The organism is Amycolatopsis sp. lyj-90 (assembly GCF_046549035.1).
Classification (GTDB): domain Bacteria; phylum Actinomycetota; class Actinomycetes; order Mycobacteriales; family Pseudonocardiaceae; genus Amycolatopsis.
Window position 1 is genome coordinate 223420 of the sequence record NZ_JAJPWP010000007.1, and the last position, 226426, is coordinate 449845.

At 69.1% G+C, this 226426-nt stretch carries 206 protein-coding genes, 4 tRNA genes and 3 pseudogenes (1 of these 213 cut by a window edge); 95 read left to right on the forward strand and 118 right to left on the reverse strand.

The window, feature by feature from the left end; genetic code table 11:
* Nucleotides 1-777, reverse strand: partial view of an ABC transporter permease gene (locus ACLJPX_RS27355; protein ID WP_233223000.1) — the 5' portion only. 240 nt of this gene lie to the left of the window's left edge; the window shows 777 of its 1017 coding nt (coding positions 1-777); its start codon is at nt 775-777; its stop codon lies off the left edge, out of view.
* Nucleotides 744-2366 carry an ABC transporter substrate-binding protein gene (locus tag ACLJPX_RS27360; RefSeq protein ID WP_410602935.1) on the reverse strand — a complete coding sequence of 541 codons (1623 nt, stop codon included), beginning with the start codon at nt 2364-2366 and terminating at the stop codon, nt 744-746. The genes ACLJPX_RS27355 and ACLJPX_RS27360 overlap by 34 nt, the downstream gene beginning before the upstream one ends.
* Before the next feature lie 190 nt (nt 2367-2556).
* On the opposite strand from ACLJPX_RS27360, the gene ACLJPX_RS27365 reads away from it, so the two are divergent.
* Entirely contained in the window at nt 2557-3882 is a 1326-nt protein-coding gene (locus ACLJPX_RS27365; protein WP_410602937.1) for an amidase family protein, read from the forward strand.
* On the opposite strand, the gene ACLJPX_RS27370 is transcribed toward ACLJPX_RS27365, so the two are convergent.
* Nucleotides 3845-4714 carry a LysR family transcriptional regulator gene (locus tag ACLJPX_RS27370; protein ID WP_410602939.1) on the reverse strand — a complete coding sequence of 290 codons (870 nt, stop codon included), beginning with the start codon at nt 4712-4714 and terminating at the stop codon, nt 3845-3847. The genes ACLJPX_RS27365 and ACLJPX_RS27370 overlap by 38 nt on opposite strands.
* 94 nt (nt 4715-4808) lie before the next feature.
* Here ACLJPX_RS27370 and ACLJPX_RS27375 point away from each other — a divergent pair, with 94 nt between their 5' ends.
* Entirely contained in the window at nt 4809-5360 is a 552-nt protein-coding gene (locus ACLJPX_RS27375) for a cysteine dioxygenase (RefSeq protein ID WP_410602941.1), read from the forward strand.
* A gap of 140 nt (nt 5361-5500) precedes the next feature.
* On the opposite strand, the gene ACLJPX_RS27380 is transcribed toward ACLJPX_RS27375, so the two are convergent.
* The gene (locus ACLJPX_RS27380) at nt 5501-6604 is read right to left on the reverse strand and encodes an FAD-dependent monooxygenase (RefSeq protein ID WP_410602943.1); all 1104 of its coding nucleotides are present in this window, start codon (nt 6602-6604) and stop codon (nt 5501-5503) included.
* 63 nt (nt 6605-6667) lie between these two features.
* On the opposite strand from ACLJPX_RS27380, the gene ACLJPX_RS27385 reads away from it, so the two are divergent.
* Together ACLJPX_RS27385 and ACLJPX_RS27390 are read left to right on the forward strand one after the other, a co-directional pair.
* Nucleotides 6668-7408 carry a TetR/AcrR family transcriptional regulator gene (locus ACLJPX_RS27385; protein ID WP_410602945.1) on the forward strand — a complete coding sequence of 247 codons (741 nt, stop codon included), beginning with the start codon at nt 6668-6670 and terminating at the stop codon, nt 7406-7408.
* 184 nt (nt 7409-7592) lie between these two features.
* Nucleotides 7593-8183, forward strand: a complete 591-nt coding sequence (locus ACLJPX_RS27390) for a hypothetical protein (RefSeq protein ID WP_410602947.1) — start codon at nt 7593-7595, stop codon at nt 8181-8183.
* A gap of 12 nt (nt 8184-8195) precedes the next feature.
* Here ACLJPX_RS27390 and ACLJPX_RS27395 read toward each other — a convergent pair whose 3' ends face one another.
* The 5 genes from ACLJPX_RS27395 to ACLJPX_RS27415 are packed head-to-tail and all read right to left on the reverse strand — an operon-like array spanning nt 8196 to nt 15723.
* Complete coding sequence (locus ACLJPX_RS27395) at nt 8196-9449, reverse strand: serine/threonine protein kinase (protein ID WP_410602949.1); 1254 nt, start codon at nt 9447-9449, stop codon at nt 8196-8198.
* The gene (locus ACLJPX_RS27400) at nt 9446-11527 is read right to left on the reverse strand and encodes a transglutaminase-like domain-containing protein (RefSeq protein WP_410602951.1); all 2082 of its coding nucleotides are present in this window, start codon (nt 11525-11527) and stop codon (nt 9446-9448) included. Before ACLJPX_RS27400 ends, ACLJPX_RS27395 begins: the two co-directional genes overlap by 4 nt.
* Nucleotides 11524-12651, reverse strand: a complete 1128-nt coding sequence (locus ACLJPX_RS27405; RefSeq protein WP_410602953.1) for a DUF58 domain-containing protein — start codon at nt 12649-12651, stop codon at nt 11524-11526. Before ACLJPX_RS27405 ends, ACLJPX_RS27400 begins: the two co-directional genes overlap by 4 nt.
* Nucleotides 12651-13613 carry an AAA family ATPase gene (locus ACLJPX_RS27410; RefSeq protein WP_410602955.1) on the reverse strand — a complete coding sequence of 321 codons (963 nt, stop codon included), beginning with the start codon at nt 13611-13613 and terminating at the stop codon, nt 12651-12653. The genes ACLJPX_RS27405 and ACLJPX_RS27410 overlap by 1 nt, the downstream gene beginning before the upstream one ends.
* A 4-nt stretch (nt 13614-13617) precedes the next feature.
* Nucleotides 13618-15723: a fibronectin type III domain-containing protein gene (locus ACLJPX_RS27415; protein WP_410602957.1), complete on the reverse strand. Its 2106-nt coding sequence runs from the start codon at nt 15721-15723 to the stop codon at nt 13618-13620.
* 155 nt (nt 15724-15878) lie between these two features.
* On the opposite strand from ACLJPX_RS27415, the gene ACLJPX_RS27420 reads away from it, so the two are divergent.
* The 3 genes from ACLJPX_RS27420 (at nt 15879) to ACLJPX_RS27430 (ending at nt 19968) form a co-directional block, all read left to right on the forward strand.
* Nucleotides 15879-17639 carry a serine/threonine-protein kinase gene (locus ACLJPX_RS27420; RefSeq protein WP_410602959.1) on the forward strand — a complete coding sequence of 587 codons (1761 nt, stop codon included), beginning with the start codon at nt 15879-15881 and terminating at the stop codon, nt 17637-17639.
* Nucleotides 17636-18412, forward strand: a complete 777-nt coding sequence (locus ACLJPX_RS27425) for an FHA domain-containing protein (RefSeq protein ID WP_410602961.1) — start codon at nt 17636-17638, stop codon at nt 18410-18412. Before ACLJPX_RS27420 ends, ACLJPX_RS27425 begins: the two co-directional genes overlap by 4 nt.
* Nucleotides 18413-18552: 140 nt before the next feature.
* A complete protein-coding gene (locus ACLJPX_RS27430; RefSeq protein ID WP_410602963.1) occupies nt 18553-19968 on the forward strand; it encodes an AAA family ATPase in 1416 nt (471 codons plus the stop codon).
* A 23-nt stretch (nt 19969-19991) separates the two neighbouring features.
* Here ACLJPX_RS27430 and ACLJPX_RS27435 read toward each other — a convergent pair whose 3' ends face one another.
* A complete protein-coding gene (locus ACLJPX_RS27435) occupies nt 19992-20570 on the reverse strand; it encodes a hypothetical protein (RefSeq protein ID WP_410602965.1) in 579 nt (192 codons plus the stop codon).
* 204 nt (nt 20571-20774) lie between these two features.
* Here ACLJPX_RS27435 and ACLJPX_RS27440 point away from each other — a divergent pair, with 204 nt between their 5' ends.
* Together ACLJPX_RS27440 and ACLJPX_RS27445 are read left to right on the forward strand one after the other, a co-directional pair.
* Nucleotides 20775-21941 carry a sensor histidine kinase gene (locus ACLJPX_RS27440; protein WP_410602967.1) on the forward strand — a complete coding sequence of 389 codons (1167 nt, stop codon included), beginning with the start codon at nt 20775-20777 and terminating at the stop codon, nt 21939-21941.
* Nucleotides 21941-22594, forward strand: coding sequence for a response regulator (locus tag ACLJPX_RS27445; RefSeq protein WP_410602969.1), 654 nt, complete (start codon nt 21941-21943; stop codon nt 22592-22594). Before ACLJPX_RS27440 ends, ACLJPX_RS27445 begins: the two co-directional genes overlap by 1 nt.
* A gap of 5 nt (nt 22595-22599) precedes the next feature.
* On the opposite strand, the gene ACLJPX_RS27450 is transcribed toward ACLJPX_RS27445, so the two are convergent.
* Both ACLJPX_RS27450 and ACLJPX_RS27455 read right to left on the reverse strand, forming a co-directional pair.
* Nucleotides 22600-23214, reverse strand: a complete 615-nt coding sequence (locus ACLJPX_RS27450) for an NAD(P)-dependent oxidoreductase (protein ID WP_410602971.1) — start codon at nt 23212-23214, stop codon at nt 22600-22602.
* A gap of 43 nt (nt 23215-23257) precedes the next feature.
* On the reverse strand, nt 23258-24148 hold the full coding sequence (locus ACLJPX_RS27455; RefSeq protein WP_410602973.1) for a nuclear transport factor 2 family protein: 891 nt from the start codon (nt 24146-24148) through the stop codon (nt 23258-23260).
* Nucleotides 24149-24321: 173 nt separating this feature from the next.
* Between ACLJPX_RS27455 and ACLJPX_RS27460 the strand changes: the two genes are divergently transcribed.
* Complete coding sequence (locus ACLJPX_RS27460) at nt 24322-25164, forward strand: helix-turn-helix domain-containing protein (RefSeq protein WP_410602975.1); 843 nt, start codon at nt 24322-24324, stop codon at nt 25162-25164.
* 43 nt (nt 25165-25207) lie between these two features.
* On the opposite strand, the gene ACLJPX_RS27465 is transcribed toward ACLJPX_RS27460, so the two are convergent.
* The 4 genes from ACLJPX_RS27465 to ACLJPX_RS27480 all read right to left on the reverse strand — a co-directional run bounded on the left by ACLJPX_RS27465 (nt 25208) and on the right by ACLJPX_RS27480 (nt 29281).
* Complete coding sequence (locus ACLJPX_RS27465; RefSeq protein ID WP_410602977.1) at nt 25208-26341, reverse strand: epoxide hydrolase family protein; 1134 nt, start codon at nt 26339-26341, stop codon at nt 25208-25210.
* Between the two features lie 50 nt (nt 26342-26391).
* On the reverse strand, nt 26392-27237 hold the full coding sequence (locus ACLJPX_RS27470; protein WP_410602979.1) for an SDR family NAD(P)-dependent oxidoreductase: 846 nt from the start codon (nt 27235-27237) through the stop codon (nt 26392-26394).
* A gap of 26 nt (nt 27238-27263) precedes the next feature.
* Entirely contained in the window at nt 27264-28046 is a 783-nt protein-coding gene (locus ACLJPX_RS27475) for an MBL fold metallo-hydrolase (RefSeq protein WP_410602981.1), read from the reverse strand.
* A 134-nt stretch (nt 28047-28180) separates the two neighbouring features.
* A complete protein-coding gene (locus ACLJPX_RS27480) occupies nt 28181-29281 on the reverse strand; it encodes an FAD-dependent monooxygenase (protein ID WP_410602983.1) in 1101 nt (366 codons plus the stop codon).
* An 83-nt stretch (nt 29282-29364) separates the two neighbouring features.
* On the opposite strand from ACLJPX_RS27480, the gene ACLJPX_RS27485 reads away from it, so the two are divergent.
* A complete protein-coding gene (locus ACLJPX_RS27485) occupies nt 29365-29964 on the forward strand; it encodes a TetR/AcrR family transcriptional regulator (protein WP_410602985.1) in 600 nt (199 codons plus the stop codon).
* 392 nt (nt 29965-30356) lie between these two features.
* Here ACLJPX_RS27485 and ACLJPX_RS27490 read toward each other — a convergent pair.
* The 3 genes from ACLJPX_RS27490 to ACLJPX_RS27500 all read right to left on the reverse strand — a co-directional run bounded on the left by ACLJPX_RS27490 (nt 30357) and on the right by ACLJPX_RS27500 (nt 31419).
* Nucleotides 30357-30429, reverse strand: a tRNA-Glu gene (locus ACLJPX_RS27490).
* Nucleotides 30430-30561: 132 nt separating this feature from the next.
* Nucleotides 30562-30633, reverse strand: a tRNA-Gln gene (locus tag ACLJPX_RS27495).
* Nucleotides 30634-30684: 51 nt separating this feature from the next.
* Nucleotides 30685-31419 carry an HAD family hydrolase gene (locus tag ACLJPX_RS27500; RefSeq protein ID WP_410602987.1) on the reverse strand — a complete coding sequence of 245 codons (735 nt, stop codon included), beginning with the start codon at nt 31417-31419 and terminating at the stop codon, nt 30685-30687.
* A 533-nt stretch (nt 31420-31952) separates the two neighbouring features.
* Between ACLJPX_RS27500 and ACLJPX_RS27505 the strand changes: the two genes are divergently transcribed.
* Nucleotides 31953-33191 (forward strand): FAD-dependent oxidoreductase, encoded by a 1239-nt coding sequence (locus ACLJPX_RS27505; RefSeq protein ID WP_410602989.1) that lies wholly within the window; start codon nt 31953-31955, stop codon nt 33189-33191.
* A gap of 67 nt (nt 33192-33258) precedes the next feature.
* On the opposite strand, the gene ACLJPX_RS27510 is transcribed toward ACLJPX_RS27505, so the two are convergent.
* The 6 genes from ACLJPX_RS27510 to ACLJPX_RS27535 form a co-directional block, all read right to left on the reverse strand.
* Nucleotides 33259-34032 carry a fumarylacetoacetate hydrolase family protein gene (locus ACLJPX_RS27510; RefSeq protein ID WP_101613441.1) on the reverse strand — a complete coding sequence of 258 codons (774 nt, stop codon included), beginning with the start codon at nt 34030-34032 and terminating at the stop codon, nt 33259-33261.
* 19 nt (nt 34033-34051) lie between these two features.
* Complete coding sequence (gene cimA, locus ACLJPX_RS27515) at nt 34052-35677, reverse strand: citramalate synthase (RefSeq protein WP_410602992.1); 1626 nt, start codon at nt 35675-35677, stop codon at nt 34052-34054.
* A gap of 296 nt (nt 35678-35973) precedes the next feature.
* Nucleotides 35974-37017, reverse strand: a complete 1044-nt coding sequence (locus tag ACLJPX_RS27520; protein ID WP_410602994.1) for a 3-isopropylmalate dehydrogenase — start codon at nt 37015-37017, stop codon at nt 35974-35976.
* A gap of 236 nt (nt 37018-37253) precedes the next feature.
* Nucleotides 37254-40658, reverse strand: coding sequence for a S8 family serine peptidase (locus ACLJPX_RS27525; protein ID WP_410602996.1), 3405 nt, complete (start codon nt 40656-40658; stop codon nt 37254-37256).
* A 296-nt stretch (nt 40659-40954) separates the two neighbouring features.
* Nucleotides 40955-42553, reverse strand: a complete 1599-nt coding sequence (serA, locus tag ACLJPX_RS27530; protein ID WP_410602998.1) for a phosphoglycerate dehydrogenase — start codon at nt 42551-42553, stop codon at nt 40955-40957.
* A gap of 102 nt (nt 42554-42655) precedes the next feature.
* Nucleotides 42656-43222 (reverse strand): TetR/AcrR family transcriptional regulator, encoded by a 567-nt coding sequence (locus ACLJPX_RS27535; RefSeq protein ID WP_410603000.1) that lies wholly within the window; start codon nt 43220-43222, stop codon nt 42656-42658.
* 158 nt (nt 43223-43380) lie between these two features.
* Here ACLJPX_RS27535 and ACLJPX_RS27540 point away from each other — a divergent pair.
* From ACLJPX_RS27540 to ACLJPX_RS27555, 4 genes and pseudogenes are all read left to right on the forward strand, one after another.
* A pseudogene (locus tag ACLJPX_RS27540) lies at nt 43381-43794 on the forward strand (LLM class flavin-dependent oxidoreductase); the annotation flags it as partial.
* A 429-nt stretch (nt 43795-44223) separates the two neighbouring features.
* Entirely contained in the window at nt 44224-45060 is an 837-nt protein-coding gene (locus tag ACLJPX_RS27545) for a TIGR03620 family F420-dependent LLM class oxidoreductase (RefSeq protein ID WP_410603488.1), read from the forward strand.
* Nucleotides 45044-46000, forward strand: coding sequence for an ankyrin repeat domain-containing protein (locus ACLJPX_RS27550; protein WP_410603002.1), 957 nt, complete (start codon nt 45044-45046; stop codon nt 45998-46000). Before ACLJPX_RS27545 ends, ACLJPX_RS27550 begins: the two co-directional genes overlap by 17 nt.
* A gap of 214 nt (nt 46001-46214) precedes the next feature.
* The gene (locus tag ACLJPX_RS27555; RefSeq protein WP_410603004.1) at nt 46215-47096 is read left to right on the forward strand and encodes a nuclear transport factor 2 family protein; all 882 of its coding nucleotides are present in this window, start codon (nt 46215-46217) and stop codon (nt 47094-47096) included.
* On the opposite strand, the gene ACLJPX_RS27560 is transcribed toward ACLJPX_RS27555, so the two are convergent.
* The 4 genes from ACLJPX_RS27560 to ACLJPX_RS27575 all read right to left on the reverse strand — a co-directional run bounded on the left by ACLJPX_RS27560 (nt 47093) and on the right by ACLJPX_RS27575 (nt 50883).
* Entirely contained in the window at nt 47093-47356 is a 264-nt protein-coding gene (locus ACLJPX_RS27560; protein WP_410603006.1) for a DUF397 domain-containing protein, read from the reverse strand. The genes ACLJPX_RS27555 and ACLJPX_RS27560 overlap by 4 nt on opposite strands.
* A gap of 75 nt (nt 47357-47431) precedes the next feature.
* Nucleotides 47432-48445: a ketol-acid reductoisomerase gene (gene ilvC, locus ACLJPX_RS27565; protein ID WP_410603008.1), complete on the reverse strand. Its 1014-nt coding sequence runs from the start codon at nt 48443-48445 to the stop codon at nt 47432-47434.
* 42 nt (nt 48446-48487) lie between these two features.
* On the reverse strand, nt 48488-48994 hold the full coding sequence (gene ilvN, locus ACLJPX_RS27570) for an acetolactate synthase small subunit (RefSeq protein ID WP_034315713.1): 507 nt from the start codon (nt 48992-48994) through the stop codon (nt 48488-48490).
* Nucleotides 48991-50883, reverse strand: a complete 1893-nt coding sequence (locus ACLJPX_RS27575) for an acetolactate synthase large subunit (RefSeq protein WP_410603009.1) — start codon at nt 50881-50883, stop codon at nt 48991-48993. The genes ilvN and ACLJPX_RS27575 overlap by 4 nt, the downstream gene beginning before the upstream one ends.
* Before the next feature lie 320 nt (nt 50884-51203).
* Between ACLJPX_RS27575 and ACLJPX_RS27580 the strand changes: the two genes are divergently transcribed.
* Entirely contained in the window at nt 51204-51674 is a 471-nt protein-coding gene (locus ACLJPX_RS27580; RefSeq protein ID WP_410603010.1) for a PH domain-containing protein, read from the forward strand.
* Between the two features lie 72 nt (nt 51675-51746).
* On the forward strand, nt 51747-53591 hold the full coding sequence (gene ilvD, locus ACLJPX_RS27585; protein ID WP_410603012.1) for a dihydroxy-acid dehydratase: 1845 nt from the start codon (nt 51747-51749) through the stop codon (nt 53589-53591).
* A 113-nt stretch (nt 53592-53704) separates the two neighbouring features.
* Here ilvD and ACLJPX_RS27590 read toward each other — a convergent pair whose 3' ends face one another.
* The 3 genes from ACLJPX_RS27590 to ACLJPX_RS27600 all read right to left on the reverse strand — a co-directional run bounded on the left by ACLJPX_RS27590 (nt 53705) and on the right by ACLJPX_RS27600 (nt 56078).
* The gene (locus ACLJPX_RS27590) at nt 53705-54247 is read right to left on the reverse strand and encodes a DoxX family protein (RefSeq protein WP_410603490.1); all 543 of its coding nucleotides are present in this window, start codon (nt 54245-54247) and stop codon (nt 53705-53707) included.
* Between the two features lie 68 nt (nt 54248-54315).
* Nucleotides 54316-55140, reverse strand: coding sequence for a DUF72 domain-containing protein (locus ACLJPX_RS27595; protein ID WP_410603492.1), 825 nt, complete (start codon nt 55138-55140; stop codon nt 54316-54318).
* Nucleotides 55141-55172: 32 nt separating this feature from the next.
* Nucleotides 55173-56078 (reverse strand): 2-hydroxyacid dehydrogenase, encoded by a 906-nt coding sequence (locus tag ACLJPX_RS27600; protein ID WP_410603014.1) that lies wholly within the window; start codon nt 56076-56078, stop codon nt 55173-55175.
* A gap of 62 nt (nt 56079-56140) precedes the next feature.
* On the opposite strand from ACLJPX_RS27600, the gene ACLJPX_RS27605 reads away from it, so the two are divergent.
* Nucleotides 56141-57376 carry a PQQ-dependent sugar dehydrogenase gene (locus tag ACLJPX_RS27605; protein WP_410603016.1) on the forward strand — a complete coding sequence of 412 codons (1236 nt, stop codon included), beginning with the start codon at nt 56141-56143 and terminating at the stop codon, nt 57374-57376.
* Here ACLJPX_RS27605 and ACLJPX_RS27610 read toward each other — a convergent pair.
* From ACLJPX_RS27610 to gatC, 8 genes are all read right to left on the reverse strand, one after another.
* Nucleotides 57373-58746 (reverse strand): MFS transporter, encoded by a 1374-nt coding sequence (locus tag ACLJPX_RS27610; protein ID WP_410603018.1) that lies wholly within the window; start codon nt 58744-58746, stop codon nt 57373-57375. The two genes, ACLJPX_RS27605 and ACLJPX_RS27610, sit on opposite strands and share 4 nt — an antisense overlap.
* A complete protein-coding gene (locus ACLJPX_RS27615) occupies nt 58743-59315 on the reverse strand; it encodes a TetR/AcrR family transcriptional regulator (protein ID WP_410603020.1) in 573 nt (190 codons plus the stop codon). Before ACLJPX_RS27615 ends, ACLJPX_RS27610 begins: the two co-directional genes overlap by 4 nt.
* A 324-nt stretch (nt 59316-59639) precedes the next feature.
* Nucleotides 59640-61037, reverse strand: a complete 1398-nt coding sequence (locus ACLJPX_RS27620) for a DUF6351 family protein (protein WP_410603022.1) — start codon at nt 61035-61037, stop codon at nt 59640-59642.
* A 26-nt stretch (nt 61038-61063) separates the two neighbouring features.
* Entirely contained in the window at nt 61064-61759 is a 696-nt protein-coding gene (locus ACLJPX_RS27625) for a cupin (RefSeq protein ID WP_410603024.1), read from the reverse strand.
* Between the two features lie 48 nt (nt 61760-61807).
* A complete protein-coding gene (locus ACLJPX_RS27630; protein ID WP_410603026.1) occupies nt 61808-62293 on the reverse strand; it encodes a hypothetical protein in 486 nt (161 codons plus the stop codon).
* Nucleotides 62286-63791, reverse strand: a complete 1506-nt coding sequence (gatB, locus tag ACLJPX_RS27635) for an Asp-tRNA(Asn)/Glu-tRNA(Gln) amidotransferase subunit GatB (protein ID WP_410603028.1) — start codon at nt 63789-63791, stop codon at nt 62286-62288. Before gatB ends, ACLJPX_RS27630 begins: the two co-directional genes overlap by 8 nt.
* Entirely contained in the window at nt 63788-65305 is a 1518-nt protein-coding gene (gene gatA, locus ACLJPX_RS27640) for an Asp-tRNA(Asn)/Glu-tRNA(Gln) amidotransferase subunit GatA (RefSeq protein WP_410603030.1), read from the reverse strand. Before gatA ends, gatB begins: the two co-directional genes overlap by 4 nt.
* Nucleotides 65302-65601, reverse strand: a complete 300-nt coding sequence (gene gatC, locus ACLJPX_RS27645; protein ID WP_101609968.1) for an Asp-tRNA(Asn)/Glu-tRNA(Gln) amidotransferase subunit GatC — start codon at nt 65599-65601, stop codon at nt 65302-65304. Before gatC ends, gatA begins: the two co-directional genes overlap by 4 nt.
* A 244-nt stretch (nt 65602-65845) precedes the next feature.
* On the opposite strand from gatC, the gene ACLJPX_RS27650 reads away from it, so the two are divergent.
* Nucleotides 65846-66499 (forward strand): ACT domain-containing protein, encoded by a 654-nt coding sequence (locus tag ACLJPX_RS27650; protein ID WP_101609970.1) that lies wholly within the window; start codon nt 65846-65848, stop codon nt 66497-66499.
* Nucleotides 66500-66581: 82 nt separating this feature from the next.
* Here the strand turns inward: ACLJPX_RS27650 and ACLJPX_RS27655 are convergent, their stop codons facing one another.
* Genes ACLJPX_RS27655 through ACLJPX_RS27670 form a run of 4 tightly spaced genes read right to left on the reverse strand, consistent with a single transcriptional unit; the run spans nt 66582 to nt 70978 of the window.
* A complete protein-coding gene (locus tag ACLJPX_RS27655; RefSeq protein ID WP_410603033.1) occupies nt 66582-67079 on the reverse strand; it encodes a GNAT family N-acetyltransferase in 498 nt (165 codons plus the stop codon).
* Nucleotides 67072-69204: an NAD-dependent DNA ligase LigA gene (gene ligA / locus ACLJPX_RS27660; protein ID WP_410603035.1), complete on the reverse strand. Its 2133-nt coding sequence runs from the start codon at nt 69202-69204 to the stop codon at nt 67072-67074. Before ligA ends, ACLJPX_RS27655 begins: the two co-directional genes overlap by 8 nt.
* 10 nt (nt 69205-69214) lie before the next feature.
* Complete coding sequence (locus ACLJPX_RS27665; RefSeq protein ID WP_410603037.1) at nt 69215-69919, reverse strand: hypothetical protein; 705 nt, start codon at nt 69917-69919, stop codon at nt 69215-69217.
* A 21-nt stretch (nt 69920-69940) separates the two neighbouring features.
* A complete protein-coding gene (locus ACLJPX_RS27670; RefSeq protein ID WP_410603039.1) occupies nt 69941-70978 on the reverse strand; it encodes a methionine synthase in 1038 nt (345 codons plus the stop codon).
* Nucleotides 70979-71099: 121 nt separating this feature from the next.
* Between ACLJPX_RS27670 and ACLJPX_RS27675 the strand changes: the two genes are divergently transcribed.
* From ACLJPX_RS27675 to ACLJPX_RS27685, 3 genes are all read left to right on the forward strand, one after another.
* Nucleotides 71100-71909 (forward strand): phospholipid scramblase-related protein, encoded by an 810-nt coding sequence (locus ACLJPX_RS27675; protein WP_410603041.1) that lies wholly within the window; start codon nt 71100-71102, stop codon nt 71907-71909.
* A gap of 110 nt (nt 71910-72019) precedes the next feature.
* Nucleotides 72020-73057 (forward strand): MBL fold metallo-hydrolase, encoded by a 1038-nt coding sequence (locus ACLJPX_RS27680; protein WP_410603043.1) that lies wholly within the window; start codon nt 72020-72022, stop codon nt 73055-73057.
* On the forward strand, nt 73054-73497 hold the full coding sequence (locus ACLJPX_RS27685) for a GNAT family N-acetyltransferase (protein ID WP_410603045.1): 444 nt from the start codon (nt 73054-73056) through the stop codon (nt 73495-73497). Before ACLJPX_RS27680 ends, ACLJPX_RS27685 begins: the two co-directional genes overlap by 4 nt.
* Nucleotides 73498-73720: 223 nt before the next feature.
* On the opposite strand, the gene mnmA is transcribed toward ACLJPX_RS27685, so the two are convergent.
* From mnmA to ACLJPX_RS27705, 4 genes are read right to left on the reverse strand one after another with little or no spacing between them, the layout of a single operon-like run.
* Nucleotides 73721-74821, reverse strand: coding sequence for a tRNA 2-thiouridine(34) synthase MnmA (gene mnmA, locus ACLJPX_RS27690; protein WP_410603047.1), 1101 nt, complete (start codon nt 74819-74821; stop codon nt 73721-73723).
* Between the two features lie 5 nt (nt 74822-74826).
* On the reverse strand, nt 74827-76023 hold the full coding sequence (locus ACLJPX_RS27695; RefSeq protein ID WP_410603049.1) for a cysteine desulfurase family protein: 1197 nt from the start codon (nt 76021-76023) through the stop codon (nt 74827-74829).
* Nucleotides 76024-76071: 48 nt separating this feature from the next.
* A complete protein-coding gene (locus tag ACLJPX_RS27700; protein ID WP_410603051.1) occupies nt 76072-77457 on the reverse strand; it encodes an MFS transporter in 1386 nt (461 codons plus the stop codon).
* 33 nt (nt 77458-77490) lie between these two features.
* Entirely contained in the window at nt 77491-78759 is a 1269-nt protein-coding gene (locus ACLJPX_RS27705) for a LuxR C-terminal-related transcriptional regulator (protein WP_410603053.1), read from the reverse strand.
* Nucleotides 78760-78894: 135 nt separating this feature from the next.
* On the opposite strand from ACLJPX_RS27705, the gene ACLJPX_RS27710 reads away from it, so the two are divergent.
* Nucleotides 78895-79785, forward strand: a complete 891-nt coding sequence (locus tag ACLJPX_RS27710) for an NADP-dependent oxidoreductase (RefSeq protein ID WP_410603054.1) — start codon at nt 78895-78897, stop codon at nt 79783-79785.
* Nucleotides 79786-79903: 118 nt separating this feature from the next.
* On the opposite strand, the gene ACLJPX_RS27715 is transcribed toward ACLJPX_RS27710, so the two are convergent.
* The 4 genes from ACLJPX_RS27715 to ACLJPX_RS27730 form a co-directional block, all read right to left on the reverse strand.
* Nucleotides 79904-80842, reverse strand: coding sequence for a lysophospholipid acyltransferase family protein (locus ACLJPX_RS27715; RefSeq protein ID WP_410603056.1), 939 nt, complete (start codon nt 80840-80842; stop codon nt 79904-79906).
* Nucleotides 80839-81621, reverse strand: a complete 783-nt coding sequence (locus tag ACLJPX_RS27720; RefSeq protein WP_101609983.1) for a GNAT family N-acetyltransferase — start codon at nt 81619-81621, stop codon at nt 80839-80841. The genes ACLJPX_RS27715 and ACLJPX_RS27720 overlap by 4 nt, the downstream gene beginning before the upstream one ends.
* Nucleotides 81622-81795: 174 nt before the next feature.
* On the reverse strand, nt 81796-82755 hold the full coding sequence (locus tag ACLJPX_RS27725; RefSeq protein ID WP_410603058.1) for an electron transfer flavoprotein subunit alpha/FixB family protein: 960 nt from the start codon (nt 82753-82755) through the stop codon (nt 81796-81798).
* A 26-nt stretch (nt 82756-82781) separates the two neighbouring features.
* Complete coding sequence (locus tag ACLJPX_RS27730; RefSeq protein WP_101609985.1) at nt 82782-83567, reverse strand: electron transfer flavoprotein subunit beta/FixA family protein; 786 nt, start codon at nt 83565-83567, stop codon at nt 82782-82784.
* 243 nt (nt 83568-83810) lie between these two features.
* Between ACLJPX_RS27730 and ACLJPX_RS27735 the strand changes: the two genes are divergently transcribed.
* Nucleotides 83811-84662 (forward strand): DegV family protein, encoded by an 852-nt coding sequence (locus tag ACLJPX_RS27735; protein WP_410603060.1) that lies wholly within the window; start codon nt 83811-83813, stop codon nt 84660-84662.
* A 2-nt stretch (nt 84663-84664) separates the two neighbouring features.
* Here the strand turns inward: ACLJPX_RS27735 and ACLJPX_RS27740 are convergent.
* A pseudogene (locus ACLJPX_RS27740) lies at nt 84665-84907 on the reverse strand (hypothetical protein); the annotation flags it as partial.
* A 94-nt stretch (nt 84908-85001) separates the two neighbouring features.
* Between ACLJPX_RS27740 and ACLJPX_RS27745 the strand changes: the two are divergent.
* The 6 genes from ACLJPX_RS27745 (at nt 85002) to ACLJPX_RS27770 (ending at nt 90700) form a co-directional block, all read left to right on the forward strand.
* Nucleotides 85002-85775, forward strand: a complete 774-nt coding sequence (locus ACLJPX_RS27745; RefSeq protein WP_410603062.1) for a class I SAM-dependent methyltransferase — start codon at nt 85002-85004, stop codon at nt 85773-85775.
* Nucleotides 85772-87283 (forward strand): 1,4-alpha-glucan branching protein domain-containing protein, encoded by a 1512-nt coding sequence (locus ACLJPX_RS27750; RefSeq protein ID WP_410603064.1) that lies wholly within the window; start codon nt 85772-85774, stop codon nt 87281-87283. Before ACLJPX_RS27745 ends, ACLJPX_RS27750 begins: the two co-directional genes overlap by 4 nt.
* Before the next feature lie 13 nt (nt 87284-87296).
* Nucleotides 87297-87785: a glutathione peroxidase gene (locus ACLJPX_RS27755; RefSeq protein WP_410603066.1), complete on the forward strand. Its 489-nt coding sequence runs from the start codon at nt 87297-87299 to the stop codon at nt 87783-87785.
* 275 nt (nt 87786-88060) lie between these two features.
* On the forward strand, nt 88061-89122 hold the full coding sequence (locus tag ACLJPX_RS27760; RefSeq protein WP_410603068.1) for a serine protease: 1062 nt from the start codon (nt 88061-88063) through the stop codon (nt 89120-89122).
* Nucleotides 89122-89355, forward strand: coding sequence for a hypothetical protein (locus ACLJPX_RS27765; RefSeq protein ID WP_410603070.1), 234 nt, complete (start codon nt 89122-89124; stop codon nt 89353-89355). The genes ACLJPX_RS27760 and ACLJPX_RS27765 overlap by 1 nt, the downstream gene beginning before the upstream one ends.
* Nucleotides 89356-89446: 91 nt before the next feature.
* On the forward strand, nt 89447-90700 hold the full coding sequence (locus ACLJPX_RS27770) for a glycosyltransferase family 4 protein (RefSeq protein ID WP_410603072.1): 1254 nt from the start codon (nt 89447-89449) through the stop codon (nt 90698-90700).
* 105 nt (nt 90701-90805) lie between these two features.
* Here ACLJPX_RS27770 and ACLJPX_RS27775 read toward each other — a convergent pair whose 3' ends face one another.
* The 4 genes from ACLJPX_RS27775 to aceA all read right to left on the reverse strand — a co-directional run bounded on the left by ACLJPX_RS27775 (nt 90806) and on the right by aceA (nt 95105).
* Complete coding sequence (locus ACLJPX_RS27775) at nt 90806-90937, reverse strand: hypothetical protein (protein WP_255414845.1); 132 nt, start codon at nt 90935-90937, stop codon at nt 90806-90808.
* Nucleotides 90938-91056: 119 nt separating this feature from the next.
* On the reverse strand, nt 91057-91842 hold the full coding sequence (locus tag ACLJPX_RS27780) for a class I SAM-dependent methyltransferase (protein WP_410603074.1): 786 nt from the start codon (nt 91840-91842) through the stop codon (nt 91057-91059).
* A gap of 262 nt (nt 91843-92104) precedes the next feature.
* A complete protein-coding gene (aceB, locus tag ACLJPX_RS27785) occupies nt 92105-93709 on the reverse strand; it encodes a malate synthase A (RefSeq protein WP_410603076.1) in 1605 nt (534 codons plus the stop codon).
* Nucleotides 93710-93818: 109 nt separating this feature from the next.
* A complete protein-coding gene (gene aceA, locus ACLJPX_RS27790; protein ID WP_101610007.1) occupies nt 93819-95105 on the reverse strand; it encodes an isocitrate lyase in 1287 nt (428 codons plus the stop codon).
* 228 nt (nt 95106-95333) lie between these two features.
* Here aceA and ACLJPX_RS27795 point away from each other — a divergent pair, with 228 nt between their 5' ends.
* A complete protein-coding gene (locus tag ACLJPX_RS27795) occupies nt 95334-96761 on the forward strand; it encodes a short-chain fatty acyl-CoA regulator family protein (RefSeq protein WP_410603078.1) in 1428 nt (475 codons plus the stop codon).
* A gap of 78 nt (nt 96762-96839) precedes the next feature.
* Complete coding sequence (locus tag ACLJPX_RS27800; RefSeq protein WP_410603080.1) at nt 96840-97664, forward strand: NAD(P)H-binding protein; 825 nt, start codon at nt 96840-96842, stop codon at nt 97662-97664.
* Between the two features lie 69 nt (nt 97665-97733).
* On the opposite strand, the gene ilvA is transcribed toward ACLJPX_RS27800, so the two are convergent.
* A complete protein-coding gene (ilvA, locus tag ACLJPX_RS27805; protein WP_410603082.1) occupies nt 97734-98990 on the reverse strand; it encodes a threonine ammonia-lyase IlvA in 1257 nt (418 codons plus the stop codon).
* Between the two features lie 91 nt (nt 98991-99081).
* On the opposite strand from ilvA, the gene ACLJPX_RS27810 reads away from it, so the two are divergent.
* On the forward strand, nt 99082-99648 hold the full coding sequence (locus ACLJPX_RS27810) for an NADAR family protein (protein ID WP_410603494.1): 567 nt from the start codon (nt 99082-99084) through the stop codon (nt 99646-99648).
* On the opposite strand, the gene ACLJPX_RS27815 is transcribed toward ACLJPX_RS27810, so the two are convergent.
* Nucleotides 99645-100403, reverse strand: a complete 759-nt coding sequence (locus ACLJPX_RS27815) for an acyltransferase (protein ID WP_101610013.1) — start codon at nt 100401-100403, stop codon at nt 99645-99647. The two genes, ACLJPX_RS27810 and ACLJPX_RS27815, sit on opposite strands and share 4 nt — an antisense overlap.
* 53 nt (nt 100404-100456) lie before the next feature.
* Here ACLJPX_RS27815 and ACLJPX_RS27820 point away from each other — a divergent pair, with 53 nt between their 5' ends.
* From ACLJPX_RS27820 to ACLJPX_RS27830, 3 genes are all read left to right on the forward strand, one after another.
* The gene (locus ACLJPX_RS27820; protein ID WP_101610015.1) at nt 100457-101416 is read left to right on the forward strand and encodes a nucleoside hydrolase; all 960 of its coding nucleotides are present in this window, start codon (nt 100457-100459) and stop codon (nt 101414-101416) included.
* Nucleotides 101416-102543, forward strand: a complete 1128-nt coding sequence (locus ACLJPX_RS27825) for an NlpC/P60 family protein (RefSeq protein ID WP_410603085.1) — start codon at nt 101416-101418, stop codon at nt 102541-102543. Before ACLJPX_RS27820 ends, ACLJPX_RS27825 begins: the two co-directional genes overlap by 1 nt.
* Nucleotides 102544-102907: 364 nt before the next feature.
* Entirely contained in the window at nt 102908-103645 is a 738-nt protein-coding gene (locus tag ACLJPX_RS27830) for a Clp protease N-terminal domain-containing protein (protein ID WP_410603087.1), read from the forward strand.
* Nucleotides 103646-103745: 100 nt separating this feature from the next.
* Here the strand turns inward: ACLJPX_RS27830 and ACLJPX_RS27835 are convergent, their stop codons facing one another.
* Complete coding sequence (locus ACLJPX_RS27835) at nt 103746-104882, reverse strand: FAD-dependent oxidoreductase (protein ID WP_410603089.1); 1137 nt, start codon at nt 104880-104882, stop codon at nt 103746-103748.
* 181 nt (nt 104883-105063) lie between these two features.
* The gene (locus ACLJPX_RS27840) at nt 105064-105435 is read right to left on the reverse strand and encodes a VOC family protein (RefSeq protein ID WP_410603091.1); all 372 of its coding nucleotides are present in this window, start codon (nt 105433-105435) and stop codon (nt 105064-105066) included.
* Nucleotides 105436-105585: 150 nt separating this feature from the next.
* Between ACLJPX_RS27840 and ACLJPX_RS27845 the strand changes: the two genes are divergently transcribed.
* Nucleotides 105586-105987 (forward strand): MarR family winged helix-turn-helix transcriptional regulator, encoded by a 402-nt coding sequence (locus tag ACLJPX_RS27845; RefSeq protein WP_410603093.1) that lies wholly within the window; start codon nt 105586-105588, stop codon nt 105985-105987.
* A gap of 1 nt (nt 105988) precedes the next feature.
* On the opposite strand, the gene ACLJPX_RS27850 is transcribed toward ACLJPX_RS27845, so the two are convergent.
* On the reverse strand, nt 105989-106423 hold the full coding sequence (locus ACLJPX_RS27850) for a hypothetical protein (protein ID WP_410603095.1): 435 nt from the start codon (nt 106421-106423) through the stop codon (nt 105989-105991).
* A gap of 129 nt (nt 106424-106552) precedes the next feature.
* On the opposite strand from ACLJPX_RS27850, the gene ACLJPX_RS27855 reads away from it, so the two are divergent.
* From ACLJPX_RS27855 to ACLJPX_RS27865, 3 genes are read left to right on the forward strand one after another with little or no spacing between them, the layout of a single operon-like run.
* Nucleotides 106553-107014 (forward strand): nuclear transport factor 2 family protein, encoded by a 462-nt coding sequence (locus tag ACLJPX_RS27855; protein ID WP_410603097.1) that lies wholly within the window; start codon nt 106553-106555, stop codon nt 107012-107014.
* Entirely contained in the window at nt 106992-107648 is a 657-nt protein-coding gene (lexA, locus tag ACLJPX_RS27860) for a transcriptional repressor LexA (RefSeq protein WP_039919936.1), read from the forward strand. The genes ACLJPX_RS27855 and lexA overlap by 23 nt, the downstream gene beginning before the upstream one ends.
* A 37-nt stretch (nt 107649-107685) precedes the next feature.
* Nucleotides 107686-108027 carry a VOC family protein gene (locus tag ACLJPX_RS27865; RefSeq protein WP_101610030.1) on the forward strand — a complete coding sequence of 114 codons (342 nt, stop codon included), beginning with the start codon at nt 107686-107688 and terminating at the stop codon, nt 108025-108027.
* A gap of 2 nt (nt 108028-108029) precedes the next feature.
* Here the strand turns inward: ACLJPX_RS27865 and ACLJPX_RS27870 are convergent, their stop codons facing one another.
* A complete protein-coding gene (locus ACLJPX_RS27870) occupies nt 108030-108377 on the reverse strand; it encodes a DoxX family protein (protein WP_410603099.1) in 348 nt (115 codons plus the stop codon).
* Between the two features lie 147 nt (nt 108378-108524).
* On the opposite strand from ACLJPX_RS27870, the gene ACLJPX_RS27875 reads away from it, so the two are divergent.
* The 4 genes from ACLJPX_RS27875 (at nt 108525) to ACLJPX_RS27890 (ending at nt 111517) form a co-directional block, all read left to right on the forward strand.
* Nucleotides 108525-109133 carry a TetR/AcrR family transcriptional regulator gene (locus ACLJPX_RS27875; RefSeq protein ID WP_410603101.1) on the forward strand — a complete coding sequence of 203 codons (609 nt, stop codon included), beginning with the start codon at nt 108525-108527 and terminating at the stop codon, nt 109131-109133.
* A 2-nt stretch (nt 109134-109135) separates the two neighbouring features.
* A complete protein-coding gene (locus ACLJPX_RS27880) occupies nt 109136-109792 on the forward strand; it encodes an enoyl-CoA hydratase/isomerase family protein (protein ID WP_410603103.1) in 657 nt (218 codons plus the stop codon).
* Nucleotides 109793-109866: 74 nt separating this feature from the next.
* Complete coding sequence (locus ACLJPX_RS27885; RefSeq protein ID WP_233222990.1) at nt 109867-110718, forward strand: DUF4436 family protein; 852 nt, start codon at nt 109867-109869, stop codon at nt 110716-110718.
* A 13-nt stretch (nt 110719-110731) separates the two neighbouring features.
* Nucleotides 110732-111517 carry an alpha/beta hydrolase gene (locus ACLJPX_RS27890; protein WP_410603105.1) on the forward strand — a complete coding sequence of 262 codons (786 nt, stop codon included), beginning with the start codon at nt 110732-110734 and terminating at the stop codon, nt 111515-111517.
* Nucleotides 111518-111522: 5 nt separating this feature from the next.
* On the opposite strand, the gene ACLJPX_RS27895 is transcribed toward ACLJPX_RS27890, so the two are convergent.
* Nucleotides 111523-112500, reverse strand: coding sequence for an acyl-CoA desaturase (locus tag ACLJPX_RS27895; RefSeq protein WP_174720454.1), 978 nt, complete (start codon nt 112498-112500; stop codon nt 111523-111525).
* Between the two features lie 434 nt (nt 112501-112934).
* Entirely contained in the window at nt 112935-113798 is an 864-nt protein-coding gene (locus tag ACLJPX_RS27900; protein ID WP_410603108.1) for a nitroreductase/quinone reductase family protein, read from the reverse strand.
* Nucleotides 113799-114174: 376 nt separating this feature from the next.
* Between ACLJPX_RS27900 and ACLJPX_RS27905 the strand changes: the two genes are divergently transcribed.
* On the forward strand, nt 114175-115431 hold the full coding sequence (locus ACLJPX_RS27905; protein WP_410603110.1) for a DUF222 domain-containing protein: 1257 nt from the start codon (nt 114175-114177) through the stop codon (nt 115429-115431).
* A 230-nt stretch (nt 115432-115661) separates the two neighbouring features.
* On the opposite strand, the pseudogene ACLJPX_RS27910 reads toward ACLJPX_RS27905, so the two are convergent.
* Nucleotides 115662-116088, reverse strand: a pseudogene (locus ACLJPX_RS27910) (acyl-CoA thioesterase).
* A 28-nt stretch (nt 116089-116116) separates the two neighbouring features.
* Nucleotides 116117-116893, reverse strand: coding sequence for a helix-turn-helix domain-containing protein (locus tag ACLJPX_RS27915; RefSeq protein WP_410603112.1), 777 nt, complete (start codon nt 116891-116893; stop codon nt 116117-116119).
* Nucleotides 116894-116944: 51 nt separating this feature from the next.
* Here ACLJPX_RS27915 and ACLJPX_RS27920 point away from each other — a divergent pair, with 51 nt between their 5' ends.
* The gene (locus ACLJPX_RS27920; protein WP_410603114.1) at nt 116945-117685 is read left to right on the forward strand and encodes a hypothetical protein; all 741 of its coding nucleotides are present in this window, start codon (nt 116945-116947) and stop codon (nt 117683-117685) included.
* Nucleotides 117686-117769: 84 nt separating this feature from the next.
* Here ACLJPX_RS27920 and ACLJPX_RS27925 read toward each other — a convergent pair whose 3' ends face one another.
* From ACLJPX_RS27925 to ACLJPX_RS27950, 6 genes are all read right to left on the reverse strand, one after another.
* Nucleotides 117770-118144 (reverse strand): DUF427 domain-containing protein, encoded by a 375-nt coding sequence (locus ACLJPX_RS27925; protein ID WP_410603116.1) that lies wholly within the window; start codon nt 118142-118144, stop codon nt 117770-117772.
* 64 nt (nt 118145-118208) lie between these two features.
* Nucleotides 118209-118973, reverse strand: a complete 765-nt coding sequence (locus ACLJPX_RS27930; RefSeq protein WP_101610040.1) for an HAD family acid phosphatase — start codon at nt 118971-118973, stop codon at nt 118209-118211.
* A gap of 10 nt (nt 118974-118983) precedes the next feature.
* On the reverse strand, nt 118984-120153 hold the full coding sequence (locus ACLJPX_RS27935; RefSeq protein ID WP_410603118.1) for a THUMP-like domain-containing protein: 1170 nt from the start codon (nt 120151-120153) through the stop codon (nt 118984-118986).
* Entirely contained in the window at nt 120154-121119 is a 966-nt protein-coding gene (locus ACLJPX_RS27940) for a class I SAM-dependent methyltransferase (protein WP_101610042.1), read from the reverse strand. It lies immediately after the preceding gene.
* 4 nt (nt 121120-121123) lie between these two features.
* Nucleotides 121124-121903 (reverse strand): enoyl-CoA hydratase/isomerase family protein, encoded by a 780-nt coding sequence (locus ACLJPX_RS27945; protein ID WP_020630952.1) that lies wholly within the window; start codon nt 121901-121903, stop codon nt 121124-121126.
* 99 nt (nt 121904-122002) lie between these two features.
* A complete protein-coding gene (locus tag ACLJPX_RS27950; RefSeq protein WP_101610043.1) occupies nt 122003-122815 on the reverse strand; it encodes an ABC transporter ATP-binding protein in 813 nt (270 codons plus the stop codon).
* Nucleotides 122816-123145: 330 nt separating this feature from the next.
* Here ACLJPX_RS27950 and ACLJPX_RS27955 point away from each other — a divergent pair, with 330 nt between their 5' ends.
* Nucleotides 123146-123694 carry a cysteine dioxygenase gene (locus ACLJPX_RS27955; RefSeq protein WP_410603121.1) on the forward strand — a complete coding sequence of 183 codons (549 nt, stop codon included), beginning with the start codon at nt 123146-123148 and terminating at the stop codon, nt 123692-123694.
* Complete coding sequence (locus ACLJPX_RS27960) at nt 123691-124086, forward strand: rhodanese-like domain-containing protein (RefSeq protein WP_410603123.1); 396 nt, start codon at nt 123691-123693, stop codon at nt 124084-124086. Before ACLJPX_RS27955 ends, ACLJPX_RS27960 begins: the two co-directional genes overlap by 4 nt.
* Before the next feature lie 3 nt (nt 124087-124089).
* Here ACLJPX_RS27960 and ACLJPX_RS27965 read toward each other — a convergent pair whose 3' ends face one another.
* A complete protein-coding gene (locus ACLJPX_RS27965; protein ID WP_410603125.1) occupies nt 124090-124923 on the reverse strand; it encodes a hypothetical protein in 834 nt (277 codons plus the stop codon).
* Between the two features lie 128 nt (nt 124924-125051).
* Nucleotides 125052-127592 carry an alpha-glucan family phosphorylase gene (gene glgP, locus ACLJPX_RS27970; RefSeq protein WP_410603127.1) on the reverse strand — a complete coding sequence of 847 codons (2541 nt, stop codon included), beginning with the start codon at nt 127590-127592 and terminating at the stop codon, nt 125052-125054.
* Nucleotides 127593-127730: 138 nt separating this feature from the next.
* On the opposite strand from glgP, the gene ACLJPX_RS27975 reads away from it, so the two are divergent.
* Nucleotides 127731-129203: a neutral zinc metallopeptidase gene (locus ACLJPX_RS27975; RefSeq protein ID WP_101610048.1), complete on the forward strand. Its 1473-nt coding sequence runs from the start codon at nt 127731-127733 to the stop codon at nt 129201-129203.
* A 132-nt stretch (nt 129204-129335) separates the two neighbouring features.
* On the opposite strand, the gene ACLJPX_RS27980 is transcribed toward ACLJPX_RS27975, so the two are convergent.
* Entirely contained in the window at nt 129336-130316 is a 981-nt protein-coding gene (locus ACLJPX_RS27980) for a tetratricopeptide repeat protein (protein ID WP_410603129.1), read from the reverse strand.
* A 97-nt stretch (nt 130317-130413) separates the two neighbouring features.
* Here ACLJPX_RS27980 and ACLJPX_RS27985 point away from each other — a divergent pair, with 97 nt between their 5' ends.
* Nucleotides 130414-130830, forward strand: coding sequence for a hypothetical protein (locus tag ACLJPX_RS27985; RefSeq protein WP_410603131.1), 417 nt, complete (start codon nt 130414-130416; stop codon nt 130828-130830).
* 13 nt (nt 130831-130843) lie between these two features.
* Here the strand turns inward: ACLJPX_RS27985 and ACLJPX_RS27990 are convergent, their stop codons facing one another.
* Nucleotides 130844-131146: an MTH1187 family thiamine-binding protein gene (locus tag ACLJPX_RS27990; protein ID WP_101610051.1), complete on the reverse strand. Its 303-nt coding sequence runs from the start codon at nt 131144-131146 to the stop codon at nt 130844-130846.
* A gap of 87 nt (nt 131147-131233) precedes the next feature.
* On the opposite strand from ACLJPX_RS27990, the gene ACLJPX_RS27995 reads away from it, so the two are divergent.
* On the forward strand, nt 131234-131734 hold the full coding sequence (locus ACLJPX_RS27995) for a MarR family winged helix-turn-helix transcriptional regulator (protein ID WP_184894533.1): 501 nt from the start codon (nt 131234-131236) through the stop codon (nt 131732-131734).
* 74 nt (nt 131735-131808) lie between these two features.
* On the opposite strand, the gene ACLJPX_RS28000 is transcribed toward ACLJPX_RS27995, so the two are convergent.
* Nucleotides 131809-132174, reverse strand: a complete 366-nt coding sequence (locus ACLJPX_RS28000; RefSeq protein WP_410603134.1) for a DUF3817 domain-containing protein — start codon at nt 132172-132174, stop codon at nt 131809-131811.
* 203 nt (nt 132175-132377) lie between these two features.
* Nucleotides 132378-134765 (reverse strand): GH92 family glycosyl hydrolase, encoded by a 2388-nt coding sequence (locus tag ACLJPX_RS28005; protein WP_410603136.1) that lies wholly within the window; start codon nt 134763-134765, stop codon nt 132378-132380.
* A gap of 285 nt (nt 134766-135050) precedes the next feature.
* Between ACLJPX_RS28005 and ACLJPX_RS28010 the strand changes: the two genes are divergently transcribed.
* The 5 genes from ACLJPX_RS28010 to ACLJPX_RS28030 are packed head-to-tail and all read left to right on the forward strand — an operon-like array spanning nt 135051 to nt 139944.
* Nucleotides 135051-136037, forward strand: coding sequence for a LacI family DNA-binding transcriptional regulator (locus ACLJPX_RS28010; RefSeq protein WP_101610054.1), 987 nt, complete (start codon nt 135051-135053; stop codon nt 136035-136037).
* Nucleotides 136034-137104, forward strand: a complete 1071-nt coding sequence (locus tag ACLJPX_RS28015; RefSeq protein WP_410603138.1) for a class I mannose-6-phosphate isomerase — start codon at nt 136034-136036, stop codon at nt 137102-137104. The genes ACLJPX_RS28010 and ACLJPX_RS28015 overlap by 4 nt, the downstream gene beginning before the upstream one ends.
* Complete coding sequence (locus ACLJPX_RS28020) at nt 137101-137865, forward strand: ATP-binding cassette domain-containing protein (RefSeq protein WP_410603140.1); 765 nt, start codon at nt 137101-137103, stop codon at nt 137863-137865. The genes ACLJPX_RS28015 and ACLJPX_RS28020 overlap by 4 nt, the downstream gene beginning before the upstream one ends.
* Nucleotides 137862-138923, forward strand: coding sequence for an ABC transporter permease (locus ACLJPX_RS28025; protein ID WP_410603142.1), 1062 nt, complete (start codon nt 137862-137864; stop codon nt 138921-138923). Before ACLJPX_RS28020 ends, ACLJPX_RS28025 begins: the two co-directional genes overlap by 4 nt.
* 31 nt (nt 138924-138954) lie before the next feature.
* On the forward strand, nt 138955-139944 hold the full coding sequence (locus ACLJPX_RS28030) for an ABC transporter substrate-binding protein (RefSeq protein ID WP_168214386.1): 990 nt from the start codon (nt 138955-138957) through the stop codon (nt 139942-139944).
* 106 nt (nt 139945-140050) lie between these two features.
* Here the strand turns inward: ACLJPX_RS28030 and ACLJPX_RS28035 are convergent, their stop codons facing one another.
* On the reverse strand, nt 140051-140506 hold the full coding sequence (locus ACLJPX_RS28035; RefSeq protein WP_410603144.1) for a hypothetical protein: 456 nt from the start codon (nt 140504-140506) through the stop codon (nt 140051-140053).
* Between the two features lie 71 nt (nt 140507-140577).
* Between ACLJPX_RS28035 and ACLJPX_RS28040 the strand changes: the two genes are divergently transcribed.
* From ACLJPX_RS28040 to ACLJPX_RS28065, 6 genes are all read left to right on the forward strand, one after another.
* The gene (locus ACLJPX_RS28040) at nt 140578-141618 is read left to right on the forward strand and encodes a sensor histidine kinase (RefSeq protein WP_410603146.1); all 1041 of its coding nucleotides are present in this window, start codon (nt 140578-140580) and stop codon (nt 141616-141618) included.
* On the forward strand, nt 141615-142385 hold the full coding sequence (locus tag ACLJPX_RS28045) for a LytR/AlgR family response regulator transcription factor (RefSeq protein WP_410603148.1): 771 nt from the start codon (nt 141615-141617) through the stop codon (nt 142383-142385). The genes ACLJPX_RS28040 and ACLJPX_RS28045 overlap by 4 nt, the downstream gene beginning before the upstream one ends.
* The gene (locus tag ACLJPX_RS28050) at nt 142382-142729 is read left to right on the forward strand and encodes a hypothetical protein (protein WP_101610061.1); all 348 of its coding nucleotides are present in this window, start codon (nt 142382-142384) and stop codon (nt 142727-142729) included. Before ACLJPX_RS28045 ends, ACLJPX_RS28050 begins: the two co-directional genes overlap by 4 nt.
* Complete coding sequence (locus ACLJPX_RS28055) at nt 142729-144462, forward strand: cation acetate symporter (RefSeq protein ID WP_410603150.1); 1734 nt, start codon at nt 142729-142731, stop codon at nt 144460-144462. The genes ACLJPX_RS28050 and ACLJPX_RS28055 overlap by 1 nt, the downstream gene beginning before the upstream one ends.
* Nucleotides 144463-144529: 67 nt before the next feature.
* Nucleotides 144530-144871 carry a DUF485 domain-containing protein gene (locus ACLJPX_RS28060; protein ID WP_410603152.1) on the forward strand — a complete coding sequence of 114 codons (342 nt, stop codon included), beginning with the start codon at nt 144530-144532 and terminating at the stop codon, nt 144869-144871.
* A complete protein-coding gene (locus tag ACLJPX_RS28065) occupies nt 144868-146496 on the forward strand; it encodes a cation acetate symporter (RefSeq protein ID WP_101610064.1) in 1629 nt (542 codons plus the stop codon). The genes ACLJPX_RS28060 and ACLJPX_RS28065 overlap by 4 nt, the downstream gene beginning before the upstream one ends.
* A gap of 60 nt (nt 146497-146556) precedes the next feature.
* On the opposite strand, the gene ACLJPX_RS28070 is transcribed toward ACLJPX_RS28065, so the two are convergent.
* Together ACLJPX_RS28070 and ACLJPX_RS28075 are read right to left on the reverse strand one after the other, a co-directional pair.
* Nucleotides 146557-147300, reverse strand: a complete 744-nt coding sequence (locus tag ACLJPX_RS28070) for an isocitrate lyase/phosphoenolpyruvate mutase family protein (RefSeq protein ID WP_410603155.1) — start codon at nt 147298-147300, stop codon at nt 146557-146559.
* Complete coding sequence (locus tag ACLJPX_RS28075) at nt 147297-147761, reverse strand: carboxymuconolactone decarboxylase family protein (RefSeq protein WP_101610066.1); 465 nt, start codon at nt 147759-147761, stop codon at nt 147297-147299. Before ACLJPX_RS28075 ends, ACLJPX_RS28070 begins: the two co-directional genes overlap by 4 nt.
* A 46-nt stretch (nt 147762-147807) precedes the next feature.
* On the opposite strand from ACLJPX_RS28075, the gene ACLJPX_RS28080 reads away from it, so the two are divergent.
* A complete protein-coding gene (locus ACLJPX_RS28080; protein WP_410603157.1) occupies nt 147808-149187 on the forward strand; it encodes a PLP-dependent aminotransferase family protein in 1380 nt (459 codons plus the stop codon).
* Here the strand turns inward: ACLJPX_RS28080 and ACLJPX_RS28085 are convergent.
* The gene (locus ACLJPX_RS28085) at nt 149184-149864 is read right to left on the reverse strand and encodes a peptidylprolyl isomerase (protein WP_101613454.1); all 681 of its coding nucleotides are present in this window, start codon (nt 149862-149864) and stop codon (nt 149184-149186) included. The two genes, ACLJPX_RS28080 and ACLJPX_RS28085, sit on opposite strands and share 4 nt — an antisense overlap.
* Nucleotides 149865-150009: 145 nt before the next feature.
* Here ACLJPX_RS28085 and ACLJPX_RS28090 point away from each other — a divergent pair, with 145 nt between their 5' ends.
* Together ACLJPX_RS28090 and ACLJPX_RS28095 are read left to right on the forward strand one after the other, a co-directional pair.
* A complete protein-coding gene (locus ACLJPX_RS28090; RefSeq protein ID WP_101610069.1) occupies nt 150010-150597 on the forward strand; it encodes a hypothetical protein in 588 nt (195 codons plus the stop codon).
* Between the two features lie 127 nt (nt 150598-150724).
* Entirely contained in the window at nt 150725-151078 is a 354-nt protein-coding gene (locus ACLJPX_RS28095) for a beta/gamma crystallin domain-containing protein (RefSeq protein WP_410603159.1), read from the forward strand.
* A gap of 46 nt (nt 151079-151124) precedes the next feature.
* Here ACLJPX_RS28095 and meaB read toward each other — a convergent pair whose 3' ends face one another.
* Nucleotides 151125-152093, reverse strand: a complete 969-nt coding sequence (gene meaB, locus ACLJPX_RS28100; protein WP_101610071.1) for a methylmalonyl Co-A mutase-associated GTPase MeaB — start codon at nt 152091-152093, stop codon at nt 151125-151127.
* A gap of 5 nt (nt 152094-152098) precedes the next feature.
* Entirely contained in the window at nt 152099-153280 is a 1182-nt protein-coding gene (locus tag ACLJPX_RS28105) for an acetyl-CoA C-acetyltransferase (protein WP_410603161.1), read from the reverse strand.
* A gap of 132 nt (nt 153281-153412) precedes the next feature.
* On the opposite strand from ACLJPX_RS28105, the gene mce reads away from it, so the two are divergent.
* A complete protein-coding gene (mce, locus tag ACLJPX_RS28110) occupies nt 153413-153862 on the forward strand; it encodes a methylmalonyl-CoA epimerase (RefSeq protein WP_410603163.1) in 450 nt (149 codons plus the stop codon).
* Here mce and ACLJPX_RS28115 read toward each other — a convergent pair.
* Both ACLJPX_RS28115 and ACLJPX_RS28120 read right to left on the reverse strand, forming a co-directional pair.
* Nucleotides 153856-154419, reverse strand: coding sequence for a TetR/AcrR family transcriptional regulator (locus ACLJPX_RS28115; RefSeq protein ID WP_410603165.1), 564 nt, complete (start codon nt 154417-154419; stop codon nt 153856-153858). The two genes, mce and ACLJPX_RS28115, sit on opposite strands and share 7 nt — an antisense overlap.
* 16 nt (nt 154420-154435) lie before the next feature.
* On the reverse strand, nt 154436-154804 hold the full coding sequence (locus ACLJPX_RS28120) for an SPW repeat protein (RefSeq protein ID WP_101610074.1): 369 nt from the start codon (nt 154802-154804) through the stop codon (nt 154436-154438).
* A gap of 246 nt (nt 154805-155050) precedes the next feature.
* Here ACLJPX_RS28120 and ccrA point away from each other — a divergent pair, with 246 nt between their 5' ends.
* From ccrA to ACLJPX_RS28145, 5 genes are all read left to right on the forward strand, one after another.
* Nucleotides 155051-156391, forward strand: a complete 1341-nt coding sequence (gene ccrA / locus ACLJPX_RS28125; RefSeq protein ID WP_410603167.1) for a crotonyl-CoA carboxylase/reductase — start codon at nt 155051-155053, stop codon at nt 156389-156391.
* A gap of 104 nt (nt 156392-156495) precedes the next feature.
* Nucleotides 156496-157605, forward strand: a complete 1110-nt coding sequence (locus ACLJPX_RS28130; RefSeq protein ID WP_410603496.1) for a chromosome segregation protein — start codon at nt 156496-156498, stop codon at nt 157603-157605.
* Between the two features lie 107 nt (nt 157606-157712).
* Nucleotides 157713-158162, forward strand: coding sequence for a universal stress protein (locus ACLJPX_RS28135; RefSeq protein ID WP_101610077.1), 450 nt, complete (start codon nt 157713-157715; stop codon nt 158160-158162).
* Complete coding sequence (locus tag ACLJPX_RS28140) at nt 158162-159325, forward strand: adenylate cyclase regulatory domain-containing protein (RefSeq protein WP_410603170.1); 1164 nt, start codon at nt 158162-158164, stop codon at nt 159323-159325. The genes ACLJPX_RS28135 and ACLJPX_RS28140 overlap by 1 nt, the downstream gene beginning before the upstream one ends.
* 45 nt (nt 159326-159370) lie before the next feature.
* The gene (locus tag ACLJPX_RS28145; protein WP_410603172.1) at nt 159371-159877 is read left to right on the forward strand and encodes a hypothetical protein; all 507 of its coding nucleotides are present in this window, start codon (nt 159371-159373) and stop codon (nt 159875-159877) included.
* 106 nt (nt 159878-159983) lie between these two features.
* Here the strand turns inward: ACLJPX_RS28145 and ACLJPX_RS28150 are convergent, their stop codons facing one another.
* Genes ACLJPX_RS28150 through ACLJPX_RS28160 form a run of 3 tightly spaced genes read right to left on the reverse strand, consistent with a single transcriptional unit; the run spans nt 159984 to nt 162959 of the window.
* Nucleotides 159984-161216 carry an aldehyde dehydrogenase family protein gene (locus ACLJPX_RS28150; RefSeq protein ID WP_410603174.1) on the reverse strand — a complete coding sequence of 411 codons (1233 nt, stop codon included), beginning with the start codon at nt 161214-161216 and terminating at the stop codon, nt 159984-159986.
* 52 nt (nt 161217-161268) lie between these two features.
* The gene (locus ACLJPX_RS28155; RefSeq protein ID WP_101610080.1) at nt 161269-161982 is read right to left on the reverse strand and encodes a M50 family metallopeptidase; all 714 of its coding nucleotides are present in this window, start codon (nt 161980-161982) and stop codon (nt 161269-161271) included.
* 35 nt (nt 161983-162017) lie between these two features.
* Nucleotides 162018-162959, reverse strand: coding sequence for a DNA-3-methyladenine glycosylase family protein (locus ACLJPX_RS28160; protein ID WP_101610081.1), 942 nt, complete (start codon nt 162957-162959; stop codon nt 162018-162020).
* Between the two features lie 141 nt (nt 162960-163100).
* Here ACLJPX_RS28160 and ACLJPX_RS28165 point away from each other — a divergent pair, with 141 nt between their 5' ends.
* The 3 genes from ACLJPX_RS28165 (at nt 163101) to ACLJPX_RS28175 (ending at nt 166259) form a co-directional block, all read left to right on the forward strand.
* Nucleotides 163101-163871 carry a class I SAM-dependent methyltransferase gene (locus tag ACLJPX_RS28165; RefSeq protein ID WP_410603177.1) on the forward strand — a complete coding sequence of 257 codons (771 nt, stop codon included), beginning with the start codon at nt 163101-163103 and terminating at the stop codon, nt 163869-163871.
* Complete coding sequence (locus ACLJPX_RS28170) at nt 163868-165196, forward strand: M20 family metallopeptidase (RefSeq protein WP_410603179.1); 1329 nt, start codon at nt 163868-163870, stop codon at nt 165194-165196. The genes ACLJPX_RS28165 and ACLJPX_RS28170 overlap by 4 nt, the downstream gene beginning before the upstream one ends.
* Nucleotides 165197-165287: 91 nt before the next feature.
* Nucleotides 165288-166259 carry a trypsin-like peptidase domain-containing protein gene (locus ACLJPX_RS28175; protein WP_410603181.1) on the forward strand — a complete coding sequence of 324 codons (972 nt, stop codon included), beginning with the start codon at nt 165288-165290 and terminating at the stop codon, nt 166257-166259.
* An 86-nt stretch (nt 166260-166345) separates the two neighbouring features.
* Here the strand turns inward: ACLJPX_RS28175 and ACLJPX_RS28180 are convergent, their stop codons facing one another.
* Nucleotides 166346-166723, reverse strand: a complete 378-nt coding sequence (locus tag ACLJPX_RS28180; protein WP_410603183.1) for a DUF3224 domain-containing protein — start codon at nt 166721-166723, stop codon at nt 166346-166348.
* Nucleotides 166724-166770: 47 nt separating this feature from the next.
* Nucleotides 166771-168297 carry a helicase HerA-like domain-containing protein gene (locus ACLJPX_RS28185; RefSeq protein ID WP_410603185.1) on the reverse strand — a complete coding sequence of 509 codons (1527 nt, stop codon included), beginning with the start codon at nt 168295-168297 and terminating at the stop codon, nt 166771-166773.
* Between the two features lie 112 nt (nt 168298-168409).
* On the opposite strand from ACLJPX_RS28185, the gene orn reads away from it, so the two are divergent.
* Nucleotides 168410-169018 carry an oligoribonuclease gene (gene orn / locus ACLJPX_RS28190; RefSeq protein ID WP_410603187.1) on the forward strand — a complete coding sequence of 203 codons (609 nt, stop codon included), beginning with the start codon at nt 168410-168412 and terminating at the stop codon, nt 169016-169018.
* A 78-nt stretch (nt 169019-169096) separates the two neighbouring features.
* Nucleotides 169097-169172, forward strand: a tRNA-His gene (locus tag ACLJPX_RS28195).
* 225 nt (nt 169173-169397) lie between these two features.
* Here ACLJPX_RS28195 and ACLJPX_RS28200 read toward each other — a convergent pair.
* Entirely contained in the window at nt 169398-170615 is a 1218-nt protein-coding gene (locus ACLJPX_RS28200; RefSeq protein WP_410603189.1) for a L,D-transpeptidase, read from the reverse strand.
* Nucleotides 170616-170820: 205 nt separating this feature from the next.
* On the opposite strand from ACLJPX_RS28200, the gene ACLJPX_RS28205 reads away from it, so the two are divergent.
* Nucleotides 170821-170893 (forward strand) — tRNA-Lys (locus ACLJPX_RS28205).
* A gap of 984 nt (nt 170894-171877) precedes the next feature.
* On the opposite strand, the gene ACLJPX_RS28210 is transcribed toward ACLJPX_RS28205, so the two are convergent.
* Together ACLJPX_RS28210 and ACLJPX_RS28215 are read right to left on the reverse strand one after the other, a co-directional pair.
* A complete protein-coding gene (locus ACLJPX_RS28210; RefSeq protein WP_410603191.1) occupies nt 171878-172312 on the reverse strand; it encodes a hypothetical protein in 435 nt (144 codons plus the stop codon).
* The gene (locus ACLJPX_RS28215) at nt 172309-178560 is read right to left on the reverse strand and encodes a PA14 domain-containing protein (protein ID WP_410603193.1); all 6252 of its coding nucleotides are present in this window, start codon (nt 178558-178560) and stop codon (nt 172309-172311) included. Before ACLJPX_RS28215 ends, ACLJPX_RS28210 begins: the two co-directional genes overlap by 4 nt.
* Before the next feature lie 433 nt (nt 178561-178993).
* Between ACLJPX_RS28215 and ACLJPX_RS28220 the strand changes: the two genes are divergently transcribed.
* Entirely contained in the window at nt 178994-180490 is a 1497-nt protein-coding gene (locus tag ACLJPX_RS28220; RefSeq protein WP_410603498.1) for a DUF2079 domain-containing protein, read from the forward strand.
* Nucleotides 180491-180746: 256 nt separating this feature from the next.
* Here ACLJPX_RS28220 and ACLJPX_RS28225 read toward each other — a convergent pair whose 3' ends face one another.
* Nucleotides 180747-181706: an NAD(P)/FAD-dependent oxidoreductase gene (locus ACLJPX_RS28225; RefSeq protein ID WP_410603195.1), complete on the reverse strand. Its 960-nt coding sequence runs from the start codon at nt 181704-181706 to the stop codon at nt 180747-180749.
* 123 nt (nt 181707-181829) lie between these two features.
* Between ACLJPX_RS28225 and ACLJPX_RS28230 the strand changes: the two genes are divergently transcribed.
* On the forward strand, nt 181830-182369 hold the full coding sequence (locus tag ACLJPX_RS28230) for a pyridoxamine 5'-phosphate oxidase family protein (RefSeq protein ID WP_410603197.1): 540 nt from the start codon (nt 181830-181832) through the stop codon (nt 182367-182369).
* Nucleotides 182370-182605: 236 nt separating this feature from the next.
* Here ACLJPX_RS28230 and ACLJPX_RS28235 read toward each other — a convergent pair whose 3' ends face one another.
* From ACLJPX_RS28235 to ACLJPX_RS28255, 5 genes are all read right to left on the reverse strand, one after another.
* Entirely contained in the window at nt 182606-183304 is a 699-nt protein-coding gene (locus ACLJPX_RS28235) for an alpha/beta fold hydrolase (RefSeq protein WP_410603199.1), read from the reverse strand.
* Nucleotides 183305-183331: 27 nt separating this feature from the next.
* Entirely contained in the window at nt 183332-184168 is an 837-nt protein-coding gene (locus tag ACLJPX_RS28240; protein WP_410603201.1) for an alpha/beta fold hydrolase, read from the reverse strand.
* A gap of 20 nt (nt 184169-184188) precedes the next feature.
* Nucleotides 184189-184683, reverse strand: coding sequence for a nuclear transport factor 2 family protein (locus ACLJPX_RS28245; protein ID WP_410603203.1), 495 nt, complete (start codon nt 184681-184683; stop codon nt 184189-184191).
* A gap of 64 nt (nt 184684-184747) precedes the next feature.
* Entirely contained in the window at nt 184748-187450 is a 2703-nt protein-coding gene (locus ACLJPX_RS28250; RefSeq protein ID WP_410603205.1) for an AAA family ATPase, read from the reverse strand.
* A 10-nt stretch (nt 187451-187460) separates the two neighbouring features.
* Nucleotides 187461-188402, reverse strand: coding sequence for a hypothetical protein (locus ACLJPX_RS28255; protein WP_410603207.1), 942 nt, complete (start codon nt 188400-188402; stop codon nt 187461-187463).
* 572 nt (nt 188403-188974) lie between these two features.
* On the opposite strand from ACLJPX_RS28255, the gene ACLJPX_RS28260 reads away from it, so the two are divergent.
* Nucleotides 188975-189694, forward strand: coding sequence for a S1 family peptidase (locus ACLJPX_RS28260; protein ID WP_101610100.1), 720 nt, complete (start codon nt 188975-188977; stop codon nt 189692-189694).
* A gap of 203 nt (nt 189695-189897) precedes the next feature.
* Entirely contained in the window at nt 189898-190665 is a 768-nt protein-coding gene (locus ACLJPX_RS28265) for a S1 family peptidase (RefSeq protein ID WP_410603209.1), read from the forward strand.
* 63 nt (nt 190666-190728) lie between these two features.
* Here the strand turns inward: ACLJPX_RS28265 and ACLJPX_RS28270 are convergent, their stop codons facing one another.
* The 5 genes from ACLJPX_RS28270 to ACLJPX_RS28290 form a co-directional block, all read right to left on the reverse strand.
* A complete protein-coding gene (locus tag ACLJPX_RS28270; RefSeq protein WP_020631028.1) occupies nt 190729-190986 on the reverse strand; it encodes a hypothetical protein in 258 nt (85 codons plus the stop codon).
* A 23-nt stretch (nt 190987-191009) separates the two neighbouring features.
* Entirely contained in the window at nt 191010-191900 is an 891-nt protein-coding gene (locus tag ACLJPX_RS28275) for an AurF N-oxygenase family protein (protein WP_410603212.1), read from the reverse strand.
* Nucleotides 191897-192778: a crotonase/enoyl-CoA hydratase family protein gene (locus ACLJPX_RS28280; protein ID WP_410603214.1), complete on the reverse strand. Its 882-nt coding sequence runs from the start codon at nt 192776-192778 to the stop codon at nt 191897-191899. Before ACLJPX_RS28280 ends, ACLJPX_RS28275 begins: the two co-directional genes overlap by 4 nt.
* Nucleotides 192768-193367 carry a TetR/AcrR family transcriptional regulator gene (locus ACLJPX_RS28285; protein ID WP_410603216.1) on the reverse strand — a complete coding sequence of 200 codons (600 nt, stop codon included), beginning with the start codon at nt 193365-193367 and terminating at the stop codon, nt 192768-192770. The genes ACLJPX_RS28280 and ACLJPX_RS28285 overlap by 11 nt, the downstream gene beginning before the upstream one ends.
* Before the next feature lie 122 nt (nt 193368-193489).
* Nucleotides 193490-197056, reverse strand: coding sequence for a discoidin domain-containing protein (locus tag ACLJPX_RS28290; protein ID WP_410603218.1), 3567 nt, complete (start codon nt 197054-197056; stop codon nt 193490-193492).
* A 259-nt stretch (nt 197057-197315) separates the two neighbouring features.
* Between ACLJPX_RS28290 and ACLJPX_RS28295 the strand changes: the two genes are divergently transcribed.
* Nucleotides 197316-199214: a GTP-binding protein gene (locus tag ACLJPX_RS28295; RefSeq protein ID WP_410603220.1), complete on the forward strand. Its 1899-nt coding sequence runs from the start codon at nt 197316-197318 to the stop codon at nt 199212-199214.
* A 61-nt stretch (nt 199215-199275) separates the two neighbouring features.
* Nucleotides 199276-200016 (forward strand): GAF and ANTAR domain-containing protein, encoded by a 741-nt coding sequence (locus tag ACLJPX_RS28300; protein ID WP_410603222.1) that lies wholly within the window; start codon nt 199276-199278, stop codon nt 200014-200016.
* On the opposite strand, the gene ACLJPX_RS28305 is transcribed toward ACLJPX_RS28300, so the two are convergent.
* A complete protein-coding gene (locus ACLJPX_RS28305) occupies nt 200013-201152 on the reverse strand; it encodes a Gfo/Idh/MocA family protein (RefSeq protein WP_410603224.1) in 1140 nt (379 codons plus the stop codon). The genes ACLJPX_RS28300 and ACLJPX_RS28305 overlap by 4 nt on opposite strands.
* Nucleotides 201153-201242: 90 nt before the next feature.
* A complete protein-coding gene (locus tag ACLJPX_RS28310; protein WP_410603226.1) occupies nt 201243-201617 on the reverse strand; it encodes a MerR family transcriptional regulator in 375 nt (124 codons plus the stop codon).
* Nucleotides 201618-201681: 64 nt separating this feature from the next.
* Between ACLJPX_RS28310 and ACLJPX_RS28315 the strand changes: the two genes are divergently transcribed.
* Nucleotides 201682-202908: an MFS transporter gene (locus tag ACLJPX_RS28315; RefSeq protein WP_410603228.1), complete on the forward strand. Its 1227-nt coding sequence runs from the start codon at nt 201682-201684 to the stop codon at nt 202906-202908.
* On the opposite strand, the gene ACLJPX_RS28320 is transcribed toward ACLJPX_RS28315, so the two are convergent.
* Nucleotides 202829-203725: a LysR family transcriptional regulator gene (locus ACLJPX_RS28320; RefSeq protein ID WP_101610109.1), complete on the reverse strand. Its 897-nt coding sequence runs from the start codon at nt 203723-203725 to the stop codon at nt 202829-202831. The two genes, ACLJPX_RS28315 and ACLJPX_RS28320, sit on opposite strands and share 80 nt — an antisense overlap.
* Nucleotides 203726-203811: 86 nt before the next feature.
* Between ACLJPX_RS28320 and ACLJPX_RS28325 the strand changes: the two genes are divergently transcribed.
* The 3 genes from ACLJPX_RS28325 (at nt 203812) to ACLJPX_RS28335 (ending at nt 208835) form a co-directional block, all read left to right on the forward strand.
* Nucleotides 203812-205152 (forward strand): aspartate aminotransferase family protein, encoded by a 1341-nt coding sequence (locus ACLJPX_RS28325; protein WP_410603230.1) that lies wholly within the window; start codon nt 203812-203814, stop codon nt 205150-205152.
* A gap of 210 nt (nt 205153-205362) precedes the next feature.
* Nucleotides 205363-207357, forward strand: a complete 1995-nt coding sequence (locus ACLJPX_RS28330) for a hypothetical protein (RefSeq protein WP_410603232.1) — start codon at nt 205363-205365, stop codon at nt 207355-207357.
* On the forward strand, nt 207354-208835 hold the full coding sequence (locus ACLJPX_RS28335) for a hypothetical protein (RefSeq protein ID WP_410603234.1): 1482 nt from the start codon (nt 207354-207356) through the stop codon (nt 208833-208835). The genes ACLJPX_RS28330 and ACLJPX_RS28335 overlap by 4 nt, the downstream gene beginning before the upstream one ends.
* Nucleotides 208836-208850: 15 nt before the next feature.
* Here ACLJPX_RS28335 and ACLJPX_RS28340 read toward each other — a convergent pair whose 3' ends face one another.
* Nucleotides 208851-209717 (reverse strand): bile acid:sodium symporter family protein, encoded by an 867-nt coding sequence (locus ACLJPX_RS28340; protein WP_101610113.1) that lies wholly within the window; start codon nt 209715-209717, stop codon nt 208851-208853.
* A 169-nt stretch (nt 209718-209886) separates the two neighbouring features.
* On the opposite strand from ACLJPX_RS28340, the gene ACLJPX_RS28345 reads away from it, so the two are divergent.
* Nucleotides 209887-210912 (forward strand): medium chain dehydrogenase/reductase family protein, encoded by a 1026-nt coding sequence (locus ACLJPX_RS28345; protein WP_101610114.1) that lies wholly within the window; start codon nt 209887-209889, stop codon nt 210910-210912.
* 58 nt (nt 210913-210970) lie between these two features.
* Complete coding sequence (locus tag ACLJPX_RS28350) at nt 210971-211504, forward strand: DM13 domain-containing protein (protein WP_410603237.1); 534 nt, start codon at nt 210971-210973, stop codon at nt 211502-211504.
* Here ACLJPX_RS28350 and ACLJPX_RS28355 read toward each other — a convergent pair.
* On the reverse strand, nt 211501-212133 hold the full coding sequence (locus tag ACLJPX_RS28355; RefSeq protein ID WP_410603239.1) for a TetR/AcrR family transcriptional regulator: 633 nt from the start codon (nt 212131-212133) through the stop codon (nt 211501-211503). The genes ACLJPX_RS28350 and ACLJPX_RS28355 overlap by 4 nt on opposite strands.
* Before the next feature lie 60 nt (nt 212134-212193).
* On the opposite strand from ACLJPX_RS28355, the gene ACLJPX_RS28360 reads away from it, so the two are divergent.
* From ACLJPX_RS28360 to ACLJPX_RS28370, 3 genes are all read left to right on the forward strand, one after another.
* Nucleotides 212194-212625 carry an RpiB/LacA/LacB family sugar-phosphate isomerase gene (locus ACLJPX_RS28360; protein WP_410603241.1) on the forward strand — a complete coding sequence of 144 codons (432 nt, stop codon included), beginning with the start codon at nt 212194-212196 and terminating at the stop codon, nt 212623-212625.
* A 260-nt stretch (nt 212626-212885) separates the two neighbouring features.
* On the forward strand, nt 212886-214535 hold the full coding sequence (locus ACLJPX_RS28365) for a glycosyl hydrolase family 18 protein (protein WP_410603243.1): 1650 nt from the start codon (nt 212886-212888) through the stop codon (nt 214533-214535).
* Nucleotides 214536-214545: 10 nt separating this feature from the next.
* Nucleotides 214546-215937: a cellulose binding domain-containing protein gene (locus tag ACLJPX_RS28370; protein ID WP_410603245.1), complete on the forward strand. Its 1392-nt coding sequence runs from the start codon at nt 214546-214548 to the stop codon at nt 215935-215937.
* 445 nt (nt 215938-216382) lie between these two features.
* Here ACLJPX_RS28370 and ACLJPX_RS28375 read toward each other — a convergent pair whose 3' ends face one another.
* The gene (locus ACLJPX_RS28375; protein ID WP_410603247.1) at nt 216383-218152 is read right to left on the reverse strand and encodes a chitinase; all 1770 of its coding nucleotides are present in this window, start codon (nt 218150-218152) and stop codon (nt 216383-216385) included.
* Between the two features lie 244 nt (nt 218153-218396).
* Between ACLJPX_RS28375 and ACLJPX_RS28380 the strand changes: the two genes are divergently transcribed.
* Entirely contained in the window at nt 218397-219068 is a 672-nt protein-coding gene (locus ACLJPX_RS28380; protein ID WP_410603249.1) for a sigma-70 family RNA polymerase sigma factor, read from the forward strand.
* Here the strand turns inward: ACLJPX_RS28380 and ACLJPX_RS28385 are convergent.
* The 5 genes from ACLJPX_RS28385 to ACLJPX_RS28405 all read right to left on the reverse strand — a co-directional run bounded on the left by ACLJPX_RS28385 (nt 219065) and on the right by ACLJPX_RS28405 (nt 223096).
* Nucleotides 219065-219715 carry a response regulator gene (locus ACLJPX_RS28385; protein WP_410603251.1) on the reverse strand — a complete coding sequence of 217 codons (651 nt, stop codon included), beginning with the start codon at nt 219713-219715 and terminating at the stop codon, nt 219065-219067. The genes ACLJPX_RS28380 and ACLJPX_RS28385 overlap by 4 nt on opposite strands.
* On the reverse strand, nt 219712-221259 hold the full coding sequence (locus ACLJPX_RS28390) for a GAF domain-containing protein (RefSeq protein WP_410603253.1): 1548 nt from the start codon (nt 221257-221259) through the stop codon (nt 219712-219714). The genes ACLJPX_RS28385 and ACLJPX_RS28390 overlap by 4 nt, the downstream gene beginning before the upstream one ends.
* A 30-nt stretch (nt 221260-221289) precedes the next feature.
* Nucleotides 221290-221769 (reverse strand): pyridoxamine 5'-phosphate oxidase family protein, encoded by a 480-nt coding sequence (locus tag ACLJPX_RS28395; protein ID WP_410603255.1) that lies wholly within the window; start codon nt 221767-221769, stop codon nt 221290-221292.
* Nucleotides 221770-221871: 102 nt separating this feature from the next.
* Nucleotides 221872-222303: a nitroreductase family deazaflavin-dependent oxidoreductase gene (locus ACLJPX_RS28400; protein WP_410603257.1), complete on the reverse strand. Its 432-nt coding sequence runs from the start codon at nt 222301-222303 to the stop codon at nt 221872-221874.
* A 10-nt stretch (nt 222304-222313) separates the two neighbouring features.
* The gene (locus ACLJPX_RS28405) at nt 222314-223096 is read right to left on the reverse strand and encodes a TetR/AcrR family transcriptional regulator C-terminal domain-containing protein (protein WP_410603259.1); all 783 of its coding nucleotides are present in this window, start codon (nt 223094-223096) and stop codon (nt 222314-222316) included.
* 78 nt (nt 223097-223174) lie between these two features.
* Here ACLJPX_RS28405 and ACLJPX_RS28410 point away from each other — a divergent pair, with 78 nt between their 5' ends.
* Nucleotides 223175-225436 (forward strand): ATP-binding cassette domain-containing protein, encoded by a 2262-nt coding sequence (locus ACLJPX_RS28410; protein WP_410603261.1) that lies wholly within the window; start codon nt 223175-223177, stop codon nt 225434-225436.
* A gap of 51 nt (nt 225437-225487) precedes the next feature.
* Here the strand turns inward: ACLJPX_RS28410 and ACLJPX_RS28415 are convergent, their stop codons facing one another.
* Complete coding sequence (locus ACLJPX_RS28415) at nt 225488-226348, reverse strand: hypothetical protein (protein WP_410603263.1); 861 nt, start codon at nt 226346-226348, stop codon at nt 225488-225490.
* Between the last annotated feature and the right edge of the window lie 78 nt (nt 226349-226426).

Genomic DNA, 226426 nt, shown 5'->3' on the forward strand with positions numbered 1-226426 from the left:
CGAAGCCATCGGCAGTACGTGTCCACTGTGGACGACGCGTGGCGGGAGGCCGCGGGCGTACGCGCCCCGGACGGCGTCGCTGCCCATCGCCCCGGTGATGGCTTCCCGCAGGCCCAGCGCCAGCCACGGCACCTGCGAAACCCCGAGGACCAGCGCGGGCAGGACGAGATGGCGCGCGGCCGAAGCCGCCGTGATCGGCTCCCCCGGATCCGTGAGTCCCGACGTCGGGAACAGGCGGAGCGTGACGGCGAACAGCAGGACCGCGCCGAGTGCGACGATGAACGGCGGTACGGCCTGCAGCACCACGGCGATCGCGCTGATCACCTTGTCGGCGAAACCGCCGGCCCGCAGCCCGGCCGTGATCCCGAGCGCGCACGCCAGCACCACCGCCACCACCGAACCGGCGAAGCCCAGCAACGCCGTCCACCCCAGCCGTTCGGCGAGCACCTGCGCGACGGGTTCGTGATACGCCCGCGAGTACCCGAAATCGCCGGTCACCGCGCCGGAGATCCAGTGCCACCAAGCCGAGATCCAGCTCTGGTCGAGCCCGAGGGTGTGGCGGAGCACCTCGCGTTCGGCCTCCGTGTAGCCGTCGCCCGACCCGCCGAGATAGGCTTCGAGCGGGTCGAACGGACTGGCCGCGGCCAGCGCGAAGGCCGCCAGCGAGACGACGAGGACCAACGGGACGCCGAACAGCAGGCGGCGTACGGCGAGACGACCGATCCGGGCGCGGCGCGACCGCGTCACTTCCGCGTCCAGCGCGCCAGGGAGTACCACGGTCCCCAGGCCACGCCGTGGCTGTGCGGTTCCAGCGCGGTGGCCCCGGGCCGCCAGCCGTTGTCACGCAGCACATACACGTGGTTCTCCGCGACGAGCGCGAGCATGCCCGGCGCGGCGTGGTAGGCGGCCTGGAAGTCCCGGTACAGCTTGGCGCGCTTGGCCGGATCACGTTCGACGCGCGCCGCCTCCAGCGCTTTGTCGACTTCCGGGTTCACGTAGTCCGAGGCGTTGTCCCACTTCGATCCCACGCCCTTGGCCGCGTACCGGGAGTGGAACTTCGGGTACAGCTGAGTGTCCACTGTGTACGGTTGCCCGCCCCCGCCGAGCAGGAACGCGGTGCTCGCCAGGTACTGCGGGGTCATGGTCGACTTCTCCACCGCGACCGGCTTCATCTCGATGCCGATCTTCTTGGCGTCGGAGACGGTGGCCATCGTGAGATCGCGGCGCAGGGTCTCCGTCGGGTAGTAGGCCACGTCGAACTGCGCGCGGCGGCCGTCACGTTCGCGGACGCCGTCGGCGCCGACACGCCACCCCGCGTCGTCGAGAACCTTCCGCGCGCGGTCCGCGTCGAAGGTGAAGTCCTGCGCGGGATCGTAGGCGTCACCGAACAGCGGGGTGACCAGGGTCGAAACGGGGGTTCCCTCACCCTGCAGGATGTCGCGGACCATCGCGCCGCGGTCGACCCCGAGGTTCAGCGCGAGCCGGACGGCCGCGTCACCGGCCACCGGGTTGCCGCTGGGAAGCGTGACGCCGAGCCAATCGTTGGCCTTGCTGACCACCGTGCGGTAGCCGTCCTTCGCGACGGCGCGCGCGAGCGCCGGGGACAGCCGGGTGCCGTCCGCGCTGCCCGCGAGTTGTGCCGCGCGAGCCTTCTCGTCGTCGGTTCGCCGCACCACGAAGGTCTTCACCTGCGGTTTGGTGCCCCAGTACCCGTCGCGCGCGGTGAGAACGACCTGATCCGGCCGCAGCTCCGTCAGCGCGTACGGCCCCGTCCCGACCGGGTGGTCGCCGAGCGGCAGCTTGTCCGCGGGCCCGGGCGCCGCCAGCGACTCCGACGGCGCGATCGCGAGGAACAACCGGTGCGGCACGTCGCCGTAAGCGCCGTTCAGCAGGAAATCGACGGTGTCCGGCCCCGAGACCTGTGCGGTACGAAGGAAATCGAAGTTCGCCGCGATCGGCGACGCGAACTTCGGATCGACGACGGCGTTGTACGTCGCGACGACGTCCTCGGGCCCGAACGGCGTCCCGTCGGAGAACGTGACGCCCTTGCGGGTCTTCACCCGCCAATGGCCGAGGTCGCCGTCGACGGGCTCGGGCGCTCCCTCCGCGAGAACCGGGACCGCGTCCGGGATGCGGTCGTCCTGACCTTCCGCGACGCGGTACAGGCTCTCGTAGATCTTCGATTCGCCGTTGCCGCCGTGTCCGGTCAGGGGATTGAACCTGCCGAGTTCCTCGGCGTCGATCACGACGAACCGGTCGGGCGCACCCCCGGACGCTCCCGGTGCACCGCAGCCGACGAGTGCGGCGGCGGAGAAGGTGACGAGTGATGTGACGAGCAGGCGCGAAGGCCGACGATGGAAAAGCACGGCCGCAGCTTAATGAAAATGATAGTCTTTATCATTAACTGTGAGCCTTGTCACCCTCCAGGTCGTGAGCTGAAGGGGCCTTTCCCCGCGTCTCACGCGGTGAAGGACGCTTTCGTCGCATGACATGAGGGGAAAGCGTCCTTCAGCCCCCTAAGCTGGCTCACCTCGCCGAACGACCGCAGGAGCCGTCATGAGTGGATCTTGGAATGCCGCGGAAAGCCGCGCGCGGGCGGAAGAAGTCCAGGATCTCCACGCGATCGGCCATCTCGCGCGCTCCGACGGCGACGGCCTGACGCGGACCGGCCCGCTGGCGGGACTTCCGTTGGTGATCAAGGACAACATCCACGTCGCGGGCATGCCGAACACCGCGGGCACCCCGGCGCTCGCGGACCACGTCCCGCGCGAGCACGCGACCGTGGTCCGGCGGCTCGTCGACGCGGGCGCCGTCGTCATCGGCAAGGCGACCATGCACGAACTCGCGTTCGGCATCACCTGCGACACGACTCCGCTGGGACCGGTCCGCAACGCCTGTGACCCGTTCCGGTTCGCCGGGGGCAGCAGCGGCGGGACCGCGGTCGCCGTCGCGGCGGGCGTCGTCCCGGCCGGTCTGGGCACCGACACCGGAGGCTCGGTCCGCGTTCCCGCCGCGCTCAACGGGGTTTGCGGGTTCCGGCCCACCACGGACCGCTACCCGTCCGACGGCATGACACCGCTGAGCAGCACCCGCGACACGGCCGGGCCGATCGCCCGCACGGTCGGCGATCTCGCCCTCCTCGACGCGGTCCTCGCGGCGGAGGAACCGGAGAGCCTGAACGAAATCCCGCCGCCGTCGCTTCGGCTGGGCGTGCCACACGGTTTCCTGACCGGCGACTTGGACGACGAAGTCGAAGAACTGTGGGCGTCCGCGGTGACCCGGCTGAGCGCGGCCGGGTTCACCCTGGTGCCGATCGACGACACCACGCTCGCCGAACTCAGCGCCGATCAGGGAATGCCGCTGGTGATCCACGAAGCAGGCGTCGGACTCCGGTCCTACCTGAGCGAGTACGTACCCGGAGTTTCGTTCGAGCAACTCGTCAAGGCTGTCGCCGCGGCCGATGTCCAGGCGATCTTCGCCGAGTCGGTCCTACCAGGTGTCGATCCGGCCGTCTACGAAGCGGCCCTCATCGCCCGCGCGGCCCTGCGTCGCACCTACGCGACGATCTTCGGCGAGAGCGGCATCGACGCGCTGATATTTCCCACCACACCGGCGATCGCCCGGGACTTCTCGTCCGTCGCGAACTTCGTGCACCGCGGGCGCGTGGTCCCCACCTTCCCGACCTTCATCCGCAACTGCCAGCCCGGCAGCATCGCGGGCGTCCCCGGCCTGACCGTCCCGATGGGCCGCGGCCCCAGCGGCCTCCCCGCCGGGCTGGCGCTCGACGGCGCCATCGGCGAGGACCGGAAACTGCTGGCAGTCGGCGCTTCCGTCGAACGAGCCCTCAGCCGACCTGGACGCTGGCCTGAAGCGCGCGGATGAGCGCGGTCGCGGCGGGCGGGTCCGGCGGATCGCCGTAGGTGACGGCGTAGATCTGGCGAGGATCTTCCGCCAGTTCGGTGATGTGGATGCCCGGCAGCCGATGAGCGCGAAGCGCCAGGCGGGGCAGCGTGGTGACGCCCATGCGCGCGGCGACCAGTGACTGCATGACGACGATGTCGTCGCTGACCAGGGAAATGCGCGGGGTGAACCCGGCCCGGCCGCAGATCGTGACGAGCTCGTCCTGACATCGGGTGCAGCCGCCGATCCAGATCGAGTCACGGTGGTCGGCGATGGTCTGCCCCGGCTCGCTGGTGATCAAATAGATCGGGTCTTCGAGAAGATGGACCAGCCGGAGTCCCTGGTCCTCCCGCGGGGTGTCGGCGTACCGGAAGATCAAGGCGACGTCGATCTGCCCTTCCCGCAACATGCGAAGCGCCTCGACCGGATGTTCGTCGACCAGTCCCAGCTCGATCCCGGGATGGGCGCGGGCCAGCGAAGCGGCCGCCTCGGGAACGATGGTGCTCAGCACCGACTGGAACCCCGCCATCCGGACCCGCCCGGCCCTCAGTCCCACCTGCGCGGCCAGCTCCGCCTCGGCGCCTTCGACCCGGCCGACGATCTCGGCCGCGCGGGCGGCCAGCAGGTTTCCTTCGGGGGTGAGCCGAATTCCGCGGCCGATCCGCTGGATCAGCTTCGCTCCGGTCTCGGCTTCCAACCTCGCGAGATGGTGGCTCACCGCCGGCTGGGTGTAATGCAGTTCCTTCGCCGCGGCGGTCATCGAACCATGCCGCGCGACAGCGTCCAGCACCATCAGTTGGACCAGATTCAGCATACATGAAGAGTACCTATATATAGGAAAGAACGTCGTCATTAGACGCCGGGCGGAGTGCGGACCACGATGATAAGCGACCAGAAGGAGAGTGAGAATGACCGCCGCGTCCACTACCCCGTCCACCTATGTCAGACCCGGTCTCGCGGAGCTCATAAAACGCCTTCGCGAGTGCACCGGGCGAACATCCGAACCCCACGCCACCGCACAGGCCGTGGCGGCCGTCCTCACCGAGCTCCGCCCGACGCCGTACCTCCTCACCCCGGCGGAACGGGAAGGGGCCGCCGGCGGCTACACCCGCAACACCCTGCACGCCGAGTCCACCTTCTCGATCACCGCACTGGTCTGGCGGCCCGGCCAGCTCACCGAGATCCACGACCACCTGGTGTGGTGCACATTCCTTGTCCTCCAAGGAACCGAGACGGAGACCATCTTCGACATCGACGGCGACCGGCTGGTCCGGACAGCCCAGCGGCAACGCCCGGCGGGCTCGGTCAGCGGCGTCGCGCCGCCCGACGACATCCACCAGGTGCACAACACCGGCGACACCGTCGCCATCACCTTGCACGTCTACGGCGCCGACCTCAGCAAGGGAACCAGCGTCCGCCGCAAATACGAGCAGCGCGCCACTCCGAAGTACATGGAGTAAGCGGTAGCGCCATTTCGGCTAACCGGCATTTTCGATGCCGGGAAATTCGTCACGACCACTTTTTCACCGGCTCACGCTCGGGTCCCGGAATCCCGCGGCTGACGCAATGTCGACGACGATCGCCGTTCGTCGCGGAGCCATCAAAGACTCCAGGTGTAGGCGGGAGTGATCGATCGCTCGAAGAAGGACTTGGGCAAGCGGGGAAGCATCGCGTCGCGCAAGGCGATCAGCGGCGGGGAAGTCCAGTGCGCGGGAGCCCCGACCTGACGGGAGCGCCGGGCGATCAGCTGGGTTCGAGGCCTGCGGGAACGGTCGTATTCTTCAAGTCCCGCGGGCACTCCCAGCTTGTCGACGACGGCGGCGAGCGTGACGGCGTCCTCGAGTGCCTGGCACGCACCCTGCCCCAGGTTGGGGGTCATGGCGTGCGCGGCGTCGCCGAGCAGGGCGACCGTGCCGGACACGTAGGTGGGCAGCTCCGGCAACTGGTGGACGTCGTGCTGCGACACCGTCTCCTCCCGCGCCGCCGACAACAACGCGGGAATCGGGTCGTGCCACCGCGCGAACTGTGCGCGCAACCGGTCCAGGCCGGTACGCGAACGAGCGGGAGCGTTCGCCATCACATAGCAATAGACGCGGCCGTCCGGCATCGGCAGTTGCCCGAACCGTTCGCCGCGGCCCCAGGTTTCGACGCTTTCGCCGACTGGGTGCGGCGGAACGATGAAGCGCCAAGTGGTGTACCCGACGTAGCGCGGCCCGGGACTCTCGGGCCAGAGGGACCGCCGGGTCACACTGTGCACGCCGTCGGCGCCCACGACGAGGTCCGCGACGGTCTCGCCACCGCCGTGCACGACAGTGCCGTCGGGCCGCACCTCACGCACCTCGACGCCGGGCCGAAGCGCCCGCGCGGGCAGCGCCTCGACGAGCAGGTCGATCAGGTCGGCGCGATGCACGGTCACCCACTGGCCGAACCGCCGCCTCAGATCGTCGACGTCGTTGCGGACCAGCCACCGCCCGTTCGCGAGGCGGACACCCGCGACCGGGTCGGCCAGCCCACCGTCGCGAAGACGGTCGCCCAGGCCGATCGCGTCCAGCGCGCGCAAGGCGTTGGGCTGGATCGACACCCCCGCGCCGATCTCGGTGAACTCGGGCGCGCGTTCGAGCACCTCGACCTCCCAGCCGCGCTGGTGGAACGCGACGGCGGCGGCCAGCCCGCCGATCCCGCCTCCCACGATGGTCACCTTCATCCGCTTTCTCCTTAATGACTCTAGGCTAGCTTAGAGTCATTAAGTAAACATAGGTGCTCTAGGATGTCAACGGCACGACGAGACGAGGTGACCATGGCCGACGGCCCGGGCGGCAGGCGGGAAAAGCGGCGTCAGGACTCGCTGCGGGAGATCCACGCGGCCGTGCGCACGCTGCTGGTCGAGCAAGGATCGGCGGCGGTGACCATCAACGCGGTCGCGCGGAAGGTGGGCATGAGCGGCCCCGCGCTGTACCACTACTACGCGGGCCATGACGAACTGATCGGCGCCGTGACCGCCGGCTTCTTCCGCGAGCTGACCACTGTTCTGGAGCAAGCCCGCGACACCCACGCCGCCGCCCCGGCCGGCCATCGCATCCTCGAGGTATGCCGGGCCCTGCGAACCTGGGCGATCACCCACCCTGCCGAGTTCGGCTGGATCTTCGCCAGCCCGATCGCCCCGCCCAACCGGCAACAGGACTCGCCCCGGCACGAGGCGGGCCAACGGTTCGAGAACGTCCTGCTCGAACTGACCGCCGAACTCTGGCGGACCGACCCTTTCCCGGTACCCGGCCTGGCCGACCTGCCCCCGGCGCTGCGCAAGCAGCTGGTCGCCTACTCCGCCACCATCGACGGACGCCTCCCGCCCGAGGCCTCGCACGTGTTCCTGACCTGCTGGACCCGGCTGTACGGCCTGCTGTGCATGGAAGTCCTGCACCAGCTCGACTTCGCCTACACCGACCTGGAACCCGTCTTCGAAGACTGCCTGCGCGGCCTCGCCGACGCCCTCGGAGTGGACGGGGACTGACCACCGAGGGCGAAGCGGTCCGGGACCAGTCCCGCCGCCGGAGTGCTAACAACGGCACATGCCGCGGTCGAAGAAACGGACACCCAAGAAGACACGACACCGTCCTCCTCCGCAAGATTCGCGACGGGCCGCGCGAACGCCGATAGCCGAGGGCGGGCTGCTGTCGGCGGGCGAAGTCGCGCACATGACGACCCCGCCGCGATTCCCGGCCGAGCCTCGGCCGTCCCCCGGTCCGCCGGACACGGTGAACTTCGCGAAGGTGCTCCCGGATCCGCGAGCTCCCCGCGACGCCGCCGCGGTCGAAGAGCTGTACAAAGGGCTGCTGCGCGCGGTGGATCTGCTCAGGAACGGGCACGATCCCCAGCTGATGCGGGTTTTCGAGGAAGGGCGCCGCGTGGTGCTCGGACTGCTCAAGCCTTGGTGGCGAAGGATGTTCGAGCCGTCACGCGCCCAGTATCTGCGGGCGGTGCATCCGGCGCTCGACGCGCTGAACAAGGAATTGGAGCGCCGTCATTCCCCTGAGCGCGCTCTGCTCGAACGGCAGGCCAAGGCGGCTCCGATCAGCAGCCCCTGCCTGACCGGTGACGCTTGCGAGAAGTGCGGCACCCGGACCGGACGCCTGCTTCCCATCGTCGAGGACTGCGCGAGCGGCCCTCCGCTGGGGTTGCGCCTGGCCTGCGCCACGCTGTGCCGGAAATGCAGCGGCACCCCGTTCAGGGAGCTGTTCGGACCGGCGGAGATCGCCAGGCGGGTCAGGGCGCATTCGGGCCATTGACCGCGATCCGCGTCAGGGACGGCAAACGGCTCCCCGGATCGACCTGGGCGGGCTCGTGTAGACGGCCATGACCCGGCTGTCGGCCGCCTGCAGTTCGAAGCAGTACCGGCGCATCGGGTCGACCGGGATGGTGATCGAACGCGCCCTCCCGGCCAGCACGGTCCGGTTGGGTTCGTTCTCGGGGGCGACGATCACCGCGTAGTCGACGACGTCCGAACTGCTGGTCCAAGTGAGCATGACCTGGTTTCCCCGGTCGGCGGGCTCGGCGAGATCCAGCTTGAGATCCTCCGCCTGCTCCGGTTCCGGAGTGGCCGCCGCGGGTGATGCCGGGACGAGGTCCGGCTGCCGGTCGCCGAGCAGGACCGCGGCCACCGCACCGAAGGCGGCCACCGTCGCCGCCGCACCGAACACGACGCCGCGGCGCACTCGGGACGGGCGGCCGGCCTCCGCCGTCGCGGGCGGGACTTCCCGGCGCTCGTTCGACGGCGGGGAGCCACCGTTCCTTTCCTCGGGGCGAGAGAACATTTCGGCGAGCCGGTCGGCGACCCAGGCGGCGTCCGGTGGGCGGTGCGCCGGATCCGGGGCCAGCAGCCTGCTCACCATCGCCGACAGGATGACCGGCACCCCCGGCAGGTCGATCGGCGGCACCGGGGTGCGCAGCAACCTCAGCAGCCGTTCGCCCATGGGTTCCCCGAGCCTGCCGGGCTGCGGGTGCTCCCCGGTCAGGGCCAGGTGCAGCACCACTCCCAGGCCGTACAGATCGGCCCGCTCGTCGAACGTCTCGGTGCGCAGGGTCTCCGGCGCCAGGTATTCGAGCGACCGCGCCGGGTCTCGCGGGAACGCCTGCCGCAGGGCGACCCCGAAATCGGCGAGGACCGCTTGGTTGTTCGTGCGGAACAGCACGTTCGAGGGGTGGACCCCGCCGTGCACGACGCCGGCGGCGTGCGCGGCGGCGAGACAGGTCGCGACGGTATGGCCGAGTTCGACGGCGTCGGCCGTGGAAAGTCTTCCCACCTGGGCCAGCAACGCGGCGAGGGAGTGCGAACACCGTTCCATCCGGAGCGCGTGCCGCCCGTCGGGCAACTGTTCGACGCCGTCGACCGGCAGCGCGGAAGCCACCGCCCGCAACCGATCACGATCGCGTTCCACCGCCGACAACGTCGCGCGATCGAGCCGCCCCGGGTAGACCTTGAGCACGGCCGGGAAACCCGCGTGGATCGCGGGATAGACGGTGGCCACCGGCCCGGTGCCGAGGGGAACGGTCATTCGGCCACGATCCCCGGTCCGCGCAGGCTGCCCAGATCGAACACGGCCCGGATCCGGGCACGGAACGAGACCACCGTGAGTCCTTTCCGGATCGCCCGGACCGCCGACCACGCCTGCGCCGCCGTCCGGTCGTCGGCACCGACCGGGGACCACAGCGCGATGTCCACCTGGCGGGCGAGCCATTCCAGCCCTTCCGCGACGGATTTGTCTACTGTGGACGGAAGACGGCGGGCGAGTTCGCGTGCCGTGGCACCGCGGGACACGATGACGTCGTGCGCGCGCAGGACGTCCCTCGCCTCCAGCCAGGCCGCGACGACCGCCGCCGAACCGGTGCGGCGGCGCCGTCGAGCGGTCCGGACGGCTCGCCAGCCCGGTATCGCCACGACGGCGAAGACGAGCACCGAGACGACTCCGAGACCGAGCCAGGCGAGCAAAGGCCCGATCCATGCCTCATCGGATCCGGACGAGCCGGTGGTGCCCCCCTCGTCCGGGGGGACTTCTGGATCGCGTAGCCGTTGTGGCGGCGGGAGGTCGTCGCGAGCCTGGTCCGTGGCCTGTGCCAGCGCCCCGGCCGCCGCGGCGGCACCGTGGGAGGCGCCACCGGCCGGATCGAGCGGAACCCAGCCGACGCCCGCGACGGCCACCTCCGGCCAGGCGAATGAGTCTCCATTGTGGACGGTCACCGGGCCGGGTCCTCCCGGCGGGGCGCGGAATCCCACCGCGACGCGGGCGGGGATGCCGATCAGCCTCGCCAGTGCCGCGTAGGCGGTCGCGAACTGTTCGCTGGTACCCGCGCGAGCGGTGAACAGAAACCTGTTCAACTGTGCCCAGCCGCTCCCGGTCGGCAGGACCGGACCGGTCGCCTGCCGGTAGTGCTCGGCGAGATAACGCTCCAGGACCAGCGCGGCCCGGAACGACGGCCGCAGCCCGCCGGTCGCGGTCCGTGCCAGCTCGGAGACTCCCGGCGGCACCTGCCCGACTCCACCGGACACCGCCGAAGCGTCGATTCCCGCGTCCAGCAGGTCCCCCGGCGCCACCGCCGGTTCACGCCAGCCGAGCTCGTACTCCACCGGTCCGCGCCGCCCCGGCAGCAGGAGTGCCCCGGTCCCCGGGTCGACCAGCGGATCGGCCCCGGCGACCGTGGCCAGGAGAGGCTGGCTGGGCAGCCAAGGGCCATTGCCGTCCGGGACGGTGATCCGCGCGTGCTGGGTGGCCGTCCCCAGCGTCGCGCCGAGCCGGAGATAGGCGCCGTTCGCCCGCCAGCTGACCCCGTCGAACTCGGTGAGGACCGCGATCCGCCAGCGGTCGGCCCCCGCCGTCCCCGTATAGCCGAAGACGGGTTCGGCCGGGCGGGTCAGCCGGTCCGCGACCTCGTCGAGCGGATTGTCCACCCGCAGGGGCGGCACCGGGGCGGTTTCGTGTTCGAGTGCCAGCGACGGCCGGGATCCCTGATCCACCGCGGTGATCCCGGCCGAGACCGCCACCGCGAGCACCACGGCGGGCAGCACGAGGATCAGCCTGCTGCCCCGCCGCCGGGTCACGGCGAGCAGCGCGCCGGAGACGACGACGTAGGCCAGTCCGGCGACGGTGGCCACCGGACCGGACAGCGCCACGTAGGCCTGGCTCAGTCCGGCGACCGCCAGTCCCGGCAGCAGTGCCACCGCGGGCAGGCGCAGCAGTTCGACGCCGAGCACCGCGGCGAACAGCACCGCGAGCGGGACGAACAGGAACAGTTCCGCCTCCGCCCGCGCGGGCCAGGTCGACTGGAGCGTCAGCTGCCAGGACCGGGTGACCCCGTCGAGCAGGCCCCGCAACATCGCCGCGTCCGGCAGGCCCGGCCCGAACTCCAGTTCCCCCAAGGCGAGCAGGCCGAGAACGAGCATCAGCACCGGCCGCCACGGACGCAACGCGGACACCCGCGCGCAGACCTCGGCGACCACGAAGCAGACGAGAAGGACCGCGACGAGCGGAAGCACGAGCGAGCCCAAGCCGAAGACCGGTGCGAAGAGCAGACCGGGGAGTCCGGTGGCGAGCAGCAGAAGGGCCACCGTGAGCCGTTGTGTCCACTGTGGATTCATCGGCCGAGGGCATTCCAGCGCCGGGCCGCGTCCGCGGCGCCGGAGACGGAGAGCACCACCGCGCCGGGGATGCCGCCGAACGTCCCGGCTTCTCCGAGGACGAAGACGAGCAACGGCGAGTACCGGTCGCGCAGCGCGGCCACCGCGGCCCGGTCGGCCGGTCCACCGCCCGCGGTCACCACGGCCAGTCCGCCGACACCGGATCGGGTCAGCACCTCCGGGACCAGTGCCGGCCCCGACGACGGTTCGAGCACGCACAAGGCGTCCAGCAGCGGGCGCACCGCGCGCGGTCCTCCCCCGGTGTCCACGTCGAGGCCACCCGAGGAGACCAGCCGCGTCGGCCGGTCCGCGCGTGCCGCCGCGCTGACCAGTGACGCGGCCGTGTCGACGGCCTCTTCCAGCAGAGGGCCCCGAAGCCGGGAATCCAGCAGCACGGTGAACCTGGGCTGGTGGGGATCGACGTAGTCGCGCACCATCAGGCTGCCGGTCCTCGCCGTCGCCTTCCAGTGCAGATGCCGGATTTCGTCGCCCCGCACGTATTCGCGGACTTCACGCAGGTCGTCGGAACCCCGCAGCCGGTCGTCCACCGCGGCCCCCTCGTGGTGGTGCCGCGGCCGTCCGCCCCCGGGCGGGGACATCACGTGCACCCGCGGATGGACCCACAGGGTCGCGGTCTCGCCCGTGGTCAGCCGCCGGTGCCCCAGTCCGAAGGGATCGGCGCGTTCGAGGACGAGCGGACCGACCTGGTGCCGTCCGCGCCGTTCGGTGGGCAGTTCGTAGTTGTGCGCGGTTTCCGCGTGGGGTCCCAGCGCGCGGATCCCGACCGTCCGCGTCGCGGCACCGATCCGGTCCCCCGCGGTGAAGGCGCCGTGCCGCCGCCTGGCCGGGTTCCGTACCCGGAGCGTGGCGACCGCGGGCCTGCCCCGCTCCACCCGATCCGGATAGACCTCGCGGGACACCGCGACGCGGGGCCGCCGTCCGGTCACCACGATCGCCGCGATCAGCGTGCCCGCACCGGCACCCGCGATCGCGAGGAAGAACGGATAACCGGCCCAGTGGCCGAGGACGAACAGCCCGGCGGTCGCGGCGAGAACCCCGGCCCCCCGTGTGGTCAGCCGGATCATCAGGCCCGCGACCCCGCGTGCACCGGGGCGGGCGTCGCGTCGAGGACCTCGTCCACCACGCCGCCGGGGTCGCGACCGTCCAGTTCGGCGTCGGAGGTCAGGATCAACCGGTGCGCGAGAACGGCTTGCGCGATCTCCTTGACGTCGTCCACGGTGACGAACGTCCGGCCTTCGGTCGCGGCGTAGGCCTGCCCGGCGCGGATCAGCGCGATGCTGCCCCGCGGGCTGGCCCCGTACCGCAGGGCGGCGTGCTCACGCGTCGCGGCGGCGATCCGGGCGGCGTACTCGCAGAGAGCGGGTTGGACGTGGACGGCGCGGACCTGCCCGATCGCCTGCCGCACCGTCTCGATGTCGACCACCGGTGCCAGTTCGTCCGGGCCGACACCCGCGCAGTCGCCCATGATCACCTTGACCTCCGAGGCGAGGTCCGGGTAGCCGACGTCCAGCCGCATCAGGAACCTGTCCAGCTGCGCTTCGGGCAGGCGGTAGGTCCCGGCCATCTCGATCGGGTTCTGGGTCGCGACGACGAGGAACGGCCGCGGTACCTCGTGCCGGACGGCGTCGACCGTGACGGTCCGCTCGGCCATCACCTCGAGCAGGGCCGACTGCGTTTTCGGCGTGCCCCGGTTGATCTCGTCCGCGACGACGACGTTCGCGAACACCCCGCCGGGGTGGAACTCGAAACGTTCTTCCTTCTGGTGGTAGACGGGGACACCGGTGATGTCGCCGGGCAACAGGTCGGGAGTGAACTGGATGCGGTTCCAGGACCCGCCGACGCTCCTGGCCAGACAGCGCGCCAGGGTCGTCTTGCCGACGCCGGGAACGTCTTCCATGAGCAGGTGGCCCTCGGCGAACAACGCCGTCACCGCGAGCCGGACGACCCGCGGTTTGCCGCGCAGCACACTGTGGACGTTCGCCGCGATGCGTTCGTAAACCACACCCGGCGGGAGAAAAGCGGTCATCGAGTCAGGTCCACCTGATCCTGTTGGAGGTGATCCGGCCGTCCGGGGTCTGGACACTGACCCAGATGGTCTGGCCGGGTACGTCGTAGTTGAGTTCGTTGTAGGTCGCCGAACCGTTGGCGTCGGTCGTCGTGGACTCGGTCCGCACGTTGGTGTTGCTCGACGAACTGAGCCGGATCGAGTACCGCGTGTTCGGCGCGAAACCCTTCATCGTCACGTTGACCGCGGCGCAGTCGGGCGGATCGCAGTTCTCGCTGGAGGTGTCCCGTCCGCGGCTGATGGTGATCGTCGGCGAAGGCACCGTGATCGTCCTGCCGGCCGTGGCACCGTTCCGTGTCTGCCCGTCGGGCGTCCTGGTCACCGCGCGCACGGTGAAGGTGTAGGACTTCCCGGCGGTCAGCCCGGAGTAGGTCGCGGACGTGCCGGTGACCGTCTGCTGCGCGAGACCGGTTCCGGTGACGAGGTAATGCACCAGTGTCCCGCCACCCAGGTCCGGTCGCGTCCAGGTGAGCGACGCGGCGCCGTCGCGATAGCTCGCGGTCAGCGCCGGTGCGGCCGCCGCCGCGGCCGGGGTCGCCGACGCCGAAGCGCCCGGCCCGATGCCCGCCTTGTTCACCGCGACGACGGTGAACGTGTAGCGGGTTCCGTTGGCCAGCCCGGTGATCGTGATCCGGCGGGTGCCGCCGTCCACCGTTCTTGACCCGCCCGCCCAGCTGATCCGGTACGACGTCACGTCGGCCCGGTTGGCGGGGGCGGCCGTCCACGCGACCGTGACCGCGCCCGCCTCACCCGTCGCCGACACGCCGGGCGGCGCACCCGGCGGGCTGGCCGGGACGGCGGGCGGGGTGACCGGTTGCGAGGGAGGACGCACGGGCTGGCTGGGCTTCGCCGGGCCGGGCCGGTCGGCGCCGGAACCGGTGTCCGGGCCGGGCCGCCCCTCCTGACCACGCCGCTCGGCGGGCGGGGCCACCGGCTGCTGCCCCGGAGCGGGCTCGGCCGGGGCCGGTTGTTCCGTCTTCCCGGCGGGCGGGACCACGGGAACGTCGGTGACCCTGCCGTCCTTGGCGACGACGAGGACATGGGTGCCTTGGCCGCCGTCGACGTAGACGTGCGCGTCCTCGCCGCGGACGATCCGTGCCGTACCACCGTCCGCCGGGAGCGGCTTTTCGTCCGTCTGCCTGCCAGTGGCGTCGTAGGTGAGCAGCCTGCCCGACGAGCGGTTGACCAGGACGACCACCGAACCGGCCGCGACCGGGGCGTCGTACTGACCGGCCGGGAGGGCCACGGTGACCGGCCGCCGCGAACCGGGAGCGGGATCCACCAGATGCAGCCTGCTCCCCGCCTGGTCGAGCACCGCCACGCGACCGGCCACGTCGTTGGCCGCCGGCCGCAGGTCGGTCCCCGCGCCGAGGCCCATCGGCACCGGCTCGCCGAGGCCGCCGGATCGGATGGCCCGCACGACACCGTCGGAGGTGTCGACGAAATGCAACTGGTCCCCCACCAGGGTCAGCGCCCCGGAGTGCCCGGCGGGCAGCGTCACCGGGCACGACGACAGGTTCTCGTCCCCGCGATCCAGCCGGCAAAGCAGGCTCGACGCGATGCGCGGCAGCCACAGCGTTCCCTCCGCGGTGGCGACCGGATCCCCGACCGGCCCCCCGGCCGAGATCGGCGCGGGCGGATCACCGAGCCGGATGATCTGACCGGCCTGCCGGTACACCAGGTACGGCCCGCCCGCGGTCTCCACCCCGACCGGGACCTCGCCCGACGGCGGGACCTGTGCCGGCCCCGCGGTCAGGTCCGACTTCCCGAACGGGGTGATCCGGGTGTCGCCCACGACGTAGCCGCTGGTGTCCCCCTGCACGACCTGGCTCCCCCGGTCACCGGGCACCGCGGCCTGCGCGTCGATCCCCGCCGTGCCACCGTCGATGTGGAAGGCCGACTGGAGAAGGGAGTTGTAGACCCAGTGGCCGCCGGGGATCTCCTGGAGTCCCGGCGGCGGTTTCGCCGCGCCGGTGATCGCGGTCGTCAGCACCGCCACCGAGACCACGACGATCGTCACGACCGGCAGCCGTGCCCGCCACGCCGCCCACCCCCGGGTGTCCTCGCTCACGGCACGGACGGTAACCAAGTGATTCGGGAGGGATCCCGAATCGAAGCACCGTCGCTCCGGGGACGGAGACCGTCCACGCTACGCTCAGTGCCCGTGCGGGTACTTCTCATCGAAGACGATGGTGATTTCCGGCTCACGACCACGGATGGTCCGACATGACGTTCTCACGCCGAGACCGCGAACCGGCGGCCCGGCGGATCGCGGACCGCTACCGGCTGGTCGAGCGCGTCGGCGCCGGCGGGGAGGGCGTCGTCTGGCGAGCGCTCGACGAGCGGACGGGGCGGACGGTCGCGGTCAAACAGGCGAAGGTGAGCGTCACGGGAGCCGGACGCAAGCTGCGCCGCGAAGCCCGCCTGGCCGCTTCGGTCGACCACCCGCACGTCGTCGCCTGTCACGAAGTCGTCAGCGATCACGACGAGCTGTGGCTGATCCAGGAGTACGTCCCTTCGCGGACCCTCGCCGCCGTCTTGAGCGATCGCGCGCTGTCCGAAGCGAGGGTCGCGGAAATCGGTGTCCAGCTGGCGTCGGCGCTCGCCGCCGTCCACGAGCGGAAGATCCTCCACCGCGACCTCAAACCGGGCAACGTCCTCATCGGCGAGGACGGGCGGGCGAAACTGACCGATTTCGGCATCTCCCGCTCCGTCGTGGCGGACGAGACCTTGACCGACGCCGCGCTGTACGCGGGGACCCCCGGTTATCTCGCTCCCGAGGTCGCGCGCGGCGACCCGCCCACCGAAGCGTCGGACGTGTTCTCCCTCGGTGCGACGCTCTACGCCGCCCTCGAAGGTTCCCCCATGTTCGCCGGGGAGACTCCGCTCGCGCGGGTCCGGCGTGCCGCGGACGGCGACATCCCGGTGTCCCGTGCCGCGAACCGGCTGGCCGCTCCGCTCGCGCGGATGCTGGACCCGGATCCGGCACAGCGCCCGTCCGCGTCCGAAGCGGGCGCGGCCCTGGCGGCGTGCTCGGGCGGCATCGCCGAGGCGGCACCCCCGCGGCGAGGTGCGGTTCACCGGTTCCGGCGTCCGATCGGCGCGGCGGCGGGAATCGCGGCCGTCGCGGCCGGAGTGCTCTCGGCGAGCACGCCGCCTGCTCCGGCGGCGCCCGCGCCCGCGTCCTTCGACGCCCGGGCGCTCGATCCCTGCCGTTTGACCGACACGGCCGCGCTCCGCTCGTACGGCCGCACCGAGCTCGAACCCGACTACGGCAACTTCGACCGTTGCGACGTGCTCCTCCACCGCGGCGACGGGTCCTACACCGACGTCAAAGTGGAGTTGGAGAACCATCCCGGGAATCCGCCGGAAGGCGAGCTGAAACGCGTCGGGACCTTCGACGTCGTCGGCGGCCCGCTCCAGGACGACAGTTGCACCCGGCTGATCCTCGTTCCCGCGGGCTACATCGTCTCGGTCACCGCGGGCGACGACCCCGGCGCCCCGGTGGACCTGTGCGCGGTCGCCGACATCGCGACCGTTTCGGCGACGAAAACGTTGTCCGGCAACGAAACCCCGCTCAGGAAAGCCCCGTTCCCCACCCGTTCGCTGGCCGAGGTGGACGCGTGCTCCCTGCTCGATCCCGCCGCACCCGAGGTGCCCGGCCCGCCGAAACCGTCCTTCGGCCGATGGGGCTGCGCCTACGAGGGCCCCACCGGCCGGGTGCGGGTGATCTTCGACCGGGGACATCCCCTCGACGACCGGAACGGCGCGCGCACCACCCAGTCCGGCCGGGAAATCCGGACCCTCGCCGACGACTACGGCCCGGGAACGTGCCGCTCGACGGTCGCCTACCGCCCGTACACCGACATCGACAACACCCCGATGCTGGAAGCCGTCCTGATCGTCGTGGACGGCGACCAGCCATCGGAACGACTCTGCGTCCCGGCCACGACCTTGGCGGGCGAAGTGGCGAGGAGATTGCCATGACGATGATCGACGGCTTCCGTCCCAGTCTCGCCCACGGTGTCCCGCCCGCGGAGGCGGGGACGATCTTCGCCTCGACCGTGTCCGGCAAGTCGTCGATGCCCCCGAAAGAAGGCCGCCAGCTTCTGTTCGGCCGCAATCGGGACGAGATGCACGTCTGCCTCGGCGAGGACGACGTCCAGATCAGCCGCCACCAGGGAACGCTCGTCCACGAGGACGGCGTCTGGTGCGTACGCAACGAAGGCAAGCTCCCGCTGCGCCTGCCCCGCTCCCGGCGTCTCTTCAAAAGAGACGAACCAGCCGCGCTGCCCGACGGCTACACCGCGCTTTTCATCCACGGCTCCGGCGGGCGAGAGCATCTCCTGGAGATCTTCGTCGTCGGAGACGATTCGCCGCCCCCTTCGCCCCTTACCGACGAAGTCACGAAATCGCCGAGCGTCTGGCGGCTGACCACGGCCGAGCGCACCGTCCTGGTGGCGCTGGCGCAACGATTCCTCCACCAGGAGGCCTACCCTCAGCCGCTGAGCTGGCGCCAGATCGCCGAGCAACTGGCCGAGCTGGAACCGGACCGGAACTGGAGCTCCAAGAAGGTCGAGCACATGGTCGTCAAGGTCCGCGGCCGGCTCGCCGGCGCCGGAGTGCCCGGCCTCACCAAGGACGAGGTCGGCGAACCGGTGGGCAACGCGCTGAACATCCACCTGATCGACGAGCTCCTGCAGACCGCGACCCTGGTTCCGCCGGACCTCGCCCTGCTCGAACCGCGGTCGTCACGCTGAAGCCGCGGACGACGCCGCTGACGATCATCGTCGAGGCAGGCGGCGTCCCGAGCTCACTCCGACCTCGTTCTTCACCTCGGCATCAATCCGAGTGCGCCACCCTTGAAATCAAAGTTCGCCGTGCCTAAACTTTGGCTTAGGTGTTCCAACACCCTGCGAAAGGCAGGCCGTATGGCGACGGCGGACTGGGGACCCCGATGAACTGGAGCCAGCTCCTCGTACCCGTGACCAGCGGCGTTGCCGTCGCTCTCATCGTGGCGACCGTCAGGTTCCTGTGGCGGCGCACGCGTCTGCCGACCGGGCTCTCCCAGCGGATGACCCGGCGGAACTACCTGGCCGAGATGCTCGTCATCTCCAAGAACGACAACGTCGAGCGACTCGACGCACTGGTCCCGAATCTGCTGCCGGCGGCAGGCTCTCCGGTGCTCGCCGAGATCCAGGAATCGTGGTCGCAGATCAACGACCGCCGGGGAGTGCGGGTGATCACCCGTACCGAGCCGGCCTCCCTGACCGCCGGAGCCGAGTTGCTCGGGACGGGGATCGAGGTTCGCGTGTCCCGTGCACTGACCGCGGACCACCTGTCGTACCACGTGTTCTCCGGCCTGGAGCACCACACGGTGCTCAACCGGCGCAACGGCGGGAAGGACCGGCCAGAACGACTGGACGAGATCTCCGCCTCCAAGGTGTTCCGCAGCCATTTCGACGAGATGTGGAGCGAGTCCGAACCCCTCGAATCGTTCCTGGCCGGGGAACTCCTGACCGAGAGCAAACCGGGCGACGGACTGTCCCGCCTCGCGGACCGGATCCGGGAGCAGCGCGCGGCGTACCAGCTGTCGGCCAAGGCGGAAGACGCGGTCCTGCGACACCTGGCGTTCCGCCACCGCGCGCCGGTCATCTTCGTCACCGGCCTGCCGGGCGCCGGAAAATCACTGGTCCGCCGGGCACTCGCCGAAGAGCTCCGGCGGTGGCGGATGCAGGTCGACGAGCTGAACGACTACGTCTACGCGTTCGAAGAATTCCTCCACGCCTTGATGCTCCTCGGCGACGGTCGCGGTGCGGGCTTCAGCGCCCAGCAGGGCGGCGCGTTCCAGGTGGAGCGCGAGGATGATCTCCGGCCAGCCCTTCACACGCTCGGCCACCGCGTCTGGGAAAACCGCCGGAGCAACCCGATCACGATCGTCGAGTTCGCCAGGGCCGACACGATCGGAGCGCTCAAGGTGTTCGGCGACGAGGTCCTGGCGGCATCGCAGATCATCCACGTCCGCGCCTCCGACGCCCAGCGCGCCGCCCGGCTGGCCAGGCGGGGCGAGCCACCGAAGATCTCGGTGGCGGGTCAGTTGATCAGTCTCGAGGTGTCCGACGACCACCGGCTGCCCAGCAACGCCGCGGACACCCTTTACAGCAGGGACGACTTCGCGCTGCTGAAAGCCCAGAAGAGCGTCGCCGGCCGGCTGTTCCTCGTCGAGAACGACTCCGAGGGGAAGGTGCACATCGACGAGCAGGTCGCGGCGTTCGTCGAAGCCGTCGTGCGCCCCTACCGCAGACTCGCTTCTTAGCCGGGAAGCCGTTGTCGGAGCACCTAGGCCGCGACCGGACTGACGCCGGCGCTTTGCCACATCGACGTCGACAGCCAGCCGAGCGTGAGACCGAACAGGATGTGCAACCCGCTGGTGAACAGGGTGTCCGGCAAGGGAGCGGCGAGCGCGAACACGGCCGGCACCACCACATAGAGGCCCGACGGGAGCCGCGGGTGGACCTTGGCGCGCACCAAGGACAGGCCGAACAGCACCGACCCGAGGGCGAACACGCCCGCGCTCGCGATGAGGGCCACTTTCGTCGGACCGCGCAGAAGTTCGGCGACCACCGGGCCGTCGAGGTAGAACAACGCCATGTTCAGCGCGAACGCGGCGCCGCCGAACAGTCCGAGACCGATCAGGTTCACCAGGTACGCGAGGGCGCCGAACCGTCCGGCGGCCTCGCTGTGACGCGCGTAGAGCGCCACGAGCGCGGGCGTCGCCAAAGCCGGAGCGAGGCCGAGGACGAAGCTGGTGGCCGCGGTCTCCCCCAGCACCGTTTCGAAGGCCGCGGGAACCGCGATGAACAGTCCGGCGGAGATTCCGCACGGCGCGCCGAGGCGGATCAACGTGGGCGACAGCATATGAGAACTCCCTTGTGGCACAAGCCTTAGCGTGCGATGACAGGGCCGAACGCTACGAAGGGCCGTCGCGGTCCGGAAGTGCCGACCGGGCCGGAGTTCCCACCGGGCACCGCCGAACGGCACGTGCCGTTCGGCCAAGGTTTCCCGAACCCGGGAGAATGCCGCCGGATCGGCCGTACTCTTTCCGTGTCGGGAGGTGCCTGCATGCCGATCGTGCGGAAAGAATCACCGGTGTCCTGGGTGTCGGCCGTCGTTTACGGGATCGTGCTGATCGCGGGCCTCTACTACGTCGTCGCCGGGCTCGGCGCGGACGTCCGTCCACTGAGGACAGCAGGGTTCGTCGCATGCCTCGCGGCGCTGTTCGCGCTGGAACCCGCCGAACGGCGCTGCGGCGCGGGGCGCGGCACCGCGCCGGCGTTCCTGCTTGTCCGGCTCGCGCTGTTCGTCGCGGTCGCCGCGCTGGACGACTCGGGGCTGTCCCGGGCGCTGTTCGTGCTGGTGCCGTTCGCGGCCTACCTCGCGTTCGGCCGGACGGCGAGTATCGCGCTCGCCGCGCTGTGCCTGGTGCTGCTCGTCTGCTCCTACGCCTTGTGGGTTCCCGGCTGGTACACCAGCGCCAACTACGTCGCCGACGTGCTGATGTTCGTCATCGGCCTGGTTCTTGCCATCGCCATGGCCGGGATCGCGGTCCGCGAGCAGCAGGCCAGGGCCCGGCTCGAGAAGTCGTTGGACGAGGTGACCTCCTACGCCGCCCAGGTCGCGGACCTCTCGGCGGCGGCGGAACGCAACCGTCTCGCCAGGGACATCCACGACAGCCTCGGCCACCACCTCACCGCGATCGCGGTGCAGGTGGAGAAGGCGTCCGCCTTCCGGGACCGCGATCCGCACGCGGCGGACCAGGCACTGGCCGACGCGCGGTCATCGGCACGCCGTGCGCTCGACGACGTCCGCCGGTCGGTCGGAACACTCCGTGACGAGCGGGAGGGACGCACCTTGTCCGCGTCGCTGGCCGAGCTCGTCGACCGAGCCGGGGACGACCGGCTCCAGGTCAGCCTCGTCGTGGACGGCGAGGAACGCGCCGGGGACAACGCGACGGTGAGCGCGCTTTTCCGTGCCGCGCAAGAAGCCTTGACCAACGCGCGAAGGCACGCACAGGCCGATCGGGTCTCGGTGTCACTGACGTTCGGCGACACCGAGACCCGGCTGGTCGTCGCCGACGACGGCCGCGGGTTCAGCACCGGAGCGTCCGAGCCCGCAGAAGGGTTCGGCTTGCTCGGCCTGCGCGAGCGCGCGGCGCTGGTCGGCGGGCTCGCCCTGGTCGAGAGCCGTCCCGGGGCCGGCACCCGGATCACCGTGACGGTGCCGTCCTGATGAGCGTGCGCGTACTGGTCGTCGACGACCAGCGGCTGATCAGGGACGGCATCGCCTCACTGCTGGGCATCCAGCCGGGTATCGAGGTGGCCGGCGTCGCCGCGGACGGGAAAGAAGCCGTCGCCCGAGTCCTCGCACTCGAACCCGACGTGGTGCTGATGGACGTCCGGATGCCCGGGATGGACGGCGTCGAAGCCGCCGCGATCCTGCGGCACAAAGCGCCGGGCTGCCGGATCGTCATGCTGAGCACCTTCGACGACGACGAATACGTCGTGCAGGCGCTGCGCGCCGGTGCCGCCGGGTATCTGCTCAAGGACCTCCCCGCCGACGAACTGGCCGACGCCATCCGGCTGACCCACGCCGGGATCACCCAGCTCGACACCTCGGTGGCGCGGCGCCTGGCAGCGGCGGCTCCACCAGCCGAACCCGCGAAACCGGCCCCCACCGAAGTACTGACCAGCCGGGAGACCGCGGTGCTACGGCTCGTCGCGACCGGCTCGACCAACCGCGAAATCGCCGCACGGCTTTACCTCAGCGAGGGAACGGTGAAGAACCACATTTCCCGCATCCTCGGCCGCCTCGGACTACGGGATCGCACCCAAGCCGCGATCTACGCCCGCGATCACGGACTGCTGCCGAACTCCGAAGACTGAGCGGGTCAGCGCGTGAGCGGGACAGCGATCCGGCCGGGGAACCGCGGGTTCTCCGCTTCGTCGAGCATCGCGGCGGCAACGGTGTCCCGGCTCACCATGATGCGGAGGATGCTCTTGGGGGAGGCATCGAGCCCGACGGTGCGCCGGTCCGGGCTGATCGGTTTGTTCGACAGGGGTCCGGCGTGGAAAACCGTCCCGCCGGCTTCGGTGACCACGGCGTCCGACTCGACCTTGTCGGCGATCTCCGCTCCGAGTCCCTTGAGGACCAGCCGGTTGAGCGCGCTTGCCACCGCGGCCGAGGGCCCCGTGCCGTAAGCACCCAGCCAAATGACGCGGGCGCCCGAGGCCACCGCCGACCGGGCGCCCGCGGTCAGCACACCCGGCTTCGTCCCCTTGGGCACACCCAGCCCGGACAGCACCAGTTCACTGCCTTCGAGCGCCGAGTCGATCTCGCTGGTGCGGAACACGTCCGCGACGATCTTGGTCAGCCCCGGGGCGTCCGGAACGGTGATCCGGTCCGGATTGCGGGCGATGGCCCTGACGATGTGGCCACGTTCGAGTGCCTGCCGGGTAAGGGAAAGTCCGGTCGGGCCGGACGCGGCGAGAACGGTGAGGTGCATGAAAATCCACTCCTGAGGGTCGATGCGTCTGCCGAGCCGGATTTCAGTCGAGGATGTTCAGCTGTGCCGACGCATCCGGGGCATCGACCGGATCGAGGTAAAAGCGGACAGCTGCGGCGCGGCCGTCCTCGACCCGGATGATGACGGTGCCGCGGATGGTCTCGACGACCCCGTCGGCCCGCGTGCCGATCATCTCCCACTCCGTCCACACCCGGTCACCGTCCACCACGGAGTCGATGACCCTGGCGTCCAGGCCGTTCGAATACCGGGCGAAAATCTTCGTGTAGTTCGCGCGAACCTGGTCGGCACCGCGGAAGGAGCGATCAGGGTGCACCGGCATCACGCAGTCGAAGTCGTCGGCGTAGTTGGCCACCAGCTTTTCGACGTCACGATCGGACATCGCCGCGGCCATGCGAAACGGAACGGCGCGCACGTCGTCGGTCGACGCACTCACTTCTCGCCCGCCTTGTCCGCGGGACCCCTTGGCGATCGCGTAAAGCTCGGGGTTGCCCGCGAAAGGGGCTTTCCGCACGACGCGGATGCGCCTCAGCCGCCATTCATTGCCGGCCCGCTGCAGGTCGACGTGCCAGAAAGCACGCACGACGAGCCAGTCGACCTCATCGGTGGGAACGTGGTGGTAGGCCACCACGAAACTCCGGTAGGTGGCATGGTCGCCCCCAACCTCGACGATGACGTTGGAGGTCGAATGGTGAGTACTCTGGAACCCTTCCAGCACCGCCCGGCTGGCGACCACGAAATCATCGGCACTCAATTCTTGCGACGGCGCGCCCAAGTGCTCGGAGACGTCCATCGTGACGGTGTCGGCGAGGATCGCACGCAGACCGGCCCAGTCCTTGAGATCCTGTGACCAAGCGAAACGGGCCACGGTCTCGGCGACAGCGACCCGGTCGGCGAGGTGGTTGACATCAGTCATGAAAATTCCTTCATCGAGAACACGATCGGTAAAACATCGAGAGGGGAGCGCGTGTCAACACAGATTCGCGTGCGCTTTCTCCGCCTTTCTGGTGGTCATTCTTCCGGGTTCCGGCCGCCGTAGCAGGGGCCAGAATGTCCCCTCCTGGCGGATGCCGCTGATATTCTTCGGTCATGTCCGACGCGAGCACTTTGGGAATGGCGTTGCGGGAGCACCGTGAACGCACCCGGCCCGAACAGGTGGGTGTCGTCGGTCACGGCCGCAGGCGCACGGGCGGCCTGCGACGCGAAGAGCTCGCCGAATTGGCAGGCGTGTCGACGGATCACCTGAAACGCATGGAGCAGGGTCGTCGGCACCCCTCGCCCGGCGTGTTGAACGCCTTGGCCCGAGCGCTCCGGGTGAGCAGGACGGAGTACGAGCACCTGTGCACGCTGGCCGGTTACGCGCCGGTGGAAGGGCGGGTGCCACGGCGGCTCAGTGATGGCGCCCGCCGGCTCGTGGACCGGATAGAGAGCACGCCGGTGTGCGTGCTCGACGCCACGTGGACGGTCGTCGGCTGGAACCGGGCTTGGGAAGCGCTGGCCTGCGGGGTGCCCTCGCTCCACCCGCGCGAGGGCAACATCCCCTGGCGGGTGTTCGTCGGCCAGGGCGGCCAGGTGATGCGGTTGCCAGGTGACGAGGCGCGCTTTCGGCGCCTGCTGGTGGCCGAACTGCGTGCGGCCTCGACCCGCTACCCCGAGGACGAAGACCTGGCGTCTTTGACCGCCGACCTCCAGCGCGCCAGCGCCGTGTTCGCCGAGCTCTGGGCGAGCACACCCACCACCGGGCAGCACGACGGCCGGATGCAGCTGCAGCATGAGGATCTGGGGCAGATCGCACTGGACTGCGACACCGTCCACATTCCCGACGGCGACCTGAGGGCGGTGATGTTCACGGCGGACCCGGGCTCGGCCGACGCCACTTCACTGACCGAATTTCTGCTGGACGCCCGCAGCGCGCACCCCGGCCGGCAGTGATCGGCGACCGCGCACTCGCCCACCCGGTTCGACAGTCCGGTTCTCACCGCAGCGGCCGGAAGAAGTCGGTGAGGTCGTGAGCGAGCAGCTCGGGTTGTTCGTGTGCGGGGAAGTGACCGCCGCGGGGCATCTCCGTGTACCTCGTGATGTTGTAGGTGCGCTCGGCCCAGCTGCGCGGCGGCCGGGTGAGGTCGGCCGGGAACAGCGCTACGGCGGTGGGGACCTCGATCCGCTCGACTCTGCGCGTCATGTTCTCGCTGTACTCGTAGTACGGCCGGAACGAGGTCGAGATGGTGTTGGTGAACCAGTAGAGCGACGCCTGTGTCAGCAGGAAGTCGTCGCTGAACCGCGAGGACAGGTCACCTTCGCAGTCGCTCCACGCGCGGTACTTCTCGATCATCCATGCGAGCAGCCCGGCCGGTGAGTCAGCCAGCCCGTAGCTCAAGGTGACGGGCCGGGTGCTCTGCTGGTGCTGGTACGCGCCTTCCTTCGCCGACCAGGTCGTCACCGAGTCGAGGTAGGCGCGCTCCTGCGCGGTGATGCTCTCGTCGTCGTAGTCGACCGGACTGGCGACGGCCGCCAAGTGGATACCCACCAGAGCGTCGGGATGGGCTTCGGCCAGCCGGGAGGTGACGCCCGCGCCCAGGTCTGTGCCGTGTGCCCCGTACCGGGCGAGACCCAGTTCCTCGTGCATGAGCAAGTGCCACAGTTCGTGGGTCTGCAAGGGATCCGTGAGCGAGGGCCGTTGCGGGGAGAAGGCGAATCCTGGCAGCGACGGGACGATGACGGTGAAAGAGTCCGCCGCGCTGCCCCCGTGCTTGGACGGGGTGGCCAGTCGCCGGGCGAGGCCGGTCAACTCCAGGAACGAGCTGGGCCACCCGTTGGTCAGCACGATCGGCAGGGCGTCCGGATCCTCCCCGTCGAAACGCAGGTAGTGCACCGGTGTCCCGGCGATGTCCGCGACGTGGTGGGGCAGCACGTTGATGGCGGCTTCGTGAGCACGCCAGTCATAGCCGGCCGCCCAGTAGGCGACCAGTCGCCGCAACTCACCGGGATCGGTTCCCGCCGACCAGCCGGTCACCGGCCACGGAGCAGGCCATCGCGTGGCGGCCAGCCGAGCTCGCAGCTCACCGAGTTCGGCATCGGTGACCTCGAGTACGGGCCTATCGGGCACCATGGTTTTCTCCTTGCACTCGACGTCGCGAGTTTACGTTGGGGAGGCCGGCGTCAGGTGTCCGTGCCGACGCGTTCGAAGGCCAGTGTGGGCAGGTCGACCGCGTGCGCGCCGCCGTCTGCGACCAGTACCGCGCCGGTGATGTACGACGATTCCGGCGAGCCGAGGAACCGAACGATGGAGGCGATCTCGTCCGGTTCGGCCGGGCGTCGGAGCGGGACCTCGGCGGTCGCCCGACGGTAGCCCTCGTCCCGCCCTCCGGCGAACCCTGCCGACTCGGCGAACCGTTCCATTGCGCCGTCGGCCATCGGGGTGCGGACCCAACCGGGGCAAACCGCGTTCGCGCGGACACCGCGGGGCCCGTAGTCGCGGGCGATCGACCGGGTGAGGCCGATCAGCGCGTGTTTCGCGACGGTGTACCCCGCGACGTCGGGACCCGCGAACAGACCGGCCAACGAGGACACGATCACCACCTGTCCCCCGGCTTCCACCAGCGTGGGTAGCGCGGCCCGGCAGAACACGAACGCGCTCGAGAGGTTCGAGCGCAACGCCAACTCCCACTCCTCGTCGTCGGTGTCGGTCACCGACGACAGCCCGTGCCCACCGGCGTTCGCGACCACGACGTCCAGTCGCCCGAACCGGCCGACGATCTCCGCGACCGCGTTCTCCGCGTCCGAAGTGACGCTGGCATCACACGCGATGACGTGCGCGCCGGTTTCCTCCGCCACCTTCTCCAGCGGTTCGCGCCGCCGTCCGAGGACCACCACGTTCGCGCCCTCGGCCGCGTAGCGGCGGGCCACCGCCGCGCCGATGCCCATACCGCCGCCGGTGACCGCGACGACCCTGTTCTCTGTACTCACCCGGAGTCCTTTCCCTTGTCCCGAACCGACTGCGTCCATGCCGGAGCCACGTCGCGGAGTCGCGGTCATGCGGCCAGGTCCAGCCACTCCCCGACGGCCAGCACGTGCGCGCGCTGTCCGGCGTGCGCGCGGAACTCCTTCTCCGGGTCGGCGACCTCGACGTAGCCCGCGATCTTGTCCGGCTGTCCGGGCTCGTAGTGCATGGGTACCGCGTACCGGGCGTCGAGGATCTCCGCGGCCGCGGCGGCCTGCCGAGGGTCCAGCGCGGCGGGCAGCGGACTCGGCGGCCGCAGGTGCGGCGCGTCGACCACAGCGCCGTTGGCGGGCAGGAACACGGCGTCGAACGGGCTGAACCGGCGCGCGATGAGCCACCAGTAGCCGTGGAACATCGTGTCGCCGCCGTGGAAGATCCGCTGCCCGTCGGCTTGGACCACCCAGTTCAGCTGCGGGTCGCCCAGTCCGTCGACGGCGGGGATCGCGGTGACGAGGAACGGCCCGATTTCGCGAGTGGACCAGGGATCCACGACTTCGGCGGCCAGTCGGTGCAGGGCCAGCTCGCGTTCGGCCTGCAGGGTCGTCACGTTGTCCACGTCGTCGCCGTGGCCCGGCGCCGGCCGGAGCACCGGCGCTCCCGGCGCCAGCACGCCCGCGAGCGCGGCCGCGTCGGTGTGGTCCCGGTGCAGGTGGGTGACCAGCGCGGCGCCGGCCGTCCCGCTCGGTGCCGGCAGCCTGTCACCGGACCGCCATCCGGTGAACAGTGGCGAGAGGTCCCGTACGTAGTCGATCACCAGCCGCTCACCGTCCGCCTCGATCTCCAGTCCGGCCCAGCCCAGTCGTCGTGTTCGCATCCCGTACTCCTTGTCGGCGGTGGTCGCCGAAAGTTAGCGTACGGGCGTTCGCTAAATCAATAGCGAACGCCCGTACGCTAACTTCGTCACATGTAGCCGGAAGCAGGCCGAACAGGAACGACGCGAAGCTCAGGTCACTCAAGCAGCCATGATCGCGGTGACCTGACGCGCGCCGCGAGGTTCCGTGTCGCGAGGCCGAGCCTGGTCTTCGGCACGAGCAACGCCGCGGCCAGCTTGACGGTGCGCTGCTTCGGCATCACCCTGGCGCGGTGCTCGGCCTCGTAGCGGGCAAGGCCCCCGTTCGTGGCGAGCGCGGTGGCCAGAGTGTGTGCGCCGGCGATGGCGAGGCTGGAACCGTCACCGAGCAGGGACACGCACGACGCGGCGTCGCCGACCAGCGCGACGCGGCCCTTCGACCACGACGGAAGGTCGACCAGGCTGACCGCGTCGAAGAAGACGTCTTCCGAGTGCCGCAACCGGTCGAGCAGCTCCGGCACCCGCCACCCGACGCCCGCGTACGCCGACGTGACGATCCGCTTGTGCTGCGCCATGTCGCGGTGGTCGAAGTGGTCGACCTCGGCGCGGAAGATGAACGCGACCCCGCCCTTGCCGCGTGACGGATGGAGGGCGACCAGCCGGCCCGGTGTGTTGTGGATGAGCACGTCCTCGGGGTGGTCGACCGGCTCGCTGAACGGTGTCGTGGCGACGTAGATGCCCGTGAGCCGCACGAAATCACGCTCGGGGCCGAAGGCGAGGCGGCGCACGGTGGAGTGCAGCCCGTCCGCGCCGATCACGAGGTCGAACCGGCAGGGCGGGGCACGGTCGAACGTGACATCCACACCGTGCTCGTCCTGGCGCAGCGCGGTGATCGTGTCGTCGAAGAGGAACTCGGCGTCGTCCCGGGCCGCCTCGTACAGGATGGTGGCGAGGTCGTTCCGGGGGATCTCGATCTCGTTGCCCTTGGCCGCGGGCATGGCCACCGTGGCGACCTGGCGACCGTCTGCGCCCAGTAACCGGATCCGGTTGGACGTCGTGGCGGCGTCCCGCAGCCGGGGCACGACGCCCATGGCCTCGACGACCGGCAGGGCGGGCCCGCGGATGTCGACGGGGTTGCCACTGGAGCGCAGGCCCTGCGACCGCTCCACGACCGTGGGCTGGAAACCGTTGCGGGCCAGCCAGTAGGCGAGGGTCGAACCGGCCACGCCCGCCCCGGAGATCAGCACGTTCTTCGTCATGACGACAACGGTAACCGCAGTGAATGCAAGTTTGCAATGAGTGCAGATTTGCACTGACTGCCGACCTGCGTATGCTGCCGCCCATGTCCCTTCGCGACCGCAAGCGAGCCCGCACGCGCCAGGCCCTGATCGACGCGGCGACGGAGTTGTTCGAGCGCCAGGGCTACGACGAGACGACGATCGCCGACATCGCGGCGGCGGCGGAGATCGGCGCGCGGACGTTCTTCAGCTACTTCGCCAGCAAGGAGGAACTGCTGTTCCCGGACGCCGACGAGCGCGTGCGGGCGGCCATCGAGGCCATCGCGACGCGCGGCCCGGACGAGGGACCGGCGGACGTGCTGCTGCGTACCCTCGGCGAGATCAACGACGCGAGCGAGGAGATGGTCAGCCCATTGGCAGCGCTCCGGCTGCGGCTGATCCAGACCGTGCCCGCCGTGCGCGGCCGCGCGTTGCAGCTGCAGCTCGACGCCCAACGCGAGATCGCGAAGCACCTGGCAGAGGCCTTCCCCGACCAGCTGGACCTGGTACGCGCGGCGGCACTGACGGGCGCGTTCGTCGGCGCCGTCAGCGGCGCGCTCCAAGCCCTCCTCGACAAGGCCGACAAGGCCGACCCTGCCACGCTGCAAGCCGCCATGCGGACCGCCACCGAGGTGGCACTCACTCCGTGGCTGCGATCAACCTGACCCGTTCAGCGTCACCTTCATCCCGAATATCACCATTATTCTGCTTACGTGACAACGGTTTCTGACACCGAGGGCGATCAGCCTACTACTTGTGCTGGCCCCGGAAGAACAACCGCGGCGGCACCGATCCACACGCCCACCTGGCCACTGTGGACGACAGCGCCTCCAACGCCCAAGACGGTGCCCCGACGACCCCTTCGCGAAAGCCCTGAGAACACTGTTCAAGCCGAAGTGGCTCAGCTCGAAGAGTGTCTGAAGCAGAGCCTCGGCGACGTCGTGACGATCGGGGTTGAACCGCCATCAGAAGCGGGAAAGTCACCGACGCCATACTGATTCCCGGAATAGCAAAAAGCGCCGATCATTTCGATCGACGCTCTTGGGTGAAACTTTTGTACCCCCGATGGGATTCGAACCCACGCTACCGGCGTGAGAGGCCGGCGTCCTAGGCCGCTAGACGACGGGGGCTAGGATCTTTCCTCCTTCAGAAGGAGGTTTTCAGTTGTTCACCTGCTGTGTTGCTGTGGAGAAACTTACCAGACCGGGTTTCCCGCCTTCGCAGGGGGGTCACTCTGTGTTTCACTCCGGAGAGTTCTCCAGCTGGGGTACCAGGACTCGAACCTAGACTAACTGGACCAGAACCAGTCGTGCTGCCAATTACACCATACCCCAGTGAGGTACCGTTCCGATCTTGACCGGCTCGGTGCCGCACGAGAAGAAATACTAGAGCACGCTGTTCCGCACCGTGAAAGCGGGGGTCTCCGTAGCGCGCTGAGCCGGGACGCCGAGCTTCGCGAACTCGGAAACAAGCAGCTCAGGGAGCTCGTCGAGGCCGGCGATGGTGTGCACGCCCGCCGGGGCGCGCTCGGCGATGCCGTCCCGGTCGAGCCAGACGGCGCCCAGGCCGGCGTCGCGTGCGCCGATGGCGTCGGTGTCGAGTTTGTCGCCGACGTGGACCGCCTGCGCCGGGTCGCAGCCGAGGCCGAGGCAGACCGAGTGGAACATCGCCGGGTCCGGTTTGGCTACTCCGAGTTCACCCGCGATGGCCACGTGGTCGAAGAACCGGGCGAGTCCGAGATCGGCGATCTTCTTGCGCTGATGCGCACCGGAGGCGTTCGTGACCGCCGCGATGAGCACGCCGGCGGCACGCAGCCATTCCAGGCATGGAAGGACATCTTCAAACAATTGCCACGAACGGGTGAGGATTTCACGACGGCGCTTTTCAAAGCCGATGACCTGGTCTTCGTCGGCCAGAATGCCGATCTCCGCGAGGAAGCATTCAGTACGCTTGTGATGCATCGTCCCGTAATCGATTTCACCCGCCACCACCAGCGCGACGTGCTCCTCGGTGATGAGATCCCACAGCGGCCAAAGGTCGTTCTGGCCAGTGAGCGCGCGCAGGCCGAGCCGGATCGCCGCCGTGCAGTCGATCAACGTGTCGTCGATGTCGAGGCACACCAACCGCAACTCCGGAGGCTCCCAAGGGACTCCGTCCGGAACGGCCGGAGTGGTTCGTGACGAGGTCCGGGGCACGAGAGCGAAATCCACCAAGTGAGGCTAGGGCACTCAGCGCGATCGCGACTCTGCCGATGAGGTGATTAAGGCTGCTCTGTTCCGGCGCGGGTCCTCTACTCCCAGTTGGTGAGATGTCGTGTTTTAGTTACCTGACAACGGCTAACGCGGGCGGGCGAGTGAAATGTCGATACCCGGCACCACGTCCGATTCGCGGCACGCACACCGTGTGATGACAACGAAATCCGCCTGCGGCCTGAATGGCGGACAGTCCACAAGGGCGCGTCCGCGACCGCCGTCCTTCCAGGACTGTCCGCGCACGTTTGGTCCTATGTGGACTGACAGCCGGGGACCGGCGAGACCCGCGCCATAGCCCGAACGGCGCATCCGCCCGGATGGCGCTTGACGCGCCGGTCAGGCAGGTGCATGCTGAGTTTATTCAACAGGTGATGAATAAGAGTTTCGAAGGGGTGGGACGGATGAACGAACGCACGAACTGCGTGGTCGTCGGCGGTGGCCCCGCGGGCATGGTCGCCGGATTGCTGCTGGCCAGGGCCGGGGTCGAGGTCACGGTGCTGGAGAAGCACAAGGACTTCCTGCGGGATTTCCGCGGCGACACGGTGCACCCGTCGACTTTGACGCTGCTCGACGAACTGGGTCTCGGCGAGAAGTTCCTCAGCCTGCCGCACAGCGAGATCGCCTACGCCGGATTCCCCGCCGAGGACGGCACGATGATGCGGCTGGCCGACCTGAGCAGACTGAAGGTGGCGCACCCCTTCATCGCGATGGTCCCGCAGTGGGACTTCCTGGACCTGCTCGCCGACGCCGGCGCGAAGGAACCCACGTTCACGCTGCGGCAGAGCACCGAGATGACCGGCTTGATCCTGGAGCAGGGCCGCGTGAACGGGGTTCGCTACCGCGACGCCGAGGGGCGGACCGGCGAACTGCGCGCCGACCTGGTGATCGCCGCCGACGGCCGCTGGTCGCTGGCCCGCCGGGAGGCCGGGCTGATCCCGAAGGAGTACGACACCCCGTTCGACGCGTGGTGGTTCCGGATTTCGCGGCGGGACGGCGAACTCGAGGGCAGGCTGACCCCGAAGATGCGGAATCGCCGGTTCGCCGTGCCGTTGCCGCGGAAGGGCTACTTCCAGGTCGCCTACCTCGGCCCGAAGGGCGAGGACCTGCGGACCAAGGGCATCGAATGGTTCCGGGAGAACGTGGCCGAGGTCTGCCCCGAATTCGCCGACCGCGTCGGCGAGCTGGAGACGACCGACGACGTCAAGTTCCTCGACGTCAAGCTCAACCTGCTGCGGAAATGGCACCTCGACGGGCTGCTGTGCATCGGTGACGCGGCACACGCGATGTCACCGGTCGGCGGGGTCGGCATCAACCTCGCCGTGCAGGACGCGGTCGCGGCCGCCACCCTGCTCGCCGAGCCGCTGCGCCGCGGCAAGCCGACGGAAGCGGACCTGGCGAAGGTCCGCAAGCGCCGTCTCGCGCCGACGATGCTGGTGCAAGGGCTGCAACGGCTGTTGCACAAGAACATCCTGCGGCCGGTGATGGAGGGCAAGCGCAACGGTCCGCCGGCGGTGATGGTGAAGCTGTTCAGCCGCTTCCCGGTGCTTTCCTACTTCCCCGCGCGGCTGCTGGGCCTCGGCCTCCGGCCTGAGCACGCTCCGCAGTTCGCGCGGCGGGCGATGGAACCTGCGGAGAGCTAGCCTCCGGATGCTATGAAAGGCCCGTTACTTGCAAATTTTGCAAGTAACGGGCCTTTCATAGCGCGCTTCAGACGTCCTGCACCGGGTTCGTCAGGGTGCCGATGCCTTCGATGGTGATCGAAACGGACTGGCCGTCCTCGATCGGGCCGACGCCCTCGGGCGTGCCGGTCAGGATGACGTCGCCGGGCAGCAGGGTCATCACGCCGGACACGAACTCGATCAGCTCGGGGATCTTGTGCACCAGGTCCGACGTCCGGCCGTCCTGCTTGAGCTCACCGTCCACCTCGGACCTGAGCGCGAGGTCGGCCGCGTCGAGCGAGGTCTCGATCCAGGGACCCAGCGGGCAGAAGGTGTCGAAACCCTTCGCCCGGCCCCACTGGCCGTCGGACTTCTGCAGGTCGCGGGCGCTGACGTCGTTCGCCACGGTGTAGCCGAGGATCGCGCTCGCCGCACGGGCGGCGGGCACGTTCTTGACCGGCTGGCCGATGACGATCGCCAGCTCACCCTCGAAATCCACCCGGCCGACGCCGCGCGGACGGCGGATGGGCGCGTGGGGGCCGATCACCGAGGTCGACGGCTTGATGAACAGCATCGGGTCCGCCGGGATCTCGTTGCCGAACTCGGCCGCGTGCTTGGCGTAGTTCCGGCCGACCGCGATCACCTTCGACGGCAGGATCGGCGCGAGCAGCCGGACGTCGGCGAGCGGCCAGCGCTTGCCGGTGAAGTTGGGGTTGTTGCCGAAGGGGTGCTCGGCGATTTCCAGTACCTGGGCGTCGTCGCCGTCCCCTTCGATCGAAGCGAACGCGACACCACCGGGATGAGCAATTCGGGCTAGACGCACTCCCCCACTGTACGACTCCTCAACCCGAGGCTTCGGTCAGGGACTTGTGCACGAGCGCGTCGCACAGCGCGAGCCAGCTCGCTTCGACGATGTTGCCGTGCACGCCGACGGTCGTCCATTCCCGCTCGCCGTCGCTGGTCTCGACGAGCACGCGCGTGACGGCGTCGGTGCCCGGGTGGCCGGGCAGGATGCGCACCTTGTAGTCGGCCAGCTCCACACTGTCCAACCAGGACAGGTGCGGGCTGAGCGCCTCGCGCAGGGCGGCGTCGAGCGCGTGCACGGGGCCGTTGCCTTCGGCGGTGGCGATCACGCGCTGCCCGGCGACGTGCACCTTCACCGTCGCCTCGGAGACGACCTGGCCGTCGGAGCGGTGGTCCAGGACGACCCGGTACGACTCGAGTTCGAACGGCGGTTCGTCGAGGACGTCGCTTTGCGGGCCGTCGACCTCCCGCCGCAGCAGCAGTTCCAGTGAAGCGTCCGCGGCCTCGAAGGACCAGCCTTCGGATTCGAGTTGCTTCACCTTGCGTACGGCGCTCGTCAGCGCCTCGGGCTGGCCGGCAAGGTCGACCCCGAGCTCACGTCCCTTGAGCTCCAGGCTGGCCCTGCCGGCCATCTCGGTGACCAGTACCCGCATGTCATTGCCGACAGAAGCTGGATCGATGTGGTTGTACAGCAACGGATCCACCTTGATCGCGCTCGCGTGCAGTCCCGCCTTGTGAGCGAAAGCCGACGCCCCTACGTAAGCCTGGTGGGTGTAGGGGGCGAGGTTGGCGATTTCGGCAAGAGCATGGGAGACCCGGGTGAGCTCGGCGGCGCCTCCGGTCGGGAGCACCTCCATACCGAGCTTGGTCACCAGATTTCCCGTGACGGCGAACAGATCGGCGTTACCCGCCCGTTCGCCGTACCCATTGGCGGTGCACTGGACGTGCGTCACGCCGGCCTGCACGGCGGCGACGGAATTCGCCACCGCGCAGGAAGTGTCGTCCTGGCAATGGATTCCGAGCCGGAATCCGGTCCTTTCCTTGACCTCGCGGACGGTTTCCGCGAGGCCGAGCGGCAACTGGCCGCCGTTGGTGTCGCACAGCACGGCGACGTCGGCACCCGCGTTCACCCCCGCGTCGAGCACCTTCAAGGCGGTGTCCGGGGAGAACGCGTAGCCGTCGAAAAAGTGTTCCGCGTCAAGGAAGACGCGACGTCCTTCGCCGACGAGGAAGGCGACGGTGTCCCGCACCATCGCGCACGCTTCGCCGACGTCGACCCGCAGCGCGCGCTCGATGTGACGGAGGTCCGATTTGGCCACCAGCGTGATCACCGGCGCCTGCGAGTCGAGCAGGGCCCGCACCTGCTTGTCCTGGTCCGCCTTAGTGCCCGCCTTCCGCGTCGCGCCGAACGCGACGAGCGCGGCGTGCCGCAGTTTCAGTTCGCCGGACGCGGCGCGGGCGAAGAATTCCGTGTCCTTGGGCAGCGCGCCCGGCCATCCGCCTTCGATGAAGCCGACCCCGAGATCGTCGAGCAGCCTCGCCACCGCCAGCTTGTCCGTGACGGAGTAGGAGATCCCCTCGCGCTGCGCGCCGTCGCGCAACGTCGTGTCGTAGAGGTGGAATGCGTCGCCGAGCGGTGTGTCGGCGGGCTCCGTGCGGGTCACGGGGGACTCCTCGTGGTGGTGGCAAAGCTGGTTCAGGCAACAAAAAAACCTCCCGCATGGGTGCGAGAGGTTGCGCGCCGGGGGCTCTTGTGGAGCTGTTATCCGGCGCGCTCGGCGATAATGATGGTGCAGGAGGTCACGGACGCATCATGGCACACGCTCCGCCGGGCGTCCACAGGCCGGGCGACACTTCCCACCTTTCGGGACGAGGCACGGCGCGCCCCCCGGCTGACAGGAAAGGCCCGTTCCTTGCAAAATTTGCAAGGAACGGGCCTTTCCTAGCGTGCTGAAGGGACCTACTGAGTGACCGGGCGCACGTTCGACGAAACGAGCGCCGCCAGCCGGTCACCGATCGCGTGCGTCGCACCGGGCGACGCCTGATCGCGGGTCGCGAGGTCGAAGGCCACCGAGGCCTCGATCCGCCGCGCCGCTTCCTTCTGTCCCAAGTGGTCCAGCAGCAGCGAGACCGACAGCACCGCGGCGGTCGGGTCGGCGAGACCCTGGCCCGCGATGTCCGGCGCGCTGCCGTGCACCGGCTCGAACATGCTCGGGTTCCGCCGCGTGATGTCGAGGTTCCCGCTCGCCGCCAGCCCGATGCCACCGGTCACCGCCGCCGCGAGGTCGGTGATGATGTCGCCGAACAGGTTGTCCGTCACCACGACGTCGAACCGGGACGGATCGGTCACCAGGTGGATGGTCGCGGCGTCCACATGGGAGTAGGCGACCGTCACCTCCGGGTGCTCCAGCGAGACCTCTTCGACGATCCGCGACCACAGCGAGCCCGCGTACTCCAGCACGTTCGTCTTGTGCAGGAGCGTCAGGTGCTTGCGGGGCCGCGCCTCGGCGCGGTTGAACGCGTCGGTCACCACGCGCCGGACGCCGAACGCCGTGTTGACGCTGACCTCCGTCGCGATCTCGTTCTCGGTGTCCTTGCGCAGCAAGCCACCGTTGCCGGCGTAGGGACCTTCCGTGCCCTCACGCACGACGACCATGTCGATCTCGCCCGACTCCGCGAGCGGGCCGCGCACTCCCGGGTACAACCGGGCGGGCCTCAAGTTCACGTGGTGGTCGAGCTCGAAACGGAGCCGCAGCAGCAGACCACGCTCCAGAATGCCGCTCGGCACCGTCGGGTCGCCCACCGCGCCCAGCAGGATCGCATCGTGCTGACGGAGTTCGCCGAGCACGGACTCCGGGAGCAGCTCACCGGTGGAGTGCCACCGGGCGGCGCCGAGGTCGTAGTTCGTGATCTCCGCCGTAGGTACGACCTCACCGAGCACCTTGAGCGCCTCGGCGACCACTTCGGGCCCGATCCCGTCTCCTGGGATCACCGCGAGCCGCATCCACACACCTCCGTAGACCAGGCCACCGGCAGTCCGGATGGCCCATCCGCAAGAAAACGCCAGCAGCGGAAGGTTACCGGCCGTAGCCCGGTAGCCGTAGCCGCACCACCCTTATGCCGGAATCTCCCACAGAGCGAGACAGCCGAAAGAGTGAATACAAGAAGGGACGCCCTGGCGGAAAGCATGCCGCCAGGGCGTCCCTCACCTCATCGAACGCGGGTTACCGCACTACCGCGTCAGCCGACACCGATCGGCTGACGTCCGGTGTGCCGTCCGCCGTTGGCCGGCCGGTCGGCGCCCGCGTTGCCGTTTCCGGCGTTCGCCTGGATCTTCACCACGGTCGCCCGGTTGCCCGAGGCGTTGTGGTGCTCGATCGCCAGCAGGCCCAGGACGGTGTCCTGCGCGGCCGTGTTGCGGTTGACCACCAGCGCCGTGCCCGGCTTCGCGACGTAGCCCAGCGCGGAGTCGCCGCCGCCCTGGACCGTGTACGCGGGAGCCAAGGCGTCGAACGAAAGCGGCGTGCCGACGTAGTCGATCGTCGACGAGTCCGCACCCGGCGCCGCGTAGAACCCGGAGGTCCCGACCGTGTAGCTGATCTTGTGCGACGCGGCGTTCGGGTCGATGCCCATCGCGGCGATGCTCACCGGCAGCACGACGACGTTGGTGTCGTACACGTTCGTGTCGACGTCGCCGAGCTGGCCGTTGACCGGCTGGATGTCCACCTGCGGGAAGCCCGGCTTCAGCGCCACCGTGACGGCGACCAGGACGTCGGTCGCGGTCACCTTGGTGACATAGGTCTCGAAGTCCGGCTGCCCGTCGCCCGTGGTGTCGATGTCCACGAACGGCGAGGTGTTGCTGCCCAGGTTGGCCAGGTCGCTCCAGGTGGTGAGACCGAAGGCCAGCAACGCGTTCTCCGGCTCGCCCTGAGCCTTGGCCAGCGGGGCCGTGGACGCCGCGCCGACGTAGCGCAGGTCACCACCCTTGGCGGTCTGGTTCAGCGTGCAGTCGGTGGTGACGTCGCCGTCGCACTCGGGCAGCTGCGGGGATTCCGCCTGCAGTTCGAGCACGCTGATCAGCGAGCGGTACCGCTGCGAACCGTTGCCCTGGTCCACGCCCTTGCCGGTCAGGTTCAGCACGGCCTGGTTCTGGCCGTTGCCGAAGGTCACCGCGCCCGGGGTGTTGATGGACGAGACGGGCTTCGGCGCGGAGTACACCGAGAGCCGCAGCGGAACGGTCGTGCCGCTCTTCGGGGTGAACGCGATCCGGCCGGAGGCGTCCGCCACGAACTGCCGGGCGAGGCCGACCTGCGTGGTCGCCATGGTCGGGTCGATGACCTTGCGGAGCGCCTTGGGGTCGGCGATCTTCAGGGTGACCTTGACCAGCGCGACGCCGCGCGGGCTCAGCTTCAAGGTCGGCTTGTCCACTGTGTACTCGACACCGGGGAGCGCGTTCACGGCTTCGTAGCCCACCGAGTACTCGACCGGCTTGATGCCCTTGTTGACCACCTTGACCGTCTTGGTCAGGGTGACCGGGCCGCCCGCTTCGACGACGCCGAAGTTGACCGTGACGGAACCGGGGTTGTCGACGACGTAGGCCAGGACCTGGTTGTCCAGCGCGGCCTTGGCGTCGATCCGGCCGCTGCCGACACGCTGCGGACCGTAGGTGCGGCCCGAAGCGTCGTGGATGTCGTGACCGGCGGTGTTGATGACCGAGGCCTTGACCTCCTCGACCGACCAGTCGGGGTGCGCCTGACGGATCAGGGCGGTGATACCCGAGGTGTGCGGGGCCGCCATCGACGTCCCGGAGATGACCAGGCGGCCCGCTCCGCTTCCGCTCAGCGCGGACGAGATCGAGTCACCCGGTGCCGCGACGTCCGGCTTGACGGCCGGTCCGCGCCCGCCACGCGAGGTGAACGAGCTCGGGGTGTCCACAATGGACTGATCGGTGGTCGGCACGGACACGCGGCCCTTGCCGGTCATGCGGACCTGCAGCGTGCCGGCGTTGAGAGCCGGGCGCAGCGAAGCGGTCGCGCCGCCGGTGAGCTGGAACGTCGGGGTGGCAGCGTTGCCCGCGATCCCGGCCGAGAAGTGCTCCAGCGTGGAGGAGAACAGCGCGCCCTTGGCACCGGCGGCCTGAGCGTTGTTCGAACGGACACCCGAACCGCAGGCGCGGGTCGCGTCGTTGTCGTCCCATTCGAGCCAGACGATCTTGCCCGCGGCGGCCGCCTTGTCGGCGGCGGAGTACGGGTTGCACCCGGCCGCGTTGGCGGCGGACAGCTTGACCACCGGCGCGGTGACGTCGAGCGTGTCGTAGGTCGCGTAGTTCTGGCTGAACTGCCCGGTCTTCGCGCCCTTGACCCCGGCGGGGGCCACGGCCTCGACGGCGTCACGCAGGACGGACGCGTCGCGGCTGCTGGCGACGGTCAGCGCCTCGGGCGTGTTGCCCGGCGCGCCGCCGACGTCGTTGAGGTCGCCGCCGTTGCCCGCGGAGAACACCGGGACGACGTTGTTCGCGGCGATCTTGCGCACGAACAGCGAGTCCGGGTCGTCCGGGGTGGCGAAGTCGCCGCCCAGCGAAAGGTTGACGACGTCGAGGTGGTCGGTGAAGTCGCCGTCACCGTCCGGGTCGAGCGACCAGTCGAGCGCCTGCGAGGTGACGTTGGTCGAGCCGTCGCAGCCGAAGACCTTGATCGCGTACAGCAGGGCCTTGGGCGCGGTGCCCGGGCCGATCTGCATCGCGTCGAGCTTCTTCTTGTTCAGCTTCTTGTAGTCGCCGGTGAAGGTCTTGCCCGCTTCGTCCACACCGAAGCCGGCGACCGTGCCCGCGACGTGCGTGCCGTGGTGGCCGCAGGAGAGCGGGTTGGGGTCCGGCTTCGGGGTCTTGAGGGCCGGGTCGCTGCTGCCCGAGTCGTAGGCGTCGCCGACCAGGTCGATACCGCCGACGACCTTGTCGGTCGGGAAGGCCGGGGTGGCCTGGTCGCGGTTGATCGCGTTGTAGGCCGCGGCCGTACCCGGACCGCCGAAGTCGGCGTGGGTGTAGTCGATGCCGTCGTCGATCACGCCGACGCGGATGCCGTCGCCGTAGCGGCCGGTCTGCTGCCACGAGGCGAGCGTGTTGGTGAGCTGGACCGCGCTGGAGTTGGTGCGGGTCTTCGGCACGACCTTCTTGACCGAGACGACGTCCGGCCGCTTCGCCAGCTCGCGGATCTTCGCCGCGTCGGCCGTGACGACCGCGCCGGCGACCGCGTTGGAGGTCTGGGTGACCAGCTGGGTCCCGGCGTCGGCGGCCTTGAGCTGCCCGACGACGGAGTTCACCGTCGCGGCGGCGTCGGCCTTGGCGTTCTTCGCCGCCTTCTTGGCCTTCTCCTTGCCGGCACCCTTGTTCTGCTCGGCGTTGAAGGCGTCGACGGCGGGCTGCTTGGCCAGCTCGACGAAGGCGGTGATCTGCCCTTGGGCGGCCTTGAGCTTCGGCTCGACCTTCCCCTGGAATCCGTTACGGTCGATCTTCGCCGGCGTGACGCCGTCCGCGAGGGGGACATCCTGTGCTGCTGCGGTCGCCCCGGTCACGGACGTCGCGAGCAACGCGGCGAAGACCGCGGCCGATGAGCGGATGGCCCACCGGGGTACGCGGGATCTGTTCATGAGTAAGTGCCCTCACTCGAGGCCTAGACTCGGAACCTGCCTGCCGCTCGAACACACCCCCGACGGTGAGCCCCGGCGCCGCGCCGTGCCCTTGACGGCGCGATGGTTCGGCCTCGCCGGAAGAACCTATCCGGGGACCAGCACGACTTCAGTAGGCATTTTTCACCGTTATTGAATCTTGCTCTTCGCAACGCTGTGACTACTGGCGAAAAGAATTCTTGTAACGCCGGTAACGTGTTGCCATATAACGAAAGCCGCGTCCGGAGACGCGGCTTTCGTTTGTCGGGCTTTCCAGGTCAGCCGAAGTTGACCGCACGGATCGTGTGGGCACCGACGGTGGCGCCGATCGGCTCCAGCAGGTGCGAGTCCACCGAGCGGTCCACCCGCAGCAGCATCACCGCGTCCGCGCCGTCGGTGGTCTGGCTGATCTGCGCGGCCTCGATGTTGATGCCCGCCTCGCCGAGCAGCGTGCCGACGCGGCCCATGATGCCCGGGCGGTCGGGGTACTCGAGCAGCAGCACGTTGCCCTCGGCACGCAGGTCGAAGTGACGGCCGTTGACCTCGACCAGCTTCTCCACGTCGTCCTTGCCGGTGACCGAACCGGACACCGAAAGGGTCGCGCCGTCGTCGTAGACCGCGCGGACGGTGACCAGGCTGCGGAACTTGGGGCTCTCGGGCTCGGTGACCAGGTCGACCTGGACCCCCAGCTCCTCCGCCACGCGCGGCGCGTTCACGAAGGTGACCTGGTCCTCGACGACGCCGGCGAACACGCCGCGCTCGGCCGCGAGCGGCAGCACGCTGACGTCCTCGTTGGACAGTTCGCCCTTGACCACGACGGTGACCGAGGTCGGCGCCTTCGGGTTGAGCGCGGTCAGCACGGTGCCGAGCTTCTGGGTGAGCGAGAGGTACGGCCGCACGTGCTCGCCGACGGTGCCGCCGCCCGCGACGTTCACCGCGTCCGGCACGAAGTCGCCGCGCAGCGCGAGCAGCACGGACTTCGCGACGTCGGTACCCGCGCGGTCCTGCGCCTCGGCGGTCGACGCGCCGAGGTGCGGCGTGACGACGACGTTCGGCAGGCCGAACAGCGGGCTCTCGGTGGTGGGCTCGGTGACGAACACGTCGATCCCGGCGCCGCCGACGTGACCGGACCTCACCGCGTCCGCCAGTGCCTGCTCGTCGATGAGGCCGCCACGCGCGGCGTTGACGATGATGACGCCCTGCTTGACCTTCTTGAGCGCCTCGGCGCCGATCAGGCCCTTGGTCTCCGGGGTCTTCGGCAGGTGGATGGAGATCGCGTCGGCGCGCTCGAGCAGCTCGTCCAGCGTGACCAGCTCGATGCCGAGCTGCGCGGCGCGGGCGGCCGAGACGTAGGGGTCGTAGGCGATGAGCTTGGTGTCGAACGCGGCGAGGCGCTGCGCGAACAGCTGGCCGATCTTGCCGAGGCCGACCACGCCGACGGTCTTGCCCTGGATCTCGATGCCCGAGTAGCTGCTGCGCTTCCACGCGCCGCCCTGGAGGCTCTGGTCCGCGGCCGGGACCCGGCGGGCGACCGCGAGCAGCAGCGCGACGGCGTGCTCGGCGGCGGAGACGATGTTCGACGTCGGCGCGTTGACCACCAGCACACCGCGTTCGGTGGCGGCGGGGACCTCGACGTTGTCCAGCCCGACGCCGGCGCGGGCGACCACCTTGAGCGAGGTGGTGGCGGCGAGGACCTCGGCGTCGACCTTGGTCGCGGACCGCACGAGCAGCGCGTCCGCCGTCTTCACGGCTTCGAGCAGCGCGGGACGGTCCGTGCCGTCCACATGCTGGACCTCGACCTCGTCGGAGAACACGCTCAACACGGAAGGCGCGAGCTTCTCGGCGATGAGGACGACGGGCTTGTTCGGCTTGGTCACGATACGGCTCCCACTATCTGGTCTGTGCCTGCGACTCACGGTTGTTCGGTCACGCCGTTGTGCCCGGTTGCGCCGCAGTTTAGACCTGGTGACAGGGGATTGTTAACTCGCCCGTAATCCGGCGAAAACGAGTTCGAGGAGCCGTTCGAGGCCCTTGTCACCCGAAAGATGTTCACTGGCCCAGGAAAGCGCGTGCAGCAGCACCAGCAATTCGTGCGCTGTGACGTCCGCCCTCAGCTCCCCCGACGCCTTCGCGCGTTCCACCAGCTGGGACACCGCGTCCCGCATGGCGTGACACGAGGCATACAGCGGCGAGGCGTCGTCGTCGAGGACGTCGACCATCAGTTCGGGTAGCCCGCGGTAGCTCGCCGACTGCCTGCCCATCCCGGCGAGCCAGGTCTTGAGCGCGCTCAACGGCTCCGGCGAGCCCAGGAGTTCGCGGGCCGCCACGGCCTGGCCGTCGAACCGCTCGCGAAGCACCGTCTCGACCAGCGCCTCGCGGGTCGGGAAGTGCCGGTAGAGCGTCCCGATGCCGACACCGGCATTGCGGGCGATGTCCTCCAGCGAGGCCTCGACCCCGCGCGCGGCGAAGGCACGCTTCGCCTCCTCGACGAGGCGCTCGTAGTTGCGCCGGGCATCCGCGCGCAGCGGTTTCTTCTCGGTGTCCATCGCACTCCCGAGCCTAGTCTCGACAAATCGGAGGCAGCCTCCGTATAGTCGGCCAGGTAACCGGAGGCTGCCTCATGTTAGCTGGAGAGACCGAAGTGAACCTGATCGAAGAGACCCGCGACCTGCTGGGACCGGTGGGCGTCTGGCTGCCGCTCGGCATGCTCAAGCCGTCACCCGAAGAAGAACTGAAGGCGCTACGACGGCTGGAGGAGCTGGGCTATCGCACCGTCTGGGCGGGTGAGGGACCGGCGGCCCGGGAGCTGTTCGCGCACAGCGGCATCGCGCTCGCCTCCACCGAACGGGTGGTGATCGGCACCGGGATCGCCAACATCTGGTCACGCCCCGGGTACACCGCCCAGGCCGGCGGGCGAGCGCTCGCGCATGCCTTCCCCGGCCGGTTCGTGCTCGGTGTCGGCATCGGCCACGCCTTCCAGGCGACGAAGTCCGGCGCGGACTACCGGCCGCTCGGACAGACCCGTGAGTACCTCGAAGCCATGGCCGCCGCGGAGGCCGAATTCCCTTCACCGGTCCCGTTTCCGCGCGTTCTCGCCGCCGTCGGCCCGAAGATGCTCGAACTCGCGAGGGAGCTGACGGACGGCGCGCACCCGTTCGCGCAGCCCTTCGAACACACGCCGTACGCCCGCGAGATCGTCGGGCCGGACAAGCTGCTCATCCCGGAGCATCCCGGTCCTGCTCGGCGGCCGGGAGGAAGCGCGGGCGAACATCGCGAAGACCATCGAACTGCTGAAGCAGTACGGCATCCCGCACTACATCAAGGGCTGGAAACGCCTGGGCTACACCGATGCCGACATCGACGACGTCAGCGACCGGCTCGTCGACGGGCTGACCGCGTGGGGCGACGAGGAGAAGATCGCGCGGCGGATCAAGGAAATCGTCGACGCGGGCGCGGACACCGTGCTCGTCAACCCGGTCGGCGACAGCCTGGACGTCATCGTGGATCAGCTCGAACGACTGGCCCCGGCGCTGGCGGAGGTGACCCGATGAGCGTCGGGATCTGGACGTTCTCCTTCGACGGCAAGGAAATCGGCGCGGTCCGCGACGCGGCCTCGGAGATCGAAGAACTCGGCTTCGACGCGGTGTGGTTCGGCGAATACCTGGGCAGGGAGGCGTTCACTCAAGCGGGCCTGCTGCTGGCGGCGACGTCCCGGCTGACGGTCGCCACCGGGATCGCGCGTTTCGACCAGCGGGAACCGGCGACCGCCGCGGCCGCCGGGCGGACCCTCGCCGAGGCCTACCCCGGCCGGTTCGTCCTCGGCCTGGGCGGGCACCGAAGGGGCACGAAACCGCTGGAGGCGATGCGCGGATACCTCGACGGGATGGACGGGACCGAACTGTCCACACCGGACTCCCCGCACCGGCGGCTGCTGGCCGCGCTGGGGCCGAAGATGCTTTCGCTGGCCGCGGAACGGGCCGACGGGGCGCATCCGTACTTCGTCCCGGTCGAGCACACCGCTCGCGCCCGGGAAATCATGGGCCCTTCGGCTTACCTGGCCGTCGAACAGGCCGTGGTTCTGGGCTCGGACCGGGAGATCGCCCGGCGGCACGTGTCGATGTACCTGGAGCTGGCGGCCCACCATCAGGCGAATCTGCGGCGGTTCGGCTTCACCGAGCAGGACTACGGCTCGGACCGCCTCGTCGACGCGCTGGTCGCCGTCGGGGAGGACGAGATTTCCGCCCGGATCCAGGCACATCTGGACGCGGGCGCAGATCATGTCTGCCTTCAGGTCCTGACCGAGGACGAACGGATCCCGCTGCCGGAATGGCGGCTTTTGTCGGGGGTCGCGGGTAGCGTGCGGAAGCGTGACGTCACCGGCTGAACTGGCTTTCGAGAACGCGCGTGAACTGATCGACGCGCAGGACCTCGCCGGGCTCGCGCGCCTGATCGGCGACCTGCCCACGCTCGTCCACGCGCACGGGAAGAACGGGAACGACCTGCTCGGCATGGCCGTCGCGACCCGCGACGAGCGGCTGTGCCGGATCCTGCTCGACCACGGGGCGGATCCGGCGTCGGCCAACGTGCACGGCTGGACCGCGCTGCACCAGGCCGGGTACGTCGGGCAGCCGCTGCTGGTCACGATGCTGCTCGACGCGGGCGCCCCGGTCGACGTTCCCGCCCGCGGCGACGGCGGGACACCGCTGGTGGCCGCGTTGTTCTGGGGCCACCGCGAGGCCGCCGAGGCGCTGGCCGCGCACAGCCTGTCCCCCGGGAACCTGCGCGTCGCGGCCGGTCTCGGACACAGGGATCTGCTCGACGCGCTGATCGCGCCGGACGGCACACTCTCCCCCGAGGCGGGCGCGCACCGCGAGTTCCACCGGCCGCACAGCGGTTTCCCGGAATGGCGGCCGAGCGACGATCCGGCCGAGATCGTCAACGAGGCGCTTACGTGGGCCGCGCGGAACGACCGCTCTTCGGCTGTCCGCACGCTGGTGGAGCGGGGAGCCGACGTGGACGCCGACGTCTATCGCGGGACCGCGCTGACGTGGGCCGCCGCCCAGGGGAAGGCTTCGGTGATCGGGACCTTGGCCGAACTCGGGGCTTCGGTGAACCGGCAGGGCACCTTCGGCGGGCTTTCGCACGGGGAAGGTGTCACGGCGCTGCACCTGGCCGTGCAGGGCGGGCACGTGGACGCGGTCCGCGCCTTGCTGGCGGTGGGGGCGGACGTGTCCCTTGAGGACTCTTTGTACTCGTCGTCGGCCTTGGGGTGGGCTGAGCACTTCGAGCAACGGGAGATCCTGGCGGTTCTGCGGGGAGCCTGAGGTCGGCGGGCGTGGGGGCCCCAAGTGCTATGAAAGGCCCGTTACTTGCAAATTTTGCAAGTAACGGGCCTTTCATAGCACCCCCCCAGCCGCTCCAGCCGCTCCAGCCGCCCCTGCCGCCCGCGCCGCAGCGCAAGGTGGACAAGTGGAGTCTGTAGTCCGTATCGTCAAAGACGGACTACAGACTCCGTTTTTGTCTGACTGGGAGAGCTCAATGACCACACCCCGCGAAGTCTTCGACGAGCTGTCCGAAGGCATCACCGCCGGACGCTGGGAAGACCTTTTCGCGCTCTACGCGGAAGACGCCGTCGTCGAGAACCCGCAGCGCCCACCCGTGCCGACCCGCTTCGAGGGCCGCGAAACCCTTCGCAAGAACTTCGGCGGAGGAATCAACGTGCGCATGAGCAGGGCGGATGTCCTGATTCATGGGACAACCGACCCGGAGGTGATCATCGCCGAGTACCGCAACGTCGGCGAGGCACTCGACACCGGGAAGTCCTTTGACATCACCAATATCCAGCTCCTCCGGGTCCGCGACGGACTCATCGCCCACTCCCGCGATTACCACGACTACCTCCGCCTGACAGCGGCACGCGACGGTCTGGAGGACCTCGAAAAGAGCTACGAAACCGCGGAGCGGGAAATCACGCCGGTTCCACCGCGTCCGGTGTCGGCGGCGGATCCGAGGAGTCCGCGCGGGGTGTTCGAGCGGCTCGTCCACGGCGTCGCGGACGGCAAGTGGGGTGAGTTGTCAGCGCTCTACGCCGAGGAAACCCACGTGACGCACCCGTTCCTGCCCGGGGCGAAGACCCTGGCGACCAGGGAAGACCTGCACGAGCACTTCAAGTTCGGAGAGCAGCATGAGGTCCGGTTCCAGGTCCGCGATCTGGTGATCCACGAAACCCTCGACCCTGAGGTCGTGATCGGCGAGTTCGACTATCAGGGCACGGCGGGAGGCAGCCCGGAATTCCGGGTCTCCAACATCTTCGTGCTGCGCGTGCGCGACGGGCTGATCGTCAAATCCCGTGACTACGCCGACCATCTCGCCGTCGCGGCCGCCACCGGACGGCTGAAGGAACTGTTCGCGCTCGTCTAAGCGGGAAGGTCGAATTCTCCGTCCGCGACGCCTTTCAAGAAGGCGTCCCATTCCCTCGGGGTGAACACGAGGACATTGCCGTCCGGATCCGAGGACTGGCGCATCGCGGTGTAGGTGACACCGTCTACGTGCGGCACCAACGCGTACTCGACGCAGTCTTCGAGATTCGCGCCTTCCGGTTCCGCCCGGATCCACGCCGCGTCTTCCAGGTCCAGTTCGGGCCGGATGTGGGCTTTGTCGTCCACCGGCTGCTCACTCATGGTGTCCACGGTATCCCTTTCAGGCGCGCAAAACGAAGGGGCCCTTCACCAGGAAGGGCCCCTTCGCGGCGAAACCTAGGCGGTTTCGGTGATCGGCCGGTCCACCCACGACATCAGGTCGCGCAGCTTCTTGCCGGTCTCCTCGATCGGGTGCTGGTTGCCCTGCTCCTCGAGCTTGGTGAAGTTCGGCCGTCCGGCCTCGTCCTCGGCGACCCATTCGCGGGCGAAGGTGCCGTCCTGGATCTCTCCGAGGATCTTCTTCATCTCTTCCTTGACCGCCGGCGAGATGACGCGCGGGCCGCGGGTCAGGTCGCCGTACTCGGCGGTGTCGGAGATCGAGTAGCGCTGACGCGCGATGCCGCCCTCGTACATGAGGTCGACGATCAGCTTCAGCTCGTGCAGCACCTCGAAGTAGGCGATCTCCGGGGCGTAGCCGGCCTCGGTGAGCACCTCGAAACCGGTCTGCACCAGCGCGGAGGCGCCACCGCAGAGAACGGCCTGCTCGCCGAAGAGGTCGGTCTCGGTCTCCTCGGTGAAGGTCGTCTTGATGACCCCGGCGCGGGCGCCACCGATGGCGGCGGCGTAGGACAGCGCGAGCGCCTGCGCGTTGCCGGAGGCGTCCTGCTCGACCGCGATGAGCGCCGGGACGCCCTTGCCGTCGACGAACTGGCGGCGGACCAGGTGGCCCGGGCCCTTCGGCGCGACCATGGCGACGTCGACGTTCGACGGCGGCTTGATCAGGTCGTAGCGGATGTTGAAGCCGTGACCGAAGAAGAGCGCGTCGCCGTCCTTGAGGTTCGGCTCGATGTCCTTCTCGTAGATCGCGCGCTGCTTGGTGTCCGGCGCGAGGATCATGATCAGGTCGGCTTCGGCGCTGGCCTCGGCCGGGGTGAGCACGCGGAGACCCTGCTCCTCGGCCTTGGCCCGCGACTTCGAGCCCTCGGGCAGGCCGATGCGGACGTCGACACCGGAGTCACGCAGGCTGAGCGAGTGCGCGTGGCCCTGGCTGCCGTAGCCGATCACGGCGACCTTGCGACCCTGGATGATCGAAAGGTCCGCGTCGTCGTCGTAAAAGATTTCCACTGCCATGAGGGGTACTACTTCCTTTCCTGACCTACAACAAAAGATTCTTTATCGAGCTGAGGTGGCGGTGATGGATCGGGCGCCACGGCCGACCGCGACCATTCCGGACTGGACCAGTTCACGGATGCCATAGGGCTCCAGCATCCGCAGCAGGGCACCGATCTTGTCCGAGGTGCCGGTGGCCTCGACGGTGAGCGCCTCAGGGGACACGTCCACCACTTTCGCGCGGAAGAGCTGCACCGTCTCGAGGACCTGGCTGCGCACGGTGTTGTCGGCGCGGACCTTGACGAGCAGCAGTTCGCGCTGCACGGCGGTGGACTTTTCCAGTTCCACGATCTTGATGACGTTGACCAGCTTGTTGAGCTGTTTGGTCACCTGTTCGAGCGGTAGCTCTTCGACGGCGACCACGATCGTCATCCGGGACACCTCGGGATTCTCCGTGGGCCCGACGGCGAGGGATTCGATGTTGAAACCGCGCCGGGAAAACAGTCCGGAAACCCGCGCGAGGACACCGGGCTTGTTCTCCACCAGAACGCTCAGGGTGTGCACGCTCATCGCGCGTCTCCTTCTTCTGCCGCAGCGCTGATCTCCGCTGCTTCGATCTCACCCGCGGCGGCGACTTCGTCGTCGTCGAAGAGCGGGCGGATCCCGCGCACGGACATGATTTCGTCGTTACCGGTGCCCGCGGCCACCATGGGCCACACCTGGGCATCCTTCCCCACCACGAAATCGATCACGACGGGGCGGTCGTTGATCTCCATGGCGCGCTGGATGGTGGCGTCGACGTCTTCCTTGGTCTCACAGCGGAGCCCGGCGCAGCCGAGCGCCTCCGCGAGCAGGGTGAAGTCGGGGATGCGGTGCTTGTGGGTACCGAGATCGGTGTTGGAGTACCGCTCCGAGTAGAAGAGGTTCTGCCACTGGCGGACCATGCCCAGGTTGCCGTTGTTGATGACGGCGACCTTGATCGGCGCGCCTTCGATGGCGCAGGTGGCCAGTTCCTGGTTCGTCATCTGGAAACAGCCGTCGCCGTCGATGGCCCAGACCTGCTTGTCCGGGACGCCGAACTTGGCGCCCATCGCGGCCGGGACGGCGAAGCCCATCGTGCCGAGGCCGCCGGAGTTGATCCAGGTGCGCGGGTTCTCGTACTTCACGAACTGCGCGGCCCACATCTGGTGCTGGCCGACGCCCGCGGTGTAGACCGCGTCCGGGCCGACGAGCGAACCGATGCGCTCGATGACGTACTGCGGGGAAAGCGTCCCGTCCTCGGGCCACTCGTAGCCCGCCGGGTAGTCGTCGCGCCAGGAGCGGACCTGCGTCCACCAGTCCTGCAGGTCCGGCTTCGCGGACTTGTCGGTCTCGGCGCGGACGGCCTCGATCAGTTCGGTGATGATCTCCGCGCAGTCGCCGACGATGGGCACGTCCGCCTTGCGGTTCTTGGAGATCTCGGCCGGGTCGATGTCGGCGTGCACGATGGCGGCGTCCGGCGCGAACGAGGACAGCTGCCCGGTGACGCGGTCGTCGAAGCGGGCGCCGAGGGCGATCAGCAGATCCGCCCGCTGCATCGCCGCGACCGCGGAGACCGAACCGTGCATCCCCGGCATGCCGAGGTGCTGCGGGTGCGAGTCGGGGAACGCGCCGCGGGCCATCAGCGTGGTGACGACCGGGATCCCGGTCAGCTCGGCCAGTTCCATCAGCTGGCGCGAGGCGTCGGCCTTGATCACGCCGCCGCCGACGTAGAGGACCGGGCGCCGCGACTTGCTGATCAGCCGGGCGGCCTCGCGGACCTGCTTGCCGTGCGGGCGCAGCGTGGGCCGGTAGCCCGGCAGCCGCAGCTCCGTCGGCCAGGAGAAGGAGGTCATCTCCTGCAGGACGTCCTTGGGGATGTCCACCAGGACCGGGCCGGGGCGGCCGGTCGAGGCGAGGTGGAAGGCCTCCGCGATGGTGCGGGGGATGTCCGCCGGGTCGGTGACCAGGAAGTTATGCTTGGTGATCGGCATCGTGATGCCGCAGATGTCGGCTTCCTGGAAGGCGTCCGTGCCGATCAGCGCGCGGGACTGCTGACCGGTGATGGCGACCACCGGGACCGAGTCCATGTTCGCGTCGGCGAGCGGGGTGACCAGGTTGGTCGCGCCGGGACCCGACGTGGCCATGCACACCCCGACCTTGCCGGTCGCCTGCGCGTAGCCGGTGGCGGCGTGGCCCGCGCCCTGTTCGTGGCGGACCAGGACGTGGCGGACCTTCGTCGAGTCGAGCAACGGGTCGTACGCCGGGAGAATGGTGCCGCCGGGAATACCGAACACGACTTCCGCGCCCACCGCCTCGAGCGAGCGGACGAGCGACTGCGCGCCCGTGACCCGCACGGGGGTCCCGGCCGGCGGCGCCGGCTTGGGTCGGGACCCGGATGTTCCGGTGTTCGCTTCAGCTCGCGAGGTGGCACTAGTCATCGCTGTTTGCCTCGTCTTGTCTAGTCACTCGTTCGGGTATTCATTGGCTGGTTCGGCGTTGAAATTGTTCCAGGCAACAAAAAACCCCCGCCGACCGGAGTGGTCGCACGAGGGTCGCGCGTCGACGCAGCGGAGACTTCCCTAAGCGTCGACGCGCTGGGGAAGTACGAGGCCGGTCTGCGTTGTCACGAGAGTGAAGCTAGTCGGTCGCCGTCAAGAGTGTCAACTCTGCGGGACGGCGATTCCGCATGCTGGACACCTTCGGTGCACTGCGCGACCCGCGTTCGGGGCCCGGAAGGCCGCGGTGCACCATCTTTGACGTGGCAGAAGAAAAGCAGCAAGAACAGGCGAACGAGGCTCCCAAAGCCGTCTTCAAGATTCCGAACACGGCGCTGTTGGCGATCGCTTTCCTCGTCGTTTGTGTGACGCCTGTCGCGTTCGGCGACGTGCCGTACCTCCAGTGGCTCTACATCTTCCCGATCGCGCTGGCGGTGTTCGTCATCCGGACCCGCACGACGGCGACGGCCGAGGGACTGGAAGTCCGCACACTGTTCGGGCATCGGGACCTGCCGTGGTCCTCCCTCAAGGGCCTCGCCATCACCGACAAGGCGAAGGTGCAGGCGGTGCTGAAGGACGAGACCAAGGTCGCGCTCCCCGCCGTGCGCACCCGCCACCTTCCGGTGATCTCGCTGGTCAGCGCGGGGCACATGGCCGATCCTTCCGGGCTCACGGACGACGTCGCCAAGACCGAAGAGGCGACTCCGGAAAAGACGGCGGACTCCGGGGAGTAGGATTGGTAGGACCAGTTTGGCGCCGGTTCGCCCGGCAAGGCCCTGGTCCCACCCCGAACCTTGGAGTAAGCCGTGCCCCCACTCCGTTCCCGGACCACCACCCACGGCCGCAACGCGGCGGGCGCCCGCTCGCTCTGGCGCGCCACCGGGATGACCGACAGCGACTTCGGCAAGCCGATCGTCGCCATCGCGAACTCCTACACCCAGTTCGTGCCGGGGCACGTGCACCTCAAGGACCTCGGCGAGATCGTGGCAGGCGCGGTGAAGGAGGCGGGCGGTGTCGCCCGCGAGTTCCACACGATCGCCGTCGACGACGGGATCGCCATGGGGCACAGCGGAATGCTCTACTCGCTGCCCTCGCGCGAGATCATCGCGGACTCCGTCGAGTACATGGTGAACGCCCACCAGGCCGACGCGCTGGTCTGCATCTCCAACTGCGACAAGATCACCCCGGGCATGCTGAACGCCGCGATGCGGCTGAACATCCCGGTGGTCTTCGTCTCCGGCGGGCCGATGGAGGCCGGGAAGGCCGTGGTCGTCGGCGGGGTCGCGCAGGCGCCGACCGACCTGATCACCGCGATCGCCGCTTCGGCCAGCAGCGAGGTCGACGAGGACGGGCTGTCCATTGTGGAGCGCTCGGCCTGCCCGACCTGCGGTTCGTGTTCGGGCATGTTCACCGCGAACTCGATGAACTGTCTCACCGAGGCGCTGGGCCTCTCGCTGCCGGGCAACGGCTCCACCCTCGCGACGCACGCCGCCCGCAAGGCGCTGTTCGAAGACGCCGGGCGCACGGTCGTCGAGCTGTGCAAGCGCTGGTACTCCCACGACGACGAGTCCGCGCTCCCGCGCTCGATCGCGTCGAAGAAGGCGTTCGAGAACGCGATGGCCCTCGACATGGCGATGGGCGGTTCGACCAACACGGTGCTGCACGTCCTCGCCGCCGCGCAGGAGGGCGAGGTCGACTTCACCATCGACGACATCGACGCCATCGGCCGCCGCGTGCCGTGCCTGTCGAAGGTCGCGCCGAACTCGGACTACCACATGGAAGACGTCCACCGCGCCGGCGGCATCCCGGCCATCCTCGGTGAGCTGTACCGCGGCGGGCTGCTGAACACCGACGTCCACTCCGTGCACTCGCCGGACATCGAGTCTTGGCTGTCCACTTGGGACATCCGCGCGGAGGAGCCTTCGGCGCGCGCGATCGAACTGTTCCACGCGGCGCCCGGCGGCGTCCGCACCACGGAGGCGTTCTCCACCGAGAACCGCTGGTCCTCTTTGGACACCGACGCCGCGGACGGCTGCATCCACGACGTCGAGCACGCCTACACCAAGGACGGCGGGCTCGCGATCCTGCGCGGCAACCTCGCGGAGAACGGCGCGGTCATCAAGTCCGCGGGCATCGACGAGGAACTCTGGCGTTTCGAGGGCCCGGCCCGGGTGCTGGAAAGCCAGGAGGAGGCGGTTTCGGCCATCCTCAAGAAGGAGATCCAGCCCGGTGAGGTGCTGGTGATCCGCTACGAAGGGCCGGCCGGTGGCCCGGGGATGCAGGAGATGCTGCACCCGACGGCGTTCCTCAAGGGCTCCGGCCTCGGCAAGAAGTGCGCGCTGATCACCGACGGCCGGTTCTCCGGTGGCTCGTCGGGCATCTCGGTCGGGCACATCTCCCCCGAGGCCGCCGCGGGCGGGGCGATCGGCCTCGTCCAGAACGGCGACCGCATCCTGCTCGACGTCCACGAGCGCCGCCTCGAACTGCTCGTCGACGCGGACGTGCTGGCCGAGCGGCGCGCGAAGATGGACGCGAGCGAGCGGCCGTGGCAGCCGGTCTCGCGGGAGCGGCCGATCACCGCCGCGCTGCGGGCCTACGCGCGGATGGCCACCTCGGCCGACACCGGCGCGGTGCGGGACCCGAGCAAGTAGTCCTCTTGTTGCGTGGTCCCCAAACGCTATGAAAGGCCCGTTACTTGCAAATTTTGCAAGTAACGGGCCTTTCATAGCACGCGCCCGAACGCATCCAGAGGACTAAACGCGGGTCAGCGGCACAGCACGATCACCACGACCGAGGCCGCCGCGGCCAGCAGGAGCCCGATCAACCCGAACGAGAGCGGCCGCTTGCGCCACGGGGTGTTGGCGTCCAGCGCGATCCGCCCCGAGCCCGCGAGCAGGACGGTCAGCGAAGCGGCGCCCAGCAGGAGCTCGAACTCGAAGCCCTGCCCTTCCTTCTGGAAGAACCCGCCGCCGAACTTCACGAACACGATGTTCGCGCAGACCCCGAGCAACGCGGCCGCGCCGACCGGGGTGAACAGGCCCACCAGCACGAGCGCGCCGCCGAGTACCTCGCTGATCCCGGTGATCCACGAAAGCAGCGTGGTCTGGCTGGTGTAGCCGAGGTTGCCGAGCACCCTGGCGAAGCCGCCGACCCCGGGCCCGCCGAAGGCGCCGAAGAGGTGCTGGAGCCCGTGCGCGCCCATGGTCACGCCGAGCACCACTCGCAGGACGAGCAGACCGAGATCGATCCCGCCCCTGGTCTCCGCCGGGCCGGGGCCGCTGTCGGAGTCGGCCACGTCCGAGATCATGCTGGTCTGGTAGTCATCGCTCACGCGCGAAGGGTAGGCGAAAGAAGCCCGTCAGGCGACACAGCGGTTCAGAACAGGGTCGCGGGTTCGACCGGTTCGGGCTCGGGCAGCGGGTCGAGGCCGGGCATCAGGGCGCGCACCTCGTCGTGGAACCGGCGGGCGAGCGCGGGGGCGTCGTCGTTGTCGGGGGTGTGCACGAAGACCGTCGGCGACCGGCCCGCGCGCAGCCATTCGGCGACCACCTCGGTCCACGGCAGCCATCCCTCGACGGTCTCCTCGGTCGCGTCCCGGCCCAGATAGCGGACGATCGGCCGGTCGGTCAGCGCCCGTGTCCGCCGCGGCAGCCGGGGTTTCTTGACCCAGGCGTCCTGTTCGGCCTCGCTGACCGGCGGGCTCCGGAAGAAGACCGTGGTGTCGAAGGGCACCCACTCGGCGTCCGCGTCGGTGAGCGCCCGCTCCAGCGACGACGTCGAGCGGGCGTCGGAGTAAAACTCGGGGTGGCGCACCTCGACGGCACGCCGGAGGCCGACGGGCAGCCTGCGCAGGAAACGACCGAGGGCGTCGACGTCCGAGGGGCCGAACGAGGCGGGCAACTGGGTCCACAGGACCGCCCGTTCGCCGAGGGGTTCGATCGCGTCCAGGAACGCCCGCATCTCGGTCTCGACCCCGGCGAGCCGTCGCTCGTGCGTGACGACCTTGGGCAGCTTGACCACGAACCGGAAGCCGGGGCCGGTCTGCCGCGCCCACGTTTCGACGGTGTCCCGTGCGGGGGTCGCGTAGAAGGTGGTGTTGCCCTCGACGGCGTTGCACCAGCCGGCGTAGGCCCGCAGGCGCTCCCCTGCGGGCAGCGACTTCGCCAGGAACCGCCCGGCCCACGCCTTGTGCGTCCACATCGCACAGCCGACATGCAGTGTCGCCATGATGCTCAGTATTCGCCGTGGACCAGGTTGTTCGGCAGCTCTCCGCTCAGATAGTGGCTCAGTTCCCTGGCCACCACCGCGTAGGCGCGCTGCCGCCTCCCGCTCACCGCGCCCGCGACGTGCGGCGTCAGCAGCAGCCCCGGCACGTCCCACAGCGGATGCCCCTCCGGCAACGGCTCGGGATCGGTGACGTCGAGGGCGGCGCGCAACCGTCCCGACGCGAGTTCCGCGACGAGCGCGTCGGTGACGACGACCGGTCCCCGCGAGACGTTGACGAGGATCGCCCCGTCCGGCATCGCGGCCAGGAACCCCGCGTCGACCAGACCCTGGGTGTGCTGGGTGAGCGGCACCATCAGGACCGTGATGTCGTGGTCGGGTAGCAGATCTGGGAGTTCACCGACGCCGTGCACGCCCTCGCGAGCGGTGGCGCCGACCATCGTGCAGCGCACGTCGAACGTCTCCAGCCGCCGTCGCAGATGCCTGCCGAGGTCACCGGCGCCGACGATGAGGGCCCGCTTGCCCTGCAACGTGTCGGTGGTCCGGCGGGCCCAGTGTTTCCGCCGCAGGCCGTCGGCGAAACCGTCGAGACCGCGGTAGATCGCCAGGAGGACCGCGACGACCCATTCGGCCGAGCTTCCGCCGTGCGCGCCGCGGCAGGTCGAGAGCAGGACACCGTCCGGCACCTTGCCGATCCAGTCCTCGGCGCCGGCCACCAGCAACTGCACGAGTTTGACGTTGGGCAGTTCGCGCCACAGCTCCTCGCTGGGCCGGTCACCGGTCACGAGGACCTCGGCCCCGGCGGCTTCGGCGGGCACCGGCTCTCCCCGGCGGTACACCACCGGGCGCACGCCCTCGATCTCCGAAAGCGCGGTCACTCCCTCTTCGTCGGGCACGAGCACGGTTACCGTCATGATCGCCACGGTATCGAGTGCCGCTTACCCGTGGCTCACGCACGCCCACCTAGGCTGGCCCCGTGCGTACCCGGTACCGGCGGAAATGGACCGCGCCGCTGGCTCTGCTGGCCTGCGGCTCGCTGCTGCTCTCCGGCTGCGCCGACTTCGACAACACGGCGGCCGGGCAGAAGTTCACCCCGGTCAACCCACCGTCCCCCGAGTCCCCGCCGCAGGTCGGGCCCGGCGGTGACGCGGGCGATTCCGGCCCCGGCGGTCCCGGCGGCCGGGGGAACGGGCAGAACCAGACGCCGACGCCGGTTCCGCCGCCGCAGGGCTGCAAGGACTTCGACAAGGCCGTCATCGCGACCTGCCTGGACACCGTCGCGGCCGTGGCCGCGCTCCCCGGCGACGGCACCGCGCCCAGCGCGCTCGCGGGCGAACGCAAGAGCGGCCGGATCCTGCTCGCCGCCGCGGGGAAGGACCCGGCGGCCTGGGCCACCGTCCCCGTGGACGGCTCCGGCGACGGCGGCCTCACCTCGCTCGCCCTCTCCCCCGGGTTCGCCGAAGACCAGCTCGTCTTCGCCTACGTCACCACCCCGGCGGACAACCGGGTCGTCCGGCTGGCGAAGGGCCAGGCGCCGAAACCGGTGCTGACCGGCATCCCCAAGGGCGCCTCCGGCAACCGCGGCGCGATCGGCACCGACGGCAAGGGCGCGCTCCTGGTCGCCACCGGCGACGCGGGCAACCCCGGACTCGCGGCCGATCCCGCGTCGCTGGCCGGGAAAGTGCTGCGCATCGACACCTCCGGCAAACCCGCGCCGGGCAATCCCACCGCGGGTTCGGCGGTCTTCTCCACCGGCGTGCACTCCCCCGGCGGGATCTGCCGCGACCAGGCCGGTTCGCGCATTTGGCTGACGGACAGGCTGGCCGACAAGGACGTCCTCCACCGGCTTCGCGCGGGACAGCCCCTGACCACCCCGGCCTGGAGCTGGCCGGACAAGCCCGGCGTGGCGGGATGCGCGGACTTCGTCGCCGCCTCCGGCAATCTGTCCGTGGCGACGTCGACCGCGGGCAACCTGCAGCATCTGCCGGTCACCCCGGACGGCGCCGTGACCGGCAAGCCCAGCGTCACCCTGGACGGCAAGACCGGCAAACCCCCGAAGACCTTCGGCCGCCTGTCGTCGATGAGCATGATCAACCCGCAGATAGCGCTGGTCGGCACCATCAACAAGGACGGCGGCTCGCCGGTTTCGAGCGACGACCGCCTCGTCATCATCACCCCGGCGGCCAGCGCCGGCGGGAGCGGCAAGGACTAGGACGCCGCCCGGCGCGGAGTTCCGGCGACGATGAGCGCGCTGACCGCGAGCAGGGGCAGCGCCCAGAGCGCCGTGGTGAGGTAGCCGTTCCGGGTGGGGAGCAGTGCGCCGTCCGGAGTGGTCGCGGCGAGCAGGAACCCCGCGAGCGCGCTGCCGACGCTCATTCCCATGCTGCGGGCGATCTGGTTGATCGAGAGCACGCTGGCGGTTTCTTCCCGGGGCACACCGACGAGGACGAGCTTGGGCATCACCGCGAAGACACCTCCGACGGCGAAGCCGAGGACGGCGATCGCGGCGAGGACGACGAAGAGCGACTCGTTGCCGACGGCGAACAACAGGGCACCGGCCATGGCGATCACGACCGAGAGCGTGTACGTCCACCGTTCGGTGATGCGCGCGCTGAGCCGCGGCACCGCTTTGCCCGCGGCGAATCCGAGCAGTGAGAACGGGATCAGGGCCGCACCCGCGGCGACACCGGGGAGCGCGAAGCCGTAGCGGGCGTCGCCGGGCGTCTGCACGTAGCGGGTGAACAGGCTGAACAACAGGTACAAACCGGCCCCGGCCACGAGTATCGCCAGGTTCGCGCGGAGGATCGGCCCCTGGCCGAGCAGCCGAAGGTCCACCAGCGGTGTCTTGGTGCGCAGTTCGAGGAACGCCCACACCGCCAGCACCGCGGCGGAACCGGCGAGAAGACCACCGGCCAGCCACGCGTTCGCCCAGATCGAGGGGGCGGCGATGACCAGAAGGATCCCGAGCGTGCCGAGAGCGAGGAGCAGCGCGCCCGGGACGTCGATCCGGGGCAGCTCGCCGGGCTCCTCGATGGGCAGGATGCGCCAGGCGATGGCCAGCGCGACGGCGGACAGGAGGAATCCGAGTCCGTACGCGGCACGCAGGCCCGCGAGCTGGTCGAGCAGGCTGATCAGCGGATAGCCGACGCCGATGCCCACGGTCGACGCGACCGAGATCGCGGCGATCGTCGACACCGAGCGTTCGGCAGGCAGGTGAGCGCGGGCGACGCTCATCAACAGCGCCCCGGCCGCGACAGCGAGCCCTTGCAGAGCTCGCCCGATCAGCAACGCCGCGAACGGCAGCGGGAGCACCGTCAGCAGCCCGCCCACCATGACCAGGGCCAGGGTGGCCAGGATCGTGACCCGGCGGTACGGGCCGCCGCCGAGCCTGCCCAGCACCGGGCCCGCGATCGCGCCGCTGAACAACGTCACCGTCAACGTCCACTGCGCGGCGCCGAGGGACACGTGCATCCCCGTCGCGACCGGCGTGATGAGAGGCGCCCCGACGCTGCCGATCACCGCTCCCGACAACGCCGTGCAGACCAGCGCCACGCTCAGCCCGCCGTCCACGCGGGTGGTCACCGGTTCGCCTCGGTGGTGACGTGCGCGAACAGCTCCGGCCGGATCCGGGTGCGAACCCCCTCGGCCCAGCCCGCTTCGACCTGTTCGACGTCCATCGCGGCGCCGGTGTTCAGCAGCATCCCGAAGGCGAGGAACGTCTTCACGGTCACCGGTTCGAGTCCGGTGCCGTCCTCGGCCGTGTCCCACATCCGGGCGAAACACGACCGCACCACGTCCCGCACCTCCGGGTCGCCACAAGCGGCGAAGCCCTGGAGCTGCAACAACAACCCGGTCCGGTCGGCCAGCAGGTCGAAGTACTGGGCGCCCATCGCCGAGAGCGCGTCCAGGCCGGTCTTCCCCTCGCCCGCGACTCGCATCCCGTCGCTGACGCGCGCGAAAGCGGCCTGGACCAGCTCCAGGAACAGGGCCTTCTTCGTCCCGAAGATCCGGAAGACATACGCCTGGGTGATCCCGGCCGCCCTCGCGATCGCCTCCGTCGACGCCCCGTGCAACCCGTGTTCCGCGAACTCCTTCGCCGCGATGGCCAGCACCTGGGCACGCCGGTCCGTTCCGCTCATCCGTTCAGCCATGCTGCGAGGTTACTGGTTACTAACCACTAACTAAGTGGGTGGGTGGGGTGCCGGTCCTGGGGGTCGTGAGTGGCGATTCGGGTTAGGGCCGAGGGTGTCTTGGTCACCTACTGGCCTCTGACTGCGGTCGTTCACGGGTCCGGGTCGCGAAGGGCCCCTTGCCTACCTTGACCGTAGTGATGGAGGCCTTCACTACTCTCGTGATCGCCACGACCGCCACCTTCGCCCCACACGCACCAATGATCACAGCGGCCGCGCGTAAGGGGCCCCTTCCCTCGACTCAGCCGAGGAAACTCGGCCCTCACGCCTCGCCTATCCCTGGGCTCAGCGGGACGGCCTCGGGGAGGACGGCGGCGTGAAGCGCACGAACGACGGCGCCATGGCCTTCTCCTCGCCGGTTTCGCTGAACAACTCCGGGACCAGCCGATAGCCGAGGCCCAGCGCGGTCGCGGCGGCGGTGAGCCGTCGCGGTCCGGTGTCCGGCCAGCGCCCACTGTCCACACGGGACAGGAGGGTGCGCAGCAGGACGATCTCCTCGGCGGCGTTGAACGAGCAGTGGCCGCCCCGGCTCACGTAGGCCTGCCGCAACCGGGCGGGATCGCCGTTGCGCCGGACCTGGTCGCCGTACCACCGGGCCTGGCCGGCGACCGCGCCGCCGTCGCCGGTGGTGTGCACGGTCAGCACCGGCGACGGCGTGGTGCCGCGTGCCACGGTGTAGTGACGCAGGTAGGCCTCCGCCTTCGGGTCCGCCGAGATCCGCGGGGCCGCGGCGAGCCGGTCCAGATCGGCTTCCAGGTCCGCGCCGCCCGCCCGGTAGGCGTGCCGGACGAGGCCGAGTCCGGCGGACCGGGCGAGCATGCGCCGGTAGTCGATGCCGGTGTTCGACGACGGGTTGCCGCCCGCGCGGCGCTCGATCTCGGGGCGCGCGGCCGGTCCGTAACCGAACAAGTAGGCCCCGGTGACCCACATCGCCTGCTGCGCGAGCCGCTCCGACGGCGCGGTGGGCTCCGGCTGATGCGCGAAGGCCCAGCCCGGGATTTCGCCGAGCGCACCGGCGAGCGCGATCCGGGCGCGGCCCTGCTCCGTCTTCTGGGCTTCGGCCACGACGGCTCCGAGCGCGTCCTGGGCCGCCTGCGGATCGCGAGGCCGGACCAGGTCGATGTCCGCGTCCGGCGCCAGCAAGGTCTTGAGCGCGAACAGCATGTCCAGTGCGCTGTTCCAGGTGCCGTTCGCGTCGTACTCGCCGCATTGCGTCAGAACGCCGTCGAAACGACCGGGATTGTTCTCGGCCAGCTTCAAGGAGATCACGGCGCCCATGGACATTCCGCTGGTGATCGTCCGCCGCGGTTGGCCGACGGTGGCCTTGAACCAGTCCAGCAGCGCGATCTGGTCGGTCAGCGCCTCCTCGATCGCGTGCCCGAACACGCCTTTGTAGTTCGACGCGGCGAGCGCGTAGCCCTGGTCGAGCAGCCAGGTCTCGGTTTCGGGTCTGGTGGCCAGCATGATCCGCGCCGGCTTCCATTCCTCCACGTACAGCCCGTGGCTGTAGAGCACCAGCGTGCCGTTCCACCGTTTCGGCATTTTGACCAGGAAGTCCGCGCCGTCGATCGTTCCTTCGTGCACGTGACGGCGCCCCTCGGCCGACGCCGGGACGACGGTGATCAGCGCGCCGAGAAGCAGCGTGACGAGCATGGTGACGAGTGTCCTGCGCGAGTGGGTCATACCGGCCAAAATAGGTGACCAAATGGTCACATGTCAATGCGGTACTCCTCGCGCCGCCCGCACAGGCCATAACCGTCCTTTGTGGACGGATTGGCGACCCGGACGCCGGACTCCTCGAGATGGCTCGCGTCACCGTTCGCGAGTGCCTCCAGGTGCACCCCGGTCCGCTCGGCGGCGGCCAGCGCCCCGGCCCGCCAGCGCGAAATCCAGGCGCCGGCCTTCGGCGCGATCAACGCGGCGGCCGCGCGATGGAAGTCCCTCAACGGACCGGGATCTCCCGCGGCGAGGGCGTCGCGGATCGGCAGGTAACCCTCGATCGCTAGGTCGCGGCGCCGTCGTGCCGAGTCGTCGTCCGTGGGCATCGCGGCGGCCGCGGCGTAGGCGTCCGGATCGGCGAGGATCGGCGGCGGGAAGGTGAGGACGGCGTCACCCGCTTCGGGCAGCCCGCTGTTCTGCATGAGCACGGTGATCCGCAGTCCGCCGCGCTGCACCATCCGATGGACCGTGCCGGGCGCGAACCACGCGACGACCCCGGCTTCGAGTTCGGTTTCGCGGTAGCCGTCGACGCTGAGCGTCTGCACCGCGCCGCGTCCGCCGGTGACGACGTAGGCCTCCGTGCAGGCGAGATGCAGATGCGGGCCGCCACCGCACACCCCGTCCGAGGCCTCCCATTCGTAGGCCCGCAGATGGGAAAGACCGATACCGCCGGGAAGCGGGAACACGGGACCTCCTCGGAGATCGTGGGTTTCCGGCCGGTATCCGCTGAGTGACTACTTACGGGCGCGGACGTCGAAGAAGGCGACGACGGCGGAGACGACAGCGGCCACCATGCCGAGGTAACGGCCGAGGCCCGCCCCGATCTCGATACCCGCCGCGGAGAGGATCCCCCGCTGGTCGGCGTCGAACTGCCAGTCGAGGGTGACCCAGCCGAGCACCATCAGCAGCAGGGCGCCGAGGGCCACCATCAGCCACAGATGCGGCAGGCCCGCGCGGCGGACGGCTTCGACACGGCCGAACAGCACGACGGCGAGACCGGGCAGGAACAGGAGGAAGACCGGCGCCCAGGCGAGGAAGCCGGAACGCCACGCGTCACGCGTCACGTCGTTGGCGGGCAACGATGTCAGCACGTCCTCGATCTCCGGGCGCGACGCGGTCAGCGTCGTCCACGGGAGGAACAAGGTCACCAGCGCGAGCAGCCCGGCCGCGAGGCCGAGCCACTCACGCCAGGTGACCTTCTTGGAAACGAGTTCAGGCACCGACTCGCTCGACGATCAGTTCGCGCACGCGCTTGGCGTCGGCCTGGCCCTTGGTGGCCTTCATGACCGCGCCGACGATCGCCCCGGCCGCGGCCACCTTGCCGCCGCGGATCTTCTCGGCGATGTCCGGCTGCGCGGCCAGTGCCTCGTCGACGGCCGCGATCAGCGCCGAGTCGTCGGAAACGACCTTCAGGCCGCGCTTCTCGACGACCTCGGACGGCGAACCCTCGCCTGCCAGGACGCCCTGCACGACCTCCTTGGCCAGCTTGTTGGTCAGCTCACCGACCTTGACCAGCCCGATGACCTCGGCCAGCTGCGAAGGCGTGATCGCCAGCTCCGCCAGTTCGATCTCGCGGGAGTTGGCCTCCTGCGCCAGCGTGTTGACCCACCAGCTGCGGGCCTCGTCCGGCGTCGCGCCCGCCTCGACGGTCGCGGCGACCAGGTCGACCGCGCCGACGTTGAGCAGGTCGCGCAGCGCCTCGTCGGTCAGGCTCCACTCGCGCTGGATGCGCTTGCGGCGCTCCGACGGCATCTCCGGCAGCGTCTTGCGGAGCTCCTCGACCCACTCGCGCGACGGCGCGATCGGGACCAGGTCGGGCTCCGGGAAGTACCGGTAGTCCTCGGCGGTCTCCTTGGTGCGGCCGGGCGACGTGGTGCCGTCGGCCTCCTGGAAGTGCCGCGTCTCCTGCTTGATCGAGCCGCCCTCGGCGAGGATCGCCGCCTGGCGGGTCATCTCGTAGCGCACGGCGCGCTCGACGCTGCGCAGCGAGTTGACGTTCTTGGTCTCGGTGCGCGTGCCGAACTCGGTCGCGTCCTTGGCCATCAGCGAGACGTTCGCGTCGCAGCGCAGGGAACCCTGGTCCATGCGGACGTCGGAGACGTCCAGCGCGCTCAGCAGATCCCGCAGCGCGCTCACGTACGCCCGCGCGACCTCGGGGGCGCGCTCACCGGTGTGCTCGATCGTCTTGGTGACGATCTCGATCAGCGGCACGCCGGCGCGGTTGTAGTCGAGCAGCGAGTGCTCGGCGCCGTGGATGCGACCGGTGGCGCCGCCGACGTGCAGCGACTTGCCGGTGTCCTCCTCCATGTGCGCGCGCTCGATCTCCACGCGGACGACCTCGCCGTCGTCCAGCGTCACGTCGAGGTAGCCGTTGAAGGCGATCGGCTCGTCGTACTGCGACGTCTGGAAGTTCTTCGGCATGTCCGGGTAGAAGTAGTTCTTCCGGGCGAACCGGCACCATTCGGCGATCTCGCAGTTGAGCGCGAGGCCGATGCGGATCGCGCCTTCGATCGCCTTGGCGTTCACGACCGGAAGCGCGCCGGGCATGCCGAGACAGGTCGGGCAGACCTTGGTGTTCGGCTCGCCGCCGAACTCGTTGGCGCAGCCGCAGAACATCTTGGTGTTCGTGTTCAGCTCGACGTGCACTTCGAGGCCCAGGACCGGGTCGAACCGCTCGATGACGTCGGCGTAGTCCATGAGTTCCACCACGGCGGTCACTTCTTTCCTCCCAGCTCCGGAACCTGGTGCACCAGCGAACCGCCGTTGGCGGCGTCCCGCGCGACCTCGTAGGCGGCGCCGACGCGGTACAGCCTGTCGTCGGCCATCGCGGGGGCCATGATCTGCAGGCCGACCGGCAGGCTGTCCTCGTGCGACAGTCCACTCGGGACGCTCATCGCCGCGTTGCCCGCGAGGTTCGACGGGATGGTGCAGAGGTCCGCGAGGTACATCGCCATCGGGTCGTCGACGCGCTCGCCGATCTTGAACGCGGTGGTCGGCGTGGTCGGCGAGACCAGCACGTCCACCTTTTCGTACGCGGCTTCGAAGTCGCGCGTGATGAGCGTGCGGACCTTCTGCGCCGAGCCGTAGTAGGCGTCGTAGTAGCCCGAAGACAGCGCGTACGTGCCGAGCATGATGCGGCGCTTGACCTCGGGGCCGAAGCCCTTCTCGCGGGTGAGCGACATGACCTCTTCGGCGCTGTGCGCGCCGTCGTCGGACACGCGCAGGCCGTAGCGCATGGCGTCGAACCGGGCGAGGTTCGACGAACACTCGCTCGGCGCGATCAGGTAGTACGCGGGCAGCGCGTAGGTGAAGTTGGGGCACGAGACCTCGACGACCTCGGCACCGAGCGCGCGCAGCTGCTCGACGGCGGCCTCGAAGGACCGCAGGACGCCGGGCTGGTAGCCGTCGCCCGCGAATTCCTTGACCACGCCGACGCGGACGCCCTTGAGGTCACCGGTCAGGCCCTGGCGGGCCGCGGCGACCACCGGCGGGACCGGCGCGTCGATCGAGGTCGAGTCCATCGGGTCGTACCCGGCGATGACCTCGTGCAGCAGGGCGGCGTCGAGCACCGTCCGCGCGCAGGGACCGGCCTGGTCGAGCGACGACGAGAAGGCGACGAGACCGTAGCGGGACACACCGCCGTACGTCGGCTTCACGCCGACGGTGCCGGTGACCGCGCCGGGCTGGCGGATCGAGCCACCGGTGTCGGTGCCGATCGCGATCGCGGCCTCGAACGCCGCGATGGACGCCGAGGAGCCACCACCGGAACCGCCCGGGATGCGGGCGTGGTCCCAAGGGTTGTGCGTCGGGCCGAACGCGGAGTTCTCCGTGGAGGAGCCCATCGCGAACTCGTCCATGTTGGTCTTGCCGAGCACCACGACACCGGCCTCGCGCAGCTTGCGCGTCACGGTGGCGTCGTAGGGCGGGATCCAGTTCTCCAGGGTCTTCGAACCGACCGTGGTGGGGATGCCCTTGGTGGTCAGCACGTCCTTGAGCGCCAGCGGCACCCCGGCGAGCGGCGACTTCGGCGCGTTGCCCGCGGCGACGTCGGCGTCGACCGCGCGGGCCGCGTCGAGCGCGCCCTCGGTGTCCACGTGCAGGAACGCGTGGATGTGGTCGTCGACCTCGGCGATCCGGTCCAGGTGGGCCTGGGCGACCTCGACCGCCGAGACCTCACGGGCCTGGATCTTGTCCGCCAGTTCGGCGGCGGTCAGCTTGATGAGTTCGGTCACTGCTCTTCTCCCAGAATCCGCGGCACCCGGAAACGACCCTCTTCGGCGGCCGGCGCGCCGGCCAGTGCCTGCTGCTGGGTCAGCCCCGGTCGGACCGTGTCCTCACGGAAAACGTTGGTCAGCGGCACGGCGTGCGACGTGGGCGGGACATCCTCGCCTGCGACCTCGCTCACCTTGGCCACCGAGTCCAGGATCTGGTCGAGCTGGCCTGCGAAGACGTCCAGCTCCTCTTCGGTGACGGCAAGCCTGGCCAGCTTGGCGAGGTGTGCGACCTCGTCGCGGGAAATGTTGGGCACGCGGGTGACTCCCGGGGTGTGCTGTGCGGGTTCTGTCGGAAGCTGCAAGTCTATGGTGGCGGCGTCGGCGAACTCGACTGGGTTATGCCGCGGCCTGCACTCCCACGTCGGGTAAGGAGTGCCTGGTTCGTTATCCCGCGCCCCGGACGTCGGGTCCCATTACCTCGTCCGGTCTGTCACAATCGGCGCCCGGCGTAGCGCGTTCCACGGCGAGGCTGGAACGCCTGAGGCGAGAGGGGCGCGTGTGTCGTTCCTGATCCGGGTCCAATTACCGGACACCCCGGGTACCCTCGGCGCGGTCGCCACCGCGCTCGGCACCGTCGGCGCCGACATCCTGAGCGTGGACGTGGTCGAACGCGGCGGCGGGATCGCCGTCGACGACCTCGTCGTCGAAATCCCCTCCGGCAGGCTGCCGGACGCGCTGATCACCGCCGCCGAAAGCGTCGACGGCGTCGAGGTCGACGCCGTCCGCCCGTACGCCGGGGTGCTGGACACCCATCGCGAACTCGAACTGGTCGAGGAGATCGCCGCGAAGCCCGCTTCGGGGCTGGAAATCCTCGCCGAAGGTGTGCCGAGGATCATCCGGGCGGGCTGGGCGGTCGTCGTCGAGCACTCGGAGTCCGGTGCCCTGCGGCTGGCGTCGTCCAGCGCCGCGCCCGAGACGCCGATCACCGACCTGCCGTGGCTGCCGCTGGAACGCGCCACCATCCTCGACGCCGAGGAGGCGTGGGTCCCGGAGACGTGGAAGGAACTGGGCACCGAACTCGCGGCGACGCCGCTGGGGAAGCCGGGGAAGGCGCTGCTGGTCGCGCGGCCCGGCGGGCCGAACTTCCGTGCCGCCGAGGTGGCGCGGCTGGCGCACTTCGCGGGGATCGTGGCCGTCGTCCTGGACAGCTGATCACTCTCGTTCAAGTGCTATGAAAGGCCCGTTACTTGCAAATTTTGCAAGTAACGGGCCTTTCATAGCACGCGCGGAACGGCTAGGTGAGCTCCAAGCGGTAGGCGACCAAGGTCACCCCGGGATGCGGCTCCCAGTCCCGCTCCGGCAGCCGCACGAAGCCGAGCCGCTCGTAGAGCCGGTGCGCCCGCGCCATCGTGACCAGGCTGCACAGCACCACCCGCTCCGCGTCCAGTTCCCGCGCCCGCGCGATGACGGCCCTGGTCAGCGCCTCGCCGACACCGCGCCCGGTGGCCGTGGGCCGCACGCCGAGCATCCGGAACTCCAGTTCGCCTTCGCGGGACAGCTCGGCGAACGGTGTCCCCGGCCGCGCGATGGTGACCGTGCCGACCGGCGTTCCGTCGCCGTCCACGGCGACCAGGAGTTCGGCCTGCTCGGCCCGCTTGGCGGCATCGACGAGCTCGGCCGCGTAGCCCACGCCGTCGACGAGGCTCCGCTCGGCGGAGTACGCGGCCAGGGTGAGTTCCCCGACCGCGGTCAGTTCATCGGCGCGGACGGGCCGGATCTCCAGCTCACTCACCGCTCTCCTCCTCGGTCGGCAGCGCGAGTTCCGCGGCCGCCTCGGGGCCGCTTTCGAGCAGCACCCGGAAGCCGTTCTCGTCGAGCACCGGCACCTTCAGCTGCACGGCCTTGTCGTACTTCATCCCCGGGGCGTCCCCGACGACGACGAACGCCGTCTTCTTCGACACCGAACCCGCCGCCTTCCCGCCGCGGGCCATGATGAACTCCTTGGCCTCGTCACGGGAGTAGTCGTTCAGCGAACCGGTGACGACGATCGACAGGCCTTCGAGGTTGCGCGGGATGGACTCGTCGCGCTCCTCCTCCATCCGCACGCCCGCCGCACGCCACTTTTCGACGATTTCGCGGTGCCAGTCGACCTCGAACCACTCTTTCGCGGCCTTCACGATGGTCGGGCCGACCCCGTCGACGCCGGCGAGCTCCTCTTCGGAAGCGTTTTCGATCCGTTCCAGCGAACCGAATTCCCGCGCGAGCGCCTGCGCCGCCGTCGGGCCGACGTGCCGGATCGAGAGCCCGACGATGACCTTCCACAGTGGACGGTCCTTGACGACCTCGAGGTTGTCCAGCAGTTTGCGCCCGTTGGCCGAAAGCTCCCCCGCCTTGGTGCGGAACAGATCGACCTCGAGCAGCTTCTCCTCGTCCAGGTCGAAGATGTCGCCTTCGTCGTGCACGACACCGGCGTCCAGCAGCGCCACCGCGGCCTCGTACCCGACCACCTCGATGTCGAAGACGTTCCGGCTCGCCAGGTGGAACAGCCGCTCCCGCCGCTGCGCCGGGCAGAACCGCGCGTTCGGGCAACGGATGTCGATGTCGCCCTCCTTCTGGTACGCCAGTTCGGTGTCGCAGTTGGGGCAGCGCAACGGCATGACGAACTCGCGCTCCTCGCCGGTGCGCGCGTCCGCGACCGGGCCGAGCACCTCGGGGATGACGTCGCCAGCCTTGCGGATGACGACCTTGTCCCCGATCAGCACGCCCTTGCGTTTGACCTCTTCCTGGTTGTGCAGCGTCGCCATCGCCACCGTGGACCCGGCCACCTTCACCGGCTCCATCACCGCGAACGGGGTGACCCGCCCGGTGCGGCCGACGTTGACCTGGATGTCCAGCAGGGTGGTGATCGCCTCTTCCGGCGGGTACTTGTAGGCGATCGCCCAGCGCGGCGCGCGCGACGTCGTCCCGAGACGGCGCTGGAGCCCGACCTCGTCGACCTTGATGACGACGCCGTCGATCTCGTGCTCGGCGTCGTGGCGGTGCTCGCCCCAGAACTTGATGTGCTCCAGCAGTTCCTCGCCGGTGGCGAGCACCTTGCTGTGCGGCGAGACCGGCAAGCCCCACGCGGCTAGCGCGTCATACGCCTCGGACTGGCGCTTGGGCTCGAAGCCTTCGCGTTTCCCGAGCCCGTGGCAGATCAGGCGCAGGTTGCGGGACTTCGTGATCTTCGGATCCTTCTGCCGCAACGATCCGGCGGCGGTGTTGCGCGGGTTCGCGTACGGATCCTTGCCCGCCTCGACCATCTTCGCGTTGAGCGCCAGGAAGTCCTCGACGCGGAAGTACACCTCGCCGCGGATCTCGACCAGCGCGGGCACGGGGAACTCGTCGGTGCCCGTCAGGCGATCCGGCACCTGCTCCAGCGTGCGGACGTTGAGCGTGACGTCCTCGCCGGTGCGGCCGTCGCCCCTGGTCAGCGCGCGGGTCAGGCGGCCGTTCTCGTACAGCAGGTTGATGGCGAGCCCGTCGATCTTGAGCTCGGCGAGGTACTTCGTCACGCCGATCTCCTTCTGGACCCGCTCGACCCAGGTCTCGAACTCTTCGCCGTCGAAGACGTTGTCCAGGCTGAGCATGCGCTCGAGGTGGTCGTGCGCGACGAACTCGGTCGAGAACGTGCCACCGACGTTCTGCGTCGGCGACTCCGGCGTCACCAGCCCCGGATGCTCGTCCTCGATGGCCTGGAGCTCGTTGAGCAGCGTGTCGAACTGGCCGTCGGACACGATCGGTGAATCCAGCACGTAGTACCGGAACTGGTGCCCGCGGATCTCCTCGGCCAGTTCGGCGTGCCGTTCTCGGACCTCGGCGGGGACCTCGGTGATGTCCTGCACTGGCTCGGGGTTTTCCGGAAGTTCGCTGCTCACGGGGGTAAGCCTAGTCGGGGGTACCGACAATTCCGGACGCCCTCGAGTCGAGTCGGGCGACCACTTCACGGAGCTCCAGAAGGGTCAGCTGTCCCTCCTGTGCCTCGGTCACCAGCTCGACCTTGCCCAGCCTTTCGGCCGCCACGCGCTCACCCAGCGTGGCGTCCAGCGGCAGGAAGGTCATGGTCGTCCGGGTCTCCGGCCGGAGTTCTTCGATCAGCGGGTGGAACACGGTGACGTCCACCCGTCCGGCTGAATCGTCCACCTTCGCGGTCACCCGGACGTCGGCGAGCGCGATGCGGGTCTCGCCGAGGTTGACGGTGACCTCGGTCGGATCGGGGACCGGCGGCACGGAGTCGTGGTACTCCCAGATCGCGTCCTCCGGCGGCGCGGCGGCCTTCCACGCGTCGGTGTACGGGCGCAGTTCCGGATCCTCCTGGCCGGTGAGCACCAGCGAGTAGATCGCCCGGTGCCCACGATCGAGGGAAAAGTGCAGCCTCGGATGCAGTGCCTCGACGATGGTGCAGAGGTCGTGTTCCACACGGTGCGGCTCGCGATCACCGAGCGCGGCGCTGACCTCCGGCAGGAGCGCGAACCACGCCTCCCAGAACGTCACCGCCGCGGCGGCCGCGTCCTCGGGGACCGGCTGCTCCGGCCACGCGGTGCGGGGGTCGGGAACGTCCTCGGGCTTACGGGAGCGGCGGAACAAACGCATGCGGGCACGCTACCGCGCCGGTCACCAGCCTTCAGGCGGTTCGGTGAAAGCCTTGCCCGCCTCCCGGCCGAGGGTGAGCGCGCGGCGCATCCACTCGGGAGTGGCGCCCGCGAGACCGCACGCCGGGGTCGGCACGACGCGTTCGGCGATGATCTCCCGGCGGAATCCGAGCCTGTCGACGAGTTTGAACACGGGCGTGACCACGTCACGCAGCACCAGCGGCGCGCCGGGGTCGGTCGTGGGGACGAGCCCGAGCATCAGCGTCGTACCGGAATCCAGCGTCTCGCCGATTTCGTCGAGTTGCATGGGCGAAGCGCCCTTCAACAGAGTGAAATCGAAGGCGATCGCGCCCGCGCCCGCGGCGCGCAGCAACGAGATCGGCGGCTTCTCGGCGCAGCAGTGCACCACGACCGGCTGCCCGGTGATGCGCTCCGCCCCGGAGACCACCGTCGACAGCAGATCGCGGGCTTCCGGCGCGGGCACGGCGGAAACGGTGCCGTAACCGGACGCGGTCGGAAGATCGCCGGCGAGGACCGCGGGCAGCGACGGTTCGTCGAACTGGAGCACCACGGGCGCGCCGACGCGCGACTTCAGCTCCGCGACGTGTTCGGCGAGGCCGTCCAGCAAGGACGCGGTGAAATCGCGCAGCGCGCCCCGATCGGTGAGGATCCGGTGCCCGCGCTGGAGTTCGACGTTCGCGGCGAGCGTCCACGGCCCCGCGACCTGTGCCTTGAACACCGGCGGCGCGGCACCCGCCTTCTCCTTCGCCTCCTGGACGGCGTCGAGGTCCCAGTTCATCAGGTCGACCGCGCGGCGGTGGTCGTGCCCGGGGCGGGCGGCGACGCGATAACCGCTTGGCACCACCTCGACGGCGAGATCGACCAGCAGCGCGGCCGTCCGGCCGATCAGGTCGGCACCCACGCCGCGCGCGGGAAGTTCGGGCAGATAGGGGAATTCGGGCAGTTCGCCGAACACGATCGACGCGGCCTCGACCGGATCGGTGCCGGGCTGGGAACCGATCGCGGTCGCGGCGCCAGGAGGCCAAGGTCGTTCGTTCACACCCGGATTCTCCCCTTGGTCCCACTCGGTGGGGAGGCGGGGCACACCGACGACACGGACATTCGCCGCAATTGCCGTCGGCGAGCCCGCAAGGGCGTCTCGCGCATTACGCTGACCTGCCATGACGAGCTCTCCACAGCCCGCCGGCTGGTATCCCGACCAGCAGAACCCCCGGGTGTACCGGTGGTGGGACGGACAGGCCTGGACGGCCAACACGCGGCCGTCCCACGACGCCGAGATGATCGAGCTGGACATCGAAGGCGCGCACGACCCGGGCAAGATCCGGGCTCAGGTGGCGAAGGGGACCCAAGGCCGGGGCGGCGGGGCCGCCGGCGGCGGGACCCTGTTCTCCGAACCCGTACTGGTGGTCAACCAGCGCGCGAAACTCATCGAGATGTCCAACGAGTTCGGAGTTTTCGACCAGAACGGCAACCGCCTCGGCGGCGTCGTGCAGGTCGGGCAGAGCACGTTGAAGAAGGCCATCCGGCTGCTGACGAATTACGACCAGTTCCTGACCCACCGCTTCGAAATCCGCGACGCGAACCACAGCACCGTGCTGAAGGTGACGCGACCGGCGAAGGTGTTCAAATCCCGCTTCCTGGTGACGAAGGCCGACGACTCCCCGATCGGGGAGATCGTGCAGGAGAACGTCTTCGGCAAGATCCGGCTGGGTTTCGTCATCGACGGCCAGCGGGTCGGCGGGATCTTCGCGGAGAACTGGCGGGCGTGGAACTTCGTGATCAAGGACCACGCCGACGTCGAGATCGCGCGGATCACCAAGACCTGGGGCGGCTTCGTGAAGGCCGCGTTCACCACCGCCGACAACTACGTCGTCGAGATCCACCGGCCGCTGCGGGATCCGCTGGCGTCGATGGTGGTCGCGTCGGCGCTGACCATCGACACCGCGCTGAAGCAGGACGACGGCCGCTGAGCGGGGCGTGACCGGGGTCTCACCCCGCTCAAGTGGACACTCGCCTTCCGGCGGCTCAAGGTGGAAGGACTGGGGCGGCACGCTGGAGTGCGTCCGGGACGGAGGTCACCATGGAGCCGCTGCCCGAAGACGGCGAACGGGACTGGGCCCAACCAGGCGTCTACACGGTTTCGCCGGGGGTCCACCGGATCCCGCTGCCCCTGCCGTACGACGCGCTGCGCGCGGTCAACGTCTACGCCGTCACCGACGGCACGCGCCTGGTCCTCGTCGACTCGGGCTGGGCGCTGGAGTCGGCGCGCGAGCTGCTGTCGCGCGGGTTGAAGGCGCTCGGTGCCGACCTCGGCGACATCGACGAATTCCTGATCACCCACGTACATCGCGATCACTACACCCTCGCGGTGGAACTGCGCCGCGAGTTCGGCGGCAAGGTCGGACTCGGGAAGCTGGAAGAGCCTTCGCTGGTGCGCTCCGGCGATCCGGACCGCTTCCCGATGGAGGCGCAGGTCGGCCTCCTTCAGCGCTGCGGCGCGGTCCCGGTGGTCGAGGAACTCGCCAAGGCCTTCGGCGGTGTCCGGCACACCGAAGCGCATTTGTGGGAACAGCCCGACGAGTGGCTCAGTCCCGGCAAGCGCACGATCATGCCCGGCCGCGAGTTCGACATCGTGCACACGCCGGGCCACACCGCCGGGCACGTCGTCTTCGTCGACGACGAAGCGGGGTTGGTGTTCTCCGGCGATCACGTGCTGCCGCACATCACGCCGTCGATCGGGTTCCAGCCGATGCCCGCCGAACTCCCGCTGAGCGACTACCTCGACTCCCTGCGCCTGGTGCGCGAGATGCCGGACCGGCGCATGCTGCCCGCGCACGGCCGCGTCACCGACAGCGTCCACGCCCGCGTGGACGAGCTGCTGGAGCACCATCGCGACCGGCTCGAGGTCATGGGCGCTGAGATCACCGCAGACGTCACGACGGCGTACGAGGTCGCGTTGCGACTGGGCTGGACACGCAAGCAGCGCAAGCTCCCCGAGATGGACCCGTTCAACCAGATGCTCGCCGTCCTCGAGACCGGTTCGCATCTGGATCTGCTGGTGGCACAAGGGAAACTCACCGCGGCCGAGACCGGCGGAGTGCGACACTACAGCTCATGATCATCCGCCATGCACGCCGCGAGGACGTCGCGGCGATCGTCGGGATGCTCGCCGACGACCAGATCGGCAGCACCCGGGATTCGGCTGACGACCTGACGCCGTATCTCAAGGCCTTCGAGGAGATCGACGCCGATCCCACGCAACTGCTGATCGTCGCCGACGACGCCGGTGAGGCCGTCGGCACGCTCCAGCTGTCGATCATTCCCGGCCTGGCCAGGAAAGGCGCGCTGCGCGGGCAGATCGAGGCGGTCCGGGTGCGGGCGAGCCATCGCGGCTCCGGTCTCGGCGGCGAGCTGATGACGTGGGCCATCGACGAATCCCGGCGACGGGGCTGCGCGCTCGTCCAGCTGACGTCGGACGTGAAACGCGAGGACGCGCACCGGTTCTACGAACGCCTCGGGTTCGAGGCGAGCCACACCGGCTTCAAGCTGAAGTTCTGACCGCCCGCGTTGCGGCACCTGGTTGCGGGGGCTCCGGCAGCGGCCCGAAGATGTTGCGAAAGCCACTTTCGGGACACCACACGTCGCGAAAGTGGCTTTCGCGACACGCCTCGCTCCCTACCGCCGGAGCGATGGCACCGCTGACCCGCCGCAAGTAGTCCTCTGGTTGCGGTAGTTGCACGCGCAAGGACCGCAACTAGAGGACTAATTGCGGAAGGGAGTTCTAGCGGGTTCCCGAGATCTTCGCGCTTCCCAGGACGAGATCGCCTTCGGCCGCGTCGGTGCGGTACAGGACGACGACCTGTCCCGGCGCGACCCCGCGCAGCGGCTCGCGAAGCTGAACCGTCACCGAATCGCCCGAGTCGCCCGAAACCTCAGCGACGGCCTCGACGATCCCGCCGTGCGCGCGCACCTGGACGACGCATTCGGTCGGACCGTCCAGCGGCCGCTCGCTCGGCCAGATCGGGCGGTTCGCCTCGATCACGTTCACGCCGAGATCCCGCGCGGAACCGACCTTCACGGTGCCCGAAACCGGCTCCAGCGACAGCACGTAGCGCGGCCGTCCGTCCGGTGCGGGCGCTTCGATGCCGAGTCCCTTGCGCTGGCCGACGGTGAACCCGTGCACGCCGGTGTGCTCGCCGAGCACGGCGCCGGTCTCGGCGTCGACGAGCTGCCCGGGACGCTGGCCGAGGCGCTTCTCCAGGAAGCTCTTCGTGTCGCCGTCCGGGATGAAGCAGATGTCGTGGCTGTCCGGCTTCTTCGCCACCGACAGGCCGCGGCTCTCGGCCTCGGCGCGCACGTCGGTCTTCCACGAATCACCCAGCGGGAACAGCGAATGCCGCAGCTGCTCCGGGGTCAGCGAGGCCAGAACGTAGGACTGGTCCTTGCCGGAGTCCACACTGCGCCGCAGCTCCGGCACACCGTCCACAACGGACAGACGGGCGTAGTGCCCGGTCGCGACCGCGTCGAAGCCGAGCGCCATCGCCTTGTCCAGCAGCGCCTCGAACTTGATCTTCTCGTTGCAGGTGACGCACGGGTTCGGCGTCCGGCCTGCGGCGTACTCGCCGACGAAGGTCTCGATGACCTCTTCGGTGAAGCGCTCGGCGAAGTCCCAGATGTAGAAGGGGATGCCGAGGACGTCGGCCGCTCGCCGCGCGTCGCCCGAGTCTTCGATCGTGCAGCAACCGCGGGAGCCCGTGCGCAGCGTGCCGGGCTTCGCCGACAGCGCCAGGTGCACGCCGACGACCTCGTGCCCGGCGTCCACGGCGCGCGCGGCGGCCACCGCCGAGTCCACTCCCCCGCTCATCGCGGCCAGTACGCGCATCTTCCTCACACCTCTTGCTTCTGCGTCTGCTTGCGCATTCCGGCGAGTCCCGCCTGCCTCGCCCTGTCGACGACGCCCGCGATCTCCCTCGAAACCGCTTCAACGTCTTCCGGTGCCGAGGTATGCCCGAACGAGAACCGCAACGACCCGCGCGCGGCCGCCGGATCGGCACCCATGGCCAGCAGCACGTGGCTCGGTTGCGCGACACCCGCCGTGCACGCCGATCCAGTGGAACATTCGATGCCCTTGGCGTCCAAAAGCATCAAGAGACTGTCACCCGCGCAACCGGGGAAAGTGAAGTGGGCGTGCGTCGGCAGGCGCTCGCCTTCACCGCCGTTGAGCAGCGCGTCCGGCACCTCGCGCCGGACGGCCTCGACCAGGTCGTCCCGCAGCTCGGCGACGCGTTTGGCGTACTCCTCGCGGCCTTCGACCGTGGCCTTCACCGCCGTCGCGAACGCGATCACCGCGGGCACGTCGAGAGTGCCCGAACGCACACTGCGCTCCTGGCCACCGCCGTGCAGGACCGGCACGCAAGCGGTGTCGCGGCCGAGCAGCAGCGCGCCGACGCCGTACGGGCCGCCCAGCTTGTGCGCGGTCAGGGTCAGCGCGGCGGCCCCGCTCCCGGCGAAGTCGACCGGCACCGCGCCGACGGCCTGGACGGCGTCGGTGTGCAGCGGGATCTCGTGCTCGGCGCAGACGGCGGCGAGCCCGGCGATCGGGTTGACCGTGCCGACCTCGTTGTTCGCCCACATCACGGTGGCCAGCGCGACCGTCTCGGGGCTGTCGCCGATGGCGGCGCGCATCGACTCCGGGGACACCCGGCCGTCCTGGTCGACCTCGACCCAGACGATCTCGGCGTCCGCGTGCTGCTCCAGCCATTCGACGGAATCGAGGACGGCGTGGTGCTCGACGGTGCTGCACAGCACCCGGCGGCGCTGCGGATCCTCGCCGTTGCGGGCCCAGAAGATGCCCTTGACCGCGAGGTTGTCGCTCTCCGTGCCGCCGCCGGTGAAGATCACCTCGGACGGCCTGGCACCCAGCGCCTCCGCGATCACCTCGCGGGCCTCTTCGACCTTGCGGCGGGCCCGGCGACCCGAGGAATGCAGCGCGGAGGCGTTGCCCACTGTGGACAGCGCCTCGGACATCGCCGCTACGGCTTCGGGCAACATCGGGGTGGTCGCCGCGTGGTCGAGATAGGTCATGGCCATACCAGGGTAGACCGCTCCGGGGCGTGACCAAGCCCACCCTGCTCAGCGGGTGGTGCCGCTCATACCCGACGGCCACCGGCCGGTCAGCCGCACGCCGAGCAGCGCGATGCCGGTCAGCAGCACCGAAAGCACCAGGATCGCCACCGAAGGTTCCTTCGCCGACGCCACCGAGGCGAGCAGAACTCCACCCAAACCGATGGTCAGGGCCGATCCGACCCAGTCGCCGAGCTGCAGCGCCGAGGTGTTGAACCCGCGTTCGGCCTCCGGCGAGTAGCGCAGCAGCAGAACCGAGATCGCGGGCATCGCGATGCCCATCCCGGCGCCGCCGACCGCCGACGCCACGAACGCCATCCAGCCGGGGAACGAGGGCAGCGGGACGAAGACGAAGATCGCCAGACCGGCCGCGACCAGCGCGAATCCGGTCCGGAGGGACGTCTCGCGCGACCAGTCGAGCCTGCGGCCCTGCAGCATCGACCCCGCCGACCAGCCCAGCGCGGTCACCGTCAGCGGCAGCCCGGCCAGCGCGGGGCTGTAACCGTGGACCTCGGTCATCGTGAGCGGCAGGTACGCCTCCATCCCGGCGTACGCGCCCGCGATCAGCGCGCGGGAGGCGATCACTGTCGGCAACCCCGGCCGTGACGTCAGCGTGCCGGCGGGCAGGAGTTTGCGGAGCGCGTACGCCAGGGCGACGAGCCCGGCGCCACCGTAGGCCAGTGCCGCGAGAGACGGATGCTGCGCCGCCCAGGTGAGCGCGGCGACGCCGAGGGCGGCGACCACCGCGGGCACCACCCCGGCGCGGCTCGCGGATTCGCCGGGCACGTGGGCGGGGAGCTTGCGCGTGACCAGCACCAGCAGCGCGAGCCCGATCCCGGTCAGCGGGATCAGCCCGAGGAACACCCAGCGCCAGCCGACGCTCACGGTCACCACGCCCGCGACCGACGGCCCGATCACCGCGGGCAGCACCCACGCGGCGGCGTTGGCGGCGTAGATCACTGGGCGTTCGCGGTCGCTGAAGGTGAGCGCGATCAGCAGCGACACCGAGACCAGCAGGAGCCCGGAACCGAAGCCCTGCAACCCGCGGCCGAGCAGGAGCAGCGGCATGTCGTGCGCGAGCCCCGCCACCAGCAGCCCGGCGGCGAACAGCGCGGTTCCGGCGAGCAGCGCGGGCGCCGGGCCCTTGCGGTCGCCGAGGCGTCCGGAAAGGACGGTCGCGACCACGCTGGCGACCAGGAAGGTGGTGAAGGGCCAGGCGTACAGCGCGAGACCGTCGAGGTCGGCCACCATCGTCGGCATCGCGGTGGCGACGCCCATGCTCTCGAACGCGATGAGCGTGACCATGAGCAGCAACCCGATCGTGGTCACGCGGTGCTCCGGTGTCCAGAGCACGCCTTTCGGCTTCGATGCCGCCTTGTCCCCAGTGATCGTCATACGACGAGCCTGCAACCTCCAGCTGGGTGGAGGTCAAGCGCCGACGGACTCCAGGCGCAGTTCCCGCGCCAGCACCGCGGCCTCGCCGCGCGAGGTGACTTCCAGCTTCCCGAGGATCTTCCGCACGTGGAACTTCACCGTGTGCTCGGTCAGCAGCAGCTCCTCGGCGATCTGCCGGTTCCGCTTCCCGCGCGCGATCCCGGCGAGGACTTCGAGTTCACGCGGGTTCAGCCGGTCCAGAGGGCGCAGCTCCGGGGTTTCCTGGACTTCCAGCGGCATCACGGCGGTGATCGTGGCACCCCAGCCGGGGACGGCGTCGACCTCCCAGCGGCCGCCGAGCGGGGTGATCCGTTCGGTGAGACCGGCGGCGGGCACGGCGCGGGCGACGTCCGGGCCGTCGTCGCGCACGGTGATCCGGAGGGCCTGGCCGTCGAGCTGCCAGGACGCGCGGACGCGGGTGCTGCCCCGCTCCAGCGCGGCGAGCACGAGCCCGCGGGTGACCGTGCGCGCGGTGTGCGCGATGTCCTGCGGGAGCGAACGTTCGTCGCCGGGGCCGGCGAGGTCGACGGTCACCTCGTTGTGGCGTACCAAGGGATCCAGCTGCGCGACGAGCGTGTCGAAGGCCGCCGACGCCGGTTCCGCCGAAAGCTCCTGGTCGCGGTCCGCGATCGAGCGCAGTTCGACCAGCGAGGCCGCGGCGAGGTCGGTCGCGGCCTGCCGGGCGGCGGCGTCGCCGAGACGCCGGGATCGCAGCACCGAAAGCAACGACGCCAAGGCCGTCGCGTGGGTCTGCCCGAGATCGGTGATCGCCCGCGCCCGCGCGGTCGCGGCCGCCAGATTGCTCGCGAGGATCTCGGGTTCGGGATCGGTAGCGCGCTGGGCGGCGTTCACGCTGACGATGTCCCACAGCTTCGCGACGATCCCGAGCGCACGGTCGTCGGGCGCGTCCCCGGTGGGGACGAGCGCGATCATCGCGCCCTTGCCGATCACCGGGGCCGAGCTCAGGACGACGAGCTTCCGGCGCTCGCCGCCGAGTGTCTCCTCCACCACCGCGGCCTCGCCGGGGACGCCGAGCGCGGCGAGCCGCCGGAGCTCCGCGCTCGTGACGGCGCCGGTGATCGCCGGATCGCCGTCGACCTTGATCGGCAGGCGGGAGCAGTCACCGGTCTCCATGGCGGCGGCCCGGTGCGGCAGGACGGCCGCGGCCGTCGCCGAGAACCGCGGCAGGAGTTCGTGACGCCGGGCGGCGAGCATGTACTCGACCTGGCTCAGCACGTACAGCGGATCCGACCACTCGTCCATGACTCCACAGTAAGCGCGTTCCCGGTCCGCGACGCTGCTCGCCCGGCTAGTGAACACTGCTCGTCCGGCTGGTTCGGGCGGGGCCGGGCCACCGGTTGACTGATCGCAGCGAAGAAAGTCCGATGAGGAGTGAACATGCGAGCGATCACCATCACCCAGTACGGCGACACCGACGTCCTCCAGGAGACCGAGGTCGCGCTGCCGGAGCCCGGCCCGGGTCAGGTGCGGGTCGCGGTCAAGGCCGCCGGCGTCAACCCGGTCGACTGGAAGATCCGGTCCGGCGCCATGGCGGAGGTGCGGCCGGTCGAATTCCCGCACATCCTCGGCCTGGAACTGGCGGGCGTGGTGGACGCGGTTGGCGAAGGCGCCGGATTCGCCGTCGGCGACGAGGTCTTCGGCTGGTCCGACACCGGGGCGTACGCGGAGTACGCGCTGGCGACCAACGTCATCCGCAAGCCGGCCGGGCTTTCGTGGCCCGAAGCCGCCGGGCTGCCGATCGTCGGCGAGACGGCGTTGCGCGTACTGGGCGAACTCGAGGTCAAGCCCGGGGAAACCCTGGTGCTGCACGGGGCGAGCGGCCAGGTCGGGCGGATCGCGACGCAGGCCGCGGTCGCGCTCGGGGCCACGGTCATCGGGCTCGCCGGGACTTCGACCTTGGACGAGGTCGAGGCTCTCGGCGCGCTGCCGGTCCAGTACGGCGACGGGTGGGTGTCGCGGGTCCGGGCGGCGGCCCCTGGCGGCGTGGACGCGGTGTTCGACGCGGCCGGGTTCGGCGTGCTGGCCGATTCCGTGGCGCTGCTCGGTTCACCCGACCGACTGGTCACCATCGCCGATCCTTCCGCCTACGCGCAGGGGCTGACGTTCTCGGCGGGCGGCTCGGAGACTCCGGCCGTGCTGGAGGATCTGGTCGCTCGGGAGCTGAAGTTGAAGCCGGGGTCGAGCTACGGGCTGGCTGAGGTCGCGGAGGCGCACCGGGAGAGCGCGACCGGGCACGCGGGCGGGAAGATCACGCTGACGCTGGTGTGATGCCGCCGCGTGTCCATCTGGGGGTGCTATGAAAGGCCCGTTACTTGCAAATTTTGCAAGTAACGGGCCTTTCATAGCGCGCGTTCGCAAGTAACGGGCCTTTCATAGCGCGCGCGAGTTACGGCGAAGGGACTTTCACGACGGGGGCGACCGGAGCAGCGGCAGGAGCGGAAGCGGACGCAGCGGGAGCGGGCACAGCGGGAGCGGAGCCGGAGCGCCGCCGCCGCGTCTGCACCGGGATCTGCACCCGCCCGAGTGCCGCCTGCACCGCGGATTCCGCCAGCAGCGCCAGCTCCCGCCGGTCCGAAGCGCGTCCCGGCGCGATCTCCGGGCACACGTGCACCTCCAGCACCAGACCGCGCAAAGCCGCCACTCGCCGCAGCGAGGCGATGAGCGACTCCGGTCCGATGAACGCCGGCTGCGTGGTTTCGCGTCCGTCGGCGAGCCGGAAGCGCAGGGCGAGCGGCCGCACCGGGACACCGCCGTCGATCGCGGCCTGGAACGCCGCCGGGCGGAAGCGGCCGGAGCCCAGTCCGCACCAGGTGGTGCCCTCCGGCGTCACACTGACGAGTGATCCGCCGCGCATCGCGCCGGCGAGTTCGTCCATCGTCGCGGGCAGGCTGCGCAGGTTCTCCCGGTCGAGGAAGATGCTGCCGCCGCGGCGGACCAGCAGGCCGAGCACCGGCCAGGCGCCGACCTCTTTCTTGGCGAGCGCCCGCATCGGCTGGATGGCGTTCACCGCGATGATGTCCAGCCACGAGATGTGGTTGTTCACCACCAGTGCGCCACGGCCGGGCACGGCGCGGAAACGTTCGTCACCGAGGACGCGCAGCCGTACCCCGAAGGACTTCAGGATCCCCGCGAACAGCAGGCGCACCAACCGTTCCCGCGGCATACCGCGCAGCACGAGCACCAGCGGCGCGGTCAGGAAGGCCCCGGCGATGACGCCGATCGCCGCGGCGAAGCGCAGGACGCGCCGCGGGAACGCCACCGTCGGCGCCCCTTCGCTCAGACATCCGTCGCCACACGGCGATTTCGGCATCCAGGCGTGAGTCATCCCTGTACTCCCAGGAAGAACTTGAGATAACGCTCGTCGACGTTGTGCAGGTCCAGCAGGACGAAGAAGTCCGCGACACCGAAATCCTCGTCCAGCGCGGGCGGGCCGTAGACCTTGGCGCCCAGGCGCGTGTACCCCTTGATGAGCGGCGGCAGGATCGCCCGCGCGGGCCGCTCGACGCCTTCGGTCCGCCACGGGTTCAGCGGGGTCACCCGGAGCGACTCGTCCGCGTAGTGCTTGGCGCGCAGGACATCCCAGACGCCCGCCGCGTATTCCCCGCCGCCGGTCAGCGGCACGGACGCGCAGCCCGCGAGGTAGCGGTGCCCGGCCAGCAGCATGTAGCGGCCGATGCCCGCCCAGACGAGGCTCACCACGGCACCGCTGCGGTGGTCGGGGTGCACGCACGAGCGGCCCGTCTCGACCAGCGAAGGACGCAGTGAATCGAGTGCCGTGAGATCGAATTCGCTGTCGGAGTAGAGCTTTCCGGCCCGCGTCGCCCGATCGGGCGGCAGCATCCGGTACGTGCCCACGATCTCGCCGGTGTTGTCGTCCCGCACCACGAGGTGATCGCAGAACTCGTCGAAGTAATCGACGTCGAGGCCGGGTACGGGCGAATTGAGCGTCGCTCCCATTTCCTCGGCGAACACCCGGTGACGAAGGCGTTGCGCGGCAACGACTTCTTCGTTTCCGTTGGCGACGAGGAGCGAGTAGCGCGGCGCGTCGGCCGGGAGTTCGACACCTGCCTGGTCAGTACTGACGAGGAGCTGTGACGTCGTCATAAGCAAGGTCTACCCCTCGGGGGGTACCAACGACAATGCGCCCGATGGCCGATTAGTGCACGTTCAGTTAATTGCGGGTTCTCAGGCTTCTCTCAGGGTGGAACATCACTTTCGGATCACAGAAAAGGGGCCGCCCGGGAAAGAAATCCCGGACGGCCCCTCAAGGAGCGAAACTCAGCCCTTGCGCTTCTTGACCTCGTCGGTCAGCTGCGGCGCGACGTTGAACAGGTCGCCCACCACACCGAAGTCGGCGATCTCGAAGATCGGCGCCTCGGCGTCCTTGTTGACCGCGATGATGGTCTTCGACGTCTGCATGCCCGCCCGGTGCTGGATCGCCCCGGAGATGCCCAGCGCGATGTACAGCTGCGGCGAGACCGTCTTACCGGTCTGGCCGACCTGGAACTGCGCCGGGTAGTAGCCCGAGTCGACGGCGGCGCGGGAAGCGCCGACGGCGGCACCGAGCGAGTCGGCGAGCGTCTCGACGACGTCGAACTTGTCGGCCGAGCCGACACCGCGGCCACCGGAGACGACGACCGAGGCCTCGGTCAGCTCCGGACGGTCGCCGCCGACGATCGGCTCGATGCCGGTGATCTTGGCGGACTTCGCCGGGTCGCCCGCGGGGACCTCGACGGTCTCCTCGGCGGCCGCACCCTCGGCCTGGGACGCCTCGACCGCGCCGGGGCGGACCGAGATGACCGGGACGCCCTTGGTGGCCTTGGCCTTGACGGAGAACGCGCCACCGAAGATGGACTGGTCGACGCTGCCGTCGCCGTTCACGCCGACGACGTCGTACAGCAGACCGGAGCCGAGGCGGACCGCGACACGGGCGGACACCTCCTTGCCCTCGGCGCTGGCCGCGACGAGCACGGCGGCCGGGGAGGTCCGCTCCGCGAGCGCGGCGAGGACATCCACCTTGGGGGTGACCAGGAAGCCGGTGGCGTTGTCGCCCTCGGCGACGTACACCTTGGCGGCACCGTGCGCGGCGAGGGCTTCCTTCGCCTTGGCGGCGGTGCCGGTCGGGCCGACGACGACCGCGGACGGCTCACCGAGCTCGCGAGCGGCGGTCAGCAGCTCGAGCGTGACCTTCTTGACTTCACCGTCGACGTGGTCGACGAGGACGAGTACTTCAGCCATTTCCCTATTCCTCCTCGAAACCTGTCTCAGATGAGCTTCTGCGCGACCAGGTAAGCGGCCACCTTGCTGCCGCCGTCACCCTCGTCCTCGACGCGCTCACCGGCGGTGCGCGGCGGCTTCGGGGTGGCTTCGAGCACCGACGACCAGGCGTTGCCGAGGCCGACCTCGCCCGCGTCGAGGCCCAGGTCCGCGACGGTCAGCGTCTCGACCGGCTTCTTCTTCGCGGCCATGATGCCCTTGAAGGAGGGGTAGCGCGGCTCGTTGATCTTCTCGCCGACACTCACCAGCGCGGGCAGGTTCGCCTCGAGGTGCGTGACACCGTCCTCGGTGTAGCGGTCGGCCTTGATCGAGGTGCCGTCGACGGTCAGCTCGTTCACGTGGGTCAGCTGCGGCAGGCCGAGCAGCTCGGCGATGATCGCCGGCACGGCGCCACCGCGGCCGTCGGAGGCCTCGTTCCCGGTGATGACCAGGTCGTAGCCTTCGACCTTGCCGATCGCGGCGGCCAGCACCTTGGCGGTGGCGATCGCGTCGGAGCCGTGAAGCGCCTCGTCGGAGACGTGGATGGCCTTGTCGGCGCCCATGGACAGCGCCTTGCGGATCGCGTCGGTCGCGCGGTCGGGACCCACCGAGACGACGGTGACCTCGCCCTCGCCGGCTTCCTTGATCTTCAGGGCTTCTTCGACGGCCTTCTCGTTGATCTCGTCGAGCACGGCGTCGGCGGATTCGCGGTCAAGAGTGTTGTCGGCACCGGAGAGCTTCCGCTCCGAGTAGGTGTCCGGTACCTGCTTGACCAGGACAACGATGTTCGTCATGGGTCTACTTCGACCTCCCGTTGGTGGCCGGCGTCGGCCACGGGGCAACAGCTCTACTGGCCGGTAGATTAGGGCCATTTCGGCGCCGCGGCCCGCCGAGGTGACCTCATTCACCTGGATGCACGTTTTAGTGGGACCATCGTCCAGGTAATTCACCCGGAAGTGAGTGTAACCGGCCGACTAACCCGAACGGCCGTATTCCGGGGTACTCCCGGCGAGGGTGACGGGCTAACGTGCCCCACCATGCGTTCCATGCCCGGCCCTGTCGCCGTGATCACGGACTCGACCTCCTGCCTCCCCGCCCCGGTCGCCGAACGCTGGGGAATCGGCGTCGTTCAGGTCCAATTGCAGGTCGGCGAGCAGTTCGACGAGGAGAACCGCTACGACCGCGACGAAGTCATCGGACAGCTGCGCGCCGGTACGCCGGTGAAGACGGCGCCTCCGGAGGTCGCCGCGTTCTTCTGGGCGTTCCAGGACGCCGCGAGCAAGGGTGCCTCGGCGATCGTCAGCATCCACATCTCGGGACGGATGTCGGAGACGGTGAACGCCGCCCGCGAGGCCGCCCAGCAGGTGAACGTCCCCGTCCACGTCCTCGACAGCGGGACCACCGGGATGAGCCTCGGTTTCGCGGCGACCTCGGCGGCCAAGGTCGCCGCCGCAGGCGGGCAGGCCACCCGGGTGATCGACGCGGCCGAGCGCCGGTTCCGGGGCAGCCGGGAGATCCTCTACGTCGACACGCTGGAGTTCCTGCGGCGCGGCGGCCGGATCGGCGCGGCGCAGGCGTTCCTCGGCTCCGCGTTCTCGATCAAACCCCTGCTGACGCTGAAGAACGGCGAGGTCGCCCCGCTGACCCGGGTGCCGGGCCAGCGGCGGGCGCTCACCAAACTCGTCGACCTCGCGGTGGAATGCGCGGGTGATCAGGACGTCGAGGTCGCCATCACCCGGTTCGGCCCCGACGAACGAGACCTCGAGATCGGCGGACGGCTGCGGGCCCGGCTGCCGCATATGGTCGACAGCACCCTGGTCGACGCCAGCATGATCCTCGGCGCCCACCTCGGCCCCGGCGCGATCGGCATCACGGTGTCCCCGGTGTAGGTCCTGGCCACGGCGGTCGTCCCGATCACGGCCGCGCCGATCAGGATGGCGGAAAGCGCCAGGTTGAGCGCGCCGAAGTCGCGGATCAGGTGCTCGTTGAAGGGGCCGTCCATCGCCACCCAGCCGGTGCGGAAACCGGGGAAGTCCTCGTAGAACCCGCGAGGGCTGAGCAGTGGCCAGAGCCCGGCCGGCAGGTCGACGAGACCGAAGACGACGAGCAGTACGCGAGTGAGTGTCCGTTGCATACCTCCTGGACTGGGCAGCGCCGCGAAACGTGACACCGCAACCGGAGGACGACTTGCGGAGGGGATGGAAGTGACCGGCCGGTAGGGTCGCGGCGTGACCACCCCAGCCACCAGGGCCGAAGCGCTGCACCTCACGGGTGAACGCACCGTGCCGGGCATCGCCGAGGAGAACTACTGGTTTCGCCGCCACGAGGCCGCGTACCAAAAGCTCCTCCCGCTGTGCGAAGGCAAGACCGTCCTGGAGGCGGGCTGCGGCGAGGGCTACGGCGCCGGGCTCATCGCCACTGTCGCCGCGCGGGTGCTCGCGCTCGACTACGACGTGCCCACCACCGAGCACGTCGCCCGCCGTTACCCCGGCATCGGCGTGGCCAGGGCGAACCTGGTGTTCCTGCCGCTGCGGGACGCCTCGATCGACGTGGTCGCCAACTTCCAGGTGATCGAGCATCTCTGGGACCAGGGCGCCTTCCTCGCCGAATGCCGCCGCGTGCTGGCTCCCGGCGGACGGCTGATCGTCACCACGCCCAACCGGCTGACCTTCACCCCGGACAGCGACACCCCGCTCAACCCGTTCCACACCAGGGAACTCGCACCGTCCGAATTGGACGGAATGCTGCGTGACGCCGGGTTCGAGGTCGAGACGCTGCACGGTCTCCACCACGGTGAAGGCGTCGCGAAGCTCGACGCCGAGTACGGCGGCTCGATCATCGACGCGCAGCTCGACGTCGTCATGGGACAGCTGCCCGGCCAGGCGACCTGGCCGCCCGCGCTGCTCGCCGACGTCGAAGGCATCCAGGCCGCGGACTTCGCCATCCACGGCGAAGACCTCGATGCCAGCCTCGACCTCGTCGCCGTGGCGGTGCGCCCATGAGCGAGTACGAGGGCACGTTCTGCCTCGTCGTGCACAGCCACCTGCCGTGGCTGCCGCACCACGGGTCCTGGCCGGTCGGCGAAGAATGGCTTTACCAGGCCTGGGCGCATTCGTACCTGCCGATGGTCGACCTTCTGCGCCGCTTCGCCGACGAGGGTCGCGAAGACGTCCTCACGCTCGGCATGACCCCGATCCTCGCCGCCCAGCTCGACGATCCGTACTGCATCGACGCGTTCCACGACTGGCTCGGGCACTGGCAGCTGCGCGCGTGGCACGCGTCCACGCTCTGGCGCGGCGACCCGCTGCTGCGCGACCTCGCCGCGAGCGAGTACCGGACGGCGACCAGGGCGGCCGAAGAACTCGAAACCCGCTGGCGTCACGGCTTCTCGCCGATCCTCCGGTCCTTTGTGGACAACGGGACGATCGAACTGCTCGGCGGCCCGCTGGCGCATCCGTTCCAGCCGTTGCTCGACCCGGCCGTCCGGGACTTCATGCTGCGCGGCGGCCTCGCCGACACCGCGCTGCGGATCGGACAGCGCCCCGAGGGCATTTGGGCACCTGAATGCGGATACGCGCCCGGCATGGAAGCCGGGTACGCCGCCGCGGGCGTCCGGCGGTTCATGGTCGACGGGCCTTCCCTGCACGGCGACACCTCGGCCGCGCGCACCGTCGGCGACTCCGACGTCGTCTGCTTCGGCCGCGACCTCGAAGTCACGTACCGCGTCTGGTCACCGAAGGCCGGCTACCCCGGCAACGCCGCCTATCGCGACTTCCACACCTGGGCGCACGAAGTCGGCCTCAAGCCGTCCCGGGTGACCGGCAAGACCATCGAGCCGCCGGACAAGGCGCCCTACGATCCGGCGATGGCGGCGGGCGTCCTCGGCGGCCACGTCCAGGACTTCGTGGACACCGTCGTCGCGCGGCTGCGTTCGCTCAAGGCCGAGCACGGCCGAGAGTCGCTCGTCGTCGCCGCGTACGACACGGAACTGTTCGGGCACTGGTGGCACGAGGGACCGGCCTGGCTCGAAGGTGTCCTGCGCGCGCTGCCCGAGGCGGGCGTCCGCGTCACCACGCTCAAGGGCGCGCTCGAAGCGGGCCACCTCGGCGGGAAGGTCGACCTCCCGGCGTCGTCGTGGGGCTCGGGCAAGGACTGGCGGGTCTGGGACGGCGAGCAGGTCGCCGACATGGTGCGGGACAACACCGCGCTGCAGCACCGGATGCTCGACCTCGTCACCGGGATGGACACGACGACCCGTGACGCCGTCCGCGACCAGGCCGTCGCCGAGGCGATGCTGGCGCTTTCGAGCGACTGGGCGTTCATGGTCACCAAGGACTCCGCCGCCGACTACGCGCGGCGGCGGGCGAAGGCGCACACCGACCGGTTCGACACGCTGGCCGGACTGCTCCGCGACGGCGCGCACGAGCGGGCCAAGGAGACGGCGGCCGCGTTCCGGCGCGACGACGGGCCGTTCGGGCACGTCGACGCGCGTGATCTGCTGAGGAAATGACGAAAGGGGAACCATGGGGATCCACGACATTCCGCTGAAGACGCTCGCGGACGAGGACACCACGCTCGGCGCGCTCGAGGGCAAGACGCTGCTGGTGGTGAACGTGGCGTCGAAGTGCGGCCTGACGCCGCAGTACACCGGGCTGGAGAAGCTGCAGGAACGCTACGCGGACAAGGGTTTCTCCGTGGTCGGGTTCCCGTGCAACCAGTTCGCGGGCCAGGAGCCGGGTACCGCCGAGGAAATCCAGACCTTCTGCTCGACGACGTACGGGGTTTCGTTCCCGCTGTTCGCGAAACTGGACGTCAACGGGGAAAGCCGTCACCCGCTCTACGCCGAGCTGACCAAGGCGGCCGACGCGGAAGGCGCCGCGGGCGACGTGCAGTGGAACTTCGAGAAGTTCCTCGTCGCCCCGTCCGGTGAAGTGGTGGGCCGATTCCGCCCGCGCACCGAACCCGAGGACGAAACGATCACCAAGGCGATCGAGGCCACCGTCGGCGCCTGAACCATTCTCCGCCACGGGCGGGTTCGGAGTGTTCTCCGAACCCGCCCGTTTCCTTTTCCGGCACACTGAGGACCAAAGTCCCCGAATACCCCGCCGTCTCGCGCGATGGCCGGTGGATCGATCACAAACCCTTGCCACACAAGGGAAATCTTGACATAAGAGAATGAAGCGATCTACCCGATTGCACTATGGCGCGACCCCTCGCACAGGGGAAGACTCTTTCGTCGGGGCTCCCGCACTTGTCAACGCCGACAACCAGGAAAAGTGTGGCTGAAATGATCGAAAACAATATGATCCCTGACGAGTTCCTCTCCCTCGCGAGTGTGCAGGCCGCGGAAGAGGACGCGTTGCTCAGCAGACAGAACGTCGTGGGTGTCGCGCTCGGCACGAAATGGTCGGGCGGCACGGACACCGGGGAAAAGGCGATCACGGTCCTGGTCGACACGAAACTGCCGCACGAGATGGTCCGCGAAGAGGACCTCGTCCCCGCGACGCTGGCGGGTGTCCCCGTCGACGTGCAGGAGGTCGGCGTGCTGCAGGCGGGCCGCAGCATCGCGCCGCCGAAGGTGAACGGCTCCCCCACCCTGCTCGAAGACCCGCCGGCCCAGATGCTGAGCAGGCCCGACGAACTCGCCCGCGAGCAGGTCGGCCCGTTCACCCTGGCCAAGCGGTTCCGCCCGGCGTTCGGCGGGCTGAGCGTCGGCCACTTCAAGATCACCGCGGGCACCTACGGCACCGCCGTCTACGACGCCACCGCGCTGCCGGGCAAACCGCCCAGGTACTACATCCTGAGCAACAACCACGTGCTGGCGAACTCCAACGCCGCCGCCATCGGGGACCCGATCCTGCAGCCCGGCCCGTTCGACGGCGGCACCACACCCGCCGACGTCATCGCCAGGCTGAGCCGGTTCGTGCCGATCAAGTTCATCACCTCCGGGCAGCCGGTGCCGGTGAACTTCGTCGACGCGGCCATCGCCGAGGGCCAGTTCCACGACCTGGACCGGCGGATCTTCTGGGTCGGCGACATCAAGGGGACCAACGTCGCGCCCGCGGTCGGCACGATCGTGCAGAAGACCGGCCGGACCACGAACTGGACGACCGGGCGGATCACCAACATCAACGCGACGGTGGACGTCAACTACGGCGGCGGCCGGGTGGCCCGGTTCGCGCAGCAGTTGCTCACCACCGACATGTCGGCCGGTGGCGACTCGGGCAGTCTCGTGGCGGATCTGAGCGAAAACGCCGTCGGCCTGCTGTTCGCGGGTTCGCCCGTGGTCACCGTGATCAACCGGATCACGCTGGTCGAGGCCTCGCTCGGCATCCGGGTGCACCCGTAGTGGCCGACGACGACAGTGCCGACACCGTCGACGCCGCGCTGATCACCGCGTCACGCTGGCTCGACGACGTCCCCGGGGTGGTGGGGGTCGGACAGGGCGAGGCCGAGGGGGCACCCACGATCGACGTGTGGGTGACCCCCGGTCACGACCCCGGGCAGCTGCCTTCTCAGCTGCTCGGGGTGCCCGTCCGGGTCCGTGACTCGGGCGGTCCGGTGGAAGCCCGGCCGGACTGACCCGCCTCGATGACAGCACGGTCGCGGGCGGTGATGCCGCCGGGGGCGATCGCCCCGGCGGCGCAGACCGACTCACGAGTAACCTCCACCCATGCGCGTGCTGATGTTGTCGTGGGAGTACCCACCCGTGGTCGTCGGCGGACTCGCACGGCACGTCCACGCCCTGGCCAGGCATCTCGTCCGGCAGGGGCACGACGTGGTCGTCCTGTGCCGTCACACGGCGGGCACCGACGCCGAGACCCACCCGAGGACCGATCGCGTGGTCGAGGGCGTGCGGATCATCCGGGTCGCCGAGGATCCGATGCACGTGACCTTCGAACGGGACCTCGTCGCGTGGACGCTGGCCATGGGGCACGCGATGGTCCGCGCCGCGACCGACCTGCTGCGCGGCTGGCAGCCGGACGTCGTGCACGCGCACGACTGGCTGGTCACCCACCCCGCGATCGCGATCGCCGAGGCCGCGCGGGTCCCGCTGGTCGGCACGATCCACGCCACCGAGGCCGGACGGCACTCCGGCTGGCTCTCGCATCCGCTCAACCAGCAGGTTCACTCGGTCGAATGGTGGCTCGCGAACCGCTCGGACGCGCTCATCACCTGTTCGCAGGCCATGCGCCGCGAGGTGTCGCAGCTGTTCGAGGTCGACGGCGACGCGGTCACCGTGATCCACAACGGCATCGAAGAACGCACCTGGCAGGTGCCCGCGGAGGAGGTCGCGCACGCGCGGGAGGTCTACAGCCCCTCCGGCGCGCCGCTGCTGCTCTACTTCGGACGGCTGGAATGGGAGAAGGGCGTACAGGACCTGCTCGCCGCGCTCCCCCGGATCCGCCGCGCCAAACCGGGGACCAGGCTGGTCGTCGCGGGCAAGGGCAGGCATCTGGAGGAACTGGTCGAGCAGGCGCGCAAGCTGCGCGTCCGCCGCGCGGTGGACTTCGTCGGGCACCTGTCCGACCGTGAACTGCGCGCCGTGCTGGCCGCGGCCGACGCCGTCGTGCTGCCCAGCCGGTACGAACCGTTCGGGATCGTCGCGCTGGAAGCCGCCGCCGCGAAGGCGCCGCTCGTGGCGTCCACCGCCGGCGGGCTCGGCGAGGTCGTCGTCGACGGCGAGACCGGCCTGGCGTTCAGCCCCGGCGACGTCGACGCGCTCGGAGACGCCGTCGAAGCGGTGCTGGACGACGAGGTCGCCGCCGCGCGACGGGCGCTGACCGCGCAGTCGCGCTTGGCCGCGGACTTCGACTGGGGCCGGATCGCCGAGGCGACCGCCGCGGTCTACCGGCGGACTCGCGTCGGGGAGCCGGTGGAACTGGGCCGCCCGAAGATCGCGACGGGCAACGCGTTCGAGCCGTGATGCGGGGCGGAGGGAATCCGGGCCGTCGGGGGACCCGGACCCCCCTCCACGAGCGTCGCGGGTCGCGAGGGGCGCGACCCCCGGGACTGCTCTAGGTGACGAAGATCAGAAGTGACAGGGGCGGACACAGTCCGGCTGCGCCGAGACCGTCACCGAAGCCGACACGGCCGGTACGGCGAGGGCGACCGCGAGGACGGCGAAAGCTGTCGCCAAGACCCTTCTCAACTGCTTCTTCATGGTGACTCCTCGGAGATCCGGGCGGATTTCCCACCCGGCGCCGAGCATCCGCGCGACCCGCCGCGGAAACAACGGGGGTATCACTAGGTACCGCTACCTAATCGCGTTCCGTGACCGGTTCATCCCTTTCTGCCGGTCAAGATCCTCACCTGGACCGGCTCCACGAACGGCGCGTGCGGGGAGATCGCCGCGCTGAGCCGCTCCTCGAACCCGGCTCGTTCGTCCGGCTTCGGCAGCCTGTCCTCCGGGGTCGCGGAGTAGACCGCGCCGATGACGAATTCCAGGTCGATCTCGTCCTCGTACTCGACGACCGTCTCTCCCGCGGTGAACCCGGCCGCTTCCAGGCTCGCCCGATAGCGGTCCTGTTCCTCCTGATCGGCCCCGCAGGTGCGCACGAGCGGCTGTCCCAGCCAACCGGACAGATACTCGCGCAACGCCCTCGACCACGGGCTGTCGTGCAGCCACATCGGCGCGCCGTTCGTGATCACGGCGATCCCGCCGCCGGGCCGGACCAGGGAATGGAGGGCGGGGAACAGCGTTTCGCGGTCCATCCAGTGCAGCGCCTGCCCGATGGTGACCACGCCGAGTTTCTCCTTGCCCAGCAAGGCTTCCACGGCCGGAACGTCACTGTCGGCGCCGACGAGCCAAGTCACGTTGGCGATCCCCGCGGCCGCTTTCCTGGCCTGGGCGAGCATGTCCGGCTCGGGATCCATGCCGACGGCCACGCGCGTCCGGCCGGCGAGCGGCAAGGTCAGCTGACCCGTGCCGCAGCCGAGATCCAGTGCCGCGTCATCGGCGGCGAGCCCGAATTCCGCCACCAGCGCGTCCAGGACTCCGGCCGGATAGCCACGGCGGTAGCGCTGATAGAACTCGGCGACCTCGCCGCTGAACTTGAGGATCGTCATACCCGTGATGATGACCGGGCCCGCGCCCTTCCCGCCGCCACTTTCGCCGTCGGCGGAACGCGAAGGCCCCGCCCACCGGGGTGTGGTGGTGAGCGGGGCCTCCGCGACAACGCGCGCCCGACAGCGCTACCGGAAGGAGCGCGCGCGTGAATCGGGTCCGGCGGCGGGGAGCCTCCGCCACCGGACCCGTTGGGCCACACCGTCCCAAACCGGTGTGGAACCCGGCCGCCCCGCGTCAGGTAGGGGCGGCCGGAGCCTCGTGTCAGTGCGTGGTCAGGTACCGCGCGTACGCACCGGTCGTCAGGAAGCTCGGCAGCTTCTCGCCCAGTGCGGTCTCGGTGAAGATCTCGTAGGCGTCGCCGAGACGGTTGCCCTCGCCCAGTTCGGATCGCACCGACGCCAGCTCTTCGTCCAAATAGGACACGGTGAGCTCGTGGGTGAGCGCGGTGCCGTCTTCGAGCTTGGTGCCGTTGCGGATCCACTGCCAGATCTGGCAACGGGCGATCTCGGCGGTGGCGGCGTCCTCCATCAGGTTGTGGATCGCCGCCGCGCCGGTCCCGCGCAGCCAGGCGTCGATGTAGCGCAGCGCGACGTTGATGTTGGCGCGGACACCGGCTTCGGTGACCTCGCCACCGGCGCTGGCGACGTCGAGCAGGTCCTCGGCGGTGACGACGACGTCCTCACGGAGCTTGCCGAGCTGGTTGGGCCAGCCGCCGAGGACGCCGTCGAACACCTCGCGGCAGACCGGGACGAGGCCGGGGTGCGCGACCCACGAGCCGTCGAAGCCGTCGTTCGCCTCGCGTTCCTTGTCCTGGCGGACCTTGTCCAGCGCGGTCGCGTTGATCTCCGGGTCCTTGCTCGGGATGAACGCGGCCATCCCGCCGATGGCGTGCGCCCCGCGCTGGTGGCAGGTGCTCACCAGCAGTTCGGTGTAGGCCCGCATGAACGGGACGGTCATCGTGACCTGCGCGCGGTCCGGGAGCACGAAGTCCGCGCCGTGCGAGGAGAAGTTCTTGATGACGCTGAAGATGTAGTCCCAGCGGCCGGCGTTGAGCCCGGCGACGTGCTCGCGCAGTTCGTAGAGGATCTCCTCCATCTCGAACGCGGCGGTGATCGTCTCGATCAGCACGGTCGCCCGGATGGTGCCGCGCGGGATGCCGAGTTCCCGTTGCGCCAGCAGGAAGACGTCGTTCCACAGCCGCGCTTCGAGGTGGTTTTCGAGCTTCGGCAGGTAGAAGTACGGGCCGCTGCCGCGGGCCAGCAGCTGGCGCGCGTTGTGGAAGAAGTAGAGACCGAAGTCGACCAGGCTCGCCGAAACCGGGCGGCCGTCGATGCGGATGTGCTTCTCCACCAGGTGCCAGCCGCGCGGGCGGGCGACGATCGTCGCGGGCTCGTCGCCGATCGTGTAGCGCTTGCCCGCCTCGGTGGTGAAGTCGATGTTGCGGCGGATCGCGTCGAACAGGTTGAGCTGGCCGTCGATGACGTTGTGCCAGGTCGGCGAGGTCGCGTCCTCGAAGTCGGCGAGCCAGACCTTGGCGCCGGAGTTGAGCGCGTTGACCGTCATCTTGCGGTCGGTCGGTCCGGTGATCTCGACGCGGCGGTCTTCGAGACCGGGCGCGGCCGGGGCGACCGACCAGCTGCTGTCTTCGCGGATCGAACGCGTCTCGGGCAGGAAGCCCAGCGGCTTCTCGCCGGACTGCAGCTCTTCGCGGCGCAAGCGGCGCGCGTCGAGCAGCTCGCGGCGACGACCGGCGAACGCGTTGTCGAGCTTGGCCACGAAGTCCAGCGCGGCCGGGGTGAGGATCTCGTCGAACCGGGCTCCGGCGGGTCCGCAGACGTCGATCCGGTAGTTCAGCTTCTCAACCATGGTGTGCCTCCGCTGGCTTCGCGAAAGAGAGATAGAAGGGGGAAGGAAGGGGCCGGGTGGCGGTCTCCCGGGGTCGAAAGACCGCCACCTGGCACCTACTTGCGAGGGATCAGAACTGCTCGGCCTCGGTGGAGCCGGCGAGCGCGGTCGTGGAGCTGGTCGGGTTAAGCGCTGTCGCGACGTTGTCGAACCAGCCGGTGCCGACCTCGCGCTGGTGCTTCGTGGCGGTGTAACCGCGGTCCTCCGAAGCGAACTCGCGCTCCTGCAGGTCGACGTAGGCGGTCATGCCCTCGCGGGCGTAACCGTGCGCCAGGTCGAACATCGAGTAGTTCAGGGCGTGGAAGCCGGCCAGGGTGATGAACTGGAACTTGTAGCCCATGTGGCCGAGCTCGCGCTGGAACTTCGCGATCGTCGCGTCGTCCAGGTGCTTCTTCCAGTTGAACGACGGCGAGCAGTTGTAGGCCAGCATCTGGTCCGGGTACTTCGCCTTGATCGCCTCGGCGAACTGGCGGGCGACCTCGAGGTCCGGCTTGGAGGTCTCCATCCACAGCAGGTCGGCGTACTCGGCGTAGGCCAGACCGCGGTCGATACAGGGGTCGATGCCGTTGGTGACGTTGTAGAAGCCCTCGGCGGTGCGCTCGCCGGTGACGTACTTGCGGTCACGCTCGTCGACGTCGCTGGTGATCAGCGTCGCGGCCTGGGCGTCGGTGCGGGCGACGATCAGCGACGGCACGTTCAGCACGTCCGCGGCGAGACGGGCGGCGTTCAGCGTGCGCTCGTGCTGCTTGGTCGGGATCAGCACCTTGCCGCCGAGGTGGCCGCACTTCTTCTCGGACGCGAGCTGGTCCTCCCAGTGCACACCCGCGGCACCGGCGGCGATCATGCCCTTCATCAGCTCGAAGGCGTTGAGCGGGCCACCGAAACCGGCCTCGGCGTCGGCGACGATCGGGGCGAACCAGTCGGTGTCGGTGTTGCCCTCGGCCCAGTTGATCTGGTCGGCGCGGCCCAGCGCGTTGTTGATGCGGCGGACGACGGCGGGCACCGAGTTGGCCGGGTAGAGGCTCTGGTCCGGGTAGGTCTGGCCGGAGAGGTTGGCGTCGGCGGCGACCTGCCAGCCGGACAGGTAGATGGCCTTGAGGCCGGCGCGGACCTGCTGCACCGCCTGGTTGCCGGTCAGCGCGCCCAGCGAGTGGACGTAGTCCTCGGTGTGCAGGAGGTCCCAAAGCTTCTCGGCACCGCGGCGGGCGAGCGTGTGCTCCTCGACCACGCTGCCGCGCAGCTTGACCACGTCAGCGGCAGAGTACGACCGCTTCACTCCCGCCCAGCGGGGGTCGGTCTCCCACTGCTTGGTCAGTTCGGCCGCCGCCTTCTCGAGCTGCTGCGCGTGCTCAGTCATCGGATTCTCCCGGTGTTGCGAAGTTTGCGAGTGATCGCCTTTCCTGATCCGACCCTGACATGACAGGGGAAATCCGATCCAGGCCTCCAATTTGCCAATTTCTGCGAAGCTTCCGTAGCATCTTGCAAAGGTTGCGAATCGCAGGTTCGCAAGCTGAGCGAAAATCCACGGGCTTGACCGTTAACTGAATCGTTCAGGCCCGGAAACCTTGCGGACAGAGAGGCCAGCGTGGACAAAACCTTCGCCGGAGCGAAGCTTCGGCATCTGCGCGAAAGCCGGTCGATGAGCCAGGCGGATCTCGCTCGTGTGCTGGAGATCTCACCCAGTTACCTCAACCAGATCGAGCACAACTCGCGTCCGTTGACCGTCCCGGTACTCCTTCGCATCACTCAAGCGTTCGGAGTGGACACCGAGTTCTTCGCGAACAACGACACCGCACGGCTGGTGGCGGACGTGAAGGAGGCGCTGCTCGACGAGGTGCTCGGCATCGACGTCACGAACAGCGAGCTGAACGACCTCGCCACGAACCTGCCGACGATCGCGCAAGCACTGGTCAAACTGCATCGCAGCTACCGCAACTCGGTCGAGAACACCGCCGCGCTGACCACGGAGAACGGGCTGGGCATGCACGGCAGCGCGGCCGGGTCGCTGCCGCACGAAGAGGTCCGGGACTTCTTCTACGAGCGGGAAAACTACGTCGCCGAGCTGGACGAACGCGCCGAACGGATGGCGCACGACATCCCGCTGCAGCGCGGCCGGGTGCTCGCGGCGCTGAAGGAGACGCTGATCCAGCGCTACGGCGTCGATGTCACGAACGAGGGCATCGACGAGGCCAACGGTGAGCAGCACCGGTACGAACCGGGGCCGCGAGTGCTGCGGCTGGCGCCTAGCCTGCGCGTCGGGCAGCAGGCGTTCCGGATGGCTTCGCAGATCGCCCTGCTCGACTACGACGACCTGATCACCGAGCTCGCCGACTCGTGGGCCTTCTCCGGTCCCGCCGCGCGTTCGCTGGCGAGGGTCGGGCTGGCGAACTACTTCGCGGGCGCCCTGATCCTCCCCTATGGACCGTTCCTCTCCACCGCGGAACGCTTCCGTTACGACATCGAGCGGCTGTGCGACCACTTCGGCGTCGGCTTCGAGACGGTCTGCCACCGGCTCTCGACGTTGCAGCGGCCGAAGAACCGCGGCGTGCCGTTCTCGTTCGTGCGCGTCGACCGGGCGGGGAACATGTCGAAACGCCAGTCCGCGGCCGGTTTCCACTTCTCCCGGGTCGGCGGTGCCTGTCCACTGTGGAACATCTACGAGGCGTTCACCCAGCCGGGCAAGATCCTCACCCAGATCGCGACCCTTCCCGACGGCAAGAGCTACTTCTGGATCGCGCGGACGGTGTCCCGCAACATCGGCGGCTACGGCAGCCCCGGCAAGACGTTCACCGTCGGGCTCGGCTGCGAACTACGGCACGCGAAACGGCTGATCTATTCGACCGGGCTCGATCTCGACGACCGTGACGCGGCCACCCCGATCGGCATGGGTTGCAAAGTCTGCGAACGCCCGGCCTGCTCGCAGCGCGCGTTCCCGACGATCGGCAAGCAGCTGACCGTCGACGAGAACACCAGCACCTTCGTCCCGTACCCGGCGGTACCCAAGGCGCCTTGAGCCGTCTTGATCTCCCTGGCAGGGTTGCCGACGACGGCCGTCGCCTGTGACGGCGGCCACCGCACTGGGGAGAACTTCATGATCTTGGTGACCGGAGCAGGCGGGAACGTCGGCACGGAACTGACCACAATCCTGGCGCGCGGCGGGCATCCCGTCCGGGCGCTGGTCCGCACGCCGCGCCCGCTGCCGGACGGGGCCGAAGGCGTGCCGGGCGATCTCAACGAACCGGCGAGCCTGAAGCCCGCGCTGGACGGTGTCCGGGCGGTGTTCCTGCTCGGCGGCTACGACGACATGGCGGGCGCGCTCGAGGTGATGCGGGACGCGGGCGTCGAGCAGGTCACCCTGCTGTCGTCGCGTTCGGTCGCCGGCGGGCACGCGGACAACGCCGTGGCCGGGACGCACATGGCGGCCGAGGCGGCGGTGCGCGCGTCGGAGCTGGCGTGGACCTTCCTGCGGCCGAGCGGGTTCATGTCGAACACACTGCAGTGGGCCGCGCAGCTCCGGGCGGGTGACGTCGTCCGCGAGCCGTTCGCGAACGTGCCGGTGGCGACGATCGATCCGCACGACATCGCCGCCGTAGCCGCGGAGTCCCTGACCACGCCGGGGCACGAGGGGCGGGCGTACGCCATCACCGGTCCCGGCTCGCTCCTGCCCGCCGACAGGCTGCGGGTGCTGGGCGAGCTGCTGGGCCGCGACCTGCGGCTGGAGCCGCTGTCGAACGCCGAAGCCCGCGTGACGATGAGCGCGGAGATGCCGGAAAAGTACGTCGACGCCTTCTTCCGCTTCTTCGCCGAGGGCGAGTTCGACGACTCCGAGGTCACGGGTGCCGTCCAGGACCTCACCGGACGGGAGCCGCGGCCGTTCGCCGCCTGGGCCCGAACCCACCTCGCCGCCTTCCGCTAGCCGCGATTCGTCCTCTAGTTGCGGCAGTTGCACGCGCATGGACCGCAACTAGAGGACGAAACGCGGGCGTCAGACCAAGAAGTGGAAGAGCGGGCTGCCGGGTTCGACGCGCTCCACCTGTAGCGGGCTCACGTCCAGCCGGTGCAGCAGGCCCTCCAGGTCACCGGCCCGCGCGAGTTCGATGCCGATCAGCGCCGGCCCGGTCTCGCGGCTGTTGCGCTTCACGTACTCGAACCGCGTGATGTCGTCGTCCGGCCCGAGGACCTCGTCGAGGAACCGCCTCAGCGCACCGGGCTCCTGCGGGAATCCCACCAGGAAGTAGTGCTTCAGTCCTTCGTGGATCAGCGACCGTTCGAGCACTTCGCCGTAGCGGCTGACGTCGTTGTTGCCGCCGGACACGACGCACACCACGATCTGGCCGGGATCGATCTTCACCGTCGAGCCCAGCGATGCGGCCGCGAGCGCGCCCGCGGGTTCGGCGATCACGCCGTCGGACTGGTACATCGCGAGCATTTCCGTGCACACCGCGCCCTCGGCGACGTCCGTGAGTTCGACGCCGCCGTCGCGGACCAGCGGATACGTCACCGATCCGGCCAGCGCGACCGCCGCACCGTCGACGAACGTGTCGACGCCTTCGAGCCGCACCGGCTCGCCCGCCGCGAGCGCGGCGGCCATACAGGTCGCGCCCGCCGGTTCGACCCCGACGATCCGCATCTCCGGCGCCCGCTCCGCGGCCCACGCGGCGATCCCCGCGAGCAGGCCGCCACCGCCGACCGGCACCACCATGACGTCCGGGATGAACCCGAGCTGCGCGACGACCTCCATCGCGACCGTGCCCTGACCGGCGACCGTCTCCGGCGCGTCGAAAGCGGGGACCAGTGTCGCGCCGGTGCTCTCCGCGTCCTGCTTCGCGGCGGTGAAGGCGTCTTCGTAGGTCTCGCCGACGACGATGACCTCGATGTGCGAACCGCCCAGCGTCGCGATCCGCTCGCGCTTCTGCCGGGGAGTCGTGCCGGGCACGTAGACACGGCCTGTCGCGCCGAGACGGCGGCACGCGTACGCGACACCCTGCGCGTGGTTGCCCGCGCTCGCGCAGACGACGCCGCGTTCCCGGTGCGCCGCGTCGAGCTGGACGATGAAGTTGTAGGCACCGCGGATCTTGTACGAGCGCACGGTCTGGAGGTCTTCGCGTTTGAGCCAGACCCGGGCGTCGACCCGTGCCGAGAGCCGCTCGTTCGGTTCCAGCGGCGTGCGGGTCACCACCCCGGCCAGTCGTTTCGCGGCCTCTTCGACCGTTCGGGCGCTCACCGTTTCGATCCCTTGCACGAATGCTGAATGTACCTACCACCTCGGGCCACGTCGGAGAGTGGTCCAGTGGGTGCGCGGGATGTCGGTGGCCTGTGGTCCACTGGTCGCCATGGTGAGCAAGGTCGACGGAGTCCGGAGTCTCGATGCGTTGCGCGAGCTGGTCCACAGTGGCGCGGAGCCCGAGTACCAGCTCTTCTACGGCCACACCCCGCTCAAGAGCGGCCGGATCAACGCGGCCTGCCTGAGCCAGTGGTGGCTGGCGCCGTTCGTCGCGGGCGGCGAGCGGTACCCGACGGCCGAGCACTACATGATGGCGAGCAAGGCCGAACTGTTCGGCGATTACGAGGCCGCGGAGAACATCCGTCAGGCGCCGGACCCCAAAACCGCCAAGATCCTCGGCCGCGAAGTCTCCGGCTTCGACGGGGACAAGTGGGAGCGGCACCGCTTCGACATCGTCGTCGACGGGAACCTGGAGAAGTTCCGCCAGCACGCCGAACTGAGCGAGTTCCTGCTGAGCACGGGCGACAAGGTGATCGTCGAGGCGTCGAAGATGGACCTCGTCTGGGGCAGCGGCGTCGCCCGTGACGACAAGAACGCCACGCGCCCCGACTACTGGCGCGGGCAGAACCTCCTGGGCTTCGCGCTGATGGAGGTCCGCGAGCAGCTGCGCGGCTAGTTGTCGACGCCCAGGGTCTTCTGGAGCGCCTTGTTCGCCTTGCGTGCCATGTCCGCGACAGCCTCGCGACGCGCGGCGTCGGCGGCGTAGTCGTCCTGCCGGTTCCGCACCACGCGGGCGGGCGAGCCGACGGCGATCGAGTAGTCCGGGATGTCGCCCCGCACCACCGCGTGCGCGCCGAGGACGCAGCCGCGGCCGACCCGCGTGCCCTTGAGCACGGAGACCTTGGTGCCGATCCAGGTGTCCGGCCCGATCCGCACCGGCGACTTCACGATGCCCTGATCCTTGATCGGGACGGTGATGTCGGTGGTGACATGGTCGAAGTCGCAGATGTACACCCAGTCCGCGACGAGTGTGGCCGCGCCGAGTTCGATGTCGAGATAGCCGTTGAGGACGTTCTGGCGCCCGAAAACCGCCTTGTCGCCGATGCGCAGCGAACCCTCGTGGCAGCGGATCGCGTTGCCGTCGCCGATGTGCACCCAGCGGCCGATCTCCAGCCGCCCGTAGCCGGGACGGCAGTGGATCTCGACGTCCTTGCCGAGGAACACCATGCCGCGCAGGATGATGTGCGGATTCGCGACGCGGAACTTCATCAGCCGCCAGTACCGGACCAGGTACCAAGGCGTGTACGCGCGGTTTCGCAGCACCCAGCGCAGCGAATCCTTGGTCAGGAACTTCGCCTGACGCGGATCACGACGGGCCTGGCCCCAGGCGCGGAGCCGGGACAACGCGGGCGCACCCCACATGGACGTCATACCGGTGACCGTAACCTGTGATCAGGCCGCCGACCGCAAAGGGGAGCACGCGTATGGGCACCAAGCTGATCATCGACACGGACCCGGGGGTCGACGACGCCTTCGCGCTGGCCTTGGCCACGCAAGCCGAGGACGTCGACCTGCTGGGCGTGACCACGGTGTTCGGCAACGTGCCGTTGAGTCACACCACCGCCAACGCCCGCAACCTGTTGCAGCTTTTCGGCCGCGAGGACGTCCCCGTCGCCGCCGGCGCGGAGCGGCCGCTGGTGTACGACAACGCCAAACCCGCCGGTTTCGTCCATGGCCAGGACGGTCTTTCCGGGCACGCGGGCACTTTGCCGGAGGCGAAGCGCGCGCTCGACGAACGCGGTGCCGTCCGCCTGCTGGTGGATCTGCTGGAAGCCGCCGACGAGCCGGTGACCATCGCCCCGATCGGCCCGCTCACGAACATCGCGCTGCTGCTGGCGGCCCATCCGCAGATCCGCGAGAAGATCGGCCGGATCGTCATCATGGGCGGCGGAGTGGCCAAGGGGAACTCCACCACGGCCGCCGAATTCAACATCTGGAGCGATCCCGAGGCCGCCCGCCGGGTACTGGTCGACGGGGACATCCCGACGGTGCTGGTCCCGCTGGACCTCACACACCAGTGCTCGGTCGACACGGCCTGGCTCGGCAAGCTCGCCGCGTCCGGCCCGCTCGGCGCGGCACTCGAAGCGCTCACGCCCACGTACGTCGAGCACTACACCCCCGTCCTCGGTTTCCCCGGGATGGTCATGCACGACGCGGTCGCGGTGGCCGAGGCGATCCGGCCGGGCATCCTCGGCACCGAGTCGTACCCCGTGGACGTCGAGTGCGGCTTCGGCCCCGCGCGCGGCGCGACACTGGTGGACCGGCGAAGGCTGCGGAGCACCGATCCGCAGGCCGTGCCGGGCCGCACCATCGACGTCGCGCTGACCACCGACGTCGACGCCTTCCGCGAGTTCGTGCTCAGCCGCATCGTCGGGGGTCTGTGATGGAACAGGAAACCTCCCGCCGCCGCAGACTTCCGGTGATCATCGCCGCGGTCGTCGTCGCGGGCGCCGCCCTGGTCGCCGCCATCACCTTCGCGCCGAAGGACGAGCCGAAGCCGGAAGCCGCCGCCGTCCAGTCCTCGGTCGTCCCCGCGCCGCCGACGTCGTCGTCCGCGCCCGCGGAGATGCCGAAGGAACAGCCGAAGGTCCCGCAGCAGATGGGCAAGGAGTTCGACGCCTGGGTGTCGAAGACCAGCGGCTGGCTCGACATCCCGTTGCGCGCGATGACCGGCTACGCGAAGACCACCGTGACACTGAGCAAGGACACGCCGGGCTGCCGCCTGTCCTGGGTGACTCTCGCGGCACTCGGGAAGATCGGCTCCGACCACGGCCGCGCCAAGGGGTCGAGCCTCAACGACGCCGGGGTGATGACCGTTCCGCTCGGCACGGTCGAGGTCCGCGACTTCTACAACAAGGTCGTGTCCACCCCGAACGCGAGCGGACCGCTGCAACTGGCGCCGTCGGTCTGGGGCCAGTTCCAGGCTTCGGCGAGCGGCGCCAAGCCGGATCCGCAGAACATCGACGACGCCACGCTCACCGCCGGACGTGCTCTGTGCGCGAACGGCCGCGACCTCGGCCAGGGCCAGACGTGGTGGAACGCGGTGAGCACGCTGCAGCCCGCGCCGCTGCTGATGCACCGCACGCTCGCGACGGTGAACGTCTACGGCACCGTCGGCCAGAGCCCGCAACCGCCGAACACGGCGGCGCTGAGCGCGGTCAACTTCGCCATCGACAAGATCGGGCTGCCCTACGTCTGGGGCGGCAACGGCACCGGCGGCGGCGACCCCGGCTTCGACTGCTCCGGCCTGACGACGGCCGCGTACGCCAGCGCCGGCGTCAAGCTCATGCGCACCGCCCACACCCAGTACCACAGCGTGAGCAAGGTGAACGATCCCCAGCTCGGCGACCTGATCTTCTACGGCGAGCCGAACACGAAGATCCACCACGTCGGGCTCTACATCGGGAACCAGCAGATGATCGACGCCCCGCAGACCGGACAGGCGGTGCAGGTGCACACCTACCGGAAGCAGGGCGACGACTACGCCGGAGCGGGCCGCCCGGCAGCCTGATCGCCCGCAGAAGTACGTGAAGGACACTTCCGGCGCATCTTTGCCTGATTTGGGCGGTTTGCGGGGAGGTCGTGAGTGGTAAGTGTCGTTCTAACACTTCTTATCACTCACGACCCCCGCACTAAATCGCGCAAAGCGCCTGAATCGGACATCAGGACCCTTCCTGCGGCCCCTTGTGGATAGTCGCACCCCACCATGCGACAACCAGCCCGCTGGAAAACCTTCGAAACCTGGCACGTGTGGATAGCCGACTTTGCCGCGGCCACGGGCACCAGACGCAATGAAGGTGGCCTTCACGTAGTTGACCCCTAACCCCAAGTAGGGTTATAAATGGGGTTACAAGCAACCGGGAGGGGCGGCCGCGATGCCGAAGATCAACGTGTATCTGCCCGACGAGCTGGCCGAAGGGGTCAAGGCGGCCGGGGTGCCGGTCTCGGCGATCTGCCAGCGGGCGCTGGAGCAGTCGGTCCGGCGTGTGACGGCGATCCGGGCGACCGTGCTGGGCGACCTGGAGACCGAAGACCCGACGGCGCAGCTCTCGCAGTTCACCGAACGCACGCGCACCGTGCTCAAACTCGCGATCGAGCAGGCCCGGGCGAGCGGCGCGGCCGACGTCGGCACGGAACACCTGCTGCACGGAATGCTCACCGAGGGGACCAATCTCGCCCTCCACGTGCTGCGCGCGATGGAGATCGATCCCGCGCACGTGGCACGGGCGCTGGCCGCCGCCTCCGCGACGCCGGAGGCCGCCGAAGCCGCGCCGGCGACACGGTTCAGCGGCCCCGCGGCCAACGCGCTGGAGCTGGCCGTGACCGAGGCTCTCGCGCTGGGGCACAACTACGTCGGCTGCGAACACCTCCTGCTCGGCCTCGTCAGCGAGCCCGACGGCACGGCCGCGCACGCCCTGCGGGAGTCGGGCGTCGACCTGCGCACCGCGCGCCGGACGGTCGTGGCCGCGCTCACCGGCTACACCCACCTCCGCGCCCAGACGAGCGCCAAGGCACCCGCGGACGCGGCGGCCATGATCACCGCCGCGGTCCGCCAGGAACTGCGTCCCGTCCTCGATCGCCTCGACCGGCTGGAAGAACGAGCGGGCGACTGATCATCCACAAAGGACACCATCGTGCGAATCCTCTCGTCCGCCACGCTGGCCCTGCTCACCGCGATCCTGGTGCTCATCGTGACGGGAACGGTGTGACCGCCTAGGACTTCCGCTGCGCGGCCTCGAACAGGGAGAGCAACTGCTCGGGGACTTCGTCACCGAAGATGCTTTCGAGCAGGAAGTCCTCGTCGAGGGGTGTCTCGCCGCGGACGAACATGGCCTGTTCGTACTCGGCGAGCGCGGCCTCGACGTCGCCGGGACGCGCGGCGAGGGCCTTGCCGAGCTCGGCACCGTCGAGCATCGCCAGGTTGGCGCCTTCGCCGTTCGCCAGCGCGAGATGCGCGGCGTCGCCGAGCAGGGTCACCCCCGGAACGCGATCCCACCGCAGCCCGAACGGCAGGGTGTAGGCGGGACGATGGATCGGCGGGATGTCGCTGTCGGTGATCAGCGTGGTGAGTTCCGGCGCCCAGTCGTCGAACTCCGCCGCGATCCGCGCCTTGGCGGCCTCGGCGTCGGCGAAGTCGACGGTGTCGAACCAGTCCAGCGGTTTGCCGAGTTCCACGTAGGCGTGCAGGGTGTCGCCCGTTTCCCGATGGGCGTTGATGCTCAACCCCTGGTCTCCCCCGTTCCCGAACATCGACCCGCCGCCGACCGTTTTCGCCACGCCGGGGTGCCGGGTGTCGGCGTCGTACAGATAGGTCTCGACGATCGACGTGCCGGCGTACTCGGGGGTGGCGTCCGTGAGCAGCGGCCGGATACGTGACCAAGCGCCGTCGGCGCCGACCAGGAGCTCGGCGACGACGGTGCGGCCGTCGTCGAACGTCACCTCGTGGCGCCCGTCTTCGAGCGTCCGGGCGCCGACGGCCTTGTACCCCCACCGGACGGTGCCTTCGGGGAGCGAATCGATCAGCATCCGCCGCAGATCGCCGCGCTGCGCCTCGGGACGGCCGCCCGTGCCGTCGTCCTCCTTCTCGAACAGGACGGTCCCGTCGATGGCGAGGACCCGCAATGCCTGACGGCCCTCCAGGACGATGCCCTGGAACTCGTCCATCAGGCCCGCCGCCTCGAGGGCGAGTTGCCCGTTGTAGTCGTGGATGTCGAGCATCCCGCCCTGCAAGCGCGCGGTGGGGGACGCTTCCGCTTCGTAGACCTCAGCGGGGATTCCGTGGACGTGCAGGACGCGGGCCAGCGTGAGGCCGCCGAGTCCGGCTCCGATGATCGTGACCGGTGTGCGCATGATGACTCCTCGAGTTCGCGACTGGAATGACATTCCAGAGACTGTCGCGGACCGCTGTCAGGCCGCGCACACGACGCTGGCACCGGCCTGGCACGCCCTGTCAGCCGAAGAACCCGACCGCGTCCCGTGTCCAGCCGGGATCCACGGTGAGCAGGGCCTCGCGCTGCTCGGGCAGGCGCGGTCAGGCCTTGTCGTGGATCGTGATGACGTAACCGTCCGGGTCCGAGAAGGCGAACGTACGGCCGAACGGCCCGTCGAACGGCTCCGTGACGATGGGGGTGCCCGCCGCGGCCAGCCGGTCGTGCAGCGGCTGCGCGTCGTCGGCGTGAAGCCACAGCGCCACCCCTGATCCCGGCCCCGGGGACACGGCGTCCAGATCCATCCCCGGCACGGGTTCCCGCACCGCGAACGGGATCGTCCCGGTGCCGAACACCACCGCGTGAGGCGGCGCGACGGGCAGCCTGCGCAGGCCGAGCCGGTTCTCGTAGAACTCGGCCGCCCGGTCGAGATCGCGTACTTGCAGTGAAAGGAAATCGGGTCCGGTCACGGTCATTGTCGTCTCCCTCGATGTCAGTGTGTTGACATCCGAAATGTATGTCATGATGCTGACATGAGTCAAGGCGGAGTTGATCAAGGAGAGGCTGATCAAGGAGAGGTTGACCAGGCAGAGCAGGTCGGACCGCTGGACCGAGCGGTCGGATACATGCTGAAACGAGCGGCGACGGCGCTTCGCACGGCCATGGACACCGCTCTGCGCCCTCTCGATCTCACCGTGCCGCAGTACTCCTGCCTCGAAGTGCTCTCGCAACGACCGGGACTGTCCAACGCGGAACTGGCGCGAGCCGTGTTCGTCACCCGGCAGTCGATGAACCTGGTGCTGCGCGGGCTCCAGGACCGCGGGCTGGTCACCCGGCCACCGACCGCGCCCCAGGGCCGCGCTCTGCCGAGCACGCTCACCCCCGCCGGACGCGCGCAGCTCCACGTGGCCAGCATCGCCGTGCGCGTAGTGGAGAAACGGATGCTCGAACCGTTTTCGGCCGCTCATCAGGACCGGCTGCTGAACGATCTCGCCGCCTGCACCGCCGCGCTCGCGACCGAGGAGTAGCTCAAGACCTCGTGTTCACGAGCGTCTCCGGCTTGAAGGCGTAGACGTCGCCATCCTGGACGAGCACGTGCCATTCCCCGCAGACCTTGTCGGTCCTGCTCTCCTGCCCCTGCGGCCACCACGGGGCGGCGAGCGTGGCCGCCTGCGTCGCCGCCGGCCCCGGCACGCAGGTCGAAGGCAGTTCCCCGCCGACGAAGCGCAGGATCCGCTCCGATCCCGTGGTCCGGATGACCTCCGTGATCGACATCGCCCGGTCCGGCACCCAGTCCGGCACCCGCGCGTCCTTGTCCCGCTTGCCTTCCACGCCGTTCGGGTAGCCGACCGTCTTGACGTGGCCGTTCGCCTTCTCGGTCAAACCTTCTTTGAGACCGCATCCGGTCAGGGCGACCGTCGCAGTCGCCGCGGCCAGTACCGCCGCCGTGATCTTCGTGTTCATACGATCGAGTCAACCTCGCCGCAGCGCGCACGGGATCGGACTTTCGGTCCCGCCGGGACGGCCATCCGGCCGATCTTCACGGCGGATATCCGCCAGCGCCCGCGGGCCCGCCGGACCACAGTGGTCGTCGTGACATCGACAACGGACGCCCTGTCCGTACTCAAAGGCATGTACGCGGCGGAAGCCGGCTACTTCGCCGCGGGAGGTCCCGGCAAGGCGACCTTCGCGCCGCTCGCGCCGTTCTTCTCCCCCGATGTGGTGCTGCATCAGGCCGACGGCCTGCCGTACGGCGGAATCTGGCGCGGCCACGAGGGGATGGAGCGGTTCTTCCTCGCGATGGGCGCCACCTGGGACGTTTTCGACATGCTGGAGCAGAGCTTCCTGAGCGAGACCAGTCCGCTGGTCGTCCTGACCCACGTGCACGTCCGCGCCAGGACCACCGGCCGCGAGCTGGACTTCCCGATCCTGCAGACGATCACCGTCGAAGACGGGCGCATCGCCGAGGTGCGGCCGTTCTACTGGGACACCGCGGCGATCGCGGCGGCCTGCACGAACTACCATTCCGCTGATGACCGCCTACCACGATCTTGACGTGTTCGAGGAAGCCGCTTCCCTGCCGGAGCGTCAGCAGAAGATTCTGCTGACCATCCGCGAATGGGTGGTGGAGCACGGGTACTCGCCGAGCACGCGTGAGATCGGCGAAGCGGTCGGCCTGCGCTCGACGTCCTCGGTGTCGAAGCATCTGGCGGCCTTGGAGGAGAAGGGTTTCCTCCGCCGCAGCAGCTCGATCTCCCGCCCCATCGACGTCCGCGCCTTCCTGCACGGCACCACGTCGCGGGAATCCACAGAGGACTCCGTGCCGGTTCCCGTCGTCGGCGACATCGCCGCGGGAACGCCGATCTCGGCCGTCGAGCACGTCGACGACGTGATGACCCTTCCGCGTGAACTCACCGGGCGGGGCAACGTCTTCGGGCTGCGCGTGCGCGGTGACTCGATGATCGACGCGGCGATCTGCGACGGCGACATCGTCGTGGTGAAGCAGCAGCAGGAGGCGCACTCGGGCCAGATCGTCGCCGCGATGATCGACGAGGAGGCCACGGTCAAGGTGTACCGCCGCCGCGACGGCCACGTGTACCTCGAACCGCGCAACCCCGCCTACGACGTCATCGACGGGGATCGCGCGGCCGTGCTGGGCGTCGTGGTCTCGGTCCTGCGCAGCGTCTGAGGAGTTTCTGTCGGTGGGCTGGAGTACCTTCCGGCCCATGTACGAAATCGACTTCGTCGAGTTCCCGTCGAGCTCGGCGGCGGGCTCGAGCCAGTTCTTCGAGAAGGCCTTCGGCTGGACGGCGACGCCGTACGGCCCGAAGTACACCGACGTCCAGAACGGGGGCGTGGTCTCGTTCGGTTTCCAGCAGGACACCGCGCAGCAGACGGCCGCGCCGCTGGTGACGATCCGCACCGACGACCTCGACCAGGCGAGGGGTTCCGTCGAGGCCGCGGGCGGGATCGTCACGGTGGAGCCGTTCTCGTTCCCCGGTGGGCGCCGATTCCACTTCCGCGAGCCCGGTGGCTCCGAACTCGCGGTGTGGACCCCGGACTCCTGACCTCAGGCGGCGAATCCGAGCACCAGCGAGGCCGCGACAGGCGCCAGGTACATCAGCGGGAACGCGACGTGCGAGGGCCAGTGCGCGCGGAGCACGGTGATCACGGCGCCGGCGAAGTAGAGCACCAGGCCGATCCCGGCCGCGACGCCGATCGCCGGCACCCACAGGCCGGCGATCAGGCCGAGCGCGCCCGCGGCCTTGGCGAGGCCGAGCAGGTTCCACCAGCCGTGCGGAACGCCGTAGTCGGCCAGCGGCTGCACGACCCACTTGGCACGGAAGAAGATCGAGGCGGCCGAGAAGGCGGCCATGAACGCTCCGACGGCGGTGACGATGACGTAAGCGGTGGTCATTTCGGTTTCTCCTCGGGTTCTCGGTGGTTCGCCGGGTTGACCCCGCCCACCGGACCGATGTGACAGCACCGCGCGTGAACCACGTCACAACCTCGTGAAGGCGCACCCGGCACCGTTTTAGAGCAAGCGCTCTGTTACTCTCGCCCGATGGCCCGCCCCCGCGTGCACGACCTGGACAGGCTGCTCGACACAGCCGAGCGCCTCGTCGTCGAGGTCGGCGTCCGGGGCGTCACCGTCCGGTCCCTCGCGGCCGCCGCGGGAGTCCCCAACGGCACGATCTACCACGCTTTCGGCTCGGTCGGCGCGCTTCTGGCCCGCGTCTGGCTTCGCGCGGCGAGCGACTTCCTCGACCTCCAGACCGAACGGGCCGCCCAGGCGGAAGACCCGGTATCGGCGGTCGTGGCCGCGGCGGACACGCCGGCCGCGTTCGCCGTCCGGAGGATGGACGCGGCCCGCCTGCTCCTCACCGTCAAGAAGGAACACCTGCTCGGCCCGCAGGTCCCCGAAGACCTCGCCGGCCGCCTTCTGGCGCTCGACAAACGGCTGGTCACGCTCCTGGTCGGGCTCGCCGAGAGGCTTTGGGACAGGTGTGACTCACAAGCCGTCGAGGTACTCACGACCTGTGTGGTCGATCTGCCGACGGCCCTGTTCCGCCGCGCGTTCACCGCGGGCGAGCCGATCCCCGAAGACTCCCGGGTCCGGCTCGCCGCCGCGGTCCACGCCATACTCCTGCTCCCACCCCCACGAAAGGACTGACCATGCCGACTCTGCGTCACGACGCGCCGGTGTTCCTGCTGGACCTCGGAGACGACGAGAACCGCTTCTCCCCTGCCTGGCTGGAAACCGTGCATTCCCAGCTGGACACCGTCGTCGCCTATCCGGATCCCGCGGTACTGGTCACGGTCGGCTCCGGGAAGTTCTACTCGAACGGCCTCGACCTCGACTGGATCACCAACAACCCCGCCCAGGCCGCGCAGTACGTCGCCGACGTCCACGAACTGCTCGCCCGCGTGCTCACCCTCGGCGTGCACACGGTCGCCGCGATCAACGGGCACGCCTTCGGCGCCGGGGCGATGTTCGCGATGGCGCACGACTTCCGGGTGATGCGGGCCGATCGCGGGTACTTCTGTTTCCCCGAAGCCGACATCAACATCCCGTTCACCCCCGGGATGGCCGGGCTCATCCAGGGCAAGCTCACCCCCTCGGCCGCCATCGCGTCGATGACCACCGGACGGCGCTTCGGCGGCACGGACGCGCGGGACCTGGGACTCGTGGACGCCGTCGCCGAGAAGTCCTCGCTGCTGGAGTACGCGGCCGACCTCGTCCGCCCGCTCGCCGGAAAGGACCGCGGCACGCTGTCCGCGATCAAGACGACGATGTTCACCCCGGCCCTCACCGCGCTTCGCGCCAAGTAAGGCACGAGCGACGACATCACCCCTCAGCATGACAACGGCGGCCGAACCGGCCCCGGGCTGCCACGATGGCCGCCATGCGAAAGATCAATCCGGTGGTCAAGGCCGTCGCCACCGTGCTGGGCGTGGCGATCGCCGCCGGACTCGGCCTGTGGCTGCACGCCGCGGACCGGACCGCGGGCGACACCGGGCACTGGGTCGGCTCGCACGACCCGGACCGGATCGAGGTCAACGCCTCCGTACTGAAGGTGGACGCCGCCGCGCGGGAGGCCGTGCTGCGCGTGCTGGTCGTCCCGCTCGGCCGGTTCGGTGAGGACGACGGCGTCGCGCCGACCGGCGAGCTGCGGCTGCTGAACTCCTCCAGCCTCCGCGGCGACCACGTCTTCCCCGCGCACCAGCGGATCTCCAGCCTCGATCTCCCGATCGCGCTGACCGGCGGAGCCGTCACCGACTATCCCTTCGACGGCTACGAGGCGCGGATCGAGTTCGCGGCCGCCCACAACGGGGAACCCGCGCCCGTGCTGTTCACACTGGACAAAGTGGACAGTCTGTTCTCCTTCTCCGTCAAGGACTATCGCGCCTCAGACGACCAAGGCGGCCTCGACGTCCGGTTCAGCCGGTCCACCAGCGTACTGGTCTTCGCCCTCTTCATGATGATCACCATGTGGGGTCTGGCCATCGCGGTGTTCTTCGGCGCGCGGCATCTGATCGCGCGACGGCGGGGCCTGGTCTGGCCGTCGTTCGGGTTCATGGCGGCGACGCTGTTCGCGCTCGCCGGATTCCGCAATCTCGCCCCGGGTTCGCCACCGATCGGCTCACTGCTGGACTACACGGCCTTCCTGTGGGCCGAGGTCGTCATCGCGTTGTGCGTCGTGGTCGCCGTGGTGACCGGGGCGATCACCGAACACGGCAAACCGGACGCGGGATGAGCATGATGGGGGCATGCGCAAGAAGGTGTTGACCGCGCTGGCGGTGGCCGTCACCCTCGTCGGGGTGGTCTTCGGTGGCGCGTTCGCCTTCCAGCGCAAGCTGATCTACCTCCCCGAGGGAGGTCCGCCGACCGGTGCCGCCGACGTCGTGCCCGGTGGCAGGGACGTCACGCTCACCACCTCGGACGGACTGGGCCTCGCGAGCTGGTACTTCCCGGTCGCCGGCGCGAAGGCGGCCGTGCTCGTCGCACCGGGCAACGCCGGGAACAGGTCGTCCCGCGCGCCGCTGGCCCGCGCACTGACCGCACGCGGGCTCTCGGTGCTGCTCCTGGAGTACCGCGGCTACGGGGGCAACCCCGGTGACCCCTCCGAAGCGGGGCTCGCGCTGGACGCCCGCGCCGCACGGGACTTCCTGATCCGAGAGGCCGGGGTGCCGCTGGTGTACTTCGGCGAAAGCCTCGGCTCGGCCGTCGTCACCGAACTGGCCACCGAGCATCCGCCGTCGGCGCTCGTGTTGCGTTCGCCGTTCGTCGACCTCGCGTCGGTCGGACAGCGGCTCTACCCGTTCCTGCCGGTCCGGTGGCTGCTGCGGGACGAGTTCCCGACGCGGGGCAACGTCGCGCGCGTGAAAGCCCCGGTCACCGTCGTCTATGGGTCCTCGGACTCCGTCGTCCCAGCCGAGCAGAGCCGAGAAGTGGCCCGGGCGGCCAGTGCCAGGACGATCGAGGTCCCCGGCGCCGACCACAACGACCCGGCGTTCTCAGCCGGGCCGGAGCTGGTCGGCGCCATCGTGGACTGACCGGCTCAGCTGCTCCGTCGTAGTGACAGGGAGTGGCCGGGGTTGAGCTTGCGGCCGAGCCTGTCGGCCTTCGGCCAACGGACGTCTGTCGCCCAGCCCACCTTCTCGAACAGCCAGATCAGCCGCGCGGAGATGTCGAGCTGGCCGCGGCGGACGCCGTGCCGGGCGCCGGTCGGGTCGGCGTGGTGGGAGTTGTGCCAGGACTCGCCCATCGAAGCGATGGCGAGCGGCCAGAAGTTGGCGGATTTGTCGCGCGCGGCGAACGGGCGGTCGCCGATCAGGTGACAGAGCGAGTTCACCGACCAGGTGACGTGGTGCAGCAAGGCGACGCGGACGAGGCTCGCCCAGAAGAACGCGGTCAGCGCGCCCCACCAGGACATCGTGATCAGACCGCCGAGCACGGCGGGCGCGAGCAGCGTCACGACGGTGAGCAGCGGGAACAGGCGATCGACGCGGGCGATGTCACGGTCGGCGAGCAGGTCCGGGGCGAACCGCTGCGCGTTGGTCTTCTCGCGATCGAACAGCCAGCCCATGTGGGCGTGCCAGAAGCCGCGGGCCAGCGCGGCCGGGCCGGTGCCGAACAGCCACGGGGAGTGCGGGTCGCCTTCACGGTCGGCGAAGGCGTGGTGGCGCCGGTGATCGGCCACCCAGCCGATGACGGGGCCCTGCATCGCCATGCTGCCGGTGACCGCGAGCGCGATCCGCAGGCCGCGGTTGGCCTTGAAGGCTCCGTGGGTGAAGTAACGATGAAAGCCGATGGTCACGCCGAGGCCGGTCAGGAAGTAGAACCCGACGGCCAGGCCGAGGTCCACCCAGCCGAGGCCCCAGCCCCACGCGAAGGGGACGGAAGCGGCCAAGGCCAGCAGGGGCACCACCGCGAACAACTTGACGAGAAGGTTTTCGGTGTTGGACTGCTCCCCGGACAACAGGGGTTGCGGTATCTGCCGCTCTTCGCTGTCCGGGGGTCTTAGAACTGAGGTCATGTCGCCGTTTCTTGTCGATGGCCTGATGAAGACGCGGCGCACGAAAGGCAATGCCCGCGACGAATTCTGCGCGAGCGTGCTTGGACAACACGACACCCAAAACGTTGGACCGCTTCGTCAACGAAGGGCGTCGGCGGAAGGTTCCGGTGTGGGGTAAGAGGGTTCGCGAAAAAGATCCACGTATCGGTCACCCTGCGGGGTCGCGGGGTCGTAGCGCTCGTCCTGAGGGTCGAGCGGGTGGCTGAACAGCGCACTGTCCGTGCTGTGAGTTTTGACGATGAAACCTTTCGAAAGGGACCGCTCGTTCGCGGTCTGCGGCGAGGCCAGGGGCTAATTCCGCCCGGCTCGCACTGAGATCGGCGTCACGCTGAGAGAGCGCCGCCACCCCCGAGGATACACGCCCTGGGGCCGAAACCCCAGGGCGTCCACCCCGATCAGCCGAAGGCCGGCGCCGGAGCCGTCACGTTGAGCGCGGCGACGACGGTTCGCTCCTCGTAGGCGAAATGTGCTTCGAGCTTGCCCGCGAGCGCGTCGAAGTCGTCACGCAACCGGACCGGATCGCTCTCGCCGTGGACGTAACCCTCGACGAGGTCCCGGATCCGCTTCTGCAACGCCGCGACGACGACGTGATCCTCCCCGAGCTTCGTCAACGCGGGCGCGAGCGCGGGAAACCGTTGCGCCAACAGGGGAAACGCACCCAGGTCTTCCCCGGTGTGATGCTTGGTCAGCGCCTCGCAGAACGAAACACAGTGCGCCCGCAGGGATTTCTCCATAGTGAGCGAATCCGCGCGCCCCGCGACGATGTCGTCGACCCCGGCCCGCAACGTCTTGAGCTCCTCCCGGAGCCAGTCGTGGACTTCCACTACGAAGTCCCCCATCCCCCGCACCCTGTCGTCGATCCGGTGCAGGATCACCACGGGCAGCTCCCGCGTCGTTTTCGCCTGGTACTCGGCGAATCCCGGATCCTCGGCGACGACCTTCGCGAACAACGCGTCGCGCTCCACCGGCGGCGGAACGGCCGCGATCGCCTCGTAGCTCTCGGTCCCCGTCTCGATCGTGACCCGATGGTCGTGCCGAAGGTTGTAGTACCAGCCCGGATGCCTCGGCGCCCCCATGTTCGAAGCGACAACGACGGTCTTGCCGTCGATTTCGAGGTACCCCAACGGATTCGTCCGCCGCTTACCGCTCTTGGCGCCGATGGTGGTGAGCAGGATCAGCTCCCACCCCTCGAACATGCCGCCGAGCTTTCCCTTGTTACGCCTGAATTCCTCGATCACCTGGTCGTTGAAGCCGGTCAATGCGGTCCTTTCCCGTCGTTGTGTCGACAGGAGGGCGCGGAACCACCACCGGAAGAAGGCACGACGACAGCAACCCACTGGTACACAGGGGTTTTCGAGCACACCGCATGGAGGCGTCATCCCACGAAGCGGGGATGAGTGAATGCGAGAGACGGTGTGTGCCGACCTCTGGTGGCTGAGTAGCCGCTACCTCCATGCGTAGGCCCATACGGGGCTCGGGAACGAGGCTAGCACAAGGTCGACTCGTCTTGCACCTACCTTCTTCCTAAGCGTCCCTAAAGGCGCTTCGCCACGTATTCTCACTCCCTATCGAGTGAAGCCGTGTCACATAAACATGCTATAGCACAGGTGTTCGACTGCAGGTAATGTCGATCCCGTGGCCAGCGACGATGCATCCCAGACGACACCCGCCGAGTGGTGGCGTGTCGATACCGCTGTGCTGCATGCCCGTAAACAGGAACTCGAAGTTCTGAAGCGGCAATTGGATGCTGAGCAGAACGCGATTCTCGCGGAAATCAATATCCGCGGGGTTCGTGGGTGTTCGGGTCATGCGACGTTGTCGGCGATGATTTTCGAGGACTTCCACGTCACTGCCAAGGAAGCCGATGCCCGCGCTGACCGGGTGCTTGCGTTGCATGCGGGTGTGGCGGTGGGTGGTGATCGGGTGCCGCCTCTCGCTCCCCTGACGGCTGATGCCGCCCGTGAGGGTGCGATCGGTGGTTCGCAGATCGACGCGATCATCCGCACTCTCGCCCGCATCCCGTCTTTCGTCCCGGAAGAAGACGTGCGAGGCGGGGAGAAAATCCTTGTGGATCTGGCCCGGCACGCCGGGCCTCACACGATCGCCCAAGCTGGACGGAGACTCCTGGACAAGCTCGATCCCGATGGGAAAGAACCCCGCGACGAGAACCCCAAAGACACCCGACCGGAGCTGCGGTTCGTCAAGCACCGCAACGGCACCCTCGGCCTCAAAGGCACGCTCGATCTGGAGACCTACGCACGGTTGAAGTCCGACCTGGACCCGATGGCCAAACCGCACAAGGCCATCGACGGAGTCCGCGACTCCCGCACTCAGGACGAACGCTACGGGGATGCCTTCACCGACTATGTGCGGTTGAAGACCACCAGCCGCAACCTCCCCGGCCAAGCAGGGGAAGCCACCCACATCCTCGTCACCATGTCTTACGAGGACCTGATCCGGGACATCGGCGAGGCTCACCTCGATCTGGTCGGGCCGATCAGCGCCACCGACGCCCGCATCCTCGCCTGTGATGCCCGCGTCCGGCCCGGTGTTCTCGGCACAGCAGGGGAACCCTTGGATATAGGCCGCTCCAAACGCACCGTGTCACTGGCACAGAAATACGCACTCACCATCCGCGACGGCGGGTGCGCCTTCCCAGGATGCGACATGCCCGTGCCCCGCTGTACGGCTCACCATATTGTTTTCTGGCGACACCACGGCGAAACCAAAATCGACAACCTCGTCCTGCTCTGCACCAAACACCACCGGCTCATCCACCACAGCCAATGGAAAGTCCAGATCGCCCAAGACGGACTCCCCGAATTCACCGCACCCGCCTACCTCGACCCCACCGGCCAACCCCGACGCAACACCATGCACCTCAGGACATAGGCCGAACAGTCAGCTCCTGGATCACGTGCCGCGCGTTATCCGTCATCGCCGACTTGGTCTTGCGATAGTGGGGCAGTGCGATCAGCGCCTGGGAAAGTGTCCTTCCGCGGCTGCGGCTCCAGGCCGCGTCGTCCACGCCCAGCACAGGCCGGATCGCCCACACCCAGGCAGCCGAAGTCGATCACCGCGGAAGCCGGTCGCCGTCCACCAGCAGGTTGCCGGGCATCTGATCATGCCAACCCCAGGATCTCCGGCCGCGCGGCGTACTTCCGCCAGTGCCGTCCGGGATCCGGGACCAGGCGCCGCAGTTCGAGATCCAGCAGTCCGGAAAGACTCTCCACCTCGGCCACCACGGCACCGTCCGGCGTCACGAACTCCTGGACGACCCGTGACACCTTGCCCGGCTCCCAGGAGAACCGGGTCAGGACGTCGATCCGCGCACGGGCCCGCAGCTCGCGGCGGAACCGGATCGTCGTTTCGAGGTTGACCGGGCCGAGGTTCCCGGCCCGGAGTGCCAGCGGATCCACTCCGGCGGCCCACACGCATTCCCAGCGGGCGTGATCGGCGTACGCGAGGTAGGCGGGGCCGCGGACGTGGCCGTTGAGGTCGAGATCGTCGGGTGCGGATGTCGATGGTGACGCGAAAGGGTTCGGGCACTCCCCGATCCTCACCTCGGCAGGCCGCCTCAGTCTGGAACGTTTCGGCCAGCCCAAGACCGCACGAGCGCGCCGGGCGAGGCGCCCGACAACCGACGGCACTCCCGGCCGAGATGGGACTGATCCGCGTACCCCACGTCGGCTGCGACATCGGCGAGTGACGCATGTTCTCGCGCCACGCCCTCGATCCGCTTGAGGAACCGGTGGAACCTCAGCACCCGCTGCAGCTCCTTGGGACCGACTCCGACTTCGTGCCGCACGTGCCGCCGCAGCCCGCGCTCGCTGACGCCCAGCTCCGCCGCCACCCTGTCGGCACGAGCGCCGGGCGCACGCAGCGCGCGGGCGGCCTCGATCGACAGCCAGTCCGGTTCGGCGTCCCGAAGCCGTTCGGCGACCAGTGCCTCCAGCACCGAGCGCGCCTCGGCGGGCGTCGCGCATTCGGCCAGCCTGGATTCCGCGCGGCGGGCCCTCGCCGCCCACAGTTCGCGTAACGGGGTGGCGTTCGCCGTCAGGTCCGTCATCGGCAGGCCGAGTACCGCGCCGCCGACGCCGCACCGCAGGCGGAGCCCGACTGTCCAGTCCACCGCGGGCAGGTCATGCCGCAGCACCCCGCGGACCGAGGTGACCGCAACGAGCGCGCGTCCGTCCCAGACGAGGTCCACACAGCCGTCCGGGAACACCCGCAGCGGGCGGCTGCTGCCCACCCGGCCCGTCCAAGCACTCTCGACCACGCTTGCCACCGCCGCGGCCGGCGTGGTTTCGCGGTACACCGAACGGCCCGATCGCCGACGCAGCGGAACACCCACGTCCGGCAGTATGCCCCCGCCCGCCGACAAGATGCGCTCCATTTGATCTTGATGAAGACTGCCAGCGTGCTGCGGCCGGTGCTCGACCCGTCCCCCGCCGAGTGGATCTCCCCCAGACTCGGTGGGACCTTCGGCGCGGCCTGCCGCACGGTCCCGCACGGGTACGCCGCCTACGCCCGGATCTGCCACCCCGCCGAACGCGACCGCGGCGGCTGGGCGAGCTGGCGCGAAGCGGCGGCCGAAACGGGACGGCGCGCCCATGGCGCCATGCAGTGGCACACGCTCGTCGGCTCCCCGGATCCGGTGAACCTCACCGGCTCGCTCTGGCGGGGCTCCCCGCCGGGACGCGGCACTCTGCCGTCGCACAGCCTCACCGCACTGCTGGCCGTCCTCGGCGACCACACCTCCACTTCGGAGACCTGGTTCTGTCTTTGGGACGGTTACGGCTGGGCCGACGAGGCGACGTTGTCCCGCGAGCACCTCGACGCCCCGCGCCTGCGGCATCCCGGCCGCGACTACCTGGTGTTCGGCGGACCGCTGACCTCGGCGACGGAACTCGGTTGGAGGCCGCGGCCGAACTGGTTCGAGGCGCAGTCCCCCAACCTGTTCTGGCCGGACGACCGCGCGTGGTGCGTGGCCACCGAGATCGACTTCGATTCGACCCTCGTCGCGGGCGAGGAGGGCCTGATCGACGCGCTCCTCAAGGCGCCCGGCCTGGAGGTCTGGCGGATCGAACCCGACACCTCACTCGCCGCGGACGCCGACCGGATCAACCACCACCCAGTGACCTGAAAGAACCCCTCTCGCGTGCTATGAAAGGCCCGTTACTTGCAAAATTTGCAAGTAACGGGCCTTTCATAGCACGCGTAAGCGGGGTCAGCGCTCGTCGATCGCGTCCACCTTCGACGGGTAGAACGCGACGTGGTCCTTGATCTCGGCGACAGCGTCGTGCGGCGCCTCGTAGGTCCAGACGGCGTTCTCGGCGACGCCGTCGCCGGTGCGGATGCTGTAGTAGGACGCGTCGCCCTTGAACGGGCAGTACGTCGAATGGTCCGTCCGTTCCAGCACGTCGAAGTCGACGTCGGCACGCGGGATGTACTGCGCCGGCGGGTAGTTCGCCTCCTGCAGCGTGAGCGCGTTCGCGCTGTCCGCCACGACCTTCCCGCCGACCGTGACGACCACGCGTCCCTTGTTCGGCGCCACCGTGATCGGGTGGGACGCGCTGGGCTTCAGCACCTTCTTGTCAGGCATGGATCAGCTCCCTCGGGGGTTTCCGATACCGGGCACAGCAACGCCGCGGCCGCGGATATTCCCCTCAGGGCAGGTAGTACATCGGGTTCGGCAGCTTGACCGGGAACTCCGCGTAGCCGCCTTCGAGGTCGCTGAACTGGTCGCCGAAGTTGGCGAGGATGGTCGCGCCGGTCGAGGCGATGTGCTTCCGCGTGCCCGCCTTGTACTGGACGGTGGTGCAGGTGAGCCCGCACGGCAGGTACGCGGGCGCGGTGGTCTTCGGCTTGAAGAACGCGCCCGCCGGGGCCGGGTAGCCCTCGTTCGCGAGGTTCTTGAGCGACTGCGGGCCCTGGAACTCGTTGCGGCCGGTCAGGAAGTAGACCTTGACCCCGTGCTGCGCCGCCCAGTTCGCCAGTTCCAGCACCGGCTTGTTCGCGACGAACGTGCCCTTGTCGATCGCTTCCTGCTGCTTCACCGGGTCGAAGCCGAAGTCGTTGTCGACCTCCCAGCCGTAGGTGACCTCGGCGGTGTCGTCCACATCGAACACGACGGCGGGGTTCTTGACGCCGCGGTCCAGCCGCCGCGTGAGGTAGCGCTTGGCGTCCGAGACCTGGCGTTTGGTGTCGGAGACGAACCGGCTGTTCTCCGAGTAGCCGTGTTTGCCGTCGGGGCCGACGACGTCTCCGTAATAGGCCTTGACGTCCAGTTTGACCTGGCCGATGTTGGCGGGCTCGTGGCCTCGACGCCAGTCGGCGTCGTCCTGGTTCGCGACGGCGGTGGCACCGCCCGCGAGGACGGCTCCGGCGGCCGCGGCGGCGGCCAGTTTCAGCAGACCGGTGAATCGGCTCACGAAATACTCCTCACGTCAGCTGTGCGCGGCACAGGAACGCTACTCCAGAACGGCCGATTCTGGTCAGTACCAAAGTAGCTTCTTCACCACCGCGCGGTTTCAGCTTGCGCCGCAAGGCATCCGGATCTATGTCGAGACCGCGGACGAGGATCTCCAACCGTCCGATATCGTGTTTTTTCAGCAGTACACGAAGATTCTTCTCACTGTACGGTCCGTACTCGAACACCCGGAACGCCCGGATTCCCGGCGGCGGGACGTCTCCGGTCAGGTACGCGATGCGCTCGTCGAGCTGCCAAAGACCGTGCCGCGCGGCGTAATGCCGCACCAGCCCGGCCCGCACGACGGCGCCGTCGGGATCGATGATCCATTCACCCGGCTCGCGCACGGGGATCTCATCGGAATCGGCGTCGGTGACCGTCCACTGTGTACCGTCCGAACGCAACACCGTCGCGCGCCGGGACACGGTGGAGCCCACTCCGCGCCACAGGCACGCCTCGCGGACCTGACCGTCCAAAGAGACCAGTTCGACCTCGTCCGCCCACGGCGCGATGGAGAAATCGAGGCCCGGCGCGCATTTGACCGACAGCTCGCGGCTCGCGTACGCCTCGACCAGGCCGTCCAGCGGCGGCAGGAAGTCCGCGGGTTTCCACGCACGCCGTCCGGCCGAGTCGCGGCGGGCGGGATCGGCGACGACGACCGAAGACCGGCTGACCGGCCGCAACGCGTCCGCCCGCACCAGCACCGGCGCGACACCGGCCTCGAGTGAATTGTGCCGCGCCATCGCCAGCCGGACCTCGTCCAGATCCGAGCCCAGCGAACGGGAGGCGACGCGGGCGATCTCGATCAGGTCCGCGCCGACGGAACACGTCACGTCGTGGACGTCCCGGCCCGTCAGCCGCGAGGCCCGGTGCCGGGCGACCGCGGTGGCACTGGCCTGCTGGAGGGCGTCACCGGTGAACAGCCACGAGCCCGCGGAGTCCAGTTTGGACGACGACTTCCGCCGCAGCACCACCGTTTCCAGCACCGCGGCCGCGTGCTCCGGGGCGATCCGGCGCACGGCGGCGACGTCGGCGATGCGCGTCTTGTCGGTCAGCGGCAGGGACGAGCATTCCGCGAGCGCCGCGCTTCCCGCGCCGGAGCGCAGGAAGGCGACGTCGTCGAGAGTGAACGCGTAAGGCACCTAGGAACGCTTGGTACCGGTGATCATCACGTTGTAGAACAGCTCACGCGGCAGCACCTTGGCGAGCAGCTTCTTGTCCAAAGCGGACAGCCGCAGCCACAGCCGGTACGCGAACAGACGCCAGCGCAGGGTCAGTTTCTCCTGCGGCACGGCGGCTTCGAAGGTCCGGATCGGCCAGCCCGCGAGCGCGGCGGCGAACTCCTCGGTGACCGCGCGGACGTCCTGCGCCCCGGCACCGCGAGCCATCAGCTCGAGTTCCGACGGATCGAACGTGTGGATGTCGACCACGGCCTCCAGCGCGGCCGCGCGGGAGGACTCGTCGAGTTCCTCCTGGGGGCGGCGCCAGCCGTTGAGCACCGGGAGCTTGGTCAGGTTGGTGGTGAGGTACCACGTGAACTGGCCGAGCTTGCGCGCGTAGAGGTCGCCGACCTTCGTCGGCTCGCCCGCGAAGACGAACCGGCCGCCCGGCTTGAGCACCCGCAGCACCTCGGCGAACGCCGCGCGGACGTCCGGGATGTGGTGCAGCACCGCGTGCCCGACGACGAGGTCGAAACTGTTGTCCTCGTAGGGGATGCGCTCCGCGTCGGCGACCCGGCCGTCGACGTCGAGGCCGAGGTTCTCGGCGTTGCGCAGCGCGACCTGGACCATGCCGGGCGAGAGGTCGGTGACCGACCCCTTCTTGATCACGCCGCCCTGCATCAGGTTCAGCAGGAAGAAACCGGTGCCGCTGCCCAGTTCCATCGCGGTCGGGTACGGCTGGCCGTCGTCGTCACCGGCGACGGCGTTGAACACGTCGGTCGCGTAGGAGATGCAGCGCTCGTCGTAGGAGATGGACCACTTCTCGTCGTAGGTCCCGGCTTCCCAGTCGTGGTAGAGCACGTTGGCGAGCTTGGGGTCGGCGAAGGCGGCCTTGACCTCTTCGGCGGTGGCGTGCGGGTTCGGCGCCGGGTCGTTCACCTGGGTCACGTGCTTACTTCCCCTCGAAGGTGGCCTTGCCAGGGCCGTTCTCGATGAACGACTTCATGCCGTTGCGCTGGTCCTCGGTCGCCCACAGCGCGGCGAAGAGGTGGGATTCGAGCTTGAGGCCGCTCGCGAGGTCGGTGTCGAGACCGCCGTCGATCGCGGCCTTCGCGGCGCGCAACGCCACGGCCGGGCCGTTCGCGAACTGGGCGGCCCACTTGTGCGCGGCTGCGTAGACGTCGTCCGGCGCGACGACCTCGTCGAGGATGCCCAGCGCCAGCGCCTCTTCGGCCTTCACGAACCGGCCGGTGAACACGAGGTCCTTGGTCTTGCTCGGGCCGATGAGCCGCGCGAGGCGCTGCGTGCCACCGGCTCCGGGGATGACGCCGAGCTGGATCTCCGGCTGGCCGACCTTGACGTTGTCGCCGGCGATCCGGCGGTCCGCGGTCAGCGCGAGTTCGAGGCCGCCGCCCAGCGCGTAGCCGGTGATGGCCGCGACGACCGGCTTCGGGATGTTCGCGATGGTGGCCAGCGACGCCGTCAACGCCGCGCCGAACTTCGCGATCTCGGGGTAGGTGCGCTCGGCCATCTCCTTGATGTCCGCGCCACCCGCGAAGGTCTTCTCGCCGCCGTACAGGATCACGGCGCGCACGTCGTCGCGCTCGGAGGCCTCGCGGGCCGCCTCGGCGAGCTCGGCCTGCACCTGGTTGTTCAGCGCGTTGACCGGCGGGCGGTCCAGCCGGATCGTGCCGACCCCGCCTTCGACCTCCAGGCTTACGAACTCTCCCACGCCGTCCTCCTTAACCGTCCAAGACAGATTGCAGGCTACCGGTCAGTACGACCTCTTCGGGGGCAGCCCTTCCCTCCCATGGGTCGTCCCCCAGAAGTCTCAGCGGCGACGGGCGAAGAAGCGATCACCGGACCGTTCGAGCAGGAGGTCCTGGTCGAACGTCTTGGACAGGTTGTCGCTGGTCACGACGTCGTCGACGAGGCCGGAAGCGACCGCGCGGCCGTCACGCAGCAGCAGCGCGTGGGTGAAGCCCGGCGGGATTTCTTCCACGTGATGGGTGACGAGCACCATCGCCGGGGCCTCCGGGTCGAGGGCCAGCTCGGACAGGCGCGCGACCAGGTCCTCGCGGCCGCCGAGGTCGAGTCCGGCGGCGGGCTCGTCGAGCAGCAGCATCTCCGGGTCGGTCATCAGCGACCGCGCGATCAGGGTCCGCTTGCGCTCGCCTTCGGAAAGCGTGCCGAAGGTGCGCTCGGCCAGGTGCGGGATGCCCAGCGCGGCCAGCAGTTCGCGGGCGCGGTCGGTGTCGAGACTGTCGTATTCCTCACGCCAGCGGCCGACGACGGCGTACCCGGCGCTCACCACGACGTCGACGACGCGCTCCTCGCCCGGCACCCGCTGGGCGATCGCGGCGGAGGTGAACCCGATCCGCGGGCGCAGTTCGAAGATGTTGACCTTGCCGATCCGGTCGCCGAGCAGGTCGACCGTTCCCGAGGTCGGGTGGAGTTCGGCCGCGGCCAGCCGGAGCAGGGTGGTCTTGCCCGCGCCGTTCGGGCCGAGCACCACCCAGCGCTCGTCCAGTTCCACGCTCCAGTCGAGGTCGGCGAGGAGGTCGTTGCCTGTTCGGCGGACCCCGACACCGGTCATCCTCACCACGAGGTCGTCAAGTTCGCTGGGCTGGATCGGCTCGCTCACGAGCCCATTGTGTCCGCACACGCGCGCGCGTGTGCACCGGGCCGCCGGTCGGGAGAAAGCGGCTGGTCCAGGGAGTGGGACGGAGCTCTCCGGAGTAACCGCCGGAGCGCGGGCTGTGGCAGCATCGAAGACGTGATCAGGTCCGTGGCCGCCGCCTTCCCCGTCATCGGGGGCTCTTTCTGGCGCCGTCGCACCATCGACCTGCTCCTCGTCGCCTCGTCCGGGTGTACCACCGCGCGACACGGCTGAGTCCCGCTCTTTCCCCGGCCCCGTGTCGCGCCGCGTTCGGCCCTGTTCCCGAGCACGCGATCCTTCACGAGGAGCCCCGAATTGACCACGTCCGTCTCGTCCCGCCAGGACTTCGAGATCCATCCGCAGCTGATCGACCCGCTGCTCCCGGAGCTGCTGCACCCCGAGCGCCTGCTCTGGACGCCGCGGGAGCTGGCAGACCTGACCTCCACCGTCACCACCGAACTGACCGCGGGCCTGCGCGGCCTGCTGCGCTTCGACGAGGACCACCGCTGGTGGGCGCGGCTCGCGCTGACCGACGGCGTCGAACTGTGGCTGCTGTCCTGGCTGCCCGGCCAGCAGACCAAACCGCACGACCACGGTGGCGCGTCCGGCTCGTTCACCGTGCTGCAGGGCGAACTCGGCGAGGAGTACCGCTACCCCGGCGGCCCGGTCCGGCGCCGCACGCACGTCGCGGGCGAGGGCATCGGCTTCGGCGCGGGGCGCGCGCACCAGGTGACCGGCATCGGCACCGAGCCCGCCGCCAGCGTCCACGCCTACTCGCCGCCGCTGGTCGCGACCCGCGAATACGGCACGCTCGCCGAAGTCCCCGCCGAGATCCCCTCGCTGGCCCCGATACTGGGCCGATGAGCGCGATCGACGACCTGCTGGCCACCGCCCGGTCCGGACTGGACCGGGCGGAGCCCGGGCAGGCACAACGGCTGCAGCGCGACGGTGCCCTGATCGTGGACATCCGCCCGCACGTCAACCGGCTCGAAGAGGGCGAGATCCCCGGTTCGGTGGTCGTCGAGCGGATCCACCTCGAGTGGCGGCTCGCGCCGGACAGCGAATGGCGACTGCCGGAGGTGCGACCGGACTCGACCGTGATCGTCGTGTGCAACGAGGGGTATTCGTCGAGCCTGGCCGCCGCCGACCTGCGGCGGCTCGGCCTGCCGGGCGCGACCGACCTCGAAGGCGGGTTCCGCGCCTGGCGTTCGGCTGGCCTTCCGGTCCGGGAGGGCGGCACCCCCGCCGTCCCGTGACGCCTACCGCCGGACGGCCAGCCGGGCGATCGAGTCCGGCGAAAGCGGAAGGGCCGCGTGGATCCCGGCGCCGCGCACCGGCCGGGGGTTGACCAGGACACCCGTCGCCACGTCACGCCCGGCGGCCGCGAGCACGACCTCGCGGCCGGTCCGGTGACGGACCCGCACCCAGCCCGCGCCGGTGACCGCGCGGTACTCGGCCAGCAGGCGCTCGTCGGTGAAGACGCAGAGCCAGTCGCCGTGCGTGCCGAGCCGGGCGGGGAGCGGCGCGCCCGCCTCGTCCGCCGGGCCCCACACCGTGCCGTCGAGGAACATCCGCATGACCGAGGGGACGGGTTCGCGCAGCCCGCCGGCGGGGTCCTCCCGCTCCGGGCGGACGTTGCCGTCGATCCACCGCGAGGCGAGCCGGAAGTCTTCGCCGGTGAGGTCTTCCTGGAAGCCGTCCAGACTGTTCTTGACGCTCCCCAGGAAGTCGTAGAACCGCCGGGTGCAGGTCCGTTCGGAAACCGCCACCCGGCCGCGGCCGACCATGGTCCTGATCCGGCCGACCATGCCCGCCCCGCCGTTCACCGGATCGACGCCGAGGTTGTAGGCGGTCCAGACGATCTCGGGCATGAGCGGATCGGCGAATCGCTCGAGAACGCGATTCAGCCGTAAAAGGACGATCTCGCGCACCCGGCCGGGTTCGGCGTCCTCCGCGATCCCCCAGATGGCACGCAATTCCGGCCCCAGGGCACGGCGCAGCCCGTCCTGTTGGATCCCGGCTCGGGCGTGGATATGGTGCAGCCGGTCCTTGGCCCTGCGCGACGCTTTCGTTTCCTTCGCCGAAGCCACCATTCCTCCGTATTTCAGGATCGGCCCGGCAAAGTGTATTTCACCTGCTTGTCCATCATTGTTCGGAGGAAATCGAAGATCAGGGATTTCCTTTGTTCGGCACCGGCTTGACAAACGCCGGTGGCAGGGATTTACGCGTGGACCACCCTGGCGAGTTCCGCCGGGGTGGCCAGCAGGCGGTGTTTCGGCAGCACTCGGACGGTGTAGCCGATCGAGCCCGGGTGCGGCAGCTTCAGCCGTGCCGCGAACGCGCCGATCCCGTCACCGGACATCGGGACGGTGACGGGATCGCTCAGCTCGTCCCCGTCGCCCACCTTCCCGACGACGGCCTGGACGTCCACTTCGGACGGTTCGAGGCCGGCGAGGTCGATCCGCGCCCGGATGGTCACCTCGGTGCCGGTGACCATCGGCGCGGCGTCTTCGACGAGCAGTTCGGTGTCGAAGATCCGCACCCGTGGCCAGGAAACGTCCAGTTTGGTCCGGTAGTCGGCCAGCGAAAGCGCGCCGCGGTACCCGTCTCCCGTCGCCTCCGCGACCATCCGCGAGGCGGGCAGGTAGCCCGATTCGACGTACTCCCGCACCATGCGCGCGGCCTGCACGCGCGGCCCGAGGGTCTCCAGCGTGTGCCACACCATCGACAGCCAGCCGCCGGGCACGCCCTCGGCGTCGCGGTCGTAGAACAGCGGCGCGATCTGGTGGCCCAGCAGGTCGTAGAGCGCCGCGGCCTCCAGTTCGTCACGGCGCAGCGGGTCGGTGACGCCGTCCGCGGTCGGGATCGCCCAGCCGTTGCTGCCGTCGTAGCACTCGTCCCACCAGCCGTCGCGGATGGAGAGGTTGAGGCCGCCGTTGAGCGCGGACTTCATGCCCGAGGTCCCGCACGCTTCCAGCTGCCGCACCGGAGTGTTCAGCCAGACGTCGCAGCCGCGGTAGAGGTAGCGCGCCATGGACATGTCGTAATCCGGCAGGAAGACGATCCGGCGCCGGACCTCGGGATCGTCGACGAACCGGACGATCTGCTGGATCAGCTGCTTGCCGCCCTCGTCCGCCGGATGCGACTTGCCCGCGACGACGAGCTGGATCGGGCGCCGCTCGTCCAGCAGCAGCGCGCGCAGGCGGTCCGGGTCGCGCAGCATCAGCGTGAGCCGCTTGTAGGTCGGCACGCGGCGCGCGAAGCCGACGGTCAGCACGTCGGGGTCGAAGACCGTGTCGGTCCAGCCGAGTTCGAGCGCGGACGCGCCGCGCTGCATCCACGCGGCCCGCACCCGCCGCCGCACCTCGGCGACCAGCTTCTCCCGCAGTTCCCGCCGCAGCCCCCACAGCTGCTCGTCGCTGACGCCGTCCCGCAGCGGCCTGCCCTGGGTGCCGTCGAGGCCCAGTTCCTCGTGGTTGCGCCCGAGCAGCGCACTCAGTTCGCGCGCCACCCAGGTGGGCCCGTGGACGCCGTTGGTGACCGAGGAGACGGGCACCTCGTCGAAGTCGAACCCGGGCCACAGCCGGGAGAACATCCGCCGCGACACCCGGCCGTGCAGCGCCGAGACGCCGTTCGCGCGCTGCGCGAGCCGCAGTCCCATGTGCGCCATGTTGAACAGGCCGGGGTTGTCCTCCGCGCCGAGCGCGAGCACCCGGCGCGGGTCGACGTCCGGGACCAGCCTGCCGTCGGTGAAGTACCGCTGGACCAGGTCGACGGGGAACCGGTCGATCCCGGCGCTGACCGGCGTGTGCGTGGTGAACACGGTCCCGGCGCGGACGGCGGGCAACGCCTCGTCGAACGCCAGCCCGTCGGCCTGGATGATCTCGCGGGCGCGTTCCAGTCCGAGGAAACCGGCGTGGCCTTCGTTCGTGTGGAACACCTTCGGCTGCGGATGCCCGGTCAGCTCGCAGTAGCGCCGCACCGCGCGGAAACCGCCGATCCCGGACAGGATCTCCTGGCGGATGCGGTGGTCGGCGTCGCCGCCGTAGAGCCTGTCGGTGACGGCGCGCAGGTCCTCGTCGTTGGCCTCGGTGTCGGTGTCCAGCAGCAGCAACGGGATCCGGCCGACGCGGGCCTTCCAGATCTGCGCGTGCAGCGTCCGCCCGGCGGGCATCGCGACCTTCACCAGCACCGGCTCGCCGCCGTCGGTCAGCAGCTCCAGCGGGAAGGCGTTGGGATCGATGACCGGGTAGTGCTCGACCTGCCAGCCGTCGAGCGACAGCGCCTGCCGGAAGTACCCGGCGCGGTAGAGCAGCCCGACGCCGACCATCGGCACGCCGAGGTCCGACGCCGCTTTGAGGTGGTCCCCTGCGAGCACGCCCAGACCGCCGGAGTAGTTCGGCAGCGCCTCGGTGACGCCGAACTCCATCGAGAAGTACGCGACGGCGGGCGGGAGATCGGGGTCGTCCTGCTTCTGGTACCAGCGCGGCTCGGCGAGGTAGCGCTCCAGATCGGCGACGGCTTCGCGCGCGCGGGCGAGGAAGTCGTCGTCGACGGCCAGCTCGTCGAGCCGGGCCGGGGGCAGCGCGGTGAGCATCCGAAGGGGGTCCCGGACGCGGTTGAACAGCTCCGCGTCCATCGACGCGAACAGGTCGCGGGTCGGCGGATGCCAGGTCCAGCGCAGATTCGTGGCGAGGTCACCGAGGCCGGAGAGCGACTCCGGCAGGCTCGCGCGGACGGTGAACCGGCGGACTGCTCTCATGAGGAGCGACCATATCGGGACCGCCCCCACCCCGCTCAAGACCCACTTCGGGGATTACCTGCACGCGGGCCATAAGCGCTGGGTAGGGTCCCTGCTTGCCGGTTTACGCGGCCCGGTCGGGGCCCTGACGACAAGCGAGTGAACATGATCCAAGGGGGAGTGCGGGGCTTTCGCCGCCCGGCTCTGATCGCGGTCGTGGTGGCGCTGGCCCTCGGGCTGAGCGCGTGCAACGACAAGGGAAGCTCGACGGCGGGCAAGGAAGGCAGCCAGCCGGGCGCCGGTGACGTCGCCGGGCTGCCGATCACGCATTTCGAAAGCGGCCTGAAGCCGGACGCCCCCAAGCCGGACCTGCAGGTCCGCAACGAGGACGGCTCCGAAGACGACCAGCTCGCCATCGCCGCGATCGCCGACGCGCAGACCTACTGGACCGAAGTCATGCCGCGCGACTTCGGCCAGCAGTACGAGCCGCTGAAGTCGCTGCTGTCCTACAGCGCGCGGACCGACGACGAAGACACCAAATGCGGCAGCGTCAAGGGCCTCATCAACGCCTTCTACTGCCCGCCGGACGACTCGGTGGCGTGGGACCGCGGCGTGCTGCTGCCGATGCTGCGCGAGCGGTTCGGGAAGATGGCGAGCGCCGTCGTGCTCGCGCACGAACTCGGCCACGCCGTGCAGTACCGGCTCGGCGAGAAGGCCAGCATCAAGAAGAACACCCCGTCGATCGTCAAGGAACAGCAGGCCGACTGCTTCGCGGGCGGCTACTTCCGCTGGGTCGCCGAGGACAAGAGCAAGTTCTACCGCGTCTCCACCTCCGAAGGCCTCAACCAGGTCATGGCGTCGCTGTTCCTGATCCGCGACCAGGCGGGCACCAGCGCGACCAAACAGGGCGCGCACGGCACGGCGTTCGACCGCACGTACGCGTTCCAGGTCGGGTTCGAGAAGGGCCCGAAGGAATGCGCCGCGATGAACGAGGAGAACATCAAGGCGCGGATCACCGAGCGCCCGTTCGACAAGGGTGACAAGGGCAAGGGCGACGCGAAGCTCGACGCCGAGATCATCGGGATCCTGAAGAAGAGCCTCGACGACGCCTTCAAGGGCGCCGGCGTCCCGGGCCCGGAGATCACCGAAGACGGCAACGGCAGCTGCTCCGGCGGCCCCAGCACCCCGCCCGCGTCGTACTGCCCGTCGAACAACACCGTCAGCATCGACATGGCCAAGCTGCGCGAACTCGCCCAGCCGGTCGACCAGCAGGCGGAATGGGAAAGCGGGCACAGCGAGGGCAAGGGCGACTTCGCCGCGTTCTCGGAAATCGCGTCCCGCTACGCGATGGGCATCCAGAAGGGTGTCGGCGCGTCGATCGACAACGCGAACGCGGGACTGCGCACCGCGTGCCTGGTCGGCGCGTGGGCGAAGGCCAGCTCGGTGCCCGGCGCGACGCTGCGCCTTTCCGCCGGTGACCTCGACGAGGCCATCTCGGACCTGCTGAGCCCGGAGAGCCTGGTCTCGGCCGACGTCAACGGCAAGCGCGTGGAGAACGGTTTCGAGCGGATCGAGGCGCTGCGGAAGGGCTACCTGGAGAGCTCCTCGGTGTGCTCGACGCAGTACGGCTGATCGTGACCGGTCCGGTCGTGGCTCCCTGAAGTGACATGAAAGGCCCGTTACTTGCAAAATTTGCAAGTAACGGGCCTTTCATAGCGTCCGGGGGTCTCGAAACCCGAGTCTCGAAACCCGAGCGGCGAAACGTCAGTACAGCGCGCTCGCCAGGTCCCGCCGCGCCTTCATGACCCGCTCGTCCGCCGAGTCGAACAGCTCGAACAGTGCCACCAGGTGCTCCCGCACCTTGTTGCGGTCGTCGCCCGCGGTACGCCGCACGGCCGCGATCAGCCGCGCGAAGCCCGCTTCGGGCTCCTGCCCGGCGACTTCGAGGTCGGCCGCGGCGAGCTGGGCGTCGAGGTCGGCCGGTTCGGCGTCGGCCTTCGCGATCGCGTCCGGGCCGGCGGCCTCGGCGCGGGCGGTGAACTTGACCTGCGCGAGCGCGGTCTTGGCGTCTTCGTTCGCGGGCTCGACGTCGAGGATGCGTTCGTAGGCGGCCTGCGCCGCGGCGAAGTCACCGCGTTCGAAGGCCTCTTCGGCCTCGGTGAACCGCACGTCCTCCGGGACCTCGACACCGCCGCCGTTCTCCTCGGCGGCCTTGATGCCGGGCAGCCGGTCGCGCAGCGCGTCGAGCAGCGAACCGAGCCACTTGCGGATCTCGGGTTCGGGCAGCGCGCCCGAGAACGCGTCGACCGGCTGGCCGCCGCCGATGGCGATGATCGTCGGGATCGACTGCGCACCGAAGAGCTGCGCGATGCGCGGGTTGGCGTCGACGTCCACCTTGGCGAGCACCCAGGCGCCGCCGGACTCGGCGGCGAGGCGCTCCAGCACCGGGCTGAGCTGCTTGCAGGGCCCGCACCATTCGGCCCACAGGTCGACGACCACCAGCTGCTGCATGGATCGCTCGACGACATCGGTCTGGAAAGTGGCTTCGGTGACCTCGATCACGGCACCGGCCGACGGTGCCGCACCGGCCGGTGCGGCGCCACCGGCCGCGGGAGCCCTTGGTGGGGCGGGAGGCTGTTTCTGGGGCGCCTCGGCACGCGCCTTGAGCGCGGAAAGGTCGACCGCGCCGGAAAGCGCGGCGGAAAGGGCCGCCGTCTTCGCTGCTGATCCGCGTGGGTGTGTCACGGTTCCATCCTGGCACGCATACCCGAGCGTTTCACCGCATGCCCCCGGGTGCCCGCTTGGCAGGACGGTCCCGGTCCGGCAGGCTCGCTGCGAGGAGGTGATCGACATTCCGACACGCCGGACGGCCACCGTGGCCGTCGCGATAGCCATCGCCGTCACCTGGGTGAGCGTCATCACCGTGCTGATCGCCCATCAGCCCGACCCCGGCGTCGAAAGCCCGGGAAAGCTTCGAGAGGACCTCACCGCCGCGCTCAACGAGCACGACGCCGAGGCCTTCTCCGAGCTCATCGACTATCCGCCCGCGTCGGCGGGCGACTTCGCGAAGTCCTATGTCGACGCGCTGGCCGGCCGCGGTTTCCACGACGTCACGGTGAAGTTCGCACCGGACGACCTCGCGCCGACTTCGGCGACCGTCAGCGGGAAACTGGCCGACGGCAGCGCGTTCGGCTATCCGGTGGCGGTCGCGGTCAAGGAGAAGCTGTGGTTGCTCTCCCTCACCCCGCCGCTGCCATGACGAAGCGCCTGACCTAGTCGCCCAGGTGCTTCTCGACGCGCTCCACCTTGGCGGTCAGCTGGCCTTCGTAGCCCGGCCGGATGTCGGCCTTGAGCACCAGACCGACCCGTGACGAACCTTCACCCGCGGCCTCGACGGCCCGCTTGACGACGTCCATGACCTGATCCCAGCTGTCGCCTTCGATGTTGGTGAACATCGCGTTGGTCGAATTCGCCAGGCCGGACTCGCGCACCACTTTCACCGCACGGGCGACGGCTTCGCTGACACCGCCGTCTTCCTCGGTCGCGGACGGGCTGACACTGAAGGCCACGATCATCTTCTGCTCCTCGTTCAGACACTTTTCCCACGCATAACACCCGGTCGTGCGGCATGGCACGGGTACCCGCTGGTAACTTCGATCGCCATGAGCCGTCCGTTGCCGTTCGACCCGATCGCCCGCGCGGCGCAGCTGTGGGAGGCCCGCATCGGGCCGTCCGAAACCATGGCCGCGGTGACCGGGATCATGCGCGTGCAGCAGATCATCCAGTCCGCGGTGGACGGGGCGCTCAAGCCGCACGGGCTGACCTTCGCCCGGTACGAGGCGCTGGTCCTGCTGACCTTCGCCCGCGCCTCCCACCTGCCGATGCGCGTGATGGGCGAGCGGCTGCAGCTGCATCCGACGAGCGTCACCAACATCGTCGACAGGCTGGAGAAGGACGGGCTGGTCAAGCGCGTACCGCATCCGACCGACCGCCGGACCACCTTGGTCGAGATCACCGGCGAAGGCCGCGCACGCCGCGAAGAGGCCACGAAGGCGGTCACCGAGATCGACTTCGGGCTGACCGGGCTCACCGGCAAGCAGACCGAGCAGCTGACCGACCTGCTCACCAAGGTCCGCAAGGCCACCGGCGACTTCACCGAATAACCCCGCGAGCGCGTGAAGGCCCCTTTCCCTCGGTTGAGCCGAGGGAAAGGGGCCTTCACGCGATCAAGGAAAGATCAGACGGCGGCGGGTTCCGGGGTGCGGTCGAACAGGCCGACACCGCCGTGCGATAGCCGCTGCGGGCCGTCGAGCTTGCCGTTGCGCAGCGCCCAGGACTCGAACAGCCAGGTGAACAGCGGCGGGATGCTGGAGAGCAGCGCGAGGATCAGGGTCTTCGGGCGCCAGCCGAGCGGCTTCGCCACGGAGAGGGAGACCAGCACGTAGAGGACGAAGACGACGCCGTGCACCATGCCGAGGACGGGAACGCCGCCCTCGCCGAGCTTGACGGCGTACTTGAGGAACATCCCGACCAGCAGCCCGGCCCAGGAGAGGGCTTCGGCTACCGCGGCCACGCGGAATACTAGAGCGGCCTTGCTGGACACTTTCTCCTCCTGTGGGGTCTCACCACTACGTGTGTTCACATGACTACGTCCGACGAGCACTGTCCAAGGCGGACTCGCCAAGGACGTCAACAGCGCTGTCGGACGTGGTAATACCAGTGTGAGGCGTGACGGCCCTCACCGGAACACCGGGGGCCGTGATGCTCCTCACGACCCCCGGTACGAACCGGTCTAAACCACTCGGATCACCCGGCGCAGGGCGACTTCGGCGCCCCTTCGGGACCGGTCGCCCACGTCGCCTTCGCGGCGTCTTCGGTGAGCTTGAAGTCCAAAGTGGTCCCTCGCGTCAGCTGTTCGAGGCCGACGTAAGCCCGCTGCGAACCGGATCCCAGTCCTTGGACGTACTGGAGCTTCGACGGATCCGCGCCCGCGGCCTTGATCGTGATGTCGCGGCCGTTCTCCAGCCGCACCACCGACTTCTCGAACCGCGGCGCGTTGAGCACGAACTGCCCGGTGCCCGGCACCGCCGGGTACAGGCCGAGCGCGCTGAAGACGTACCACGCGGACATGGTCCCGAGGTCGTCGTTCCCGGTGACACCGTTGGGCGCGTTGGTGAACAACGTGTGCGCCGCGCGGACCACGGCCGAGGTCTTCCACGGCTGCCCGGTCAGCGTGTACATCCAGGGCGAATGCAGATCCGGCTCGTTGTTCGGGTTGTAGCGGAACTGGTTGTAGTAGTTGTACGGGCCGACGACCCATTCCTCGCGCACGGTCTTCGCCGGATCCTTGACCAGGTCCCCATAGGCGAAGAAGTCGTCGAGCCGCTTGCCGACGTTCTCCTTGCCGCCCATGCGGTCGACGAGACCGGGGACGTCCTGCTGGGTCAGCCATTGGTACTGCCACGACGTGCCCTCGTGGAACCCGTCCTGGCTCTGCGGGTTGAACGGCTTGCCCGCCGGGCTGAACCACTCGCCGCCTTCGAGCTTGGGCCGGTAGAAGCCGGTGAAGCCTCGGTCGGTCACCGACGAGTCCCACAGCGTGCGATAGCTGCGTCCCTTCTCCGCCAAGGCCTTCGCGTCGTCCTTCTTGCCGAGACCGGCGGCCATGATCGACAGCGAGCAATCGGCGAGCGCGTATTCCAAGGTCGCCGAAGCGCCGTGATCCGGGTCGGTGTCCTGCCCCTTCTTCGGGAAGTCCTTGTCGTACTGGACGAACCCGTCCTTCTGATAGCTGGCGTTCCCCGCACGGCCCTGGAACGGCGAAGACGCGGGCGGGATCTCCCGCGAGTTCTGCAGAAGTGCCTGGTACGCCTTGAGCTCCTGCCCGGACAGCGCGCCGAAGCGCCACAGGTCGACCAGGAACGGGGTGACCGGATCGCCGGTCATCGTGTTCGTTTCCTGGTTGGCGTAGGCCCAGCGCGGCAGCCAGCCGCCCTGGTCGTGGATGGCGAGCACCGACTTCGCGACGTCCTTCGCCCGCGACGGCCGCAAGAGCGCGAGCAACTGGTTCTGCGTGCGATAGGTGTCCCACAACGAGAAGAACTCGTAGTACGTCCAGCCCAGCGCGCGATGGATCTTGTCGTCGAACCCCCGATACCGGCCGTCGGCGTCGTTGCCGGTCAGCGGCTGCAGCAACGCGTGGTAGAGCGAGGTGTAGAACACCGTGCGGTCGTCCTTCGCCCCGCCCTTGATGTCCACTGAGGACAGTTCCTTGCGCCAGGCCCGCTGGGCGCCGTCGCGGACCGCGTCGAACGATCGGCCCTTCTCCGAGGCCAGGTTGAGCTTGGCGCCGAAAGCGTCCACATGGGAGATCGCCGTCGTGGCGGTGACCTGTCCGCCGCCGAAGGTCAGCCAAGCACCGCGCAGGCCCTCGCCGCCGGCGGACTCCTTCGAGCCGGGAGTGCCGCCGGCGGGCGACCACGTGCCGAAGGATTTGAACGGCTTGTCGAACGTCGTGGTGAACCAGGTCTTGTACGGTTTCCCGCCGCAGAACGCCTGCGACTCCACCATGCCTTCGACCGTCCGGTCCCCGACGACGCGGATCTGGCTCGCCGTCACGGGTTCCTTGTCGTTGGCCTGTCCGACGTTGACGAAAACGTTCGCGTCGCCCGATTTCGCGAAGGTGTACCGCTCGACCCCGGTCCGCGTGGTCGCGGTGGTCTCCGCGTCGACGCCGCCGTAACCGGTGAGCCGCACCTTGTAGTAGCCGGGCTTACCGACCTCGCCCTCGTGCGTGTACGGCGAGGCGTACTTCTTGTGGTCGAAGGTGTCTGCCTTGGTCGTGTCGAACGCCGCGCCGGGCCCGACCGGACCGGTCGTGGGCAGGGACGACACGAGACCGCCCTGCTCCCAGCAGCCCGCGCCGGACAGGAAGAAATGCCCGAAGCCGCGGATCGCGGTGTCGTCGTAGCGGTAGCCGGCGTAATGCGACGAGATCGGGCTGACCTGCGTCATCCCGAACGGGGCCGAGGCACCGGGGAAGGTGTTGCCGTCGTCCTTGGTGCCGATGAAGGTGTTGACCGCGTCCACGGGGTCGCCACCGGGCGCCGCCGCCGCGACGGGCGCGAGCAGCCCGGCGGGGACGGTGAGCGCGATGAGCAACCCGGCGACGCGGGTCGAAGTGCTTGCGGGCATGGGAAAGGCCGCCTCCTGACAACGTTGTCGCTGCTTGTTCACCTTCGACAAGAACAGACCACCTGGTCAAGAGGTCCGCCAAACCCTGTCCGATTCAGGACAAGGACCACGCGAACGGCGGCATCGGATACACCCGGCAGTAACGGTTCGAACTCGGAAAGCGTCTCCAGGACGAACCGGGCATTGACATCATCGCGTCGCTCGCGTTCAATTCCCGCCACTATGACAACGTTGTCTTCCAGCGGACCGGACAACGGCCACCGCACCACCAGCCGACGGGCCACGATGAGTGACGTGGCCCGCCTCGCGGGCGTGAGCATCAAGACCGTCTCGCGGGTAGTGAACGACGAGCCCGCCGTCCATCCGGACACCGCGGAGCGCGTCATGGCGGCGATCGAGCAGCTCGGGTTCCGGCGGAACCTCGGCGCGCGCAACCTGCGGCGCGGCTCGACGACCGGGACGATCGGCCTGATCGTCGAAGATGTCGGGAACCCCTTCTATTCGGAACTCAACCGCGCCGTCGAACGCATCGCGACCTCGTTCGGCCGCCAGGTGCTGACCGGTTCGTCCGAGGAGAACTCCGACCGCGAACGCGAACTGGTCCTCGAGTTCTGTTCCCGCCGCGTCGACGGCATCCTCGTCGTCCCCGCCGGGATGCAGCACGGCTACCTGGTCCCCGAGATGCGCGCGGGCACGCCCGTGGTGTTCCTCGACCGGCCCGCCGGCGACATCGTGGCCGACACGGTGCTGGTCGACAACATCGGCGGCACCGTCGAAGCGGTCGCCCACCTGGCGAAACACGGTCACCGCCGGATCGCGTTCCTCGCCGACAGCCCGGACATCTTCACCGCGGGCGAGCGCCTGCGCGGGTTCCGGGAAGGCTGCGTCCGCAACGGGATCCCCTACGACGAGAGCCTCGTCGTGATGCGGACGCCGACGGCCGAGGGAGTCGGTGACGCCGTGCGGCGGCTGCTCACCGGGCCGAACCCCGCCACCGCCGTGATCGCGGGCAACAACCGTGTCGCCGTCCACCTGCTGCGCGCGCTGGCGCACGCGGAGCGGCGTCCCGCGATGATCAGCTTCGACGACTTCGAACTGGCGGATCTGCTGGATCCGCCGGTCTCCGTGATCGCGCACGACGTGAGCGCGCTGGGCCGGGCGGCCGCGGAACTGCTGTTCGCCCGGGTCCAGGGAGATCAATCCGCACCGAGAAAGGTAGTTCTGCCCGTGCATCTCGTAGCCCGCGGTTCCGGGGAGGTCGCGCCCTCATGAGCGGTCACCTCGAACCGATCCGCCTGCCGGCGAACCAGCCGCCGCAGTTCTACCGCGGCGGCGACGCCATCGCCGCGTTGCGGGGCGCCACCTCCGAGTCCAAGTTCGGGCCCGAAGACTGGGTCGGCTCGGCCACCACGATGTTCGGCCAGGAGACCAACGGCCTGACCAAGCTCCCCGACGGGGCCTGGCTACGCGACGCGGTCCGCGAGAACCCCGGCGCCTGGCTCGGCGCCAAGCACGTCGAGGCACTCGGCGACTCGACCGGCCTGCTGGTGAAGCTGCTCGACGCGGGCCAGCGCCTGCCGGTGCACTTCCACCCGTCGGATTCGTTCGCCCGGCGGCACTTCGACTCGCATTTCGGCAAGACCGAGGCGTGGATCGTGGTCGGCACCTACGGCGACGACCCGCGCGTCTACCCCGGTTTCAAGGAGACCGTCGACAAAGCGACGGTCAACGAATGGGCCCGGTCCCAGGACGCGCCCGCCATGCTCGAAGCGCTGAACAGCGTCGCGGTCACCCCCGGCGACACGGTCTACATCCCGGCCGGGCTGCCGCACGCGATCGGCGAGGGCGTGTTCGTCGTCGAGCTCCAGCAGCCGACCGACTTCTCGCTGACCCTGGAATGGCGCGACTTCCTGGCGGACCCGGAGAAGGCACACCTCGGGATCGGCTTCGAGACGGCCATCGAAACCCTGGACACCTCGGGCTGGGACGAAGAACGGCTCGGCTCGATCGTCAAGCGCACCGCGGGCGACGAAGCGTCCACTGTGGATCTTCTCGCCGACGGCAGTGACGCGTTCTTCCGTGCCGACCAGCTGCGTCCCGCTGTTTCCGGCTCTGTCGTTTCAAGTGCTGCGACAACGTTGTCACTCGACCCGTCCTTCGCGGTGCTGGTCGTCATGGACGGTTCGGGAACGCTCCGCACCGAACACGGCGGCGAGTACGCCTTGCGCAAGGGCGAGACCTACGTGGTCCCGCACGACGCCGGTCAATCCACTGTGGAGGGTGACGTCACGGTCATCCGCTGCCGTCCGCCGGCCCCCGAGAAGAGGGAGCTGTCGTGAGCGAACTCCTGCTCGACGCACAGGACCTGGTCAAACGCTACGGTTCGGTGGAAGCGCTGCGCGGCGCGTCGTTCCAGGCGCGCGCGGGCGAGGTCACCGCGCTGATCGGCGACAACGGCGCCGGGAAGTCCACTTTGGTCAAATGCCTGTCCGGCGCGGAGCAGCCGACGTCGGGCAAGATCCTGCTCGACGGCGAGGACACACACCTGGACTCCCCCACCACCGCCCGGCGGATGGGGATCGAGACGGTGTACCAGGACCTCGCCGTCGCACCGGAACTCGACCCGGCCGCGAACCTGTTCCTCGGCCGGGAGATCCACCGCAAGGGGATCCTCGGCAAGCTCGGGATGCTCGACAAGGCCGAGATGCGCCGCCAGGCCGTGGAGGAGTTCCAGCGGCTCGGCGTGACCCTGCAGAGCACCGACGTCCCGATCGGCTCGCTTTCGGGCGGGCAGCGGCAGAGCGTCGCGGTCGCGCGGTCGGTCGTCTGGGCGTCGAAGGTCGTGTTCATGGACGAACCGACGGCCGCGCTCGGTGTCGTGCAGCGCGAACGCGTGCTCGACGTGATCAAGAAGGTGCGGGACAAGGGCATCGCCGTCGTGCTGATCAGCCACAACATGCCCGAGGTGCTGTCGGTGTCCGACCGCATCGAGGTGCTGCGGCTCGGCAAGCGCGTCGCCCGGTTCACCGGCGCCGACACGAAACTGGAAGACCTGGTCGCCGCGATGACGGGCGCCCTCGTACAAGAGGAGGCGGCGTGACCGTGTCCACTCCGGCGAAGAAGGACCCCGGGATCCAGTCCTCCGTGGACGGTGGTTTCGGCAAGCGGTCGATCGGCCAGCGGCTGATCGGGGCCAACACGTTCTGGATCGCGCTGGTGCTGCTGGCGCTCATCATCGTGTTCACCGCGATCGCGCCCGCCGAATTCGCGACGCTGTTCACCTTCCAGACGCTGCTCATCGAGACCTCGGTGCTGCTGGTGCTCTCGGTCGGCATGACGTTCGTGATCATCACCTCGGGCATCGACCTGTCGGTCGGTTCCGTGCTGATCTTCGCGGGCATGGTGGCGGGCAAGACGATGGAGGCGATGAGCCCCGGCGGTGACGCGACGAAGGCGGGCTGGGACGTCATCCTCGTCGGGCTCCTGGCGGCCGTGCTCGCGGGCACGATCTGGGGGCTCGTCAACGGTTTCCTGATCGCGGTGGCCAACATCCCGCCGCTGATCGTCACGCTCGGCACGATGGGTGCCGCGCTCGGCGCCGCGTACCTGCTGAACAACGGGTCCGACGTGCGCAGCGTGCCGACCGAGCTCAACAAGACGCTCGGCTACGGGACGTCGTTCGGCGGCGTGCCGAACCTGGTGCTGGTGGCCGTGGTGATCACGCTGATCGGCGCCTGGCTGTTGCACACCACCAAATTCGGCCGCTACACCTTCGCCGTCGGCTCCAATGCCGAAGGCGCGCGGCGGGCGGGCATCGGGGTGACCGCGCATCTGCTGAAGGTGTACACGCTCACCGGTTTCCTCGCCGGTGTCGCCGGTTTCCTCTCGCTGGCGTACTACGCGTCGACGACGATTTCGGCGCACACCACGGACAACCTCAACGCCATCGCCGCCACGGTGATGGGTGGCACGAGCCTCTTCGGCGGCGTCGGTTCGGTGCTGGGCACGGTGATCGGCGTGTTCATCCCGGCCGTGCTGAAGAAGGGCTTCAACATCACGCAGGTCCAGGACTTCTGGCAGATGATCGCGGTCGGCGCGGTGCTGATCGCCGCGGTCTGGTTCGACCAGCGGCGCCGTCGTCGCCGCAACTCTCGCTGAATTTCCCTACGCACAAAGAGGTGCAATCCCCATGAAGAAGACCCTGCTCGTCACCGGTGCCGTCCTGTCCGCCGCCGCCTTGCTGACCGCCTGCGGCGGTGGCACGGTCGGCGGATCGTCCTCCGGTGACTCCGCCGCGAAGACCAACAACAAGAAGCTGTCGCTGATCCCGGGTGTGCAGGCCGAGCCGTTCTACATCTCGATGCAGTGCGGTGCCGAGGCCGAGGCCAAGAAGGCCGGCTACGAGATCACCACGCAGGCGCCGCAGAAGTTCGACGCCGCCATGCAGACCCAGCTGGTCAACGCGCTGGGCTCCAACCCGCCCGCCGCGCTGCTCATCGCGCCGACCGACGCGCAGGCGATGCTCGCGCCGATCCAGCAGGTCAAGAGCCGCGGCGCGAAGGTCATCGAGGTCGACACCGCGCTGAAGGACACCAGCGTGGCGGAGTCGTCGATCTCCTCGGACAACGCCGAGGGCGGCAAGCTGGCCGCCAAGACGATGTCGGAACTGGCCGCGGGCAAGACCGGTTCGGTGCTGGTGCTCGACACCATCGCGGGCACCTCGACCACGAACACCCGCGCGAAGGGTTTCGAGGACGAGCTGAAGAACTACCCGAACCTGAAGTCGGCGGGCGTGCAGTTCACCCAGAACGAGCCGGACCAGGCCGCGTCCAAGGTGACCGCCGCGCTGGCGTCCACCCCGGACCTGATCGGCATCTTCGCGACGAACCTCAACACCGGTGAGGGCGCGGCGACCGGCCTGCGGAACGCGGGAAAGATCGGCGCGGTCAACCTGATCGGCTTCGACGCTTCGCCGTCGGAGATCGAGGGCCTGAAGAAGGGCGAGTACCAGGGCCTCATCGCGCAGGACCCGGCCGCCATCGGGCAGCAGGGCGTGCAGCAGGCCATCGCGGCGCTGGAGGGGAAGCCGGTCACGCGCAACCTGACCGCTTCGCTGCACTCCATCACCAAGGCCAACATGGACGCCAACGCGCAGTACTTCTACAAGCAGAGCTGCTGACGCCGGGCTCGCGGGCTGCGGTCCGTGGGTCCCTCGCGTGACATGAAAGGCCCGTTACTTGCAAAATTTGCAAGTAACGGGCCTTTCATAGCGTCCCTGGACCCACTCACTCCGAGAGTTCGACCACCCCAGCGGGAGCGAAGCGGGCGAGAGCCGCGTAGAGCGCCGCGCCCCCACCCAGGTGCCCCAGCGCGTACGCGTACTCACCGTCCTCAAGCAGCACCTCAGGCCCGGAACCGGTCCATTCGAGCCGGTAGTGCCACCAGTGCATCCACCGCCCCACCCGCCGCTTCTCCCGCCACACCCGCAGCCGCGTGACCTCGGTCCACCGGACCTCGAACACGCCCGGCACCGAGAACCCCGTCGCCGAAACCACCAGAGAAGCGGCCGAGCGCCGCAGCGCGAGCAGGATCACCCCCGCGAAAGCCACGCAGAACAGCCCGAACACCACCTGCGAGAACAGCCACACGACACCGCCCGCGCCGAAGGCCACGAAGCCCGCCCAAGCGAGCCGTCGCATGACGACGTCCAAGCGCAGCACCACGGCATCATCGGTGACCATGCCCGGAGCGTAACCGCCGAAACCACGCACCGACGTTAGGATCTAGCCCTCGACGTCGCGGAGGAGGCCGGATGACCACCCGTCTGCCCTGGCGTCCCGCCGCGAGCGCGGATCCGGTGCCGGTGCTCGCCGCCGCCCAGCGCGTCTCCGACGATCTGATGGACGGCCTCGCCGGGCCACGCGCCCGCCACGCGACGCACGGCCTGCGGCGGCTGTTCGGGGTGCCCGGTCTCGGGCTCACCGACCTTTCCGGCTCGCTCATCTGGTCCGGCCGCCCGGCGGCCGACGACGTCGTGGTGTCGGCGCTCGACGAGGTCCTCCACTCCGAGACGCCGGTGTCCGAACCCGGGCTGCTGGCACTGCCGCTCCACGTCCACGAAGAACTGTCCGGTGTCCTCCTGGTCGCGGGCGGGACGAACACCGTCGCCCGCCAGGCCGCCGAGCTCGTCGTCCACGCGCTCGAACGCGGGCGGCTGGAGGCGTCCGCCGAGCAGGCCGCGGAGGCGGAGCTGCGCGCGCTGCGGGCCGAGATCTCCCCGCATTTCGTCTACAACGCGCTCACCGTGATCTCCTCGCTGGTCCGCTCCGATCCGGACCGCGCCCGCGACCTGATGCTCGACTTCGCCGAGTACACCCGCTACAGCCTCGCCCGGCACGGCGAGTACACGATGGTCGCCGAGGAGTTCCGCGCCATCGAGACCTACCTGGCGCTGCAGCGCGCGGTGCTCGGCGAACGGCTACGGGTCCAGGTGCGCGTGGCGCCGGAAGTGCTGGCCGTCGCGGTGCCGTACCTCGTGCTGGAACCGTTGGTGGAGAACGCGATCCGGCACGGGATCGAACCCCGCTCCGAGGCGGGCTTCATCCAGGTGCAGGGCATGGCGGAAGGGAACGACTGCGTGATCAGCGTCGAAGACGACGGTCCCGGGATGGACCCCGCCCGCGCGGCGGCGATACTGGCCGGGCGCGGCGACGGCGTCGGACTGGCCAATGTGGACAGAAGACTGCGCAGCGTCTACGGGCCCTGGTACGGCCTGACGGTCGAGACCGAGTCCGGCGCGGGCACCAGGGTCGTGGTGCGCGTGCCCCGGTTCCAGCCGGGGGTACTGCCGTGACGAACGGTCTCCGGGTGCTGGCCGTCGACGACGTCCCGCCCGCCCTCGACGAACTGTGCAGCCTGCTGCGCGAGGCGCCGGAAGTCGCCGAGGTGGTCGCGGCCGGTGACGCGCTCAACGCGCTCAAGATGTTGCAGGGCAGCCATTTCGACGCCGTCTTCCTCGACATCTCCATGCCCGGCCTCGACGGTCTCGAGCTCGCCTCGTTGCTGGCGCGGCTGAACGAACCGCCGGTGATCGTGTTCGTCACCGCGCACGACGGCCACGCCGTCGCCGCGTACGGCATCGGCGCCGTCGACTACCTGCTCAAACCGGTCCGCGCGGAACGGCTGTCCGCCGCACTGTCCAAAGTGGTCCGGATGGCGGGCAACCAGGGCGACGAGCCGCGGCCCGCACCGGACGCGATGTCCGCGCTGCCGGTGGAATCCGGCGGGCGCACGCGCTACGTCCGGCGCGACGACGTCCAGTTCGTCGAGGCACACGGCGACTACGTCCGGTTGCACACGAAGTCCGGTGTCCATGTCACGCGGATGCCCATCTCCCGGCTCGAAGAGTATTGGGAAGGAACGGGATTCACCCGCGTGCACCGGGGGTTCCTGCTCGCCGTGGACGCGGTGCTCGAACTGCGCAGCGACACCACCGGAGGGTTACTGGCGCATACCGAAGCGGGCGACGTCCCGGTGAGCCGCCGCCACGCGCGCGACCTGCGTGACCGGCTGCTCGCCGCCGCGCAACGCGGCGAACTCGGCCGAGGGGGCCGCCCGTGAGCCGCGTCAAACGGGTCGCCGTCACCAGTCCGCAGACCCGGCTCGCGCATTCGCGGCGGCGGGCACGCGGACGCTGGCGTGTCCCCCGGCTGGCGGCGAGCGACGCCGAACGCGCGAACCTGCTCTATCGGGCCCAGCGCCGTCGCGGGCTCCCCGCGCTGGCCGGGATGTTCGGCCTGGTCTTCGGGCTCCCGCTGGTGTTCGGGCTGTTCCCCGGCCTGGATTCGGTGCGGCTGCTGGGTATCCCGCTGTCCTGGCTGATGATCGCGGTCCTCCCGTACCCGGCCATGGCACTGCTGTCGTGGTGGCAGTTGCGCCGGGCGGAAAAGATCGAGGACGACTAGTGGTCGCGGCGCTCTCGGTGGCCCCCGTCGTGCTGATCACCCTGTTGATCGGGTTGCGCGGCGTCGCCGCCATGCGCACGACGTCGGACTTCCTCGTCGCGTCGCGCCGGATCTCGCCGCTGGTCAACTCGGCCGCCGTCTCCGGCGAGTACCTGTCCGCGGCGTCGTTCCTCGGTGTCGCCGGGCTGGTGGTGAAGGACGGCATCGGCGCGCTCTGGTATCCGGTCGGGTTCACCGCCGGGTACATCGCGATGCTGGTGCTGGTGGCGGCGCCGATGCGGCGCTCCGGCGCGCTCACCGTCCCGGACTTCGCCGAAGCCCGGCTGGCCTCCCCCGCGCTGCGCCGTCTCGCCGCGTTCGTCGTCCTCGTGATCGGAACCCTTTACCTGGTACCGCAGTTCCGCACCGCCGGGCTCGTGCTGACCGCCGTCGGCGGGACGCCGTACTGGGTGGGCGTCGTCATCGCGGGCACCGCCGTCAGCGCGACACTGGCGCTCGGCGGGATGCGCGCGGCGACCTACGTCCAGGCGTTCCAGTTCGTGCTGAAACTGCTGCTGTTCATCGTCCCCGCGATCTGGCTGGTCTCCCAGGTCTCCCCGGAGGAACGGGCGGCTTCGGTGCACCCGGTGGAATTCACCCACTTCGCCCGTGACACCCAGCTGTCCTTCGAGATCGACGTGACGCTGACCCTGCGCGAACCGACCACCCTGCTCGGCCCGGAGAAGCACGTCGTGCCGCCGGGAGAACTGATCGCCAGGAGTGGCGAAACGCTGGAATTCGCGGCGGGGGCACCGGTTCCCGCCGTCCGGGGCGGCGCCCCGCTGGGCGGGCCGGACTGGCAACGGCCGCTGCTCGACCTCGGCGATCACGGTTATCCGCTGCTCGGCACGTGGGCGATCCTGATCGCGACCATGCTCGGCACGATGGGCCTCCCGCACGTCCTGATGCGCTTCCACACCAGCCCGGACGGCCGCGCCGCCCGCCGGACCGCGGCGATCACCGTCGCCCTGCTCGGCGTTTTCTACCTGTTCCCAGGGGTTTACGGCGTCCTCGGCCGGGTGCTGGTGCCCGAGCTGTACGTCTCCGGCGCGACGGACACCGTCGTCGTCGCGCTGCCGGCGCAGGTCGACGACGGCTGGGCGGGGTCGCTGTTCACCGGGCTGCTGACGGCGGGCGCGTTCGCCGCGTTCCTGGCGACGTCGCTCGGCCTGCTGCTGGTGATCTCCGGCGCGATCGCACACGACCTGGCGCCCGGCGGCCTGCGGAGACTGCGGTGGTCAGTGCTCGGCGCCGCGGCGGTGATGGTCCTGCTCGCGCTGCCGTCGGCCAGATTGGACGCGGGCGTCCTCGTCACCTGGGGTTTCACCGTGGCCGCGTCGACCTTCTGTCCCTTGCTGGTCCTCGGCATCTGGTGGAACCGGCTCACCGCGGCGGGCGCGATCAGCGGTGTCCTCACCGGACTCGTCGCGTCTTCGGGCTCGATCCTCGTGGCCCTGTTCGCCCCGACACTGAGCGGCCTGCCCGCCATCCTCGTGTCCCAGCCCGCGCCGTGGTCGGTTCCGCTGGCATTCGGCGTAATGATCGTGGTTTCCTTGCGGGGCAGGCCTCCCGCCTGGTCGACGGCCGCCATGTTGCGGCTGCATCTGGACGATCGCACAGCCGAGACCCCTTCGTCGTGGTCCGAGTACCGTTCGTCGACCGTTCGTCGTCTCGGCAGGCGTTTGAACCGCTGAAGGTTCCGGTCCCCATGCCCCCTCCCTAACGTGTCGCGGAACACATTCGCGGCGCAAGGAGAGCACGATGAGCACCGAAACGGACGCTCCCAGTCCGCCTGAAACGGACTGGGACAAAGCCCACGACAGCCCCGAGTTCCAAGAGCTGCGTTCGCGGCTGCGCCGGTTCGTGTTCCCCGTTTCGGCGCTGTTCCTCGTCTGGTACCTGCTTTACGTGCTGCTCGCCGACTACGCGCACGGCTTCATGAGCACGAAGCTGTTCGGCAACATCACCGTCGGTCTCGTCTTCGGCCTGCTGCAGTTCGTTTCGACCTTCGTGATCACCGGGCTCTACGTCCGCTACGCGAACAAGAAACTCGACCCCCTCGCGGAGAAGATCCGCACGGACATCGAGAGTGAGACCAAATGACCCTCGCCGCCGGAGTCGAGGGCAGCAGCCCCACACTCAACATCACCATCTTCGGTCTCTTCGTGCTGGTCACGCTGTTCGTCGTGTTCCGGGCCAGCCGCAACACGAAGACGGCTTCCGACTACTACGCCGCGGGCCGCGCGTTCACCGGTCCGCAGAACGGCGTCGCCATCGCGGGCGACTACCTCTCCGCCGCGTCGTTCCTCGGGATCGCGGGCGCGATCGCCGTCTACGGCTACGACGGTTTCCTCTACTCCATCGGCTTCCTGGTGGCGTGGCTGATCGCGCTGCTGCTGGTCGCGGAACTGCTGCGCAACACCGGCAAGTTCACCATGGGCGACGTGCTGGCCTTCCGGATGAAGCAGCGTCCGGTGCGGGCCGCCGCGGCGACGTCCACCCTGGCCGTGTCGTTCTTCTACCTGCTGGCGCAGATGGCGGGCGCCGGTGGCCTCGTGGCACTGCTGCTCGGGATCGAGAGCAAGGCCGGACAGGCCGCGATCATCGTGATCGTCGGCATCATCATGATCGCCTACGTGCTCATCGGCGGGATGAAGGGCACCACCTGGGTCCAGATCATCAAGGCGGCACTGCTGATCGCGGGCGCGCTCGCGATGACGCTGTGGGTGCTCGGCATGTACGGCTTCAACCTCTCCGCGTTGCTGCAGGGCGCCGTGGACAAGGCGGGCAAGGCCGGTGAAGCATTGCTCGGGCCGGGCAACCAGTACGGCAAGACCGGTACCACCAAGCTCGACTTCCTGTCGCTCGGCATCGCGCTGGTTCTCGGCACCGCGGGCCTGCCGCACGTCCTGATGCGCTTCTACACCGTGCCGACAGCCAAGGAAGCGCGTCGTTCGGTGGTCTGGGCGATCGCGCTGATCGGTATCTTCTACCTGTTCACGCTGGTGCTCGGCTACGGCGCGGGCGCGCTCGTCGGCCCGGACGCGATCAAGGCAGCGCCGGGTGGCGTCAACTCGGCTGCGCCGCTGTTGGCGCTCGAACTCGGCGGGCCGGTCCTGCTGGGCCTGATCGCGGCGATCGCCTTCGCGACGATCCTGGCGGTGGTCGCGGGCCTGACGATCACGGCGTCGGCGTCGTTCGCGCACGACGTCTACGCCAACGTGATCAAGAAGGGCAAGGCGTCACCGGCTTCCGAGGTGAAGGTCGCCCGGATCACCGCGCTGGTGATCGGCGCGGTCGCGATCCTCGGCGGCATCCTCGCCAACGGCCAGAACATCGCTTTCCTGGTGGCACTGGCGTTCGCGGTGGCGGCGTCGGCGAACCTGCCGACCATCCTGTACTCGCTGTTCTGGAAACGCTTCAACACCCAGGGCGCGCTGTGGAGCATCTACGGCGGGCTCGCGGTCTGTGTACTGCTGATCGTGTTCTCGCCGGCGGTCTCGGGTAAGCCCGTCGACGCGAAGACCGGGAAGAGCGCCTCGATGATCCAGGGCGTCGACTTCCACTGGTTCCCGCTCGACAACCCCGGCATCGTCTCGATCCCCGTGGCGTTTTTCCTCGGCTGGCTCGGCACGGTGCTGTCCAAGGAACACAACCAGAAGAAGTACGCCGAGATGGAGGTCCGCTCCCTCACCGGCGCGGGTGCCGAAAAGGCGGTTTCCCACTAGTCGCCGGGACGGTGCGGCCGGGCATCCAACGCCCCCCGGCCGCACCGTCCCGGTTCCACTTCAGTACGGCAGCTTCCCCGCCGCCACCCCGGCCAGTTTCGCCTCGATGTCCGCGCGAACGGACTTCCACAGGCCGGTACCCAGCGAGATCCGCGCCACCCCCAGTTCGGCGAGCGCGGAGAGATCGGGGCCTCCCGGCAACGGGGCGGCGTTGACCGCACCCGGCGCGACGGCCTTCACGAACTCGCCGAGCACCTCCGGCGACTTCACCAGGATCGGGTAGACGCAGTCCGCCCCGGCCTCGAGATAGGCCTTGGCCCGCGCGACAGCGTCGTCGAGAACCGCCCGCTCGTCGGACGCGCCCAGGAAGACGTCGACGCGGGCATTGATCACCAGCGCGTCCCCGGCGGCCTTGTGCAGCCGGGCGATCCGTTCCGCCTGCTCGTCCAGCGGACGGATCCCTCCGTTCGCGTGGTCGGTGTCCTCGTAGTTGCAGCCGACAGCGCCCGTCTCGGCCAGCCTCTCGGCGAGCACTCCCGCTTCGAGGCCATAGCCGGATTCCGCGTCGACGGTCACCGGCACCGAGACCGCCCGCGCGATCCTCGCGGCCGCGTCGAACATCTCGGCGGCGGGCGCGTCCTCCCCGTCGTCGTACCCGAGAACCTTGGCGATGGCGAAGGAACTCGTCGCCACGACGGGGAACCCGGCGGCCTCCACGAGGCGGGCACTGTCCGCGTCCCACGCGTTCGGCAGGAGCAGCGGCGTCCCCGCGACGTGGAGTTCCCGCAGCCGGGCCGCCGTCATTCGGCGCGCTCGGGCAGCGGCGCGTGGCTGGTCACGCACATCCGGTTCCAGCTGTTGATCGCGATGATCTCCCACGCGACCGCGCGGTACTGCGCCTCGTCGAAGACCCGGGTCGCCTCTTCGTAGACGTCGTCCGGGACTTCGTGGAGGGTGGCGACGTTGGTCATCGCCTCGGTGAGCGCCAGCGCGGCACGCTCCTGCTCGGTGAAGAGCTCGGTCTCGCGCCAGCCCTGGAGCACGTACAGCCGCCTCGGCGACTCGCCCTGCTGCACCGCGTCGTGGGAGTGCATGTCGAGGCAGAAGGCGCAGTGGTTGATCTGCGACGCGCGCATCTTCACCAGTTCGAGGAGCTTCTGGTCGACGCCGGCGTTGGCGGCGGCCTTCTCGACTTCGGCCTGCAGCTTCGCCATGGCCTGGTAGATCTCCGGGACTCGTTTGCCCAGGTGGATTCGCTCTGTCATGACTACGAATCTAGCGGCGACTGGCCCACGGGTATGGTCCAGTCACATGGCAGAATCATGGTCCAGTTCGGGAATGGACGTCCACCTGGACTGGCGCCCCGAAAGCGGCCGGACCGGGCTCGCCGCCGCGATCCGCGCGGCCATCCGGGAGGGACGCTGGCAGGCGGGCGCAGCGGTGCCCTCGACCAGGGCTTTGGCGCAGGACCTCGGGGTGGCCAGGGGAACGGTCACCCGCGTGTACGCCGATCTCGCCGCCGAGGGGTACCTGCGGACCGCGCAGGGCGCCCCGACCCGCGTCGCAACGGCGGGCGCGCTGCCCGCGTCGCCGCCGAGGCCCGTCCCCCGCGACCCGGCGCCGCGCTGGGACCTGCGTCCCGGCAGGCCGAACCTGTCCGCGTTCCCCCGGTCGGCCTGGCTCGCGGCGACCCGGCGGGCTCTGCAGCAGGCTCCGGCTTCGGCGTTCGACTACCCGGGCGAGTCCGGGGCGGCGGAACTGCGGGAGACGCTCGCCGCGTATCTGGCCAGGAGCCGCGGCGTGGTCGCCGATCCCGAACGCATCCTGGTGTGTTCCGGGTTCTCGCACGCGATGGCGATCCTGGCCAGGGTGCTGCACGCGCGCGGCGCGGACGAGATCGCGTTCGAGAACCCGTCGCTGCACCTCTACCGGGACATCGCCGCGGCCAACGGCCCGCGGGTGGTCGGCGTCCCCGTCGACGACCACGGGATCGCAGTGTCCGCTTTGGACAGTCCGGCGGTGGTGGTCACCCCGGCACACCAGTACCCGCTCGGGGTCACGCTCGCCCCTCGGCGACGGGCGGAACTCACCCGATGGGCGGAGGAGACCGGCGCCGTCGTCATCGAAGACGACTACGACGGCGAGTTCCGGTTCGACCATCAGCAGGTCGGCGCGCTACAGGCGCTGGCACCCGAACGGGTCGTGTACGTGGGGACGACGAGCAAGACGCTCGCGCCGGCCCTGCGCCTGGGCTGGATGGTGCTGCCGCGGTTCCTGGTCGAACCGGTGCGCGCGGAGCTGGTCGCGAGCGGGGCCCGGCCCGCGCTGCTGGACCAGCTGGCGATGGCCGAACTGATCGAGTCGGGCGCCTACGACCAGCACATCCGCCGTTGTCGCGCCGAGTACCGCTCACGGCGGGACCGGCTGCTCGCGGCCCTGCCGGATTCCGTGCTGCCGCAGGGCATCTCGGCGGGACTGCACCTGGTGCTCCAGTTTCCCGGCGAGCTCCCCCGGGAGATGGAGGTGATGGCCGCCTGCCGCCGCCGGGCGATCGGGCTCGAAGGGCTCAGCGGCTACTGGATCGGGGAGCCGCGGCGCGAAGGGCTCATCATCGGGTACGGCGCCGCCGCGAAGCACGCTTTCGGCGGCGCCACCCAGGCCCTGTGCGAGGCCATCTTCGAAGTCACCTAGCAGAACCAGGGGCGGGCCCGCAGGATGTCGGTCTTCAGGACGGGGGCGCCGTCGACCGGGGCGGGGTCCTCCGGGGTCGGCTTGATGCCACCGGCGGCGACGTCGTCGAGGGTTTCCAGGCCTTCGTGGCCGACGGTGCCGAAGATCGTGTAGTTCGGGCGCAGCGCGGAGTCGCCGTACACGACGAAGAACTGGCTTCCGTTCGTCGCCGGGCCCGCGTTGGCCATCGCGAGGACACCGCGCGAGTACACCTTGCGCTCGCCGGTCGGGTCGGTCGGCGCGGGCGGCAGGCCGACGGGCAGTTCGTCCTTGTACTTGTAGCCGGGGCCCTTCTCGCCGGTGCCGCTCGGGTCACCGCACTGCAGCACCTTCAACGTCGGGTACGCGGTCAGCCGGTGGCAGGTCGTGCGGTCGTAGAACCGGTGCGTCGCCAGATGCAGGAAGCTCTGCACCGTGCACGGCGCCTTCGCCCGATCGAGGGTCAGATCGATCTTGCCCTGGTTGGTCTTCAGCTGCACCGGCACCTTGCCCCGGTTCGGCGTGTGACGGGGGTCCGGCGGCAGCGGGACCGGCCGCGCGGCCGGGTCCTCCGGCGTCTGCGTGTACTGGCAAGGCCCCTTCGTGACCTTCGGGGGAACGGCCTCCGCGGACGCCGTTCCGGTACCGGCCGCGAGCATCAGCCCGGCGCCCAGCACAGCCACAAAGACTTTCGCGATCCTCTGCACGGTTCCTGCCTCCCAGCCGTGGACGAAGAAGAGAGCATAGGGTGAATCCCCGCCGCTTACACAGGTCCGGAAGTAGGTCCGCGGTTAGGGTCGAGCCGTGGAGATCGCCGAACGACACCAGTGGCAGCTGAACGCGCTGACCTTCCTCTACGCGTACACGCAGTACGTCCTGGTGCACGAGAGGGTCATGGCCGGGCAGCCGCCGGACAAGCCCGCCGAACTCGACAAGCCGCGTGTCCTCAGGCTCGCCAAGATCGTCGACGACATGATCCTCGACTTCCGCAAGGAGGACGGGCTGACCGACCTCGAACGTCGCCGGGTCATCCGCCTCGCCAGGGAGATCAAGTCGCACGTCCGCGAGAAGTGGCCGCCCGGCGAACCGTCGCTGACCGAGTGGATCGCCTCCGCCGCGGCGCACTTCTACTGCGAAGAACACGTCAACAACGGCTACGTCCGGATGGGCCGCGTCTTCGATCCGGACATGGCGGACAGGTTCCTGGAACGCGTCGAGTTCTGCCGGGGGCAGACGGTCACCATCACGAACTACGCCAACAAGGTCGCCGACGGTGAGCAGCTCACGTACGGCGAGACGAACCAGCTCGAAGTCTGGAAAGAGGACGCGATCGCCCATTTGGACAATCTCGACAGCGACTTCGGCGACATCAAAATGTACGTGGAATTCTGACCCGCTGCACGGACGGCCAGACTTGGTTGTCTCAACGCACCCGGGAAATTGACACCGGCCCCCTTTGATCGAGATGCTCGATCTCGCACGAAGCACACTCCTTTTCCCTTCACTAAAGGAGAATTCTGTGATCTCGAGCAGGAAGAAGGCCCGGCGCATCCTGGCCGTGGCGGCCGCCGCTGCCGCCACGTTCAGCATGCTCGTGCCGACCGGGACCTCGTTCGCCATCGACCACATCCCCTGCAAAGACGGGGAGAACTTCCTGAAGATCTGGTCGCACCTCGGCGGGAGCAGCAGTGTCGACTGCTACGCCAACCGGGGAAGGATCAGTTTCGGGGGTTGGTGGATCGACCGGATCTACACCGGGAACAACGACCTGATCTATTACGACAGCAATGGCGCTGACGTGAGAATCAACCGGTGGACCGATATCAGCTTCCCGAATCGTCCGCCGAAGGTCCGCGTCATCGAAATCCTCTGAACAAAGCCTCGTGAGTGGTAAGGACGGTTAGAACCGTCCTTACCACTCACGAGTCCCGAAGGTCCGCGATCAGTTCCGCGGCCGCCGCGAACGGGTCGAGCTTCCGCGCGACCACGCGTTCGGCCAGTTCGGCGAGCCGGTCGCCGGAGCGCAGGTCGACGATCTCCGCGCGCAGCCGCTGGACGGCGATCGCCTCGACCTCGTCCCGCGCCCGCGCCGCGCGGCGCCGGGGCAGTTCGTCCCGCTGGACCAGCCAGTCGTGGTGCTCGCCCAGCGCGCGGACGACGTCGTCGACACCCTCGCCACGCGAGGCCACCGTTCGCACGATCGGCTGACGCCAGCTCGGTCCGCGGATCTCCCGGCGCACCAAGGAGATCATCTGCTTGAGGTCGTGGACGGTCGCGTCGGCGCCCTCGCGGTCGGCCTTGTTGACCACGAACACGTCCGCGATCTCCAGCACCCCCGCCTTGGCCGCCTGGATCCCGTCGCCCATCCCGGGCGCGAGCAGGACCACCGTGGTGTCGGCCAGTTTCACGACGTCCACTTCGGACTGCCCGACCCCGACGGTCTCGATCAGCACGACGTCGAACCCGGCCGCGTCGAGCACTCGGACCGCCTGCGGGGTCGCCCACGACAGGCCGCCGAGATGTCCGCGCGTGGCCATCGAACGGATGAAGACGCCGGGATCGGTGGCGTGCTCGGTCATCCGGATCCGGTCACCGAGCAGGGCACCGCCGGAAAACGGCGACGACGGGTCGATCGCCAGCACCCCGACCCGCAGACCTTGCGCCCGCAAAGCTGTGAGCAGCGCGGACGTCGATGTCGACTTGCCGACACCGGGTGGGCCGGTCAGCCCGACGACACGCGCGTTGCCGGTGTGCGGCGTCAGCTTCGCCGCGACCTCGGGCAACTGCGGATGCGCGTCCTCGACCAGCGACAGCAACCGGGCGATCGCGCGGGGGACGCCGTCCCGCGCGCGACCGACCAGTTCGTCGATGTCCAGCTGTACTGGCAAGGGCTTTACGGAACGCGGAGCAGCAGCGCGTCGCCCTGGCCGCCACCACCGCAGAGGGCGGCCGCGCCGAGGCCGCCACCGCGACGACGGAGTTCGTGGATCAGGTGCACGGCGAGGCGCGCGCCCGAAGCACCGATCGGGTGGCCGAGCGCGATGGCGCCGCCGTCGACGTTCACCTTGTCGGCGTCGACACCGAGCTTCTCGGCCGAGACCAGGCCGACGGCCGCGAAGGCCTCGTTGATCTCGATCAGGTCGAGCGCGTCCGCGGTCAGCTTCTCCTTGGCCAGCGCGGCCAGGATCGCGTTCGACGGCTGCTCGTGCAGGCTGGCGTCCGGACCGGAGACCACGCCGTGCGCGCCGATCTCGGCGAGCGGCGTCAGGCCCAGTTCCTCGGCCTTGGCCCGGCTGGCCACGATGACCGCGGCCGCGCCGTCGGAGATCTGCGAGGCCGAACCGGCGGTGATCGTGCCGTCGGAGGCGAACGCCGGGCGCAGCTTCGCGAGGCTTTCCGCGGTGGTGTCGGCGCGGACGCCCTCGTCCCTCGAGAAGACGACCGGGTCGCCCTTGCGCTGCGGGATCGTCACCGGCGCGATCTCGGCGTCGAAGCGGCCCTCCGCGATGGCGGCGGCGGCACGCTGGTGCGAGCGCGCGGAGAACTCGTCCTGCTGCTCGCGGGTGAGGCCGTAGCGGGTGTTGTACTTCTCCGTCGACGCGCCCATCGCGACCTGGTCGAAGGCGCAGAACAGGCCGTCGTAAGCCATGTGGTCGACGAGCGTCGTGTCGCCGTACTTGAAGCCGGCGCGGGATTTCGGCAGCAGATGCGGTGCCTGGGTCATCGACTCCTGGCCGCCCGCCACGATCAGGTCGAACTCGCCGGCGCGGATGAGCTGGTCGGCGAGCGCGATGGCGTCGAGACCGGAAAGGCAGACCTTGTTGATGGTCAGCGCCGGGACGGTCATCGGGATGCCACCGGCGACCGCGGCCTGGCGTGCCGGGATCTGACCGGCGCCGGCGGTGAGGACCTGGCCCATGATCGTGTATTGGACGGCGTCCGGCGAGACCCCGGCCTGCTCCAGCGCCGCCTTGATCGCGAATCCGCCCAGTTGCGCACCCGAGAAGTCCTTCAGGGAACCGAGCAATCGCCCGATCGGTGTACGGGCGGCACCCAGGATCACGGAACCGGACACGGCGTCCTCCAAGCATCGGCGCAAGGGCAATAGGCGGTCTTCGCGACCATACCCGGGGCGAGGGCCTCTTGATGGAGCCAGTGTGAGGCGGCGCACGCCGGTTCCCCCGCTCGCGGACCTATCCTGCTTTGCATGAACCAGGCGCTGAAACCCTTCGTGACCGCCATCGACCACGTCGGCATCGCGGTACCCGACCTCGACGCCGCGATCGCCTTCCACACCGAGCATTTCGGCCTGGAAGTGGCGCACCAGGAAGTCAACGAAGAGCAGGGCGTCCGCGAAGCGATGCTCCGCGCGCCGGGCACCGCGGGGACCGAGACGGCGATCCAGCTCCTCGCACCGCTTCGCGAGGACTCGGCGATCGGCAAGTTCCTCGCGAAGAGCGGCCCCGGCTTGCAGCAGCTGGCGTACCGAGTGTCCGATGTGGACGCCGCCGCCGCGGCACTGCGCGCGCAGGGGCTCCGGTTGCTCTACGAGGAGGCGAAGCGCGGCACTTCGAACAGCCGGGTGAACTTCGTGCATCCCAAGGACGCCGGTGGCGTGCTCGTGGAACTGGTCGAGCCCGCGAAAGACGGTCACTGACCGCGCGTCAACGCCTCTGCGATGAAGGCGACCTCGCGATCGATCTCGGCGGGGTCCCCGTCCTCGTTGTGCCGCGCGGTCGCGTGGCGATGGCTGACCGCCCGCGCGAGCAGGCCGGACGCCGAATCGACGTCCGCGACCGCGAGTTCGCCGCCGGTCGCGGCGACGATCACCGCCTTCACCTGACGGACGAGTTGCTGGAACCGTTCGCCCAGCGCGTCGCGGACCGCGCGGTGCGTGTCGGCCTCGCGCCACAACAGGTGTGACAGCGCCAGGGACCGGTTGAACCGCCTGTCGAGTTCCATGACGAGGCCGCGCAGGCTGCCCGCGAGATCGCCGGGGACCACCACGACGGCCGGTTCGATCCGGGCGTCCGGCAGTTCGGCGACCAGCGCGGCCAGCAGATCCGACTTGCGCCGGAAGTAGTAGTGCACCAGTCCTTTGGGCACCCCGGCCCGCTCGGCGATCCGGGAGGTCGGGGTGGCGTCGAAACCGGATTCGGCGAAAAGCGCCTCCGCGGCCCGCAGAATGCGCTGTTTCGCCGAATCCTCTTTCACGTGGTCTCCTCGCGCGTCAGTGCTGTCCCGCCGTCTTGTGCGTCGCCTGGGCGATCGGCATCGCGGCCGCCCCGGCCACCACGGTCAGGACGCCACCGATCCAGGCGGTCCAGGACGCGCCCATGAAGTCGGCGTATCCCATCACCCAGGGCGAAATGAACAGCAGCGCGCCCAGGATGATCTGGATGCCCTCGCCGTAGACCATGCCAGGCATCGCGAGCGACGCGAGGCCGTCGAGGGCGATCAGCGCGCCGAGGACGACGAGAGTCCACATCGCGGTGTTGTCCGTGGTCATCCAGAGGGGTGAAAGCGCGACCACGACACCGACGGCCACCTCCGCCCAGTCATGGGGACGTGTCCAGGGGCGCGTCGTGGGTTCGTTCATGCGTGCTCACCTCCGAAAATCGGCTGAACCTGCAGGTCGGAGAGATCTCCACTACCGATGGTCCGCTTGGTTGGCCGGCCGGTCAAGACCGGTCGATAACACTTCGGGATGTGTACGTGCTCCACGTCTCGTACGGTTGTGGACCTGGTTACCCGTGAGTAATTTGGGCGAACCACTCTTTGCCGGTGAGCCCACATCGGCGCAGTGGCGCCAACACGCCGTCCCACCCCATTCGCGGAGGTTCCGATGACGCAGCTCGGCGAGATCCAGCAGGCCATTCTGAACGATGACCTCGGCGCGGTGGCGTCGCTCGACGTGCCGGAGTCCTATCGCGGGGTGACCGTGCACAAGGACGAGGCCGACATGTTCCAGGGCCTCGAAAGCCGGGACAAGGACCCGCGCAAGTCGCTGCACGTCGACGACGTCCCGACCCCGGAACTCGGCCCCGGCGAGGCCCTGGTCGCGGTCATGGCGAGCGCGATCAACTACAACACCGTCTGGACCTCGATCTTCGAGCCGGTCTCGACCTTCAAGTTCCTGGAGCGCTACGGACGGCTCTCGCCGCTGTCGAAGCGCCATGACCTGCCGTATCACGTGGTCGGCTCGGACCTGTCCGGCGTCGTGCTGCGCACCGGCGCCGGCGTGCACAACTGGAAGCCGGGCGACGAGGTCGTCGCGCACTGCCTCAACGTGGAGCTCGAAGGCCCGGACGGGCACAACGACACGATGCTCGACACCGAGCAGCGGATCTGGGGCTTCGAAACGAACTTCGGCGGGCTCGCCGAGATCGCGCTGGTCAAGGCGAACCAGCTGATGCCGAAGCCGGATCACCTCACCTGGGAAGAGGCCGCGTCCCCCGGTCTGGTGAATTCCACGGCCTACCGGCAGCTCGTTTCGCGCAACGGCGCGGACATGAAGCAGGGCGACGTCGTGCTGATCTGGGGCGCTTCGGGCGGTCTCGGCTCCTACGCGACGCAGTACGCGCTCAACGGCGGCGCGATCCCGGTGTGCGTGGTCTCCAGCCCCGAGAAGGCGGAGATCTGCCGCAAGCTCGGCGCGGAGCTGATCATCGACCGCAACGCCGAGGGCTACAAGTTCTGGAAGGACGAGAACAACCAGGACCCGAAGGAGTGGCAGCGGTTCGGCAAGAAGATCCGCGAGCTGACCGGCGGCGAGGACCCGGACATCGTCTTCGAGCACCCGGGCCGCGAGACCTTCGGCGCTTCGGTCTACGCCGCGCGCAAGGGCGGCACGATCGTCACGTGCGCGTCGACGTCCGGGTTCATGCACCAGTACGACAACCGGTATCTGTGGATGAACCTCAAGCGGATCATCGGCAGCCACTTCGCCAACTACCGCGAATCGTGGGAGGCGAACCGGCTGATCTCGAAAGGTCTGATCCACCCGACGCTGTCGAAGACCTACTCGCTGGAAGACACCGGCCAGGCCGCGCTGGACGTGCACCGCAACGCCCACCAGGGCAAGGTCGGCGTGCTCGCCCTTGCGCCGGAAGAAGGTCTGGGCGTCCGGAACCACGAGCTGCGCGAAAAGCACATCGACGGGATCAACGCCTTCCGGAACGTTTAGCGCGCCAGAACGCACTTTCGCCGCGCGTTGCGTGGGTGCTCACCCTTCCGTGACTCCAGCTCGACTACGGTAGAAGGATGAGCCTTGGCGAGGAACGGGAGCTAGTGCCGCTGGGAGCCGGCTTCGACGTGGCGAAGCGCGGTTACAGCCGTGCGCAGGTCGATGAACATCTCGAACGGCTTGACGCCGATCTGAAGATGCTCACCGCCGACCGCGATGCCGCCATCGGGCAGGCGGGCGACCTGGCACGGCAGCTGGAGACCGCGCGCGGCGAGATCGCGGACCTGCGCGGGCAGGTCGACAGGCTCGCCCAGCCGCCGACGAGCGTCGAAGGCCTTTCCGAGCGCCTGCAGCGCATGCTGCGGCTCGCGCAGGACGAGTCCGCCGACACGAAGGCGCGCGCGGAAGCCGAAGCCGGGCACATCCGCGCCAAGGCGGAGACCGACGCGAGCGCCATGCGGGCCCGCTACGAGCAGCTACTCAACGAGCTCGACCTCCGTCGCAAGGAGATGGAGGCCGAGCACCGCGGCGTCCTGGAGACCGCGCGCGCCGAGGCGAAGGACATCACCGACAAGGCGAAGGCCGAGCGCGACAAGCTCGACGCCGAGTCGCAGCAGCGCCGCACGCAGGTCGAAGAGGACTTCGAGATCGCGATGGCGTCGCGGCGCACCGAAGCCATGCACGCGCTGGCCGAGCAGGAGGCCTCCAGCAAGGCCGAGGCCGCCCGCCGCGTCCGCGAGGCCACCGAGGACGCCGCCACCATCCGCGCGAAGGTGCTCGAAGAGGAGACAGCGGCCAAGGCCGACATCGAGCGCCGTCAGCGCGAGTCCGTCGCCGACGCCAACAAGCGCAAGCAGGACTCGATCACCGAGGCCAACGCCCGGCTCGCCGAGGCGGCCGACGAGGCACGCCGCCGCGTCCGGCAGGCCACCGAAGAGTCCAACCGGCGGATCACCCAGGCCACCGAACGGGTCGAATCCCTCCGCAAGGTGCGCTCCAGCCTGGCCGAGCAGGTCCGCACCGCGCGGACCGCGCTCGCCGAGGCGACGCACGTCCTCGGCGACGAACCGCACGTCCCGGCGGATCTGAAGGCGAAGCCGTCCTCCGACCCGGAGGCCACAGTGCAGCTGCGGACGGCCGATGTGCCGAAGGCCACATCCGGCGCGAAGCCTTCACCTCGACCTGCGGCAGCGCAGAAACCGACTGGCGAGTAACCTTCTCACCCGACCGCCTTCACGACGGCCTGCGGGCCGATCGTCCAGCGGTTATCGTCGCTGCTCGCGCGCATGCGCGAGCCAGAGGAGATCGGTGGAGGTTGCGGATGGCTGCATATCGGACCGTGGTCGTGGGCACGGACGGATCGGATTCCTCGTTCGCCGCGGTCGACCGGGCGGCGGGGGTCGCGGGCGACTCCGGAGCCACCCTGGTCATCGTGTGCGCCTACTACCCCGCCAACAAGGGCGACGTGGAGAAGGCGCAGGACGCCCTCGGTGACGAGGCGTACCAGGTCGTCGGTTCGGCCCCGGCCGAGGACACCCTGCTGTCGGCCCGGGACAGGGCAGGCAAGGCGGGCGCGAAGGCCATCGAGACCACGGCTGTCGTCGGCGACCCCGTCGACGCGCTGCGCAAGGTCGTCTCCGAACGCTCCGCGGACCTGCTGGTGGTCGGCAACCGCGGGCTGAACACGCTCGCCGGCCGCATCCTGGGCTCCGTGCCGTCCGAAGTGGCCCGGAAGTCGGGTGTGGACGTGCTCATCGTTCACACCACGTAATGGCCGATTCCGGCGAGCCCGCGCCCGACGCGCTTCAGCAGCGTCTCGAACGGATCCTGCTCGGCGGCAGACGCAAGTACACCCGGCTCGAAGTCGCCGAGAAGGCGGGCGTTCCCGAAGAGCGTTCTCGGCGGCTTTGGCGTGCGCTGGGCTTCGCGACCGTCGAGGACGACGAGGTCGTCTTCACCGACGCCGACATCGAAGCGATCCGCACCGCCGACCAGCTGATGAACTCGGGCCTGATCGACCCGGGCATCGAGCTGGCGGTGACGCGCGCGCTGGGCCAGCACCTTTCGCGGCTCGCGGAATGGCAGGTCCACATGCTGTGGACGATGATCACCGAGAACAAGGACATCGGCACCAGCGAACGCCAGATCGCACGACTCGTCGACAGGCTGCTGCCCGAACTGGAGCAGGTGCAGAACTTCGTCTGGCGGCGGCACCTGGCCGCCTACTCCGGACGCGCGTTCGCGTCCCCGGACGAAGACCTCCAGGCCAGGACCGAGGTCGTCGGCTTCGTCGACATGGTCGGCTACACCCGCCTGACCAGGCAGATCGGCGAAGACGAGCTGAGCGCCGTCCTCGACCGGTTCGAATCCGTCGCCACCGAGGTGGTCGCCGAGCACCACGGCCGGATCGTGAAGATGATCGGTGACGAGGTGCTGTTCGTCGCCGATTCCGCCGTCGACGGCGCCGAGATCGCCCTCGCGCTGTCCGAACGCGCCGACGCCGACGAGACGCTGCCCGCCGTCCGCGCCGGCCTGGCGTCGGGCCGGATCCTCCTGCGGTTCGGTGACGTCTACGGCTCGGTCGTGAACCTCGCCGCCCGCCTCACCTCGACCGCGCGGCCGGGCACCATCCTGGTGGACAAGGAACTCGCGACCGAACTCGCGGAATTCCCGGAGTACGAGGTCCGCACGCGGCGGCCGGTTTCGGTGCGGGGGTACAACCGGCTGCGGCCTTCGTCCTTGCGGCGGGCGCAGGAGCAGCCTTCGGGCATGTTCGCGTCTTCGCAGCAGCTGGCCGCGGAGATGCTGGGGCTGACGCCTGGGACCGCCGCTTCGGAGTCTCCTGACGTCGAGAAGCTCGCCGAAGAGATCGAGGACGCCACAGCGGACTCGTTGCCGCCTCGGCCTCGCTCGAAACGACGTCGGCGACGCTGATCGCTTCGCTCGTCGCGGGAGCAAGGGACCTTTGCTATCGCCGCCGTGTTAACGGGAGCGCTGATCGACGCGAGTTACGTGCGGCATATCGGCATAGCCCACCCGGAGGCTGAAATGGTGGTCACCCGTCGCACCGCGCTTTTGGTCCTCGTTTTTCTCTTCGTGGTCGCGGCGGCGACGGTGACCATCGTGTTGACGACGACCTCCGGCAGTAAAGAGCCGACCACCTTTACTCTCAAGGGGACCATCTACGTCGCCAAGTGCACCAGCTCGGGCTATGGCGATCTCCTCCCAGGCGCTCAGGTCGAAGTAAAGGACCAGAGCGGCGAAGTACTGGGCGTGGGGACTGTGGAGCTCTCCGACGCGGTCGCCAACCGCAAATCCGGGGAGACACTGGATTTGCGAGCCATCTGTACGAGCAAGTTCTCGGTCGCTGACGTGCCCGCGGGACGCAAGATGTACGGCGTGCACATCGGCAACAACAACCGAGGCGTCATCTGGAAGGCCGAGTCCGAGGCGAAGCAAGGATTCGAACTCAGCATCGGTTCCTAGCCACGACCGTGTGGATTTTGGGACGTCAGATGTCCCAAAATCCACACGGTCAGGTCTCGACACCCGTCGCCGGAGCAAGGGACCTTTGCTATCGCCGCGCCCCGGGTCAGGCGGGCAGCACGGCGTATTGCCGCACGTAGAGGTCGGTGTAGGTGACCGGGCCGCGCGGGCCCGGGACGTTGTCCAGGTTGATGCCGGTCTCGGGGACGGCCAGCAGCTTGAAGCCGTCGAGCAGCCGGGTGGGAGCGTTCCAGAAAACGCCTGTGCCGGTGTACGCGTCGAAGAACGCGTCAGCGGCTTCGCTGCTTTCGGTGGCGATACCGGCGGCGAGACCGGAGGTCTGCTCGTTGGCCATCTCGGCCGCTTCGGGCAGGCTCGCGACCTTCGCGACGGTGACGGTCGCTTCGCGGTCGGAGTCGAGCGCCCATTCGTAGCCGATGGCGTGCTCGTGCGGGGCGAGCGACGGCGTGACGCCGCGTTCGGCCAGCGCGCCGGAGATGCCGGGCCAGACGCGCTCGTGCGCGGCCTCGTGGATCAGCAGCAGGTTCAGCCGGTTGCAGACGCCGAGCCTGTCGAGGCTGTTGAAGACCAGCTCGCGCACCTTGTCGGTGTCGGCCGCTTCGTCGATGTACAGCACGCCGCCACCGTCGGCGTGGGCCAGCGTGCGGACGCCGTGGACGGCCGCCTCGGTGGCCAGCGCACGGGTGCTGTCGCCGCTGCCGCGCAGGATGACCAGCGGCACGAGCGCGGGGAACCGCACCAGCGCGGAAGCCGCTTCGCGCTCGGCGCGCGGCACCAGCTGGATGACGTCCGGGTCGATGCCCGCCTCGGCGAGCGCCGGGGCGATGACGGTCTCGCGCAGGCGCTGGGCCGAGCCGAGCGCGGCGGAGCCCGTGCGGAGCACGCCACCGTTGCGCGACTTCACCAGCTGCGAGGCGACGTCGACCGTGACGTTCGGGCGCGCCTCGTAGTTCGCGCCGATCACGCCGACCGGGCGGCGGCGTTCCACCAGCCGCAGCCCTCCGTCCAAAGTGGACACCTCGACGGACCGCTCCTGGTGCGGCGCACCGGCCAGGAGGCGGAGCTGCTCGGCCATGCCGGTCAGCCGCTCGGGGGTGATGGTGAGCCTGTCGAGCAGGCCCGCGCTCATACCGTCTTGGCGAGCCTTGGCGATGTCGGCCTGGTTCGCCTCGAGCACGACGTCGGCGTGCTCGACCAGCTTGCCCGCCATGGCGTTCAGCGCGGCGTCGATCGCCTCCGCGGAGGCGGCGGCCAGCGACGGCGCGGCCCGTTTCGCCGATCGAGCGCATTCCTCGACGGCCTTGGCGACCTCGTCCATCTGGTGACTCCCTCCGCGCGGAACGAGCCATCAGTCTGCCGCACCGCCCCGGTCAGGCGACGGTCGGCTCCAGCAGCCACAACCCGCCCGCGAAGAGACAGCTCACCGTCAGCACGGCCATCACCAGCACCCACAGCACCGCGGGCACCCCGGTGAGCCTGCCGAGCTGATCGGCGTCGGAATCCCGCGCCGAGCCGCGGCGCCGCTTGATCTGCAGCTCGATCACCGGCCGGACACCGCCGAACAGCAGGAACCAGGTCAGCAGGTAGACGAAGATCGCCTGGAACCACGACGGCGCCACCAGCGCGACCAAGCCGAGCACCACCGAGCTGGTGACCACGGCGAACACGCCGTAGGTGTTGCGCACCATCACCAGGACGCCCAGCAGCATCAGGGCCATCACGATCAGCACGACGGTGATCAGGTCCGACGAGAGCAGCCCGGCGAACACCAGTCCGAGCACCGCGGCCGCCGGGTACCCGGCCAGCGCGGTGAACGCCATCCCGGGCCCCTCCGGTTTGCCACGGGAGACCGTGACCCCGGAAGTGTCCGAGTGCAGTTTGATGCCCTGCAGCCGACGGCCCACCAGGATCGCCGCCAGCGCGTGACCTGCCTCGTGGACGAGCGTGACCAGATTGCGGGCGATCCGCCAAGGCCTGCCCGAAAGCACCACGAGCAGTGCGAGACCACCGGTGACCAGGGTGATCGTGCCGGGCGGGGTGGACTGGGCGATGTCGGAAACCGTTTCGGCGGGAGACGAGCTCACCTCACCAGCTCACCACAAGGGGGATACGTCCCGTGTCAGGCGGTCATGGAACCCCCGATCTCGCGCGTGCGAAACTCCCGGTCGTTGCGCAGGGCGAAGGCCACCCAGCTGCGGAACGGCCGCCACACCGTGGACAGCTCCTCCAGTTCCTCGGGCGGCGCCAGCGGCAGGTCGTACGCGGCCCGCATGGCCTCCTGCAGGCGCGGCTCGCCCCCGGGGAAGACGTCCGGATGCCCGGCACCCCGGATCAGGATCAGCTGGGCCGAGAACGGGCCGATCCCCGGCAACCGCTGCAGCCAGCGCAACGCGTCCGGGACCGGCATCGCGCGCAGGTACGCGGCGTCGAGCAGACCGTCCTTGGCGGCGTTGGCCACCGCGCGCAGCCTCTCGGCCTTCATCTCCGGCAGCTCGCGCCCGGCCTCCTGCCCGGCCATGACGTCCGGCGCCGGGAACGACCTGAGGATCTTCCCGCCGACGTCCACCGGCCTGCCGAACTCCTCGGCGAGCCGTCGTTTCGCCACAGCGGCCAGCGACATCCTCGTCCGGTGGCTCAGGATCGCCCAGCAGGCCGCCTCGTAGGGCGAGTGGAACAGAACGGGCCGCAGCCCGGGGAACGTCCGCTGAAGGCGGCGCACCACCGGATCCGCGGTGCCGATCTTGGCGAAGCCGGTGCCGTCGACGTCCACCGAAAGGATCCGCCGCACCTGGGCGCCGACCTCGACGGCGAGCCCTTCTTCGGCGAAGACCTCCACCTCGATCGAGCCGGGCGATCTCTGTCTGACGGCCGCACCGACGTGCTCCCACCCCGCTTCGGCGGGGAAGGCGAAGCGCAGGGTGCCGGGTTCGGCGGCGGCGTCCGTGCGGCACGCGGGCGGGAAATCGGTCAGGAACCGGATGGACTTGTCGAGGTCGAACGGGCCGCGCACCGGGATGCGCAGCGTGGTCGTGGCGGTGTGCTGGAGGATCGAGCCGGTCATTTCGGGCTCCTTCGGCTGGGGAACGGCGACTCCCTCCGACGTTAGAGACGGCCACCGACAGTTTCGGGTCACGGCGGCGGGAATGTCGCGAACGGGCCGGTCATGGCAGATTCTCGGGTGACCACCGTGAAGGGAGCAGCCATGCCGGACCATCGCGAACGTCTCGAGAGCCTGCTGCGGCCGGGAACCAAACCCGCCGGGGCCAGGGGAGGTTTTCTCGATCTGCTGGGCGAAATCCCGCAGGCGGGGCCACCGACCGGACTCGCGCAGCGACTGATGCGCACCTCCGCCGTGCCGATGATCTACGAGCGGTACTGGCGCCCGACACTGGGCAGGGTCGCGAAAGGACTGAACGGCCCGAGCATGGCGGACGAGGTCCGCATCGCGGTCGAAGCGCTCGGCCTGCGCCCCGGCCAGGTCGTGCTGGACGTCGCGTGCGGCACCGGCAGGTTCACCCGCGCGTTCGGCGAAGCTGTCGGCGCGGAGGGGCTTTCGATCGGGCTCGACGGTTCGGTCACCATGCTGGACAAGGCACTCGCCGCGCCCAACCCGGCTTCGGTGACCTATCTGCGCGCCGACGCCGTCGACCTGCCGCTCGGCGATTCCACTGTGGACGCCGTCTGCTGCTTCGCCGCGCTGCACATGTTCGCCGATCCGGACGCGGCGCTGGATTCGTTCGCCCGGGTGCTGAAACCCGGCGGCTCGCTGGTGATGCTGACCAGCGCGCGGCACAGCGATCAGCCGATGCGGCTGGCGGACACCTTCCTCGGCAGGCTGAGCGGGCAGCGGATGTTCGACCGCGGCGAGATCACGCTGAAACTGTTCAGGCGCGGTTTCGACCGGGTGGAGGAGCGGTATTCGGGCGTCACGCAGATCGTCACGGGAGAGCTACCGGTTAACATCCGGAAATGATCCGCTCTGAGCACGCTTCGCCGATTCCTCCCGACGACAGCTACCTCCGTTCGCTGGTCGAGGCGACCACGGACGCCGTCGCCGCGGCCGAACCCCTCGGCTCGCCGCACGAGGGCGCGGATCCCGCCACACGGGACGCCGTCGAGGCCGGGATCCGCACGCTGGCCGCGGAACTGGTGGAGCTGAGCCAAGACCTGCACGCTCATCCCGAAGAGGGGTTCGCCGAGCACCGCTCGGTCCTCGCGCTCGGAGACCTGCTCAAGCGGCACGGCCACGAGGTGACCATCGGCGCGGGCGGGCTGGACACCGCCTTGGTCGCGAGCACTCCCGGAAGCGGCCCGCACATCGCGGTCCTCTCCGAGTACGACGCCCTCCCCGGGCTGGGCCACGGCTGCGGGCACAACGTCATCTGCACCGCGGGCGCGGGCGGATTCCTCGGCGCGGCGGTGGTCGCCGAACGACTGGGCGGCCGGGTCTCGCTGATCGGCACGCCGGCGGAGGAAGGCGGTGGAGGCAAGGAAACCCTGGCCCGCGCGGGGGTTTTCGACGACGTCGACGCCGTGGTCATGCTGCACCCGTTCAGTCACGACATCGCCATGCACCCGTTCCTCGGCAGGCGCCAGCTCGAAATGGTGTTCACCGGAGTCGGCGCGCACGCGTCGGCGCAGCCGTTCATGGGACGCAACGCGCTCGATGCCGCCGTCGCCGCGTACCAGGGTGTCGCGGCGCTTCGGCAGCATCTGCCCTCCAGCGACCGCGTCCACGGCGTCTTCACCGACGGTGGCGCGCGGCCGAACGTCGTTCCCGAACGTGCGGCGCTGCTGTTCTACCTCCGCTCCGCGCAGCCGGACACGCTGCGCGATCTCGCCGAGCGCGTTTCGGCGATCGCACGCGGTGCGGCGGAGATGACCGGCTGCGGAGTCGAGTTGCAGTGGGACTCCCAGCCCGCGTACCTGCCGATCCGGTTCAACACCACGCTCGCGGGACGCTGGTCCGTGCATCAGGTCGACGCCGGCCGCAAACCGCTGCCGCCGGGGATCGTGCCCGAATTCCTCACCGGCTCGACCGATCTCGGCAATCTCTCCTACCGGATGCCCGCGATCCACCCGATGATCGCCATCGCCGGGCCGACGACCGCCTTGCACACCAAGGAGTTCGCGGCCGCCGCCGGTTCACCGGACGGTGATCGCGCGGTCGTCGACGGCGCGCTGGGGCTGGCGCTGACCGCCGTCGACTATCTGGCCGACGCGGAACTCCGGGCCGCGGTACACGAGGAGTTCGAAGCTTCGGGCGGCGCGCTGGACGTCCCGGCGTTCTTCGACTGAGAAAACGCTGAGGTTTCTCAGCTGATTCTTCTCAGCAAAGCCAAGGGGTTTTCCACAGGCAGCTCACAAGTACGGGCGCGAATCTTGTTCCATGACCGAGAACGAGAGTCGGCCCGGCCCCGCCTCCACCGGTGGGCACCAGCCGCCGCATCAGCAGCAGTACCCCGGCTACACCCCTTGGCAGGCCGCGCCGAATCCGCTCTTCACGCCGCAGCAGGCCCAGACGCCGACGCCGGTCCCGCCGCCGCGCAAGAAGGGCGGCCGGGTCGCCGTCCTCGTCAGCGCGACGGCACTCGCCGCCGCCCTGATCGGCGGAGTCGGCGGCGCGGCGCTCGTCGGCATCGACTCGGCGTCGTCGGCGTCCGGCACGGGGTCGTCCGCGGTCGCCAACGGGCAACTGGTCGGGAACAACACCTCGGGTGACGTCAGCGGGGTCGCCGCCAAGGTGACGCCGAGCGTCGTCCAGGTGAACGTGACCACCGCGCAGGGTGAGGCCGTCGGCTCCGGCGTCATCCTGACGGCGGACGGGCGCATCCTCACCAACGCCCACGTGGTGGCCGACGCCCAGGGCGACGTGACCGTCACGCTTTCGAACGGCAAGCAGTACAAGGCGAGCGTGGTCGGCGCCGACACGAAGGCCGACATCGCCGTTCTGCAGGCGAAGGACGCGAGCGGGCTGACACCGGCTTCGCTCGGCGACTCGAGCAAGCTCGTCGCCGGCCAGCAGGTCGTGGCGATCGGCTCGCCCGGCGGACTGCAGAACACCGTGACCACCGGGATCGTGAGCGCGCTGAACCGCAAGCTCGACGACCTGGGCGGCGGCCAGGACCGGCGATCGCCCTACAGCAGGACCACGAACGAAAGCGGGCCCAGCTACACCGCGATCCAGACCGACGCCCCGATCAACCAGGGCAACTCGGGCGGGGCGCTGGTGGACGCGCAGGGGAACGTCATCGGCATCAACTCGGCGCTGTACAACCCGTCTTCGACCGGCAGCATCGGCATCGGCTTCGCAATCCCCATCAACGACGCGAAGAAGATCGTCGAGCAGATCGTCGGCTGACCCGGCCGTCTGGACCGCTGTCAGGGGGCGGCCCAGCAGGCACTGTCCGTGAGGGCCTCCTTCGGCGAAGGAGGCCCTCACGGCTTTCAAAGTTCGTAGGTGAGGGTGAAGGTGTGGTTGCCTTCGTCGTCCTGGACGATCTCCGCCGTTCCGGTGATGCCCGCCAGGTCACCGTGACCGGAGCCCGGCAGGACGATCAGGTGATGCCCGTTCTCCCCCGCCGAGTGATGCAGGACGAAGCCACCCTTACGCCCGTCGACGGATACGGCCAGCCGCTCGAAGGCGACGTACGCCGACGACGTCTCGTTCACCGCCGTGAGCATTTCCACGGTGCTGGTGCCTTCGACGCCGCCGGCGAAGGTCTTGCCGAGCACCACTCGGGAGAACTCGGTGCCTTCGGCCTTCTCGGTGGCTTGGGGATCCCAGCCGTCCACGGTGAACGACGCTGTCGCGGTGTTGGTCATGGCGCCCAGCCTGCCGCACATACCTGACAGAACGCGTCAGGTATTCCTCACCGCCTCCGGTTTCCGAACAGGCCTCGCGTGATCTCCCGTCCGAGCGCGCTCGCCGCCGAGCGGAGGAACGACTTCACCGCCGGGTTCTTCATCGCCTGCTCGACCATCCCCGGCGCTTCCTTCTCCGGTTTCGGAGCCGGAGGGGCTTCTGGCGGCGCTTCGCCGGCGGGCGGCGCGGCCACCTTCGCGGCGAGCTTCTCGTAAGCCGACTCGCGATCGATCGTCTCGGCGTACTTCGCGTGCAGATCCGAGGACGCCGTCGCCGCGGAGATGGCTTCGGCGCCGATGGACCCCATCTTCGACCGCGGCGCGCGCAGGCGGGTCCACGCGACCGGCGTCGGCGCGCCCCGCTCGGAAAGCACGGTGACGATCGCTTCGCCGATACCGAGCGACGTCAGCGCCGAGTCCAGCTCGTAGTGCTTCGTCTTCGGATACGTCTTCACCGTCTTCGTCAGCGCCGCCTGGTCTTCGGGGGTGAACGCGCGCAACGCGTGCTGGACCCGCGCGCCCAGTTGCGACAGGACGTTGTTCGGGATGTCCGTCGGGAGCTGCGTGCAGAAGAACACGCCCACGCCCTTCGACCGGATCAGCTTCACGGTCTGCTCGATGCGCTCCAAGAACGCCTTCGACGCGTCGTTGAACAGCAGGTGCGCCTCGTCGAAGAAGAACACCAGCTTCGGCTTGTCGAGATCGCCCTCCTCGGGCAGCTCCTCGAACAACTCGGCCAGCAGCCACATGAGGAACGTCGAGAACAGCGCGGGTTTCGACTGGAGGTTGTCCAGCTCCAGCAAGGTCACCATCGCCTTGCCGTCGACCTGGCGCATCAGGTCGTGGACGTCCAGCTCGGGCTCGCCGAAGAAGTCCTCGCCGCCCTGGGCCTCCAGATTGGACAGCGCCCGGAGGATCACCCCGGCCGTCGCGGCCGAGACGCCACCGATGCCCTTGAGGTCTTCCTTGCCCTCGTCACTGGTCAGGTGCGTGATGACCGAGCGGAGATCCTTCGTGTCCAGCAGCGCCAAGCCGCGCTGATCGGCCCAGTGGAAGATCAGGCCGAGCGTCGACTCCTGGGTTTCGTTGAGCCCCAGCACCTTCGACAGCAGGATCGGGCCGAAACTCGTGATCGTCGCCCGGATCGGCGACCCCATGCCGCCGGTGCCCAGCGACAGGAACTGCACCGGGAACGCCGCGGGCGCCCACTGATCAGCCAGCTCTTCCGCGCGTTTGGCGATCTTGTCGTTGCTCTCGCCCTGCGCGGCGAGCCCCGACAGGTCGCCCTTCACGTCCGCCAGCACCACCGGCACCCCCGCGGCCGAGAGCTGCTCGGCGATCAGCTGCAAGGTCTTCGTCTTGCCGGTACCGGTCGCGCCCGCGACCAGCCCGTGACGGTTCAGCGTCGCCAGGGGCAGGCGGACCGCCGCACCGGCGTCGGCCTTGCCGTCGATCACGACGGCGCCGAGCTCGACCGCCGCTCCCTCGCTCACGTAGCCCTGCGCGATCTCCTGGGCTGGACCTTGTTCGGCCACTGTCACTCCCTGGTCTGTGATATGGCTCACCTGAGGATGCACACGCTGCCAGCAACGCGCCGAACCCGCACGTCGCACGTCGTGAATCCCCGGGTCGGGTTAGGGTTTCGGGGTGAACGACCGCCTAGTCTGGATCGACTGCGAGATGACGGGGCTCGACCTCGGCAAGGACGCGTTGATCGAAATAGCCGCGCTGGTGACCGATGCGGAGCTCAACGTCCTCGGCGAAGGCGTCGACATCGTCATCCACACCGACGACGAGACCCTCGACGGCATGCCCGAGGTCGTCCGCGACATGCACGCCCGCTCCGGCCTCACCGAAGAGGTCCGGCGCTCCACGGTGACCCTGGAGGAGGCCGAGCAGCGCGTCCTCGAGTACATCCGCGAACACGTGCCCGAGGTCAACGTCGCCCCGCTCGCCGGCAACTCCATCGCCACCGACCGCGGCTTCATCACCAGGGACATGCCCGCCCTCGACGGGCACCTGCACTACCGCATGGTCGACGTGTCTTCGGTGAAGGAACTCGTCCGGCGCTGGTACCCGCGGATCTACTACGCCAAGCCCGAGAAGGGCCTCGCCCACCGCGCGCTCGCCGACATCAAGGAATCCATCGGGGAGCTCGACTACTACCGCCGCGCCGCCTTCGTCCCGCAGCCCGGCCCGACCACCGAACAGGCCAAGGCCGCGGCCGCTGAAGTGCAGGAACGCCACGAACAGTAACCCGTTGCGAGCCCCGGAAACGGGCACGCTAATATAGTGCGGCCGAGGTGATGGGGAAGCTTCCCGAGCCCGGCGATGGTGGGCGTAGCTCAGCTGGTAGAGCACCTGGTTGTGGTCCAGGAGGTCGCGGGTTCGAAACCCGTCGCTCACCCCATTACCCCAGTCTGTTCGGGGCTCTTACGAGCCCCTCCCGACAGGCTGGGGTTTCGCCTTTTTTTGGGGGCCGAGCCCCCAAGCCCCCGCCGGAGGGCTGCGCCCCCGGACCCCCATCACATCGGTGCCGTAACCGTTCAAGCGCGGCGCGAATCGTGGTCCCGGAACGTCATGAGGGGTCCCTTTAGGACGAAATCGTCCTAAAGGGACCCCTCATGGCATCGGGTCAGTTCCGGTCGCCGCCGGTCTTCCAGTCGTCCCACGACATCTGCCACACCGACCAGCCGTCGGTCGGCTCCAGCACCTGCGGGCCCGAGTTGGCGACCGTGATGATGTCGCCCTTCTTCGAAGTGTCCATGAGCCACTTCGCGTTCTCGGTCGACAGGTTGATGCAGCCGTGGCTCACGTTCCGCTTGCCCTGCGAGCCGACCGACCACGGCGCCGAGTGGTAGAAGATGCCGCTGTTCGACATCCGCACCGCGTACTTCACGAACGTCCGGTAGCCGGCCTTGCTGTCCGACGGGACGCCGTAAGTGCTCGAGTCCATCGTGTACCCGGTGTGCTCGCTCATCACCGTGTAGGTCCCGGCCGGGGTGCTGCTCGACGGCTTGCCCATCGAGATCGGCATCTGCTTGACCTCTTGGTCGTTCACGACGACCTTCATCTGGTGCGTGCCGCCGTCCGCGGTCGCGACCAGCTTGTCACCGACGACCACCTTGGCGGGCTTGTCCTCGCGGCCGAAGGTGTTGTTGCCGAGGTTCTTGCCGTAGATCGCCGCGTTGACCGAGATCTTGGTGCCCGGCTTGAAGTACTCCTTGGGCCGCCACATCACGGTCTTCTCACCGAACCAGTGGAACGCGCCCTCGGCCTGCGGCTCGGTGACGATCTTCAGCGCCTTCTCAGTCGCCGCCTTGTCGGGCACGTTGCCGGTGAAGCTGAAGATCAGCGGCAGCCCGACGCCGACCGTCTCGCCTTCGACCAGGTTGATCGAGACACCGATCTGCTTGCCCGGCTTGGACGTGGAGAACGTCGAGGTCGCGGTGACCGGCTTGCCGTCGGTCCCGGTCGCGGCCGCGGTTACGGTGTAGGTCTTGCCGTAGCCGAGCGGCTCCGCCGACTCCCAGCCCGAACCGTCTTCCTTCGGCTTGCCCGCGACGACCTTGCCGTCGGCCCCGGTCAGCTTGACCTCGCCCACCTTGCCGTCGGCGACGGCGACCGTCACCGGCTCGCCGGGCGCCACGTCCGCCGCGCCCTGCGCCGGGGTCAGCGTCATCGCGGCGGGCTTCGGAGCGGGAGCCGCGCTGCTCTGCTGCGAACCACCGGGAGTGCCACCCGGAGACGGCGATTCACTCGACGGTGTACTGCTGCACGAGGCGAGTGTGAACCCGGCCACCACAGCCACCAACGCCACCCGCGACCGCCCCGTCGCTCCCCAGACCCTCATGCACACCGCCCGTTTCGCGTGGTACCAACCCCTACGTCTGGCTATAGTCTGCCTGACCGGCCGCAACGCCTGCGGCCGGATGGCCGAATACGTCCCCGCGACGCCCACGGCGGCCTAAGGGGACCCCCCTGAAACGGGCCCCAGCAACCCTGTGTTAATGTTTTCCACGTCGCCGAGGGGAACACCAAAGCGGCGGAACAAGCAGGCGCCATTAGCTCAATTGGCAGAGCAGCTGGCTCTTAACCAGCGGGTTCGGGGTTCGAGTCCCTGATGGCGCACAGTCAAGCCCCACGTTTTCGGTTTCGATGACGTGGGGCTTTGTGTTGCGTGGACGAATTTCTTCCACTTCTTTACTGTCCATTGTGGTCTGACCCGCACCCGAGACGAGCCCGAGCTTGTCGGGCGGAGTTCCTGGGGATGAGCCTGTCGGCACCGGCGGCGAGGGCGAGTGTGGCGGCGCCGTACCGGAGGTCGTGCAGCCGGATGGGCGGCAGACCGGCTTGGCGGACGATCTCGTATAACCGTTTGGTGACATCGGCTGGATGGAGGGGGCTTCCGTCAGGCTGGGTGAACAGCAGCCCGCTGTCGACCCATGCGCTACCGAGCCGGGCCTTGTCCGCGTCCTGGCACGCGATGTGCTGACGCGGGACGAGGACGGTGTACGCGTCGAGCGTGGCCAGGCCCTCCGGCCCTGGCCACGCTCAGATGCTCAACGATCACCCGAAGGCCGATGCAGGAGCTGCCAACTGACCACCGCCTGACCACCATGGGCACGTCGCCTCCAGGCAGCTGTTCCCGGAGCTGGAGTTTGGCCGACCCCTCGATGCGCGGTCGAGGCTCACCTCAAGCCGCCAAGGTTACCGCGATGCCGCTCGCCTCAGGTTCGGCATCTTCTCGGGTCGACTCTATGGAGATCTGCGTCGGGAAATTCCGCCCGGATGACACGGTGCCGAACTGTCGTCATTCGGCCTTCCGGGGGCCCTGCTTGCCGGCTTGTTCGATACCGGCGCCGGCCGACGGACTAGCCGTGCCGCATGAGTCGCTGTGCGCGTGTCGCGCCCATCCCCACATGCGCATAACCTAACTGCCGTCGATGTGCTCGTCTCGCAGTGGGGAAGCAGGACGGGGGAACTATTTCGACAGGCCGGACAACGTCGCCGGCTATGGCATAGTGCCCTGTCGAACTATCCAGCGAGCCCAGAGCGATTTAATCCCGGAGTGGGGGCAGGATCCTGGCAATCCCCACTCGTCGGCAACATCCGTCAGCCGTATCCCCGCACTTTCTCCCGGCGTGACCGGAAAAGCAAACCCACGATGCCCGGGTTACCCGGAAGCGACCATTGACCGCCGGGCCATTCGACTGCCGCCGGGCGCCAGCCGTGCAAGGTCTTCCTGAAAACCAGTTCAAGCTGCCCATCGACCAGTGCTTGCGTGAACGTCGCAAACTCTTCGACATCCTCCGGCGAAGTCTCGTCCACTTCGAATGGGTCGAGGTCGTCGAGGAACAACTCCCCGATACTTCCAGTCATTTGCAATTGCAGGCGCGGCGCACCCGAAACAGCCGGCTCGACCCGGACGACTGTCACTGCATCACCTTGGTCGACGCTGATCGAGACCGCCTTACTCTCGATCAGCTCCAGGTAAGCAGTCCTGAGTGAATCGACGAACCGGTCGGCTGATGGCTGTGGCTGGTTCATCGTCCTCCCTTGACCATGTGGTAGTGGAAATGGACGTTGATCTTCTTGCCACGCCATCGCACATAGCGTCCGCGGAATCCCAGGAAGGTACGCTTCGACCCCACTCGCAGTGCCAGGCTGTTATGTCCCTTCTGCGCGTTGCCCTTCCATGTCCAGCCGAGTCTGACCTTGTCGTTTCGGTTCAAGATACCGATCTTGTGCCTGCCGAACAACTTGCTGGACGCGCCGAAGTACTTCGACTTCTGCACGACCTTTCCGACCGCGGCGACGTAGCGAGCCGCGCCGAAAGTGACCGCGCTCGCCGCATACATCGCCGCCTTTCCCCAGTTGCCCTGGACCGCGTTGCCCACCGCGGCGATGCCGCTGGCGACTGTCCCGATCGGTCCGGGGATCCAGGCCGCGTACTCGGCGACCGTGGTGACGACGTTGACCGCGGCCTTGAGCCAACCCCACATCTTGCCGTCGAGGTCGGTGGTGTTGATCGGATCGCCTACGACATAGTCGTAGTCGTTGGCCGAGCCACCTTCCACCGGGTCGACCGACAGGAACCGGCCGAGCAGGGGGCTGTAGGGCCGGGCTCCCATCTGGACGATCGACAGCGCACCAGTGTGCTCATAGGCGCGCTGGTGCTCGCCGAGCCAGCCGTAGTCCATCGCGCCAGGCGAGTTGTCCGGCACGTTCTGGGTATCGACGGCACCGGTCGCGGTCAGCGGCTGACCGTAGGGATCGAAGGTGCGAAGATCGCCGGTCTGGTGACCGGCCGCGTCGGTGGTCAACACCAGATCGCCGCGGATCGACGGGTGATCGAACGACGGCGTGAACGCGCCGTCGGAGCCGATCCGGGCCGAGTACAGCACGCCACCGGGCAGCGAGAGCGTGAACGACGTCAATCGATCGTCGGCGCCGAGCGTCAAGTCCGCGGCGTCCTCGCTGTTGGTGTAGCCATAGCGGACGACGGTGTTGTTGTCGCAGTCACGGGGGTCACGGCGCACGATGCGGTTCACCGCGTCGCGCGTGTACGCGACATTCGCATTGGCGGCGGCGTTGGGGCCGCTCGTCGCGAGGCCGATGTTCCGGTCGGACCCGTCCCAAGTCAGCGTCGTGGTCGCGCCGTTTCCATCCTTCCAGCGGGTTGTGTTGCCGTTGGCGTCGTATGAGAACTCGGAAAGCGCGCTCGCACCTTCGGTCGCGAGGATGCGGTCGGCCGCGTCGTAGCAATAGCGGGTCTCAGCAGTGCCGGCCGTGGTCTCGTCCAGCAGCCGCATCCTGTTGGTGTTGAGGCCGGCGTTGCCCTGGGTGCCGGTCGGGCATGTCGCCGGCGCCGTCGATGTGTAGTCATAGGTGTAGTGGTGTCCGGTGACGAAGGCCTCGGTGAGTCGTCCGACAGCGTCGTAAAGGTAGTTCGCCGCGTTGGGCCGCGCGTCGATGCCACCGAGAGACTCGTCGACGATGGTGCCGGCCGCGGTCCGCTCGACTTGGGACACCACGGACTTGCCGTCACTCGTCTTCCAGCCTAGAGCCAACTGCCGGGCACCGTTGTCCTTCGCGATCGAGGACAGCGAAGTGCCGTTGCCGTAGCTGACCGTGGCGAGTTCACCGGCCGCGTCGTAGGTGATCGACGCCAGCACCGCATCGTCGAGTTTCTGAGTGAGGACCCTGCCCGTGTCGTCGTAGGTGACGGACATCGTGCGCGGGGCATCAGCTTTGTTCGGCGGGTTCACGGTCGACGTTACGGCGCGACCGACCAGGTCATAGGACGTAGTGGTGCGTACACCGTTCGCGTCGGTGTACGCGACGCCCCGGTCAAGGAGGTCGACCGAGCTCGAGATCGTGCCCTTGTCATCGGAGATCGACGACGTCAGTGGATCGCCACCGACCGCGTAGTCGTGGGTGACAATCCGTGCGGGCGCGTCCTTGCTCGCGGGAATCTGCTCTTGCAGCGGCCGGTCACGGTTGTCATAGGTAGTGCAGGTCCACGCGCCGCCGGTCGATTCCGCGACAACCCGGCCTGACGCGTCGTATACCCGTTCCTCCACTCTCGTGGGTCCGGTGGCCGGTGAGGAGGCAAGGGTGCGCTTCGGCATGCCGCCTTGGTTGATCGCCAAGCTGCCCGGCGCACACGGGTTCACCCGGGTTTCTGTGTCCCCGTAGTACTCGTAGGTGCTCTTCGCGCCGGTCGCCATGGTCTTGGCGGTCTTGCGAAGGTAGCCGGAACCCGGTGCTTCATAACTCACCGAGCCACCGACCTTGAGACCGGCCGGGTTCGCCGAACCGGACGTGGCCAGGCCGTATGCCGGATCGATTCCTGCGTCGCCGAAGGTTGTGGTGGCGACCTTGTCGGCCACTCCGGCGGATTCCGACGCCGTGGTGGAAGTCTTCAGACCGTAGCGGGGACGCAGTTGAGTTCCCGGCACGGACTGCTGAACACCTGCCGGCGTCGTCCAATGGAGCTCGAGCTGGGCGGTCAGATCGAATTCGTAGTAGTCGACGCGGATGCGCTTGGCCTGCCCCGGCGAGTCGCTGCGCACCACGCCTTGACGCCACTTCGGCGTCGTGTTGATCCAATCGTCGATCACGATCTGGTCGTCGACCCACACGCGGACGCCATCGTCGGCGAGTACCCGCAGTGTGTACTCCCCCGCGGCGGGAAAGACGATATCCCCGGTGGCACGCAAGGCGAAGTGGTCCGCAGGCACACCAGCCGTCGGAGCGGCGCTGTTCCAGTTCTTGACGAAAGCGCCGTCAGCGGTGCCCAAGCCTGTGGTGTGGACCTTCGGGGTACCCGAGAGCTGGTCGTTTTCGTACCAGCTGACAGCGAGCCCGTTGATACCTTCGTCGTAGCCGTCGTGCCCGTGGGCCATGCCACCCGGGCAGTCAGCCTTCGGTTGAAGCCCGGAGAAGCACGCTGCCGGAGCGGGGCCGTAGGAATCGATCGGGCGGTCGGCGTAGTCGTAGACAGTCGTCGTCTTGCGGCCCGCCGGGTCCGTCGTCGACAGCGCCAGATCCTTGGGTGACCACTCCTGGGTCGTGGTCTTGCCCGTGGCATCGGTCGTCGACGTGGTTCGATCGGCATCGTCGAAGGTGACCTTCGAGAAATAGCCGGGCGCGGGCGAAAGCCCTGCGACGTCCACAAAGGTCTGCCGGTTGGCTGAATCGTACCGGTACGCACGTGCCGGTCGTGACTGCCCGAGCGCCGCCGCGGACGCGGTGAACCCCGTGACCTTCGGCTTCGCGGCGGTGTCGTAGGTGATCTGGTTGGTCAGGTCGGCTTCGCCGCTCTTCCGGTTCGCCGGGTCCGCGGCGATCCAGTCGTTCGCGAGGCTGCCGCGCAATCCGGTGAGGAGCCCCGTCGTGTTGTAGCCATAGTCGGTGATCTCGGAACCAGGGTCCTCGATCCGGCTCAGATTGCCTCCGGCATACCAAAGACGGGTTTCGGTTCCGTCCCAATAGCTGATTCGGCAGAGCATCTGAGCCGGCGGAAGGGCCTGTGCGCCGGACGGCGGGGTGACACCGCCATAGCAGTCGTCACCGGGACGGTTGTACCGCAGCACATGCGACCGGCCGGAGACGGGATCCTTGATCTCCCGCAGCCGGGACGGCGCGCCGTCGTAAATGAACCGAAGCGACGCGGGCTTACGCGAATCCGTTGTGGCGGACTGGCTTTCGAGCTTGCCGTCGGCACGGAAGACGAAGACATCGCCATTGTCGGTCAGCGTGATCTTGCCCGCCGAATCCAAGGCGAGCACGCCATCTTCGTTGTCCGGCGCCTTGTATCCACCGGTGCTTTTCTTGGTCCACGTGTGTTTTGCGGCACTGGCGTCGGTCAGGACGATGGTCTGGTCGGTGACCTTCGCTTCGAGGTAACTCGTCCCGTCACCGTCCAAATCGGCGGAGAGCGTCCAACCCTGCGGCAATACGGGCAGGTCGCTGGTGTTGAGCCAATCAGCGGGGACGATCTGCGGAGGGACGGTGGTGTTGTCGGTGGTGCGCACGAACAGGCGCATCTTGGCCGCGCCGGTGGCTTCGGCGTTCTCGACCTTGATCGGCACACGCTGGCCCGCGGTGAGAGTGACGTTGGTGGACTGGGTCCAGTTCACGTCGCTCGGGACGCCGACGTCATAGACCTTCGCGCCGTTGATCCAGACGACGGCGCCGTCGTCGTGTACTCCGGCGAACTGGTAGGTACCGGCGACCGGGGCCTGGAAAAACCCTTCCCAGCGAGCGACGAACCAGTCCGGAGACAAGGCGGGCGCGAAGGGCGACTCGACGCCCCAGTCGACGTTGACCTGCGGCTCGGTACGCACCAGCACCGGCTGCTGAGCATCACTGATCAAACCGTTGTGCGACAGATCGGCGAAATAGGAAGCCTTCAGCCCCCTGCTGTCACGCTGCTGCGAGTTGTAGGTGAGGGCCAGGCCGGCGTTACCACCGACGGTGGTGAACGTGGGGCTCGCCTGCGATGTCGTCACATTCCCGTTGGCGAGGTTGACCTTGACAGGTCCGGCGTCGTCCGTCGGCGACGGGCCGTGGTCGCCGATGCGCTGGTCGACCTTGAGGTGACCGATCCAGGTCGGGGTGATCGTGGTTCCGCCGCTGGAGGTCATCGCCTGCCAGGTGTAGGCGACGCCGTCCTGCAGGATCCCCGCGGGGACGGTCCAGGTCGGGGTCGTCAAGCAGCCGGACTCGACCACGACACCGGACTTGGCGTCGGCGCCGGTCGCGACGCGGAAGCAGTACTTGACCGCGTCGCCATCGGGGTCGGTCACCGGCTTGACCGACAAGGCCGGGGTGAGCGAGGTCGAGACGGTGCCGTCAGCGGGCGCGACCAGTGTGGTCGCCGGTGCCGGGGAGCCGGTGTCGACGGTGAGGGTGGCGTTGAGGTTCTTGTAGGTCCAAGTCCCGGCGTTCTCGGCGCCGATCAGCATGAAGAACACGCTGCCGTCGCGGGCGTTCACACGGTCGCGGATGAAGCCGGTCAGGCCCTCTCCGACGAAGCTGCCGACGTCTCCGATCAGGGCGCTGGTCATGTAGCCGCCGACGCCGTTGAAGTTGAACGCGGACGCGTGGTGCAGGTTCGCGTTCCAGGTCTTCAGCGAGCCGACGACGCTGGTGTTGCGGGCCAGGTCCATGCGGGCGCCGACGACGGTCTTGCCGAACAGCGGCGTGTAGTCCACGTTGAAGACGCTGCGGTTGTAGGTGTCGCCCTTGGCCTGGCTGTTGCCGATCCGCAGGCCACAAGCGTCACAGTTCGTACCGTCGGAGCGATACGAGTGGGACTCCTTGACCCCGTAGGTGAAGGTCGGGTCGACGTAGACGGGGTAGACGCGCTTGGGGTCACGCAGCCAGTCCGCGTCGACGGCGACGGCGAGCCACCAGTCCGCTCCGGCCTGCTCGAGGGTGTAGGTGCCGCCGGTCATCGCGGGCGCGGTCTCGCCGTTGCCCGCGGAGTCCCAGGTCTCGATCGGCGGCATCACGATCTTCGCCGCCCCGGCCTGGTCAGCGAGAACGACGGTGCCGTTTTCCAGTTTCGGTGTCAGGCCACCGGTGTTGAGCTTGAACTTCCATGACGACCGGCCGTCGGCGGGCTGGCGCTTGAGCTTGATGGTCTCCTTGACCGCGCCTGGCGTGACCTCGTACTCCAGGTCTGTCGCCGGCGCGACCTCCGGATACGTGACGGAGTCGCCCTTCACCGCGGCGGTCGAGCCGGCGGCCTTGTCCATCGCGAGGCTCGCTGTGTGCCCACCGGCCTCGACCCGCAGCACGGCGCTGTCGTCAGCTTTGGTCGCCAGCGACGGGCTCAGCGGATGCTGATCCGCATCGGCGCGCTTGGTCGCGGGATCGGTCGACAGAGTGGTCTGGACCGGCTGCCAGTTGCCGGCCGCGTCCTGCACGTTCAGTGGCTGATTCGACTGCCGCACCGACCGGGTGCCGTCGGGGTTCTCGTACTCGGTGACGAACATCGACCGCGACACCGGCTTCGACCGCTGCGGATCGAAATGACTGCCCGCGCCGCCGTCAAGCCGGGTACTTGCTCCAAAATCCGCTGTGGACGGTGCCTGCGGGGTGACCGTGGCAGCGGGTTCAGACGGCAGGACACCGACGTCACGCGGATCGATCCGTTCGGCCGCCGCGGCCCTCGGCGGAGCCGAGACAGCCTCCATGCTTCCGATCGCCAGGACCGCGATGAGGAGGTAGACCAGAGCTCTGATCCACCGGGTTCTTTCGACCTCACGGCGTAGCAGGAACACGAACCGCCCCCATCCATCCCGACGGCGAACCCGTCGAAGCAATGTCACCCTCGACCTGTCGGAGACCGGGGCGTGGTCGAGGGAGTGATCCGCCCGACCGAGCCGTTTGATCGTCGCGACCACACGTGGTCGTTACATCACCGCTTGAGGTGAACCTCACTCTTGCCAAGTGTCGAGGGGTCGCGTAAAGACACTGGTCACAGCAGTTTCGGAGTCGAATCGGGCAAACCGCTCAACTCTCCGGGCGGCGTGCCCACCTCACCCCGGCAGGAGATCCGTGACCCAGTCAGCCCCCGCCCGTCTCGCTGACACGAGCCAGCTCCCGCGCCCCACGCAGCACCGCCCGTGGCGGCGCTCCGGCCTGATCGCGCTGCGGCTGTTCGCGATCGTCCCATTCGGGCTGGCGCTGTTCACCGCCGCACGAGCGCCGAAGATGCACGTGTTGCTCGACTACTGGCATGTATTGGCGAAAATCACCGACGACAACGGCGATCTGCTGCTCGGTCAGGTGTTCACCTATCATCTCGATCAGCCCTTCGTCCTGCCGTCGCTGGTGTTCTGGGCAGACGCGGCGTGGTTCGGCGGGGACAACCGGGTCCTGACCGTGCTCTCGGTGCTGCTGGTGGCCGGGATCGCGGCCTGCCTGTACTCGATGCTTCCGGCTTCTCTCTCTCCTACGACGAAGTCCGTTGTCCTGACGGGATTCTCGTGGCTACTGTTCAGTTCTCACGCGACCGAACTGTGGCTACAGGGCACCAATGGGATCAGTTGGACCCCCGCGGTGTTCTTCTGTGTTCTCGCGATCTCGTGCGCACACCGCGGCATGAGCTGGGCAGCAGGTATCGCCGCGACACTGGGCTGCCTCAGCTTCGGCGCCGCACTACCGATCTGGTTCGTCCTGGCCCTCGTCGCCTGGTTGCGCAAAGACTCTCGTCTGCGCATCCTCATCCCTGGCGCGATCGGGATTCTCGTTGTCGTGGCGTGGTTCCTGACGAAGCCCTCCGGTCAACACTCGCTGGCCACGTCGGCGTTCGATCCCGACGGCAGGCTGTCCGTCTTCGCCGCTGCGCTCGGCGGACTGTGGTCGGCCGACGTCGCCGTCGTCGCCGTGATCGCCGGCGGAATCACCACCGCGGCACTGGTTCATGTTGTCCGCGAAGCGAATCCGCGACTGTCCGGCTGGATCGCAACCGCCACGTACGCCGTCCTGCTCGCAGGCATGGTGGCGATGGGCCGGACGACCGACCAAGTACCCGGTGGCAACATCGGACTGATCAGCCGCTACGTCCTCATCGGCGCACTCGCCACCAGTGCCCTGCTGGCTTTGATCGCCATCAACCGTCCACAATGGCCACTGCGCCGACTGATCGTCGCCACCGTGACCGTCGCACTCCTCACCCATGCCATCGGCGGCGCCAAGGCCGATCGCGTCCGGCACGACTATGGCCCTTTGAATCTCGCCGCCATCGCCCTGCGCGTCGACGCACCAGCAGTACTCGAGACCCTGCACATCCAGCGTGCCGCGGCACCCGCGGCGCGCTCGCTCGGCGCGTATCCCTTCAACGGCACCTTCACCCTCGGCTGCGGCGGTCCCGAACTCGGCAGCCGCCTGCCTGCAGCGGCGCCCCTCCCCCTCGCCACCGAAGCCGGCGACACGCACGGCGAACTGGGCACCTCGCCGACCGGGGACACAGTCCTCGGCGGATGGGCCACCATCGGCGGCACACGGGCCGACTGCGTCCTCGTCGTCGACCAGAACAACACCGTCATCGGCGGCGGCCTCGTCGGCCTGCCCGGGTCGGTGGCCAAGACAAAGACTCCAGCACCGGAAGGCATGGCTTTTCAAGCCGTCGCACCAGCCGGTGCGACGATCGGAGGAGTGATCGCCTTCAAAACGGGCGCACTCTACCGATTGCAACCGCAGAAATGACACCAGACAGGGCGAACGCGGCAGCTTCCGCGGCAAAGCCTGATCGCTCCTCCCACGACACGGCGCCGCGCAACCGGTCCTCCAACCGCCCGGCGTCGCGACCCTGGACCTGTGCCTCAGGGTGCCATCGTCCGGCTGAGATCGGACGCCACGTCGAACACCGCGTCCAGCTCCAACCGGATCTGGAGGCATTCGCCCACGCTGCCACCTCGTGTCGGCGCTCATCGAACTTGCGCACGCTGGACTCACGAGAAGTTCAGAGCGTGACGGGATGTGCCGCGACGGCGCGGTGCACGTCCTCGGTGACCAGGTCGATGTTCATCATCGCCCCGGTCAGCCCACCCTGTGCGGCAGCGTCGATGACCTGCGCCCGGTGTCCCCGCACGTTGCCGGCCGCCCACACCCCGGGAACAGAGGTCGCACCCGTCTGGGGGTCGGCGGGCAGGGTCTCGCCGATGAGCTGGCCGTCCATGTCCTTGACCTCGGCTGTCAGGCCCAGGTCCGCGAGCAGAGTGTCGACTTTGGCCACCGACACGGGGAAGACGACGACGGCCTGGACTTCGGTCACGCTGTCACCGACCCGGACGCCGCTGAGTGCGTCGTCGGTGACCTCGACGCCGGTGACCCGGCCGGGCACCACGCTGATCTGGCGCGCGGCGAGCTCGGTGCGTTGCGGCGCGGTCAGTTCCACGGACTCGTTGGTGAACAGGGTGACCTTCTCGCTCCACTGACGCCACAGCTGCGCCTGGTGGAGTGAGGCGACGCCGCTGGCGATCAGCCCGATTGCCTTGTCTCGAACCTCGTAGCCGTGGCAGTAGGCGCAGTGCAGCACGTCCACGCCCCAGCGGTCGGCGACGCCGGGGATGTCGGGCAGCTCGTCGACGACACCAGTGGCCACCAGTACCCGCCTTGCGTCAACAGTGCTCTCGTCGGCAAGGGTGACCCGCAGGGCATCCTCGCTGACACGCTTCACGCCGATCACGGTGTTGTCGCGGACGGTGCCGCCGTACTGCTCGACCTCCGATCGGCCGATGGTCAGCAGTTCGTGCGGATCGACACCTTCGCGTCCGAGATAGCTGTGGACCTGGGTGGCAGGCGCGTTGCGGGGCGTGCACGCGTCGATGACCAGTACGTCACGCCGGGCACGGCCCAACGTCACAGCCGCCGCCAGGCCCGCTGGTCCACCACCGATGACGACTACGTCGTGAGTGCTCATGCGAGCAACGGTGCAGCGGTCAGCTGCCTATCGCAATTTACCTTGCCGAAACGGCACAATGGAGGCGCCCGCAGGTGCGGCGGGCGATCACCACCGCCCGGTGGGAGCTGATTGACTAGCCGCATGTTCGAGACTCCCGACGAGCTCCACAGCCTCCAAGTCCTGCTCGACACGTCTTTGGCCGATTCGAACAGCCACCTCAAATCGATCATCCGGCCAGGTAAAACCACCTTGGACGCCGAGCAGGTCGTCCGGGTCTGCCACGGCATGTGCACCCTGGCCATCGCCACGGTCACCCGGCGCGGTGAGCCACGCATCAGCGGCGCCGACGGGCACCTCCTGCACGGCCGCTGGATCGTCGGCACCGACCGCCAGGCCGCCAAAGCCCGTCATCTCGCGGCGCGGCCCGGCATCAGCGCGACCTTCATGCGCGGCGAGCAGCTCGGCATCTTCACGCACGGACACGCCGTTCCGCTGAACCCCGAGGGGACGAGCAGCGACCCGACTTGGCCGGCGATCCGCGACTACCTCGTCAACCACTACGACGGCGACAGCGAGGACCCGTTCTGGGACGAGAACGTCTGGTATCGCATCGATCCCAGCTGGATGGTCGCCTACAGCAACGACCCCGTCGGTCTGCTCGACCAACAACCGTCAGGCTGAAGAGAGCTCGCGCGGGTCCACCTCATGCCAAGGTTCCGACTCTCAACCAGCGGTTCCGGGGTTCGAGCCCCTGATATCGTTGGTGGGCTTTGGTGAGGTTTGAAGCCGATCACATCGGACATCACGTCGTGCGTGAACTACTGGCACGCGGGCACGACGGTCTCGCCGCCGTGGTGGCGGGCTGAGCGGATAGCCGAGTCCGGGGGTGCGAGCTTTCGGCCCGCACCCCCGGCTCGTCATCGGCCCGCGGCGGTGGTGATCAGGTCCGCGATCTCTTCCGGCCGCCCGAACATCGCGGCGTGACCGGCTTCGATCTCGATGGTGGTCGCGCCCATGCGCGCGGCCATCTCACGCTGCCCGGCGGGCGGGATCATCCGGTCGGCGGTGGCGACGGCGTAGTACGACGGCACCGACTTCCACGCCGGTGGGCCGGACGGTTCCAGCAGCGCTGACAGTGCGACCGGCCGCTGGGCCGCGGCCAAGGCGTCCGCCGTGGTGGCGTCGACGTCGGGGGCGAACATTTCGTGGTACTTCGCCGGATCGACGGTCAACTCCACCGAGGGCGGTTCCGCCGGGCCGGGGAACGGCCGGGGCAGGGTGATCTCGGTGGCCGGACCGCCGTAGCGACCGTCCAGCTCGCCCGCCGACTCGCCTTCGTCCGGGGCGAACGCGGCGATGTAGACCAGTGCGGTGACGGCTTCGGTGACGGCGTTGCCGATGACCGCGCCGCCGTAGGAGTGACCGGCCAGGACGGCCGGGCCGGTGACCCCGTCGAGCACGGACTTGACGTAGGCCGCGTCATGGCCGAGGCCCCGCAAGGGGTTCGCGGCGGCGATCACCGGGAAACCGCGCTGCCGCAGGATCCGGGTGACCGGGTCCCAGCTGCCCGCGTCGGCGAAGGCGCCGTGCACCAGCACGACGGTTGGCTTGTCCATTGTGGACTTCTTTCTGCGTGAAGGAGGTCAGGAGCGGGTGCGGCGCGCGGCGGTCTCGATGACCTCGGCCACCGAACCCGGCTGCGACACGGTGATCGCGTGGCTCGCCCACCGTTCGACCACGGTGGCGTTCATCCGGCGGGCCATCTCCCGCTGGCCGGCGGCGGGGATCATCCGGTCGTCGCGGGCGAGGACGTACCAGCTGGGCAAGGTCTTCCACGCCGGAACGCCGGACACCTCGCCGAAGGCCGCGACGGCGACCGGTCGCTGTCCCGCCGCCATCGTCAGTGCCTCGTTCCGGGGAACGTCCTGGGCGAAGTAGTGGTGGAACTTGTCCTGGGCGATGGCCAGCTCGACCGCCGTCCCGGAGCCGGACGGGAGCGGGTATTCGGTGGGCGTGGTGATCTTCTTGGCGGGACCACCGAAGCGGTCGTCCAGCGCGCCCACGGTTTCGTTCTGGTCCGGGGCGAACGCGGCGACGTAGACCAGGCCCGCGGCCTTGGGTTCGCCCGCGGCCGCGTTCGTGATCACCGCGCCGCCGTAGGAGTGGCCTGCCACGATCGTCTTGCGCGGCATCGAGCGCAGGACGCTCCGGATGTAGGCGGAGTCGTAGGTCAGGCCGCGCAGCGGGACGGCGGCCATGGTCACTTCGTAGCCGTCGTGGCGGAGCCTCGTGGCCACACCGTTCCAGCTGGAGCCGTCGGCGAAAGCGCCGTGCACCAACAGGATCGCGGGCTTGACCCGGTCGTCCGGCCGTGGGGTGGCCGAGGCGGCACCGGTGGTCAAGGTGGCGGCGGCGATGACCACCGCGCCGACGGCGAAGCGCCACTTGCGTCGCGAACCTGAACGGATCTTCTCGTACATTCTCGTGTTTCCTTTGTCGTTCAGGAGGTTTTGAACAGTTCGGCCTGACGGTCCACATAGGGCTGGAACAGCGCCGCGGGCCAGTTGGGGTCGACGTCGGAGACCCGCTCGATCACTTTCCACCGGCCCGCGCGCCGCTCGAAACGGTCTCGGTACGTGCCGGTCGAGACGACTCCTTCGCCGTCTTCCTTCCAGCTGACCCGCCAGCGCCAGAGCACGTCGGCGGAGTCGCCCGCGCCGTCGATCTCGAACCAGCCGACGTCGTGGAACCACTTCTCCAGCGGGAACACGCTGTGCGCGTAGTCGTAGAGGTTCTTGAGCTCGTCGGGCCCGGTGAAGGTCTGCGAACGCAGATCGTTGACGGTGAAGGACGCCTCCGGCCAGTACAGGCCGACGTATTTGTCCGCCGAGGCCCGGCTGGGGTCGTTGTCGATGTACCGCTGGTGACGCACGAGCTGTTCGAAGATCTCGAAGCGGTCCAGTGCGGAAAGGGGCGTGGCGGTGTCTTCCGTCATGTGAGCAAAGCTAGGCAGCTTCGCTCACGTCGGCATCGGTCATCGAATAGGTCGGTGACCGAGCTCACCGACCTACTCGTGGCCCGTCCTCGAAGTCCACTTCGGCCAGTTCGGTCCGGCCCGCGATGCCCAGCTTCGGGAAGACGCTGGACAGGTGGTGGCCGACGGTCCTCGGGCTGATCAGCAGCTGGGCGGCGATCTCCCGGTTGGTGAGGCCGTCGGCGGCGAGCCGCGCCACCCTCAGCTCTTGAGGGGTCAGGAGGGGTTCCGTCCGGCCGGTGTCCGGTTGGGCGCGGTTCGGCCGTCGTCCGGTCAGTTCCTCTTCGTTCAGACTGCGTTCGAGCAACGGCGCGGCGCCGAGCCGTCGGAAGACCTCCGCGGCCTCGGTCAGCTGCACCCGTGCCTCGGTGCGACGTCGTGCCCGTCGCAGCCATTCTCCGTAGAGCAGCCGCGTCCGCGCGTGGGAGAACGGATGCTCGGCCACTCCCTGCACCTCCAGCGCGTGCAGGAACGAGTCCTCCGCGCCCTCCCCCGCCAGCTGTGCCGTGCAGCGATGCGCCGCGGCCACCGCCCAGGCGGCCCCGGCGCGCTCGGCCCAAGCTCGCAGCGCCCGCAGCGCGAGCGTGCCCAGCTCGGGACGGCCGACGCGGACCGCCGCTTCCACCGTGTCCTCGGCCGCGAGCAGCGCGAAGGTCGCGTGTGCCGCCTGATTCCCTGGCTCGGTCAGCCGCGCCAAGTGATCCAAGGCTTCTTGGGGCCGCCCGAGAAACAGGGCCGCCTGCCCGAGGTTCCAAGTGGCCGCGGCCGTCAGCGCGCGCACTCCGCGCGGCACGGACAGCTCCAGGGTCCGGGTCGTGAGGTCGGTGACGGCCTGTTCGTCGCCGCGCAGCGCGGCCAGCCAGGACAGGGAGTTGCGGCATTGCGAAGCCGCGTGGTCGGCCTTCATCTCCTCGGCCAGCCGCAGGGTTTCGGCCGCGTTGGCCGCCGCCTCCGTCCACCTTCCCGCGACGATGTCGATCGTCACCGTCTGGGACACGGTCAGCATCAGCCCTTGGACGGCTTCCGTCCTGCGCAGCCTGTCCACCTCGCGCCGGTACGCCCGCGCCATCGGCCGCTCCGCACCCCACGCCACGGCCAGCGGCGCGGGAGGCAGCAGCCGCCAGGACACCGCGCCGAGCGGGGTGACGGCCTCGTCCGGGCGCGCCTTCGGCCCGCTGCCCCACCATTGCTCCAGGACGGGAAGCAGTGCCGCTTCGGCGAAGTCGCCGTCGACGGCCAGTTTTTCCAGGCGGTGCAACGCTTCGGCCTGGCGCTGGGGGGATCCGGCCGACCAGCCCGCCCGGACCGCGACGCAGGCCAGCTCGACGGCCGTGCCCGGGTCGGTCACCGCGTAGGTGTCGCGCAGCAGCAGCCGGTGCGCGTGTTCCTGGTCACCGTTCGCGAACTCGATGAGGCCCCGCAGTCCTCCGCTCGCCGCCGCGACCGCTTCCTCGGACGCCAGTTCGTCGGCCCGGTCGAGCAGGTCCAGCGCCGTGCTCACCTGCCCGGCCTCGCACGCGGACTGCGCCCCCAGCGCGAACCGGCGGGCCGCCTCCGACGGCGCCGGTGACAGCTCGGCCGCCCGGCGCAGCGCCCGCGCCGCCGACGCGTGACCGCCTCGCGTCCGGCTGTTCCCGGCACTGCGTTCGAGAAGGACGGCCACGTCTTCGTCGGGTTCGGCGGCGGCCGCGGCGAGATGCCAGGCCCGCAGACCTTCGTCGTCCTTGCCCCGCAACGTCTGCGCCAGCGCGCGATGTACCGCCTGCCGCTGGGTGAAAGGGGCATCCTCGTAGACCGCCGCCGCGAGCAGCGGGGTCCGGAAGCGAAGCCGTCCCTCGGTGACCGTCAGCAGGCCCGAGCGCAGGACCTCGTCCCCGGCGACCGTGTTCGCTCCGAGGACGGCCGCCGCCTCGCGCACCGAGTGGTGGACTCCCCGGTCCTCGGCGGCCGCGACCAGGAGCCACGTTCGCGCGGCGTCCGAGAGCCGGGCGGCACGCGCACCGAAGGCGCGGCGGAGCCGGGGACCGATCGAGCCGTACTCCCCCGCTTCCTGCGGGACACCGGGGAGTTCGCGCAGCGCCAAGGGATTCCCGGCGGCCATCCGCACCGTCCGGCGCACGGCCTCCTCGTCCGGCGCGGCCGTCTCACGGCGGACCAGGTCGACCGCGTCGCTTTCGGACAGTGGGCCGATCTCCAGCCCCGGCACCGGTTCCCAGAGACCTTCCGACGCCGGATCCGCGTGGCCGGTGAGCAGGAGGGCGATCGGTTCGGCGCGCAGCCGGCGCGCGACGAAGGCCAGGCATTCGGCGGTCGGTTCGTCGAGCAGGTCCGCGTCGTCCACGGTGATCAGCACCGGCCGCTCGGCGGCGAGTTCGGACAGCAGGGTGAGCGTGGCCACCCCGATGAGGAAGCGGTCCGCGGTCTCCCCGCTGTGCCCGAGCGCGCCGCGCAACGCGGCCGCCTGGGGCGGGGGCAGGGTGCCGACCCGGTCCACCGCCGGCCAGAGCAGTTCGTGCAGCGCGGCGAACGCCAGCCCGGACTCCATCCGGGTGCCGCGGCAGCTCAGGACGGTGAACCCGGTCGCGGCGGCGGTCGCGTAGCCGAGCAGCGCCGTCTTCCCGATCCCGGGATCTCCCCAGAGCACCAGTGCCGTCCCCCGGCTCTGACGCGCGCCTTCCAGGGCCCGGTCGAGCTCGAGTTTCTCCTGGTGCCGTCCGTACAGAATCACTCGACGGAGCCTATACAGGCCAGGTCCACGCCATCCCCTGGATCCCGGGCGTCACCGCCGCGGCGAAGGCGACCGCCGGGGAGGACGCCGAGAGCGGCACGTCGGTGACGTCCCGCTCCGGGCCGGAGACGTGATCCAGCCGATAGGAATGACAACTCTCCGGCGTCGCCTCGGGCGCGAAGTGGACCTCCAGGAGGTACTCGGGCACGGAGTGGCGGAATCGCCGGTCGTGGCGATCGTCGGGCACGCCGTCGGTGTACTCGAATTCGTATTCGAGGATCGCGGTCTCCCCCGGGGCGAGCATCCGGTTCGACACCAGTTCGCCGACGATGAGCGCCTGCTCCGGGAACACCTCGGTGCGGCCGGGCACGCAATAGCGGGTCGCCACCAGTCTCGGCGGGCTTCCCGGCGCGCAACCACGCAGGACCACGAGCCTGGCCTGGGCGGGCTCATCGGTGGCACGGACGACTTCTCGCACGCGCAACCGGGTCAGTGTCCGGTCGGCCCCGATGTGCAGCGACTCGTGCAGGCTCAGCAGGACGAGGGACGGTTCGTCCGCCGCCTCGAACGAATGCAGCACGGAAAGCACCGGCTCTCGCGGGTCCCACAGCCGGTCCCAGCCGACCACGCGGCGGATCGCGGGGCGGTCGCCCTCCGGCCGGTGGAGCAGATCGAGCAACGATCTCGTGGGGAGTCCGAGAAGGTCCTCAAGCAAGGCGACGGCGCGCAGCGACTCGGCGCGCTCGGGCCTGGTCCGCCCCGTGCGCCAATAGCTCAGCGTCGTCGTACTGACCGACACACCCGCTCGGGCGAGCCGGTCCTTCACCCTGCCCAGCCCCAGACCCCTATGGTCGATCGCCCGTGACAACGCCTTGCTGAAAGGCCCTGTCGCGAGCGAGCGCGCCAGTTCCTCCTCGGCCGAGGCCCCGGGGGTGACGACGAACAGCGACATCGGATTCTCTCCCCGAAAGGACGATCGCGTCGAAACCGGAGCCGCGGACGGCGGGTCGTCGCCGGTCGTGCCCTTGGTACGGCAAGCCGCGGCAGGGGTCGTGGCCCGCCGGACTTCAGCGGTGATCTTGGACGGCTTTCCGGGGTGAGCGCAATCCGCAGAAAGTAGTGTCCTGTTCCGTTGACGCGGATTCCCTTATACCGCTTCACATAATCCTCGAGTGCGAACCGCGTGGCGATGACCGATTCCGCGGCGATTTCGGACAATCGGGAGAAACCATTCCGGAGGTGCGAATCCCGGCCGCCCGCGGCCCCGCGCCGGAACCGTGAACGTTCCGGGATTTCGGCCGCGACGGCCTCTCCCGGCGGAAAAGCCTGAGGCAGCCGGTGTTCCGTGTACCGGCTCTTCGCGGAACGATCCGCGACTTTCGTCTCCCTACCTAGGAAGGTATTCCGTTTCTCCCGTTGTCGGACATCTTGGATCGACCGGCATCGAGCACCTCTGCCGGATTCCGCATCACCCTCGCTCATCCACGACCACCAGGCGGCTCGGCCGCCCGATTGTGAGCAACCATGCGAAAACTGGCTTCAGTCGCTCTCGGGATCCTGGCGGCGGCACTCGCGGTGTCCACGCCCGGAATCGCGAACGCCCAAACGGACTCGGGTGTGCAACCTTCGATCATCGGGGGCGGCACCGCCACGGAGACCTACAGCTTCATGGTCTCGCTCAACAACGGCTGCGGCGGCAGCCTCGTCGCGCCCCAGTGGATCGTGACGGCCACCCACTGCGGCAGCGCGTCGCAGGGCAGGATCGGTTCGACGAACAAGAACTCCGGCGGCGAGGTCGGCAGGATCGACCGCCGGGTCAACAAGGCCGGCACGGACCTCACCCTCATGCACCTGTCCACGGCCGTCCGCGCCACCCCGGTCGCGATGGCTTCGAGCAACCCGGCGCCGAACACCACCGCGCGGCTCCTCGGCTGGGGTTGCACCAGCTGGCCGAGCTGCAGCACGCCGACCACGCTGCGCCAGATCGACCTCCGGGTGCTGCCCAGCAGCTCGTGTTACGCCGGCGGTGGCGGCTCCGGTGACGTCTGCATCTCCGGCGATCGCACGCATTCCGCCTGCCACGGCGATTCCGGCGGACCGGCGGTCGTCGGCACCACCGGACGCTGGACCCTGGTCGGGGAAACGCACGGCCCCGGGGACAACGGCGGCGAATGCGCCACCAGCACCCTCTACACCGGCATCGCCCAGCACCTGAGCTGGATCAGGCAGCAGACCGGCGTCTGAGCCTCGGAACACGGAGAACCGGCACGCCTCGCTCGTCGAGGCGTGCCGGTTCTTTCGTCTATTTTGGACGGTTTCCGCGGCGCAATCCGCCGAAAGAACTGTTCTTTCCCGTTGACCGGTTCGGATCTTCTCGCGGATTTCCCGGGGCACCTCACCTGAATACGTTCGAAGTGTCCCCCTCCCCCATTCCCCGAGGAGTCCCCATGCGTGAAACCACCGGCCGGGTCGCCCGCGCCGTCGCCCTTCTCGCCGGTACCTGCGCCGCTTTCGCGACCCTCGCCGCGGCGCCCGCGGCGGCGAGCGCCCCGACCGCCCCGGTCTCGCCGGGTGCCGAGCCCTCGATCATCGGCGGCAGCACGGCCCAGAACCCCGGCTACATCGCCCGGTTCAACGGCCACGCCAACGGTTACACCTTCTTCTGCACCAGCACGCTGATCAGCACGCGCTGGGTGCTCACCGCCAAGCACTGCCTGTACGACAACAACGGTCAGCGCCTGAAGGACATCGACCTCTACATCGGTTCCAACAGCGCTTCCGGCGGCGTGCACGCCAAGGCTTCGGCGACCTACCTGTACTCGGGCGGCGACCTCGCCCTGATCAAGCTGAACGCCGACGGGGGAAGCACTTTCGCCCGCCTCGCGAGCAGCACTTCCGACGCTCGGGAAGGAGATTCCGCCCGCGTGTACGGCTGGGGCGCGACCCAGGCCGACCACGAAGGCGACCACCAGTCGAAGGTGCTCAAGCAGGCGTCGGTCCGGATCTCCGACACGAACGCCCAGGACACCTACGGCGGCCCGGCGATCGCGGCCGACACCCCGAACGGCGCGGTCGCGGGCGGGGACTCCGGCGGCCCGATGATCGACGACGGTGTCCAGGTCGGCGTGTGCTCGACCAGCGACCGGTCCAGCACCACCAGCTACGGCAGCGTCGCCGCGGGCCGTGACTGGATCCGTCAGACCAGCGGGGTCTGACCGATGAGAGCGGGCCGCCTGCCGATCCACGCCGGCGGGCGGCCCGCTTTCTCGGTTGCTCGGCTATCGCCGGGCGAGAACGCGCTTCGCCAGCCATCCGGCATAGACGGCGAGCCCCGCGACCCCGGCCTTCCGGGTGGGCCGGGCCGCGATGGCCAGACCGATGGCGAGTTCGGTGGCGCCGTTGCGATAGGTCCAGTTGCGGACGTCGTCGGCGAAGGCCATCTTCGTCACGGGCTCGAAGGCGGCGGGGGCGGCGAAGTGGGCGAGACCGGTCGCGGCGATGCCGAGGCCGAGGACCTTGCCGGTGCGTGCGGACATGAAGTCACCTTTCGTGTTCTGTGTCAGTCGAGGACGCCGGCCCGGCGCCACAACCGGCGGCTCGGGCCGCCGATGAGGCCGATCTCGGTGAAGTACTCGACGGCCTTGGCCGCCCAGGACGCCTTGGTCCGGCGCCAGTGCGGATTCGCGTCGGCGACCTGGCGGGCCTCACGGGGGTCCAGTCCGACGGAGGTGTACGCCTTGGGGTGCAACAACTCCGACGTCGCGACGTAGGCCATCGCGGCAATCGCCCAGCGGATCAGCTCACGGCCGACACGCCCGTGACGGGCCCAGGCCCGGCCGAGTTCGTCCTTGGCGAAGCTGATGTGGCGCGCCTCTTCGATGACGTGGATACGGGAGATCATCCGGATCATCGGCTGCAGGCTGGAGTCGCGCATCATCTCGCGTTGCATGCCGTCGGCGAGTTCTTCGACGTAGATGGCTCCGGCGAACAGCAGCGCCGGGCCGCAGACGGCGCCGAACACCTTGCCCGCCCGGTGCGCCGACCGGCTCGGGCGGCGGACGACACCGCCGGTCTTCGCGATCGAGCGGGCGAACATGGTGCTGTGACGGCATTCGTCGGCGATCTCGGTGAGCGCGTACTGAGCGTTGTGCGTCGTCGGGTCGCTGTTGTACACGTGGCGCACCAGGCCCTGCATCAGGATCAGCTCGAACCAGATGCCCGACGCCGCCGCGGCCGCGGCCTCCTGACGGCTCAGTTCGCCGCGCCGGCCTTCGTCGAGGCGGTCCCACAAAGCCGTGCCGTACAAGGAACAGCGTTCCGGCGCCTTGCCGTAGGCACCTTCGACGAGCGGCGCCAGCCAGTCGACATCGACGTCCGGGTCGTAGGAAAGCCGCGCGGAGGACCGCTGCAGGCGCTCGGCGACACGTTCGCTTTCGGTGTTCGCGGTCATGACGACCTCCTCGAATCCTTGCTCTCCGGCAGCGGTCCGCCGCCGTCCGGGATGACCTGTCCGGAATCGCGATAGGCCACCGCCTCGTGGAAACCGTCGCGTTCGGCGAACTCGCGGAACCATCGGCCTTCCGGGCTGTGCCGGGTGATGCCGTCGAAAAGGGTCGCGAGGGTCTGGGTGCCGGAAAGGCCCATGTTGTCGTAAGCCTGGTTGATCATCAGCTTCTGCATCACCAGCTGGTTCGTCGGCACCCCGGCCATGCGGTCGGCCAGTTCCTCGACGGCGGCTTCGAGCCGCTCGGGTTCCACCGCCTCGAGCGCGAGTCCCCATTCCGCCGCGGTGGTGCCGTCGATGGTGTCGCCGGTGAGCAGCATCCGCTTCGCGCGCTGGGCTCCGGCGCGGTAGACCCACATCGCGGTCGTCGGGCAGCCCCACACCCGCGCGGGCGGATAGCCGAGGCGCGCGTCGGTCGCCATGATCAGCACGTCGCACGAGAGCGCGATGTCGCTGCCGCCCGCGACAGCGTGCCCTTGGACCTGGCAGAGGGTGGGTTTCAGGGATCGCCACAGGCTGAAGAAGTCGTCGGTGTTGCGCTTCATCACGCGGTAGTCCTTGACCGGATCCCAGACCGGTCCCTGGTTCCAGCGGCCCTCGGTGTCTTCCTCCGCGAACTGCTTGAGGTCGTATCCGGCGCAGAACGACCGGCCCTCGCCGCGCACCACGATCACGCGGACCGCGTCGTCCTCGTTCGCCCGCTCGACGGCCTGCCGGATCTCGCCGGGCATGACGTCGTTGATCGCGTTGAGCCGCTCGGGGCGGTTCAACGTCAGGTATGCCTTCCGGTCTTCGACCCGGTAAGTGAGCGTCTCAAACGCCATCGGAACCTCCCAGCGCGCGGAGGGTGAAGGTGACCAGATGCGGGATCGTGTCCGGGCCGCCGTTCCCGGCCAGGGGGCCGACCAGCATCTCCGCACCCGCGCCGACCAGCGCCGCGGCGGTCGCCTCCGCGTCCTGCGAGGGCAGCAGTCCCTTCGTCACCCCGTCGGCGATGTTCCTGGCGATGACCTCGCGGAAAGCGCGGCGGAACACCAGCCGCTCGGCCTCCACCACGGCGTCGACCGGCTCGGCCAGCAACGCGTACGCGAGCCGCGGCGCCTTCAGCGCCCGGCCCGCGAAGGTCTCGATCACCGCGACCACCCGTTCCCGCACGTCACCGTGGGACGCGGCGGCCTCGACGGCGGCGACCTCGCGGGAGACCACCTCGCGGAAGACCTCGACGACCAGGTCGGCCTTCGACGGGAACTGGCGGTACACGCTTCCGGTGCCCACGCCCGCGTGCGCCGCGACCGCGGCCATGGAGCAGCCCGCGTAGCCGGTCTCGGCCAGCAGCGCGATGGCCGCGGCCAGGATCTCGCCTCGCTGGGAGTCCAGCCTGGCCTGCGTCTTCTCGGTACGTCGGTACGGCACGGAAGGAGTGAAGCACGGATTCCGCACTTCAGCAACGGGCTGCGAGTAGTCCTCTGGTTGCGGTCCTTGCGCGTGCAGGGACCGCAACCAGAGGACTAAACGCGGGCGGGCGCCGGGGGCACTCAGTTGCGGGTGAGCGTGAAGGTGCTCGTCGTGTTCCGGATGTCCTCGGCGTTGTCGCTCAGGGTGAGCCCCGTGAAGGTCGCCGAGCCGACGGCCGGGCCCTGCCCCGGTTCCGGCAGCTCGTTGACCCAGACGCCGATCCCCGACTTCGCGTCGAACTCGTCACCGCTGCGGTGCGCGCCGCTGATCGACACGTTCGTCAGCACCGTGTCCTCGACCGGGTTCTCCGGCCGGTTGCCGGTGTACTTGGTCTGGAACATGATGCCGCTGTAAGTCGGGCTCTGGATGTCCACATCGGACACCCGGATTCCCCGGAACTCCTTGGACGCGGAGAACATCCAGATCGCGGGGAACGTCTGCTGCCCCCAGAAATGGCCACCGGCGCGGACCAGCGAGACATTCTGGACGGTCGTCGGCTGCGGACCGAAACCGAGGAACGGGTAGCCGAAGTCGAGCGAGCTGATCGTGATCCCCGAGTACGTCAGCGTGTCCGCGATGTACAGATTCCGGAAGGTGTTTCCGTACCCGCCGTACACCGCCAGCCCTGCCGCGCGCCACGGGAGCAGCACGGTCAGGTTCTCGAACACGTTGTCGTACTGGTTGCCGGGGTTGAGATCCGTGGCGGCGAACAGCGCGAAACTGTCGTCACCGGTGGAGCGGGCCTCGTTGTTGGTGACCCGGTTTCCCGTGCTGCCGTTGGTGAAGTTGACCCCGTCGGCGAACAGGTCGCGGATCCGCGAGTTCTTCACCGTCGTGTTGTCCACATTGGTCGCCCACAGCAGGCACATCTGGTGCTCCACCCAGATGTTGTCGATGGTCATGTTCGAGACGTTCGTGAAGTTGAAGACCTTCCCCGGCCCGTCGTTGCGCGAGGTGTAGTTCCCGAACACGGCGAATCCGCCGAACGTCGACCCGCTCGCGCTCGCCTGCGCGTCGAAGCCGATGTCGGTGTTCTCCTGTCCGGCGGGTGCGGTGAACCTGGTGAACCACGGCCCGGCGCCGACCATCGTGACGGGTTTGCCGTACACGGTGACCTTGTTCGTCATCGGGTACTGCCCCGGCGGCAGGAAGACGCCGGTGAGGTTCGGGTCCTGGCGGACCTTGTCCAGCGCGGCCTGCACGTCCTGCTGGGTGAATCCGGCCGGGACGGCGAAGCGCGCCGGATCGGGGTTCGCGGTCGCCGTCGCGAGCTCGAAGTTCACGAAGTCGATCGCGTACGCCGAGCCGTTGGCCGCGTCCTTCTGCAGCTTGATCTTGTGCCCGGCGGGCACGGTGGTGCCGAGCAGCAGGCTCGCCTCGTCGTAGATGTGCCGGGCCGGACCGGCTCCCGGCGAATTCTGCGGAGAGGCTTCGGGGCCGTAAAGCCACGCGTGGCGCGAAGTCAGGTCGATGGCCTTGAGGAACGTGCCGTCGACGTAGACGTTCAGCGTCGAGTTCTGCCCGCCGCCACCCGCGGCGTCCGGCATCGAGAACCGGGTCACCAGGGTGTTCGTCGCCGCGCGGGTGGTGAACTCCACCGAGGAGCCGGTCGAGTTCAGCGTCACGGCCTTGCGGCCCGACGCCTCGCCCGCGAGATCGCCGATCTTCCGGTTCGGGCCGATCACGGACGCGCCGCCCGCGGCGACACCGTCTTCGGCCTCGTACATGTCATAGGGCATGTTCGCGCCCCGTCCGACGAACAACGCCTGCGTGCTCGTGTTGTTGCCCTGTTTCGCGGGCAGCTCGTTGGCGTCGTTCGCGACGACCGTCTTGACCGTGTACCGGCCGTTGCCCGCGGTCCAGGTGCCGGCGTTCACCGGCGGCGCGGTGGCCCCGGCGGCGATCGCGCCGGTGTGCGAACCACTGAGCGTCTTGACGACGGCGCCGTTCTGATCGGTGATCGTCACCGTGACGCCGTGCGCCCCGCCGGCCGAGGCGACCGTGCCCTGGTTGCGCAGCGTCGCGCTGAAGGTCACCATGTCACCCGCCGTGGGGTTGTTCGGCGACCACGCGGTGGCCGCGACCAGATCGGAGCTCCGCACCGGGCTGACGACGAGTGCCGTCGAACCGGTGTAGGAGTTGTTGCCTTCGTCCTGCTCGATGACGGTGTTGGCCTCGTCGACCTTCGCGGTGACCTGGTGACTGCCCGCGTCCCTGGTGCCGATGTTCGCCGACACCGTCGCCGAGGCTCCGGCCGCGAGCGCGCCGACCTGCGCCGTTCCCGCTTTCGCCGGGCCAAGGTAGAGGTTGACGTTCGTCGCGCCCGAGGCCGCGGTCCCGGCGTTGCGGACGGTCGCCGACACGGTGATCGCGTCCGTCTCCACCGGGTTCTGCGGCGACCAGGACACCCCGGAGACCGTCAGGTCCGGGTTCGGCGCGGGGACACCGAAGACCTGGAATTCCGCGGCCTGACCGCCGGGGGCGCCGGAGTTGGCGGTGATCCGCAGGCGGACGTCGGCGGCGCGGCCACCGGCCGGGATCGTCACGACGTTCCCGCTCGACGGAGTGAAGGTGTACGTCCGCGCGGGCACCAGCGTGGTGAACGCGGATCCGCCCTGGTCGCGCCCTTCGACAGCGATCGTCTGCGTCCGCTGGCCCCAGGCCGGATCCGGGTTGAGCCTGACCACGATCCGGTCCAGTTCGGCGTTGGAGCCGAGCGCCACGGTCAGCAGGTCCGGGTACGCCGCGCCCTCCCAATACGTGGTCACCGAATCGTCGTTGGCGTTGGCCGCGACGAAGGTGTGCTGGACCGAGGACGCCGTGATCGGCTTGCCCAGCGCGAGATTCGTCCCGGCCTGGGTCCCGGTCCTGGTCACGGTGCCGCTGCTGGGCGACTGGTTGCCCGCGGCGTCGCGGGCACGCACGGAATAGGCGACCGTCGCGCTTTCCGGCTGGTCGTCGGTGTAGGTCAGGACGTCCGCGGCGACACTTCCGCGAGGCTGCCCGTTGGCGTACACGTCGTAGCCCGCGACACCGGTGTTGTCGGTCGAAGCCGACCAGGTGAGCCGGATCTTGCCGCTCGACGGCTCGGTGTAGGCGAGGTTCCCCGGCGCGGACGGCGGCTGCGTGTCCCCGCCCGCCGGGCCGTGCACCTCGAACTCCGAGAGCTGCGCCGCGGGCCAGCCGGTGTTGGCGGTGACGTTCAGCCGCACGAAGCGGGTGTTCCCGGTGACGTCGAGGGTGACCGTGTTGCCCGTCGCCGGATCGAACCGGTGGCCCGCCGACGGCGCGAGGTCGCTGAAACTCGAGCCGTTCGCACTGCCTTGTACCGCGAAGGTCTGGGTGCGGGCTTCCCAGCCGGACGGCAGTTTCAGCACCAGCCTGGCGATGTTCGTGGCCGCGCCGAGGTCGGCCTGGATCCATTGCGGGAACTGGTTGTTCGCGCTCTCCCAGTAGGTGGCCTGGTCGCCGTCCCCGACGTTCGAGACGGGGTAACCGGCCTGCTGGCTGCTCGCGGTGTAGGTCGCGTCGGCGGCAGAAGTCGCGAAGGTGGCTGAGGCGTCGCTCGCCGCGATGGCGGGCGGGGCCAGGAGAAGGGACAGGGCGGCGTACGTCACCGCGCGCGTCAGAAGGCGCTTCGTTCTCATGACATTCCTCTGATCCGGGGAGGGGACTGAGCGGAATCTTCCTGACTCTTGTCATGTTCTTGCGCTGAAATGTTCAAGAATTACAGCCCATGGGGCGCCGCAAGTCAACGCCCGGCCCTAAATCGCGTGACCGGCCGGAAACACGCTGCTAACGTCCGGCCTGACCAGGTGTTTCCCCGGAAGAAGGAGAACGGCGTGCGGTGCGCTGTCGAGTCCCCGAGTCGTACGGACCTTTCGACAGCCCTGGAGCCGTTCATCCATGGAGTACCTGAACATCGGCATTCTCGCCCATGTCGACGCCGGTAAGACGAGCCTGACGGAGCGCCTGCTCCATCACACCGGTGCCATCGGCACCCTCGGCCGTGTCGACGCCGGGGACACGCGCACCGACACGATGGAGCTGGAACGCCGTCGCGGCATCACCATCCGCTCGGCCGTCGTCTCGTTCCGCATCGGCGACCTGCGCGTCAATCTGATCGACACCCCGGGTCACCCGGACTTCATCGCCGAGGTCGAGCGCGCGCTGCGAGTGCTCGACGGCGTCGTCCTCGTCGTTTCCGCCGTCGAGGGGGTGCAGGCGCAGACCAGGGTGCTCATGCGCGCGCTTATCCGGCTGCGGATCCCCGTAGTGATCTTCGCCAACAAGGTCGACAGGGCGGGTGCCCGCTACGAAGGCCTTCTCGACGACCTCACCGAACGCCTCGGTGTCACGTGCGCGGCGATGTCCGAGGTCGACGACCTCGGCACGACGGCCGCGAGGGTCCGGCCACGGCCGGTCTCACCGGCGCCCGGGCTGGCCGAACAGCTGGCCGAACACAGCGACGCCTTCCTGACCGCGTATCTCGAAGACACCTTGACGGCCGGGGACTACCGGGCCGAGGTCGTCCGCCAGACGCGGCTCGGCGGCGTCTCCCCGGTCTTCTTCGGATCCGCGCGCAGCGGTGAAGGGATCGCCGAACTGACCTCCGGCATCCGCGAATTCCTCGCGGGAGCGGTAAAGCCCGTACCGGACGACCGGTTGCGCGCCACGGTGTTCAAGATCGAACGCGGCCGCGCCCACGAGAAGATCGCCTACCTCCGCGTGTTCTCCGGCGAGATCGGCGCGCGGGACCACGTCCGGTTCCATCGCCGCGGCCCCGGCGGGACGGTCACGACCGAGGCGAAGGTGAGCGCGGTGCACGTTTTCACACTCGGCGCCGACACCGTCGAGGCCCGCGCGGGGGCCGGGCAGATCGCCAAGGTCACCGGGCTCAAGGAGATCCGGATCGGCGACCGCGTCGGCGTCCCCGGCACCGAGGGCGCCGCGCAGTTCCCACCGCCCGCCTTGGAAACCGTGGTCGGTCCCGCGCGGCCCGAGGAGACGCCGCCGGTGTTCGCCGCCCTGCTGGAGCTGGCGGAACAGGATCCGCTGATCACCGTCCGTCAAGACGACGAGACGCGTCAGATCTCCGTGCGGCTCTACGGCGAGGTGCAGAAGGAGATCATCGCGGAGACACTCGCCACCCAGCACGGCCTCGACGTCGAGTTCAGTCTCACCAGGACGATCTTCGCCGAGCGGCCGACCGGCACCGGATCCGCGGTGTGGTTCATCACCGAGAAGCGCAATCCGTACTTCGCGACGCTCGGGCTGCGGGTCGGCCCCGGCGCACCGGGCTCCGGGCTGGCCTTCGGCCTCGACGTCGAGCTCGGCTCCCTCCCGCTCGCCTTCCACAAGGCCATCGAGGAGACCGTCGAGGCGACGTTGCGGCGGGGTCCGTCCGGCCGGGAGGTACTCGATTGCGTGGTGACCGTCACCCATACCGGCTACTTCAGCCCGGTCAGCGCGGCGGGCGACTTCCGCAAGGTCACCCCGCTCGTGCTGGCGGAGGCGCTCCGGGAGGCGGGCACCGAGGTGCTCGAACCGGTCAGCCGCGTCGAGGTGGAACTGCCGGCCGACACGGTCAACGGCACGCTCTCCCTGCTGATCGAGCTCGGCGGGACCGTGACCGGGTCGGTCCCGCGCGGTGACCGGGCGGAACTGACGGGCACTTTGCCCGCCGACCAGGTCGCCCGGTTCGAGCGGCACCTGCCGGGACTCACCCGCGGAGAGGGCCTGGCGACCGCCGAACCCGCGGGCCATCGCCCGAGGGTTACCCCGAATCGGCCAATGCCCGGCTAGCCGGGACGAGTACGTTTTGGGGAGGCCGGTGCGACCGGACCGGCCTCGGGAAAGGGACACGATGGATCAGTTTCGCGACACCGCGGCGGCGTTGCGGGAGCTCACCGAGTCGATGCGGCTCGACGAGCCCCAAGACGCGTTGCTGGAACGGGTGGCGAAGAAGGTGGTCGGCATGTTGCCCGGCGCGGACGCGGCCACGGTCACGCTGTATTCCGACGACGAGCCGAGCACCGTCGCCACCACCGACGAGTCCCTGCTTCCCCTGGACAAGGCGCAGTACAGCGCGGACGAGGGGCCCTGCCTGAAGGCCGCCCAGAGCGGCACGATCGTCCGGACGCGGCTGGAGACCGCGGCCGAACGCTGGCCGGACTTCGCGGCCGCCGCCGAGCAGCTGGGCGTGCGGACCGCGCTGGCCTGCCCGCTGTTCGTCCCCGACGAATCCCATTTCAGGCGGCGCGACACCGAGCCGCTGTCGGGCGCCCTCAACGTCTGGAGCTTCGAGGAGAACGCTTTCGATCCCGTCGAAGCGGCGCTGGTCGCGATGTTCACCTCGGCGATCTCGGCGATCGTCCTGACCGCGTCCCGCTGGGCCGCCGCCGAAAGACAGGCGGAGACCCTGGTCGCCGCGTTGGAGACCAGGGACGCCATCGCCACCGCGAAGGGCATCGTGATGGCACGTCTGGAACTGAACGCCGAAGAGGCCTTCCGCTGGCTCACCGAGGCGTCGCAGCACACGAACCGCAAGATCCGGGAGATCTCGGTGCTGATCGCCGAGGACCCGGGAACGGTTTTCGGCAGCTAGGCCAGCGAGATCCGGCGGTTCTCCCGTGACGACTCGAGGCCGGCTTCCGCGAGCCGGATGCCGCGCACCCCTGCCATGAAGTCGTAGGGGTGCGGCGCGTCCTCCACGACGTGGCGGACGAACTGCTCCCACTGGGCCCGGAAACCGTTGCCGAAGTCCTCGTTGTCCGGCACTTCCTGCCACTGCGCGCGATACGACCGCGTCTCGGCGAGATCCGGGTTCCACACCGGCTTCGGCGTGGCTTCCCGCGGCTGGACGACGCATTTGTGCAGACCGGCGACCGCGCTGCCGCGGGTGCCGTCGACCTGGAACTCCACCAGTTCGTCGCGGTGCACCCGCACGCACCAGGACGAGTTGAGCTGGGCGATGACACCGCCTTCGAGCTCGAAGATCGCGTACGCGGCGTCGTCGGCCGTGGCGGCGTACCGCTCGCCCTTCTCGTCGACGCGCTCCGGGATGTGGGTGACGGCCTTCGCGGTCACCGCGGTGACCGCGCCGAAGAGGTTCTCCAGCACGTAGTTCCAGTGGCAGAACATGTCGACGACGATGCCGCCGCCGTCTTCGGCGCGGTAGTTCCAGCTCGGGCGCTGCGCGGCCTGCCAGTCGCCTTCGAAGACCCAGTAGCCGAACTCTCCGCGCACGGAGAGCACCTGGCCGAAGAAGCCGCTGTCGATCAGCCGCTTCAGCTTGAGCAAGCCGGGCAGGTACAGCTTGTCGTGGACGACGCCGTTCTTGACCCCGGCCGCCTCCGCGTGCCGCGCCAGGGCGAGCGCGCCTTCGACAGACTCCGCCACCGGCTTCTCGGTGTAGATGTGCTTGCCCGCGTCGATGGCCTGGATGATCGACTTCTCGCGGACGGCGGTCAGCTGCGCGTCGAAGTACAGCGGGAGGTCGTCGTCGCCGAGCGCGGCGTCGAGGTCGGTGGTCCAGCGGGTCAGGCCGTGCCGCTTGGCGATCTCCCCGAGCTTGTCCGCGTTGCGCCCCACCAGTACCGGCTCCAGCTGGACCCGCGACCCGTCGGCCAGCTCGACCCCGCCCGCCTCCCTGATCGCCAGGACCGAGCGCACCAGGTGCTGCCGATAGCCCATCCGCCCGGTGACGCCGTTCATCACGACGCCGAGTTTCCGCGTGGTCATCCGTTCTCCTTCTGAAAGCGCTTTCTCGCACCCATCCTGAAAGCGCTTTCACGCGGTGTCAAGAGCGACCCGGCGAAGGTGTCCTTCGGATCAGGAGGCGGCGGGGTCGTAGGCGCGGACGGCGTCGAGGTACTCCGTGATCGCGTCCCGGTTGCGGAGCAGGCATTCGGCGCGCCGGGTCATCCGGTCGCGTTCGGCCTCCAGCGTCTCGAGCATCTCCCGGGTCGCGTCCGGGAAGTAGATCTGCCGGGGTTTGTCCAGGCACGGCAGGATCTGCTTGATGATCCGGGTCGGCAGCCCGGCGTCGAGCAGACCGCGGACCTGGATGACCCTGTCGACCGAAGGCTCGCCGTAGTCGCGGTAGCCGTTGGCCTGCCGTTCCGAGATGATGAGACCCTGTTCCTCGTAGTACCGCAGCAGACGGCGCGACGTCCCCGTCCGCTCCGACAGCTCTCCGATCCGCATGTGCGCCACCTCACCCCGGCCGACTTGACCTTCACATCTATGTGATGGTTCGAGCATACGGACCATGACTCCGAAACTCCCACTCGGCGCGTTGCTCGCGCTGACGACGGCGGCGTTCGTCACCGTCCTCACCGAAGCCCTTCCCGCGGGGGTGCTGCCCGCGATGAGCGCCGGTCTCGGCGTCGGCGAGGCGGCGACCGGCCAGCTGGTGACGGTGTACGCGATCGGCACCGCCCTCACCGCGATCCCCCTGTCCGCCGCGACGGCGGGCTGGCGGCGCAAACGCCTGCTCCTGACCGGCGTGGCCGGTTTCGCGGTCGCCAACACGGTCACGGCACTGTCCACGAGCTACCCGCTGACCCTCGGCGCGCGGTTCGTCGCCGGGATCGCGGCGGGCGTGGTCTGGGCGCTGCTGACCGGCTACGCGCGGCGGCTGGCCCCGGAACCGGTGCGGGGCAAGGCGATCGCCGTCGTGATGACCGGCATCCCGCTCGCGCTTTCGCTCGGCATCCCCGCCGGCACGTTCCTGGGCAACCTCTTCGGCTGGCAGGTGACTTTCTCGCTCATGTCGGCGATCGCGCTCGGCCTCCTCGGCTGGATCGCGCTCGCCGTCCCCGATTTCCCGGGACAGGACAAGGGCGGCAGGCTCCCGGTGCGCAGGACCCTCGCCGTGCCCGGCGTGGCCGCCGTCCTGTTCGTGACGCTGACCTTCGTGCTGGCGCACAACATCCTCTACACCTACATCGCCACCTTCCTCGACCACGTGTCGATGGGCGGCGCCGTCGACCGGATCCTGCTGGTGTTCGGGCTGGCGTCGATGGTCAGCATCTGGCTCGTCGGCCTCCGCATCGACCGGCGGCTGCGCGCGCTGACCGTCGCCGGCACCGTCCTCGTCGCCCTCGGTGCGACGATTCTGGCTCTGCTTGGCGAAAACCCGGCGCTGGTCTACGTCGCGGCGGCACTGTGGGGGCTCGGCTGGGGCGGTATCCCGACGCTGTTGCAGACCGCCGCCGCGCAGGCGGGCGACAAGGGCGGCGCGGCGGACATCGCGCAGGCCATGCTGGTCACCCTGTGGAACGCCGCGATGGCGGGCGGCGGGATCGCGGGCGGTGTCCTCCTCGCCGGGTTCGGCGCCGGATCGTTCCCGTGGAGTGTCCTGGCGCTGCTCGTGCCGACGCTGGCCGTGGTGCTGGTGGCGCGGCGGCACGGGTTCACAGCGGCAGTTCCGGATGCCTCCGGATCGCCTCGAGAACCAGGTCGACAGCCGCGCGAGGAGCGGAGCCACGCCTGATCGCCGCGGTGATGGCGCGGGTGACCGGCGTCGCGAGCTCGCGGGTGGCGACCTTGTAGCGCTTGTCGACGGCGAGGCCGGGCAGGAGCGCGATCGCGAGTCCGGCCTCGACGTGCTGCAAGGTCATCATGTAGTTGCTGAACCGGCCGATCACACGCGGCTCGAACCCGGCTTCGCGGCAGAGCCGGGTGGCGAGGTTCGCCATGTACGACTTCGGGATGTCGAACGCCCAGGGCTCGCTCGCGTAGGCGGAGAGGTCGGCGGGACCCCGGCCCGCGGCCGGATGGCCGGGCGGGACGACGAGCACCACCGGGTCGGCCGCGAGCGGCACGAGCTCGACGTCCGGCCCCAGCGGCTGCTCGACGAAGTCCGTGGTGGTGATGATGATGTCGGCGTCACCGACGCGGAGCGCGGACATGCTCACGTGCGGTTCGAGTTCGAGCAACTCGATGTCCAGCTGCGGATGCGAGCGGGCCAGCCGGAGCACCGCAGGCACGGCGATGGTGTGGATCGCGCTCTGGAAGGCGCCGAGCCGCACGAGCCCCGTCTGCGCCTCCCCGAGGCTGCGCAACTCCGCCTCGACGGTGTCCATGTGGTCGAGGATCGCCCTGGCGCGGCGGGCCAGCATCAGCCCGGCCGGGGTCAGCCGGACGCGGCGGCCGGTGCGTTCCAGCAGTTGCGTGCGTGTTTCGGCCTCGAGGACCGCGAGCTGCTGGGACACGCTCGACGCGCTCAGGTTGGCCGCCTTCGCGACCGCGCGGACGGTGCCGAGAGTGTCCAGCCTGCTCAGCAGGCTGAGTCTCCATGGGTTGAGCATGGGGCCATTGTTGTACGGATCAAGCGAACAGCACAGCCGGAATTGTGAGATGGACGTGTCGCTCGGATCCGTTTTACCGTCGAGGCATGGCTGCTCCGATCACCGACCTGACCACCGCCGACGGCTTCTGGGCCGACGCCGACAGGCACCTCGTGCGCTACGCCGGGGCCGGCGACTTCACCCGCGAGATCATCGACCACGCCGCCGGGAGCTACCTGTTCACCGAGTCCGGGCGGCGGATCCTCGACTTCACGTCCGGGCAGATGAGCGCGATCCTGGGGCATTCGCATCCCGAGATCGTCGGCACCGTGCGGCGGCAGATCGGCTCGCTCGACCACCTGTTCAGCGGGATGCTGAGCCGTCCCGTCGTCGACCTCGCGCGGCGGCTGGCCGAGACTTTGCCGTCACCGCTGGAAAAGGCGTTGCTGCTGACCACCGGGGCGGAGTCGAACGAGGCCGCGATCCGGATGGCGAAACTGGTCACCGGGAAGCACGAGATCGTGTCGTTCGCCAGGTCGTGGCACGGGATGACGCAGGCCGCGGCGAACGCGACCTACAGCGCGGGCCGCAAGGGCTACGGCCCGTCCGCGCCGGGCAACTTCGCCATTCCCGCGCCGAACCCCTATCGACCGGACTTCCTCACCGCCGAAGGAGAACTGGACTGGCGGCGCCAGCTGGACTTCGGGTTCGAGATGATCGACGCCCAATCCGTCGGCAGCCTCGCGGCGTGCGTCGTCGAACCGATCCTCAGCTCGGGCGGGATCATCGAACCGCCGCCCGGCTACTTCGCCGCGCTGCTCGAGAAATGCCGCGAACGCGGAATGCTGATGATCCTCGACGAGGCGCAGACCGGCTTGTGCCGCACGGGAAACTGGTACGCCTTCGAACGCGACGGCGTCGTCCCCGACATCCTGACCCTGTCCAAGACGCTGGGCGCCGGGCTTCCGCTGGCGGCGGTGATCACCAGCGCGGAAATCGAGCAGGAGGCGCACGACCGCGGCTATCTGTTCTTCACCACGCATGTCGCGGACCCGCTGGTGGCCGCCGTCGGGAACACCGTGCTCGACGTCCTCACCCGGGACAGGCTCGACGAACGCGCCACCGAACTGGGTGCCTTTCTCCGCCGCGGTCTCGAAGACCTCGCCGATCGTCACGACGTCATCGGCGACATCCGCGGACGGGGCCTGCTCGTCGGTGTCGAGCTCGTCTTGGACCGTTCCACGAAGCGGAGCTCCGACGAACTCGGCGCACGGGTCACCCGGCGTTGTCTCGAACTGGGACTGCACATGAACATCGTGCAGTTGCCGGGGATGGGCGGCGTATTCCGGATCGCACCCCCGCTGACCGCGACGGAAGACGAACTGGCGGAGGGCCTGGGAATTCTGGACCAGGCGATCGGGAATGCCCTCGACCGGTTCGACGGATGATTCTTCGTCACTTTCGTAACGTCTTCGTCTCCGTGCGAGAATTACCGTTTCACATTCCCGTCCGGCTCCAACCGTGACCTGATCTTAGGCCATATCGGTTAACACGGACCACCGGTGCCTTTGTCACCGCATGGAATCCCCTCGGCTGTCTATAGTCGACGCTCAAAGTGGGCGCGGTCGAATCGGGGAGCCGCGCGGGGAGGGGGGCCGATGCCTGCCGGCACACCCCGAATATCCGGTCTCGGCGCCATCACCGGCGGCCTGGTCGAGGAACTGCTCACCCGCCCGAAAGGGCAAAGCCGGGCCCTGCCCGTCGTGGTCGCGCTCGGCGCGCGGGGAACCGGGAAGTCCGCGTTGCTCGACGCGATAGCCGAGCGCTGCGAAGAAATACCGCACGCCTATCTCGATTTCGAACGACACGAACGGGAGAACATCCAGCCGAGGGAACTGCTCGCCCACCTCGCGTTCGACCTCGGCAGGCACCGGAAACAGTTCGGCAGGCTGGCCTTTCCCCGGCTGTGGCTGTGCATGCTCGTACTGAGCGCGCCGGTGGAATTGCGCGACCGCCGGGCCGCGCTGCGCAAGATCCGTGAACTGCTGGCGGAGAACCAGCCGCTCGAACAGAACCGGGAAACGATCGTCGACGTGGTGCGCCTCGTCGGCGGGGTCGCTCCGGCGGGCGGTTTGAAGGGCTGGCCCGAAGCCACCGATCTGCTGCTGCGCGGACTCGGCTGGTACGGCAGGCGACGGCTGGCGGGCAAGATGAAAGCGCTGCCCGCCAGCACCGGCAACCACGAGGATTTCCTCATCGAGATCGCCAAGCACGCGCGAGGCGACGACGAGGACCGCGCGGCCGTCGACGGCATCTTCTGCGACGCCTTCCTCACCGATCTGCGCTTGGGCTACCAGGGCGTCAACCGGTCACGCCGCACGCTCAACAGCGTCGTCCTGCTGGACAACGCGCACACCCCGGGTGGCCAGGTCTTCCTGCGGACCCTGACGGAGGCGCGGCATCGCTCCGGCGGCGAGCCCGATCCGCTGGTGGTGATCGCCACCAGCCGGAGATGGAATCCGGACTGGAACGAAAGCTGGTCGCTGCTGACCCCGCAACGGGGTGCGCCGTCGCGAAGACGGCCGACGACCCACCGGACCGACGGGCTGCGGGCGCCGTCGCCGCGGCAACCGTCCGATGTGGACTCGGATTGGACGGTGGGCGGGGACCCCCGCTGGTATCCGTGGTATCTCCTCGAACTGGGCGCGCTTTCCGAAGACGACGTGGTGGACATCGTCGCCCGCGGCGACATCCACCCGACCTCGCGGCTGCCACGATTCCTGTACCGGCTCACCGACGGGCATCCCGGCGCGGTCACCACGGTGTTCGGCGCTTCGGCTCAGCTCTACGATTCCCGCGCCCCCAACGCGCTCCGCACCTCCTTGCGGACCGGCGTCGAGGCCGAGGACGGTACCGAGACGACCTTGCTCGCCGCGGCGCAGGCCTATCTGCTGCAGGACCTGCCGGTGCCGAGCAGGCAGGACCTCGTCACGGCGAGCGCCGCGCGTGACGTGGAAACGCTGTTCCACAAGAACATCGTCGATCTGCGCAACGCCACGGAAGAAGGCGCGCTGTTCAAGGAACTCGGCGATCTCCTGTGGTTGCGGGCTGAGCCCGGCGAGGAGCTCCACTACGTCCTGCACCCGTGGCTGCGCCGGATTCTGTTGCAGGAGCTCGCGGCCCGCCCCGAAGATCACCCGCTGAACTGGGAGCGGGTGCACACCCGGTGCCGCGACTTCTACGGGAAACACGGCCAGCGGGTGGCCGCGCGCTATCACGACCTGGCGCTGGAGAACGTCTCCGCGGTCGTCGCGCACCTGAGCGAGCCGTTCGCCGACGACCACCAGCCGGAGTTCGACGTGGCGGCCGCCGAAGCCTGGCTCGCCGAACTCGACGTCATCACCGCGGCGCCCAACCGGCTGGACGCGGGCGCGGAAGCGTACGAACAGCTGGAGGCGCACGCCGGGCACGCCGACGGCGAACTGGAGACCACCCTCTCCTGGCTGGTGGTCGCGTTGTGGATCGCGGCGGATCCGCTCGGCGATCCGGGCGGCACGCTGAACTCGACCATCGAAGGCGGTTTCCACCAGCTGGCGCACGGCCGGGGACGGGGATCCATCCTGTTGCACGAAAGGGCGGAGAGATACCGATGACCGCACGGAGCGAGCGGATCAGACCACCACGGCCGACGTGGTCGAAGTGGCTGACGGCGGGCGGCGGCGTGCTCCTGCTCGTCGCCGCGCTCGTGGTCGTGTTCGTCGTCGTCCCGGCGATCGACGAAGCCGGGCGCAGTTGCGGCGATGGCGTGGAAAAACGCGGCGAGTACGCGGAATGCGTCGGCGTCACGGACGGCGGTTACGTGTTCTCCCCGGATCTGTCCGATGTGGAGACACACATCCGCGAGGAGAACGCTTCCGTCACCGGTTCGGGCAAGCCCTACGTGACTATCGCGCTCATGCTGCCGATGACCCTGGTGGAGAACGACATCCTGTCCGCCGAGTGGGTCCGGCACCAGATCCAGGGCGCCTACATCGCGCAACGCCGGGCGAACACCACCGGGTCCTGGGGCAGTCTGCCGCTGATCCGGTTGCTGCTGGCCAATCCCGGCAGCAGGCTGAGCCACTGGCAACCCGTGGTGGACGACCTCATCGGACGCGTGGAACGCGAACGCCTCGTCGCCGTCACCGGGATCGGCCTGAGCCTCGGCTCGGCACGCAGCGCCATCGAACGGTTGTCAGAGCACAAGATCCCGGTCGTCGCCTCACCCGTGGCCGCCGACGAGTTCTCCGAAATCCCCGGTTTCATGCGGGTGTCCCCGACGAGTACCACCTACGGCATGGCCGCCGCGGGCTACGTCCGTCCCACCGCCCGCACCGCGACCGTGGTGCGGGACGTCAATCCGGGAGACCTCTACCCGAAGACGCTCGCGGTGGCCTTCACCGACAAGTTCGCGGACGACACCCACCGGATCGTCGGTCGCACGGAGGTGTACGACTCCAGCCTACCGGGGATCGAGAACACGTTCCTGCAGATGATGCCGAACATCTGTGGCAACGAAGCGGAAGTGGTGTACTTCGCGGGCCGCGAGAACCATCTCGCCTCGTTCGTGGCGGAACTGGCGCAACGCCCGTGCCTCGACCGGCCCATCACGGTGCTGACCGGTGACCTGGCGCTGGTCGGCCCGCCGAGTCAGGAAATGCGCAGGGGGCTGGAATCGAAGGTGACCGTGCTGGGTCCCGGGCTCGCCCACCCCCGCGCGTGGACGACCGAGCCGTCGGTGTTCAACCCCGCCGCCGTCGCGAGTTTCCAGGAAGAGGGGTGTACCGGATGTTTTCGCGCGGTGTTCCCGAAGGAACGGCTGGACGACGGGATCGCCATCCTCTCCCACGACGCGGTCCTCACCGTGGTGTGGGCGATCCGCGGCATCCCGAGGACCGCGCCCGCCCAGGTGACGGCGCAGGACGTGCTCCAGTCCAAGAACCGCCTGCACGGCAAGCTGGCGGTCCCCGGCGCGAGCGGCATGATCTCCTTCGACGACCGGGGTGACCCGGTGAACAAGACGGTGCCGATCCTGCGGGTGCGGGTGGACGACACACCCGAGTACGTCCAGCTCTCCGCACCGGCAGGGTGAGACCCCGGCCCACCTCTACACTCGCGCGCTCTCCCGGCTCCGCGACAACAGCACGGCCGCGATCCCGGCGGGGAAGAACATGAGCACGCCGTAGATCCCGGCGGGCACGGCCATCGCCTTGTCGCCGAGCACCGAGATCGCCACGGCGATCGCGAGGGTGGCGTTGTGCACGCCGATCTCCATGGCGGACGCGATCGACTGCCCGCGGTCCACCCGGAACAGCCGCGGCACGTAGTACCCGATCGCGAGACTGAGCACGGAAAGCGCCAGCGCCACCGGCCCGAGCGTCCCGATGTTGTCGATCAGGGTCCGGAACTCCTGCGCGATCGCGGCCCCGATCACCAGCACGAGCACCACGGCGGAGCCGATCTTGACCGGTTTGCGCATCCGCTCGGCCCAGTCGGTGAACCGGCTCCGCACCGCCATCCCGATCACGACCGGGATCAGCACGATCGCGAACACCTGCACGAACTTCGCGGGCTGGAGCCCGACCGTGGCACCGCCGTCGAGGAACGCGGCCATCGACAGGCCGACCACCAGCGGCAGGGTGAACACGGCCAGCACGGAGTTGATCGCCGTCAGCGTGACGTTGAGGGCGACGTCGCCGCCGGCGAGGTGGCTGAACAGGTTCGCCGAAGTCCCGCCGGGTGAGGCGACCAGCAGCATCATCCCGACGGCGAGCACGCCCCCGAGGCCGAACAGCAGGATGAGGCCGACGCAGATGGCGGGCAGCACGATCATCTGGCACACCAGCGCGATGACGGCCGCCTTCGGGTACTTCAGCACCCGCGTGAAGTCGCCGACGGTCAGGGTCAGCCCCAGCCCGAACATGACCAGTGCCAGCGCTACCGGCAGGAGAACCGAGAACATCGCCGAACCCATCGAAGGGCCTCCGTCCGATATGCCGTTTTCAGATCGGCAATCGTGTCAACTGGCGAGAACCCGGTCAAGGCACCGAAACCCAGACGTGACCCCGCTTGACATTTCCGAGAGCAGTGCTCACTATGGTTACAGGCTCTAACGGACACGACAGGCAATCAGGGAGATCGAGATGAACACGCTGACCGAGGTGGTACTGCCGGGCAAGGTCGAGCCGGAAGGCCTGGAGCTGCGGGAACGCCCGCTCCCCGCACCCGGCCCCGGCCAGGTCGTGGTCGCGATGGAGGCGACCGGGGTCTCGTTCGCCGAACAGCAGATGCGCCGCGGCAAGTACTACGACCAGCCGCCGTTCCCCTTCGTCCCCGGGTACGACCTGGTCGGCACGGTGCTGACCACCGGCGCCGGGGTCGACGGCGCGCTCGCCGGCCGCCGGATCGCCGCGCTGACGAAGGTGGGGAGCTGGGCCAGCCACGTGGTCCTCGACGCCGCCGACGTCGTGCCCGTCCCGGACGGCCTCGGCGCGGAAGAAGCCGAGACCGCGGTGGTCAACGGCATCACCGCCTGGCAGATGTTGCACCGCAAGGCCAAGGTGCGTGCCGGGCAGACGATCCTCGTCCACGGCGCGAACGGCGGCGTCGGCTCGCTGCTGGTCCAGCTCGCCGCGAAGGCGGGGGTGCAGGTGATCGGCACGGCGTCGAAGCGGCACCACGAAGCGTTGCGGCGCCTGGGAGTCATGCCGATCGACTACCGGACCGAGGACATCTCCGCCCGCGTCCGTGAGCTCGCGCCCGAGGGCGTCGACGCCGTTTTCGACCACGTCGGCGGCGCCAGCGTGCCCGCGTCGTGGAAGCTGCTCGCCCGCGGCGGCACGCTCGTCTCCTACGGCAGCGCCGCGACCCGCGACGACGAAGGCTCCAAGCAGTTGCCCGTCCTCAAGATCCTTGCCCGCGTGATGCTGTGGAACAGCTTGCCCAACGGCCGGAACGCGTACTTCTTCAACGTCTGGGCGGGACGGTCCTTCGCCAAGAACCGGTTCCGTGCCCGCCTTCGCGCCGACCTCACCCAGGTCTTCGCCGCACTGAAGGACGGCGCGATCACGGCACAGGTCGCGGCACGGCTGCCGCTGAGCAGGGTCGCGGAAGCGATGCGGCTGGCCGAATCCGGGACGGTCGCGGGCAAGGTGGTGCTCACCCCGTAAGAGTTCGGTAACCGCGCCAACCCGGCATTCCGGACTCCGCACACGGTTGAATGGCGGCATGAAACGCAAGCGGGTGCTCACCGTCCTGGCGGCCGGACTGGTGGTGGCGGTGGCCGCGGGCCTCTACTGGTTCCAGCCGTGGAAGCTCTGGGTGAACGAAACCGTGCAGGAAGCCCTGCCCGTCGCCCAGACCTCGGCTCCCCTCTCCGCGAGTGCCGCCCCCGCACCGGAAGAGCCCGCGATCGTGGCGACCGGCGAACTGATCAGCCACGAGCACGCGACCAGCGGCGGCGTCCGGATCCTGCGCGCCCCCGACGGATCCTTGGTGCTGCGCCTGGAGAATCTCGACACGAGCAACGGGCCGGATCTGCGGGTCCTGCTCACCGGCGCGCCGGTCCTGCCGGGCAAGGACGGCTGGTTCGTGTTCGACGACGGCGCGCACGTGAGTGCCGGGAAACTCAAGGGCAACAAGGGAAGCCAGAACTACACTCTGCCCGAGGGGACCGATCTGGCGCGCTATTCGAGTGTGACCATCTGGTGCGACCGGTTCGACGTCTCGTTCGGGGCGGCCGAACTGACCAAAACCGGTTAGACGAGCCTGTCCACGGCGTATTCCATCTCCGCGCGGACGGCTCGCAGATCGATTCCGCCGGGATCGATGATGGCCGCCACCGCGATCCCCCGCAGTTGCCCGACCAGCGCCGCCGCGTACGCGTCGGGGTCACGGACACCCGAGATGGAGCCGTCCGCGATCCCGGCGGCGACGGTCTGGGCGATGGCGAACCGGTAGCGGCGATCGGCTTCGGTCATCGCCGACCGCACCGCCGGATCACCGACGGTCGCGTCCGTCCACAGCACCACGAACGCCCGGTTCAGCGGCGGCATGTCGGTGAGCAGTTCGAAGAAGATGTCCAGCAGCGCGCGCACCATGTCCATCGGACTGGGCGTCAGCCCGCCGGTCCGGGTGGCGACGGCGGCGCTGAAGACGTCGGCGAACTTCTCCGCCGCGAACTCGACGAGCCGCTGCACCAGCGTCTCCTTCGAGCCGAACAGCTGGTGGACGACGGCGCTGTGATAGCCGGTCCTGGCGCAGATCATCCCGATCTTGAGCCGGGCGAATCCGGTCTCGCCGATGATGCGGGCGGCGGTTTCGAGAATCCGTGTCCTTGCGATCTCCTGGTCGCGCTCGAGCTGATGACGCTCCTCCGCAGACGAGTCCACGACGGGATCCTCCCACGACTTCCGGTTCGCCACCTGTCGACGCGGCGTTACGATCGGGAGATGAAGATCGCCTTCGCGGCCGATGACCGGAACGCCACCACGGACGCCGTCCAGGCCTTCCTCGCCGAGGCCGGTCACGAGGTGATCCGCCCCGCGACGTCGGAGCTCTGGCCGGAACTCGGCGCGGCGGTCGGCAAGGCCGTCGCCGACGGCGAGGCCGATTTCGGCGTCGTCCTGTGCTGGACCGGGACCGGCACGGCCATCGCGGCCAACAAGGTCCCCGGGGTGCGCGCGGCGCTGGCCTGGGACACCTGGATCGCCGCGGGCGCGCGCAGGTGGAACGACGCCAACGTCCTGGCACTGAGCCTCAAACGGCTCGCCCCCGACGTCGCCGTCGAAATCACCGAGGTGTTCCTTTCCGGCATAGCGCCGGACGAGGACGAATCGGCGAATATCGCCCGGCTGGGCGAAATGGACGAACCTCGCCGGTAAGGGCACCGAACCAGTGAACGAATAACGCTGTCGAACGTATTAGGCCGTTCGCAGGAAAATCACCACTCTACGTAGTGACGCTTCCCATATTGGTCCAGACCACGTACCGTCTCCCGCAACAAAGCGTTCCGCATGGAGGTGGTCGATGAAGACGCATCCCCGCCTGCCCGGCTTCGGCCGCGGCAACGCGATGTCGCCGATTTCCCATTGACGAAATCCTCTCCAAGATCATTTCCTGCACCGGGTTTGTAAGGAGTGAAATGTCGAGAAAAAGATGGCATCTGATCGGCCTGTTCACGGCCGTCGCGGCGTTGGCGGTCGGTCTGGTGACCGTTCCGGCGAACGCGGCGGGCGGGGTCGGAGCCACCCTCACCAAGGGGTCTGACTGGGGCGCCGGCTGGGAAGGCAAGTACACGATCACCAACAAGTCCGGCGCCGCCCTGACCTCGTGGACGCTCGAGTTCGACCTCGCGGCCGGACACTCGATCGCTTCGCTGTGGGACGGCAGCTACACGGCCTCCGGCCAGCACGTGACGGTCAAGAACACCTGGAACGGCAACGTTCCCAACGGTGGCACCGTCAGCTTCGGCTTCAACGTCAAGTACTCCGGCGCGTACACCGCGCCCGCCAACTGCAAGATCAACGGCGGCTCGTGCGACCCGGGCGGCGGCACCCCGACGTCGTCGAACCCGCCGACCACGACCACCTCGAACCCCACGACGTCGAATCCCCCGACGACGACCACCACGAGCAATCCGCCGACCACGACGACTTCGAACCCGAACCCGGGCGCGAAGAAGAACCTCGGCTACTTCGTGCAGTGGGGCGTCTACGGACGTAACTACCACGTGAAGAACATTCACACTTCTGGTTCCGCGGCGAAGCTGACGCACATCAACTACGCGTTCGGCAACGTCACCAACGGTTCCTGCACCGCGAACGACGACACCTACGCCGACTACGACAAGTTCTACGACGCCGGGTCCAGTGTGGACGGTGTCGCGGACTCGTGGGACGCGGGCGCCATTCGCGGTAACTTCAACCAGCTGCGCAAGCTGAAGAAGATGTACCCGGGCCTGAAGGTGCTGTGGTCGTTCGGTGGCTGGACCTGGTCCGGCGGCTTCGGCCAGGCTTCGAAGAACCCGACCGCGTTCGCCGAGTCCTGCTACAAGCTGATCAAGGACCCGCGGTGGGCCGACGTCTTCGACGGCATCGACATCGACTGGGAGTACCCGAACGCCTGCGGTCTCACCTGTGACACCAGCGGCCCCGCCGCGATCAAGAACGTGGCACAGGCGCTGCGCACCAAGTTCGGTTCCTCGTTCCTGGTCACCGCCGCGATCACCGCGGACGCCAGCAGCGGCGGCAAGCTCGACGTCGCCGACTACGGTCCCGCGTCGGCGTACTTCGACTGGTACAACGTCATGACGTACGACTTCTTCGGCGCCTGGGCGGCGCAGGGTCCGACGGCCCCGCACTCGCCTCTGACGGCGTACCCGGGTATCCCGCAGCAGGGCTTCAACTCCGACGAAGCCATCCAGAAGCTCAAGGCCAAGGGCGTCCCGGCGAACAAACTGTTGCTGGGTATCGGTTTCTACGGCCGAGGCTGGACCGGCGTCACGCAGGACACGCCGGGCGGCACCGCGACCGGCGCGGCACCGGGCACCTACGAGGCGGGCATCGAGGACTACAAGATCCTCAAGAACAGCTGTCCGTCGACCGGCACGATCGCGGGCACCGCGTACGCAAAGTGCGGCAACAACTGGTGGAGCTACGACACTCCCGCGACCATCAACGGAAAGATGGGCTGGACCAAGAACCAGGGTCTCGGCGGCGCGTTCTTCTGGGAGCTCAGTGGTGACACCGGCAACGGTGAACTCGTCACGGCCATGCGCAACGGCCTGAACTGAGAGGTTGACAGTGGCTAAGCGGACTTGGATCCAGGCCGTCGGCCTGGCCGCCGCTGCCGCAACGGCCGGCGCGGTCCTCGTGATCGCGCCGGCCTCCGCGGCCGGCGGCGTCGGCGCCGCCTTCAGCAAGGGCTCCGATTGGGGCTCCGGCTGGGAAGGCAAGTACACGATCAGCAACAACTCGGGATCGAGCCTTCCCACGTGGACGGTCGAATTCGACCTCCCCGCGGGACATTCGATCGCTTCGCTGTGGGACGGCAGCTACACGGCTTCCGGCCAGCACGTGACGGTGAAGAACACCTGGAACGGCAACCTCGGCAACGGGGGCAGCACCAGTTTCGGGTTCAACGTCAAGTACTCCGGCGGCTACGTCGCCCCGGCGAACTGCAAGATCAACGGTGGCTCGTGTGATCCGGGCGGCGGTACTCCGACCACGACGCCGACCACCCCCACCACACCGACCACCACCACACCTACGACGACGACGTCGACCCCGCCCACGACCACCACGAGCAACCCGCCGCTGCCCGGCGGCCGTGGCGCGCCGTATCTGTACATGGGCTGGGGCAGCCCGCCGAACCCGCAGACGGTCATGAACGCGACCGGCATCAAGTGGTTCACGATGGCGTTCATCCTGTCGTCCGGTGGATGCAATCCCGCCTGGGACGGCAGCCGGCCGCTGCAGGGCAGCGCCGACGCGAACGCGATCGCGCAGATCAAGGCCGCGGGCGGGCAGATCGTGCCGTCCTTCGGCGGGTGGAGCGGCAACAAGCTCGGCCCGAACTGCTCGACGCCGGAATTGCTCGCCGGTGCCTACCAGAAGGTGATCGACGCCTACGGTCTCAAGGCGATCGACATCGACATCGAGAACACCGACGAGTTCGAGAACGCGACTGTGCAGGACCGTGTCCTGAACGCACTGAAGATCGTGAAGGCGAACAACCCCGGTATCCAGACCATTCTCACCTTCGGCACGACGACCACCGGCCCGAACTCCTGGGGTCAGCGGCTCATCGACCAGTCGAAGGCGCTGAACGCCGGGATCGACGTCTACACGATCATGCCGTTCGACTTCGGCGGCGGCGCGGACATGTACGGGAACACCATCAACGCCGCGAACGGCCTGCGGGACAAGCTGAAGTCGACGTTCGGGTGGAACGACGCCACGGCGTACGGCCACCTCGGCATCAGCGGGATGAACGGCCTTTCGGACCAGCGGGAACTGACGAGTCTCGACACCTGGACCAGGATCACCAACTGGTCCAAGACCAACAAGATCGCCAGGCTCGCGTTCTGGTCGACCAACCGTGACCGGGGCTGCCCCAACGGCGGGGTGGCCGAGAACTGCAGTGGCATCGCGCAGAACGACTGGGACTTCACGCGGATCACCGCGGGCTTCTGACGTCCCTTCCCCCTGAAACTGCGGGCCCGCACCGAAGCTGCACGGTGCGGGCCCGCTCCATGCCCGCCTCCCCTTACCCGCCTCCCCCTTGCCCGCCTCTCCCGTGCCCGCCTCCCCTTTGCGCAACTAGTCCTCTAGTTGCGGTCCTTGCACACGCAACTACCGCAACTAGAGGACTACTTGCGTTGGGACACCGCACCGCGTGGCGCGTCTCCCAGAGCAAGCCGTCCTCTAGTTGCGCCGATACTTCGGGCCGCGTGCCCACCCCCGGGTGCTATGAAAGGCCCGTTACTTGCAAAATTTGCAAGTAACGGGCCTTTCATAGCACCCCGCGAGGCACGAGCGGGCCGGTCGCACCCCCACCCACCTCAAGCACCCACGCAAGTAGTCCTCTTGTTGCGGTCCTTGCACAAGCAAGGACCGCAACCAGAGGACGAAACGCGGATCAGGGAAGGGCGTTCAGGAAGGGTTCGTGGGCGTTCTGGAACTCCCAGCCGTAGTACCGGTCCCAGTTGATCGACCACGTCATCAGCCCGCGCAGCGCGGGCGAAGCACCGCCGCGCAACGTGTACGACCCGCAGCCGGAGTTCTTCACCAGGCAGTTCAGCGCCGAATGCACCGCCGCCGGCGCGGTGTGCCCGTTGCCCGCGCTCACCGCGGCCGGGAGGCCGAACGCGATCTGGTCCTCACGCAGCCCCGGGAACCGGAATCCGGTCGAGGACACCGTGAAGCCCGCCTTGATCATGTCGGTCATCGCGATGTGGAAGTCCGCGCCGCCCATGAAGTGGTACTGGTTGTCCAGCCCCATCACCGGTCCGGAGTTGTAGTCCTGGACATGCAGCACGGTCAGCGCGTCCCGCATCGCGTGGATCACCGGCAGGTACGACCCCGTCCGGTTGTCCGCGCCGCCGAGCCCGCCGTAGTACTGGTAGCCGGTCTGCACGAAGAACGTCTCCGGCGCCATCGTGAGCACGAATCCCGCGCCGTACTTGGCTTTCAGCGTCTTCAGCGCCGAGATGAGGTTGACGATCACCGGCGTGGTCGGGTTGCGGAAGTCGTTGTCACCGGAGTTGAGGTACAGCGAGTGTCCCTCGAAGTCGATGTCGAGCCCGTTCAACCCGTAGCGGTCGATGATCGCCGAAACCGAACTGACGAAGGCGTCGCGCGCAGCCGTGGTGGTCAGCTGGACCTGGCCGTTCTGACCGCCGATGGAGATCAGCACCTTCTTGCCCTGCGCCTGCTTCGCGCGGATCGCGGCGATGAAGTCCGCGTCGCTTTCCACGGTCGGGCATTCCGCCACCGGGCACCGCGTGAAGCGGATGTCGCCCGACGTCACCGAAGTCGGCTCACCGAAGGCGAGGTTGACGATGTCCCAGGCAGCCGGGACGTCGGCCATCCGCGTGTAGCCGGAGCCGTTGGCGAAACTCGCGTGCAGATAGCCGATCAGCGCGTGCTTCGGCAGGCCTGTGTCGACGCAGCCGCCGGTCGTGGCGCCCGCCTCCGCGCTCTTGGGCGATTCACCCGCGCTGTTGTACGCGGCCACCGAGTAACTGTGCGAAGAACAGGCCGTCAGCCCCGAAACGGTGGCGGAGGTCCCGGTCACCGTCGCGACCACGTTCCCGCCTTCGTACACGCGGTACCCCGTCACCGTGCCTGCCGAGGCTCCCCACGAGAGCGCGATCGACGAGTTCGTCACCGTGCCCACGGCCGGATTCCCCGGTGCCGGCGGCGCTCCCGGGGTGCCGCCGCCCGGTCCGTCGAGGCTGATGTCGTCCGCGTAGAAGGTGCTCGACCCGTACCAGCCGTGCACGTACACCTCCGCCGTCGTCTGCGTGGCCGACGTCGTGAACGAAAGCGAAAGCTGCGTGTAGGAGGTCGCGGCGGTCCAGGTCGACGGCCCGCCCGTGACCCCGAGGTACACCGGGTTCCCGTTCACCCAGGCGGAAACCGCGTAGGTCGTGCTCGGCTTGACCGATACCGTCTGTGCGCATTTCCCGGTCGTCGAGCCCGGCGTGACCGAAACGGCGTAACCACCCGAACGGACCGGCGTGCTCACGGCCGCGCCCGCCGCGCAGGACCAGCCGGACGTCGAACCCGCCTCGAAGCCGGGATTGAGGAGCAGGTTGGCCGCGCTCGCGGTGCCGCCGCCGGTGATCAAACCGGCGAACGTGAGCACCACGACGGCCAGAAAGGCCAGGGATCTGGAACGCCTCATCGCGATTCCTCCGTACCAAGGGCGGCCTGCCGCCGCGCTGGGCTAATTGTCTAGACCAATCTGGCGAAAGTCCATAGCCAGGGCCCACCAGGGTCTAAAGACCCGACTACTCCGGGCTGCTGTACCGGTGCGACTCCCGAACGCGTTCCGTAACGTCGGAAGGGCCAAACAGAGCTGGGGGCTTTCGGGAGGTGGGGACGATGGGAACGCACAGGTACGCACCGAGAACGGCCCATCCGGCGTGATGACCGTGTCCGAAGCGGTGCGCCCGGCCGACAGCACTGACGCGTACTCGGCGGGAAAGCGTGCCTCGTACGTGCCCCGGCCGGGTGAGCCGGACGGCGAGATGATCCGCGCGGCGATCAGTGGCGACAAGCGAGCCGTCGGGAACCTGCTCACGCTTCTCCGGCCGATCGTGTTCCGGTACTGCGCGAGCAGGCTGGGCGGGACGACACGCGGCATCTCCAGCGCCGAGGACTGCGCACAGGAGGTCTTGATGGCCGTCCTCGTCGCCTTGCCGCGCTACAGCTACCAGGACAACAGCTTCCTGCCGTACGTCTTCGGGATCGCCTCGCACAAGGTCGCCGACGTCCGCCGGAACCTCGCCCGCGACCCGTCCGCGCCGGTCCCCGATCCGGAGCCCGAACAGGACGGACCGTGGAACCCGACGTTCGAAGAGGTCGAGAAGGCGGATCGCGGCCGCCGGCTGTCCCGGCTGTTCAAGGTCCTTTCGGCGAAGCAGCGGGATGTGCTGGCGCTCCGCGTGATCCTCGGCTTCAGCGCCGAAGAGACCGCCGCCGCGCTGGGCATGGCGAGCGCGGGCGCGGTCCGCGTCACCCAGCACCGGGCGCTCAACGAACTGCGCCGGGTGCTGCGCGAGGATCCCGGGTTCGCCGACGGGTTCACGATCTTCTAAGCGGACGGCTTGCGACGTTGGGTGGCGTAGACGGCGGCGGCGGTGCGGCGTTCGAAGCCGAGCTTGTGCAGCAGCGAGGACACGTAGTTCTTGACCGTCTTCTCCGCCAGGAACAGCTTTTCCGCGATCTGGCGGTTGGTCAGCCCGTCGGCGATGTGGTCGAGCACCCGCCGCTCCTGCGGGCTCAACTGCTCGTACCGCGGGTCCGGGTGATCGTCGCTCTCGCCACGCAGGCGGTTCATCACCGAAGCCGTCAGCGTGCTGTCCAGCAGCGATCCGCCCGCGGCGACCGTGCGGACGGCCTTGACGAGCGCACCGCCGGAGACCTGCTTGAGCATGTACCCCGCCGCGCCGGCCATGATCGCGCCGAACAACGCTTCGTCGTCCGAATAGGACGTCAGCATCAGGCAGGCGGGCGGCGGGTCCATGGACGCCCGGATCTCCCGGCAGACACTGACCCCCTCGCCGTCCGGCAGCCGGACGTCGAGCACCGCGACCTGCGGTTTGACCGCGGGGATCCGGACGAAGGCCTCGGCGGCCGTGGACGCCTCTCCCACCACGGTGAGATCGTCTTCCGCTTCGAAGACGGTCTTCAACCCGGTGCGGACGAGTTCGTGATCGTCCAGCAGGAACACCGAAATCGTCATCCCACACTCCCCTGTCGGGCCGGCAGCTCCACCGACCAGTCGAGCCTCGTCCCGCCTTCCGGCCTCGCTTCGACGCTGAACGACCCGCTCCAGCGGGCCGCGCGTTCGGCGAGGTTCGCCACGCCGCTGCGATGGCCGGGTTCGGCGGGCATCCCGACACCGTCGTCGACCACCGAAAGTTTCAGCCACCGCCCGTCGCGGTCGACGGAGACGTCGACCGACACCGTCGTCGCCGCCGCGTGCCTGACCACATTGGACAGTGCCTCGCGCAGGGTCGCGATGAGATCCGAGCGGACCGTGTCCGGCACGGTCGAGTCGAGCGGCCCGTCGAACCCGACCCGGGGTTCGGACGCGCAGCCCGCGTCGAGGGCGACGCGCAGCAGCTCCGACCGGAGGCTGCCCTGCGCCTCCGCCGGTTCCTGCAGCGAAAAGATGCTGTTGCGGATCTCGCGGATCGTGCGGTCGATCTCGTGCGCGAAAGTGCTCACGCGGTCGGCGACGGCGGGTTCGCCCGCGAGCCTGCCGAGCCCTTCCAGGCCGAGCCCGATCGCGAACAGCCGCTGGATCACCAGATCGTGCAGGTCGCGGGCGATCCGGTCACGGTCCTCGAAGACGGCGAGCCGCTGCCTGTCCTGTTGCGCACGGGCGAATTCGACCGCGAGCGCGGCGTGCGCGGCGAAGGTCTCGGCGAGCTGGACGTCGTAGGCGGAGAACGGGGTCTTGTCGCGGAACTTCGCCACCAGCAGCACGCCGAGTTTCTCCTCGCCGACGATCAGCGGGACGGCGACCGTGGAGTCGAGGTCCTTGATCACCGCGGGCATCACGGCGCCACGTTCGCCCTGGTACTCGACCACTTTTTCGCCGTAGTCCCGGACCACGACGGGTTTGCCGGTGGTGAACGCCATCCCGGTCGCGGTGCCCTCGGTCGGCACGGCGATCCCGGCGAGGCGGTCCGCGTCCGGGCCCGGCGGCTCGACGATCTCGAAGACCAGCTGCCCGTCGCCTCGCGGACGGGCCACCGCGCCCGCCGTGCCACCGGCGACGACGCGGGCGCGGTCGGCGATCAGGTGCAGGGTCGCGGTCAGGTCCTGGTCGGTCAGGAGCGCGCCGGTGACGTGATAGGACGCCTCGAGCCAGCGTTCGCGCCGCTGCACCTGGTCGAACAGCGCGGCGTTCTCGATCACCACACCGGCCGCCGCGGTGAGCGCGACGAGCAGGTCCTCCTCGGCTTCGGTGAACTCTTCACCGTCCGGTTTGCGGGCGAGGTACAGCATCCCGAAGATGCGGCCGCGCATGCGGATCGGCATCACGCGGGACTCGTCTTCGGACGGCGGGCTCTCCCACGCGTCACCGAAGCGGATGAATTCTTCCGAATCGAGCACGCTCAGCGCGCCGAACGGCGCACCGGTCAGCTCGCAGGCCGACTCGACCATGCGCCGAAGGACGTCGGGCAGGCTGAGATCGTGGGCGATCCCGGCCACCGCGTCCAGGATCCTGGGCGCCTTGGCGTCACCCGCCGCACTCACCCGCCGCACTGGCGTCACCGTCCCGGAGTAACTCCCCGGGCAGTGGGGTCAGGAATGACAAACGCGCCCGGATCGCTCATCTGGTGCGTCGATCACGGACAGTGCTTCGTTACTGCACACGCCAAGGATCCTTCGTCCGGTTACGGACTCGACCGGGATCCGGAGGTACCGGGAGTCCGTTCGCCCAGTCCAGCAGCCCAGTGGCAGGGTCGCGAGCTCGGCGGTCACGATCGGGTCACGCACCTCGGAGGCGCGGCCGAGGACGGTGACGTACCAACCGGCCCCCAGGTCCGTGGCGAACTCGTCGACGGCGAACGCCACCACACTGTCGAGTACTCCGGCGAACAACGCGCTCTGTGACGGCGTCCGGATCACGATCGCACCGTGGTGGAGCGCGAACCGCGCGGGCTGGATCGCCGGCAGTGCCCGGGAGGTGAACACCACCCGGCCGAGCCCGGAGCCCGCGAGCAGTGACAGGCACTGCTCGCGGTCGAGCGTCTCGAGACCCAAGGTGTCGGACATCGGCATCCTCGCGTTCTCATCGTGTACCTCGTCGAGAACAACGGTCCCTGGCTTACCGACTCGCCGGTAGGGCCGATGGACCCGGCCCCTCGCGGGGGATGCCGGGCGTTACGCCTTGGGCGCCAGCAGGACCACGGGGATCTCGCGCTCGGTCTTGGTCTGGTACTGCGCGTAGTTCTTGTAGTCCGCGGTGATCTTCGGCCACAGGCGGGCACGCAGCTCGGTGTCGGCGACGCTCGCGACCATCGGCTGCGCGGTCTCACCCTTCAAGGTGACCTGGACGTCGGGGTTGTCGCGGAGGTTGAGGAACCACGCCGGGTGCTGGTCGTCGCCACCGCGGGAGGCGACGATGACGTACGCGTCGCCCTCGCGTAGCGGCGAGGTCAGCAGGACGGTGCGCGGCTGACCGGACTTGCGGCCGATGGTGGTCAGCTCCAGGACGGTCATCCCGGCGACCTGCCAGCCGGCGCGGCCGCCGCTGACCTTCTGGATGACGCGATGGACGGCGTTCATGGTCTTCAAGGCGAAATCACTGGGCATGCGGAGAAGGCTACTCCGCTTTCATCGCGACTTCGATCCCGTCCAGGAGAACGGTCAGCGACAACTCGAAGGCCTCCCTCGCCTCCTGCTCCAAATAGGACACCGTCTCGTCCTCCATGCGGAACGCGTGCTCGCCCTCCAGCCAGGTCAGCGTCGGAAAACGCTCGGCGAAATCCGGCGAGACCTCATTCAGGTGCGCGGACCGCTCGTACCACCACTCGTCGTCGGACTGGCCCGTCGCCTTCTCGGCCAGCCGCGACTCCGAAGCCGTCCTCGCGGGCTCGCGCACGCATGAGTACAACGCGCTGATCAGCCGCCGCAGCACCACCGGGGACAGCCCGGTGCGGCGCAGGATCTTCACGAGCGCCTCCAGTACGACGTACTCGTTCGGGCCCAGCACCGGCCGCGCCTGCGAGACCTGCAGGACCCAGGGATGCCGCAGGTAGAAGTCCCAAAGGTCCTCGGCCCAGCGCGTGGCGTCGGCTCGCCAGCCTTCGCCGTCATAGGTGACCGAAAGCTCGGCGAGCGCCTTGTCGTACATGAGATCGAGCAGTTCGCTCTTGCTCGGGACATAGGTGTAGAGCGCCATGGCCGTGCGGCCGAGCTTGTCCCCGACGGCACGCATCGAAAGGCCGGCCATCCCCTCGGCGTCCGCGATCGCGACGGCGGTCTCGACGATCAGCTCCACCGAAAGTCCCGGCTTGGGGCCGGGACGCTCGACGTCCGGCGACTCCGTCCGCCACAGCAGGGCCATCGACCGTCGAGGATCCCCCTGAGCCGCGTAGACGACCACTTGCCCACTCCTTACAGCATAAAGTAACCTCTGCTACCCTCACTTTACAGGCTAAAGAGTTCTAACCAGGGGAGAGCCATGCCTTCGGCCGCCGACAGCCACGACATGATCCAGGTGCGCGGAGCCAGAGAGAACAACCTCGCCGACGTCTCGGTCGACATCCCCAAACGCCGCCTCACCGTCTTCACCGGTGTTTCCGGCTCGGGGAAGTCGTCCTTGGTGTTCGGCACCATCGCCGCGGAATCGCAGCGGCTGATCAACGAGACCTACACCGCGTTCATCCAGTCCTTCATGGCCCCGGTCGGCAGGCCGGACGTGGACACGCTGCGGAACCTGAGCGCCGCGATCGTCGTCGACCAGGAGCGGATGGGGGCCAACTCCCGCTCCACGGTCGGCACCGCGACCGACGCGCACACCATGCTGCGGATCGTCTTCAGCAGGCTGGGCCGGCCGCACGTCGGGACCTCCGGCGCGTTCAGCTTCAACCTTCCCGAGGGGATGTGCCCCGACTGCGAGGGGCTGGGGAAGGTCTCCACCATCGACGTCGACCAGCTCGTCGACAAGGAGCTTTCGCTCGACGAAGGGGCGATCACCGTCCCGAACTTCGCGCCGGGGTCCTGGTACTGGAAGGGACTGGCGGAGGCGGGCTTCGTCGATCCGGCGGTCAAGCTGAAGGACTACACCCCGCAGCAGTGGGAAGACTTCATGCACAAACCCGCCACCAAAATGAAGCTCGGCGGGATGAACACCACCTACGAAGGCCTGCTGGTGAAGGTCCAGCGGCTGTTCCTGGCGAAGGACAAGGAGGCGACGCAGCCGCACATCCGGTCTTTCGTGGACCGCGCGATCACCTTCCAGCGCTGCCCGGCGTGCGAAGGCGCCCGGCTCAACCAGGCGGCGCTGTCGTCGAAGATCGACGGCCTGAACATCGCCGACTGCTCGTCGATGCAGATCAACGATCTGGCCGATTTCGTCCGCAAACTCGACGACCCCTCGGTCGGCCCGTTGATGGAGACCCTGCGCGGCACCCTCGACTCGCTCGTGGAGATCGGCCTCGGCTATCTGAGCCTCGACCGGGAATCCGGGACGCTGTCGGGCGGTGAGGCGCAGCGCGTGAAAATGGTGCGGCACCTGGGTTCCAGCCTCACCGACGTCACCTACGTCTTCGACGAGCCGACCGTCGGGCTGCACCCGCACGACATCCAGCGCATGAACGGCCTGCTGCTCCTGTTGAAGGACAAGGGGAACACGGTGCTCGTCGTCGAGCACAAACCGGAGACGATCGAGATCGCCGACCACGTCGTCGACCTCGGCCCGGGCGCCGGGCCGAACGGCGGGCAGATCTGCTTCACCGGCGACGTCGCCGGGTTGCGCGCGTCCGGCACGCTCACCGGACGGCACCTCGACCACCGGGCACGGCTGCGGGACGAGGTCCGCGTGCCCACCGGGCAGCTCGAGATCCGGAACGCGACCCGGCACAACCTGCGCGGTGTCGACGTCGACATCCCGCTCGGGGTACTGACCGTGGTCACCGGGGTCGCCGGTTCGGGCAAGAGCTCGCTGATCCACGGCTCACTGTCCACAAGGGACGACGTCGTGGTGCTCGACCAGTCGGCCATCCGCGGCTCGCGGCGGAGCAACCCGGCGACCTACACCGGCCTGCTCGACCCGATCCGCACCGCGTTCGCCAAGGCCAACGGCGTCAAGGCGGCCCTGTTCAGCGCGAACTCCGAAGGCGCGTGCCCGAAGTGCAAGGGCATCGGGCTGATCTACACCGATCTGGCGATGATGGCCGGGGTCGCGACGGTCTGCGAAGAGTGCGAGGGCAAGCGGTTCACCGCCGAGGTGCTGACCTACAAGCTGCGGGGCAAGGACATCAGCGAGGTCCTCGCGATGCCGGTCGCCGAGGCGCGCGAGTTCTTCACCTCGGGGCAGGCGCGGACGATCCTGGACCGGCTCTCCGACGTCGGCCTGGGTTACCTCGGGCTCGGGCAGCCGCTCACGACGCTCTCCGGCGGGGAACGGCAGCGGATCAAACTGGCCATCCGGATGGCGGAGAAGTCGGCGACCTACGTCCTCGACGAGCCGACCACCGGACTGCACCTCGCCGACGTCGACCAGTTGCTGGGGCTGCTCGACCGGCTCGTCGACGACGGGAACACGGTGGTGGTCATCGAGCATCACCAGGCCGTGATGGCGCACGCCGACTGGATCGTCGACCTCGGACCGGGCGCGGGGGTGGACGGGGGCGAGGTCGTGTTCACCGGGCCCCCTTCGGAGCTGGTCACCTCCGGTGACACGCTCACGGCACAGCACTTGCGCGCTTACGTGGGGCGCTAGCGCGCGCTATGAAAGGCCCGTTACTTGCAAATTTTGCAAGTAACGGGCCTTTCATAGCGCGCGGGACCGAGCACGAACCGCTTCACGAAGGGCCACTGCACCGCTCACAGCCAGCACCCCCAGCGCGAGCCCCGAGGTCACCGTCTCGACAGGCGAAGCCGCCAGCGGCGAAACCCCGGCGACGGATTCGACCCCCACCACCGCGGTCAGCACGGCGTAAGCACCGATCGCCACCCACACCAGCCGCACGCGCCGCCGTTCCGTCCAGTCCGCGAACCGCAGCAGCCAGGCGAGCCCCGGCAGGATGAGGATCGCGTGCATCGCCACCGCGTGCAGCGGCTTCAGCGCGCCGGCGGTGGTGTACGCGGCCTGCGGGTTCCCGCCCCGCGCCTCGACGACGCCGCTCGCGATCATCGCGGCGCCCGCGCCGAGCGCGACCAGCAGCGCGACGAGTCCCGATCGCACCGCGAGCCGCATGCTCGGCGTGGTCTCCCCTTCGCCGCGCATCGCGGCCGCGGTGAACGAGACCGCCGTCAGGATGATGACGCCGCCGCCCGCCGCGAGCGTCGTCGACACCGCGTTGTCGAAACCGGTCTCGAAGTTGAAGTGCGACGGCACCCCGCGCCAGGCCTGCATGCTCACCAGCGCCGTCTCGACGACGCTCGCCCCGGTGAAGACGCCGAGCAGCACGTTCCGCACGCGTGGCCGCACCGCGACGTACGACGTCGCCCAGGCGACGGCGACCAGCGTCAGCCCGAACGCCCACCCGAACGTGACCGCCTTCCGCATCGACAGCGGCCCGGTCCACGAATCACCGGACGCGATCAGCACGACCGCGTGCACGACACCGCTGAGGAAAAGGAGCGCCCCGGTCACGTAAGCGACGCGCTCGATCCGCCGTAACTCCTTCATACGGAAGAGTGTCTTGCGGTCCGGCTCGCGAAGCGTCGCCCGTGAAGCGACACCTCGTGTACGTCCACCGACGTAGCT

Coding starts and splice junctions, on each gene's coding strand:
- ACLJPX_RS27365 (WP_410602937.1), top strand. CDS start 2,557: ATGAGTGGATCTTGGAATGCCGCGGAAAGCCGCGCGCGGGCGGAAGAA.
- ACLJPX_RS27370 (WP_410602939.1), bottom strand. CDS start 4,714: ATGCTGAATCTGGTCCAACTGATGGTGCTGGACGCTGTCGCGCGGCAT.
- ACLJPX_RS27375 (WP_410602941.1), top strand. CDS start 4,809: ATGACCGCCGCGTCCACTACCCCGTCCACCTATGTCAGACCCGGTCTC.
- ACLJPX_RS27380 (WP_410602943.1), bottom strand. CDS start 6,604: ATGAAGGTGACCATCGTGGGAGGCGGGATCGGCGGGCTGGCCGCCGCC.
- ACLJPX_RS27385 (WP_410602945.1), top strand. CDS start 6,668: ATGTCAACGGCACGACGAGACGAGGTGACCATGGCCGACGGCCCGGGC.
- ACLJPX_RS27390 (WP_410602947.1), top strand. CDS start 7,593: ATGACGACCCCGCCGCGATTCCCGGCCGAGCCTCGGCCGTCCCCCGGT.
- ACLJPX_RS27395 (WP_410602949.1), bottom strand. CDS start 9,449: ATGACCGTTCCCCTCGGCACCGGGCCGGTGGCCACCGTCTATCCCGCG.
- ACLJPX_RS27400 (WP_410602951.1), bottom strand. CDS start 11,527: ATGAATCCACAGTGGACACAACGGCTCACGGTGGCCCTTCTGCTGCTC.
- ACLJPX_RS27405 (WP_410602953.1), bottom strand. CDS start 12,651: ATGATCCGGCTGACCACACGGGGGGCCGGGGTTCTCGCCGCGACCGCC.
- ACLJPX_RS27410 (WP_410602955.1), bottom strand. CDS start 13,613: ATGACCGCTTTTCTCCCGCCGGGTGTGGTTTACGAACGCATCGCGGCG.
- ACLJPX_RS27420 (WP_410602959.1), top strand. CDS start 15,879: ATGACGTTCTCACGCCGAGACCGCGAACCGGCGGCCCGGCGGATCGCG.
- ACLJPX_RS27425 (WP_410602961.1), top strand. CDS start 17,636: ATGACGATGATCGACGGCTTCCGTCCCAGTCTCGCCCACGGTGTCCCG.
- ACLJPX_RS27435 (WP_410602965.1), bottom strand. CDS start 20,570: ATGCTGTCGCCCACGTTGATCCGCCTCGGCGCGCCGTGCGGAATCTCC.
- ACLJPX_RS27440 (WP_410602967.1), top strand. CDS start 20,775: ATGCCGATCGTGCGGAAAGAATCACCGGTGTCCTGGGTGTCGGCCGTC.
- ACLJPX_RS27445 (WP_410602969.1), top strand. CDS start 21,941: ATGAGCGTGCGCGTACTGGTCGTCGACGACCAGCGGCTGATCAGGGAC.
- ACLJPX_RS27450 (WP_410602971.1), bottom strand. CDS start 23,214: ATGCACCTCACCGTTCTCGCCGCGTCCGGCCCGACCGGACTTTCCCTT.
- ACLJPX_RS27455 (WP_410602973.1), bottom strand. CDS start 24,148: ATGACTGATGTCAACCACCTCGCCGACCGGGTCGCTGTCGCCGAGACC.
- ACLJPX_RS27460 (WP_410602975.1), top strand. CDS start 24,322: ATGTCCGACGCGAGCACTTTGGGAATGGCGTTGCGGGAGCACCGTGAA.
- ACLJPX_RS27465 (WP_410602977.1), bottom strand. CDS start 26,341: ATGGTGCCCGATAGGCCCGTACTCGAGGTCACCGATGCCGAACTCGGT.
- ACLJPX_RS27470 (WP_410602979.1), bottom strand. CDS start 27,237: ATGGACGCAGTCGGTTCGGGACAAGGGAAAGGACTCCGGGTGAGTACA.
- ACLJPX_RS27475 (WP_410602981.1), bottom strand. CDS start 28,046: ATGCGAACACGACGACTGGGCTGGGCCGGACTGGAGATCGAGGCGGAC.
- ACLJPX_RS27480 (WP_410602983.1), bottom strand. CDS start 29,281: ATGACGAAGAACGTGCTGATCTCCGGGGCGGGCGTGGCCGGTTCGACC.
- ACLJPX_RS27485 (WP_410602985.1), top strand. CDS start 29,365: ATGTCCCTTCGCGACCGCAAGCGAGCCCGCACGCGCCAGGCCCTGATC.
- ACLJPX_RS27505 (WP_410602989.1), top strand. CDS start 31,953: ATGAACGAACGCACGAACTGCGTGGTCGTCGGCGGTGGCCCCGCGGGC.
- ACLJPX_RS27520 (WP_410602994.1), bottom strand. CDS start 37,017: ATGCGGCTCGCGGTGATCCCAGGAGACGGGATCGGGCCCGAAGTGGTC.
- ACLJPX_RS27525 (WP_410602996.1), bottom strand. CDS start 40,658: ATGAACAGATCCCGCGTACCCCGGTGGGCCATCCGCTCATCGGCCGCG.
- ACLJPX_RS27535 (WP_410603000.1), bottom strand. CDS start 43,222: ATGGACACCGAGAAGAAACCGCTGCGCGCGGATGCCCGGCGCAACTAC.
- ACLJPX_RS27545 (WP_410603488.1), top strand. CDS start 44,224: ATGAGCGTCGGGATCTGGACGTTCTCCTTCGACGGCAAGGAAATCGGC.
- ACLJPX_RS27555 (WP_410603004.1), top strand. CDS start 46,215: ATGACCACACCCCGCGAAGTCTTCGACGAGCTGTCCGAAGGCATCACC.
- ACLJPX_RS27560 (WP_410603006.1), bottom strand. CDS start 47,356: ATGAGTGAGCAGCCGGTGGACGACAAAGCCCACATCCGGCCCGAACTG.
- ilvC (WP_410603008.1), bottom strand. CDS start 48,445: ATGGCAGTGGAAATCTTTTACGACGACGACGCGGACCTTTCGATCATC.
- ilvN (WP_034315713.1), bottom strand. CDS start 48,994: ATGAGCGTGCACACCCTGAGCGTTCTGGTGGAGAACAAGCCCGGTGTC.
- ACLJPX_RS27575 (WP_410603009.1), bottom strand. CDS start 50,883: ATGACTAGTGCCACCTCGCGAGCTGAAGCGAACACCGGAACATCCGGG.
- ACLJPX_RS27590 (WP_410603490.1), bottom strand. CDS start 54,247: ATGATCTCGGACGTGGCCGACTCCGACAGCGGCCCCGGCCCGGCGGAG.
- ACLJPX_RS27595 (WP_410603492.1), bottom strand. CDS start 55,140: ATGTGGACGCACAAGGCGTGGGCCGGGCGGTTCCTGGCGAAGTCGCTG.
- ACLJPX_RS27600 (WP_410603014.1), bottom strand. CDS start 56,078: ATGACGGTAACCGTGCTCGTGCCCGACGAAGAGGGAGTGACCGCGCTT.
- ACLJPX_RS27615 (WP_410603020.1), bottom strand. CDS start 59,315: ATGGCTGAACGGATGAGCGGAACGGACCGGCGTGCCCAGGTGCTGGCC.
- ACLJPX_RS27620 (WP_410603022.1), bottom strand. CDS start 61,037: ATGACCCACTCGCGCAGGACACTCGTCACCATGCTCGTCACGCTGCTT.
- ACLJPX_RS27665 (WP_410603037.1), bottom strand. CDS start 69,919: ATGCGTTTGTTCCGCCGCTCCCGTAAGCCCGAGGACGTTCCCGACCCC.
- ACLJPX_RS27675 (WP_410603041.1), top strand. CDS start 71,100: ATGACGAGCTCTCCACAGCCCGCCGGCTGGTATCCCGACCAGCAGAAC.
- ACLJPX_RS27680 (WP_410603043.1), top strand. CDS start 72,020: ATGGAGCCGCTGCCCGAAGACGGCGAACGGGACTGGGCCCAACCAGGC.
- ACLJPX_RS27685 (WP_410603045.1), top strand. CDS start 73,054: ATGATCATCCGCCATGCACGCCGCGAGGACGTCGCGGCGATCGTCGGG.
- mnmA (WP_410603047.1), bottom strand. CDS start 74,821: ATGCGCGTACTGGCCGCGATGAGCGGGGGAGTGGACTCGGCGGTGGCC.
- ACLJPX_RS27695 (WP_410603049.1), bottom strand. CDS start 76,023: ATGACCTATCTCGACCACGCGGCGACCACCCCGATGTTGCCCGAAGCC.
- ACLJPX_RS27700 (WP_410603051.1), bottom strand. CDS start 77,457: ATGACGATCACTGGGGACAAGGCGGCATCGAAGCCGAAAGGCGTGCTC.
- ACLJPX_RS27705 (WP_410603053.1), bottom strand. CDS start 78,759: ATGGACGAGTGGTCGGATCCGCTGTACGTGCTGAGCCAGGTCGAGTAC.
- ACLJPX_RS27710 (WP_410603054.1), top strand. CDS start 78,895: ATGCGAGCGATCACCATCACCCAGTACGGCGACACCGACGTCCTCCAG.
- ACLJPX_RS27715 (WP_410603056.1), bottom strand. CDS start 80,842: ATGACTCACGCCTGGATGCCGAAATCGCCGTGTGGCGACGGATGTCTG.
- ACLJPX_RS27720 (WP_101609983.1), bottom strand. CDS start 81,621: ATGACGACGTCACAGCTCCTCGTCAGTACTGACCAGGCAGGTGTCGAA.
- ACLJPX_RS27725 (WP_410603058.1), bottom strand. CDS start 82,755: ATGGCTGAAGTACTCGTCCTCGTCGACCACGTCGACGGTGAAGTCAAG.
- ACLJPX_RS27730 (WP_101609985.1), bottom strand. CDS start 83,567: ATGACGAACATCGTTGTCCTGGTCAAGCAGGTACCGGACACCTACTCG.
- ACLJPX_RS27735 (WP_410603060.1), top strand. CDS start 83,811: ATGCGTTCCATGCCCGGCCCTGTCGCCGTGATCACGGACTCGACCTCC.
- ACLJPX_RS27750 (WP_410603064.1), top strand. CDS start 85,772: ATGAGCGAGTACGAGGGCACGTTCTGCCTCGTCGTGCACAGCCACCTG.
- ACLJPX_RS27755 (WP_410603066.1), top strand. CDS start 87,297: ATGGGGATCCACGACATTCCGCTGAAGACGCTCGCGGACGAGGACACC.
- ACLJPX_RS27760 (WP_410603068.1), top strand. CDS start 88,061: ATGATCGAAAACAATATGATCCCTGACGAGTTCCTCTCCCTCGCGAGT.
- ACLJPX_RS27770 (WP_410603072.1), top strand. CDS start 89,447: ATGCGCGTGCTGATGTTGTCGTGGGAGTACCCACCCGTGGTCGTCGGC.
- ACLJPX_RS27775 (WP_255414845.1), bottom strand. CDS start 90,937: ATGAAGAAGCAGTTGAGAAGGGTCTTGGCGACAGCTTTCGCCGTCCTC.
- ACLJPX_RS27780 (WP_410603074.1), bottom strand. CDS start 91,842: ATGACGATCCTCAAGTTCAGCGGCGAGGTCGCCGAGTTCTATCAGCGC.
- aceB (WP_410603076.1), bottom strand. CDS start 93,709: ATGGTTGAGAAGCTGAACTACCGGATCGACGTCTGCGGACCCGCCGGA.
- aceA (WP_101610007.1), bottom strand. CDS start 95,105: ATGACTGAGCACGCGCAGCAGCTCGAGAAGGCGGCGGCCGAACTGACC.
- ACLJPX_RS27800 (WP_410603080.1), top strand. CDS start 96,840: ATGATCTTGGTGACCGGAGCAGGCGGGAACGTCGGCACGGAACTGACC.
- ACLJPX_RS27810 (WP_410603494.1), top strand. CDS start 99,082: ATGGTGAGCAAGGTCGACGGAGTCCGGAGTCTCGATGCGTTGCGCGAG.
- ACLJPX_RS27815 (WP_101610013.1), bottom strand. CDS start 100,403: ATGACGTCCATGTGGGGTGCGCCCGCGTTGTCCCGGCTCCGCGCCTGG.
- ACLJPX_RS27820 (WP_101610015.1), top strand. CDS start 100,457: ATGGGCACCAAGCTGATCATCGACACGGACCCGGGGGTCGACGACGCC.
- ACLJPX_RS27825 (WP_410603085.1), top strand. CDS start 101,416: ATGGAACAGGAAACCTCCCGCCGCCGCAGACTTCCGGTGATCATCGCC.
- ACLJPX_RS27830 (WP_410603087.1), top strand. CDS start 102,908: ATGCCGAAGATCAACGTGTATCTGCCCGACGAGCTGGCCGAAGGGGTC.
- ACLJPX_RS27835 (WP_410603089.1), bottom strand. CDS start 104,882: ATGCGCACACCGGTCACGATCATCGGAGCCGGACTCGGCGGCCTCACG.
- ACLJPX_RS27840 (WP_410603091.1), bottom strand. CDS start 105,435: ATGACCGTGACCGGACCCGATTTCCTTTCACTGCAAGTACGCGATCTC.
- ACLJPX_RS27845 (WP_410603093.1), top strand. CDS start 105,586: ATGCTGAAACGAGCGGCGACGGCGCTTCGCACGGCCATGGACACCGCT.
- ACLJPX_RS27850 (WP_410603095.1), bottom strand. CDS start 106,423: ATGAACACGAAGATCACGGCGGCGGTACTGGCCGCGGCGACTGCGACG.
- lexA (WP_039919936.1), top strand. CDS start 106,992: ATGACCGCCTACCACGATCTTGACGTGTTCGAGGAAGCCGCTTCCCTG.
- ACLJPX_RS27865 (WP_101610030.1), top strand. CDS start 107,686: ATGTACGAAATCGACTTCGTCGAGTTCCCGTCGAGCTCGGCGGCGGGC.
- ACLJPX_RS27870 (WP_410603099.1), bottom strand. CDS start 108,377: ATGACCACCGCTTACGTCATCGTCACCGCCGTCGGAGCGTTCATGGCC.
- ACLJPX_RS27875 (WP_410603101.1), top strand. CDS start 108,525: ATGGCCCGCCCCCGCGTGCACGACCTGGACAGGCTGCTCGACACAGCC.
- ACLJPX_RS27880 (WP_410603103.1), top strand. CDS start 109,136: ATGCCGACTCTGCGTCACGACGCGCCGGTGTTCCTGCTGGACCTCGGA.
- ACLJPX_RS27885 (WP_233222990.1), top strand. CDS start 109,867: ATGCGAAAGATCAATCCGGTGGTCAAGGCCGTCGCCACCGTGCTGGGC.
- ACLJPX_RS27890 (WP_410603105.1), top strand. CDS start 110,732: ATGCGCAAGAAGGTGTTGACCGCGCTGGCGGTGGCCGTCACCCTCGTC.
- ACLJPX_RS27895 (WP_174720454.1), bottom strand. CDS start 112,500: ATGACCTCAGTTCTAAGACCCCCGGACAGCGAAGAGCGGCAGATACCG.
- ACLJPX_RS27920 (WP_410603114.1), top strand. CDS start 116,945: ATGAAGACTGCCAGCGTGCTGCGGCCGGTGCTCGACCCGTCCCCCGCC.
- ACLJPX_RS27925 (WP_410603116.1), bottom strand. CDS start 118,144: ATGCCTGACAAGAAGGTGCTGAAGCCCAGCGCGTCCCACCCGATCACG.
- ACLJPX_RS27960 (WP_410603123.1), top strand. CDS start 123,691: ATGAGCGCGATCGACGACCTGCTGGCCACCGCCCGGTCCGGACTGGAC.
- ACLJPX_RS27965 (WP_410603125.1), bottom strand. CDS start 124,923: ATGGTGGCTTCGGCGAAGGAAACGAAAGCGTCGCGCAGGGCCAAGGAC.
- glgP (WP_410603127.1), bottom strand. CDS start 127,592: ATGAGAGCAGTCCGCCGGTTCACCGTCCGCGCGAGCCTGCCGGAGTCG.
- ACLJPX_RS27990 (WP_101610051.1), bottom strand. CDS start 131,146: ATGATCGTGGCCTTCAGTGTCAGCCCGTCCGCGACCGAGGAAGACGGC.
- ACLJPX_RS27995 (WP_184894533.1), top strand. CDS start 131,234: ATGAGCCGTCCGTTGCCGTTCGACCCGATCGCCCGCGCGGCGCAGCTG.
- ACLJPX_RS28005 (WP_410603136.1), bottom strand. CDS start 134,765: ATGCCCGCAAGCACTTCGACCCGCGTCGCCGGGTTGCTCATCGCGCTC.
- ACLJPX_RS28010 (WP_101610054.1), top strand. CDS start 135,051: ATGAGTGACGTGGCCCGCCTCGCGGGCGTGAGCATCAAGACCGTCTCG.
- ACLJPX_RS28015 (WP_410603138.1), top strand. CDS start 136,034: ATGAGCGGTCACCTCGAACCGATCCGCCTGCCGGCGAACCAGCCGCCG.
- ACLJPX_RS28030 (WP_168214386.1), top strand. CDS start 138,955: ATGAAGAAGACCCTGCTCGTCACCGGTGCCGTCCTGTCCGCCGCCGCC.
- ACLJPX_RS28035 (WP_410603144.1), bottom strand. CDS start 140,506: ATGGTCACCGATGATGCCGTGGTGCTGCGCTTGGACGTCGTCATGCGA.
- ACLJPX_RS28040 (WP_410603146.1), top strand. CDS start 140,578: ATGACCACCCGTCTGCCCTGGCGTCCCGCCGCGAGCGCGGATCCGGTG.
- ACLJPX_RS28060 (WP_410603152.1), top strand. CDS start 144,530: ATGAGCACCGAAACGGACGCTCCCAGTCCGCCTGAAACGGACTGGGAC.
- ACLJPX_RS28065 (WP_101610064.1), top strand. CDS start 144,868: ATGACCCTCGCCGCCGGAGTCGAGGGCAGCAGCCCCACACTCAACATC.
- ACLJPX_RS28070 (WP_410603155.1), bottom strand. CDS start 147,300: ATGACGGCGGCCCGGCTGCGGGAACTCCACGTCGCGGGGACGCCGCTG.
- ACLJPX_RS28075 (WP_101610066.1), bottom strand. CDS start 147,761: ATGACAGAGCGAATCCACCTGGGCAAACGAGTCCCGGAGATCTACCAG.
- ACLJPX_RS28080 (WP_410603157.1), top strand. CDS start 147,808: ATGGCAGAATCATGGTCCAGTTCGGGAATGGACGTCCACCTGGACTGG.
- ACLJPX_RS28085 (WP_101613454.1), bottom strand. CDS start 149,864: ATGCTCGCGGCCGGTACCGGAACGGCGTCCGCGGAGGCCGTTCCCCCG.
- mce (WP_410603163.1), top strand. CDS start 153,413: ATGAACCAGGCGCTGAAACCCTTCGTGACCGCCATCGACCACGTCGGC.
- ACLJPX_RS28120 (WP_101610074.1), bottom strand. CDS start 154,804: ATGAACGAACCCACGACGCGCCCCTGGACACGTCCCCATGACTGGGCG.
- ccrA (WP_410603167.1), top strand. CDS start 155,051: ATGACGCAGCTCGGCGAGATCCAGCAGGCCATTCTGAACGATGACCTC.
- ACLJPX_RS28135 (WP_101610077.1), top strand. CDS start 157,713: ATGGCTGCATATCGGACCGTGGTCGTGGGCACGGACGGATCGGATTCC.
- ACLJPX_RS28140 (WP_410603170.1), top strand. CDS start 158,162: ATGGCCGATTCCGGCGAGCCCGCGCCCGACGCGCTTCAGCAGCGTCTC.
- ACLJPX_RS28150 (WP_410603174.1), bottom strand. CDS start 161,216: ATGGACGAGGTCGCCAAGGCCGTCGAGGAATGCGCTCGATCGGCGAAA.
- ACLJPX_RS28160 (WP_101610081.1), bottom strand. CDS start 162,959: ATGACCGGCTCGATCCTCCAGCACACCGCCACGACCACGCTGCGCATC.
- ACLJPX_RS28165 (WP_410603177.1), top strand. CDS start 163,101: ATGCCGGACCATCGCGAACGTCTCGAGAGCCTGCTGCGGCCGGGAACC.
- ACLJPX_RS28170 (WP_410603179.1), top strand. CDS start 163,868: ATGATCCGCTCTGAGCACGCTTCGCCGATTCCTCCCGACGACAGCTAC.
- ACLJPX_RS28175 (WP_410603181.1), top strand. CDS start 165,288: ATGACCGAGAACGAGAGTCGGCCCGGCCCCGCCTCCACCGGTGGGCAC.
- ACLJPX_RS28180 (WP_410603183.1), bottom strand. CDS start 166,723: ATGACCAACACCGCGACAGCGTCGTTCACCGTGGACGGCTGGGATCCC.
- ACLJPX_RS28200 (WP_410603189.1), bottom strand. CDS start 170,615: ATGAGGGTCTGGGGAGCGACGGGGCGGTCGCGGGTGGCGTTGGTGGCT.
- ACLJPX_RS28210 (WP_410603191.1), bottom strand. CDS start 172,312: ATGAACCAGCCACAGCCATCAGCCGACCGGTTCGTCGATTCACTCAGG.
- ACLJPX_RS28220 (WP_410603498.1), top strand. CDS start 178,994: ATGCACGTGTTGCTCGACTACTGGCATGTATTGGCGAAAATCACCGAC.
- ACLJPX_RS28225 (WP_410603195.1), bottom strand. CDS start 181,706: ATGAGCACTCACGACGTAGTCGTCATCGGTGGTGGACCAGCGGGCCTG.
- ACLJPX_RS28230 (WP_410603197.1), top strand. CDS start 181,830: ATGTTCGAGACTCCCGACGAGCTCCACAGCCTCCAAGTCCTGCTCGAC.
- ACLJPX_RS28235 (WP_410603199.1), bottom strand. CDS start 183,304: ATGGACAAGCCAACCGTCGTGCTGGTGCACGGCGCCTTCGCCGACGCG.
- ACLJPX_RS28240 (WP_410603201.1), bottom strand. CDS start 184,168: ATGTACGAGAAGATCCGTTCAGGTTCGCGACGCAAGTGGCGCTTCGCC.
- ACLJPX_RS28245 (WP_410603203.1), bottom strand. CDS start 184,683: ATGACGGAAGACACCGCCACGCCCCTTTCCGCACTGGACCGCTTCGAG.
- ACLJPX_RS28255 (WP_410603207.1), bottom strand. CDS start 188,402: ATGTCGCTGTTCGTCGTCACCCCCGGGGCCTCGGCCGAGGAGGAACTG.
- ACLJPX_RS28260 (WP_101610100.1), top strand. CDS start 188,975: ATGCGAAAACTGGCTTCAGTCGCTCTCGGGATCCTGGCGGCGGCACTC.
- ACLJPX_RS28265 (WP_410603209.1), top strand. CDS start 189,898: ATGCGTGAAACCACCGGCCGGGTCGCCCGCGCCGTCGCCCTTCTCGCC.
- ACLJPX_RS28270 (WP_020631028.1), bottom strand. CDS start 190,986: ATGTCCGCACGCACCGGCAAGGTCCTCGGCCTCGGCATCGCCGCGACC.
- ACLJPX_RS28275 (WP_410603212.1), bottom strand. CDS start 191,900: ATGACCGCGAACACCGAAAGCGAACGTGTCGCCGAGCGCCTGCAGCGG.
- ACLJPX_RS28280 (WP_410603214.1), bottom strand. CDS start 192,778: ATGGCGTTTGAGACGCTCACTTACCGGGTCGAAGACCGGAAGGCATAC.
- ACLJPX_RS28290 (WP_410603218.1), bottom strand. CDS start 197,056: ATGAGAACGAAGCGCCTTCTGACGCGCGCGGTGACGTACGCCGCCCTG.
- ACLJPX_RS28295 (WP_410603220.1), top strand. CDS start 197,316: ATGGAGTACCTGAACATCGGCATTCTCGCCCATGTCGACGCCGGTAAG.
- ACLJPX_RS28300 (WP_410603222.1), top strand. CDS start 199,276: ATGGATCAGTTTCGCGACACCGCGGCGGCGTTGCGGGAGCTCACCGAG.
- ACLJPX_RS28305 (WP_410603224.1), bottom strand. CDS start 201,152: ATGACCACGCGGAAACTCGGCGTCGTGATGAACGGCGTCACCGGGCGG.
- ACLJPX_RS28310 (WP_410603226.1), bottom strand. CDS start 201,617: ATGCGGATCGGAGAGCTGTCGGAGCGGACGGGGACGTCGCGCCGTCTG.
- ACLJPX_RS28315 (WP_410603228.1), top strand. CDS start 201,682: ATGACTCCGAAACTCCCACTCGGCGCGTTGCTCGCGCTGACGACGGCG.
- ACLJPX_RS28320 (WP_101610109.1), bottom strand. CDS start 203,725: ATGCTCAACCCATGGAGACTCAGCCTGCTGAGCAGGCTGGACACTCTC.
- ACLJPX_RS28325 (WP_410603230.1), top strand. CDS start 203,812: ATGGCTGCTCCGATCACCGACCTGACCACCGCCGACGGCTTCTGGGCC.
- ACLJPX_RS28330 (WP_410603232.1), top strand. CDS start 205,363: ATGCCTGCCGGCACACCCCGAATATCCGGTCTCGGCGCCATCACCGGC.
- ACLJPX_RS28335 (WP_410603234.1), top strand. CDS start 207,354: ATGACCGCACGGAGCGAGCGGATCAGACCACCACGGCCGACGTGGTCG.
- ACLJPX_RS28340 (WP_101610113.1), bottom strand. CDS start 209,717: ATGGGTTCGGCGATGTTCTCGGTTCTCCTGCCGGTAGCGCTGGCACTG.
- ACLJPX_RS28345 (WP_101610114.1), top strand. CDS start 209,887: ATGAACACGCTGACCGAGGTGGTACTGCCGGGCAAGGTCGAGCCGGAA.
- ACLJPX_RS28350 (WP_410603237.1), top strand. CDS start 210,971: ATGAAACGCAAGCGGGTGCTCACCGTCCTGGCGGCCGGACTGGTGGTG.
- ACLJPX_RS28360 (WP_410603241.1), top strand. CDS start 212,194: ATGAAGATCGCCTTCGCGGCCGATGACCGGAACGCCACCACGGACGCC.
- ACLJPX_RS28365 (WP_410603243.1), top strand. CDS start 212,886: ATGTCGAGAAAAAGATGGCATCTGATCGGCCTGTTCACGGCCGTCGCG.
- ACLJPX_RS28375 (WP_410603247.1), bottom strand. CDS start 218,152: ATGAGGCGTTCCAGATCCCTGGCCTTTCTGGCCGTCGTGGTGCTCACG.
- ACLJPX_RS28380 (WP_410603249.1), top strand. CDS start 218,397: ATGACCGTGTCCGAAGCGGTGCGCCCGGCCGACAGCACTGACGCGTAC.
- ACLJPX_RS28385 (WP_410603251.1), bottom strand. CDS start 219,715: ATGACGATTTCGGTGTTCCTGCTGGACGATCACGAACTCGTCCGCACC.
- ACLJPX_RS28395 (WP_410603255.1), bottom strand. CDS start 221,769: ATGCCGATGTCCGACACCTTGGGTCTCGAGACGCTCGACCGCGAGCAG.
- ACLJPX_RS28400 (WP_410603257.1), bottom strand. CDS start 222,303: ATGCCCAGTGATTTCGCCTTGAAGACCATGAACGCCGTCCATCGCGTC.
- ACLJPX_RS28410 (WP_410603261.1), top strand. CDS start 223,175: ATGCCTTCGGCCGCCGACAGCCACGACATGATCCAGGTGCGCGGAGCC.
- ACLJPX_RS28415 (WP_410603263.1), bottom strand. CDS start 226,348: ATGAAGGAGTTACGGCGGATCGAGCGCGTCGCTTACGTGACCGGGGCG.